Source organism: Bacillus cereus (assembly GCF_002577405.1).
GTDB lineage: Bacteria > Bacillota > Bacilli > Bacillales > Bacillaceae_G > Bacillus_A > Bacillus_A cereus_AU.
Window position 1 is genome coordinate 57,672 of sequence record NZ_NULR01000001.1, and the last position, 230,686, is coordinate 288,357.

Genomic DNA, 230,686 nt, shown 5'->3' on the forward strand with positions numbered 1-230,686 from the left:
CACCTTTTTCAATACCAGCATGTTTCAAACCGTTCGCAACACGGCTTACCCAGCTGTCAAGCTCTTCATATGTAAATGATTTAGAAGTTCCATTTTCCCCTTCGTACTGAAGTGCTGGCTGTGTTCTTGTTTCATCATCTGCAAGCCAGCGAGATAAAACAGATTCTACAACGTTACAAGTGCCCCCAGTGTACCACTGTGCAAACGGTGTACCATTTTCTAAATCTAGCACTTCTGTATATCGTTCCATCCACTGATAGCCAACTGCTTTCTCAGCCTCACCCCAAAACCATGCGGTTTCTTCAATTGACTTATTATAAAAAGCTTCGTAATCTTCATAGCCTAATGATTTCATCCAACTAAATAATCGCGTTTTTTCTTTATATTCTTCTGTTGGAAACCAAACTGCTTGTTTCAATGTTTTCCCCTCCTTGACTTTTTGAGCAAGAAAGCCCTAAATAGGGCTTTTAAACTGGATATACCGGATGTTTACGATCCGTGAATACTTGATATTTACTCATATACATTTCGAAACGTCCTTTTAATTCTTCACGTAAATTGTTTGGATGAACAATACCATCAATCACCATCTCTGATGCTAAATGGTAAATATCAATATCTTTCTTATACTCTTCACGCTTTTCAGCAATAAAGCTTGCACGCTCTTCTTCTGGTAAAGCTGCAATTTTATTTGCATATACAGCATTAACCGCCGCTTCTGGTCCCATTACTGCAATAGAAGCTGTCGGTAATGCTAAGCAGCAATCTGGTTCGAATGCTGGACCTGCCATTGCATATAAACCAGCTCCATACGCTTTTCGAACGACGATTGAAATTTTCGGTACAGTTGCTTCACTCATTGCAGAGATCATTTTTGCACCGTGACGAATAATACCAGCGCGTTCTACTTTTGTACCAATCATAAATCCAGGTACATCTGCAAGGAATAATAATGGAATATGATATGCATCGCATAAATTAATAAACTTAGCTGCTTTATCAGCTGAATCATGGAATAACACGCCGCCTTTCATACGCGGTTGATTTGCAATAATGCCAATTGGCTTACCATCAATACGTGCTAATCCTGTAATAAGTTCTTGAGCAAACAATTTTTTCACTTCAAAGAAAGAGCCTTCATCAATTACTCTGTTAATGAGATCTTTCATATTGAAAGGAGCATTTTGATTTTCTGGAATGATTTGTTCTAACGTTTTATCGAACTGTTTCGGTTCTTGAGGTGTAATCAATGGAGTCTTTTCTAAGTAGTTGCTTGGAAAATATGAAATATATTGTCTAGCCTGAGTAATTGCATCTTCTTCTGTCTTACATAATACATCTCCGCATCCTGACACAGAGCAATGCATACGAGCTCCGCCCATCTCTTCTAAAGTTACCTTCTCGCCGATAACCATCTCAGCCATACGTGGAGATCCTAAATACATAGATGCATTTCCTTCAACCATCATAACAACATCACAAAATGCTGGAATATATGCGCCACCAGCTGCTGAAGGTCCAAATAATAAGCAGATTTGCGGTACTTTACCTGATAATTTCACTTGATTATAAAAGATTCTTCCCGCACCGCGGCGTCCAGGGAACATTTCTACTTGATCTGTAATACGCGCTCCAGCAGAGTCAACTAAATAAAATAACGGCACGCGTAATTTTTCAGCCGTTTCTTGAATACGTAAAATCTTTTCAACTGTACGTGATCCCCATGAGCCAGCCTTTACCGTTGAATCGTTTGCCATTACGCACGCAGTACGACCGTGTATTTTACCGGTTGCAGTTACAACGCCGTCAGCTGGTAATCCATTTTGTTCACAATTTGCAAATAACGCATCTTCAACATATTCACCGTTATCAAACAGAAGAGCTAAACGATCACGAACGAATAGTTTACCTTTTGCTTTGTTTTGTTCATGATATTTCGGTGCCCCGCCTTGCTTAATTGTTTCAACTCGTTCTTCAAATAAATTAGATTGTTGTTTTTGATCTAACATACTTACTCCCCCTTATACATTGGCTTGCGTTTTTCTTTGAATGCCTGTAATCCTTCTAATCTATCTTTCGTATGGATTACGCCCTCATACGCTTGTTTTTCCATTTGTAATCCGGTATGTAAATCTACTTGAATACCATTTGAAATTGCTTCTTTTGCTAGTCGAACAGCAATCGGACCATTATTTGCAATTCGATCTGCAATTTCAATTGCTTTCTCTTCTAGTAAATCAGCTGGCACTACGTATTCTACTAAACCATATTCTTTCGCTTCTTGCGCCGAAATACGTCTTCCCGTATAAATTAATTCTTTCGCTCTACCAACACCAATTAATCTCGGTAAGCGCTGCGTACCTCCTGCTCCAGGAATAATGGCAAGAGTAGTTTCTGTAAGACCTAAGCTTGCATTTTCAGAAGCAATTCTAAAATCACAAGCTAAACTTAATTCTGTACCACCACCAAGGGCAATTCCATTTATTACTGCAATTACTGGTTGTGGTAATTGTTCCACCATCTCCATAGTAGAACGAATCATACCAACAGCATGGCGAACTTGTTCTTCATTCATATTGGCACGTTCTTTTAAATCAGCACCAGCACAAAACGCCTTTTCACCAGCTCCTGTTAAAATAACTACACGTGTATTTGAATCTTCGCTTATTTCCGTTAATATTGTTTGTAATTCTTCTAATAATGCCAAAGATAATGAATTTGCCTGTCTTTCACGATTTAATGAAATCTTTACAACGTGCGGTGTAACATAGTCAACTGAAATGTTTTGTAATTGTAGCATCTTCTCACCTACTTATCGTTTTATGTTGAAGCGCTCTATACACATGACTCGGTAATTGGATATTTAACTTACTTTGAATAAATTGACTAGCCCTCAATAACTTTTCTTCATCAATATTAGTTTGGACCCCGAGCTTATGGAGCATATGTACTAAGTCATCAGTAGCAACATTACCCGATGCTCCTGGTGCATAAGGACATCCCCCAAGTCCACCACAAGAACTATCAAACGTTGTAATTCCATGTTCTAAAGACTTAACTACATTTGCCAGTGCCATTCCATACGTATTATGAAAATGCATCGCAAACTGTGAAGCATCATACTTCTTTAATAAATGTTCTAATACTTTCTCTACTTGTAATGGATTCGCTACACCAATCGTGTCACCAAGAGAGATTTCATAAATGCCGTATGAAAATAGTTGATTACATATTTCGTCAACTGCTGTGACACTTATATCTCCTTCATAAGGACAGCCAAATACAGTAGAAACATATCCCCTTACCTTTTTCCCTTCGAATGCTGCCTGTTTTGTTATATCTTCAATTACAGCTAATGCTTCTTTAATTGATTTATTAATATTACTTTTATTATGAGATTCACTTGCTGATAAAAAAACATTCACCTCATCTACATTTTGCAAAAAAGCTCGTTCCAAACCATTTTGATTTGGAACAAGCGCTGCATATGTAACATTTGGATCCCTTTTTAGCTCAGAAAATACATCACTTGCATCGGCTAATGCAGGAACCCATTTAGGGTGAACGAATGAGGAAACTTCAACATACGATAATCCCGCTTCTGTAAGTAGTTGAATCCATTTTACTTTATCTTTTGTGCCAACAATCTTTTTTTCATTCTGTAAACCATCACGTGGCCCGACTTCTTTAATGACAGCAAAATTAGGTAGTTTCAATTCGCTTCCCCCTATATCTCCCTATTCAATTTCTAGTAATACATCTCCTTCATTTACAAAATCGCCTTCTTGCACGTTGATTTTCATAACAGTTCCGGCTTCTTCTGAAACGATCGGAATTTCCATTTTCATAGATTCCAAAATGACGACATCCTGCTCTTCCTCTACTGTATCTCCTACTCCCACAACAATCTTCCAAACATTTCCTGCCATCGATGCATATACTTTCGTCATCATTTTTTCCCCCTTAATATTCATAACTCTTATTTTTTAACAAGTTGTTTCGTTACAAAACCCGTTGTATAAATACCACTTTTGAATACATCGTCTTCTAATACTTGTAGTAGCATCGATGTATTCGTTTTAATACCTTCTACTTTTAACTCTTGCAGTGCATCCTGTAATTTTGAAATCGCTTCTTCACGAGTTTCTCCATGAGCGATTACTTTCGCAATCATTGGATCATAGAAAGGTGTAATCGTTACTTGATTCTCTAAGAAGTGATCGATACGTACATTTGACGGTAATGTTAAATCTGTAATTTTCCCAGGTGATGGGAAGAAAGTTTTCGGATCTTCTGCATAAATACGAGCCTCGATGGCATGACCACTACGTTTTACATCATCTTGTGTAAATGATAGTTTCTCACCATATGCGATAAGTAGTTGTTGTTCAACAAGGTCTAACCCAGTAATTTCTTCTGTAACCGGATGTTCTACTTGTAATCTCGTATTCATTTCTAAGAAATAAAAGTTCTTTTGATCATCTACAAGAAACTCAACTGTACCAGCATTCGTATAACCAAGAGCTTTAGCAGCTTGTACAGCAACTTCTCCCATCGCTTTTCGCGTGCCTTCATCTAAAAATGGTGAAGGCGCTTCTTCAATCACTTTTTGGTTTCGGCGCTGTACTGAACATTCTCGTTCCCATAAATACACTGTATTACCATGTGTATCTGCTAAAAGCTGAATTTCAATATGGTGTGCATCAGCTATATAGCGCTCTAAGTACATTTCTCCGTTACCGAAGAAATTTTGTGCTCTTGTTTTGTTACTTTCAAATGCTTTGGTGAGCGTTTGCTCAGTTTCCATCAACTGCATTCCAATGCCTCCGCCGCCCGCGGATGCCTTAAGCATTAATGGATAACCAATTTGTTTTGCAATTTCAATTGCTTCTTCAGCAGTTTCAATATTTGTAGTAATACCTGGAACTACTGGTACATCTGCTGCTTGCATTGCTATACGTGATTCAATTTTACTTCCCATCTTAGTAATGATTTCTTCTGAAGGACCGATAAATACGATTCCTTCTTCTTTACAGCGAATCGGAAAAGATGGATTCTCTGATAATAATCCGTACCCCGGATGGATTGCTTCAGCATTCGTCTTCTTAGCTATTTCTATAATTTTTTCAAGGTTTAAATAGCTTTCTTGGACACGTGGGCCACCTACTAAGTAAGATTCATTTGCCATTTTTACATGAAGGGCATTTTCATCAGCCTCAGAATAAATAGCAACAGTGCGGATGCCAAGTTTTTGACAAGTTTTCATAATACGAACTGCGATTTCCCCGCGATTAGCAATTAATATTTTTTGAAACATAGTGATTCCTCCTTTTTATCTACATCCTAAATGTCTTGCAATTACGAGACGTTGAATTTCGGAAGTTCCTTCACCAATTTCTAAAAGTTTTGCATCACGAATATATCGTTCAACTTCATATTCACGCATGTAGCCATATCCACCATGAATTTGTACTGCATGATTTGCAATACGACTAGCTGCTTCAGATGCAAATAGTTTTGCCATAGCCGCTTCTTTACCGAAAGGTTTATCATTATCTTTTAACCAAGCTGCTTTATGTACTAAATTACGCGCTAATTCCACTTCAGTCGCCATATCAGCCAATTTAAATTGAATCGCTTGGAAATTAGAAATTGTTTTTCCAAATTGTTGACGTTCTTTCGCATATTGCAATGCACGTTCAAATGCAGATTGCGCAATACCAACAGCTAATGCTGCAATTGAAATACGTCCTCCATCAAGTGTATATAAAAATTGTTTAAATCCTTTATTTACATCACCAAGAATATTTTCTTTCGGTACACGCACACCATCAAGTACGATTTCACAAGTATTAGAAGCGCGAACACCCATCTTATCGTAAGGACTTGAAATCGTTAATCCTTCACTAGTAGTCGGTACGATAAATGCAGAAATACGTTTTTTACCATTGTCTTCAACACCATTGATAGCGGTTACAATGATTGTATTTGCATACTCTGCGTTTGTGATCCAACACTTCTCACCACTAATCACATATTCATCGCCATCTAAAATTGCTTTCGTTTGTGTGCCACCTGCATCAGATCCAGCGTTTGGCTCCGTTAATCCGAAAGCACCTAATGTTTTACCTGACGCCATTGGAACTAAATATTTTTGTTTTTGTTCTTCTGTACCGAAATAGTAAATTGGAGAAGCACCTAATGAAATTGTTGCAGCATAGCTTAAACCAGTACCACCACAAGCACGACCAATTTCTTCAACCGCTAACGCGTACGATACAGTATCGCCACCTGAACCTCCATACTCTTCTGGGAATGGGATGCCTAATAATCCTAGTTCGCCCATTTTTTGAAATGTTTCATATGGAAATTCCGCAGTTTTGTCATAATACACAGCTTTCGGTGCGATTTCCTTTTCAGCAAAGTCACGTACCATTTCTTTAATCATTTGTTTTTCGCGAGTTAGAGTAAATTCCATTCCGCTACACACCCCTTATCGAATATTGAGTTTCGACAGCGTGCGAGTTTCTACTACAAACATTACTTCTTAAAAGATAAGAATACTAGTTAGACAATTGCTACAATTCTGTCATAACTTAATTTTAAAACAGATTCTGTACTAATGCACGAAAAAATTCCTACATTGTTCTACAACAACATAGGAATTTTGTGTCGAATTATGTATTTTATTGTTTAATAATCTCTACTTTTTTTCATAATCAGAAATTTCCACTAAATTTTCAAGGTATAGCTCGAAATACATTTGTTCTAGATAGATACTTTTTATCAAACCAAATGGCCCACGATTTTAAAATCATGAGCCATTTGCGAAGTGATATTTTCTTTTTAGAATACATGTGTAGAAGTTTTAAAAAATGAGCTTTTCTTGTTATTTAGTTTCGTTTTGAAATATACAAAATATACTCACATACGTTTATATTTAATGTGTATTGCAGTATACATATTAATAATCCGTATAAATCCCACTCATAATTCTCAAAAACAGACTCAGTTTGTTCTTGAATTTGATTCGCAATAATTCTCCCTAATTCTTTTTATTTCACTTAATTATATGCCCTAACAAATATATATTATCTAGTTAAAATACTACGGTTTGTTTCATATTATTAATCAGTTTAAAATAAGTAATTGGATACAAGCTTAAAGGAAATACTCTCAAGTAATAAAATTCGACAATTTATCTTCTTTTTCAATTGCAAGGTGCAAAAAAAATACTGCCCCACAAAACAATCCAGCATTTTATTGCCTCCGCGGCGTTAGTCCATACAATATAAATTGAATCGTATTTTCAATTTCTACTTCATCGTCCCATTTCTCTTCAGGCAATAATAAAAACCGCGTTAAAAGAAATCCTAATACAGCTGATAAAGTAAGACGTAATACGGAAGATGGTGGCATTTCAATAATTTCCCCTTCTTCTTGAAACTTTACAATCAACTTTTTAAAATGTGAAAGTAGTTCTGTTTCCACTAATTGTTGTATTTCACTTTTTAGTTCTGGTTGAAATGGTACTTCTTGAATTAATATTTTTATCATTGGAAAATGCTTTTTCGCAAATTCAAATCTATTATAGATTACTTCTCTTAAAAGTCCTTCATACGATTCATAATTAGTTTTAAATATTTCTTTTGCAAAAGCTTGTACGAAAAATGGTGCGGCGAACTTTGTGAAAGTCGGCATGACGACCGCTAACAATAAATCTTTTTTCGTTTTATAGTAGCGGAAGATTGTTCCTTCCGCTACACCAGCTCGCTTTGCAATTTCATTTGTTGAGGTTGAAGCGTACCCTTTTTCTCCAAACATATCAACAGCTGCCTCTAATATACGCATTTGACGTTCATTTTTTTTATCAGTATTTGTTGCAGCAACTAATTCTTCCAGCCAATCCTTCTTCATTTATAATGCTCCTTTTTGTCGTCATTATATTTTACGATGCTTCTTTAAAGCAAATACATTTCCAACTGCAAATAATAGTGAAAAAAGAAGTAAAACAGTGAGATCTAATGCAATTTCTGTAAACCCTTGATTCCGTATCATTATTTGTCTCATTGCGTCAGCACCATATGTGAGTGGGAATAATTTCCCTAACATTTGTAGCCACTTATTCATAGATTCAATTGGAAATAATCCAGAAAAGAAGACTTGCGGCACGATAACAAGCGGGATAAACTGGATCATTTGAAATTCATTATTTGCGTATGCAGATAAAAATGTACCTAATGTTAGTGCGGTTAAAGAAAGCATACATGTAGTAAGTAGCGTTAGCCATATAGAGCCAGCTACATAAAGATCTAAAATATAAACTGAAAAACTTACGATAATAATAGATTGTATAAATGCAAAAATTCCAAAACCAATAATATATCCTACGACTATTTCCCATCTTCTTACCGGAGTGGACAACAACCTTTCTAAAGTGCCACTTAAACGTTCTCTTACGAAAGATACTCCTGACAATATGAATACAAAGAAAAATGTAAAGAAACCGATTAATACTGGTCCAAGCCCATCAAACATTGTAAAATCTTTAGAGCCATGTAAATACTCCACTTCAGGTTTCATAATCGATACATCATTTTTTTCTGTGCTCTTTTGTAATACTTGCAGTACAGCACGATTTTTTGATGAATCACTGCCTTCTAATAGAAGATTCATTTTTCCTTTCTCTAAATAGATCACTGCATCCACTTTTTGCTTTTCTAATTCGGAATATGCCTTTTCTTTTTCATATTCATAAATTGACGCTTCTTGATTTTTCATTTCTTTTACTATTGGAGCCGGCACATCCACAACAGCGATATGTGGTATATAATCTTTTTGTGTAAACACGAGAGACAATAACCAAAGTAATAACATTGGTGCCCCAAACATCATAGCTAACGAACGCTTATCTCGAAAAAACTGACGAATAATACGAATGATTACACCATTAACTCTCATCACTCAACCACCTCTTCTAATAAAAAGACATCTTCAATTCGTCCAGATGATGTTTGTTTTTTCAATTCCTCAGGCGTGCCAATCGCAACTAATTTCCCTTCTCTAATTAACCCTAGACGTTCACAAAACTCCGCTTCATCCATAATGTGCGTTGTTACAATAATGGTTGTGCCTTTCTTTTTAAGATCATAAAACTTCTTCCAAATCGATTTTCGAAGAAGAGGATCTATGCCAACTGTTGGCTCATCTAAAATCAATATTTCTGGTTCATGAAGAAGTGCTATCGCCAATGATAAACGTTTTTTCATTCCACCTGAAAATTGCTGTACTGGTTTTTTCATATGCTCGGATAATTGCACAAGTTCAAAAACTTCTACAATTCTCTCTTTCTTACGCTTACCTTTTAAACCATACATCGTTGCAATAAAATCTGCATTTTCATACGCTGATAGTTCTTCATATAACGCATCAGCCTGAGCCATATAACCAATTCGTTTCATTTCACTTAAATTAGGCATGTTTACATTGAAAACAAGTACATCACCTTTAGTTGCCTCATTAATACCTGCAATCATTTTAATAAGAGTTGTTTTCCCTGATCCTGAAGGCCCAACTAAACCAAAAATTTCTGCTTTATCAACTTGTAATGAAAGATTGTGTAAAACTTCTTTTTTCCCAAAACTTTTCGATACAGTACGTAAAATAATTGAAGGTTGCTGCATGTATTATCCCCCTTTTTAAATAAAAATGAGTGAGTACTCACTTTTATTCTACTCTTGCGTAATTATATGTCAAACTTCATTGTTTAGTATTTATTTTCAATTCACATCTTAATCAATGAAACAGAGTCGACATTAGAATGTTTTTTCTTAAAGTCGACTCTGTTTCATTTGAATTATATATTTTTATGTTTTTAAATTCATATACTTTCTAATTCTAGCAACGTCTAAAGAATATTCGATGACTAATTGCTGTAATGGTAAAATAATCGTGTCGGGATATAAATGTGCATATTGTAATGTTTCTGCATATTTTTCTAATCTTTTTTCTAAATACTTTATAATTTGATCCGGATGGCTTACTAATAAACATTGACAATAATAATGTATTTGTTCCTCAATCGCCGTATACTCTTCAATTTCATATTCTTTATGCATGTGTACACCCCTTTATGTTTTTACATGATTTTCATATCACACTTTTCACTCGACTAATTTTTAATTTTTTGATTATTTAAACTATAACAAACTCTTCAGGTCAAATTTTGTTACTTTATGTAACGTAGAAAATTTTTAACAAAATTGTAATGAAAACCTATACAAAATACGTAAAGTAACTTTGCTTATTTCGTATATAAAAAATCGTACAGCTTAATTTAACTGTACGACTACAAGTTCTGGCCTATTAAAAATCCTTTGCGGAATAATACTATTTCCTAATCCTCTACTAACTACCATCGATGTATTTTGTTCTTCATATAAACCCGCTGTATATTTAGGGAATATTCCTTGATTCGGGGCAACTAACCCTCCGATAAACGGCAATCTAACTTGTCCTCCATGAGCATGCCCCGATAACACTAAATCTATTTCCTCATCAGCATACTCTGTCAAAAATTCAGGCCTATGAGATAGTAATACATTATATATATCCGGCTGCATTTCAATTTTCGCTTTTATAATTTCATCTTTAACAACATTTCCTTCATCATGATTATTAGTTACAAATTCCGGATCATCAATACCAAGTAAATTTATTTTTTGTTCCTCTTTTTGAATAGTTACATGTTCATTTCTTAATACAGTAACATGATGTTTCTTTAATTCCTTCTCTAAATCATTATATTTTCCTGACAATTTTTCATGGTTTCCTGTCACAAAATATATAGGATACTCCTTTACAAGCTCTCGTATCAATTGCATACTAACTTCTGCATCATACGATTTACTGTCTATTAAATCACCTGTAATAACAATAATATCTGGATTTATGCTTTTTACTTTTTGAATTAAAACATCTTGATTATCACCAAATTGTTTATTATGTAAATCTGAAATTTGGAGGATTTTATATCCTTTAAAATTTGAGGGAATTTTACTAGATGATATATTAACTTCACTAACACTTATTAAATTGTTTTGCAAATATAAAAATATACTAATGCCTACTAATATACTAATAATTAATATGATTCTATTAATATTCTTTTTCATAATTTCTCCTAAAAATTTTTCATTAGTTCACCATATAATATTATTTTTCCTTTTTATTTTCATGAAATGCCTTTGTATATTTTAAAAATCAATTATACTATATTTCTTTTGAAATTATTAATAGTAATAAAAGAGTTCGGTACATGAAATTTTCATTTTAAATACGTAGTGAATGTTCGCCATATTTTTGCTTTTCACCTTTTAATAATAAGAATACAAAACCGATTCTTTTCACACGAAAAAGAATCGGTTTCTAATTTTATACTTTCAATAACATCTGGTAAAGAAATGAAAATACTAAGTGATTATTACCTAAGAGCATTAACTATAACTTCAGCTGCCTCTGCAATTAGTTGATTATCATAGGTAGCCTCTTTTTCATCTTTACTTGATAATATAGCAATGATAATAGGTGCTCTATTAGGCGGCCAAACGATAGCAATGTCATTTCGTGTCCCGTAACTTCCAGCTCCAGATTTATCTGCAACTTCCCAGTCAGTTGGTACGCCTGCACGAATAAGTTTGTCTCCTGTTGCATTTCCTTTCATCCACTCTGTTAGGATTTTACGTTTATCAGCTGGAAGCGCATTTCCGACTGTAAAAGCCTTAAGATTTGTAGCAATTGCTTTCGCTGTACTAGTGTCACGAATGTCTCCTGGAATAGCCTCGTTTAATTCTGTTTCAAAGCGCTCCGACATAGTAACCCGATCCCCCATCTGTCTAAGCGCTTTTTCATATCCTTTAGGTCCGCCTATTTTATGAAATAAAATGTTCCCTGCAGTATTATCACTGGAACGAACAGCTGCCTCTGCAATTTCCCCAAGAGTCATACCTGTATCTACATGTTTCTCTGTAACGGGTGAATATTCAACTAAATCGTCTTTCGTATAAGTGATAACTTCATTTAATTTATCAATTGAGTTTTGCTGTAGCAATACCCCTGCCGCTAACGCCTTGTAAGTTGATGCAAAGGCAAACCGCTCATTAGGTCGATAAGCAATTGTTCGATTTGTACCAGTATCAATAGCATATACACCTAATCGAGCATCAAATTTTTTCTCGAGTTGAGAGAATTCTTGATACGTCGCATGATTTTTATGTTTCACTTGTCCTGTCTTTTCTTTCGCTTCAACTTGCAGTGACCCTCCTGTAAAAGCTGCTAGGCTTGTAATACTTAAACCTAATATACCAACACACATTCCTAATTTTAGCATTTTCTTATTTTTCAAAACCATCATTCCTTTCACATTTTCAATACACTTTATCCAACTTAAACACCTGTTTTGATTCGTATACATAATAGACAACCTAAGAAACAAGTTTGTTCCATAAATTTAAAACCTTTTTAACTAGTAGCCAAGATATTAACAAAAATAAGAGATAGCAACTATGATCGCCGCTATCTCTTATTTCAAATCTCATTTTTTTACTTATAAAGGCTTTTATATAGACAGAGTCTCTTTCCCTAAGAAAAGTGTACAAGTTTTACTGATTTTGATTCGGACTATCTGTATTAGTAGTTTCACCATGCATACGTTGCTTTTTTAAATCAAAGTATACATCTAAAACTTCCTTTCCAATTATAGAATTAATTCCACTTTTATCATTATGAAGCCATGGGACTACTACAGAAAATGCTACTTCTGGATTATCATATGGAGCATATCCAACTAATGTTAAGTTGTAACATTCCATACGTTCTCCTTTTGCATTTCTACCAATTGGATCATCTCCACCATATACAGTTTGAGCTGTTCCTGTCTTTCCTGCTGGTTTATATGGCGCATTTTTGAAATACTTCACGCCAGTTCCATCACCTTCTTGGAATACCCATCTAAAGCCTTCTTTTATCCGATCGATATGTTCTTTCTTCATATCAATTCGATTTAATACGACAGGCTCTATGGAGTGTATAACTTTTCCAATCTCTTCTTTTATTGATTGTTCTCGTACTTCTTGTACAATTTGGGGTTGCATTCTATAACCGCCATTAGCAATCGTTGAAATGTATTGCGCCAACTGCAGTGGTGTATACGTATCATACTGACCAATAGAAAAATCTAGTAAAAAACCAGGTTGACTATCTACTTTTCTCGTTTGTCCAGTTATTTCATTCGGTAAATCAATACCTGTTGGGACACCTAAACCAAATTGTTTAAAATAATAGCGCATCGTATCAAATGCTTCTTGTTTAATATCCAACGAACCATTTGGTACGTAATTAACTCCCGCAATTTTTAAAGCTGTCTGGAACATGTATACATTCGAAGATACTTGTAAAGCTCGTAAATCATTAATATTACCAAATCCGGATACATTCCACGATTTCTTAGCTTGTGTACCTTTAAATTTCATCGGTGCATCATAAAATTGATCTCCTGGCTGTATTGCCCCTGTCTCATATCCAGTTAATAAAGTAGCACCTTTTACAGCTGATCCTAGCTCATACGAAGTTGTCATATTACCTAATGCTAAATCCTCAATCTCTATTTCCCCTTCTTTTTCTATAATCTTTTTGCCTGCCATAGATAAAATCTGTCCATTTTTTGGATTCGTCATGACGACAAAAGCTCGGTCCAACAGTGGCTCTGAACTCTTAAAAGCTCTCAAATTTTTCTCTATACTTTCCTCCACTTTCTTTTGTAATTCCATATCAATCGTTAATGTTAAACTGTTACCACTTTTTCCTTTAGAGATTATTTCTGTGTTTATAATGTTTCCTGATTTATCAGTAATATTTCTCACTTCTTCTTTTGTGCCGTGTAATACATCTTCATATCGTTGTTCAATATAACTTTTTCCTACACGATCATTACGGTTATATCCACGTACCAAATAAGAATCTAAATTTTCTTTCGGTAATCCTTCTTCACTACTTGTAATATTACCTAACACAGAACGAAATAAATTACCATTTACATAATTACGTTCCCAATCAACCGTTGCATCTACTCCTGGGAACTCCGCAAGCTTTTCACTTATCCGCGCATACTCTTGATCTGTTACATCTTTTTTAATAATTTGTGGTGTTAGTTGATAACCTGAACTCATTTTACTTTTAATAGCTAACACCTTTAAATCTTGTGCTGTTAATTCTGCCAATTCTACTTCTGTAACGCGGCTTCGTCTTAAGTCTTCAATTTTTTTATCTAACTCTTTTCCCTCTATTCCCTTTTCTTTAAACTTTCCTATGTCTTTTTTAGTAATCTTTGATTCCGCACGTTTTGTATTCAATTGCATCCAAAAATCTTTTTTATCGATATCTGTTAATTTATTTATATCTTGTTCAGGCATTTCAAGCACTTTCGCCAAGTCTTTTGCTGTTTTTAAAATATCTTCACTCTTAATCCCCTTCACCCTTGTATACGTAATTGTGCGAAGAGATTTATTATTAACGACTATTTTCCCTTCTCGATCAAGAATTTGTCCACGTGGAACCGGAATACTAGTTGTTGCATTTTGACTGCTTTCCACTTGGTTCTTATAAGCCTCTCCCTCAACGATTTGTACTTTTCCTAGCTGCATAATAATAGCTGAGAATAGTAGAAAGATGCAAAGGAACATTATATTTAATCGAATATATATATATGTCTGCTGCTTCTTTTCTTTTTGTTTTTTCATAAATCCTCCATTTAACTCTTCCGGGAATTACTACTCATACTTAGTAAATAAAAATAATAATAGCGTTCCCTATATACTAGAAACCACTGCTCGGTTATAAATATAGCGTCTCAATTTTTCTGCTCAATCCTTGTAAACATACATAACTTTTGCTTTAACTTTGTAATTGATAAACCTCCTTTCCTGTTTTTCTCTCTATTTTTTTGTCGCTTGCATTAGAAATGCTAAACTGTATAATGACTCATATTAAACTTACACATAGACTTGCTAATAACTTTTCATACTGATTATTCCTTTCTTCATGTTGTAATACTTAATAGACAACCTAAATCATAAAGTTGTTCCACATTTACAAAAAAAATAATTAACTATAAGATGAAATAAGCTAAAAAAGGGAGGGTTTTATGTTACATACAAAAATAAAAAGATGGAGATTTTTAGCGGTTCTTTCTATTGTAGGTTTGATTTTATTAATTTTATTAAAAATCAACTTCATTTCAATTACTATCGCAACTTCTTCAGCTGAAAGAGGAAGAATTCTTGATCAAAATGGAGTAATACTAGCTACAAATAATAAAGTTAAGTCTCTTTATTGCACATCTAATTACGAAAAGCTATCGGATCAAGATACATCAAATACATTAGCTTTTTTCAATCAATTTTCAAGCGAGTTTCAACATGACATTTCTACAGAGGACATAAAATCGCAATTACAACAATCTTGTAAAAAGCAGACTATGAATGAGATACCGTTATACTCTGACATAAATGAGAATGAACTTGCATTCATAAACAAAAACAAACCCAATAATGTAATAATCAAAGATGAATCGATTCGATATTATCCCAAACATGAAATTGCTTCACAAGTAATTGGGTATGTAGAAAATGACCTTAATTCTAAGTATGGACCTGTTGGAAAAAGTGGGATAGAGCTTCAATATGAAAATGATTTAAAAGGAAAACCAGGAAAAACTTTGATTTTTAAAGTGAATAATAAAAACTTCTTATGGAACATTCAAAAAGTACAAAAAGGAAAAGATGTCCAGCTGACTTTAGACTCTAAGCTGCAGCAAAAAACAGAGGAAGTATTAAGATCTCAAATTAAGAAAACACCTGATGCTAATGCTGGTTATGTTGTAGTGACCGATGTAAAAACTGGTGCAATTTTAACTATGGTCAACTCGGCAGTTTTTGATACAAATACATTACATACACAAGTATCATCTAAAAAAGAAAACATCAAATCTCTTTCGCAAAATAAAGCAATTCAAAAATTAAAGTATGGTGAATCTTATGTAAATATGGCCTCTACTATAAAGCCTCTTACTATTTTAATTGGATTAAACGAAAAGCTTTTTCAACCTGAAGATACTTATTTAGATAAAGGTAGTTTTCAATATGATAATCAAAATAACATTACGAATGCACCTGGAACGCCAACAGGTGCGATTACACCGAGTCAGGCTATCATTAATTCTTCTAACACATTTATGACAGCAAAAGTAGCTCTACCCTTATTCAACCAAAATAATGGGAATATAGAAAAAGTAGCAAATATATGGACAGATTATTTAATGCAATTCGGCCTTCGTTCTAAAACTGGAATCGATTTACCCTTTGAAGAAGACGGAAAATATGAATTTCATCCATCTAATAAGTTTGAAAATGGAATCTCCGCTTTATTAAATGCTTCTTGGGGAGGAAATGAAGTGCACACTCCCCTTCAACTCGCTCAATATGCAGCAACTTTGGCAAGTAAAGGTGATAAATATAAACCTCAAATCGTAAGTACTATTATTGGTCAGGACGGTAAGGAAACAAAAAAGTTTAAACCAATTTTAGAAAGTTCAAATCGTTATCCTATGAAATTTTGGAGTGTCGTGCAAGGTGGAATGAGTCAAAATATAGAGGAGATTAAAAACTTACCCTTTCATGTCGCAGGTAAAACGGGTATAACGGGTTCATTGAATGAGCAAGAAAGAATAATCAATCATTCTCTTTTCATCGCATATGCTCCTACCGAAGATCCACAAATTGCTATTTCTGCCGTTATTCCTGGTAGCAATTCTGAAAAAAACATTGCCGCTCTCGTTACATCAGAGATTTTGGAGTCCTGGAATACTCTTCAAAAAGAAAATAAAAACAAAGAGGAAGGTTCATTAAAGTGAACCTTCCTCTTTTACCATATAGATTCTATATTCGTTATTTTCCATATACTTTCATCATTCTTTTCGAACATGAAAGAATATTTAATATCAGTTAAAACATACTCTTTTTGTACATATCCAGTATTACCGTTAATAGTCGATATTTTTATATATCCATCATTTTGCATTTTTTCCGGGATCCAAGCTTTTACCATTTCATTAGATACTTCATATAAAACTTTTGATTCTGGGTTTGGTTCAGCTAAAATTTTCGTTTTGTTTCCAGTAACAGTTGCATATATAAAATGTTCTTCCTTTGATTGATTACTTTCTGTCAATCCACTTGGCACTTTGTAAACTTTCTTCGTATCATTCCCAAATTCTCCCCCCATTGTAAGAGCAACTTGCAACTCATGAAAAATATCCTCATCAAACTGCAATTCTTTCTTCTTATACATCCTCCCTTTAAATATAACTTCATCATTTAATGCTCTATACAAATCATTTTCATTTTTAGAATTTGTACTTCGATATAAGTCATTTATAAATTGTTTTAGTGAGGGATCTTGAGCAGATTCATCTTTTGTTTTAGGCTTAATTTGAGTACTACTTTGTACCGGTGATTTATTATCATCAAGCCAAGGTTGTTGAACAATAAAAAATAACATTGTACAAGCCAAAACAACTATAATAGGCAATACTTTTTTACGAAATGGTCTTTTGTATGTTGCAGAATCTACTTCACTATTTTGGTCTATCGATTGCTTTATTTTATAAATAAATTCTTCTTCATCTTTACGATTCTCCATTGGACCGTTTTTTAATTTGCTATACCAGTCGGGATTTTTTTTATTGTTCATCACTTCTACCCTCCTCTATTAATTTTGAAACCTTCCTTCTCGCTCGGCTTAATCTAGATTTTACAGTTCCAATTGACACTCCTAATGTTTCAGCCATTTCTTCATAAGATAATTCATATTTTGCGTCCAATATTAGTATTTCACGGTGTTTTTTAGGTAGTTTTAATACAACCTCCCACACTTCATTCATTTCCTCTTGCTTAAAAAATTCTTGTTCTGCCGATGAAGATTGCTTATCATCACTAAAAAATCCCACTAAAGATATCCTTTTAAAATAAGAGGATTTCAAATAGTTTATTGCCGTATTTCTTGTAATTTTTAATATCCACGTTTTAATAGATGACTCCTTTCGAAACGACTGCCAATTTTTAAAAACCTTTATAAATACATCTTGTGTGATGTCATCTGATAAGTGTGGATCTTTCGTAATAATAAATGAATAATTCCATACATCTTGCCAATAGTCTTTTATAACATAGTCAAGCTCATCATGATTACATTTTTCAATAAACTTCTGTTCCATTTCCACACCTCAAACTTATTTGAATAAACATAATACTGCCCTCACTTTTATTATGGTTTCAACATATAGACAAGATACAAGTTTCATTTGTTCCATTGATTATCTTTTTTTGATAGAAGAATCCTCCTGAGGATGTAAGGTGTGCAATTACTTTCATAAAATAATCACCTATACATTCTCTTACATGACAGGCTCCTAAAAAACAAGTAAAGCATACAATGTTAAAAATACACTCATAAAAATCTGATTATTATTTGTGAATTTCACGCAACACTTCACTTGTATCATCAATTTTTCTTAGAGCATACTTATTTATGTGCTCTATTTATGTTTTACTAAATAACTGTTTTGTTAAAGTTTAAAATTACTCTTACTTGTCCATTTCAATTTGTTTTACTCTTCTATTTACTATTAGCAATGCCAACCTTTCAAAAATGAAAACCAGCGAGTCTTTTGGCAATCGGTATCATTATTAGTACTGTTTTAACAATTTCATTTAAAATATCTTTTAGTTTGGGTTCTCCGATCTTATTTTGTAGATATTTGATAGAAAAAAGGACCCTTATATTAAGGCTCCTGCAACAGAAAACAACAAAAATATAGACAATAAAAAGAATTACTTAAACTATAATTTATAGGCACTATATATCCTTCTTTTTCGCATCAAAACCCCTGCGCTATATGCGACAGGGGGCTAGTTCATTCTAAAGCTTATTTAAAAGAGTCATGTACAGACAAACTACTATAAATCAATTCAGCAACTTTTACATATCCTTTTGAGTTTGGATGAATTAAATCCTTAGACCAAAGCGTATTGTCATTAACTAACTGATGATTCCAAAAGTCAACATGATGAAGATTATACTCTCTGCTCAGTGAAAGTATAACTTCGTTTGCCTCTAATAATTGTTCTTTTAACACTTGTTTTTTTTCAGAAGAAAAAGGAAGCCTAACTGTAAAATCTGGAAGGTTTGCTATAATAATATCAGCACCTGTTTTACTTAATGTATCTATCATAAATTTCATATCGTTCTTATATGCATGATGATTCCAACGTCCTTTTAATACATCGTTTGCACCTGCAATTAGACTAACCAAATCCGGATTAAAAGTTAATGCCTTTTCTAATTGCTGTGAGCGAATTTCTTTAGTTACTAACCCACGCTTGGCAAAATTAGCATATTCTATATCGTTTTCACACAGTTGAACAAAATGATCTACCCAGCTTTTTAATGCTATTCCCTCAACTTCATCCCCTATCCCCTCTGTAAAACTATCACCAATCGCTACAAATCGCTTCCACATATGTAGTCCCCCTTTATTATTAACCATATCTATACTATACAATAGCTCACAACGTAATTGTTATTTCTAAGTGTTTTTCGATTTCAATTACATTCAAAAAAACTACATCCTATATAGAATGTAGTTTTCCTCACAGATCTATCTATTTTTTACTTCCTTGTTATAAAAATCATATAATAATTCAATAGATGAACTAGATAAAAAAGGAATTGCCTTCTTAACTAATTCTCTATCCCAATCAAACCAACGCATTTCCATTAGCATATTAATTTCTGTATCAGTGAATCGTTTCTTTATTTCCTTAGCAGGATTTCCACCAACTATTGTATATGGTGGAATATCTTTACTTACGACAGATCCTGCTGCAACGATTGCACCTTCACCGATTGTAACGCCAGGCATAATAAAAGCATTCATTCCAATCCAAGCATCACTTTTAATGACTGTATCGCCCTTCGGTTCATATGAATATTCAATTTGCTCAGCGAATGGATATACTGTAATCCATTCTGAGTGATGATTGTGATTACCACCCATTAATATGACTACTCCGCTAGCAATACAAACATAGCTCCCAATTACATACGATAAAGATTTCTTAGTTATATATCTTACTTCTTTCTTATATTAGCCTTAACTCCCTCGATATAATTTTATTATTCATTGATTTGTCTGATAAATCAATAAATGTTAATATGATTATAGAAGATATTATCATCCTTTAGATTTCACAGCTATTTTTTCACAAAAACGATTTCTGAATCCTTTATTAATTAGGAGGTTTAGAAGATGAAACTTTTAAAGCAATCAGCAATTATTGGGGCATTGACTGTTGGAGGATTTTTATTTTCGGATACAATTAGTACCATCACACCTGTGTCTGCTGAATCACAACTAATACAAAAAAGATCACCATTTCTAGATACTTGGCAGTGGCAAAACTATTTTTCATTACATCATAATGCAGATTTTTTAAAAGAGTTGGCAGTTGGTAACTTAAAGCAGGGAGATACCTTCGATGTTAATGTATACACTGGTGGTAAGGATACTGGCATTGTAAAAATATATCGATTGAGTGAAAATGAAAATGATGAAATAAACTTGCATAGATATAAAACCATTTACGACTCAGGTTTATCACATAATTATGGTAGATTTGTAACGCCTATTACTAAGGTTTATAATCCAGGAACATATGTAGCTGTTATGAAACTTGGAGAAAATTATTATTATGGGGGTAGCTTTAAAATCTCAAAATAAATATTCAATACTAAAAAACAAAGTAGCCTATAAATTTTTATAGGCTACTTTTCATCTCATCATTACTTAGCTAATTCTTTCGTACACTTCATTACATCAACAAAGAATCCCCAGTTATTCACAACAGAAGAAATACTGATGTGTTCATCTGGTGTATGAACATTAAAAATGTCTGGACCAAATGAAATTGCATCTAACTCTGGCATTTTTTGAACGAATACACTGCACTCAATTCCAGCATGTACAGCGAAAATTTCAACATCTTTATTGTATTTTTCTTGATGCACTTTTTCAAACAAATTACGAATTTGTGAATTTGGATTGTATGGCCATTCTGGATACTCTGACTCTATTTCAAATGTTGCACCAACTAATTCGGCAATACATTTAATTTCATCTGCAACATGTTGTTTTAAACTACTTACAGAACTTCTCACTTCGTTACGTAATTTAATTTCATCTTGCAGCGTTTCAATAACGCCTAAATTTGTTGAACTTTCAACTAGACCTTTAATATCCATACTCATGCTTTGAATGCCATTTGGAATTAAGAATAACGATGAAATAAGCTGCTTTTGTGTTTCTTTAGCAAATACTTTTTCTACTTTCTCATCCAATTTTGTAATTGTAACATGAACATCCGGATCAACAGCACGCATTTCTTCTTGTAATACTCTTGTCCACGATTCTAGCTTTTCTTCTACTTGTTCTACATCTTCTGGACGTAATAAAAGTGTAGCTACACTTTCACGCGGAATTGCATTCGTTTTTAATCCGCCGTGAACCTCACTGATTTCAAATTGAATATTTACAGATAAATCACGTAAAACTCGTCCTAATACTTTGTTCGCATTCCCGCGTTGCTTATCAATCTCCATGCCAGAATGTCCGCCTTTAAGTCCGCCAACATAGAGACGATATGTATCCATATTTACTGGTGCTTCTTCCCAAATTACTGGAATTGTTTCGACTGCTTTTGCACCGCCTGCACTACTTACAAGTAATTTGTGGTCTTCTTCAGAATCAATGTTAATAAAAATCTTTCCGTCAAAGTGATTTGCATCAACTGCGAAAGCCCCGCCCATTGTCGTTTCTTCTTCAGTAGTAATAACTACTTCAAGCGCTGGATGCGGAATGTCTGATGCATCTAATAAAGCTAATGCATACGCAACTGCAATACCATTATCAGCACCTAACGTTGTTTGATTTGCATATAACATGTCTCCAATAATTCGTAATTCAATTGGATCTTTTTCAAAATCATGTACTGTCGCTTGATTTTTTTCGCATACCATGTCTGAATGCCCTTGAATGATAATAGCTGGTACATTTTCATAACCAGCAGTCGCTTCTTTTTTTATGATGACATTTAATGCTTCATCTTGAATGACTTCTAAGTTACGCTCTTTCGCAAAACGTACTAAATAATCACTAATTTCCTTTTCATTACCTGACCCTCTAGGAATCTTTGAAATTTCTGCAAAATGATAAAATACAGGGTGCTTTGTTAATTGTTCTAAAGTAGAATACATTTTTAAGCTCCTCTCAAAATGACAAAATAATATGTAAGTCTTTTATCATTATACCATGATTCATTATTTTACCTTTCCGTTATCCTTTTAAAAAATTGAAATTGAAGCTTTAATTTATGTTTTCCCCATACACCACTACTTATTAATTCGCGAATAACGCAATAAAAAACAAAAGAAAATGCACTATGCATTTTCTTTTGTTTTTTTCACTCGTATATATTTTGAACTGCTATTATTCATCAGTTTCTCTAACCGATTTATATTTTCCGTTAATGCACCTTTCACAAGAGAGAAATCTGTATTTGGTTCTTCTTTTTTTTCTTTAAAAAATGAAGACTTTTGTATATTCACTTCAGCCATCTCTTCTCCCCCTCTTCAAAAAGATACAATCTTCTATTTATATTATATAGCAAATACAGACAAAGTGTACAATCATGATTTTCTTTTTAATTCTTCTTCTAAATCTTCTACTTGCTGTAATGTATCTCCTTTTATTAACGAGAAATCTGTTGTATCTTCATTGTCTTCTTTAAAAAAATCATTGTCATAATCTTTTATCACTACAATCACCTCTACGTGCTAGTGTAGGAATGATTGTCCGATTTTATACAAGTTTGTCTAAATTTGCTTTCCCTTTATGTATTAGTGAAAAGGACAGAAGAAAATCCTGTCCTTATTTACTAAAATAACTATGATGTATCGTTAGATTATATACATTTTCAAAATCCCGATCTTGAAGATTATTTTTCTTCCCATCAATAATAATAAAAACATCACTCACTATTTTTGCTGGTATAATACCGACGTTATCTACTTGCACCGCTTTCTGCTCATTCAATTGCTCGATGTGTTCAAACGGAACGATAATACTAAATTGAGAACGGATACCACGAAAGTTTGTATTTAATTCCTTTGCCGCTTCAAATACAACAATTTTTGCTCCAATCTTTTCCCCATACGAATCTAAAAATACGTTTAAGCTTTTTGTATATTCTTCCTCCGTAAGCCATTCCATTGTACCGAACACTGCTGGATTGACATTTTGGATTATTGTTGTGTATATTTCTCCTCTTGCTTTAGAAGCAATTAATGACCGTTTTATCGATTGAACCGTCTTGCCTATATCGCTAAATTTCGCTCCCCATATTTCTGAAATATTAGGTGTTAAAATAAATGCAATATCAACGAAAATAACCATTGCAGTGAACATTAAAAGATTTTTCCAGAGGGTTAAATCAATTCCTTTTATCATGAAATACACGGTGACTGATATTATAAACAACCCATACCAAGTCTTTCTAATACGTTGCTTCTTCTCCTCGTACAGCTCTTCATTTTTCCAATAAAAGAAAACAAGTACTAGAAAAACGATTGCTAAAATAAATAAGCCGATTCGAATGTTAGAGATCACCAATGACATCACCCTCCATTCAAAAACTACTCACGATATCATTACATGCACAAGCAGCTCTCTTTATGACAAAAGACGTGGACAAGCTTCTAAATTTAGCTATAACGCATATACATTAGAAGGTGCCACGTCTTTGATCATGAATCTACATTGTATATGTAGACAAGCATGTGTTTCAAATTTTCATGTTAAAAAGATATATGTTTCGGAATTTCCCCTTCAGGTACTTCTCCATCCATACTTAAGTAATAATGACGAATTGGACGTAAATCATCATCTAATTCATACACGAGTGGTATGCTCGTTGGAATATTTAATGAAACAACACCATCGCATGAAAGGTTATCTAAGAATTTCACTAGTGAACGAATCGTATTACCGTGCGATGAAATAATTACCTTTTTACCACTTTTTAATGATGGCGTAATTTCTGAATGCCAATAATCAAGTACTCTTTTCTCCGTATCCACTAAACATTCTGTCAATGGAAACTCACCTTTTTTAAGTGCTTTATATCTTGGGTCATTCATTTCATATCTAGGATCATCCTCCGTAAGAGCAGGTGGTCTTACATCAATACTTCTTCTCCAAATACGAACTTGCTCCTCACCATATTCTTTCGCAGTTTCATCTTTATTCAACCCTTGCAATGCACCATAATGTCTTTCATTTAGCTTCCAAGATTTATGTACTGGCACCCAAGTAAGATCCATCTCATGAAGTACAATCCATAGCGTCCGGATTGCTCGTTTTAATACAGAAGTATGTGCAACATCGAAAGTATATCCATTTTCCTTCAATATCGCACCTGCTTCTCTTGCTTCACTTAATCCATTCTCTGATAAATCTACATCTGTCCATCCTGTAAAGCGATTTTCAAGGTTCCATAAACTTTGTCCGTGACGAATAAGTACAAGTTTTATCATTATAATTCCCCTCTCGGAAATGTGAATTTTACTATTACTTTGCGCGCACATATTAAGTTTTTGGTAATGTGATTTTTTTATCCATACATACTATGATTTATCCATATTTGCCAAAAGTATGGATAAAACTTGATCTTTTTCAAACTATAAAAACAGATATATTTTCTCATTATTTTTGATCGACTGGTATTTCTCGTTTCGATATCCATGCATCAAAACCTGAACGACTATTTGCCATTTCATTCATAACTTGATGCCAATTTTCTTCGCATGATTCACCAAATTTTGAAAAAATAGCACCCATTTGTTTTCTTTGAACATCGCTCAGTTTTTTCTCTAAATCTGCACCTTGTTCTGTTAAAGATAACTGTTTCACACGACGATCATGTGTAGCTTCATTACTCTCGATTAGGCCCTTTTCCACAAGTTGGCGTAGCGGTCCGTGAAGAGCTTGTTTACTTATTTCCAATAATGATAGTAATTCATTTACACTAATCCTCGGAAAACGTGCGATAAAAAATAAAATTCGGTGATGTACTCGTTGAATACCATACTCTTTTATAATTTCATCTGGCTTTTCAGTAAATGTTTTATATGCAAAATAAAATAATGCTAATGCTTCATTCATCTGTTCTTCTTTATGTTGTGTCATCTACTTTCCCCCTGTATGTAAATTATACCACAATCCAGTAATCAATATTTTAATGACCGCATTGGAACTTCTTTAGTCTATTGAAATATGCATTGCATAATTAGGAGATGATTCACTTGAAAACGCAATATACTGTAAGTACATATTTATTAGACCGACTTAGCGAATTGGGAATTGAGCATATTTTTGGGGTCCCTGGTGATTATAATTTAGCTTTTTTAGATGATGTACTAGCACATGAAAATTTAGAGTGGATTGGCAATTGTAATGAATTAAATGCAGCATATGCAGCAGATGGATACGCTCGCATAAAAGGAATCGCTTCTCTAATTACTACTTTCGGCGTTGGAGAATTAAGCGCCATGAACGGAATTGCTGGCTCATATGCAGAAAACGTACCTGTTATAAAAATAACTGGTACACCAACAACAAATGTAATGGAGAATGGCGAACTCGTGCACCATACATTAGGGGATGGAAAGTTTGATCACTTTTCCAATATGTATCGAGAGATTACAGTTGCGCAAACAAATTTAACCCCTGAGCATGCTGCTGAGGAAATTGACCGTGTACTTCGTGCATGTTGGAATGAAAAACGTCCTGTTCATATTAATTTACCGATCGATGTACATAATAAACCCATTAATAAACCTACTGAGCCACTATTAAATAATCCGATTTTAAGTAATCAAGAAGCATTAAATAAAATGCTTCTTCATGCCACTTCGAAAATAAATAGTGCCAAAAAACCGGTTATATTAGCTGATTTTGAAGTGGATCGATTTCACGCTAAAGAATATTTATATCAATTCGTAGAAAAAACTGGGTTTCCTATCGCAACATTAAGTATGGGAAAAGGAATATTCCCTGAAAAACACCCTCAATTTATAGGGGTTTATACTGGCGATGTTAGTTCAGCATACTTGCGAAAAAGAATTGATGAATCTGACTGTATTATTAGTATCGGTGTGAAATTAACTGATACTATTACTGGCGGTTTTACACAAGGTTTTACGAAAGAGCAAGTAATAGAAATCCATCCATATACTGTGAAAATTATAGATAAAAAGTATGGACCGGTTGTAATGAAAGATGTTTTACAGCAGTTAAGTGATGTAATTGAACATCGTAATGAGGAAACACTTGATATTAAGCCATTTATTTCAGAATCACTATCTATTACTGAAGAGTTTAACCCAAAAGAACAAATGATTACACAAAAACGTTTTTGGCAACAAATATACCATTTTTTACAAGAAAATGACATTTTAATTGCAGAGCAAGGAACCCCTTTCTTCGGTAGTGCTACTATCCCTTTACCGAATAACACAACATATGTAGCACAGCCATTGTGGGGGGCAATCGGCTATACAATGCCTGCTCTACTTGGTACACAGCTCGCTAATTTATCGCGGCGCAACATTTTAGTTATTGGTGATGGTTCTTTTCAATTAACTGTCCAAGAGTTATCGACTATACTACGTCAAAATTTAAAACCGATTATATTTTTAATCAATAACAATGGATATACTGTTGAGCGTGCAATTCACGGTCAAAACGAACCGTATAATGACATACAAATGTGGGATTACACAAAACTAGCGAACGTATTCGGAACAGAAGAAAAAAGCCAAACATTTAAAGTAGAAAATGAAACAGAGTTAGCAGAAGTCTTAACTAAAATAAGTATTAATAAGAATCAACTTACCTTTGTTGAAGTTGTAATGAGCCAAGGGGATCAGCCTGAATTGTTAGCTAAACTTGGGAAAAGATTCGGCCAACAAAATTCTTAAAAAGAAAAGCGTAACTATAATAGGTTACGCTTTTCTTTTCATATCTTTATTCAGCAAGAGTTAGCTGCCAAGACACACCATATTTATCATTTAACCAACCAAATTTTTTACTAAATGGATAGGCACCTAAAGGCATAAGTACTGCCCCATCCTGCGCTAATTTATGAAAGACAGTTTCAATTTCTTCTTCCGTCTCACAAGTTACATAAAGAGACATAGCTGGTGTAAATGTAAAATCATGATTTACAAAACTATCAATACACATGAACTCTTGGCCATTTAGCGTAAAAGTTGCATGAATTACAGTTCCCTCTTTACCAGGTCCATTTTCATCATAGCGAGAGATACTTACAATTTCTGATTGATCAAATAGCGACGTGTAAAAATTCATCGCTTCCTCAGCTTTACCCTCAAACATTAAAAACGTAGTAATTTTTTGATTTGTGTTACTCATATAGTGACAGCCCCTTGTTATGTATTTATGCAAAACATACATCGGTTCATAAAAACCGAACGTATATTCCTATAAATGTATTGTCTATAAAAACGATGAGTTTGTCAAATATCTACTTTTTTATTTCTTTTTAAATAATGCTGTCCAAAGAAATGATTCTCCAAACATTTCATTTGGTTGTTCCATTTGTTTCATCTTTCTAATTTCAATCACTTCAAATTCTTTAAATATCTCTCTTAATTTCTCTTCTGAATATGCTAGACCACCTTGTAAACTCCATCCTCTATATACGTCCCAATCTGTTATTTCTGATCCATTTCGCTCATCTAAATCGCCTGCTGCAAAACATGTTAATCCAAAATAACCACCCGATCTTAAAGATTTTTCAATTAACTCTATATAATTCATTCTTCTATGTGGTGGAATGTGATGAAGACAACCTGAATCATAAACAAGATCAAATTCATTTTGAGCCTCTAAATTAAAAATCGAATCACAAATAAATTCAATTTCTACCCCTTTTGCTAAAGCTCTCTCTTTCGCCCAATTAATGCCTTCTATAGATAAATCTACTGCGGTTACATCAAATCCTTCATTTGCTAGATAAATTGCGTTTCTACCCGGACCACATCCAAGTTCTAGTACTTTTCCTTTTGAAACCCACTTTTTTTGTATATACGAAACTAGGTTCTCATCTGGTACATTTTCAAAAAACGGAACATCTTTTTCTCTATTTGCATAAAATTCATTCCAAAATGGTTCTGCCGGTCTTAATAATGAATCCAACATTTTTAAAATATCCTCTTGTGTACGTAACGTTTCATTTTTCATTAATACCCCTCCATGAATTAATAGTCAGAAAATTATTATATATCTTTTAGAACCTTCAGACAAAGAAAAAACCTCCTACATTCAATAGGAGGTTTTCTCTTTAAAATCCAAGTATAGATAACCATTTTAACAACTTCTCTTCTCGCGCTTTTAAATCATCACTCCTAAGCTTACCTAAATGTATTTCACTAACAATTTCTCCATCCGCCATAAAAAGAACTCTTTCTGTTTTCGCTGCTACCTTTACATCATGCGTTACTAACATAATTGTAGTTCCATCGCGGTTAATATTTAATAAGATTTGCATTACTTCTTCTGTTGATTTTAAATTTAGAGCACCCGTTGGCTCATCAGCAAAAATAATATTTGGATTATTAATGAGCGCTCTACATATAGAGACCCTTTGTAATTGCCCTCCGGATGCTTCGGTTATATAATGAGACGCTATATCACTTATCCCCATTTTCCCCATTAGCTCCAGAGCACGTTCATTTACTATTTTCTTACTCTCACATTTCGCTAAATATGCTGACAAAATGATATTATCAAATAGATTCAAGTTTCTCAGAAGGTTGCTCTGCTGAAAAATAAATCCTATTTCAGTAAGGCGCAATTTCGCTAACGCTTCTTCTTTCATACATGATAATTCTTTACTATCAACTTTCACACTTCCAGATGACATTTGATCCATCCCGCTAATAGTATAAAGTAACGTCGATTTTCCGGAACCAGAAGGTCCCATAACCGATACAAATTCTCCCTCATAAATCTCTAAATCTATATTTTTTAACAAGTGATAATTTGCATTTCCATCTATTGAATATATTTTGTTTAATTGTTTTACTTCTAAAATTTTTTTCACGTTACAACCCCTACTCTCCATTTCGTTTTAAATCGTCTGTTTGTTTCATTGTAAAACTACTGAAAAGTGTTGTTGCTGTCACAGATATAAATAATATAGCTGGACACATTACATAGGAAACGATCGGATTCACGACAAACTTTATATGACCTGCTCCCATAAATGAGCCTAACCAACTTACTAACATCTCACCAAACGTAGCAGCTATACATGTCCCTGTTAAAATGCCTATTAATACGATGACAATAAAACGAGTTATATACTGTATACGAATATCTTCGTTAGAAAAACCAATACTTTTCATAATTAATATTTGAGAGGAGTCCTTTGCCAATAACATTTTAATAAACATCGCAGTAATTAAAACCGATATCAATATAGCAATCAAAATTGCCGCTTGAGTAACGAGTCTTAATTGTTTAATTGTCTCTCCTAAAGTTTGTGATAAATAATTACCTGTATCTGTTATTTTTGCAGAATGAAAATTTTGTTTATATTCCTTCACTTTTTCTTGCAAATCCACATTAGAATTCAAATCTACATTTACTACATACCATAATATATTTTCTTTGTTATACGAAAAGCTCGCTTTAGCTGTTTTTCCACCGTTTGTTACATCTTGATATATACCACTAATCGTTAGCGCTTTCTCTTTTCCATCTACAAATAAAACGATCTCATCCCCTACATTCTTTTTTAATTCGTTTGCGTTCATATAGGATAGTGCTATTTCATTTTCGTTTTTGGGTTCCATACCTTGGAGATACTCTATTGGAAATTGAGTGAAGTCTCCCACTTCCACATTTAAGTTTTCCTGTGTACCATCAGCATTCACCATTTTAAATGTACTCGTTACAAATGCTGCATATTTTTCTACTTCATCAGCATTTCGTAAATATGATATAACATCCTTAAATCTTTTCTCTATATTTTCAGTTTGCTGTAAATCTATTCGTATATCACTTTTTCCTGTCCCCATATAATTCACAAACTTCGGTGACTGAATCGTATACAAAAAGTTAACAGGTACAACAATCATGAACACCGCTATTATTAAAACGATACTTAATACTCGGTATAACTTAAATCGCTTCACAACATCTTGTATACCTATAAATATATTTACATTTTTAATTTTTGTTTTATTGAGTAGAAAGGATTTTCTAATTTTTCTTTTTCCTAATTTATCTCTTGATCGTAAAGCATCGTTTTATGTAATCTTGGAGTACACTACAGAGCTGGCTATCACAGATTTACACAACATAGCGTTACTACTCTACCAGTTACTATATAGTTCTAATATAAGTTCAGCTAAAAGGATTGCATCGAGGTGAAGTTTTACCTATTCAACACTCCTCATAGTTTACTTCCCATTTCTTTTGATCAATTTGTAAAGTATTTACATAAGGCTGTACCTCAGGTAATGTATTACCTAATAGGGGGAATACAAAGTGATTAAGAAGCTATTTAGAAAACTTGCAGATGACTTTAAGAGTGACTGGGGAGCTATGAGGGAACACAAAGAGAGAATGGATCATTTACCTACTAAGGCCGTTCTCGTGTATAGCGGTAATAGAGAGTTTGTCTTTACAGGTACAGATATGGTGCTGTTCCTAGGTAGTGGACGTAATAAGAAGTTGTACTTGAAGAATCAACTAACTGGGAGAAACGTTAACTTTTATAAGGACAGTAGAATATCTTACGAGACGGTAGATTACATAAAAGCTACTAAGGAAATACTTTAGTATGTTAACAATGAATAAAACTAGTGAGGTAGGACTATAAAGGTTCTACCTCTTTTGTTTGTGTTGGTGAGGTGGAATAATATGAGTAGTACCTAACAGGGGAATTCTCCAAGGTGATTTTACCTTCTCAGGTAGAGCTCAATAGTTATGTTTTTATACCCTTTATAGTTCCTATGTTGATGTACTGAAAAGTGACCACATCGAGGCGGGGGATTTACTATTTAGTAAATCCCTATAGCTACAACTAACAAGGCGACCGAGCCAGCAAATCACTTGTTCATTACTATCTCCATAATATCCATTAGTTTCCTACCTCCCAATTGCTACTCTATAAGTTGTTCTCTTGTAGGTACCCGCATGAGACACCCTAAATCGTATATTCGTTCCAGTTAATTTATTTTCAACATATAGAGTTTGGTATTTCTTATTAAAGTTAGCTATAAAGTTCATTGCATCAGCACCTATGAGAACGACTCTATCGTCACCGATATAAAACTCAATAGCAGCCTGATCTAGATTATCGGGCCCGTTAACCCACTTCTCCCACTTCTTAAACCACTTAAACATTTTATATTCCTCCTCTTAGTTTTCATAAATAGTTATTCTATTTATTCCCAATTTCCCCCTATCAATACCACCTGAGACGGCACCTATTTTAGTCTCCTACTTTTGTCGAATACTAGCTCACAAGTTTTGTCTGAATAGTACACCTTGTTAGTTTGCTGTCTCAGTGAATCTATTAGTTAATAATCATTTGCAATATCTCCCTTGAGAACGTTAACTCAACGACTAAAACTGTGGGGGTCGTTACAATAAGTGCTTGACCACGTTATTTTTGTATTTGACTTATCAGCTTCACCTAATAATCCCGGCCTCGTGTATTCATGTGTAGAAATCTCCCCGAGGCAACCTAGCTAGAACACTAATTAGCACTAAAATTGAGAATCCTGACTCAAGAGTTTAACTGTGAGTTATACCTTCTCAGGATAAAACAAAAGAGATCGACTACATAGTTATCTTCCTCAGATTAACTATATAACCCATCTCTCTAGTTACTTGTTCGTATACGAGCTAGGTAAATCTATTTAGCTCACCTCTGTAGTTTAACTAACTTGTCCACCTTATAAGTCCTTTATTTATCTTTCAATATGAGCTGGCATGCTTTAGCGCCTTCTAAAGAATGGCAACTAATTGGGTCACCCTCGCAAGTAATCTATATGTATCGATTCTACATAGTTATTGACTTGTAGATAGTACCTCTTATAGAATAACTACATAGCTTATAACTCTCTAGCTATGAACCATTGAGGTAAAACCTTTCATAGTCAAACTTGCGCTGAGGATAGTAATAGTTCAATCGTTTCTTGTGGGTATGAAGTTGAAAAAATCCCTTCTTTAATTCCTTGCTCTAAAACTTCCGCTAATACAGGAGATAAATGAATAATGGATTGTACTAAACTTTTTTGATGCATTTCTGCATTATTTGGTTGATGAAATTGCTCAATCATTTTATCTTTTACATCCCCTGATTTTGGCGATTGCTCCATCAAAACCCGCAATAACTTTTCTAATACTGGGATGTTTGGATTAGAGACGATTACTTTTGCTTTAGCAACATCTTCTTTAATGATTCTCATAATAATCTCATCCATCACTTCTTCTTTTGACTTAAAATAGTGATAAAACGTCCCTTTTGCTATCCCTATCTCTTTTAAAATGTCATTTACTGTTGTTTTCGTATAACCTTTCGTAACGAATAAACGTTCAGCAGTTACTAAAATTTCCTTTCGTCTCTCCTCATACTCCTTTACAATTCGCATTCATGTTCTCCTTCCCGCCAGACCGACTGTCGGTCTATTTAAATTATATGTTTAGTTAGTAAAAAGTTTCCTAATTATTGTACATATACAACACCATACTTTTTATTTCCTTTTTAGATTTTTAATTATTTTAATACGGTGAATGAAATTTTAAAGATTGTTTCAATGCAATTACTTTTCTACTTATATCGGTTGCTTTGAGTAAAAATAAAAAAGAGCCGCAATGCTTTGCGACTCTTTCATAATAACTATTTAACGGCCACGTCTTTGCTGACCTTGTTTTGTATTACCTTTTTTACTACTTGGCTTATTAAATGATCGATTGTTTTCATTTCTTGAACTATTTCTTGAATCACGTCTTGAACCTTCACGGCTATCTTTTTGACGATATTGACCTGATTTCTTTGGAGCCGGCTTTGGTACCGGTTTTCCATTTTCATCAACACGTTTTATCTTCGGTTGTTCGATTATTTCTCTTTTCAGTGGTGCACCAAGCGTTTTTTCAATTTCTTCTAAATGTTTTTCATCTTTCGCTGCAACGAATGTAATCGCAAGACCTGATCCACCTGCACGTCCTGTTCGGCCAATGCGGTGAATATAACTTTCTACATCTTCTGGAATATCAAAGTTAAATACATGCGTTACACCATCTACATCAAGTCCACGAGCTGCTACATCAGTCGCAATTAAGTACTGAATTTTAGCTTCGCGGAAACTCTTCATAACTCTTTCACGTTTCGCTTGAGGTATATCACCATGAAGTTCAGCACAATTATAACCTCTCCCTTTTAAATCATCATATAGCTTACTTGCTCTAACCTTTGTACGACAGAAAATAACTGCTAAAAATGGCTGATCACGATCCATAACAAAGCGAAGTGCATCTGGTTTTGCACGATCTGTCGTCTCAATAACACGCTGTTCAATTGTATCTACCGTTACTTCTTCACTTTGTACTTGAATCATTTGCGGCTCATCCATATAACGTTTCGCCAATTTTTTAATATCTTTTGGCATCGTTGCTGAGAATAACATCGTTTGTTTACTACCAGGTGTCTCATCTAAAATATCTTCAATATCATATAAGAAACCGAAATAAAGCATTTGATCCGCTTCATCTAGTACAATCGTTGAAAGATTACTTAAATCAATTGTTTCACGTCGAATATGATCTAATAATCTTCCTGGTGTCGCTACAACAATATGTGTATGACCTTTTAATTTTCTCAATTGCTGTGCTACATCTTGTCCGCCATAAATCGCTAGTACATTAATGTCTTCTCTATGAACAAGCATTTTTTTAATTTCAGTTGTAATTTGCAGTGCTAGTTCCCTTGTTGGCGCAACAATTAAAGCCTGAACATCACTAGACGCTGGATCGATTTTTTCTAAAATCGGTAACACGAATGCTAACGTTTTACCCGTTCCTGTTTTCGCCTGCCCAATAATATCTTTACCTGACATAATAACAGGAATTGCCTGCTCTTGAATTGGTGTTGCTTCTGTAATTCCATTTTCACGTAATGTATGATTAAAAGTTTCACTAATTCCTAATTCTAAAAAGTTTTTCAAATAGACCACTTCTTTTCCTTATTTTTCACATTAGCTTTCATTGTACCATTTGTTTCGCCAAATATGAAAAATAAAAAAATTCTTATCTTCTTTTTTTATATTCATTGTGTACTAGGTGGGTAAATTCTTTTTGTTTTTTCTCGGAATTTATTAGTGCTTCCATGTTAGTAGAAGACAAAATGAACTTCTTAATTTTGCGATATGATGTTTTAATTTCATGTCATTTCGAGGATAATTTATTCTCTTATTTGTTGTCAGTTAAGGAAATGAAGGTACAGTAGAAATGAAAAGACCTCGTTTAGAAGATTAAAAACTAGCAGAATATATCAATATACAGAAAAAAGAAGTTGATCATCCACATACAGTAGGTAATCAGCTTCTTTTATTGTGAAATAGACTTTTTCAGTTGTATTTTAATCAAACTTTTTTCAAAACGGTTAAACTTTGTTATATGATCAGTTACAATAAAGATGTTTAATTCTGCCCTTATAATGACACAAAACACCGTCCAGTTAACCTAGACGGTGTTTTTAATAGTTGTTTAATTTCCCCTGGGCCAATACCTTCATGAATTCCCTTTTCTACTTGCTGCTGCAATTAAAAAATAAAATTGTAGAAATCGCCTTTGACTTAAGCATAAATTACTCGGTAAAGGATTTAAGTCTTTTTGATCAGTTGAGGGTAGAAACCATAGATGCAGCTATAGATCCAAAAAATAAGCAATCACTTAATTTATTAAGAAAGTTAGGAATTAAGGAGAATGCAAAGAATATGGTAGTTAGAACGTAACCAATCAGGAAAAGCAAGTACAAAATAAAGGATCGGCCTTATGAACTTAGGGAAAAGGAAAGGGATTTTTGAAAAAATATATTAGATTAACAACACAAAAAATCGCTAAATACGGTTTGTAAATCTTTTCACCAGAATCTTTTCCGTACTCTTTATTGATTCACTGCTTTTGCTACAAGGGCAGCATATGCTTCTGCACCTGCTTTTGTTAAATGTACGCCATCAGGTTCAAAGTATGCCTGATTTCCGGCACTTGCTGCATACCAATCAACTAACACCACATTTTTGTAAGCTGATGCTGCTTCTTTTAACTTCTCATTCACCAACGATTCCCACGGACGTGGTACTCTCGTATTAATTAATATAATTTTACGTTCATCTCCAATCACTTTTATTAATGATGCTAATTGCTCCTTAGTAAATGCTCCATTTGTACCTAATCCAATAATGACATGATTTCCTAAATTCCCCTCATTCTTTAGCTGTTCAACAACAGGGATTGCTTTGGACATTTGCCGCCCTATTTCCGCATCAATCCTAATATTAGGAAAAGTATTTTTTAAATACGGAGCAATATCAATCATGATTGAATCTCCTACAGCTGTAACTGTTAGAGAGTCTTTAGGCTGTGTGGGAATCGCTTCTTTTTGTTCTTCTTTATTTTGAGGTGGTTCATTAGCTGGTTTATCCCAAACTGCAACGGGATGTTTAGCCTGCTCTTCTTGCACTGCTTCCACCTTATCTTTTGAAGGATTCTCCTTTGCTTTACTAGCTGTAGTTAATCCAAAAGTAGCTATCGAAGAAATAAATACTGCACATATTAAAGCTAACTTACCACTTACAGTCAAGTTTCTTATTTTCAAGTTCTTAATTCGAATATTCTTCAATGCGCCTTTTCGTATTGGATTTTCAATAAACTTCCACGAAATTTGTGCAATAACTATAATTAGGAGAAATTGAAGAATTGCTCTTGTAATCGAAAACTCTCCAGCATTTCCCTTCGGAGTCGTCAATGTAATAATCGGATAATGCCAAAGATATATTCCATATGATCGCACACCCATCCAACGCAGTGGTCTAAATCTCAAAAATAGTGCGATTCTGCTAGCCGGATGCGCAAGGTTAGCGACTAACAAGGCTGTAGCAATTGATAAAAGAACCATTCCCCCACGGTATAGAAACGGCTCATATTGATTCGTCTTCCAAAACATAATGAGAATGATACTAAGAGCAACTCCCCCAATAACATCAAGAATAAGACGTGCTTGCGGAATAATATTATTCGCAAGTCTACTGCTTGGCCAAATTAAAGCAAGTGCCGCTCCAATTAATAAAGAAAAAGCCCGTGTATCAGTACCGTAATAAATTCTACTTGGGTCAGAGCCTGGTTCATATAGAATTGCCATTGCTAAAGCAGATGCAATTGCTCCTAGACAAATAAATAAGATCATGCGTGATTGTTTTTTTATGTAATAAAATCCTAAACTAATGACGAACGGCCAAACCACATAAAATTGTTCCTCAACAGCTAACGACCAAAAATGATTTAGCGGAGAAGGCTGACCAAAGCTATCAAAATAAGATAATTTATGATAAATATACCACCAGTTACTAACATAAAATAACGCCGCTAATGAATCTCCACGCATTTTTTCAAGTAAAGAGCTATGAAAAATCGTAATCCATGCCAACGTTATAACGAGCATGACAAACATTGCTGGAAGCAATCTTCTTGCCCTACTAAGCCAGAATTTTTTCAAATTAATTCTCTTATTTCTCTTCCACTCCATCACTAGAATATCTGTAATTAAATAACCTGAGAGTACAAAAAATACAGTAACCCCTAAAAATCCTCCAGGCATCCAATTAAAATTAATATGATACAAAATAACACCTAGTATAGCTAGGCCTCTTAGACTGTCTAATCCAACCATATAACGACTATTTTCTTTAAAAGGTTTAGTCACCTACAATCACCTCTATTTCATGGAAATCTGGTAAATAATAGCAGTATAAAATGCTATTATTTACCTAAAATCGTATAAGCTAAACTATTAAAAACATCATTTGGAAAGGCTCTTTTTTATAATTACATGCACAGTAACTAATACTTTATCACGTTATCTGTTTCTGGTGTAAAAATTATTAAATTAGTTTTTTGTTCATCCCCCGACAAAGGGAAATATACTTAGTGAATAAACAAATTATTTGCTGTGTATCAATAGTTACACTTTTTTTCATATGGTTCTTTTGTTTCAATCACCTGTTCTACATAGGATGCTGTTTGCGGCAACTACTTTAGCTTGTTATATAATAAACAACCCTTTTCTAACATGTTGGCAATTCGAGATTGTTCTTGTTTCGAAACAGCTTCATTAAAAAACTCTTTTCCTTCCTCAGTCAATGAAAGGTATTTTGTTTTCTAGCCCTGTTCCCGATTAATTAATCCCAACTCTTCCATTTTGGTAACCTATTACAGCATTTATTTTCTGTTCTGAATTAAATTTAGTCATAAAAAAACGCCCCCCAGTTGTTAGACTGTGTCTAACAATTGGGGGGCAGTTCAAGTTTTGATACTGGTTTTTTTATGCTTTTATTTATGTAGTTGTTAATTTAGCATAGATGATAAAAAATAGGGTTAATTGCCCTATTATCACAATATTTGGTACTACTACAACCAAATTAATAACAAAAAAGACTGCTAAAATCCCTAAAAACAGGCATAAATGATAAATTTTCAAACGATGTTTTTCAAACCTGTATTGATGAAAAACAATTGTAGTTGACAGGAAATAGAGCAATACAGAACCAAAAACAAAATATAGGATAAATGAATAATAGACCTCATGTAAAAATAATAGTCTAATGGATGCTGCAACCATACTCAAAGACATAAAGATAAACAGATGACCGTAAATAATAATTTGACCGGAAGTTTGTCTAGACTTGTCGAGTTTCTTCTCCATGTTATCGAAATATTGCCACCACATCGAAATAATGAGGATAAATGAAATGATCGCAAAGCTTATTGAATCCCAATTTCCTTGTTTAGGTTGAATAACCACAAGAGTACTTATAAGAGCTTCCCCAAAGAGAATTATGGTAAATAGACCAAATCTCTCTAACAAGTGAGCTGTATTTGTAGGAACTTTTTCTAAACACTTTCTTCCAAGCAGTGGGACAATAATATCGATAAAAATTCCTAAATACAACGCAGCATATCGAATCCAAGAATCAAAAAAGACGGATAATAATGAAATAACGATTCCAATCCAAAAATATCTTCCTAAAAAGAGGGCTGCTTTTTTTCGAGCTCCCTCTTCTATACGCTGGACAATAAGATATTGGATTGCAGTCACGGCCCTTAAGCCAATATAGCCAATTAAAAAAGACAGATAATAAGGATCAAAATCAACGGATAAGCTTGATGTCATTATTAGGACAAAAAACATTTGCAGGATCAAAAAGATCTGTTGATGAAATAAATCTTTTCCAAACCGGTTAATAAAGATGGTTTGCCCTACCCAAGCCCACCAGATTGGAATAAAAATTAGGACAAACTTCACTAAATATTCTGCATGGATATAACCATCTTCAACATGGAGTAAAACATGAGTCGCAGCCGTCACCGCTGCCACAAATAACAAATCATAAAAGAGTTCTAACCACGTCACTTTTTTTCTTCCATTTTCGCAATCCCTCCTTATAGTTAATAGTATGCTAAAAACATATAGTAATAGGTTTCATCCAAACGCCAAGATAACAATGTGTTTTTGTTTTTCTTCTTCCAAATGTGATAGATAAGATTTCATCTGTATTCGGCAAACCTATTTATATTTCCAGAGTCTCTTCCCTTAACCACACTTTCTCTTCTTCATTTAAATAAGGAGCAAGCTTTATGTATACCTCTTGATGATAATTGTTTAACCATTGCTTTTCGCTCTCTGTTAACATATCCTTATTGATACCGGCTAAATCTATAGGGCAATACGTAATTGCTTCAAATTTCATAAATTGACCAAACTCTGTTTTCTCGTCTTCTACTACTAACATCATATTTTCAATTCTTATGCCGTATTTACCTTCTAGGTATATTCCTGGTTCATTCGTAATAATCATGCCTTTTTCTAATATAACGCTATTATTATTATTCCTTATGCTTTGTGGCCCTTCATGAACATTCAAGAAAAAACCTACTCCATGTCCTGTCCCGCACTTATAGTCCAAACCATACTGCCAAATAGGTTGTCTTGCTAATACATCTAAGTGAGGGCCTGTTGCTCCGTATAAATATTTTACTGAGCTTAATGCAATAAACCCTTTTAACACCAATGTAAAATCTCTTTTTTGTTCATCGGTAAGTTCTCCTAAAACAATCGTTCGTGTAATATCTGTTGTTCCATCATAATACTGTCCGCCTGAATCAATTAAAAAAAGACCTTCATTCCTAAGAGTATGTTGCGCTTCTTTATTAGCTTTATAATGCATCATCGCAGCATGTTCTTTATAACCTGCTATTGTATCAAAGCTAGGTCCAACAAATCCTTCCTGTCCCCTTCTGAAATCTTCTAATCTTTCTTCTGCGGCAATCTCTGTAATTTCTTCTTTATCTACAAAATTTTTAACCCATTTTATAAATTTCACCATGGCTAAACCATCTTTTATTTCACACCATTTTAAATTTTCTATCTCAACTTCATTTTTAATAGCTTTTAAATCATCCGTGATGTTAGGGCTTTCAATTTTCTTGGTATTACTGTTAATGGCATTATATAATATGATATTAGTTTTATCCGCATCCAAAATAACGGTATCTCCGCTTGAAATATTTCCTAAGAATGTTTGTATTTCATGATTCGCTTTTAACTCGATTCCTTCCGCCTCCAGTTCTAATTTAACCAAAGAGGGAACCTTGCAAGAATCAATAAATAAATAACATTTTTGTTCTGCTACGATTACATTAGCTATTACAACTGGATTGTTAGGCACATCGGCCCCTCTTATATTCAAAAGCCATGCAATTTCATCAAGTGAAGTTAAAATATAATAATTTGCTCCTTTATTTTTCATCTCTTCTCTTACTTCATTTAATTTTTCTACTCGTGATTTGCCTGCATATTTTACGTCATGAGTAAAAATTGGTCCTTTAGGAATCTCCGGTCTATCTTCCCACAGTTCACCAATTAAATCATGATTCATTTTTAATGCGACTTTCTTTGCTTTTAGATCTTTTTCCATCTTTTTAACCATATTAATTGAAAAAACATTTCCATCAAACCCTACAATGCTTCCTTCTTTAAGAACGTCTCCTAGCCATTCTGTATAAGATGGTACCCCTGGATCTACCATTCTAAATAAGCTGATTCCTGAGTTCTCAAGCTGCTTTTCAGCTTGAATATAGTATCTGCCATCTGTCCATAACCCAGCATCATTTAATGTAATAACTACAGTACCTGCTGACCCTGTAAATCCTGATATCCATTGTCTACCTTTCCAATGTTCTGCTACATATTCACTCTGATGTGCATCAAAACTGGGAATTATATAAGCATCCATTTGATTTTCTTTCATTAGCTGCCTTAACTTTTCAATTCTATTCCTGATATTCATTACTAATACCTCCATTTTCCTTAAGACTAAATTCTTTACTTTCACGCTTATAAGATAATATTTCTTCATCTTTCTTTTGAGAAATTATTTCTATAAACCTTGGAACAAGTTGTTTATTTTCTAAATTTGTACTTAAACTATACTTAATAAAGCTATCTTCTACTGAATCCACTATTTCTTGTTCATAGCTTCTTAAAACCATATCTTTCCTTTTAAGTGGGTAATCAAAAAAATGTGTTAAATGTACTTCAAATATATCAGCTAGTTTTTCAAGTGAATCAACTGCTATGGTAGTAAGCCCCCTTTCACATTGAGACAGAATTCCAAGAGATAGTTCGCTTTTTTTCACTTAACTCTTTCAAAGTCATTCCTTTTTCGGTCCTCAATTTCTTTATTTTTATTCCTATATTCATTATTTTACCTCAAATTTCATTTTTTTGAATGTTATAATTTTTATTAGTGTAAAACGCAAGATTTTATAAAATTCATTTAATTAATGTTAGCATATATTCTCTCAAGGGTTCTGGTGCAAAAAATACTCGATAGAAACATAGAGTGTCAATTTTCTTTAAATCACTAGCTTTTGAAGCTAATCCAAACGATTTATGAATGAAGAGCTGTTATTGATTCTAAACTAGATGAAGATAAGAAAAGAGAAATATTTATTATTCTAGGGAACTAACTATCACTTTAAATTAATCCCTAATTATATTTGAATTATGAGTGTAGTAAAAAGCCTTCCGTGTTTGCGCACGAAAGGCTTTTCATAAGATTGTGTATACATAATAGTTGTATAAACACCGTTCAAGGTTGTTAAGTTTTGTCTGTTTCAGTCATGATTATTGTGAGATTTGTTAATCTGATTTAATTTAAATCTATTTTATGAGTTGTTTGTCATTCCATATACAAGCCCTGAAATATATGGAATTAACCAAATGAACCACACAATTACACTTAATGTGTGGAACTTTGCAATCATTTTTATATCCTTCTTCTTTAAAACTAAAGTGGCCCAAACAGCATGAAATAGCATAAGTAAAATTGCCGATAAACCCGTTATCCCATGAAAGCTGAATAGAGAACCTTCTGAAGCCATTCTCTCCATTAATGTAGTCCCAATCGTATCGCATGCTAATCCAATCCAAAATATATACACATGCCAAGGTTTTAATGTTTTTTGAATTTTTTCACTCCAAACCCCAACTGAATAAAAAATAAGTGCAGCTGTAATAAATGTAATAGCTGATGCTAGCACATCAATCCCCCCTTTTCTAAACTCTTTCTTCCTTTTACGAGATTTATTTTATCTAAGGATTATGAACAGGGTATGAATGGAATATTACATTACACCATTTAACTTCTGTATCGCTTTCTACTTGTAAATTTCTATTTCAATTGAATATGCAATATTTCGTATTTTATTATTTTAATATTTCTTTATTAACTATCATTTTCTAGTACATCATTAATATCCATTGATAAATCAGCATTTGTAATTTAATTCCTTATATTAAGTCCTGAAGAAATAATTTCAACAATATATCCGAATAATTATATTGAAATATATTGTTCTACACATCTATACGTGCGTTATATATTATATATCAGAAGAGTAAGGTAAGAGTTACTCTTTGCCATTTTAGGAAAGGTTCTGTTGGAGACAACAGGACCTTTTTTTCGTAAATAGATTATTTTATAAAAATATTAACTAGCAAAATAATTAGTATTACTAAGGCTATTACTCCAATCGTTCTATTTGATTTATACATATATTAATAGTAAACCGAGGAAAGGAGGTTTTTTTATGGGTGAGCATACAAAATGTGTTTGCGAACAATTAGAAAGATTACAGTTAGGTACAGAAGTAGATGTTTTCCTTACAGGAACAACACTAGAGGATCTTATTTTTACTAACTTTAATCCGGATAATTTTTGTGTAACATTTGTAGATAACACAACAGAACCTGGCTCTATAATTGTTTTGGACTGTCGTGATATTCAAGCGCTTAGAATTGAAGCTGAGTAGAGTAAAGATGGGGCTTTGAAAAAAGCCCTATCTCAAAATTCCATAAGCATATTTCAATATAAACTATAAAAAAGAGGAGCCGGAAAAATGTCAGTTTTCATAAACTATGCTATTACTCCCAAAGTATTCAATCCTAATCTAACGTCTCTTCCAAATAACCAATCTTCTTTTATCCAAACCCCAAAAGAGGGTTCTAAAGATATTTGCTATCTTTTAGAAACATTTTACTTAGGAAAAAAAATAAAACAACTTTTAGTTAACGGTACAATCTTAAAAGCTTCTATATTTGTAGGATTCCATAATAGATCATGCCTTGCTACATTTATAGATGAAAACGGAGATATCACTGTAGTTAACTGTGAGCGTATTGATGCGATTGTGCTCTAATTGTGAAGTTACATTTGAATAAATAATCATTATTTTCTGGGCACATGTTAGTTCTTACACATAATACCAATAACTGTTACCATAAAAAACTTGGTCCGAAGTGTACTTATATACAATCCCTTTTTTGTCCAATTGAATAAAATTAAATATTCCGTCAATAATGTGTGTGACATTAGATTTTTTCCTTGTTCCCCCTTGGAGATGAGCAGTTAGCTAATTGAGCTAGCTGCTCTTTTATTTTCTGCAATTGGTTACATTTACCTGATGTTTTTAACGTAATATTACGTTAGAATATAAAAAAGTGAAATATATTGAGCTGTTATACCATTACCCTAGGAAACTAGGGTTTTTATTTCTACAAAATGAAATTTTTATATTAATCTTCTTGATCTGCGCTTCAGTGAATCCCTTGTATACTGCAAACACTTCTGGAAACTGACTCAAACACATATCAATAATCGTGTCGTCTGTTGTTCTAATAAAGAAGTACTTAACCTCACCCATATAATCGTTGTGTAAGTAATAACTCTTAATCTTGTGAGGGTAGTTATCAGCTTCCAAAACTTCATACAGCTTGATTTTCGTTTCATCCATATCGAACATAGATTACTGCCCCATCCACTTAACAACTTCTTACGTATCAAATGAAATTTAATTTTTTATCCTTGTACTCCATCTCCACAAATTCAGCTAAATCAATTTCTTTCATTATCAATTATTCTAGAAAGTAAAATGCTTCTTGTTCCCCTTCATTTTCTCTTACATTTTGAAACTGTAATTTTTGTTCTTCATCTAATTCAAATTTTACTTTTGCTTCTACAACCATCATTCAGCTCACTAGCAGACAACCAAAATTGTTGTTTGCTTTTTGTATAAGATTTTTCATTTTACATATACTAGTTTTGAGCCTATTACCAATGCAAGCCATTTTGGTGTTTTGAATTCCGACTAAACTTTTTTGTTGCATAGATTATTACATCTTTGACAACACTGTTTTAAAGCTCATTTTTGGTTATTCGTAGTTCTAGTCCAGAATAATTTTTCTCCAGTCTAGATACATAGTGCTCTTCTTTCAAATTTGATAGACTCTTTTTTTATGTATAAAAAAAAGAGCGAATCTACATTCGCTCTTTTCCACATATTTATGGCGCAAAGCTTATCATCCAACCTAACATAAATCCAAATACAGCAAACAATAGCATAAAAACAAATAAACTACACGCCCACAGTGCATATTTTCGACTCTTGCTTTTCGTGAGCATACCTACGACTGAACACAACAATCCTGCTCCAACTATTTGCAGAAAACCTTCGCCTATAAATGTTTCTTGAATAAGCAATATAATGTTTAAATACAATAACGCTAGAAAAGCAATTATTAATGAAATAATCCCCATCCTCGTTTCCTGTTTATAAATATGACTCTTTCTTTTTTTTAAGAATGCCAATTCCATAATCTCACTTCACCCACTTTCAAGTTTCTAACTTTTTCATGGCTCATCAATTTTTCAACTTCTCCTTTAGGTCCAGTTACAACTGCCCCGTATGTTTTTACCCCATTTTTTTCAAGGAAAGAAATACGTTTTGACAGCTCTAATGTTTTCGCTCTAGATAGCTTCACCGCTAAATCTTCATGCTTCTGTAATGACTTTAACACACCAATAAATTGTTCCTCATGAGGTGAATCACTTGAAAAAGGACCACCTAGACTTGAAATTAAATCTGCTGGAAAACCAATCGGTGCAACATACAGACCCTCATCATTCTTTTGCTTCTCCTCTAACCCTGTATTCACGGCATACCATACAATATCAATAGTAGGAAACATGTTCTCTACCTCTTGTACACTTAATAATTCTCTAAAAGATACAAATGCTTCTACTACAGATTCTTGTGGGAGACCTTTTAATACTTGTGCTTCTTCGCTACTACTATAAGACACATTATAATTATTAGGATGAGATAATACCTCGTTATCTATATATTGGACTTCCGGAATTTTTTCATCTGTTGTATATTCACGGCTTACTTTCGTTACTTTACTTAATAAATAATATGTTTTCTCTTCGCCTATTCGAATATCTTTCTTCCCTACCCTTTTATACAAATCAAAATGCAATTGTAAACTAAGCGGTAACAACGTTTGCTCCATGTCTCTTTCTTTCATATATACATTGGGTTCCGTTACACTTAACGTTTGATTTACTACATTCCGTATCTCCATTGCGTTTGTAGGTGCAAATACATAGTATAAGAGTGTAGATACATATAAAATAGGTTGAATAAGTAATAAAAAAGTAAATACAATTAAAACGTTCGTAATACGCGCTCTTTTTTTTCCTATTTTCAACACTTGCTCCTGTTTTCCATCAGGAAGAGAAGCAGGCCTTTGATGAAGAGCTTCTTGTAACAATTCTTTATAATCTTCTTGTTCAGAATGAGGTTTATCATTTGTCATTTTGACTCTTTTCCTCCTTTAACAATTGTTTCAATCTCTTTCTCCCACGAAATATGTGACTTTTATACGTGTTTAACTTTAAATCTAATACAGAAGCACCCTCTTCGTACGTTAATTGATGTACGTCACATAGTAAAATAGCTTGTGCCTCTACCAATGGTAAAGTGTGAATAATCTGAATTAATTTTTCATAACTATTTTTTGCAACTACATACTCCTCTGTAGATTCACTTGCTTGTATTGTCTCTAATTCCTCCGTTCCTACAAAAGCTACTTTTTTCTCTTTTCTAACAAAATCAATAAACGTATGATATGCCACTTTAAAAAGCCAAGATTTTATCTTTTGGTTTTCATAGTCTTCTAGATAAAGATACGCCCTGTAAAAAGTCTCCTGCATCAAGTCCTCCGCTACGTGATGGCTACGAGAAAGGGAAAATAAATACCGATACACATCGTTTATATAAACCTTGTATATTTCTTCAATCTCCATCCCCCTCCTCCTTTCATATATAACACGAATACGCACGTTAAAAAGTTGCATTATTTTTGCCTTTTATATTTTTTATTTAAAAAGAAATAACATTTGTACATTTTAATAACCATTTACAATTATAAACAAAATTTAGGATGTTATAACTATAAATTCATAAAAAAGAAAATACACTTGTCAGTTCTATTATTTTCATTCCCCTTCCCCCTTATAAAATGCATAATAATAACTAAATCATCCACATACATTTTACTGTACATATTTAGGTAGCGAAATAATGTGAATCATTGCATAACCCACATTATTTTATTTTGAACAGGTAATTTCCTATTTTCACGGAAATATACAATAAGAAAATCAATAAAATTGATTATTCCCTCACTTCTTTGTCTATCCTTTTAAAAAATCTATGTTTTTGTAAAAGGAGTGTTTATATGGAGAAACAGACACTTTGGAAAAAATTCAAAAAAAGCTCAGCTAACCTCGGGAAATCTAGTGTATATGAAAGTATTATTTTGTACTATACAATGAGAAAAAAAGGGTTACCTACTAAAGCAAAATTCATCATATTAGCCGCTTTATCTTATTACGTATTAACAATCGACTTCATTCCGGATATAGCTGCTATTATTGGGATTGGCTTATTAGATGATATTTTAGCAATTGCTATAGCACATAAATATGTAATGCGGCACGCAGACAGTGAAATTCGAAAAAAGAGTAAAATCAAAATGGAGTCATTATTTACTTCCACACAAACATAATAAAAAAGGAGCTAAGATAATTTCTCTTAGCTCTTCTTTCATAAAATTAATGTTTTTCAAATACTATTTCACTTCATTCGCTACAAAAAATTGCTCACAAACACTCGAAATACGCTGTAAGTCTACGTTCCCGCCAGATATAACCGCTACTACTTTTTTCCCTTTAATATATGTATCCACTTTCCCTGCAAGTAGAGCAGCAGTAGCTAATGCACCTGCACCTTCTACAACAGCTTTACCACGCTGTAATAAGTCTTTCATCGCTACTTCTAACTCGCCTTCTGATACTGTTACAATATCATCTACTAATTCTTTTACAACTTCAAAAGTTAAATCGCCTGGTATTTTAACTGCGCAGCCATCTGCTATAGTAGGTGCCTCATAATGTTCTACAATTGTGCCTTTGTCATAAGATGCCTTCATCCCATGAACATTGTCTGCTTGAACACCAATTATATTAATGGATGGATTAAAAGATTTTAATGCAACCGCAATACCAGAAATAATTCCACCTCCGCCAATTGGTACAATAACAGTATCTACATCCCACATATCATCAAGAATGTCCAAGCCAATTGTACCTTGACCAGCCATTACTTCTACATCGTCATATGGATGTAAATATGTTTCACCTGTTTCCCTAATAATCTCCTCACATTTTGCCTTTGCATCATCAAAAGTTTCACCATGTAAAACCACTTCAGATCCATATCCTTTAGTTGCATCAACTTTCGCCTGAGGTGCAGAAATCGGCATAACAATTTTACTCTTAATACCGAGTAAATGAGCAGATAAAGCAACTCCTTGCGCATGATTACCTGCAGAACAAGCAATTACTCCTCTCACTTTTTCTTGATCTGTCAGCTGTGACATTTTATTAAACGCACCACGGAATTTAAATGAACCCGTTAATTGCATATTTTCTAATTTCAAGTGAATTTCTCCGCCGGTTTTACTGGTTAAATAAAAAGATTTTACTAGTGGCGTTTTACGAGCATTTCTGTCTAGAATGTTTTGAGCTTTTTTAATGTCTGCTATATGTAATGGTAGTTTTTTAGTTATCATACTAACACCTCTTCTAATGATTTATAATTTACTGTTTGTCTCATTTCTAAGCTTTCGTAAGTAATAATCCCTTTATACGCAACCTACTATGTTAAAAAATCATTTCTCATATATGTACGCTACTCTTTACAGTACACATATGTAAACAATTCAACATCCTCTTCATATCACGTTCTTTGTAATGATTCAGGCATGCGATTTGGATCCAGTTATTCTTTTGTAAATAAGCTGATTCGTAATGGACAATATATCCTTGTAACGCTAAGGCATCGCCTGTCTCCTTAGAAGACTGATCTTCATTTAATTGAATGGTAACTATAATTGGCGCGGCATGTTCTTTAGGTGAAACAAGCTTTAATCCTATACTAGTAATAGCTTCTTCCATATAACCATATGTCTCTTTAATTTTTACATATACTTTTTCATCTTCAAATCTCTTCAATGCTTCTTGCAATGCATAAATTAAATTCCATGAATGAGAATATGGAATACTTTCATTTTCTTCGTACATACCAATGTCCATATAGGCCGGTAACGTCTCGTTTACTTTCACATTGTGATTATGAAAAACGAAAGATAATCCAGTAAACGATTTAATTGCCTTTCCACTAACACCGCTTGCAAAATATACATCCTTCAAATCTATTGGTATTGCGCCAATTGAGCTTATGCAATCTACACATAGTTTCACTTGATACTTTTTACAAAGCGCTTTTAGCTCTTCTAAATTATTTAACATTCCAATTGATGTTTCATGGTGAACAAACCAAAGCCATTCATAATTTCCACCTGCAATTATTTTTTCTAATTCGGTATGTATAAACGGCTCTCCTATTTCTTTTTTATACGTATTAAATTGTAATTGTGCACGTATTGCATGTCCCACTAATCTATTACCAAATTCCCCATTTGTTAATACTAGTCCTTTCCCTTTTAAAGAACGTAACTGTAATGCAATCGCATCATTCGCTAACGTCCCTGTTCCTAACATGATTTGTACACGCTTTGCTTTTGTCATCTGAAGTAATCGTTTCTTTACATTGCCCATCGTCACTTGAAATGACTTAGAGCGATGCGAAATAGGCTTAGTAGAAAATGCCTTTCGAACATTTTCTTCAATATCTACTGGACCAGGTAAAAACGTGTATTCTTTCGTCATAATACCCCCAACGCTCGACTCTTCAAACATAGCAGGGGTAACATACATTGGCTGGAAAGCTGCTGCTTCTGTACCAACTAACATATGGAAAGGTTTGAATCCCATTTGCTCATATAAAGGTAGTTCACGTGTTGTGGCTGAAATGAGTGCCAATTCATATCCATTTAGAAGCAAATAACGATGTAAAAAGCGAATTAAACCTAACAACGCTCTCCCATTTCGATATTCACGTTCTACTGAAAGCAAACGAATTTCATATACATTTTCTCCATGTTCTTGCAAATAAAAATCTAAATTTGGAATTTTATAATCTAACGAAAATGGTCGTTTTCCTCGCAACGCAACCATACCTACTAACTTACCCGCATCTAAACAAATTAAATATGTATTTTCTTCATGAAAACGATCAATACGAACACGCTCTTTCGTTTCTTCATGTTGCGGAATTTCTTCTACAAAAGTTTTATAATTTAATTTATGTATACTTTCAAATTCCCAATCTTGATCAGCAACTTTATAAATTAACCCCATGTTGTATCTCCTTTGTGCATTTAATAAAAATTATAAGTGGAGATAAACTCCACTTATTAAAAGTTCATTTCATTCTCGATTTACATATAAAATAAGTACAATTATAAGTGTACTTATAATTGTCGTAACAATAGAGTAAGAATACAAAATCATGCAAATTGGTAAACAAGCAATTGTAATTAACCCTGGCTTTGTAAATCCTTTAAATATTAAATACAATACAATGAAAATGCCTATAAGAGTAAGCGCTATCAAATAATCGAATGCGATGAGTCCTCCAATAAATGTTGAAATGCCTTTTCCGCCCTTGCCTTTAAATAAAACTGGGTAAATATGTCCAATGATAACGGCCAATAATGTTAACATTACGAATGTAGAATCTTCAAAAAGGTATTTTGCAATAGAAACTACGATTGCCCCTTTGATTGCATCACCTAAAAATGTAGCGATAAAATACCCTTTTCCATATACGCGCCCCATATTTCTTGCACCAGGATTCCCGCTTCCTTCATCCCTAATATCAACGTTATGTCTCCACTTTGTTACGATATAAGCGGTCAATATGTTTCCAAATAAATAAGAAACCACCAAATACAAAAACTGCATACTATTAATCATGTAATCATTCACTTTCTACATGGGAATACATATACAATATTCAATGACTACCTATATTGTACGTTTTTAACGAATTTACCGAAAGAATTCTCCTACCTCAAGCGCGTGAAGGGCGATAACCCAGCGGTAGGTGGGAGATGAATTTCGGTTTGGCATAGCCAAAATTTTTTGATAAACTAGCTATATGAAGTTCTTTGATAACTTGATATAGAAGGTTGCAGGAAGAAAATAGAGTGCGAAAACCAAGCCATTCGGTTCCTGCGTAAAATATCAACCGTATAAAGAGAGCATCTAATCGTTGGACATCTAGGGGTGGAACACCCCGAAGTAACGCTCAAGGAGACGAAAGGTTACTTTCGTCGTGGAACTGAGAAGCTCCCACTTCCAGCTTTGCTAAGTGGCGAATAGTTCACCATACATCCCTTTATACATTTTAACATCATATTTTTACAAATCATACCAAAATGTCATTTAATTATTTATACTTTAAAATATAAATCCTTCATTAAATAATATGTCCCTTTCGCTGCTAGTTCTGATTGTGATACAAATGTAACTTCTCCCATACTTTTCCCACAGCATTTCTTAAATTCAGCATATATTTCAGGAACGAAACGTAATATGCTGCCACTTACTGCAATTGGAGTTGATAAATCAGACTGCATCTTGTTATAAATATCTACTGTAATTCTTGCTAATTCTTTTCCAGCTTGCATCATAATTTCATGTGCGTCATCATTCCCATTTCTCGCTTCCTCAATAATGAATGGTGCAATTGCTGCAACTTTATCTTTTGAAGAGCTATATACTAGTCTTTTTATGTGAGACGATGTCAAAAGTTGAAACCGCTCTTGAATCCTTAAGCTTAATGGACAAAGTGTAACTCCTTGATCAAATTGATTTGCCATTCTCTTTAAACCTTGTAACGCAATCCAATATCCGCTTCCTTCATCTCCTAAAATATGTCCCCATCCCCCGCTATACTCGTACACTTCTCCCTTTTTCCCAATACAAATTGCACCTGTACCGCCAATCGTTAAAATTCCATCCTTCCCTTTTAAAGCAGCCGCATGTGCAATCATTGCGTCATTAAAAACTTCAATTTGTGTTCCATACTTCTTTTTTAGACGTAATGTTAATTCATCTGTATTTGCTCCACTTATACCTGCTAATCCTAAACAAATACATACGCATTTCTCATTTATTAAACTTTCCCGACATTGATCAATCGAATCCATAATATGTGAGAGTGCGTCCTTATAATCTATTAATATATTTCCAAATCTACTCGTACCTCTTGCAAGTTCATTTCCATCTTGATCAAAAGCAATCGCCTCTGTCTTTGATCCCCCACCATCTACTCCAATCATATACTTCATATATGTTCGCCTCATTTTCTTCTTATTGGAGGGAAAGTTATATTCCCTAAAACTACAGATTTCTTTGCACCTGTTGCGCTCGGCACATTACTCGGATTACGATGATGCGTTTCGTTTGCTAAAATTGCAAATGCGATTGCTTCTTTCGCTGCGGAAGAATAGCCTATATCTTCTTGAATAAAAATTGCGCATTTTTCTTCTTTCAATCCATTTCGTACCATTTCAACAAGTGTATCATTATAACTTCCACCGCCGCCTAGAATCACCTCATCGATTTCATAGTGTGGCAAAATAAACTCCTTATAATGATGAACAATTGAATTTGCTGTAAACATCGTGACAGTGGTCAATATACTTTCTTTACTATACTTTTCAAATCGTTTTAATAATTCACTTACAAACTCTTTTCCAAATTGTTCTCTACCTGTTGACTCTATATGAACGAGCGCTACGTCTATCCCATCTAACGATGTACCGGACATTATCCCTGCAATATACATAACGTGCATGACCCCCTATTCACTAAAAAACAATTATGTAAGTAAACAACGTACAACCTACAGAAAACAATATAAATCTAATAAACAACTGGACTTTCGATACAAATGTGCCATCAATAAAAGAAACAACAATCGTAAGCAAAACACTTGCCGCAATACTTGTAACGAGCCATATACTATGCATTTGTGATAGACTTAGCATTCTTAATAAAGGTACAAAAAGTAAATTTGCACAAATCACTCCAAATAATAATAAAAATACACCTTTATAACTAAATTTTATATTCATTCCATTTCACCCTCTCTAGACTTAATGTGAAAGAAGTGATAGACGAAATGCCTATCACTCAAAAATAAAATATAAAACTTAAGGATTAACAGATTCCCCGTCACCATTCTTTTCAATTTCAAGCATATTTTTGTCATACATTTTAAAGAATGGTAGGTAAATAAGGAATGATATTGCTATATTTATAAAAACTAATACAATCGCACGCCAATCTCCACCTGTTGCTAAATACGCGCCAATTGGAGCTGGTAATGTCCACGGCGGCATAATATGAGTTGGTGTTACAAACCCCATCGCAGTTGCAGCATAAGCTATAGTAGCTGTTACTAACGGTGTAATGACAAAAGGAATAATTAAAATTGGATTCAATACAATCGGCAAACCAAATATAACCGGTTCATTAATATTAAAAATCCCAGGCACAATACAAGTTCTCGATAATGCTTTCGAATATTTTGATCGACCAAATACGATCATAGCTAACACAAGTCCTAACGTTGCTCCCGAACCACCAATCCAAATAAACCATTGATAAAACGGCTCTGGTGCAATGAATGGAAAATGACTCGCACCACTCGCTACAGCTTCACCGTTCTTTCCTAAATACACATCCCAAAGCGGCCTCGCCACAGTTCCTACAACCGATACACCATGTATTCCGAAAGACCAGAAAAATGTAATTAAAAATACAGGTATAATAACGCCAAAGTAACTATCACCTGCTTTTACTAACGGTGCAGCTAATTTATCCACAACGTAATGTACATCAACTTTAAAAACGACTGTAATAAGACTCATAATAATAATAACGAAAGCTGCAGGTATAAGTGCTTCAAACGAACGCGATACTGACGGTGGTACTTGTTCTGGCATTTTGATTGTTACGTTATTCTTCTTACAAAATCTTAAAATCTCAACTGATAAAATAGAAACAATCATCGTCACGAATAATCCATGGCCTCCGAGATTTGTCATCGGAAGCATAAATCCTTTTTTATCAATTAATTCAGGGGTTAATGTTAATAGTAGTGAACATACCGCAAGCTGTGCTCCTGATAAAGCATCTAACTTATAACTTTTCGCTAAATTATATCCTATTCCAAATGCTATATATAAAGACATAATAAACATCGTTAACCGATATGGTATTAATATACTTGTTTGATTCTTTAATGCCCATACTGATATGAAACTATCTTTCGGCAATGGTGGAAATGCTACGATTAAAAAGAAACTCCCTACGATAATAAATGGTAACGCCGAAATAACTCCATCACGAATTGCTTGCAAATGTCTCTGTTCAGAAAGCCTTGCCATCGGTCCAGATAAGTTTTTATCAAGAAACGTGACAAACTTATTCATACCCCTTCCCCCTAACTGATTAAATCATTTACAGTTTTTAATAAAGTCGGCCCACCCAGCGGTGTGTATGCTTGCGGCGGAATGATACCGCACGGAACAGATTCCTGCTCTGCCAGTTTTTTTACAGAGTCAAATCGGTGTCTAATTTGGGGTGCAACCATTACAACATCCCAACCATTCTTTACTTCTTCCTCCACTTCACTTGTTCCAATTGCATGCACTTTCATGTTCACACCATTTTTCTCCGCCTCTTTTTTTAAAGCGTTTACAACAATTGCACTGGACATTCCTCCAGAACAAACGAATAAAACCTTCATTTATTAATCCTCCTATACTTATAATTTATTCCCTTTCAAGTGAAAGGAAGTTTCACTTTACTAACAAGCATATGAAGTAATGAAACGATTTAGTTATATTGAAAGTAAATTTCAGTAAAAATATTTCTCCTATTAAATTAATGTTTCAATATATATTTTTCTCAATTGCAAGGCCAACCTTATATCGTATATTATTTTAAATAATCATATGATAGGGAGGCGTATAAATGATCATTAAACGTTTATTAATGATATGTTGTATCGTCATCTTTTTTATTCCTTTCTCTTTCATTCCCCCACACTCTACTTATGCTGAAGTAAATACTACGTACAAGAAACATGAATTACGTGCTGTATGGATCGCATCTGTTCTTAATATTGATTGGCCCTCAAAGACTGGTTTATCAATTGAGGATCAGAAACAAGAATTTATTCGATTACTAGACGATGTAAAGAATACTGGTATGAATGCAGTTGTTATACAAATTAAACCAACTGCTGATGCTTTCTATCCCTCAAATTACGGTCCTTGGTCTGAATACATTACAGGTACACAAGGAAAAGATCCTGGTTATGACCCGCTCGCATTTATGATTGAAGAAACACATAAAAGAAATATAGAGTTCCACGCATGGATTAACCCATACCGAATAACAATGAATCACACTGATATAAACCAATTATCAGCAAATCACCCTGCAAAACAACATCCCGATTGGGTTGTACCTTATGGCGGAAAGTTATATTACAATCCTGGTATTCCAGAAGTTAAAAAATTTATAACGGAAGGTGCTTTAGAAATCGTACAAAATTACGATATTGATGCGTTGCATATGGATGATTATTTTTATCCTTATAAAGTAGTTGGTGAAGAATTTCCTGATCAAAAAACGTACGAAACGTATAATAACGGTAAATTTAAGAATATAGAGGATTGGCGACGTAACAATGTAAATGAACTTGTAAAGAGTTTAAATGCAGCTATTAAGCAAGAAAAATCATATGTAAAGTTTGGTATTAGTCCATTTGGTGTATGGCGAAATATTGCTGATGATCCAACTGGCTCTAACACAACCGCAGGCCAAAGAAACTTTGATGACCTTTATGCTGACACACGTGAGTGGATACAAAAAGGATATATTGACTACATTACCCCGCAAATATATTGGAATATTGGTTTCACACCTGCTGCGTATGACATATTAGTAGATTGGTGGGTAAAAGAAACAAATAACAAACCGATTCACCTATATATCGGTCAAGCGGCTTATAAAATAAATAACAACTCTGTCCCTGCTTGGTCTGATCCAGAAGAATATCCAAAGCAAATTGCTTTAAACCGTCAATATTCTCAAATAAAAGGTAGCATGCATTTCAGCTTAAAAGATATGAATAAAAACCCACTAGGAATTAAATATAGACTCTCGAAAGACATATATAAACATCCTGCATTAATCCCACCTATGCCTTGGCTTGATAATAATCCACCAAAACAGCCTACTTTAAAGGGTGCCATTCCAAGAGATGAAGGTATTGCTATAGGTATCATTGACAATAGAGATAATGACTCTACTTATTACGCTATTTATCGTGTGAATGGAAAAAATGAAGTGGATATACAAAATCCAAAAAATTTACTTACTACTGTCAGAAAAACGAAACTTGGAGAAATTTATGTAGATAAAACGGCTACTTCCGGAGAAACGTATACCTATGTGGTAACTGCCGTTGATCGATTGCATAATGAGAGTGTTCCTTCTAGTCATACTACCGTTAAGGCAAAATAAAACCTCAAAAAAACGCCTTAAAGCTGTAATACTTAGCTTTTAAGGCGTTTTTTTTATTTATTCTTAAATTTCTCTGTCGCTGCTCTCATCTTCACATTCAAATCGTGATCAATGGAGTCACGAATATCTCGCTCTACTTCTTCCATTTCTTTTTTGAAATTTTGCAAGTAGATTTTTAATTCTTCTTCTTTTTCCGGTCGTTGTGACGGTGGTAATTGTACTACTAACGATAACATCGCAGTTAAATCTTTCATTAAGAACGTTTCAAGTTTATGCTGTTGTTCAAACATACGCTGCTCTTGATAGTACGGCAATGCATTCAATACTGAAATTGTAATGTCATCAACCGTTCTTTGTAATGAAGGATTTATTGAGCGTTTATACGCTTGAATTGTATTTAGTGCATCTGGATATCGATCATAAAAATACAATTTATAAAACGATAAGTCTGTCGGTTTTACTGTTTGTTGTGATTCTTGTCTTAAGAAATCTTTCACTTTCATAGTTGCTAAGTCGATATCTTCATTTGTAAGCTTTTTCGTTGTTTTTGCCATTACATGTACTTTTTTCTGTTTTTCTTTCGGTAACATAGAGAATACTTGCTCTCTCGTACGTTGTCCTGATGTACAGAAAAGAGTATTTAATGTATGCTGTTCTTTCTTCCCTTCCGTACGAATCCAACGATAAAAGAGTGGGTGCTGCGTAAATTCTTGTAGAAACGGTATTGATTTATTCGATAACTTTTCTAAAGAATCATGTGCTCTTTTATATGGTTTCGTCCATGAAAAATACAGTTTTCGTCCGAAATATACAACTAATACAACGACAGTAAATGCGATTAAAAGTAATGTACCTAATAGTACTAGTACTGTTTGAATGAAACTCATTTTTTCACCTCCTCTAATAATCTGTTATTTCCTTGGACGCTGAATGAGTTTCTGCTTCATCTCATCATTAAATGTGTCTAGTTCAATGACGAATTTCTTACTAGACTCGATAATACGTTCTGAAGATTTCTCAGACGCTTCAATAGCCGCAAATACATTTTGGAATGATTCACGTAATTTATCCATGCTAATAGCAGGATTTTCAAGCAATTTTGTTGTTTCTTCTGTATTTTGTTTTAACGCTTGTGAGTTACTTAATACCATTGATTCAATTGCTTCATTTGTCGCATTAACTGCATCAATTGTTTTACGTTGATTCGTTAATGCCAGCTGGATAGCAGCTGAAACTGTTACAACGTTTTGCGTCATCGTAATTGCATTACGAATTGCTTCTGTTAATTTTTCGTTATTTTTCTTAATAATGTCTACAGATGCGATAGATTGTAATAGTACACTTTTCGCTTGCTGCATATTACGTGTACGTACGAGTATCTTTTCTAATGCATCATTAATTAATGGAATATCTCTTTGACGCTCTGGATTTTGTTTCTCAGCTTCGAGCATGCCAGCAAGTTTTTTTCCTAAGTATACTTGTTTATCAAGAGCATGAATTTTATCATGTGATTGTTCTTTTAACATTTCAAGGCCAACTGTATCTTCTTGCAAGTTATCACGGCCAATTAGTAGTGATCTTATAATCTCCTCGATTTGCTTATCTATAGATTGATATTTATGCACATATGTTTCAAGAGGATTCTTCTTGAATACTTTGAACATTATTTTCTTCATACCACTTGCTTTTAATGAATTCGGATCAAGTTCTGAGACCACTTTTCGTAATTCTAGCAATGTATTTGGAATTTCTTCATTTTTCCCATTCATCATCGCTGTTACAGGACGTTTCAATGCTGATAACGTTTGTCCTGCTGCTTGCTGCTCTTTATCTCCTAAGTCTCCAAGTTGCGACAATACTTTTGATAAATCTGTATTTTGCTCGCTATTTAACTTTTGCACATAAAGATCAGCCTCTTTATTCAGTTCCTCTAGTTCTGCATCTTTTATAACTGTATCAACTACTACTTCTACATTATTATCTTTCACAATCGATACAGATTCTTTTTTCTCGAGTTCAGTCAACAAAATCGCTCCCTTATTTATATGTGCGAATTTATATGCACTATATTTCATCTATTATATCGTATTTCATATACATTCTGACTGCTTGAAATCGATTTTTTTTAGAAATGCCTGTTTATGCAGTCATTCCCTGTTTCTTAGTATAAGTATACCTGTAATCATCATAATTTTCCTCAGACTTAAGACCTAGAGAACAACATGCTGAAGGCGGATTCTTCATATGTTACCTACGTAATTTATGTTTTTATTACTATGCTGTTTTCAATTCTTTGACATCTACTCACTTTCAATGTGATAATTATATTACGTTCACTTCTATCTATTCTTACGCGCTACAAATGCTCCCTTTTGAAACGCTAATAACACCGTTTCAAACACATCATCTTCTTCAATCATTTTTATAAACTCAGCTAATTCACTCGCATGAGAAGTTGCATTATCAATAATAAGAAAACCTTTTGGTTGTAAAATACGTTTAATATGCTCAAGCCACCAAATATATTGTGTACGCTCTGAATCTAGGAAAATAAAATCAAATGAATGATCGAGTTGCGAATCTAAAAATGCCCCCGCTTCTTGATTATGAACATCGATTCTTTGTACAAGGTTTGCCTTTTCAAAATTTACAAGTGCCTCTCCAACTCTTTCCGAAGAAAGCTCTACAGTTGTTACATTTCCATTAGTTTCTTCTACCGCATTAGCTAACCACAATGTAGAATAACCATTAGAAGTTCCAATTTCTAAAATTTTTTTTGCATTACATCCTTTAACTAAAATTGATAATAATTGTCCCAATTCACGAGAAATATTCCGTAATTTTTCTTCCCTCGTTTTTTTATTTCGATCGTGCTCTTCTCCATATTGTTCAAGTTGCAATAATAATGAATCTACTGTATCCATTCTTTTCATCGCCTTTCCAAGCAATATGATGAAAAAGCTCTTGCTGCCCGTCTACTTTTTATTATATGCGAAACAAAAACCTTTTTCCCGTTATATGACAAAGATTTATAATTTTTTATAGCATATTGTTTCGTTTTTTGGTAAAGTTAATTTCTACGTGCAATTATTCCATTCATATTATTTCACATTAAAATTGCAGTTATAAAATAATATAAACCCCATTTAAATGAATCGGTATTTCAAATTCAATTAAGCGCCCTTTTCGGACGCATTTTCTTTTGTTTATATATTTTTAGAAGAAAGGATGCTTACAATGAACGTGATTAGCTTAGATGCTGCTAGGAAGCGAAAGCAACATAAAAAATTAATGATTACTATACCGATTATTACACGTATTTATGAAGAAGACGGGGAAATTAAATTTGAGGTAGCCGGTGAAAAAGATGTACCTCTTGAAATGTTAGAAAAGTAATAAAATAAAGACGCATTTCTGTGAAATGCGTCTTTATTTTATATTTCCACATTTAAATGCATAAGTTTTTCAGGATTAACCATCATATAAATGTTTGAAATTTTCTCATCCTCAAATGCAAATGAAAGTACATAAGTTATTTTGTTATTTATTGTAACTATAACACCTGGTGCACCATTTACCATTTTAAGATCAACAGTGTACTCTTCTGTCAATCGTTTTGCAATCCCAAAGAACAAACGTATAATTTTATCCGCAGAATAAATCGGATTAATAGCAGTTGTAACTTTACCGCCACCATCTGCTTTGAATATCGCATCTGTTTTTAATACTTCTAACATTCCTTGCGCATCCCCACACTGTAATGATGACACAAACTTTTCAACATAAGCAGCCATTTTCTTCGTACTTAATTTTGATTGCTTCGGGTTATCTAAAATACTTTGTCGTGCACGTTGAAAGATTTTCCGGCAGTTCACACTACTCTTATCAACAATTGAAGCAATTTCCTCGTAGTCATAACTGAAAACCTCCCTTAATATGAAAACAATCCTTTCTACCTCAGACAGTTGTTGTAAAAGTAATAAATATGACGTGGAAAGGGATTCTTTCATTACAAATGACTCCAGCGGCCCATCACTCTCTTCTACAAGTGGCTCAGGTAACCACACCCCTACATATACGTTACGTTTATGCGCTGCCGAACGTAATTTATCAATTGAACGATTTGTCGCCATTTTACACAAATATGCTTTCATATTTTCTATAGACTCAACATCCTCAATATTATTTAGCGAGACAAATACATCCTGAACTATATCCTCAGCATCCATAACACTCCCAAGGATTCTATATGCTAATGAAAATAACAATGGTTTATACGCTTCATATAATTGCTCCGTGTCCATGATGAACATCCTCGCTTTCTAATTGCTTTAAAATGTGTAACGCTGCACGTTTCCCGCTTGCTACCGCAGCATCAGCTAATAATTCATCATGCCCAGCCCAATCTCCTGCAATGTAAACACCAGGCATTTCAGGGATATTAGGACCCGGGTTTTCAACCCGATCAATATGAGGAAAATCATTTACTACCGTTATTTCCGGCAAATATTGCTGTGCAACAATTTCTCTTTTCCAATTTGGATGTAACAACTCCATCGTATTTTTCAACTGTTCTTTATCATCATGAAAATCATTTATCTCTACCAAAGGATTGTGATACTTAATTAAACTCACAACTATCGATCCATCTTCACTTAATTTAGCTGCTCTTGATTGGTTTGTGAAAAATACAGGTTGATCTAATCCCAATGCGAAATGATGTGTAGGATTGGTTAAACGTCTCAAGCCAATATCTAATGCAGCAACGGTAACCGGTACCGATTGTTCACTCCATCTATACAGACGTGTTCCTTCTGCACCTTTTATTATTTTACAAGCTTCTTTAGGTGGAGTCGTCACGACAACTGCATCAACTTCAAATACTTCATCATCCAAACAACGAATTTTTTGTATACCTTCACAATGTTCTACTTCCAAAACATGCTTACTAGCTAGAAATTGCACACCAACAGCATTCGCTAAATCCCTTAATTTTGTTATTATCGTCCCCCAACCACCATCTACGTAAAATACTCCTTCTTTCATAGAAAGCTGTATTTGCTTTAGTACTGATGATGCTAATTGTATTGTAGGAGCATACGTATATGTTGTTGTTCGGCATAGCGCATAAAATATATTTCGAACCATTGGATCTTTTATTTCATTCTCTGCCCATGTAGTTAGACTCATTTTTGGAACTTCTCCTACATCTACATTCCCTAAATGGATCATAAGACGTGAGAATTGTACTTTTGCAGACCATGAAAGTAGAGGTGTTGATAAAATAGAGCGAAAATCTGTCGGAATGGTAAATACATCGCCTTTCCATATTCCATGCGCTTTTGTAGATGGTATTCCACCCGGGAGACTCATACCGAGCTCATTAAAAGTTAAAAATGCTTCTCCTCCTCTGTATAAAGCATGCGCACCAAGGTTCATGCAAATGCCATTTTTATTTATAGTCATCCCTCGACCACCAAAGCGATTAGACTTTTCTAACACAATCACTTTCCTTCCAGCTTTCGCTAAATATATAGATGCTGTTAATCCAGCAAGCCCGCCGCCAACAATTGCTACATCAAATGTATTCATAATAAAATCCCTCCTTATCGTTCTACATACAAGACGAACGATTTAGGAGGGATGTGACATTCAATTACACTTAATTTATTGATTTTAACCAATTTATTGCCGAATCAACTGTCAAACAGTGGTTTGAAACTTGTTTACATAATAATATTATTTCCTGTATTCTAATCTCTTACATGCTGGTACCAAATTTCTCTTTCTTCTTCACTCATTTCACCAATTATTTTTGAAAAATCTATTTTTTTATCAAAAGAGTCTTTTAACATATGAAATTGATCAAACGACCCTGTAAATATTTCTAATGAATTAGAACAACAAATCGTTTCAAGGTTTTCAATTGTTGCTCCATCTAATTCTAGCTCCTTTAATCCTTTCAATCGCCCTAATGTCGATCCATCTTTTACCTTTGTATCTATTAACTTTATATTTTGTAGTGCTGTATTATATTTAAAACAATTAAAATTATCAATACTACTATTTTCAATTTCAATTGTTACTAATTTATTTAAGTTTTGTAAAACGAGTAAATCCACTTCATTGACATTATCTAACCCTAAAATACGTAAATGCTTTAAAGTATCTACTTTTGAAATTGCAATGAGCTGTTCACGATTTGAAATATGTACAGAAAGCGATTCTAACATCCGAAACTGCGATAGCAACGAATAATCTTTAATATCTGTATTTGAAATATCTATTTTTTTTAATGATGGCATTTCTACAAGTGCCGATAGATTATTTACACTCGTCTTCTTAATATTCATTTCTTCTAAGTGCTGCAAATGTAATATTGGTGTTAAATCTTGAACCGGATTATTAACTAAATATAACTTCTTTAAAGAATTCATCCGTTCTAATCCTGTTATATCTTTAATTTCATTTCCAGATAAAATTAGCTCCCTTACTTCCGTACATATCTGTAATGGACTAATATCTACTAACTCATTCCCACCTAAATATAACCTCTTTTCTCTTATAAATTTACTCGCACGTTCATGAGATCCCACGATGTTTTTCCATTTTTCATTTAAACTACCATACCAATTTTTAACATTATTTTCAGATTGAAATATAAAATTAGGATGTAAAACAGGTAATTCAATATTAAATAATGCGTCTAAAAAATGTATATTATCATTAGCACCATAACTCCAATATGAATAATCTTCCTCTTGGTGAATCGTGAAATTTTTATCTTTTAGCGTTTGTAAAATGAATAGTAAAAAATCTGAAATTCTATTTGCAATAACATATTTCACTTCTTCATCTCGTCCAAAATTAATAACTTGTCCTATTTCCCCCTTTTCATCCGGATCAATATCTATTGCAATATTATTCCCACCACCGTCATTACTAATGGGTATCCATCTTCTATTTACATATTTCTCTTTAATATACTTTGTTGGTATAGAGTATGCATCAAAATCAAATGTCCCTCCATCTTCAACCTTTTTCCATATTCTCCATTCATCCAAAACTTCATCTAACGATAGAAATGGCAAACCAAAAAATAAACCTGGCCCAGATTTACCCTCACCGTTATGTGCGAGATAAAGCATACGTAATTCATCTGGAAACGAAATCCCCATTTCACTTTCGACATATTGAATTTCTTCTATTGTTGCAGGCTCATTCAAAAATGGTTTAAAGTGATTTTTCAATTCAACTTCTAACTCTTTTAAAATAGTATTATTCATTCCCCACACTCCCCTTGTATTTCATAATAAAAAAGTGCTATTAATCACATTAATTGTAATTAATAGCACTTTTTTTCGCAACCAAACTAATGTGATACTATTTCATCGTGATCCAATCATACTGTATACACACTAACGGTTTTATTATTTTACAAACTAAAACCATCCCCCTTTCACATTTCAATACCTAGACTCATACCCTAATTTCAGATTGCAATACAATATAAGAAAGGCAGGTAATACAAATGACTTCTAATATTGACTACACCTCTCCTTCAACCAACTTCACTCATGATTTAAGTAAAAGTAATTTTTTTAAGAAAGATGCCCAAAATTATATAAACGTACTTGGCATTAAACAATTAAATACTTTAGAAAATACTTCTTTATTAGATATTTATTTAAGTAACGGGAATGTTGTAGAACCTCATATTCATCAAAATGCAGCTGAGCTTGTTTACTGTATTTCAGGATCTGCTGTTGTTTCTTTACTTAATCCATTTACGAATCAAATTTTAAACTTACCGATAAAACCAGGGCAAGTTGCTAATATTCCACAGGCATGGTGGCATTATGAAATTGCTACAGCAGATAATACTCATTTATTAGCTATTTTCGACGCCCCAACCCCAGAAGTTATTTTTGGTTCTGATATTTTAAGATTAACTCCGGCTAATATAATGGCTCATACTTATTGTCTCAATGAACAACAATGGAAACAAGCGGTATCTCCTATTCAATCTACTACGGTAATCGGTCCTTCGGCAAACTGTAATCAAAATCGAGGAATGATAAATCCACCAACTCAGCCTCCTAATCCACAACAAAATCTATATTATCAAGATTCTTATTACTTCCCTCCTTACTGGGGTTATTAATACGTATCATTTTAATAGAATCATCATTTATCTCCTCGAAAAATACTGAGGAGATATTTTATTGTATCTCCTCTTCCTATTCTTTATCGTAACAATTAATAGTGTACATACATATAATATTTATATAATTAATTGGAGGTGATAGTGCTATGAGTAATTATAACTATCGAAAAAACTACTCTCATAATAAAAATAGTAGCTCGTCAGCATCCTCTCAATCTTCGAATTCTCAATCTTCTGATTCCCAATCACAAAGAGATTTAGCCGAGCAAGGCTATGTAAAGAAAAAAGGATGCAACTGTAATAAAAATAAATAGTTTATTACTAATTTGAGCAATTACATTTCATCGCTCATGATTAACAATTTAACCCACTAGTATATAGTTTATTTAATGGATGAATTCTATTTGTAATAGAATTCATCCTTTTACTTATGAGGAATTTTTCAAGCAATATAACTTATCCCATGAACTATAAAATATAAATCATAAGTTTTTATTTTCCCTTTATACCAACTTAACAAAGAGTAATTTCCTAATTAATTTATCACGTATTTCTCACAAAAATATAGCCCTTCCTAATAAAATTAGGAAGGGCTATATACAAATGCCACTTTAAATTTCAAGCAAACATTGTAACAAATTAAACGATATTAATACCTGCACTTACAAATCCAGCTACTGCAGCTACTGGACTAGCTGATGTTAATGAAACATATACTAGTATTTTATCCTCAGCGGCTACTGGAATAGCAAGAGGTTGGATTCCTGATCTCGTATCAAGAATCGAGATTGTGTTAAATGCTGGTAATAAAAGCGGTACTCCCTGTGGTGTAAACGTATTACTTCCTGCAGGTGCAATAAATATTTGCAGCTGAACTTGAACAGTTAATAGAGGTAACGCAGCTGTTGCACTAATGAAACCTGCTAATGACGTAATAGTCCCTGCGCGTGGTGCTGAAAATGCATAATCACCTATAAGAACTGGGTTTGTAAATACGAGATTTGTTCCAGTCAAACTTACGCCAGGCTGACTAAATCCAAACCCGAGAAGAGTTCCTGTATTGAGTAGTGGCGCTAACACATTTGCTAACGCAGCTGGCGTTGTACCTGAAGCAAACGGAATAATAGCTCCTCCGCCAGTCGCTCCTGTCGCTCCTGTTGGACCTGTTGCTCCTGTTGCTCCTGCTCCCGTTGGACCTGTTGCTCCTGTTACTCCTGCTCCTGTTGGGCCTGTTGGGCCTGTTGCTCCCGTTGAACCTGTTGATCCTGCTCCTGTTGGACCTGTTGCTCCCGTTGGACCTGTTGCTCCTGTTGATCCTGCTCCTGTTGGGCCTGTTGAACCTGTTACTCCTGCTCCTGTTGGACCTGTTGCTCCCGTTGGACCTGTTGCTCCTGTTGATCCTGCTCCTGTTGGGCCTGTTGCTCCTGTTGGGCCTCCCCCTGGAGTAGCACCAATTAGTTGAACTAATAGGTTTAATAGAAGTTGTAAACTTGAAGGATCAATAATTAAAGAGAAGAAGAATGGTGCAAGAGCGCTGTAGAATTGTTGTAATAAGGAAAGTAATTTACTTAAGTCTGGGTTAGGAGATTGTAGTACATTGATAATACTTTGAATTAATTGTTTTAAATAATCACCTTCTGGAGAAGGTGGTAATTCATTTAGTAAATTCAATAGTTGAATAAACAAATTGAGTAAAGCTAATCTGTTTGCGTCACTTGGGTTTGCAAAAAAAGCTGCAACAGCCGAAATTAAAGAGTTTAGTAAAGTGATTAATCTACCTAATTGCTCGCTACTAATCGGAACGGTTTGTGGGTTATTACAACAATCTGCTGTGAAAATAATCGGATTACAGTTATTGTTACCAAAACAATCGTTATGTTTCATTTATTTCCTCCTTACTTATATTATATTTGAGTGCTTTCCTATTTTAAGAACTATAAGAGATGTAATTGAAAAAAAGAGTTATATTATATGATTAACCTAAAATAGGAAACATGAATTATAATTAATCTTTAAAATATAATTTAATTATGTTCATGACTCACATATTAATTATATGTTTTTAATAATTGACTGCTTAGATTAAATACCTAAACTTAAAAGTTTATTTTAATTTTCCACGTTTATCTCTTCCCGAAAAATCCATATTTATTCGAATATGAAAGTTGTAAATATACCTTAATATATTCCACAAGTCTCAACACCAATTTTTATATTTTAGTAAAATTATGTCTTTATTATAATTGTGCTACTTCTATAAGAATGAAGCCGTTTCTATTATAAAAATCTCTCATAAACTATAGTAGACAAGTTATTCATAACTTCGTTCCAATAAAATATTAATAGGAGTGAGAATTATTTGCCTCTTTAGGGGAAGTGTCAAGAACCATCTCAATACGTATTTGAAAAACATACTCCAGTCCTATACACAAGAGCAATACAATGTTGACACTCAAATGAGTGTCAATTTTTCTAGATTACAAAAAATAAAAACCATCTCTTATAGATGGTTTTATCATTTCGCATGTTTTTATGTTTTTAAAACAGCAGCAAACTTATGACGCTGGATAATAAATTGTCATACTTAATCGAGTTAATGTTCGTCCAGAATTTTTATAAGTGTGCGATCTATCCGCCATAAACCGAATTGAATCTCCGCTATTTAATTTATATTGGCAATCATTTACTTCAATTGTCAATTCTCCTTCAAACACAGTAATAAATTCTTCCGTTCCTTCTTTATGTGCTTCTGAACTTAATTTCCCTTCTTTTTCAATTTCAACCGTATAGATTTCAAAGTTCCTATGCTCTTGGAAAGGAAAAGAAGGATATACTTTATATCTCCCATTATCCTCAGACAAGACTCGAACATCATTTCGTAAAACCACTTTTGTATCAGGCTGTGGATTATTGATTAAAGTGGTAAAAGACACTTTCAAACCATTCGCAATTTTCCATATTGTCGTTAGTGTCGGGCTTGATTCACCCCTTTCAATTTGCCCAATCATCGTTTTACTCACACCTGTTAATTGAGCAACCTTTTCTAAACTTAATTTTTCTTTCTCTCGTATTGTTTTTAAATTTTTCGCCAGAATAAGTTGAATTTCTTCCATAAAAAAACACTCCTAAACCATATACAATATAACGACCGTTATGTATAATAAAAAGCACACGTTATGTTGTTCTTTTCGGTCATTATAACATACAATTTTTTAGGGGGTTTTGAAATGCCTATATTTTCTTTTTTATTATTTGTTTTTATAAGTAGCTTCACACCCGGACCTAATAATTTCTTAGCTATGACGTATGCCAATCAACATGGTTTAAAGAGGAGCATACAATTTTGCTTTGGAGTAGCTTTCGGTTTTTTCATCCTTACTTTCTTATGTAGTTTCTTTAATATTGTACTAATTAATATCCTACCCATAATTGAATTACCTTTAAAAATTTTAGGTGTAGCATATATGCTATATTTAGCTTTTAAAATACTTACTAGTAAAGGCAATACAGAGCCCACTGAAAAAAATAATACAAACTTATTTACAGTGGGGATTTCCCTTCAATTTGTTAACCCTAAAGGGATATTATTCGGACTGACTGTAGTATCTACTTTTATACTGCCTTATTACCAATCATATTTAAGTTACGTTCTCTTTTCCTTATTTCTAGGTATAGTCGGTTTAATGAGTACATTTAGTTGGAGCCTATTCGGTTCAATGTTCCAAAAGATTTTATTAAAACATAATCAATTATTTAACATCATTATGGCCATTTTGTTAGTTTTCAGTGCTATTTCAATCGTTATACACTAGGTTTATACTTATTTTTGATACTTGTAAATCTTCTTTCTATTAACATCAGATTGTAGCTCTGGTATATCACTCTTTATTCCCAAAAATAGTTGATTTTTTTCACCTATCCAGCACATAACTCCCACCTACTTATTGGATCATGTTCTATCTATTCTTTAAGGTGGGAGAGTTTCAGCCGAAAAATGATAAAATGAAACTTTAATCGGAGTGGATTTTTGCTCATCCCCACCGATTATTAGTGGAAATCAAACTGACTGCTCGCAAATAACAGATTAATAATCGCTTAATCCAGATTCCTTCTAATTTACTTAACCTCATACCACCAGCCTTTACGATCAAGCCAGCCTTTCATACCGTTTAATTGCGCATCTGAAGTTGGATCGGAAATAAAATATGTTAATCCATCAGATTGTAAAATAAATTTAGCTGTCATCTTAACTGAATTTAAAGCTTGCATAGCCTCAGGAGCTTCATACGGTGAAAAAGCGCCTGATTGGATGATATTTTGTTTAGATGGTGGAGTTGTCCCACCTGATTGTCCCGTTATAGCATAAACGATTGAATTAGCAATCTTATCCACATCCCATTTCGCCATATCGGATTCATTATCGATAAATCCAAGTTCAATTAAAATTGCTGGTGCCTTCGTATTTGCTAATACATAAAGGTCTTTTCGTTCCTTCGCGCCTCGGTTTGACCATCCAATATCTTTTGAAAGTTGCGATGCTATTTTTGCTGATAAAGCTTGTTGATCATAGTAAAGTACTTCAACACCATTAGCGTTAGTATCATACGAGTTTAAGTGAAATGAGATTACTAGATCTACATCATGCGAGTTCGTTTTTGCTACAATATTACTTAAATTTTGCGCTTGTGTTGTCCCTACCTCATCAGTATCATCATAAACTGTATGTCCCAATGCTCTTAATTTAGTTACAACTGCATCCTTAACTTGGCGATCCATAATATGTTCTTTCCGATTCCCATAATTTGCCCCCTGTACAATACTGTTATGACCTCCATGTAAACTATATCTAGCCATTGTTCTACATCCCCTTTTTTATTAATATATTCAAAGCTCGTCTTATTGTCCGGCCAAATATTCAATATAGTTACAACAAACAATAAATAGGGCGCTAATCTATTTGAAATTTTAAAAAGACTTACTCTTTGCTATTGAGGGAAGAGCCTGAGAGCCATATCAGACTCTTATTTGTCTATATACCATGTAAAAATACGGATTTGACAAAATCAACAAAAGACCAGTCCATTAATTCAACTCATTATCTACATCCAATTCTTCCGTTGTAAATTCCTCTCCGCAATTTAAATACTTCCATTTGGTTATAGTTCGGTTTGTATCCAAAATTCAAATTTAGTCTTAATTGATACTTCACTCTAATGCAAACCCTATATAAAAATTGCTGGTATTCAATTATTTGGACTGAAGTACGTTATATATAATGCATATGAAAAAACATTAAAATGCGGTTTCTCCTTTCAAGAGAAACCGCACCATATCAATATTCTCGTTAAATTTTAAACTGACTCGTATATAATTCAAAGTAAAATCCTCTATCTTCCATAAGAGATTCATGATTCCCTCTTTCCAAAATACTTCCATCTTTTATAACAAGGATTTGATCTGCCTTTTCAATTGTTTTGAGTCGATGAGCGATTACAAAACTTGTTCGACCACTCATTAAATTGTTTAGCCCTGCTTGAATTTGCAATTCTGTTCTCGTATCAATATTAGACGTCGCTTCATCGAGAATTAATATATCTGCATCTGCTAAAATTGCTCGTGCAATTGCTAGCAGTTGTTTTTGTCCTTGACTTAAATTCGATCCTTCTGAAGCAATTTCTGTTTCATATTGATTCGGTAAATGCTTAATAAAAGAATGTGCTGATGCTGCTTTAGCTGCATTGATTACTTCTTCATCACTAGCATTTAATCGGCCATAACGGATATTATCCATAATCGATCCAGCAAATAAATACGTATCCTGTAAAACTACTCCTATTTTACTTCGTAAAGAATTAATATCATAATCCTTTATATCTTTTCCATCAATTTGAATTTGGCCTTGCTGTATATCATAAAAACGAGTTAATAAATTAATAATTGTTGTTTTTCCCGATCCAGTCGGACCAACTAAAGCAATTGTCTCTCCAGGATTCGCCTTAAGACTCACTTCTTTTAAAATCATTTTATTTTCCGCGTAGCCAAATGAAACATTCTCAAGTGCGACATGCCCCTGCAGATTTTCTACAACAAATGCATCTTTTTTATTTTGAATTTCTGGTACTTCATCCATAATTTCAAAAACACGTTCCCCGCCAGCAACTGCCGCTTGAATTGTATTCATTAAAGTTGCAAATTGACTTAATGGTCTTGAGAATTGACGCGAATAATTAATAAAAGCTGCAATAACACCTACCGTTGTCATGCCGTTTAAAACCATAACTGATCCCGTTCCAATTACAAGCCCCATTCCTAAGTTATTAATAAAGTTCATACTCGGAAAAATAAAAGCTGAAAATGTATCCGCCTTCGTAGCTGAAACTCTTAGCTGTTCATTAATTTTATTGAAATTTTGTACTGTTTCTTTTTCTTTCCCGTACAATTTTGTAACATCCGCACCTGTTATTGCTTCTTCAATAAATCCATTTAATTCCCCTAAATCTTTTTGACGCTTCGCAAAGTTTTTACCACTATATGCAACTAGTTTTTTTGTAACAATAAACATAATAGGTACTGTAATTAAAGTTACACTTGCTAAAATCCAATCTAATGAAAACATCGCAATTGTCACACCTATAAAAGTTAACGCTGATGAAATAATTTGCACCACACTTTGTGTCAACGCTTGATTCAAATTATCTATATCATTTGTCACACGGCTCATTAAATCCCCTTGAGAACGTACATCAAAGAACCGTAAAGAAAGTGTTTGGATTTTCTCAAAAATATCTTGGCGTATTTTTTGAATTGTTTTTAATGCAACATTAATCATGACGTACGTTTGTAGCCATGTTAAAAGCACTGTTACACCGTAAATCGCTATAAGTAGCATACACATTCTTGCCGTACCGCTTAAATCTTTCGGTACAATATATTGATCTATAATTACCCCCATAAAATACGGACCTAATAACCCGAGTAACGTCGTAACAAATACTAGAAATATAACGAACATAAGAGCAGCTTTTTGATAACCCATATAGTTCCATATCCGCATTACAGTTCCTTTAGTATTTTTCGCTTTTCCCGTCTTCGGTGCGTTACGTCCACCTTTATTAGCAAATTGACCTTGAAAATTACGCATGTTCTTTCCCACCTTCTTTATGTAAATTGCCACCTTGGGAAAGATAGATTTCCTGATATACATCACATTGTTCTAACAGTTGTTCATGAGTACCATCACCAACTAATTCACCATTATCTAGTACGAGAATTTTATCAGCATCTATTATAGATGAGATTTTAGAAGCAATTAATAATGTCGTAGTTCCTTTATATTCTGTTCTTAATGCTGATTGAATATTGGATTCTGATCTAGCATCAACTGCTGATGTAGAATCATCTAATATAAGAATGGATGGTTTTCTCACAAGCGCTCTTGCAATAGATACGCGTTGTTTTTGTCCACCTGATAGATTTGTCGCACCTTGTGTTAAATTATATTGATAAGATTCTTCCAGCTTGTTGATAAACTCCGTCGCACAAGCTGATGTAGCTGCTATTTCCAGTTCATCGCGCGTGGCATCTTCTTTACCATAACGTAAATTACCTTCTATACTTCCTGAAAATAACAATGCCTTTTGAGGTACAAAACCTATTGAAGAACGTAATTTTTGTAAATCGTATGTTTTAACATTTATTCCATCAATACATATTTCACCTTGATCAACATCATAAAGACGCGGTAATAATTTAGCTAAAGTAGATTTACCACTTCCTGTTGATCCAATAATCCCTACTTTTTCACCTTTTCGTATGCTAAATGAAATATCTTTTAAAACGTATTCATTATTTTTCGTATAACTATAACTCACATTTTTAAAATCAATATTCCCCTCGATTTGCTCAGGTTCAATTGCATTAGCTTCGTTCATAATATCAACTTCAGTATTTAAAACTTGTTGTACACGATCCGCAGATGGAAAAGCTCGAGCAATTTGAATAAATACCATACTAATAGACATAAGTGCCATTAAAATGATATTTAAGTAGTTAATAAATGCTAAAATCGCTCCTACTTGAAGAGTTCCATTAAATACTTTTTCTCCACCAATCCATAGTGTTGCAACAATCCCACCACTTACAACTAGCATAATGATTGGCATCATTAACGAAATGAGCTGCACAGCTCGAATATTTATCTTCGTTAAATTTGTATTAACATTTCCAAACTGAGAAATTTCATATTTTTGTCTTACATACGCTTTTATTACACGTACACCAGATAAATTTTCTTGTAGCTTTGTATTCACTTTATCTAATGCCTCTTGCACCTTTTTAAATGTTCCGCTCGCTTTACTTGCAATTAATATAATCGCAAGTAATAAAATTGGGACGACTACAAGTAATATAGGAAATAACTCTCGAGCTGTTACAAAAACAATAATTATACTTCCTATAAATAACAACGGCCCACGAACAAGAACACGTAATGTCATCGTCATTGCCGACTGAATTGAAGTAATATCATTTGTAACAATCGTTAATAATTTTCCTGTTCCAAATGAATCACGATTATTGCTAGAAAATGTTTCTATTTTCGCAAAAACATCTTTTCGTATGTCTGTGGCAAAATTAACAGCAGCTTTTGTAGAATACATCATACACCCAAGTCCGCCAACTAAACCAAGTGCTGCTGCTCCTATCATAAGAAGCCCCATTTTTATTACATAATTCAAATCCCGATTTGCTATCCCAACATCAATAATATGTTGCATAATAGTCGGCTGAATTAAGTCCATCGCAACCTCAAGTACCATAAATAGTGGTCCAATAATAGCGAAGAACATGTATGGTTTTAAATACTGTAACAACTTGCGAAATGATTTCATACATAATCTCCTTCTCTCATGAAATTATCACTGAATACTTCATATCCCCTCCTTATTTAATTAAGCCCTATAGTCTGTAATTTCTTCATTCCTTCTATTATATTATGTAAATTAATATTTAACATTATTAAATGATAAGTATTGATTCCTTTCTGGTCAATAAATATGCTTTACCTTACATAAATAAAAAAACCCGTATTCTTTATTAAAAGAATACGGGTTCCCTCTATATTTGTTCAATAAAAAAGCATTTATATGTACATTTAAAACTCCGTTAATACTGGGAATTTATAACCTTTAAAGTCTAACTCTTTACTACTTCGAACCATTAAATACTTACTAGACTGTAATTCTGTAAACTGTACATCCTCAATCCCTAATTGATCCGGAGAAAAATAAAATTCAACTTCTGTAAAGCTTTCCGTGATTTCCGCACATATTTCATCTAACACTGGAAGTACCGGTGCAAATACGCCAAATACTTTCAACTTTTCATTGTCTACTTCATAAACGATCAGAGCATCTAGTTTCTCTGAATAATACAGTTTCTCATTCCATTTCGTGTCATACATATTTAAATAAAATGAAGAATGGAAGTTTAATGTTGAAAATTTATTTGAAAGCCTTTGGCTACTATCGATTATTTCATGTATTAACTGTCTATCTTCTTCATTATAGTAATCTAATTTTCTAAGTAGAGAATCCTTATTATTATTTTTATCGTATGGTATAGTCATCAAATATTCCTGCACAACTTTAAATCCAAATGATGTATATAGTTCAGGAGTTTCAGTAAACAATAACGCACATTCACACTGCTTATCGATTTCTTCTATCATTTTACTCATTAACCGTGTCATTAGTCCTTGTCTACGAAAATTAGGATGTGTCATTACTGATTGAATGCCCACTGCATTAATTTTTTCACCATTGATTAGCAATGGTAGTGAAAATGCTGCAACATTTGCAATCACTTTATCCTCATGTAAACATGATAAAGCTTTATAAGTATAATCCCAATATCCTTTCTCTGAAAAATCATTCAATGTTTGACTTGTAATCCCAAACACTTCTTCAAATAAAGGCAATAACTGCTCTCTTTTCGGTTCTTCCATTAGAAGATTTACAATTTTTTCAACATTCCCCATGTTGTACCTCCATACGTCAATTCCATTAAATTAGATATACTTATATGACCTACTCATAAAACATAGACCTTACAAATCAATATAGTATCATAAAACATAAAAAAATAGTCTAATTAATTTTATGTTTTGACTATTAGAAAACAAGTCGAATAAACTAATATTAAGATTTTTGGATATTAATAAGTTAATTATATAAAAATAGTGCTTTCTAATTAGCTTTTACTAATAGAAATACACTACATATAATAAAAAAAATTGTTCTTTTTTTCCTTAAATCCACTCCTTCGTACTAATTTCTTCTCCCCTCATTCGTTTTTCAAATGTTTTTCGGCAACTAGTAGGAAGTGATTTTACTTCTAAAATTCTATTTAAACCCTCAATATTTTGTTTCTCCTTATGCATAATACGATTAGCAAACGCTACTGTAACACCTTTCGGATCAAACTCTAGCCATTTTAGCGTATCGACAGGTGATACCCACCCTTCTTTTAATACACAAAAATAAAAACCTGTATATCCTGTTTCTTGAAAATACAATGGTAATTTTGGAACATTGTATTTCTTCACTATAAAATAAGATAGTCTTTACAAGTAAATGATCTCGTCACTGGAGCACTTTTTTAAGTGCTCTTTTTATGTTTTAAACTAATACAAAATGAAATTTTCATTAGATCTTTTCATTTGCGTATAACATTTCCAACCACGTTTTATACTATAACTGTAACTTCAAGTTACATATCCATATTTTTAGGGCCTAATTTCTTTTGTACAACAAGTGGTTAGCGAATTAAGCTAACTGCTTTGTTGTGCCAAATAAAGTTGGTATTAGATATTTGCACCTCAATGAATGGCTCACATATATTATCATGAGCACTACACTACTCTCTCAGGGACCAACTTACTAAGAGCACTACTTAAAAGTGCTCTTTTTAGTTTTTTGAATAAATCCCCGAATACTGTACATACTTTAAATACGCCAATCTGTAACAATTGATTTCTCCTTTAAAACGGGGCAGTTAGCTTTTGCTAGCTGTTTTTTTATTGCTTGTCCACTTCAACCCATTCACCATCATATATCATCCAACCACCATGATTATACAAGTCTTCTTGTAGCTTCATCTTGCTTTGTTTCTCACTTTCGATACACTCTATAATTTTTCTTAATGATTCTTGTGCCTTTATATTATCGTTTTCTAGCTTCATGATTTGTCTTTCTCTAACTGCATCTCCTATGACGAGCAATCATAGGAGATGCAGTTATGAATGAAGAAAATATTATTTTACGTGGAGCTACTGTTGAATCAAGTTTAATCGTTTCAACACCCCACCTATTTTTCTTCATTCACTTTACCAACAGGTCCAACAGGAGCAACAGGTCCAACGGTATCGACTCAGGAAGCGGACCCCTTTTATATATTGAAAGCCGCTTGAAGTGAATCCAAGTTCCTTACATATTATGGAACGGGGTTATATTTGTGACATAAGGGCTTATTTTTATTTTTATTTTTATTTTTAAAGGCTTTTTTCTTATACTTGTGTGCTAGCTAATTCATAAGTTATAGAGTGTAAGTGGGTTAATGATAAGGATGGTGTGAAAATGAGTAAATTTAATAAGAAATTTCATATTCCGTGCGAATGTTTTCTCCCCCCGGTGCCTATACCTGAAGCTGGACCGACTGGGCCAACTGGACCAACTGGACCGACTGGACCAACTGGACCGACTGGACCAACTGGACCGACTGGACCAACTGGACCGACTGCAGTAGCGTGTTGTCCATGTACTAATATTCTTGACAATCCTGGATTTGACGAACCACCATTAATAACCGATCCAGTTCCAGGTTGGAATCAAGTTGGGGATGTTGAAGAAGTAGGTGTTCCAAACGTTCATAGTGGTCGTATTCTTTCAGATGGGACAGTTAGTCTCTTAGCTGCGAAAATTGGACCAGGTGGAAGTATTAATCAATCGGTCGATGTTGACGAAGGTTGTTGTTTTACGTTTTCTTTTGCTGCAGATGTAAGGGATAATGCATTTCTTATAGCCTCTGTATCTTTTCCAGAAATTCCTGAACATAGATGCCCTCCTCTTGCTGCAACTCTTGGCACATTAAATATTCCACATATAATACCAGTTATGAATCAACCGCAATCTGTTTTCCAACATTATGTTCTTGTTGTTTGTATACCTCCTGGTGTGACAGAAGCATGTGTTGCTTTCCAAAATATTGCTACAGGTGGCGAAGGCGCAACAGCTTTTGTTGATAATGTTGTATTTCAGCCCACTGGTGGACCTTGCACTTCATGTTCACAAAATTTCTAATGTATTGATGTACTTGCAGGTTTTTGTTTTACTAGCGGACCATATAACAAAAAAGAGAGCCTTCTGGCTCTCTTTTCATATTAGGAATCACTAGACACTCCAATATGCTGAGCGCATTCCTGTATAGTCCCGGATACATATGAGCAATTCAACTTTATAAACGGTATACTTCTTAGGTGCACTATTCCACCCCCTGCTATTAAAATAGCAGTTTTTATTATTTACGAGAGTGGATTTTATTATTTTATACAAGCACTCTTTCCTTTTGATTAATAAAATATATAGACATTTTAAAGAAAGGAGAGCAACATGAGTATGGCTGATTACTTTTATAAAAACGGTAAAAAATACTATAAAAACCGTTCGCATTCTCATCACAAAAAAGAGGACTGTTTCATTGAAACCCATACGATTGCTGGTTCAAATAGACCGTTAGATATTATCGTACCAGCTAACACTTCAAGAGTTGTTTTTGAAGATTCTACTAATAATCACAATAAAACATTGCTTCAGTTTCATGTTCCTGGTACTTCTGCACCCATTGTAGTAACTATTCGTACAAGAAATTCTCGTAGACCAATTACCGCTACAATAGCTACAGGTGAAACAAGGATTCTTCAAGTAGAAAATTTTGAAAGCCTCACTGTCACAAATAATACTAATACAAGTAGCGATATTGGTATTTTTATTCAAAAAACGTTTTGCATCTGCTGTAATGACCACAATGATTATTATAAAGAACAATCGCGTTCTCTTAACCAAAAGGATAACTGCTTTATCGAAACCCATACCATAGCTGGTTCGGGAACCCCCTCAACTGGAAATGTACCTCTAAGTATTATCGTACCCCCTAACACTGCAAGAGCAGTTTTTGAAGATTTTACTAGTAATCACAACAAAACATTACTTCAGGTATCTGTTCCTAGCGATTCCGCTTCTATTGAAGTAACTATTCGTACAAGAAGTTCTAGCAAACCAATTATCGCCACAATAGTTCCTAATGAAATAAGGATTTTTCAAGTGGAAGATTTCCAAAATCTCACTCTAACAAACAATTCTGATTTCATTGATTTTATTGATATATTTATTCAAAAGACGTTTTGTATTTGCTGCAATGATCAGAACAATCCTTGCGATGAATGTTGCCATAAATACGACCATGATTATGAGTGTTAGATTAACCGCCAAAAGAATCCTTTATATAAAGGGTTCTTTTTCTTTCACTCCCCTCATTTCCCTGTTTTTTTTACCCTATACTAAATTATCCCCTTTTCCACCAACGTCTCTGCGATTTGAACTGAATTCCAAGCTGCACCTTTTAATAAATTATCTGAAACAATCCAAAGGTGAAATCCATTTGGTATATCAGGGTCTTTTCTAACTCTCCCGACAAATGTTTCTATTTTCCCCTCTGCATATAATGGCATTGGATACAACTGTTCACTAGGGGTATCTTGTAAAATAACACCCGGTGCATCCATTAGCACTGCTTTAATCTCTTCTACAGTTGCTTCTTTTTCAAGTTCTATATAAACCGATTCTGAATGTCCTGATACAACTGGAACCCGGACACAAGTAGCTGCCATTTTTAGGTTAGGATCTTCTAAAATTTTCTTCGTCTCTTGAATCATCTTTACTTCTTCAAAGGTGAAATCATTATCTGTAAATATATCTACTTGAGGCAGTACATTAAACGCAATTGGGTAATGCTTTTTATCTTTTTTTGCTGGTAATATGGTACTTTTCATCTCCTCACCTGCAAGCATAGACTTAGCCTGTTCTTTTAATGCATGAATCGCATGAATACCAGAACCTGATACAGCTTGGTATGTGGAAACGATAATTCGTTCCAATCCGAATGCTTTTCGAATTGGCTGGAGTGCCGTTACCATCTGTAAGGCTGAACAATTCGGCACCGCTATAATACCTTTATGCTGCCTTAAAGTATGCGCATTTACTTCTGGAACAACGAGTGGTACATCTTGCGCCATTCGGTATTCACTTGTGTTGTCAATTACGATTGCTCCACTAGAAACTGCATGATTTACAAATTGTCTAGAAACCTCTCCCCCAGCGCTAAAAAAAGCAATATCTACACCTTTAAAGCTATCTGTTTTTGCTTCTTGTATGATTATCTCCCGTCCTTTAAATTGTACTACCTTACCAGCGGATCGTTTTGACGAAAGCAATGTAACTTCAACTATATTAAATTTAGTTTCTTTCTCTAACAGTTCAATAATTTTCTGTCCTACTGCACCTGTAGCCCCAACTACAGCTACATGATAGCCCTTTTTGATCATCTTTTCTCCTCCAATATCACTTGAATGAATGTTTCTACAATTTCATTTTATAAGGAATTTAATTATTTGAAAAATTGAAATACATGATATAATCATTCACAAATCATGATAATAAAAGAGGGATCACTTATGGAAATGAGACATGTTAAAACATTTTGTGCCATTGTTAAGTATGGTGGTTTTTCTAAAGCTGCTCAGGCGTTAGGTTATGCGCAATCTACTGTTACAGGTCATATTAAAGCGTTAGAGGACGATTTACATATTCCTCTTTTCGATCGATTAGGAAAAAAAGTACTTCTTACAAAAGCAGGGCATCAATTTCACCCTTATGCCTTAGAATTACTTGCTATTTATGAAAAAGCGCAAGAAATCCCTCAAAATAGTGATGATTTGGAAGGGACATTAAGTATTACATCTAACGAATCATTAGCAGTGTACCGGTTACCACAATTATTACGTACTTACAAACAGGAAAATCCGAAAGTAAATATCGTACTTGAAACAAATACGAATGAACAAGCATTAAAAAAGCTACATGAAGGAGAAACCGATGTTATCTTCTTAATTGGAGAAAGTATAGAATATAATGATTTTATTACGCGTACTTTTAGTAATGAAACATTTGGATGGATTTTACCACCTTATTCTTCTGCACACACAAATCCATTCCATTTATTACAGGACACCCAGTTTATCTTTACAGAACAAAGCTGTGGCTATAGACCAATGGTAGATCGTTTTTTACGTCAAAGCGGGAATATTCCAGATAAAACATTTGAAACTTCCAATGTTGAAGTCATTAAACAATCTGTGATGTGCGAGTTAGGCATTTCAATTCTTCCTTACATCGTTGTACAAGAAAATTGCCAAAAAGAGCAGCTTTGTTTTCAACCTATCGAAACTCCGGCCATTATTCAAAGTCATGTAATATATCATAAATCTAGATGGATTTCCCCTGTAGTACAGTCGTTTCTTTCCTTACTAGAGTGAGATTAAGATATAAAAAAAGTACATACAAAAAAGAGTAACTGCCTAATAGGCACTTACTCTCTTGCATTAATTATTATATTATTTATTAGTCTGTCCCCCACCCGCAATTAATTTACTACCTGAATATGTACCTTTTTGCATAAACACTTGATTAATTAATTCTTTTTGCTCCTTTTCTGACATTACTCCTTTCCCTTCCCCTAAATTCCCACTTTGTAATTTCCAAATCTTGTTGTGATCCGCATCTACCTTTTCATATTTCCCTTGTTTCCAACGTTCTAAAATATCCACATATGTACTTTTTTGCGCAACATCATTACTGTTTATAATTTCAAGTAAACTTTCAATACGTTCTTGTGTTATAAAAATATAACCCCACTTTTGATCCGCTTTCGTTTTTTGATGTGCCATTTCATGTAACGCTGTCTGTATGTTCTCATCTGTCCATTTAAAGTTTTTATTAAAACCACTATTTGGTAATGAATGATTGCCATTTTCTAAAAGCTTTGCATCTTCCGCTTTTACATTACTATCAGCTAGTACTTCTACTGCCGGAGCAGCTGGTGAAGCTTTTTTCGCAGCAGGTTTACTATTATTTAAATAATATAGCATCCCATACGTTAATCCTACTCCGATTACTGCCATACCAGCTATAATACCGATTATTTTAAATAGTGTTTTCATCTCGCTTATTCCCCCCCCGCATATCCCTTTTCATAATTTTTATCTATTAAAGCTGGTTTAGCATACTTTTTTCATACTAATTAATATAAACATAACTATTACTTTCTAAAAATGTAGCAACGCCATCCTCATCGTTACTTTTCGCAATAAATTTAGCAACTGATTTTAATTCCTCAACAGCATTACTCATCGCTACACCAATCCCACACTTCTCTATCATTTCCATATCATTGTAGTCATCTCCAAATGCAATCACTTCAGCTGCGTCTCGATTTAGATGTTGTAGAACCCGTTGAATACTATTCCATTTCGAAACTTCTGCATGCATGATTTGACACAATGTTCCGTTATCTGTAATGACTGCACTGCACTCAATAGGTAATTCTTTAGTAAACTCCTTATTTATTGAGCCCTTAGTACAAACTATTACTTTCGAAGCTTTTTCAAAGTTCAACTCACTTACATCCATAACTTCACACGGTACATTACCAAAGTAATCAGTAACATCAAAATTTGAATACAACTTATCATTTATTTCAAGACAAATCTGATGTAGATTATACTTTTTTCCTAATTCTATAATTTCTAAAATAATATTTTTTGAAATCTCCATTTCATATAAAACATCATTACCTTTAAGAACAAGAGCTCCATTATAACAAATGACAATCTCATTCTTTAACACGCTGGGAATATACTGGTTTATTGATCTTGGAGGCCTTGCTGTAGCAAAAATCAATTCGTCTCCTTTATTTTTGCACTCCCTCAAAATATTAATAGATTTCTCTGAAATTGTTTTATCGCTTCTTAATAGAGTCCCATCTAAATCCGAAATAATAACTTTCCTCATACGTAAATATAGTCTCCTTTCACAATTTGTACTTCGTTACTGTATTAAAACTATTTCAATAAATTTATTAACACTTCTTTACTTTTGAATCATTGATCCCTCCCCAAACCATATAGTAAAACTATTCATATATTTCCTTATATTGTATTTCTTTTCCGGATGATTTAAAAGATTATTCTGTTAAATCTCTAAATTTTTTGCTATATAAAAAAACAACGAGCGTCTTGAATGACACCCGTTGCTTTTTAATAGGGATGATTTTCTTTTAACCACTTCGTAATAGCATTTAACCTCGAAATATCAAAACGTCTCTCTTCACATACATTTAAACTATTTAAATTTTTCACAATTTCTAATTCATTCGACTTTACACTTTTCGCCTCAATCAATTTGCAGTATCCGTCTGTAACGGTATTTAAATTTTCATAATAACGTTGAAACGATTTTGATATATGTAAATGTTTTTCAAAATTTCTTCTTCTTTTTGTCTCGTCGGATTCTTTCCGCTTTCTAAGCTCCTCATCATTTGTATATAAATAAAAATATTGATCTGGAAAACCAATTTCCTTATTGATCAGCTTTTCTTTATAAAAGTTTTCTATTAAAGATAATGGCTGATCAAATATATCAAAATGGAAACACCAATTATAACTAAGTGGCTGATAAATGTCTCCATCAAGTATTACTAATTCATATTGCTCTGACTTCTGCACTGCTATTTTCCATCGCTCTACTTGTTTTTCAAAATACCATGTTCTATGTTCGTTTTTTGGTCTTTCAAATAAAAAATTCACTTCAGGTATAATATAAGCACCATAATTCTTTTCTAATTCACGACACGTTGTACTTTTACCAACCGCACTTGCTCCCTCAAACGCTATAATCCCCATAGTTTCTCCCTCTTTCATCAATTAAAATCTCGTTGTTTCGCTTTTCTCCCCCATAACTGTTTCCATAAAACAATTGAAGCGATAGAGAGCATTATTGTTGTAATGATACTCCCCTCGATTCCGAATGAACCTCCATGAAGGATTTCTGCTCCATTTGTTACAGGTTTAAATAATGGCGTTGAATATATCGTCATGCCACTAACTGCAAAACCGTATACATTATATTGTGACCAATTCCACAGCGAATGCCACGCGCATATCCCCCAAAGACTACTGTCTTTTAAAACGTAAAAAGCTGCGAATACACCAACTAATATTATATTCGATATCGAAAGAATTGTAATACCTGGATTAAGTAAATGAAGAAAACCAAATAAAAAAGACGTCACAATAATCCCAACCCATATACGGCTTCTAACAGAAAGAACTGGGAATAACCAACCTCGAACAACAATCTCTTCTGTTGCACCTTGTATTAAAAAAGCAACTAAAGATCCCGCAATTCCAAGTATAGCGGTTGGTGTAATTTGTTGCATTTGTAGTTGTACAATTCCTGTTAATACAAGTACCATCACTGGTATTGAAATGAAAATAAATCCTATAAATGCACCTCTCAAATATTTTCTTATCCATTGATCTTTCCAAAAACCAATTGATGAAAATGATCTTTTCTCTACAAATCTAACCCATAAAAAAACAAAAAATATAGCACCACCAAACGTTAATATCATCTCAATATTGCTATAAATTGCCTTTATAAAGGTTGTTTCTGCTTTCGGTAAAAACAACATAAATAACATAAACAATTCACCTAAAGTTAAAAATACAATTGCAAGTATAACAGCGAATACAGGATGAACTTTTTTTCTTCCTTCTTTTGCTGCTTCAATTATTTTAAAATGAGTAGGTTGCAATATCCTCTCCTCCTTAACAAATACATCACCACTATTCTTAAATATATATCGTTTCCCTCATACAAATTTCCTACAAAAATGTTCTTAGTTTAGCATAAACCAAAAATAGGAATAATATATAAATAAAAGAGATGTCTTTGTGTCTTTTACCATTCTATCCCGTATTTCTTACTGGTATTACCAGCACTTGCTATTTCACACCATTTGTTGTAAGATAGTAATTAAGGTCAATTTAACACTATATTTTCTTTGCATATTATCAAGTATCAATCAGGAACATTTTTTTACTCCTTATGGGTTTTTGATAATATGTGAACTTTTATTTTTCATTCAAATAAGGCCGATCATATTGTAATCTTTTTAAATTTTAGGAGGCATTACCATGACATTAACAGGTAAAGTAAAATGGTTTAACAGCGAAAAAGGTTTCGGTTTCATCGAAGTTGAAGGCGGTAACGACGTATTCGTTCACTTCTCAGCTATCACTGGCGACGGCTTCAAATCTCTTGACGAAGGTCAAGAAGTTAGCTTCGAAGTTGAAGACGGTAACCGTGGACCTCAAGCTAAAAACGTTGTAAAGCTATAATTCAAACAATAAAAAGGTTGTTACCAGCACGGTTAACAACCTTTTTAATATATAACTAAAATTTTTTACATAAAAGGAGTGGTTATATGTATCGCAATCGAAAGAACGATGTAGCAGAAGTACCACCAGAACAAACCCCTGTCTGGGAATGTGAAGCAGAGGATTGTTTAGGATGGATGAGAAAGAACTTTTCATTTGAAGAAGAGCCTAAATGCCCTTTATGTAAAAGTAGCATGAAAAGCGGAGAACGTTTATTACCTAAATTAGGTTGATTTTTACATGCCCCTCTTATTTTATTAAGAGGGGCTTTTTATTAATAATGATTATCCTCTATATCTGTTCGTACAACAGAATACATTAATGCATCATGTTGTTTATTTCCTTGATGAATGTATCCGCGTAACAGTCCTTCTTTTTGAAAACCTAATTTAGATAACATATTACACGAAGTTATATTTTCAGGATATGTAATAGCTCCAATTCTAAATAAACCTAAATCTCGAAATCCATAAGTAATAATTTCTCGAGCAGCTTCTGAAGCATAGCCATTCCCCCAATAACGAGGATGTAAATCATATCCAATCTCAGATCGTTTACTCCAAAGTTGTAAATTATTTAATCCAATTGTTCCTACCAAAGTATTTGTTTCTTTTAAAACAATCCCCCAACGTATCGCCTTTTTCTCAAAGTAATTTTTCGAAAAAGATTCAATCATGCGTGAAGCTTGTCCAAACTCAGTAAAAGAATTCATACCGTAATAACATGTTACCTCATCCAATGAGAATATTTCATATATTTTTTGACAATAAGATTGTTCTATTTCAACTAAGCGCAAGCGTTCAGTTTCTAACATAGGAAATGCCATAGGATCACTCCTTTCTCTCTACTAGTTTATTATAGCAGAAAAAATATTTATAATTAGGAAAGTCCTCAATGTCCCACAAATCAAACATTTCTAGCAACGCCTATCCTCTTAATAATATATAACTTCGTTGTATTTATTAATTTCCCCTCTAATTCATACCCTCCCATGTTAAAATATAGAAAAACAGTAAATACTTCTTACGGAGGTGCGTAAACTTTATGTATATTTTTATCGGCTTAGCCCTCTTAATCATTTTGCTCATTTTTTTATTCGCAAGAAAATTCACACCAAATTCATTTATGATGACTAGTTTTAAAGGGAATAGCTTTAAAACTTTTTCAGTTGGTATATTAATCGCTGCCACACTCTTTCTTTCATACGGAATCTATCACGCAGCAACATATCAACCTAGATATTTAGATATTAAATTACAAAATCAAAATTTTACTGTTTTCGGTAATGTTGGTGAGTTTGGTTATTTCTCAGAAGAATTACTAAAAAAAGATGCAGAAGTTGAACTGTATTTTGCCTCTTGGGAAACAATACAATTAAATAATCCGAAAATAATAATAGACTACCCTTCAGGCAAACAAGAAACATGGAAGCCTAATATAACAATAATACCTACAAATAAATTACAAGAAGAACATAATATTAAAGAACTTTATCAACTCTCACCGTACTCCTTTAAAGAATCTGGAAAAATAACATTAACTATTAAAGAGAATAAAGCATCCCATAAAAAAATTTCAATTAATGTGAAGTAATTACAAATAAAATGTCCCTCCATTATGTTGGAGGGACATTTTATTTACATATGTATTCTATGACTGTCCATTCAATGTCGCAATTATTTCATTGGCAGTATTCTTTCCGTTTCCAATACAAGCACCAATTCCGACACCGTAATATGAAGCTCCAGCTAAGTATACATTTGGATAAAGAGCCGTCAATTTTTCATTTAATGATTGCAACGCTTGATTATGTTCCAAATGATATTTTGGCATTAAATCTTTCCAATTTGTAACTTCAATTACTTCTGGTTCACCTTGAATTCCAAGACTCTTTTCAATATCATATAAAGCTACTCGTACTAATTCCTCTTCACTATAACTTTTGATCGTTTCATATACTGGATTAGTGCTCTTATAAAACATTCTTACTAATAGCTTGTGTTTATCCGATGTATGTTTCCACTTCCTGCTTGTCCATGTGCAAGCATCACAATGTAAATCACTGTTTTCCGTTGCGATAAACCCTGTGCCATCAGCCGGTAGTTGCTCATCTAGTATGTCAAAACCTAAGTAAATACTAATAAGCGATGAATTTTTAAATTTATTAAAATTCTCGTTTAACTCATTAGACTGTAATAAAGTTTGTGCGATATCATGTGGAGCTGCTAAAACAACATAATCAGCTTGTATTGTCTCATGATTTGCAAAAGAAACCTCATATCGATCACCTTTTTTACTTACAGCTGTCGTTACAATACCTTTTTTAATGACAGTCTCATTCAGCACTTCTTCTAAGCGATTAATAATCGTAGATAGTCCACCTTTAAATGATACAAACTTTTTATTTCCTGCTGATTGAAATTGTTTTTTATTCTCTTCAAAACCTTTAATAATACTTCCATATTTATTTTTATAATCCAGTAAATACGGTAAAGTAGATGCCATAGTAAGCTCATTCAATTTACCGGAATATACACCTGAAAGCACAGGTGCGATTTGTCTTTCCACTAACTCTTTCCCTAAAAAGCTTTCTAAAAATACTGCAAGTGATGTATCTTTCGTAAACTCTTTATTTTTCGTTATGAAATCTTTTAATGCAACAATTTTCCCTTTCGTTGAGACTAGCGTACTGCTAAACAACGACTCGACACTCATCGGTATCCCAAATATAGTATCAGAAGGAATTGGATGTAATACGTTATCAGAATATATGTAAGAAATACCCGTTTCGTTATAAACCATTTCTTCTTCTAAATTTAATTCTTTAACAAGCGGCATAACATGTTCATTACGAGCAACGATAGAATCTGCCCCTGATTCCATAATAAAATCCTTTTCTTCTACGCTATGGATTTTACCACCTAAAAACTCTTCTTTCTCGACAAGGATTAAATTTAAATCGATATTATAATCTTTTTTTAATTTTTCTAAATAAAACATAGTAGAGAGTCCCGTTATACCTCCACCGATAACAACAACTGTTTTCATATTTGCCGCGCTCCTAACCGATACAATTAATAATTCCTTTATTATTATACCCAAAATCCCTCATATTCGACTAGCAGCTTGCGCATTCTGTAAGAAATTAGACAATATATATGCATAAAAAAGAACTACAACATATTCAAACCACGTCATAGTTCTTTCTATTTTAAAAACATAAACCAGTTTATTAATTTGTCAATTTCTTGGCTGAGTTCTATTACTTTTTCATGTTGAAATCCATAATTTGAGACTAGATTCCATAATTCTTCTTTTTTCAATTCAATTATTTTTTCTAACTTTACTAACTCCATGTCGTCTTTATTCGCTCCAATTTTAAAATGTATATATTTTAGTATAGCCTACTTACATAATAAGTAAAAGTCTCCTCTTACAAATCATTTTAATTCTCTACCATACTTACTATGCAAGACTTCCTTACAATTATCCCATTTAGGAGTAGTATCCTGTTCCCAATTCGTATATTCTAATTCACTAGCTATCTTCCTTGCAATTTTCATTGCCTTTAAATGATTACCATTGTTACGGAACTCTTTCATATACTCCTTATTCTCCCAAACCGTTAACATCCAATATGTATACCATCCTTTTTTTGCAAATGAAGAATATATTAAGCCATTCGCTTTTCTACCTTAGCTTAACGAAGGTGTTAATACAAATAAGATGTGGTTCATTTCGTCACTCTTATTCAAAAATCTATGCTTCACATTCGGCGGAATACGCACAACATCTCCTTCTTCTAAAAAATATTCATTCCCTTCCAATTCCACATACACTTCACCCTTCATTACAACAGCAATTTCTTCTTTATCTTCGTGAGAATAATGACTTTCTGTTGTGTTTGCGTGTTCATTTAAATCCATCATTAGCATTTCAATGCGAGCTTTCATAAAGTCTGGTGTTAACACATCATAAACAATGTGATCATTATTTTCTCGATATACTTTTTTCCGATCTTTCTTCTTCGAAATAAGCGTGTCTGTATCAATATCATTAATAAAAAGAGTAAATAGCGGTACATTTAATGCTTTCGCTATTAATTCCAATACACTTAAAGAAGGGTTGGCATGCCCTCTTTCGATTTGACTAATAAGTGAAGTACTAATTCCTGCATAATCAGCAAATTCACGAATTGTCATATTATTTTTCTTACGATAACTTAAAACAGTTTGACCTAGTCGATAATGAATCATTGTTACAACTTCCTTTCGTCCATCATAATACATCTTTCGTTCCTTTTGTGCTGACATACTAAACAGTGGTAATTAATCCTTCCTTATTTCACCTTAGGCTTATATACTAACTTTTGTACATTATATTATATATAGTTTATTATACTAAACAATCTAACGGAGGGACAAACTTTGAAATCACCTATTCTTTCATATTTCATCTTATTTTTCGGTGTGTTCGCCTTATCTACTTCAGCAATCTTCGTAAAAATAGCAGATGCCCCTGCAGCAATCACTGCTTTTTATCGATTATTGTTTGCTACGGCAATTCTTTTACCATTTCTAATATTTAATACAAACAATCGAAGCGAACTTCGCTCATTATCAAAAAAACAATGGGGATTTGGACTCTTATCTGGATTATTTCTAGCAGCTCATTATGTACTATGGTTTGAATCATTACAGTATACTTCTGTAGCGAGTTCTACAGTTATCGTAACGTTGCAACCTTTATTTTCAATGGTCGGTGATTATTTTTTATTTAGGGAAAGGTTTACAAAAAAGGCGATTTTAGGCTACCTTATTGCGATTTCAGGAAGTATCGTGATTGGGTGGCAAGATTTTCAAATTAGTGGTGAGGCTTTATACGGCGATATTTTAGCTTTTATTGCTGCTGGCGTCATAACAGCTTACTTTTTCATTAGTCAACATGTTCGTAAAGACCTATCCTTAATACCGTATTCCGTAATTAGTTATGGCAGCAGTTCACTCTTTCTCGGTATATTTGCTTACACGCAGCAGTCATCTTTCTTCAATTATTCTGCACAAACATGGTGGTCCTTTATAGGTCTAGCATTCATTGCAACGATTTTAGGGCAAACAATTTTCAATTGGTTATTAAAATGGATGAGTGCTACTGTTATCTCGATGAGTATTTTAGGAGAAACAATTGGAACTTGTATTCTAGCCTATTTTATTTTAGAGGAAACAATTTCTTTACAGCAAGGACTAGGAATTCTACTTATTTTCATTGGATTAGCATTATTTTTATTACAACCGAAACAACTGAATCACAATTTATAAAGTGAAACTTTAATCAGTGGGGGTTTGTTCATCCCCCGCTGATTATTAGCCCTCACCAATCGGGCGTTTACGGGCAGTTTATCTCCCACCTAACTTCTTTGCTCCAGCCAAATTTTGAGGTGGGGGTTTTACTGCCCACAAATAGCGGGATAAACAAGAAAAGCATGACATTAGTTTGCCATGCTTTTCTTGTTTATTTATTATTGAGGGGATTGTTCCATTTGCTTTTGCTGTAGCCTTTGCTCTAACACATGAATCATAAAGAGAAAATGCTCTGCTTCTCTTGTAACATGATCAGCAAGCAATGGATTTATGACACTTCGAATTTGGCATGTTTGAATTAACTCTAACCCTGCTTTTTTGAAATTCCTTAACTCAACAGTGGCATTTTCACTATCCTTATTCATTTTTCCTATAATCGGATATGTCGGTTCTTTTTGATATAACATGGATTCAACATCTCTAGCTTGATTTAGAAGAACTTCAAAATCATCACCAAATTTCAGTGCTGTATGAACAAGATTTCTCTCCGATTGATCCAGTAATGATCCAATAAAACGCGAGTGTTCCATCATAATACGCAGCCAGAAAACATTCTCACTAATAATTGCATCTTGAATAGGATCCATTTTCCCCTCGTTAAACTTTTGGAGTGTCCGCATAAAATATTCTGCTTCTCTTGCAACATGATCCACTAAAAGTGGGAAATTAAACCCTTTCACCTTACAATTAATAATTAAAATAAGTAAATTTCTTTTATAATTACGAAAAGCATATACGAGTTGAATACTCTCTTCATTTAGTTGCCGAACTGCTTGAACAGTTTGTGGAATAGTAAATGCTTTTTGCAGCTGCCTATCAAACAGATTATAAAATTGCTCAACTTGCTGAATTAAATTTTTATCGTTACGATTAAATCCCTCACCAAGAAATAAAGCATGCTCTTTCATTATACGTAACCAAAATCTATTTTCAGTTATAGATCGCTCAATAAATAATTGTTCTGTTAATGATTCAGGTGGAGCCGCCTTCAATTCCGGTGGCAACAGCATAGCCCGTTGTGGGTCCATAATAAAATGGCCAGGAATAGGTTGTTCTTTTGACATTACAATCACTCCTTATTCCTTGAATGCACTATTTTGCTATGTATAAAAATAAATATAATTTAATTATACTTATGCGATGATTTTTTCAAGGTTTTTGAAATTTCCACACATCTATTTCCTTATCTCATACTTTGGCGCAGGTTGATCTATATGTCCATTTTGTTCATTCCCCTTGCACATAGAAATAGATTCTATTAAGTAATATGCTTTCCCGATCAAGATGATTCCTAATGCTTCACCTGCTAAAACATCCGTTAAATAAAAATTTCTCTTTACTTTTAATAAACTAAAAAAAGCATGGCGTCATTTTGCCATACTTTTTCAAAACAAATCGATATTTCAGTTCAATTTATATCACTATTTATTATGTACAATCAAACCATTTGGTCTAAAACGACTCATCATGATTTCATTAACAAACTTCCCATGCGCCTTCAAATTCCCGATCTTTACACCCTCTACTACAAATCCAAACTTTTCATATAATGTCCTCGCTCCAGGGTTTGTTTCTAGCACACCAAGTTCTACTCGCTCTAACATTAGCCAATTATCGGCAAGATCAAGCATTTTTGTAAGTAACGCTTTTCCAATTCCTTTATTATGATATTCACTATCTACTCCGATGAATAGATCTCCCGAATGAGATCTACGTCCTGGACTTTGGGTTAAACCGATAAAGCCAACAACTTCTCCGCCATACTCTGCAACAAATTCAAATTGATTCGGCGCTAAATTTCGAATTCTATTCTCCATCGCATCCACACGCATACTCGGCAAGAAAACCATATATGGTAAAACATCATCTTGAATGCATATACGATGAATTGCTCTAGCATCTTGTATTTCTACCGCTCTAACGTTAATCTCCATCTTTCACCCCTCCATTCGAATATCATATTCTAATATCCAATATTAAAATCCTGCCTATCCTTATTTCTTTGTGTTATTTTCACATAATTATTTCGAGTTGATATTCATTTTTTAAATATCAACTCTTAATGACGACTTCAAATACTTTTTGCTGTTCTACTAAATCCATTGGAATTTTTTCAGATTCGTCCCCATATTTATCTTGATTATCTTTTATTATTTCCTCAAACAATGATTGCTGTTTTTTACTCCATGAATATCTACACAGATACCCAATCATTTAATTATCTTAATAACTATATATTCTATGTCCATTTCTTTTATAATAAAATCTCTAAATTCCTGAGGTTTTTTCAAAAGATTTTCATATTTATAATTGTTATTCTAGAAATTCCATTTATTTTTCCTAAGTGGCCCGTGAAATAATTTCTTGTTCATCAAGTAAAAACTTCAAGCTTGATAAAGAGATTGTTTGGAGATTCTCTTTCGACATACGTTTTCGATAATGCGTAGGTGTTTCTCCAATCACTTTTTTAAATATGCGGCTAAAGACTACTAAACTACGAAAGCCCACCTGATAAGAAATGTTTTCCACCGATTCATTTGTCATTGAAAGTAAATATGTTGCGTAATTAATGCGCATCCTTAAAATCCATTCCTTCATGCCCATCCCGAAATGATTGTGAAAGACCCGTGAAAGATGGCTTCGATTGATCGCAAGATGATCTGCCACATCCCTTACTGTAATCTCCTCTAGATAGTGCTCTCCAATATATGTCATCGCTTCAATCGCGAGTCGTGAAGACTTTTGTTTTACTCCTTTTGAGAATTCACCACCATCTGTAAGTAATAATCTTAAAAACCGATAAGTCAACTCATTCAACTTTAATTCATCTTCTAATGTATCGTTGGAGCAATTCATACACTCCAAGATAATATCCGAATATTGCTGAATATTAGTTGAAGTAACAGAGTGGTTATCTTCTTTAAAGCTCGAATAATGAATAATTTTGTCTGCTACCTTCCCACCAAATGACAGCCACGCATACAACCATGGTTCTTCTGCATTCGAGCGATAAAAGGTTGATTCCCCTGGGCGAATGAGAAAAATATTTCCTTTCTTTAATGAATATTTTTCATCTTTTACATAGTACATTCCTTTTCCATCCAACACGACATGAATAATGTAGCTGTTACGTACAGCTGGTCCAAAAGCATGAAAAGGTAGTGTTTTTGAAAAACCACAAAATTCAAAATAAAGATCACTTGAGAAATGACGCTGTTCTTTTTTCATAAAGAGTGCTTGTTCCATGTGCTTCTCTCCTCTTCGTGATTGCTTTAACCTAATCTGCCTTTTGAAGGAAAAAATGCAACAAAAGGTTAAATCAATGTCACAAAATGATATAAAATAAAAAACACTTTCTTGTTAAACTATACTTGAAAAAGAAAACCATAGGAAGGAGATTCATGTAGTTCATTAGTTTTTTATGTTTAACTTTGTAAACGCTTTTATATCATTATTAAAATTAAATGAAGAGAAAAATCGGCAATATTTGCACGACTTGGTTCATCACTTGGTGCAAATGGCACTACACTAGCAGTTGTACTAATCGTCAAAGAGCTAGAAGCAAAGCTAAACCATGGCGAGGATGCAACTGAAGAGTTCAATTCTAGTGCTGCACTTGCTCGTTCTAAATAAAGAAGTAGAGGCTATCTAAAATGAACATTATAAGAAAAGATTTCGGTGCAGGTTATACGATTATCACTATTACCAATCTGAATGGCCTGCAATTGACCATTTCAGATTTAGGCGCTCGCATTACAAGTTTAAAGGTACCAACAACGAATGGTCTACGTGAGCTCGTACTTGGTTTTGATACGGCACAGGAATATCTTGAAAAGGATTTATATATTGGTGCCTCAATTGGACGAGTAGCTGGACGAATTCAAAACGGAACTTTTCAAATTGATGGAGAAATCTATAAAGTACAAATTGATGAGACAACCGGAAACACTTTACATGGCGGTACCCCGGGATTTGAAAGTAAAAAGTGGCACTATCAAGTTATCGATAATAATGATGAGGTCTCAGTGATATTTCATACGGTGAGTCCAGATGGTGAAAATGGTTTTCCAGGGAACCTTGATGTCGAGATCCGTTACACGTTAACTAACACGAATGTTTGGAAAGTAGAAACTAGGGCGACAAGTGACAAAGATACCTTGTTTAATCCAACAAATCACGTGTACTTCAACTTAACTGGTGATGTAACGCAACCTGTAGATGAACATACATTATGGGTGGATAGTGATAGATTTTCACCACTTGACCAGGAAAGTATTCCAATTGGTGAAAAGTGGCCTGTAGAAGGAACTGCGTTTGATTTTCGAAAGCCAGTTAAACTCAAAGAAACCTTTAGTAGTACTTTTGGTCAAAAAGAATTAGTGGATGGAATTGATCACCCATTTTTCTTGAACCGACCTGAACTATCACATAGTTCAGTGAAACTCATTAGCCCGGATGAAGTGGTTACAATTGAAATAGCCACAAAAGAACCAAGTGTCGTCATCTTTACGGCGAATTTTGGTAAGAATACGCCTCTCATGCATGGCAAGCAACTTGCAAACCATGGCGGAATTACCTTTGAAACACAGGTTTCCCCGGGGGCTGAACAGTATTCTGATTTTGGGGATATGGTTCTTAGGACGAATTCAACTTATCAAACGATGACTGAATTTCATATTATTGCTCCATTACCATAAGTTAGGGTTGAATGAAGTTAGATTGAATTATTTTCCATAAAGGACTATAAAAAAAGTGAAAACTCCCGAATCGTAATTGTTATCGAGACAAACCAAGAGAGGAGTTTTCACTTTGTACGTTAAGTTTATCAAAATAATTTTGCCATATGATTACGGACTTGGGTTAATTCGTTCTTCCACGGCTTCTTTTCGCCGTGAAATTGTGCGTTGTTGCCATGATCGCTCCTTGTCATATGTATCATGGGAATACGACATTCCTTATACCACGTTAGGAACATATATAGAAAAATTTAAATACTGCTATCAAAATTTATTTAAAATACGATGTTGTTTCTAGAAATAATAAGGAACTGTTACAAGTGATTCAGTGAATACTGAGATAATTTCCTTACTTAGAATAAATGTAAAAGAGAGGTTTATACTTATGGAAAAGAAACGTGAACTAACTTTAAAATTTGCTGAGGTATTTGGACCTCAAGAAACAACTCAATATTTCTCTCCAGGACGTATCAACTTAATCGGAGAACATACAGACTACAATGGTGGCTATGTGTTCCCCGCTTCTATTACTTATGGAACTTACGGAGTAGCTAAACGTCGTGAGGATGATAGAGTATTAGTTTACTCAACGAACTTTGAAGAACTTGGAGTGATTAGCTTCACGTTGAATGAACTAGATTATGATAAAAATGCAAATTGGGCAAATTATGTAAAAGGAGTTATCTTAACACTGAAAGAAGCAAGTCATAAAATAGACTGTGGTTTTGAGTTATTAGTTGAGGGAACGATTCCAAATGGAGCAGGACTTTCAAGTAGTGCTTCACTTGAATTACTGGTAGGCATAGTATTAGAAGACTTGTTCAACTTAGACGTAACGCGACTTGAATTAGTGAAAATGGGTAAAAAAGTTGAAAATGAATACATTGGTGTAAATTCTGGTATCATGGATCAATTTGCTATTGGATTTGGTGAAAAAGACAAAGCGATTCTCCTTGATACCAATACGTTAAAGTATGAAATGGTTCCAGTGGTTTTGGACGACTATGCTATTGTAATTATGAATACTAATAAACGTCGTGAACTAGCAGATTCAAAATATAATGAGCGCCGTGCTGAATGTGAAGAAGCACTCGCACGTCTCCAAACGCAGTTAGAGATTCATGCACTTGGAGAACTAAGCGAAGCAGAATTTGATGCAAATCAAAATCTTATTGGAGATGAAGTCCTAATTAAACGTGCGAAGCATGCAGTTTACGAAAATGAACGCACAAAAAAAGCCAAAGCAGCTCTTACTGCAGGTGATTTAGAAGAATTCGGAAAGCTATTGAATGCTTCTCATACATCTTTAAGAGACGATTATGAAGTAACTGGGCTTGAATTAGATACATTGGTGGCCACTGCGCAAAAACAAGAGGGTGTGCTTGGATCCCGTATGACTGGAGCAGGATTTGGGGGATGCGCCATCGCATTAGTAAAAGAAAGTGAAACCCACACTTTTAAAAATAATGTTTATGATGAATATATCAAAGTTGTCGGATATGCACCTGTCTTTTATGTGGCACACATTGGTAGTGGAACTACAGTGATTAGATGATGAATGAGGTGAAAACGATGAACACATGTCAAGCAATTTATGATTTTACTACACTTGCGATTGAGAATGGAGCCATTGAGGAAAATGACCGAATTTATATGCACAATCAACTATTACGTTTGATTGGCGAATCGGAAATAGGAGAGATTACGAGTGTAGTTGAAACAGACCCACATGTGTTGTTAGATACGCTTATGGATCAAGCGATGAAAAATCATATTATCTCTAAAAACCAAACCAATCGTGATATGTTCGAAGCGCTTTTAATGAATGTGATTACACCACTTCCCTCCAAGGTCAATGCGAATTTTCAGGAGGCATATTGTAAAAGTCCTAAACAAGCAACGGATTATTTCTTTGAACTAAGTAAACGCAATGATTATATAAAGACCCGTGAAATTGCAAGAAATATTCATTATTTAGCAGAATCAAAATATGGTGAACTTGAGATTACTATTAATTTGTCCAAACCAGAGAAAGATTCAAAAGAGATCTTAGCGGCTAGAAATGCACCGAAGGGCAATTATCCAAAATGTTTACTTTGCATTGAAAATGAAGGGTATTTTGGTCGCTTGAACCATCCAGGTAGAAGCAATCACCGAATCCTTAACATCGAGCTAGATGGAGAAGAATGGGGTTTTCAATATTCACCATATGCATACTTTAATGAACACTCCATCGTATTATCTAAGAAGCATCGACCAATGAAAATTTCTCGTGAGGCATTCTCTCGTTTATTTAGTTTTGTAGAAATCATGCCACACTATTTCATTGGTTCAAATGCGGATTTACCTATTGTAGGAGGATCTATCTTAAGTCATGATCACTATCAAGCTGGACGCCATCACTTTCCAATGGCAAAGGCTAAAGTTCTTAAAACATTTGAACTGTCTGGCTACTCAAATATTTCTTGTAGTATTGTCAACTGGCCGATGAGTGTGATTCGCCTCTCTTCTTTAAGCAAAGAAGAACTAATTAATGCCAGTACCTACATTCACGAAAGTTGGAAGAACTATTCAGATGAATTCTTACAAATTCGTGCACAATCAAAAGATGGCACAAAACATCATACGATTACACCAATTGTGCGACGTCGCGAAGAAAATTATGAAATTGATCTTGTACTGCGTGATAATAATGTGAGTGAAGAATATCCTGATGGAATTTTTCATCCACATCCAGATGTACAACATATTAAGAAAGAAAATATCGGGCTTATTGAAGCCATGGGTCTTGCAATTCTCCCTCCGCGTTTGATTGAGGAGCTTCATGAAGTTGAGCTGTACTTGTTAGATAAGGAAGCCAATGTTCCTGAAATCCATCAAAAATGGGCAGATGAATTAAAAGTCCAGGGCGGCTATACGGAAGAGACCATCCAAAGCTTTCTTCAAACTGAAATTGCAAAAAAATTTGAACGCGTCTTAGAAGATGCTGGTGTCTATAAGATGAATAAGGATGGTAGAGCGGGGTTTGATCGCTTTATCAAAGAATTACAAAGCACAAATCGAGAGGGGTTATCAATCTAATATTTTGATAGACACAGGTAGCAACTTTCATAAAAAAAGAATTACTATTTTAAAATAGTAATTCTTTTTTTAACTTGTTGAGCGCCACATAACAAGCCCCATACACACCTGCATCATTATGTAATGCTGCTAAAACTATATCCGTCTTTTTTTGATAAATCTCCATTACTGCTTGGTGAAACCTTTCTTGAATTTGTTGCAAGAAAGGTTCCCCTTGTTCAGCAATCCCGCCTCCAATAATAATTAATTCGGGATTGAACATATGAGCAATATTCACTAGTCCAGTAGTGACATATTGTAAAAACTGTTCATATACATCTTTTGCTAACTGCTCTCCTCCATGTATGCGTTCTATAATTTCTTCACCTGTAATGGTGTTTATTTCTATCCCTTGTAATCTGGAAGCTTCTTGATACTGACGAATTAGAGCTGAAGTTGAGGCATATCTTTCGTAACATCCTTTCCCGCCGCAACTGCAAGCTTCTCCATTATGGACAATTGTCATATGACCGAGCTCTCCAGCTAGTCCGTTTGCACCTTGGAACATTTGACCATTTATCATAATACCGCTACCGATCCCTGTTCCAAGCGTAATTAATACAATATGTTTTTTTCCACTACCTACCCCTTTCCACATTTCACCAATGCAAGCTGAACGAACATCGTTTTCAACAGTTGCGGTATAACCGGTTTCTCTATAAATATAGTCTGTTATGTTCGTGCCACTATACCCCGGAATATTGGCAGAAAATATAACTTCTCCTCGTTCATTGTCAATCAGTCCACATGACGACACTCCAACGGAATGAATCTTATCATTCTTTTCTAATTCACGTATTGTGTCACAAATACGCTGCAGAATTTCGTTTTTTTGATTGTTTGCTGGTGTTTGTATTTTTCCTTTTTCATATATTGTTCCTTGTTCATCAATCATCGCATATTTAATAAATGTTCCCCCAATATCAAAACAAGCGAAGCTTTTCCCCATATTTCTCTCCTTCCTACTTTTATACAATTGTAATTTCGTTATAGAACTTCTCTACAAGTTGAGGTTGTATATAACCTGTTGCTTGCTCTGCTGCATTCGCCATGCCACAAGCAGCAGAAAATCGAAGTGCATTCTTTATCTCATATCCTTTTGCGAGTGCATACGTTATGCCCGCAACCATTGCATCCCCTGAACCAACCGAATTGATAGAAGCTATTTCTGGTAAAATTGCCCTAAACCTCTCATCTTTCGTTATAAGTATCGCTCCTTCTTTTCCAAGTGAAAGAAGAACATACTGTACACCGCCCCGGCATATTTGAGTTGCCGTTGCAACCATTTCTTCCTGTGATACGTGCTGTTTTTGAAGAAACTGACAAATCTCTTGCATGTTTGGTTTAATTAAAAATGGCTTTCCTTGTATACCATGAGATAATGTTTCCCCACTTGTATCTAATATAAATTTCTTACCATTTTCAGCAGCTTTTTGCGCTAACTGTTTATAAAATGATTTTGGAATGCCACTTGGTAAACTTCCCGATGCAACAATAAACTCAAAGTTATCTACAATTTTTTCATATTTTTTTATAAATAGAGCTATTTCATCTTCCGAAATAGCTGGACCTGCTTCTAATATTTCTGTAGCTGAAGCAGAATTCTTTGTTATTAATGCTAAGCAATTGCGAGTTTCTTCTTTAATGGAAACAAACTCGTCTGTAATTGATAGTTCTTTCAACTTTTCTCTTATAAAATCGCCATTTCTACCACCGAGTAGGCCGCTACCTGTAATTTCTATGCCTAATAAGCAAAGTACCCTCGATACATTAATACCTTTGCCACCAGCTGTTTTTTCATATTCTTTCGTGCGATGTACTTCATGTGGCTTTAATTCATCTAACTCATATCGCATATCAACAGATGGATTCAATGTGATCGTTGCAATCATAAGAATAGCTCCTTATACACGATTCAAACTTTTACACATCTTTATTTTATCTGCAACGACTCGTTTCATCTCTACAATAGCGTCTGCAAAGTATTTTCGCGGATCATTTTCTTCTGGGTGTGTTTGTAGGTAATTGCGTAACGCTGTGACAAATGCGATTTTTAACTCTGTTGCGATATTCACTTTACAAATGCCCAATCTGATTGTTTCTTGCACTAAACTATCAGATAATCCAGATGCTCCATGAAGTACAAGTGGAATATCAACTTGCTTTTGAATATCTGCTAATCTTTGTAAATCTAACTTTGGTTCTCCTTTATATAAACCATGCGCTGTTCCGATTGCAACTGCTAATGAGTCAATATTCGTGCGCTCTACAAATTCTTTTGCTTGATACGGATCTGTATAGATTGAGTTTTCTACTACTATATTTTCTTCTATTCCTGATAATTGACCTAATTCCGCTTCTACTGTTGCTCCGTATTGTTTTGCATACGAAACAACTTCCTGAACAATCTGAATATTCTCTTCAAACGAATGATGTGATGCATCAATCATAACAGAGCGAACCCCTAAATCAATACAACTTTTAATATCTTCTATATCTTCATGATGATCCAAATGTAGGCTAATTGGTACATCATATCGCGTTCTTGCCGCTTCAATCATATTCACAAGAATTTCTTTTCCCATATACTTTATCGTACCTGGTGTTGCCGCGATAATAACAGGTGATCGTAATTCTACCGCGGTTTCAACTACCGCTTTTAAAGTTTCTAAGTTATGAATATTAAAAGCAGGAACCGCGTATCCACATTCTTGTGCATTTCTTAATATAAATTGAGTTGAAACAAGCATATTCTCAAACCCTTTCCATTTTCTTTTTATATTTCATTTCTCCTCTAACAACTGTTCCGAGAAGCTCTAAATCGTCTGTTAATATAAGAAAATCTGCTCTTTTTCCTGGTGCGATGCTCCCAATTTCTTTGTCAACTCCAACACTTTTGGCAGGAATAAGTGATCCCATGTGAACACTTTCCCATAACGATGCATTTGTCCATTTCTTGATATTCTTCACACCATCAATAAATCGAAGTGTGCTCCCTGCTAAAGATCCTGTTTCTGTTCGAGCAACTCCATCTTTTACATGAACAGCAAATTCTCCTAAATGATATATGCCGTCTCCTAATAAGCCCGCTCGCATGCAATCACTAACTAGACAAGTTTTATCGTATCCTTTACATTTATACAAAATATTCACTGCACTTGGATGTACATGATGTCCGTCTGCAATGATTTCACTGTACACATGGTCAGTAGAAAGTGCAGCTCCAACAACGCCAGGTTCACGATGATGTAGCCCCTTCATTCCATTAAACGTGTGCACAAAGATTGTCGCTCCTGCTCGAATTGCTTCCTGGCATACTTCATAATTCGCATCTGTATGACCAATTGCCACGCGAATATTATTTTTTACCGCTTGCTGTATAAAGGCGATAGCACCTTCTCTTTCTGGTGCAATTGCAATTTTTCTAACTGTTCCTTCTGATTCAGCAATCCACTCTTCTAGCAACTCAATCGTTGGGTTAATAAAATATTTTGGATTTTGCGCACCTTTATAGGCTTCAGTAAAACAAGGTCCTTCCAGAAAAGTTCCAATAATAGTTGCTCCTGCAACTCCCTTTCTTTTTGCATGAGCTATATTTTGTAAAGCCTTTGTCGTATTTTCTAAAGAATCAGTTAATGTTGTAGGCAAAAAGCTCGTAACACCATTTTCCAATAACTGAATAGAAATATTGTTTAACGATTCATATGTACAATCCATTACATCGTGTCCCGCTAAACCATGAATATGTGTATCAACAAATCCCGGAGCAATAATACTCCCTTCAAAATCCATTACCATTGCTCCGTCTACTATTTCTTCAACATGTTTTAGAAAGTAGCCATTTACAATATGTAAATACCCACTTTCACGTACCCCATCTTCGAGTAAATACATTGATGCTTTGACATAATAATTCATACATTTCTATTCCTTTCCTTTATAGGGATGTACGGTCACACCTCGAACGACACGATTTACACTTCCGCTTGGGCAAGGATTATCTGGAGTAATGCCTAATGCAATAGATTTATATAATGCTAAAATTTGACCATATAATATATAAATAAACGTAATATATATATCATCCTTCAAATCGTTTCCGTCATTGCATAAAAATGTATTGCAATACTGCCTTGCTTCCTGGCTATCTTGATGCGCAATGACAATAATATCGTTTCTATCTTTCTCCTGATAAATTTCTCGTAATAAATCAATATCATACTTTTTTGTATACTCATCATTAGATAAAAACAATACAACAGCTGTATCTTCATCTAAAATTGATTTTGGTCCATGTCTAAATCCAAGCGGCGTGTCAAACATAACGGGAATGCGGCCAGCCGTTAACTCTAAAAATTTTAGTGCAGCCTCCCTAGAAAGGCCTTCGAATACGCCTGATCCTAAAAATACAATTTTATGAAATTCTTTTTCTGCAATTTGCTTCATTTCCCGTTCTTGCTTTTCGATTACCTTCTTTCCTAGCTGAACAATATCCGTAATGCTAGATTGTAAAAGAGGAATTTCGTTATAGTTACATAATAAAAGTGCCGTTAACATCATAGAGGTAAAACTGCCTGTCATCGCAAACCCTTGATCATTTGCCTCCTTTGGCATATACATTACGAAAGCATTCTCTTTATGTTGAAATTGTTTCGCTAAATTCCCTTCTTCATTACAAGTTAAAATAATATGGTAAACGGAATGAATCATTTGTTCTGCTAGCTCCACTGCCGCTACACTTTCTGGACTATTACCAGAGCGAGCAAACGATACTAAAATTGTTGGGATATTTGGTTGTAAATAATAATAAGGACTTGAAACGATATTTGTTGTTGGAATGCTTTCAATCTGCATTTTCTTTACATCTACTATTCTTTTTATATATGGAACGAGTGTATCTCCAACAAAAGCTGATGTTCCAGCCCCAGTAAAAATAATTCGTACTTGCTCATGCCTTCTTGAAATATGGGAAAAAAACGCTGTAATTTCATGATGATTACTTTGAACATTTGAATATACTTGTTCCCAAAGATCTGGCTGCTGTGCAATCTCTTTCGCGGTAAAACACGCTCCATATGTTTCTCTTATTTTTTCATTTGCATGTAATAACATGTGCAAACCCCCTTAACATAATTTCATATCTTATAACGTCATCATTACCAGTTGAATTACAATAAGTATAATGATACTTATTGTAATTCAACTGTGTAAGTAAATTTATCCCCTCTAGCAATCGTCTCTGTGTATTCCATTATATTTTCTTTTGCATATGCGATTCGCTCTAATAATAGAGATGGATCATTCACTTGAATTTGCAGCCATTTTGCATGATCCTCATTTGCTGCAATTGCTTTAAAATTTTCTACTGCTCGCGTAATATGAACTTGATATTTTGTACGAAAAATTTCGTACATTGGTGTCTCTTCTAGCTCTGTCTTCGTTAAATACAGAAAAAACTTTACTGGAATATACGACGTTTCAAACAACATTGGTTCTTTATCAGCTAACCTTAGTCTTGTAATTTGATAGACTTCTTCTTCAAACTCAAGCTTCATAATTTTCGCTACTTTCTTGTCGCAATTCATAATAGTAAAGGATACTACTTTTGATGATGGCACTTTCCCAAACTTTTTCATTTCTTCTGTGAAACTATAAAAATGAACAAGACTTTGATTAAATACACGAGGTGAGACGAAACTTCCTTTTCCATGCTTTTTATAAATGTATCCTTCTTTCTCTAACTCTTGCATTGTCTGTCTTACTGTTGTTCTGCTTACATCATGAATCTCACATAACTCACGCTCTGACGGAAGCTTATCATGTTCTTGTAATTTCCCAGTTTCAATTAACTCTACAATAATATCCAGCAGTTGGTAATATAGTGGTGTTCGATTATCTTTTTCAATCATAATTTACTCCCTCATCCATAAAATTGTTATAACCATTTTATGGCTATTATAACGAATGGAAATAGGAACTACTACCACTTTCTCATATTGAAGTGGAAAGTGGTTCTCCATCAGTTAAAATTCTTTTCACCTATATTTCCCCATTTTGAGGTGACTCTTACGATACAGGTTAAATTCCTTACTTTACTTGTTTCATTGTTTTCTGCAATTCTGTTACATATTGTTTCACCTGTTATTCTTGATTTTTCAGCAGCAAAAGCAATTAAATGACTATTTGCCGAAATCATTGCAGACGTTAAGTTTTCTTCATATTTAAGTTTCATTTTTTGCTTCCAGCTTCGACTGTAACCAACTGTTTTTTTTCTGACTGAACAAATGGGCTGTAGGAATGAATCACAACATGATCCGGCGCGAAACCTTCTTCATCAAAAATAACAATTTCATTTTGCTCTTTCAGTAAGGATGCTGGAATCTTATAATCCTCCTGTGGTCCAATGTTCCAGTACCTTCCTAAACATTGGCCGTTTACCCAAAAACATCCTTTGCTCAACTGATTCAAACGAACCTTTACAATAGAGCCATTGTCAGGGTTCCAGGTAAAACTACTTTTATGCCAGCGGGGATTAATAGTTTGTTGATCACTATTATTAACAATCTTCCATTCCCTTACCTCATGTTGCTGGGCAAATGCTTTCGTTTTCCATCCAGAAATTTGCTCCTTTTCATTAAACAAATAAAGGTCGAAACGACGAATACTAGTAATATTCTGAACATCTAAATCCAAAACATTTTCCCCTTGCTTTAAGGCATCACTTATATCTGCAACTCCATAAACAGCACTGTTTCTTGACCAGCCCGTTTGACATTCCATCAAAATTTTACCCTTTTCACCATTTACCGTAACACGCGAAACGCCTTCACCAACGAGAAACGCCCGATCATAACCCTCATTCTTGAAGGTTTTTAAAAAGGCGATACGCCCTTCAATCCTTGGTATTTGCGATAAATGATGTTGAATCCCACAGCCTTCAACCTGCCATTCTCCTCGTAAGGACAAATATTTTCCGTTAAGTGCTGGCGACTCACTAATGCCCTTCGGTTCCCCTACCACCTGAGAATAGTTAAAGCGTCCCATATTCTGAACGAGGCATGTTAACGTATTTTTCCCTTTTTTCACTGGAACCTCAATTTCAGCAGCTCCAATCTTGCTAAGCTTCCCGACAAATTGCTGATTACAGAAAACCATAACTGGATCCTCGATGCGAGGAAAGACAACCGTCGTAGTTTGCGTTTCTTCTGTATCAAATTCACTTTCATAGCCTAAATAGCCGCTAAACTGTCCAAAACTACTGAAATCAAGCGGTTTTTCTGCCTCTTTCACCTTTCCTGTTAAAAAAGAAAGAGGTTCATCTGCCGTTTTCCATGATAATTTATTTAGTCCAGTATCCTCTTCAAGCTTAGGAACAATGACATCCAGCGATGTTCTTGTGACAACTTCAATAGAATAGCTGGATCCATCCTTAAATAAAAGCTTTATTGTTTGTGATTGACTTCCATGAAATAAATGAAAAGCAATACTGCCGTCTTCTAACTCTTCGAATCGATTTGGTGTTGGACAATGAATTTCTGCCTTTTGGTCAAGCTGTACAACTAAAGTAGAACGTTGCCCATTTTCGTGATAAATCACCGCATACCTAGAATTAAAACCTGTTGTCTGTCCCGTTAATGTTTTAATGGTAAAACTATTTCCTACCTTAACATTGCGAACAATCGGTAAAACGGCATTGGCTTCAATCGTAAACGGAACAAGCTCATTGCCATGTCTCACATGGGATTGAATTCTTTCATTCCTATTATTCTCAATAAATAGTACTTCGCCATGAGGACTGACAATTCGCTCTGATTTAAGGTCACTTGACAGCTCCACATCAGAAGCAGCTTGTTCTGCATTTGTGAATAGCGGTTCCAGCCATTTGACAAAGGAATGGTATCTTTTTAATACTTCATATTTTCTGGTTGGCTGCAAGTATTCATCAATAGCAACATCATAATCATATGTTGTCGTACAAAAAACCTGTTCACTAACTGTCCGACCACCCCAATGATCAAAATTCGTGCCACCAAAATACATATAATAATTAATGGCCGTAAATCCATTGCTCAAGAGCTTGTAACACTCACGTTCAAGCTGCTGGGGGGTTTTTTGATTCGCTTTATTTCCACCCCAGTGTTCAAACCAACCAATCCAAAACTCCATGACACCTTTCGGCTGATTTGTATATCTTTCGTCTAATATCGCAGCCGCATGTTTTGAATTTGACCAAAAGTTGCGAAATTCTACAGCACCATTAACTGCTCCGTAGCATGTAACGAATGGTACTTCGATGCCTCTTGCAATCATTCCATCCCGCAAGTATTCCATATATTTCTTATCGGGTTTACCGTAAGCTTGGAATTCATTTTCAATCTGAACCATGATAACTGAACCGTTTTTCGTTAATTGATACTTATCAATAATTGAAATAACCTGATCAAAATATTGATCTACATAGTGTAAAAAACTAGGCTGTGCCGAACGATATTGAATATCTTTTTTCGTAGAGAGCCACCACGGAAATCCACCAAAATCCCATTCTGCACAAATATATGGACCAGGTCTTGCAATGACATATAATCCTTTATCAGCACATAATTGAAGAAAATGTGCTAAATCTTTGTCGCCAGAGAAATCCCATTCACCTTCCTTCATCTCATGGAAATTCCATGGAATATAGGTTTCAATTGTATTACATCCCCCAGCTTTTGCTTTTTCTAAAACATCATCCCATTCAGCCCTTGGAAGACGGAAGTAGTGGATGGCAGCAGATAAAATGAAGATTCTCTTATTGTGAATCTTCCAACTTTTTTGGTCATAAGTAATCATTTAATCGCCTCCATATTTGTTATGCACCAGATATTCTTGGCATCCATATTGGTTATTTTTCAAGCTCTGCCCCCATATTTAATGAAATAATAGCTGTTTTTTAATGTCTTGATACCTGGGAGCTTCGACAAAAAATCCGATTATTCCATGCACCAACTGTATTCCAATGCTGCTGATCGCTTGGCTCATTCGCCAAACTGCCTCACTCTCAATTACGAACCGTGTTTATGGATTCTTACTTGCAACCCATTGCACAAATTTCATCGCCGTTTCCTTATTTTGCGTGTTTGATAATATCGCCATCATTTTATTTTCCGTATCGTATCCAGCAGTGCGAAGTATTTTATTTCCAGTTATATCAATGCCATACATGTTATAGTTTTTGTTATTGCCAGAATCCTTAATAGAATCCAATTGTAAGAAGGCCCCTTGTTGAAACAATATTAAAAAATCGCTTTTATCAATCAGGAGAATATCTATGTTCTTTGCTGTTATTTGTGCGAGTAGCTTTTGATGTAAATCAATATTAGCTGGCGAGCTGATTTCGCCATTAATTTCCCAAAAGCTGAATTTTATTTCCGATTGCGAAGTTTCCTTTAATATGTGCGGAGAAGCTTCCTTTTGCAGGGTTCGTTGTTGCTCTAAGTCAATTGAATTTCCGATAATCGTAACATTTAATGCTGATGGTTTTCGGTCATTACTAAAGAAGAAAAAAGGAATCATTAATGCAAGCACAAGTGCTCCGATAAGAATATGAGTTTTATAATGGTACCAAATGTTGTCTAGCTTTTTCATTAGTTGTCTTTGGGTCATTTCCATCACCTTTGTTTCATACTCATAGCAAAACATCCTATCTCGATGGATGTTTTGCTGAAAATACCACCCGAAACTTTTTAGGGGGTCATGTTCATCTTGATTATTTTGCTTTAACCCATTCACCTTTAATTTTATTTTCTTTTAACAGCTTATTAACATCACTAATGACATCTTTTCCGCCTTTGTTCAAATACTCATCGACATATTTATCCCAATCAGAAATTGCTCGTTGTCCTATGACCATTTTCGTTAATTCATTGGTTGCATACTCCGTTAATGCAGGCATCTTATTATCATAAACCTGTGAATGGATCCGGCCGACAGGGCTTACGTAAAAATCGGATTTAGATAGCATAGAAACCATAGTTTTATTGAATTCTCTCGCTTCTAATGTCTTAGATTGTTTTGCATAATCCTCCATGGATCGATCTTCCTCGGCCCATCCGCCTTGTTTCTGGTTAAAGAGAGCAAGCGGAGCATATTTACTGTATTCTTCTGTTAATTTCGGTACACCATCTACGATGTTATAACCTTTACCAGACCCACCCATCGTCCAGTCAAAATATTCGTTATCTGGCGTTTGTTTATCGGCTGGTACATACTTCTCCATATAATCTATCATTTCTAATATTTTCTCGACTTTTTTCGGGTCATTCTTCAATTTGGAACTTAGCATAAAAATTTGATAATACCCACCGCCTGACACGTACCCTTGCGACTTGTCTGGAGCCACAAATGGAGGAATCGCGGCAATTTTTGCATCCGGTGCAGATTTTCTTAAGGTTGCCAAATCAAGATTTTGCGGCTGAGCTCCCTTATCTATGCCAGGTTGCTCATACCAAATCCCAACTTTTCCTGCATTAAAATCTTTAAAGACATCATTATAAGGTTTAATGGCCCAGTCTTTGTCGAGGGCACCGGCCTTATACATTTCATTTAAGAAACTAACTTTTTCTTTACTTCCATCGGAAATTTGTCCAGGTATTAATTGACCATCCTTATTTTTGTGGTACCAAGTACTGCTCCAATACGCACCAAACGCTGGATCATACGTCATCCCTTTTGCAAGACCTAAACCCACGGTATCATTTTTACCGTTTCCATCGGGGTCCTTTGTTGCAAATGCAATCGCCACCTCTTTTAATTCTTCATAATTCGTTGGCATCTTTAACCCTAGCTTATCAAGCCAGTCTTGACGGATAACCGCTTTTTTGCCGCCTTTTGCTGGAAAATAAATCGGTATCCCATATTTTTTTCCGTTCACGCTTACCACATCCCAAACCGATTGAGGTATAGTTTTAAATGATTCATACTTTTTAACATAGTCATTTAATGGTAAAAATGCACCTTGTTTGGACCACTTCACATAGTTCGCATCCGCTCCTTCTGTCCCAACCACATCAGGGATATCGCCAGAAGCCATTTTTACCGTTAGCTTATCATCATATAAGTCAAACGGAATGTATTGTGGCTGAAAATCAACTTTGAATTTTTCATTTACTTTTTTAACCGCTTCACTTCCAGGTTCTGGAACAGGCTGCTCCCAAGTACCATTAAACCATGTGATTGACATTTTATCATTTTTGCTATCCTGTTTATCCGAAGAGGCCTTCTCATCCTTTGGCGAACAAGCAGCAAGCGCTCCCCCTAAAAGGACAGTCGATAATGTAATGGACATATAACGTTTCATCAAAGTTCTTCCCCCTTGTACTATTTTTCTTTTCGTTAAAGAAATCTACAATCTGAATGAATGCCTACTCTTTTACTGATCCGAGCATTACTCCTTTCGCGAAATGCTTTTGAAGAAACGGGTAAACAATCAGTATAGGAATCGTTGCAATTAGAATCGCAGCCATACCAACCGTCTCTGCTGGAGGCGGATTATCCATCCCCGCTTGCATGCCGCCAGCATCCAGTAGATTTCCTTGATTTAAAATGACAAGCTGCCTAAGTACGACTTGAACCGTCCATTTAGCTGGATCACTTAAATAAAGAAGCGCCGTAAAATACGAGTTCCATATTCCAACTGCGTAAAACAACCCAAATGCTGCTAACGCCGGCTTTGATAACGGGAGGATGATTTTCGTGAAAATTTGCAAATCATTTGCTCCATCAATAATGGCAGCTTCCGTTAAATCCATTGGTAGCCCCATAAAGAATTGCCTCATGACAATTAAATTGAACGAGCTAATAGCGCCCGGGATAATTAGGGACCATAGTGAATCCATTAAACCTGTTGCCTGAACAATCATATACGTTGGAATCATTCCTGCACCGAATACAAATGTAAATAATACGAGAAAAACATAAAATTTCTGTCCGAGAATATCCCTCGAAAGAGCATAAGCCATCATTGCCGTCAGTATCAAGCTGACAAAGGTGCCAACTACTGTTATATAGATGGTCACTCCAAGAGAACGAATGAACTCCTTAGAACCTAAAATATATTCATAGGCATCTAGCACCCACGTTTTTGGAAAAAGGAGTAAATCCGTCTTTACAAACTCTTCATAGGTTGCAAAAGAAACAACAAACATATAATAAAATGGAAACAGCATAGTTAATGCGATAAGACCCAGAAGGATGATATTAGTAATATCAGCGATTTTTTCCGATGGTTCCCTATTTTTCAGCACAAATACTTCCTCCTTTTCTAATAGACTCCTTCATCACCAAACCGTTTTGCTAAACGATTGGCAGCAACAATTAATATAAGTCCTATTACAGATTTGAATAATCCGACCGCTGTAGCAAAACTAAAGTCTGAATTTTGAATCCCCTTAAAGTAGACGAAAGTATCAAGCACGTTGCCAACTTCCATCGTGAAAGGAGTTAACATTAAGTAAATTTGTTCGAAGCCAACGTCCAAAACACTTCCTAATCTTAAAATTAATAAGATAATAATTGTACTTTTTAAAGCAGGCAATGTAATATACCAAATCTGCTGCCAGCGATTAGCACCATCAACAACCGCTGCTTCATATAAACTTGGATTAATACCTGAAAGAGCGGCAAGAAAAATGATTGTTCCCCAACCCGATTCTTTCCAAATTACCTCTAGAACAACCATTGGCATAAACCAATTAGGATCTTGTAGGAAAGCAACCGAATCCATTCCGAAAACGCTTCCAAGTATTCTGTTAACGATTCCGTCTGATTTCAGTAAAATCGTAACAATTCCAATTACAACTACCCACGATAAAAAGTGAGGTAAATAAACAATCGATTGGATTACTCTCTTGTATAAACTGCTTCTCACTTCATTCAGCATAATCGCGAGAATAATAGAAACTGGGAAAACGAATAAAATTTGAAGGAAAGATAACAATAGCGTATTCCATAAGACCCGAATCACTTCTTGATCTTCAAAAATGGTTTTAAAGTGCTTAAATCCCACCCATTCACTATGGAAAAAACCTTGAAAAGCACTAAAGTCCTGAAATGCAATAATGTTCCCAGCCATAGGGATATAACGATAGATAATGAAATAAAGAATCCCCGGTAATAACAGTAGATAGAGATAACGCTCTTTCCACAGTCTTTTCCCAATACTTATTTTTGATTGTGTATTTAAGTTTGTTTTTTCCTTTACATCACCGCTCAGTTCCGTCGTTGTTTGCAAATTTTCCATTTCTCTATGTCACTTCCTTTCAATGATATTCCTGGTTCAATTGTTGGACCCGAAATTTCCTTTATTGTTTGTATGTGGCTTTGAATTTCTTATGAATAACGTCTTCCATTTCGATTCTTTTTCTACTGGACTACATTCCTTTATTTTTTCCATTCTGTTAAATACCCTCATTGAAACCCACATAGAAAGAAACGAAAACAGACTTACACTAAAGAACGGAATTAATCCTGGAATGGTTTTAAATAATAAAATTAATACATAGTAGCCAATGATCATCAGAAGTGTATGAAAAGGTGATAAAATACCTATTAATAATGAAACGCTAAAATATCTGCTAAACTTGATGTCAAAATGAACGTATACGGGAAAGATATATAATAGAAGAATGAAAAACAAAATACTTAGCATGAAAACAAAGATTAATAGAAACCAATATGCAGCACCATTGGAAAAGCGGATAAGGGAAAGATTCAAATAGATTAGTAATCCACTGAGTGCAAGCATAATACCTAAAGCATTTGCTTTCCAAAACTCTTTCCGAAATGTTGTCCAATATACTTTCACGAATGATAGGTTATCATTGTTATTCATCATCCATTTGCGTACAGTAGTATATAGAGCTACCGTAGCAGGCATGATACCAAAAATCACACCTCCGCAAAGTGTAAAAACTATCCATAACAATTGAAATTGTGCTATTCTCATGACTTTTTCAGCGAAATAGTTAAATTTTTCTATCATTCCGAAACTTCCCATCTATCATTCTCCATTTCTCGTTTTCTGCTACCGAAATTCACACGATCGTTTTTGTTGAACTTTGACTGACCTCAATAACCTTTCCACCAGAGCGAATCGACTCAGTCGCTGCACAGCCGACCGCAACACTCATTCTTCCCGCATATGGTGTGGTTAAGGGCTGCTTGTTGTTTAAAACTAGTTCGACAAAGTCTCTGCATATTTTTGGATCCGCACCACCGTGGCTGCCTTGTTCTTTTTTCATGTCATAGGTTATGTCGCTAAGTTCATTCCATGAGTTTGATTTTCTCGTTTTCACATATACCTTTTCATTTACATCATCATTCTCTACTCTGCCTTTTGTACCGATAAAGGTATAGTTTCTTGAATAATCTGGTGTAAAGTGGCATTGCAAGTAGGAAGCTTTAATTCCGCCTTCAAGTTCCATAATCAACATATTATTGTCCTCAACATCGATTTCTTCCCGGAAAGCACATTGAGTTAATACGTTCAGACTCGCTTCCGTACAAGTATCCTTTTCATCACAAGTAGGACAGGTTAATGTATTTGGTTTCTCTCCACCGTAAAAATCGAGTCCCCCAAAAGCCGAAACCTTTTTTGTATATTTTCCAGTAATCCAATGGATCACATCAAGGTCATGAGAACCCTTTTGCAATAAAAGCGAAGTCGTATTTTTAGCTGTTCCATGCCAGTCATGGTAATAATAGTATCCGCCTAATCCGACAAAATGTCTTACCCAAACGGCTTTAAGATCACCGATTACCCCTGAATCAATAATCTCTTTCATTGTTTGGTACATACTCATATAACGCATATTAAAACCAACCATTAAATGCTTTCCAGACTTTTCCGCTTGTTCGATAATCCGGTCACATCCTTCTACTGTGATCGCTAAGGGCTTTTCACAATAGACGTGCTTTCCAGCTTGAAGTGCCGCAATGGCATGCTCTTCATGTAAATAATCGGGAGACAAAATGGCAATAGCATCAATATCCGTGCGAGCGAGTAACTCTTTATAATCGGTGGTAATATCTGCATGTTTGTTAATCTTTTCTTGAAAGGTTTTCAATCTTTCCATCGAAACATCGGCTGCAGCAACGACAACTGAATTTCCACCTGGGTTATGCCAATACTTTGCAATACCGCTCCGAAGTCCTGCACCAATAATCCCAATTCTTACAGTTTCCATTTGATACTTCCTCCTATCCCTTCTTCTTATCCCTGCTACTTTTGATTATTCCTCTTGGTGAACCACCTCCTTAAATTCTTGTGGAAGTATTTCCTTATTATCATCCAAATGTTTTCTACCTAGTTTTTAAAGATGACATGTTTGCTTTTTCGCCACCATTGGAACATCCTGCTGCTACAAATAACAATGCTGACAAAAAGAATATAAGCCACTTTTTCATCCCATTTTCACCAGTGCATTTATTACACACTAATGGTTAGTTGAACTAACTAACGATCTTTTACAAAAAGATTTGTATTTTAAACCAAGTATCCTCCCCATAAATAAAACGTTTACAAATAAGTGTTTTTATTTGTAAGAAACATTTTTTGTTCTTTCTATCACACAGATATAATGATGTCACTACCAGTTGAACTAACTAACTATGACTACTATATTGATTATGTATATGACAGATTCAATTATGATATAATGTTGTCATTACCAGTTGTTATGAAGTATACCATCTCAACTTTTTCTTCTGCAATATATTTTTCTGAATTTTTTAAATTTTTTATTAACCAACAAACTTATTCTATATTTTTATTTTGTAATGCAAACTATGAATTGAATTTCCTATAAAAGAAAAGTTTTTTTTATAAAATATATTCTTTTTATTAAAATCGGATTGATGAAGATTAATCATTAATACAAGATAAAGAAATCCTCCTCTCAAGTTTTTAGTTTACCTTGTCCAAACGAATAGCGAAAAATGAAGCCTAATTCATATAAAAGGGAGTGTTCCTATGATTCAAAAATTAAAATCATATTATGGTAAAGATATAAAGATTAATGAAGCCGTATTGTCTGAGGACTATAGCTGGTTTTTAGTTGAAGAACATAAAGTAGGGATTCGAAAAACTCGATTACATAAAAAGGAACATCTATTACTTTCATCTATCTTAACACCTATTCATACTGATACATTTTATGAAACAGAAAAAGAAAAATCGTGGTATGAAGTATTATATAAAAATAAGAACATCCCTATAGTATCGGTTCGTTTTTTACATTTCTTCACAACGCACCCTATAGTAGAAAGAGAAGAATTTCAATACGCTTTACAGTCTATGTTTCCTTTCACCACTACAACAATATGGGAAACTTCGCAAACTGGCACCCTCATCTTAGAAGAAAATGTACCGGAGTCTGTATTGCAAGCAGCCCTTGATACACTAGAAACAGATTTTTTTATATCTCTCTCCTTTTTCATGGGAAGACACTATACACAAACAAATGAAATTGCTCGACTATATCAATGGGAGCGAAATTTATTTTCTGTTCTTTCTCCCTATTTATCGCAAAAAATTACACACATTGAACAACTACTCCCTTATCAATTAATGATCTCATTACCGAAAGAAGAAAGAGAAAAATACACGAATCAATTATTAGCACACATTTCTAATAACAAGGAACTAATAGATAGTGTTAAAGTATTCTTCCAATGTAATTTAAATGTGTCACTTGCAGCTAAACAATTATATTTACATCGTAATACTTTGCAGTATCGAATTGATAAATTCATTGAAAAAACAGGAATTAATATAAAAACTTTTGAAGGTGCAGTAGCAGTTTATATGGCGTTTCTTTCATTGGATATTTCGTAAACTTGCATAAAAGCCTCTCATTCTTTTGTGCACCCTGCCAATTTACCTACGTCTAAAATAATCTTATAATTCAATTAATTAAAAAAAAGGAGTGAGTAATTATGACAGAACTTGTATTAGATCATATTTTTAAAGTTTATGATAATAAAACGACTGCTGTTTCTGATTTTAATTTACATATTGAAGATAAAGAGTTTATCGTATTTGTCGGACCTTCTGGATGTGGAAAATCAACAACTCTACGTATGATTGCTGGTCTAGAAGACATTTCCGATGGGTCGTTTTATATTGATGGAGAACGTATGAATGATGTCGCTCCAAAAGATCGCAACATTGCGATGGTATTTCAAAATTACGCACTATACCCGCATATGACTGTTTATGATAATATCGCGTTTGGCTTGAAACTACGCAAACTTCCAAAAGATGAAATTAATCGCCGAGTAACGGAGGCGGCGAAAATCTTAGGGCTTGAAGATTACTTACAACGAAAACCAAAGGCATTATCAGGTGGACAACGCCAACGTGTTGCACTAGGAAGAGCCATTGTCCGTGACGCAAAAGTATTTTTAATGGACGAGCCTCTATCGAATTTAGACGCAAAATTACGTGTAAGTATGCGTTCAGAAATCTCTAAACTGCATCGCCGTTTAAATACGACCACTATATATGTGACACATGACCAAACAGAAGCAATGACAATGGCATCGCGCCTAGTCGTTATGAAAGATGGACTCATTCAGCAAATTGGTACTCCAAAAGAAGTATATGATAATCCTGAAAACATTTTTGTTGGTGGATTCATTGGTTCTCCAGCTATGAATTTCTTTACTGGAACTTTACAAGATAAATATTTTCATATCGAAAATATTCGCTTCAAAGTACCAGATGGTCTACTAAAAACATTAAACAAACAGGGGTATAATGGAAAAGCAATCATACTCGGTATTCGTCCTGAAGACATTCATGATGAACCAATTGTTCTTCAAGCTTCTCCTGAATCCACTGTCGAAATTACAGTAGAAGTTGCTGAATTATTAGGTGCTGAAACGATGGTTCATGGCAAACTTGCGAGCCAAAACTTTATTGCACGAATCAATGCCCGTTCAGAAATTAAAGCTACCGATAAAATTCCGTTAGCTTTTAGTTTAACTAAAGCTCATTTTTTCGATATTGATACAGAACAACGTATACGTAATAAATAGACATACTTGATTAAAGTATAAACCAGTCTTCTTCCTGATCTTTCTGTACTATTTACCTATGAAAGGCCAGGAAGATTCTATTTGATATTTTATTTTTTTACAAGTATTATATTTAATCCTTTTCGTCTTCTATTGCTAACACCAGTTCTGGTGCAACTCAAGCAGTTCTTCTACTGGAATACCGTTTATTTTCATACCAGTTATATTACAATTTTCTATCTTAACGTTTTTAAGATTACTATTACTTATTGTACATCCTTCCAAATCAGATTTTTCAAATGAAATAGGTTCCTTTTCCGCTCCAAGATTTGTATTTTTGAATTGAACTCCACCTAATGTCACCAAATTAAATTTACTGCCCGAAAGATTTAAATCTGCATATGAGGAGTTCCTTAAATTTATATTTTTAAACTTTGATTGACTTAAATTACAATTACTCATATTAATATTCATTACATTGCTATAAACAAATGAACTATCTTTTAAGTTCACTTGATAATACTCTGTATTTGCCATATTACAGTTTTCATATTGCCCATTCTTCATATCATTATTATTAACTAAGTTCTCTTCGCTTGCAGCTGTCTTTACTCTTTTCACATAACAATATTCATCTTCCGTTTGAAAAATTGTTTCAAAGCCCATTTTTTTATAAAAATGGTGATTATTAATTTGTCTACTAGACGTCTCAAGATCCCAAATTCTTACGCTCGGAAACTCTTCTTCTATAAAATCGATAACCTGTGCTCCAATTCCTATTCCTTGATGTTTAGGATCTATAAATATACGATCAATTCTCCCGTAAGACTTACCAGAAATCGTAACTATAATCCCCCCAATAATTTCGTCATCCATTATCACTTTGAAGTAATCCAGCTCTTCAATCGAATATACAGTCATTTCAACTGAAGAATACCCAGGTGGTTGAATGTTATAATCAATTACATCCTCTTGGTCACACAACCATTGTTTTGCTTCTTCATCAAATGTTCTTTTCATTATTGCTGTTAACTTTTCTGCGTCTAAAATTGCAGCTTTTTCAATAGATATTATCGTCATTTCGCTTTCCCCTTAATTTTCATAAACAAATAACTTATATGAACAAACTAGTTACTAGTTTACTTTTGTTTTTATTGATTTCCCCATTATTACATATGGAACATCATCTTTACTTGGATGAAATGGTTCCAATACATTTACCCAATCTAATCTCTCATATAAAGAACGCGCCTTTTCATTGTTTATTTGTGTTGTTAAAACACTCGTTCTATTTGAAATCCCATCTAATAATCTATTATGTAATTTCGTCCCAAGACCCTCATTTCGATATTGTGGGTGTACTGCTAACTCTACAAATTCAAAACAATCATGTAACCATTCGTTTACTTGCTCTAGATTTAATGCTTCTCTCATTAATTGATTATAATACTGTCCCTCCATAGAGCGATAACCATAAGTAAAACCAATAGCTTCATTTTCATCATTTATTGCTACTACTCCTTTAAAATCTGTATACTCCATATGCCTTGTAATTCTTTCTACCATTTCATCAAAATTTGTTTTATCAAATACTTTACAATATAGTTTTGCGATATTAATAATTAAGGCTTCATCTTTTCGTATAGGTAATATTGTCATTTTCCCACTCCTATAATATCTGATTTTATTTACCAGCACTTGTGAATAATTATAAAATAAAGAATATTAAAACGGAATATTTATCTTTTTACTAATTTACCTAATACAATAAAAAGCTCTGGAGCATATTCATAAAAATCATGCTTCAGAACTTTTGTGAATTTCATGTTGTTCATTCATTAAGCGCCTTCTGTACCATAATCTTCAATTGTTATCTTCACATTATATTTGATTGGAGTTTTACTAAACACTTTATCCCAATCCTTTTCAACTTTCTTCCATACTTTTGGATACTCGATTTTCAAACTAGTATTAAAGCCAGCAACATCAGTTTTATATTCCTTTTGAATTTTTTGTAATGTATGCTTCACTAATCGCTTCACTTCTTGCTCCGCAGATTGCTCCACTCTTTTGAGAAACTCATTTTTAAAAGCTTCCTCTGACTCAGACCAATTTTCGGATAATCGACCTACAGACTGAACATTGACATCGAAAGATATTTTATCCCCTTTGACATGGGGCGTAATTTTACTTTTTATAGATTTCACTTCATACATCACTAATTTTTTCGTCTTTTCATCATAACTTTTCACCAAACCACTTTTCCCTTTTGCAGTTATCCACATTAAGCCTTCTAATTCATTCTCACTCAAAAAGCCACGAAGTTTTTTTGTGCTCCCTTTCATAACAGCAGCACCTACATATTTCACTTCTCCGTCTATAGAAATTACATTTGGCAAAAGAAAACTCGCTCCAGATTTCACCTTTCCTGGTAGTTTTGCAAGTGGCATCGGCGGTAAAATTCGTGAGGATCTATATTGATTATCCTCGATTTCAATCAAGCGAAATGCTGGAATTTCCCCAGATTCTTTTGATTCTAATACATCACTAGCTAGCCCCTTACTAACCATAATAAAGCAACTAGGTCTCATTTCATTATCACGAACATAAATGTCCAATAACTGCGTTAAATTATATGTTCGTGCAATACTTTCACTAACAACTATTACTTTTGTATGATGAAAAATGATAGGCCTTTGCCTTCTTAATGCAACTTCACGTATTGATTGATGAAGAGAATCTCCTGTTTCTTCAACATTCATATAAGCTTTTTGTTGTGATACTCCACCTTTTCCTCCGTCTGATGATGATTGTGCTTTAACAAATTGATAGGTGGTTGTTATTAAATTCTTCTTTTGATATCCGCCGCCCTTTTCTTCAATTTCTTTCTCAATCTTTGTTTCTTTTTCTTTATCTATTGCTAAACCTACGGCGAAACCTAACTCTTCAATTTCATGACTACTCCAGCATCCTGTAAGTAATAAGAGAAAAACAACTAACGTTACCCCTACAAAAATTTTTCTATTTTTAATACTTTGGTTCATGCCTTTTTTTCCTCCCCTTCGCTATCATAAGGAGAAGAAACGGGAGAATACCAAATAATATTATCGCTGCGTTACTAATCAAATTTCCAAATTCAAATAACTCATTTATATTTTTCGGAATTTCAGCAACGATATATATTACTGGAAGTAATCCATACAAAAAGGAATGAATATTTTTATTAAAGAGCTGCGCTAACCCTAAAGCAGCTGCATAATAGCAAATTGTATATGTTGCAAAGATTTGCATAATCCATATCACTAGTAACAAAGATTCAAACCGTTCAAAAATTAACCCCTGAATTTCAAAACTTCTCATAAGGTCAATTGTAGGCCATGTTCTCACCAATACACCATCGATAGAAAATGCTCCTATAACCATTACAACTGTAATAACATAAAAAAGTAAAGGAATCGTAGTGCCAATTATAACAACTTTTACACCTTGAGACGGTTTCTTCATAAATGCTAAAAGTAACAACATAATTTCTGATCCCGAATATGCCATAGTTGTTGTTTTTAGACCTTTTAATGCTGGAAGAATCCCTAATCCTAATACAGGACGAAGATTATCGAGTTCAAATATTCCAATACTCATAAAGGATGTAACTAGGAAAATAAAAACTGTAATTGGAAAAATAATTTCAAACAAACGTGCTATCGCATTTATTCCGCCTAAATTTAAATACAGACATATCCACATGAACGGCATAATAATAGCCCAGTCAGGCGTACCTTCTAGTAAAAAGAAACTTGTTATACCTTCCAACGATCTAAGCTCAAATGACGAAAGTGTTAAAAAGTAACCGATAATCAATAAATTAATTACCACCCCAAGCCATTTCCCTACAATTTCCTGGCTATATTGATAAAATGTTTTTCCAGGAAATTGTTGACTTAACTTCACGATAATTATGCCTGCAACTATCGCAATTAATCCTCCTAAAATAACCGTTATCCAAACATCAGGGGTTTGTACTTTCTCAGCTGCTGTTCTAGGTAAAGTGAGAATTCCGATAGCAAGTATATAATTGATAAGAATAACAGCTGCTTGTGAAGTAGGAATTTTGTCCTTTGAGTTCGTAATCACTCCTCTTCACTTCCTTTCCGTACATAGTCTTTTAAATTCAACATTTTTGGACGCCGTTTCATCATCTGAATTGGCATACGAACGATAAAATCCTTCCAATCGGTAAATTGATATAAGACGGCTGGGCTAGCATAAGGTACACCAAAACTTTTAAGCCTTGCAATATGACTGCATATAAATAGGAAAAATAGAATAACTCCATATAATCCGAATATCGCAGCGAAAAACATAGCTACAAAGCGAAGAATACGTAATGGGATTGCTGTACTATAATGAGAAAGTGCAAAAGAAGAAATAGCTGTGGCCGCCACAACAATTACCATGATTGGACTCACAATTCCAGCTGATACAGCTGCTTGCCCAATGATTAATCCTCCTACAATTCCCATCGCTGAACCAATCGGCTTAGGTAGTCGTAATCCTGCTTCTCGTAAAATTTCAATCGCAATTTCCATAAATAATCCTTCTATAATTGCAGGAAACGGAACGCCTTCTCGCCCTCCTATAATTGAAATGGCTAACTTAGTTGGAATCAATCCAGGATGGAATGAAATAAATGAAATGTACAGAGCGGGAGCAAATAGAGAAATAATGGCTGTTCCAAAGCGCAATAAGCGAATCAGTGTACCTGGTATCCAACGCTCATAATAATCTTCAGGCGATTGCATCATCATACTAAATGTAACTGGAACAATTAATGCAAAAGGTGTTCCATCCAATAAAATTGCAACCCTTCCTTCCATTAATGCCGCGATAACTTTATCAGGGCGTTCCGTACTCTGTACTTGCGGGAAAGGACTAAGATAATTATCTTCAATAAGTTGTTCTATATAACCTGACTCTGGCACATTATCAATATTAATTTTCTCAATTCTCTTCTTAACTTCTTCTACTAATTCTGGATCAGCAATCTCTTTCATAAAAGCAACAACCAAGTCTTTCTTAGCCCGCTCTCCTACATGAAATTTTACTAATGATAATCCTTCATTTTCACCGTGTAACCGCAACAAAGCAGTATTGTCCGATAAAACTTCTGTGAAACCTACCCGTGGGCCCCTAACCGACCCCTCTGATATTGGCTCTTCAACATTACGTGTTTTTCCTTTTTTTGTATTAAGTATTAATACATCTGATAATCCATCAATTAATAATGCCGTTGAACCCATTAACACTTTTGGCATCATTTTTTGGATAGATTGTACTTCATCGACTCCACTAATAGTAAGAACCCGGTTTCTAATAAACTCTTTTGAAATACTCTCTTTCACATTAGATGATTCATCTTTATACTCATCAAAAAAATTACACATTAATGATTTCAAAATGTGCGTATCAATAAGCTCTTTATCTGACAGCCCTTCTACAAAAACAAGAACTGCCCGGATGCTAGTCCCGCCGATATTAAACTCTCGACAATAAACGTCCGAGTTATTAAGAGCTTCTTTTTTTATAACCTCTAAATCTAAGTTGAAATCACCTGTAAAATAGGCTTCAGGAACTTTAGTATGCTCATCTTCATATGTATTACTTTGATTAACCATTGAATCTTGAGCTTTCACCTTCATCACTCTTTCTCCAATAAATCTTTTTATACCACTCTTCTTTACATTTCAATATTTGTTTTCACTTGAATGTAGTTCGTTATATTATTCTTTTTCTAATGCACGAATCCAACTAAAAAATCTAGAAATTATATATGGAATGAAAAGTACGATAAAAGCTTGTATAAAAATTTTCCACTCAGGTACATAAGAAACAATCGTGTCCCACATTTTAATCACCCTATAACAACACATAATTTTAGAAATTCCTCACTCAATTGGAATTTCTTACGAATTATTATGTCTGATAAGAAAAATTTTGATGCACTTAAAACCTCATGTTACATTTCCTCTATATTTTTCGTTGTATATTCAAAATGGTCATTCTTTATCAGACAAACCAAAAAGAAGGTTGCCTAAAAATCAGTTTTACTGACCTTATCGGCAACCTTCTTTTATAAAGTATCTTCTTTTTGTAATTGCTTTTCTTCTTTCCAAAGCTTTCCTGGCCAAAAAGCGTAACGCCCTAAAACAACCGTAATCGCCGGTACAAGTAATGGTCTTACAATAAATGTATCTAGCAATACGCCGATTGCAGTCACAATACCAAATTGAACAAGAACTTGAATTGGTAACGTACCTAACACTGCAAATGTTCCTGCTAAAATTAAACCAGCTGATGTAATTACACTACCTGTTTGGATAACACCACTTTTTACTGCATCCAAGTGATTTTGTTTCTTTCTATTTTTCCATATTTCTGAAACCATAAAGATATTATAATCTTCACCTAAAGCAACTAAAAATACGAATGCGTATAACGGTATCGCTCCTTGTATTGCCGACGCTCCCATACCAAAGTGAAGTAATATCCATCCTGCCCCTAATGCTGAGAAGAATGATAAAACAACCGTTACTATTAAATAAATCATCGCTACAATAGATCGTAAGTAAACTAATAACAATAAAGCTATAATACTAATCATGACTGGAATAATAACTGCTTCATCGCGTTCAGTAATTTGTTTTGTATCATATAATGACGCTGTTTCTCCACCAATCCATACTTGATTTTCAACATTATTAATCCCAGCATCTTTTAATACTTTTTCTACACTACTTTTCAATTTAGGGATTTGATCTAATGCTTCAATTGAGTAAGGATTTTCCGCTAAAGAAACTTCATACATTTGTATTTGCTTATTTTCTTTACCCTCTTTTGGCTCTTTCACCGTATTTACAAAAGAAAATTTCTCTATCTCTTGTTTAATAGGAAGCTCTTTTCCTTTCGTATCCACAACAACTTTTACCGGTGCTAATTCACCAGATGAAAAATGATTACTAATTAACGTAAACCCTTCACGGGAAGGCATATCTTTTGGAAATGATTCTAATAGATCATAAGTGTATTGAATACGTGGTACGAATGAAGCCAATCCACCTAATACAAATACAGTTAGCATAATAATTGTCCACGGTCTTCGTACTACAATATCTCCAAGTTTTTTACTTAAGAATCCTTTTGATTTTTTGACTTTTATTACTTTCTTTTTCCTTTTTGCAAAATCTTCATTCATCGAAGTTGTTCTTGGTATAAACGGGAAGAATGCAACTCTACCGAAAATTAATAATAACGCTGGTAAAATCGTTAAAGCTGCAACCCCCATTATGAATACAGCTACACTAAATGGAACTGCAAATCGATGAAAAGCTCCATAATGAGCAAGTAATAATGTTCCTAATCCAAGTACGACAGTTAATGCACTCATTATAATTGCTCCGCCAGATGCTTTAATCGCGAGTTGCAGCGCTTTATATTTACTTTCTTCTTCTAACAAGTACTCTCTATATCTCGAAATTAAAAATAGACAATAGTCCGTTCCAGCGCCAAATAATAAAACTGTCATAATTGATATTGCCTGTGCATCTACTTTAATCCATCCATGATCGGCTAAAAAACCAAGTGTCGGACTAATAATTCCGTACGCAAAGCCCACAACAACTATAGGTAAAATCGCTAAAATTGGAGAGCGATACAGTAAAATTAATAAAACTAATACTAGTAATACAGTAGCAACTAATAATTTCACATCTGCTTGACTAAACAAGCTAACCGCATCCGTTTGAATGCCTACAGGTCCAGATAATCGAACGTGTAAACCAGAGTCACTTATTTTTTGTTTAAATGGATCTTCATCCACCTTACTATTCACTATTCTTCTTAAATCTTCAAGGTTTCCTTTTAGAATATCCGTACCAGCAGATTTATTAAAGAATACTGGTGTAACAAATGATGTACCATCTTTTGATGCACTTTTTGATAATACTTGCTCTGGAATTGTATCAAATGGTGGTAACGTTGATTGTTCTTTTAAAGGACTAGTCTTTAACTCTTTATAAACGTCCTGTATTAGTTTATAGTCTTTTGACTGTAATCCACCATCTCTATACCATACTACTAACAACGGATTTCCTGCATTATTAGGAAACTCTTTTTTCATAACTGCTTCCGCTTGCTGTGACATTGCTGTTTCGGGTAAATTTTTCGGATTCGGTTCTTTCGTACTGTTTACTTGTGGTAACGTAAATGAAAGTACTAATGTAATAAGAATCCAAACCGATAAAGTTATCCATTGCGTATGCTTCCCTGCTACAAGCCTCCCTAACATATGTAACGGGTGCTTTTTCATAAAACCCACCTTCCTTTTCCCCTTCATTATTAATTATATATACCGGTCAGTTAATTAATCAAGAATGATTAAAAATTATGTTATAATTATCTCAATACTAAATGTCAGGAGCGAATGTATTTGGAACAAAAACAACGTCCTCTCGGAAGACCTCGCCAAAATAAAAATACAAAATCTACAAAAGAACTGATTTTAGAAGTTGCAACTCGGTTATTTCTTACTCAAAATTATCAAGTAGTTTCAATGGATGAGGTCGCGAAAGAATGTGGTGTTACGAAAGCAACCGTCTACTATTATTATTCAACAAAAGCCGATTTATTTACTGCTACAATGATTCAAATGATGAGACGTATACGAGAAAATATGGATCAAATACTTTCTACAAATAAAACTTTAAAAGAAAGATTATTGGACTTCGCTAAAGTCTACTTACATGCAACGTTAGATATTGATATGAAGAATTTTATGAAAGATGCAAAACTATCGTTATCTGAAGAACAATTGAAAGATTTAAAAAATGCCGAGGATAACATGTATGAAGTATTGGAAAAAGCAATCGATAACGCTATTAACCTTGGAGAGATCCCTAAAGGAAACCCTAAATTTGCTGCCCATGCTTTCGTAGCTTTATTATCCATTGGGAATATTAAAGATGAGAATCACAATCCTATTATTGTAAGTATAGATGAATTAGCACAAGAAATCGTTTCTTTTTATTGGAATGGATTAAATCATTAATCTGGAATAAGGTTAAACTTTAATCAGCCCGAACTTCACCTACGCTGAATTTTGAGGTGAAGATCTTACTGCCCACAAATAGCGGGATAAATTCCGCCTAATAAAAGAGCATGCTTGAGTAATTTCAAACATGCTCTTTTATTATTTATTAAGAGTTCGATTTATAAAATAGTAATTAAATTAATTTTTTAACATCGTTTAATGTGTTTGGTCATCCCAATTGAAAATGCTTCAAATCCGATAGATTCATAGTAAGGTTGCAATTTTTCTACACACATAAGTTGTGGAATAACCTTATGTTGTTCACAGTGCTGGATTAATCGTTTCACTATTTCTTTCCCAATGCCACTAGACTGATATTTTGGCAATACACCAACTCCACAAATAATGCCTGTTATGACTCCATCTGATATGACACGTCCCATCCCTACTAACCTCTTATCATCAAAAACATAAATTGCATGCCAACTTTGTTTACACATTCGCTCTAGCTCGTTAACCGTTAATTTAAGAGAATTCCATCCTAAAGATTCATATAACGCTAATAATCCATTGAAGTCTGTTGGGTGTTCAATTGTGTAGCGTATGTTATTTTTCATTTAAATACTCCCTATTCTCTGGCTTGTTTACCTTTCGTAAAATCACCAATTACAGCCTTTAATTGTCACAAAATTAACTAGAACAATACTTCAATATAAAGAATAAAATTCCTTCTCTACAAAAAGGATATAAATAGCTTCTAAAGAATAATAAAAAGAAATCGTAATAATTTATGTATTTAGACATGGAGAAGCTGATTTAAATAAGAAAAAAAGGTATCTCTCCATTGAGAATTACCTTTTTTTTATAAATCTATCATTATATTATCAGCCAAAAATCATACAGCTACATACGATAAGAACAAACACAACTAATAAACTATTTGAGAAATAACCCATAGAATACTACCCCTTTATTTAATTATGTAAAAGATTTTATCATAAAATTATTCACAACATAACAACTGAAAAAGACATTGCATTCATTAGTTAAATATATTTAGTAATATTTTATTTCCAGTCATATTTTCCTTTCCTAAAAGCACTTCTCATACTCCACTACTTCAGTCCACATAAATTAAGAAAATAACAAATTAGTAAATTTAAATTTACTATATTTAATTAAATCATTTGATTTCCTGTTAAATTAGTAATAAAATAATGACTAAATTCATAAAGGAAGAGAAAACAATGGCCCATAACGAATTATTAAACGAATACATGAATTTATTATTAAATATGTCCGGTACTTTTAAATTACTATCGGAGAAATCCTCTGAGTTTACACATTTAGAGCAACACGTAGTGGAGTATATCGTCCAGCAAAAAGTACCTGTAAATTTAAAAATGATTGCTAGTTACTTAAACATCCCTAAGCAACAATTAAGTGTAACAGTACGTAACTTAGAACTAAACGGATATATTGTAAAAAAGCAAAATACGGTAGACAAAAGAGCTGTATTAATTTCTCTGACAGAAAAAGCTGAAAAGGTGCACTATGAGAGGTGGAAACAAATTTATAATAATTTCACAGTTAATCTCGATAAATTATCTGAAGAAGAACAACGAGATTTAACTTACGGACTATATAAAACAAATAGAATGCTTTCAAAAATGTTAAATAACGACTAATTATATTGTTTATTATTAAACGGAGGATGTTTCATGGTTAAAGAATTAGATTTACAATCAGTACAAGGCACTATGCTTATTCCCCTATGGGGGCGAGCATATGGCAGTGAGAAAAATAAGGATATTTTAAATGATACAGAGGCTATTCGGATTATTAAAGAATGTGATTTTAACTTCTCAACAATAGCAAATACCTTTGGTGAATACGGATGTATCACATACATTACCCGTGCACGAAAAATAGACGATACGATAAAAAAATTTATAACAAAACATCCGAATGCTACCATTGTAAATATCGGTTCCGGACTAGACACTACTTTTTCAAGAATCGATAACGGTACAATACATTGGTACAACCTTGATTTGCCCGATGCAATCTCTTTTCGCAAGACTTTAATTGAAGATACACCGAGAAATATTAGCATCGCTAAATCATTTTTTGATACTTCTTGGTTTGACGATTTAAAATATGATCCAAACGACGGTATTCTCTTTATTTCAGCAGGTGTGTTTTATTACTTTAAAGAAGAAGATTTAAAAGAGATCATAGTTGCTTTGTCAAAACGTTTCCCTGGAGGAGAGTTATATTTTGATGCTGAATCAAAATTCGCACTGAATCTTTCGAATGCTACAGTAAAAAAATCTGGTAATAAAGGCGCTATGATGTATTTTTATGTAAACAATCCAAAATCAATAGAAAAATGGTCTTCTAACTTAAAAGTATTAAGCTGCTCCCCTTTCTTTAAAGATATACCTACAAATAAAGATTGGGATGGTAGTACGCGTATAATGATGCGAATTGTAAACTTAATAAAGATGTTGAAGTTTGTTCATTTGCGGTTCGAAAAATAATAAATAAAGAGGATCTCAATAAATTTATATTTAGGTCATAGATGTTAAACTTAATAAAATCAAAGGAAGGAATATCTTTGATTTGTACAAAATGTTCCTGCCTTTTTATTATGGGGTATCGATACATAGCCATCTAGCTAAGATTTTGAAGTACTACAAAATCAAAAATTTCATCTCACCACAGTTTTCTATGAGAATCCAGTGCTTTTTTTCGTTTTGAAGAAAAACACGCTAAGCAAAAACATACAATAAGCTGCCCATATGGACAGCTTATTTACATAATTCTCGTTATTGGAAGTTCGTTTTTTGCTTCACATCTTCCTATTTTTCAGTTGGTTCTCTTTATTAATGAGTGGACGAATAAACCAGAAGAGAATGAGCATATAACCTACAATGACAAGTATAGACCAAGGTTCTCCTCTTTTGAGTTCGTCAATCAAATGTTCTGCTTCATTCTTTCCTTCGGGGCGTCCTATGCTATAAAGCAGGGAAACAAACGGAACAAGAAGAGCAGTCAAAACAACAGAAGCAAACAACCACTTCTCTTTTTTCTTAAATAAGCTGTACAGAGCTGTTACAAAAGCTAACAATAGAAAAATATAATAAACACTCCAAAACCAAGTAGGAAGTGATTCAAAAGCCATTTGGTTACACCCCTTTCTTATATAAGTGTAATTTTACACAAAATGAGTAATAAATGGAATATTTATCCTGGATGTATTAAAGGATATAAATGTATATTCCATACATGTTCAGTTAACATAACGTATCATTATCGGTAGCCAGGAAAAAGGCGGCCCCTTACTCTCACAGGGAATCCGCCTTTTTTTATTCTAGGGATCTATTCAATTTTTTATACATTCCTATCTTGGCGCGGTTTTAGGGGTCTCGTTTGTTACTGGATTATCCGAAAAATCGTATAAAATCTTGCATGCTCTTTGTTCGTAATAAACTACTATTATATATTCTTCTAACTTCAAAACAAGTGTTTTTCGAATACATAATGATTACCACCCGGTCCTCCATGTACAATAACGAGAGGAACTGTATTATGAGCGGTTCCCATAACTTTACACCAATGCTGAATCTTATTAATTCCTAAAAAGTACACACCATCTTGTAACATATACTGAATCACTTATCCTCTCTCCTTATCGCTCATTTACTACTACCTAAATGTATATATTCTAATCATTAACACTTTTTCCCTTTGAATTTTTTAGCCTCTACTCTCTTTAATATTCTAATTCGAAAATTACTAAAACGGCAAAAAAACAAATTTATTTATAGAGGTTTTATATATCACAATGTTGAATTATTTAATTTAAATTTGCCATACGTAATAATTACTGCTAGGAGGATAACCATGAATGAACCAGAATTTTACGCATATCACATCATTACAAGGAAAAAAATGAATATTGGACAAATCATTCATTTTGACAAAAATCAAACCAATACCCTATATCACTTCTTTTTTGAAAGAGAACAATTAAATTCTAATGGTGAAGACTCTATTCAAATTTTAAAAAGTCATTATACCAATGAGGAATTACATATAAATAATGAAAATGCTAAAATAGTTATGAATTATATAGATCAGACAAGTAGAGCGGTTAGAGAAACGATTGTAGAAATGGTTAGACTGCAAGAATTTCCTGAATATCCTTCAAGGTTGTCTTGCTTATATGCTTCGAAAAGCTATGAAGATGCTTTGAAATGGAAAGCGCTATTTGATTCTTACCATCGAGAAGTTTTGCAGATTGTTAAACTTCGAGTAATTGGTAGTTCTTTTGAAGGTGACGGAAATCTTTTACCGAAAGAAGATGGTATTCCTTTCGCTCAAAAAATTGAACAAGCTAGAGAGTATTGGAAAGGAAATGTTAGAAGTGAACTTCCTGAGCTACTGATTAATGGGAGAATTGAAGTAGTGGAAATTATTGATGACTTTTTGCCAATTTATATTTAATGACTGACTAAATCATATAGGATGGAGAAGGACATGGATATAAGATTGCGAATAATTTCATTGAATTCATTGAAAATTGGTCAAGAGTAGCTTTTGTAGAATGCGAGGATTGGCAGTGGTTACCTTTCACAACCAGTCTTGACAGTGGTCTAAATTCAGATGATACACCCGCAAAAAGATTTATAAATTTGCTGGGACTAGATATATAATTATAAAAAGAGTANNTACTCTTTTTATAATTATATTTGATTAAAGTTGTGTTTTACAGATTATTCATTTCATAACCATTTACAAAATACGTTATCGTTTCTAGCTCATCCTCATTTAATTCTCTACCCAATTCTTGCTTATACGCTGCCTTTACCTTCTCAATATCACCTTTATATGTTTCCGTATAAGTTCCTACTGTTTTCAGCAAATGAATTTCTTGTAAAAATTCAGCCCGGTCTATTGCCTCCCCATGAGAAAGAATATAGGTCTCAGCATCAAATCTCTCTAATTCTTCTATTAATTTAAATGTTCGTTTCGTTGTATAGTTCCTCTTTGCAGAAAAAATATCTGCATATATACAGTCTCCTAAAAACAAAATCTTTTCTTCTTTAATATAAATAACAACGGAATCATGTGCATGGTCCCCGCCCACATGCTTTAACACACATGTCACTTCACCAAGGTCTAATTCCAATTGATTCTGGAACGTTAAGATCGGAGGAATAATTTTAATATTTCTCAATCGCTTACTGAACTCTTTTTTTATACACTCCGCACAAAATTCAATTTCTGTACCTTCTTTCACTCGTGCATCCAACGCCTCATCCGTCCATTCATAAGAAACAAGTTTATTCATCTCTTTTTTTGTTTCAGAATGTGCAATAGACAATGCATCTTGTAGTTCAGGCAATCCAAAAATATGATCCCAATGCCAATGTGTTAATGCTACAAAATCAGGACTTGAAATATTCTGTTCTTTTAGCATTTCTAGAAATAATTGTGCATGTGCTTCTGAATTACCTGCATCAATCATTAAAGTTTTTTCTTTTCCAACGACCATTCCTAATATAGGTCTATCTGTGTCAGAAACTGGTGTCATATACCAAAATGAGTTTCCTATTTTTTTTATTTGCTGCATAACTAATTCCTCCATTTACTACTACCCTCTATAATTCTTAATATTTGTGAAAAATTCTTTTCAGCAGAATGCTCTTGATTTTCTGCTACTACACTTTACCATAGGACGAAAATTTTTTAGAGCATACCTTACTTATCACAACAGTAAAATCAATTTTTTTATACGTCTTTATGATATTGTTCTACAAGTTTATTAATACAAGATAAACAAGCAGTTGAACCTTCTACGGGATGTTCTTCATGACAGATTGAACACCACATCCATTCGTCCCCTCCTGCTTCATTATTACGATTTATTGTGCGTCCTTCTTTACTTGTTCGCTCTTGGTTTCTTGCAGTTCGAATGAGCCGGCGTACAATCCGCTCCGGTTTTATGTAATCCATTGGCTGCGAATCTTTACTTAAATATAAAGGGTGTCTCGGAAATCCATCCCTTGTTTTCCCGAGGCAGTGTAAATGATAACCTTGAAACAATTCATGAATATCTTTGTGCCTATTGTGATACTTACAATTTTCACCCCATGCAGCAATTACCATATCCGCACGGTTCAATGCACGAATCACATGATTTTCGTTTTCAGGACCAATTGCATCTTCTTTACTTACTTGAAGCAATTCTTCACGATTTGTTGCAATATAGGCAAACAAATTTACAATTTCCAATGAACCAAAACCAAGTCCCTTCGCAAAATTGAAACAACGCTTGGAAGTCGCATCTTCGCTATCTTGATTGGCTGAACTTGGATTTAACATAATAAACAGTACTCGTTCTTTATGTGGGTCCCAAATACGTTCTAAAGAATAACGATATGTCTTAGAATCATCAAACAACGCCATACTTTCCATTACTTCTCCCCCTTTAATCCTATCATACTATAATCTGCTCTTCGCTACGAAACATGAAAAAGTAGAATGCAAAAATACACTCTACTTCCTACCTGTATCGTGAATTTTCTGCTAAAAATCAATCTTGTTACAATGGAATAAAATCTGATAAGCTTCTATTTTCTACATCATATCGTGTTGGATTTTCGTATTCAGATAAAGCGAAACTTTAATCAGTGGGGAGTGTCCATCCCCCACTGGTTATTAGCCTTCACCAATCGGGCTTTTACGGGCAGCCCGACTCCCATCTAATTATCTCGCATTTCCCAACTTTTGAGATGGGCGTCTCATTGCCCGTTAAAGCGGGATAAATTCCATTTTGTCTGTAAACTTATTCCCCATTTCATATTTTCACTTGAATTTAATATGGAAATTATAACGAATCATTAGTTTTTTCTCTATAATCAAACACAATTACTTGGACTAATCTAACGTTCCTTTTCGTAAGCTAAAAATAAGTGGAAAGAATCGGAGTGTGATAATATGGAACGTCTATGGATCCCAATGATTGTTACGTTTTTTTCATTCGGTGGATTACTATTAGGCGGTGCTGTTGGCATTGCTACGCGCCAACTTATTGAAGAAAAGATGCATTGTTTATACGCATTATGTGGTGGGATTTTGCTTGGACTTTTATCACTTGAAATTATTCCTGAAACATTTTCAAACTATGAAATCATTGGCCCTATACTTGGTATAGCTATCGGTATTTTAGTTATGAGTTTATTAGATAACTATTGTCATCATCCTATGATACATAGAAAAAATCAACAAGCATGGCAAACCTTCCTTTTTCTCTCTTTCGCTATATTCATCCACAATATGCCGAGTGGCTTTGCCTTAGGCACAGCTTTTATTAATCATGCTGACTCTGCCATTCCATTTTTAATAGCAATCGTCGTTCATCATATTCCAGAAGGATTAGCTTTAATTATCCCCTTTCTCTTTACAAAGCATAAATATATTTCATTTTTATTAACAACTTTTTTACTCTCTCTTATTCTCGGTACCGGTACGATTTTTGGCATTTTGATGGAAGGAAAAGCTCTTCATTTGCAAGGGCTCATTATGGGAAGTGCTATTGGTTCACTTGGCTATGTGACAATTCACGAAATGCTTTGGAAAGCAAAAAAACAGCTCCCTTTCCTTTCATTCTTAACGTGGGCAACTAGTGGCTTTTTACTAATAACAGTGTTTACTCTATTCTCTGGTCATCATTAAAGTTAATAAATTTTCTTGTTTGTATATTTTTCCTTTTTCTCCAAAACATAATAGTATCTACTTATTTATAAGGAGGAATAATTATGTTTGGAAAAACAGCTGGTGAAGCATTAGTTGATCTATTAATTGACTGGGGAGTAGAACACATATATGGTATGCCTGGAGATTCCATCAATACTATTATTGAAGCTTTAAGAAAAAAACAAGATAAAATTAAATTTATTCAAGTTCGCCATGAAGAAGCTGGCGCGTTAGCAGCGGCTGCCTATGCAAAATTAACAGGAAAACTCGGTGTTTGTATGGCAATCGCAGGACCTGGCGCTATTCATTTATTAAACGGTTTATATGATGCGAAACTCGATAAAGCCCCTGTACTAGCAATTTCAGGACAAGTGGAATCTGATTTACTCGGAACAGATTTTTTCCAAGAAGTAAACTTAGAAAGAATGTTTGATGATGTTGCGGTTTATAACCAACGCATTATGTCAGCAGAACAACTACCTGCTGTAGTGAATCAAGCGATTCGAATGGCATATACGAAAAAAGGTGTATCTGTTCTAACCATTCCAGATGATGTTCCGAAATTCGAAATAAAAAATGGTGCTCGTGTTACTAACGCTTCTTTTACATTGCCCGAGTTATTTCCGCAAGAAGAAGATTTAGCTATAGCAAAACTCGCACTTAATGAAGCGAAAAAACCTGTTATTTTAGCCGGGAAAGGAGCAAAACATGCGAGAGAGTCTTTACTTGCATTTGCAGAACACATTGGCGCTCCAATCGTACTTACATTACCTGCTAAAGGGATTATTCCTGATGAACACCCTCTTTGCATCGGTGGGTTAGGATTAATTGGAACGAAACCATCTTATGAGGCAATGAAACATGCGGATACTTTAATTATGGTTGGTACTTCTTATCCGTTCACTGGTTTCTTACCTGAGAAAGCAAAAACACTTCATATTGATACAGATCCGGCTCAAATCGGGAAACGTTATGCGACCGACATCGGCTTAGCTGGTGATGCTGATAAAACATTAAAATGGTTAGTTGAAAATGTAGAAAAACATGAAGACCATTCTTTCTTAGAACACCACCAAGAAATGATGAAAAAGTGGGAAGAAAAATTACACAATCAAGAAGAAGACTCATCCACTCCAATTAAACCACAGCGAGTTATGCACGCTCTGCAGAAAGTAGCAGAAGATGACGCAATTCTTTCAGTCGATGTTGGCAATGTAACAGTATGGACAGCAAGACATTTCCGTATGACAAACCAACAATTTATCATTTCTAGCTGGCTTGCAACACTTGGTTGTGGTTTACCTGGTGCCCTCGCTGGGAAAATTGCGTTCCCGGATAAACAAGTGTTTGCAGTTTGTGGTGACGGCGGGTTTGGGATGACAATGAATGACTTCGTAACAGCTGTTAAATATAAGCTACCAATCGTTGTCGTCGTATTGAACAATAATAAAATTGCCATGATTAAATTCGAACAAGAAGTTATGGGTAATATCGAATTCGGGACCGATTTAACGAATCCTGATTTCGCAAAATATGCAGAGGCATGCGGCGGTATTGGCTACCGTGTTGAGAATTTAGATGAACTACTTCCCGCTTTCGAAAGTGCAGTAAAACAAAATAGACCGTGTATTATTGATGTTGTTGTAGATGTAAACGAAGCACCAATGCCCGCAAAAATCACATTTGGTCAAGCAGCTGGTTATACGAAACATATGATAAAAGAATTATTTGAAGAAGGTAAAATTGATTTACCTCCACTTTAAACGAAAAAAAATAGCTGAAAACAATTTGTCTTCAGCTATCTTTCTTTATTTTTGTACCTCTCTATAAAAAGAAAAATTATTCACATTAGACTGTATTTTCTTCTCTACTTTCAATTCTTTATTTTCCCTCTTCGGTCTCCTCACATTTCCTAGCTTAATCGCATCTTGCATACTATTACTAATATCACGAATGATTTTTTGAGTATTCATATTAATATTATTTACTTGACTATGTCTGTTTTTTCAAGCAACATATCAGCGATATTTTATGTCTATTTCGTATACGTGCTAGCAAGTTCGTTTGCAAACTTGTCAGCGCTTTTTTATAAAAATTGTATAATGCTTTAAAAAGAATGAATCCGTTTTAATCAATCTTTTTCAAAATGGATTCATTTTGTCTCTTATCAATATTCATATGTTACAATAGTACCTGTAGTATCAGTAAAACCATCAAAACAATTAGAGCAACCACCACAACCACCGCAGCCGCCACAGCCGCCACAACTAAAGCAACCGAAACAACCAAAACAACGGAATCCACCACAACGAAATCCACCACCACCACAACGACCACCACAACCACCACAGCGACCACAACCACCACAGCGACGAGCAGCATCTTCTATATAGTAATATGGATATTGATTTTGCTGGTCCCAATACACAATATTTCCAGAATGGTAATCATTCAGGCTTAACGCTTGTAGTTCTTGTTGAAACTTATTCATTTTCATGACCTCCGTTTGTTAACTACAACCCCATCGATGCTTTCCTATATTTCTATTTGTTAAATCTAAGTAGAAATAGCGCTGTAAACTAAGTTCAATACGTACACCAACAAAATATGACCTATCACTAGATGATGCACCTTGTTCATATACCTATTTTTATTTTTTTTACTATGGATTCATTTTTATAAATGGAAATTATATTTTTCCTGGTGCACTTGCTGGAAAAATATAATTTCCAGATAAACAAGCATTTGCAGTATGTGGTGACGGCGGGTTTGGAATGACAATGAACGACTTCGTAACGTCTGTTAAATATAAGCTGCCAATCACTACACGTAAAACTGCGATAACTATACTCGCTCCTACGGTCCATTTTGCCCCTTCTATTATTAATTGAAAAAGATCGCGGCCTTTCGCATCACTTCCAAACCAAAATTTACTAGATGGTGAAAACGGAGCAACCTTTAATTCTCCTTTTTCGTTATACATCATCCTTAGTTCACGAATATTCCCATCGAAAAACAACGTATTCTCAATACTAGCAATCATAAGGACACTTAAAAAAGTTACACCCAACCAAAATCTTAATTGCGATACTTTTCCATCTTCCCCTGCTCTTACTAGTAAGCTTTCAATATTCTCGGGGGTTAAGTAATAATTCCATTCTAATTTCAGCAGCTTTTCTTGGCCCACAGCTTTATCTAATCTATTCCTACTTTCAATCCATTCATCACTCATCTGCCTACCTGTCTTAGTATTACTTAATTGGGCGCCACCATATTTCGCTTCACCAATAATATATTTAGGTGGGGGACTAGCATTTTCGTAAACACCGTCTATTCCGTGAACTATTTTATCATCTAAGCTAGTAACATATCTTAAAGTAAAAAACCTCGAAAGGCATATAGCCAATCAAGGTCAAATTTTAAATACCACCTATTATTTACATATTTTCCCTTCCATACTCTTTTTCCGTCGGTTAAAAATACTGAACTGGGTAGATCATCATAGAGAGAAATTTCAACCAATTATATACACCGCCTTCGCTAGTAGAAGGATGAGATAAAATATGATTTACTTGAAATGCAGTTGCATAATATTCTACGTACGCGGGATCGTCATCAGCTAATCCATTGTCTGTCTCATAAAATGTGTTTGTTTCACCTACAATTCTTAATCCACTGTTCCACTCTAATATGACTTCTACACCTTCATACTCTGTTAATGTTTTAAATAAAGGATCTGCTATCCATAGACATCCTCTTTCTTATTTTATTCTGATTGTTTTGCTGGTACTATATGAGCACCATGTTGTCCATAGTGTATCATTCCTCTATTAGTCTATATATAATGTCCAGTCACAGTGTTATAGTATTTTCCTATTGGTTCACTTATCTAACCTAAAGATAAGTATGTGGTCCTTTTACAATTTGAATTTCTGTTTAAGCTTCTTATATTTTCTATATGAACGTCTAACAATGTTTAACATGAAATATGGTATTTTAACAGGGAAAGGCAATTTATAAATGAAAGGCAAGTAAAATGTAAAATATGCCTTTTCTAGGTCTTTCCACTTACTATCTTCTTTTGTTTTTAAGAAATCAGATACATCGACTACATATCCCCTTCCATTTTCCATCATCACATTTTTCCCGTGAACATCACAAGGAGTTAATCCTTGTTCCCTTGCATACTCTAAAGCTTCATTGATATCAAGGATTACCTGCTTAGGAATTTTAATCCCCTTATGAATAGCATCATATAAGGTAATTTCTTTTAAACGTTTCAATACTATGAAATTTTCTCCTTTATATATAAGCTTCGAATAAGAAGGATGATTTCCGATTCTTCGATATACTTCTGACTCTTTTTCAATTCCTTCTCCTTCTCGCGCGTAAACTTTCACTACCCAATTTTTGTATTCTTTATGCATAAATACTGCGGCATAATTACCTGTCCCTAAACACTTCCAAAGTCTAGGAATATCTTTAACTACTACAGGCTCAAATTCATCCTCACTTCTTATGCTTACCTCTTTTAATAATTCGTTCTTTATCAATCCCACAAAACTATTTATACTCATCATTTCCACTCCGGTTTTGCTAAAAGGGGTCCCACCCCATTTCCATCAACTTAAGAATTTTATAACACCCCAAAACAAAAAATTGTACATTTTCACATGAAGATGTCAATTTTCTCGTTTTGGGGGTATTTATATTTCTTAGCTTGATAGCGATGGCGTACCGCCAACATTTTAACGAAAATATATGCTAAGCAAGATTCAACATAAAAAAACGTCACTTTATATTCTATTCCTACAAGAAATCACAATGTGCGATCCAATCATTTGTTTTATTATTTTTAGCAAAGTAAATTCCGCCGCCATGAATAATCTTTAAATGTGCTTTTGGATCGTCTGTTATTTGAAAAATAAATTCATAATCCGCGGGCCATTGGATACCTGATTGGGCAAAGCAAGCATAGCCTCCTAATTTGTGTATGTAATGATTTTCTTCAAAAATATCCTCGTAGTAGTCAATCTCAATTGTGTTTTCAAGTTCAAAAATTCTATCTTGCATGTTGTTGGGGAAATCTTCCGTATCCCATTGTGGAAACTCATCAGTTACTAATCTTGGTATTAAAGGAAAAGGTTTTAGATTTGGAAACGTAAGTAACATTTCATTCGGTACTAGTTCCTCTAAAGAATCATATTCTCTAATACAAAAATTTCCTGATAAGTTGGACAAATCTTTAGCAAAGTTTGGAGAAAGAAATACTGCGATGGCTTTCATATCTTTTACTGCTTCTGGAACAAAAGGTATTTGAGTTAAATTAAGCATCATGATCGCATACATTTTGTCTTGATAGCGGTCGATTGGGTAAGTTTCATTTGGTAATGAATAGGGAATCTTTCCAATCCAACTTTCATTTATAGATAAATCGGGTCTTTTTCCGCCTGTTTGAAAGATAGTTGCTCTTTTTCTTAGGATATTCTTTATATAATCTATTTCCAAAGTATTTCTCCTCCTAAATATATATTTCGTTTTCTCTTTTTTTATGGGTAATTATATTGTAACAATAATGTATGTTTTTGTTATAACGATTCTTTTGAAAGGTGTTGTTAAGCAGCAATTTTACCTCAATTTATTTGTACATTATTAATCTCCGTTACATAACATCTTAACATTTCCCTTAATTTTCAATATGTTCATTACAGAAATGCTTGATAATGTCTCTCATACACGTATTTATGTATCCCACGCATAGAAAAAAGCCCTTGTTTTTATAACAAGGACTCTTTCGTTAAACTATTTCACAACTTCTTCTTTCGGCATTACCATACCTTTATAAAGTTGGACAGTAATCCAATAATAAATGAAATAAATTACTATGAAGATTCCTATCGGCACCCACACTTTCACAAACGGGTCAACTAATATAAAGCTGAATAAGTTAAGCCCTACTAACACGTGGGAAATTCCAATAATTGCAGGGAAGATAAATAAGTATGAGATTTCTTTATATATACTTTTTGTTAACATACTACGTCTCACACCGATTTTTCGTAACATTTCATAACGACGTACATCACGAGAAGCTCCTGTTAATATTTTGAACATAAGAGAACTCGCCATCATTGCTAAGAATGCAATTCCGAGGAAAAACCCCATAAACATTGTCCCGCTCATGAAACTGTTCATGAACTGATAAATTGTCATTTTCGTATATAAATCTACTTTTGCACCTGTTGTTTTTTCAATTAATTCTTTTTGTCTCTTATCTATGTCGAGCAGCAATGGTTTATATTTTTTCATATCGTCTACTCTTACTAACGTTACACTATGCTCTATTCCTTGAACTGCTTTGTAGTGTTCTTCATCAGCAATTCTTACAGGTTTTCCATTAAATTGATTATGTGTAATTTGTATTTCTCTTACAACTGCATCTTCCCAATCTTTTGGCATAGGAGGAAGTTTTTTCGCTACTTCGGGAGCTTCCAAAGCAGAATAGACAGGTTCAGTTAAAGGTTCAGCCACACGTTTACGAGCAGGTTCTTTTAAAGTTTTTGTATCAAAGTGATCAGAAACAAGTGGCGGTTTCGCAGTTAAATCGTCACGTAAGTAATAAACCGCTTCTCCATCTACTTTATACTTATACTTACTTTCTTCAACAATTTCCATTTCTTCTAATGCTGCTCTATCTTGTTCATTTGGATCATGAATTACAACATCATATACACGTGAGAAGTCTGTCATAATGCCTACATTTTTTTGAAACGCCATACCTGCTGTCATTGCCCCTGCACCTAATGCAATTAGCATCGCTACAGTGCCTAATACTCTCGATAAACTATTTACTCGAAAGCGTAGCTGTGCATATGTAAAACTATTTAAGCCCGTTTCATTTCGTTTTTTGTTCCCTTTAATTTTCATCACAAAAAATGGGAGCAATGAACTAAAGATAAAATATGTTCCCAGTGTTGTAACGATTGTCGCTATTATAAAACCGACTTCAGCAAATTTTTTTATATTCACCATAAAATAGTACCCTGTACTTACTAGCAATACACCAAGTACGGTCATTATAATAATGCGAGTTTTACTTTTCTTCACTTCATCTAGTGTTTCATCTTCACGAATTAACTCTAGTTCTGTTTTACGTAATAAACGGATGCTATTCATTAAACCAGTAATAAAAAATAGTATTAAGAAGAATATAGCTGTAACTATGATTGCTGGTGTATATACAGATGAATAACTACCTTTTGCTGAAATCTCCATGCCATTCATTAAAAAGTTTCCCGCTACACTTGCTAGTAACATTCCTACTAAAATACCGATAATAATACTGACAATACCCATACCAAATGTTTCAATAAATAATAATTGCGCTACTTTTTTCTTTTTCGCTCCAAGCATCATGTACATACCGAGTTCTTTTCTTCTTAATGTAAGTAAAAAAGAATTAGCATATATAATATAAAATACGGTAATGAACGATAGTAATATGGCACCAACCCAGAATACGAGTCTAATACTACTAATAAGACTATTATCTTTCGTAAATTCACTATTCATCGCCATCGTTTGGAACATGTAGAAAATACTAATACTAATAACGAGACCAATAAGTAAAACCATATAATCTTTTAACATTTTTTTCATACTATGACGTGATAATTTGAATAACATATTCTCGCCCCCCTACTTCGACTCAATAGCTGAGCCCATATGAGCGAGCACACCTAAAATGTCTTGATAGAAATTTTCTCGTGTTCCTTGACGCTTTAACTCTTTATAAAGAAGACCGTCTTGAATAAATAAAATACGCTCACAGTAACTCGCACTAAACGCATCATGTGTAACCATCAAAATACTTACATTGTGATTTTCATGTAAATCTTGCATCGCTTCTAATAAACTTTTTGCGTTTTTACTATCAAGCGCCCCAGTCGGTTCATCTGCTAATACGATTGCCGGATTATGTACTAAAGCTCGCGCTGCCGCTGTTCTTTGTTTTTGTCCACCAGAAACAGCAGTCGGATATTTTGTTAAAATTTCAGTAATCCCTAGTTTCTTTGCTACTTCATTTACCTTTCCAGTAATCTCACTTGACGGTATGCCTTGTAGAGAAAGTGGTAAAGCAATATTTTCATAAATTGATAAGTTTTCTAGTAAGTTAAAATCTTGAAAAATGAATCCTAATTTTTGAGAACGAAAATCCGATAATGCATTACCTTTCATAGAAGTAATATTTGTGCCAGCTATTGTCACACTTCCACCTGTCGCTTGATCAAGTGTACTAATTACATTAAGTAATGTCGTTTTTCCAGATCCAGAAGGACCCATAATCCCTACAAACTCTCCTTCTTTAATACTTAATGAAACACCCCTTAATGCTTTTGACTGATTCTCATTTCTTTTCCCATACGTTTTTTCTACACTTTCGACAGTAACTACATTTGTTGACATCACTTTCACTCCATCCCTTTTGTATAGTATAAATTTCTCATATATTTCTTATCTTTTTCTCATGTAAATCCTTAAGAATTTTTTAACTTTTCAAATATAAAGAGTTACATAAGTACCATGAACCTATCTCCTACTTCATATTCTCACTTTTCTAAAACTCGTTCATTCGATTTCCCTTACATTTACCTTACAATTTTGTAAGGTAGAAAAGAAAATACACCACTTGGAAATAAACCGCAAAATCGGGACACAGATTAAAACACCCAAACAATCTGCTCCAATTCACTTAACTCTTTTGCCCCATTCCCAAAAGGATATTGTTTTCCTACAAATAATTGAAAACAATACGTTTGATCTGTACGATACCATTTCATCCATATCTTAATTTGAGAAACATTTTAATTCGGAGTAAATGTCCCTCGATTACTATTGGCTTTAGTTGTAATATCCTTAACCGTAATGGAGTCCATCCCTTTTTCATGTATTAATTCAGTTCATGCATCACGTATTGCTTCTTTAGTACGAGCTATACGTAAATCAGTATATGCTTTTGCCAATTTTTCCCCTCCTAAATTTTTTTAGACATATTTTTATAAGGTGTTCAGAATACAACAGATCAGCTATTTCTGTTTATTGAACGCATGCGATACACAAACTATAATAATAAATATAAATAACCGACACTATGTTGGTTAAAAAATAGGAGGTATAAAAATGAAAAACCAAGTATCACTAGTAGTTGAACATGAATTGAATGACGTAACACCAAAAATGATTGACTGGTGGTGGGATAATATTGATAACTCTGAACGATATAAACTATGGCACCCAGAAGAGCATGTTGATTTTAAGTGGTTAGTTGACCCTAAAGTACATGGACACGTAGGAGCCATATCAGCTTCGATTGAATCTGCGGGGGATGGACTAGAATTTCCACTAAGAATTAGATGGGAAGACCCTAAAGATTGTCCTATAAATACCCATTACAGCCATGTTTTAATGGGTTCATGTTTAGATGATGATGACGATGTAATTTCACAAGTAATACATCAATACGAAAAATCCGAAAACGGTACAGTAATGACTTCTACATTCATTTTCCCGAAAGGATTACCACCATTTATTAATCTAAGTGGTTTATATAAACACAATGTAGAAGAAATGAGTCAGTTCAGTAAATTTTTACCGCAACTTTTTGAAGAAAATCTGTAAGACAACTTAACAGCTTTACTTGTAATAAGTGACTAACTAGAAAACAAATTGGCCTCCAATGTTTTAGATACGTCTAAAATACTGGAGGCCATTCAATATCGAATCAATCAATTTCCACTTTACTTCTTCTCGGTAACATACTCTTCCCTTCAAATGAAAAACACCTCCATTGAAATTACATACTTAGTATGCCAATTCAGGAGATGTTTTTTCATGTACCACTATTCGAGTTCACTTCATTAAAATGGTGTATTTTCTAATCAATTTTTATTTTCTATTCTTTATTTCCTCTTCAATACTTGCCGCAAATATATTTAACGAAACAACTTCCGACTTCTCTTCTCCATATTTCCGTACATTTACAGCTTTGCTTTCCATTTCTTTATCACCAATAACGAGAACATACGGTACTTTTTGCATTTGTGCTTCTCTTATTTTATATCCTAATTTTTCATCTCGCATATCTTGCTCAACACGAATACCAGCTTGCGCTAATTTATTTACCACTTCATTTGCATATTGTTCATGTACTGCATTTGAAACTGGAATTACTTTTACTTGAACTGGTGCCACCCATGCCGGGAACGCGCCTCCAAAGTGCTCAATTAATATTGCTAAGAAACGATCTAAGGATCCTAAAACTGCTCGGTGAATGACAACTGGTCTTTTCTTTTCATTCTTCTCATCTATATAATTCAAATCAAATTTCTCTGGCATTTGGAAATCAAGCTGGATTGTTCCGCACTGATGACTTCTATTTAAAGCGTCTTTAATATGGAAATCAATTTTTGGTCCGTAAAACGCACCGTCCCCTTCATTTAGTCTATATTTATAATTCAATGAATGTAATACATTTTCTAATGCCGCTTCTGCTTGCTCCCATAATTTATCATCACCCATTGAATCTTCTGGACGAGTAGAAAGCTCTACTTCATATTCAAATCCAAAAGTTTTATATACGTAATCAATTTGCGCCATTACTGATTTGATCTCATCTTCAATTTGTTCTGGTGTTACGAATAAATGAGCATCATCTTGGCAGAAAGTACGAACTCTTAATAATCCGTTTAAAGCACCACTAAATTCATGTCGATGTACTTGACCAAACTCACACATGCGAATCGGTAATTCACGATAAGAATGCAATTTATTTTTAAACATAAGCATATGTCCAGGGCAGTTCATCGGTTTTAATGCAAAACTTTTATGATCTACTTCTGAGAAATACATATTGTCCTTATAGTGACCCCAATGCCCTGATTTCTCCCATAATTCTTGGTTCATCATGAACGGAGTGCGTACTTCTTGATAATTGTACTCTTTTTGAATGCCTCTTAAAAATGCTTCTAATTCGTTACGAATAATCTGTCCTTTCGGTAAATAAAACGGCATTCCCGGAGCCTCTTCAGAAAACATAAATAACTCCAATTCACTACCTAACTTACGATGATTTCTCTTTGCTGCTTCCTCAACAAAATGTAAATACTCTTCTAATTCTTTTTGAGAAGAAAATGCAACACCGTATATGCGCTGAAGCACTTGATTGTTACTATCACCTCGCCAATATGCACCAGAAACGTTAGTTAATTGAAATGCTTTCAAATACCCTGTAGATGGTAAATGTGGTCCTCTACATAAATCTACAAATTCACCTTGTTTATAAAGTGTTACACTTTCCTCATTAGGAATTGCTTCTAAAAGTTCTAATTCCAAGTGATCTTTCATTTCTTGAAACAGTTTTGCAGCTTCTTCTCGAGAAACTTCAACTCGCTCTATACTTATATTTTCACTTATAATCTTTTTCATTTCCTTTTCGATTTTCGGTAAATCTTCAATGTTTACACTACTTGGAAGATCCATATCATAATAAAATCCATTTTCAATAACAGGCCCTACTCCAAGATTTATATCACCATATAATCTTTTTACAGCTTGCGCTAAAATATGTGCAGCAGAGTGTCTTGCAATTTCTACACCTTCATTTGAATCTATCATAACGATTTCTACTTCCGCATTTTCTTCAATATTTCGGCGTAAATCATATAACTGATCATTTACTTTCCCTGCGACTGCTTTCTTTTTTAAACTACTGCTAATGGATCCAGCAATTTCTTCTAAAGTAATTCCTTTCACAAACTCTTTAACACTACCATCCGGAAATTTAATTTCAATCATCTGTTCTTTCATTTTTCATCTCTCCATTTCATAATAAAAAGCACACTCATCCCTAATATAGGGACGAGCGTGCTTATACCCGTGGTTCCACCCAGATTCCCATCACAAAAAGTAATGGCTTCTTTTACGGTAACGTCGTTTACACGGCACTAGATACTTAATTTCCCCAGTGCAGCTCTAAGGTGGTAAGTTATTTTTCTGCGTTAGGAAGTTCTCAGCTTTCCTTCCTTCTCTGTATAACCGGGTAAAATAACTCGTGTCCTTTTCTTCGCTTATTATGAAATTGAATGCAAAAAAGCATATTCATCCCTAAATATAGGGACGAATATGCTTTTATTCGTGGTTCCACCCAGATTCCCATCGAAAAAAGACGATGGCTTCTTTTGCGGTAACGTCGCTTACACGGCACTAGATACTTAATTTCCCCAGTGCAGCTCTAAGGTGGTAAGTTATTTTTCTGCGTTAGGAAGTTCTCAGCTTTCCTTCCCTCTCTGTATAACCGGATAAAATAACTCGTGTCCTTTTCTTTGCTTTTAAAAGTACATCCATTAATTGTTATTTACTATATCTTATTCATTTTATTTTTGCAAGTGTTAAAAAACATTATTTATTTAATTTAAAAAAGTGAAACCAAAAAAATTTGGTTTCACTTCTCAATTTTACCAATCCTGTGGTTCGTAATTTAAGTCTGAAAATAGACGACGTTTCTCTTTCTTCGTTAAATCTCTCCACTGTCCAACCGGTAAATTATTCAACTCTATATTCATAATTCTCGTACGTTTTAACGTGTATACTTGATAACCTAAAGCTTCACACATACGGCGAATTTGGCGATTCAATCCTTGTGTCAAAATAATTTGGAACTCATATTTTGATAACTGTGTGATCTCACAAGGAAGCGTTTTCGTTCCTAAAATTTTCACACCAGCTGCCATTTTCTCTAAGAAATCAGGTGTAATCGGCTTATCTACTGAAACGATATATTCTTTCTCATGTTTATTTTCAGCACGTAAAATTTCATTAACAATATCACCATCATTCGTTAACAAAATCAAACCGTCTGAGTCTTTATCGAGACGCCCAATGTGACTAATTCGTAAAGGATGATTCACTAAATCGATAATGTTACCTTTTACAGCTTTTTCACTTGTACATGTAATACCTACCGGTTTATTTAAAGCGATATATACGTGATCTCGAGCAATTCGAAGTTGCTCTCCATTTACGCGCACATCATCACCTGGATTTACTTGGTCACCAATTTTTGCAACCTTACCGTTAATAATTACTCTTCTCTCATTAATTAATTTATCTGCTCCACGTCGGGACGCTTTTCCAGCTTCACTAATAAATTTATTGATACGCAAATTAGGCACATCCTTTTCTAAACAAAATTTCAAGCTCACACTGCTACTACCGTACAATACAAAAGGGTAAGCCTTCTATTATAACTTAAATATATTAACATGAAAGGGTATATGACGTCTTCTATTAATTACTCGTTTATAAGAAAATATCTTTATTATACATTCATTTATGCACTTTTTCTGCGCTTAATATACAAGCCATTCTTCCTTACATACAGCTTGTTTTCCTTTTATCTCTTCTATATCTTCATGAATACTAGCTAATTTATATAGCTTTGGAAAAACCTCTTCCACATAATTTTGATGTGCCTTTTCATCTTTCCAATAAGTTAACAATATGTAACGGTTTTCATTTTTTAAAGACTTCGCCACTACTCCACCTAACATCCCTTTTGATTGTTCCATTCCTTTATTCCAAATTGTTTCTTGTTTATGTAAAAAGTACTTTTCCTTTCCCAACTTTATATCACATATGGCAACTCTTACGAATGAGCCTTCTGTAACAACATCTTTCAAAGGCGTATCAATTATATCGTACAACGTTTGAAATAGTTCTATTTCACATGAAAGGAACGTATCTTTTTGATTACTATTTAAATAAATTGTATCGTGAGCACCATTCATAAATGATTGATATTTACTTCTATCTTCCCATAAAGTAAATACACATGCCTCCTCTTCACTCCATCCACCAAATTGCCCATGAAAACCATCTAAGTGCTGTATATCACGCCATTTTTCTTGTGCTCTTGAAAATAATTCCTTTTTCTCTTCTGCTACCTTACAGTAGATTGTTTTTAGTAACATTTTTAATTCCCCCTTATCTTACATTCCATTTCCCATCTGCAATACTTTCTACTTTTTCCCCTAAACGAATATTATTTTTACTCTCTATTTCTTCAGCTCTTATATGTATTAAAGAAGGCCTTTTCATCTCGTATCCTTGTTCAACACACAGATTTATCTTTTCTGTTCCAAAAATTACGATACTTTAAAAGATACGCTGCTAAACATCCATTTGAACTTCCTGTTGTCACATCTTCCGGGATCCCATAATAGTCTGCAAAATCACGAACATTTAGATCATTTGTTTGTTTACATAACATGATTATATTCTTCTAGTTATCTATAGTATTCAAAAAAACATCCGCTCTTTCTATCAGCCATTCACCAAACGTACTTAAAAATAATAAAATTTCATTTATATCATTTATCGGTTCAATTACATATTGTAATGCCTTTCTCATATTTTTTTCTTGTTCGGGAAAATGCTTACTAAATAATTCATAGGCAGGATATAAGTCTCTGGAGTAAAGTCCTTCTCTCTCAATTGTCAATGCTAGACCTGACCTGATTATTATCTTCATAATCCAACGACAACAATCCGCTATATCTTCTACGCCTTTATTATGTATTAACTCTTTGCGTGCTTGTCCAATTTGTTTCCCAAATTGAATAAGATGTTCATAGGCTAACTCCTGACTTACTTTATATTTAGGTAAAGACAATGTTACATCTTCACCAAATATACATACTCCATGTGTCTGTATCATGAAGCTTATAAAAGAAAAACTCTTGGAATTTATCACCTCTTTTTTACTGTAAAAACTCAATTCCACTCCTGTTATACAATTAAACTTTTGCAAACTTTGAACTTCTAGTTTCTTTCGCCAGCTTAAGTCTATTAATTTAGGATCCTTTCGTACTACTATAATCACATCTATATCTGCAACTCCTTCAATTCCAATCCCCCTTGGAATTGAGCCTCTTATATAAACACTGTGTAAATCATCCTGTAACAATTCACAACAAGTATTTTTTATTTCTCGTATGGCCCCCATAAATATAGGTTGAACTTTTTCAATATGTGCATCATTTATAATATATCCTTCATCATCAGTAGGACAAAAACGACCTATCTTTTTTATACTTGGCAAATTATCATCTCATCTCCATACTAAATATTATTTTATTCTATACACATAGTAATTATAATTCAAATAATTCAGAATTATAATTCGAAAAAGATAGGAAGTAAACAATCCTACAATACCATTCACTTCCTATCTCTTTTATTATCAATTATTTTTCAAATAAATAATATGTAATTTCTCCCGGATAATGTAATATCGTTACCTTCCTTTCCCCTTTTTTAAAACTAACAGTATGCCCGTTTTCGCCTAAGTCCTCCCATCCAATTACCTTTTTAATAGGCATTACACTTATATATTTATAATCCTCTTCATTATCATCGTTAATATGAATTGCTGACATTGGCACTGGAAAATCTTTAATTTTAGATTCTTTATTCATAAATATGAATGCAATTAAACTAACTAATAACACAGCAATTGAAATATTTGAAACTAGTTTTCTTCTATTCATTTTCAATAAAAACCCTTTCTTCTCGCATAGTACTTTCATCATTTTACTAAATTCGATTATTTAAGTATATATAGTTAATTCTATCCTATATTACCTACCTTTAATAACATTACTGTTGTATATTGTAATTATAGAATTTTTAACTTTGGAGGCGTTACACATTGAAGAAATTGCTTTTAAATAAATGGACAATTGTTATTTCTATTTTTATCATTACCAGTACAGTTTTCTACACGATTAAAGATAAAAATAATAACGAAAAAGTCACTGTAGAAACGGTTGATACAAAAACATTCAAAACTAAATTGCAACCTAAAATTAATGAATTAACTAATAATTATAATGACATCATCGAAAAAGATTGGTTACATGCTTGGGAAGAAATTAACACGAACGGAGATTCAGTAAACAGAGATAAACTATTAGTTACAATGAGTGCTATTTCCAAACAATATGAAAAAATTATGAACGAAATAGACACTATGAAAATTAAAGAAAATATATCGGAAGTACAAATACAAGAACAACTAGTTTATTTCACAACTGAATTTAAGACTGCTTCTAAATTTATGAAAAACGCGGCGGATTTAATTATAGACGGAACCACTAACTCTACTCCAAACAGTATAATAATTAAAAATACAAAACATGCTTTAGGGCTTGCAGATCAACATATTGTCATCGCTTTATCTACTTTAACTGAAGTTGAAGAGAAATTAGGACTTGCAAAAAAATAAAACTGTTTATTATTTTAAAATAAAAAAAGATTGCATTTCACATTTTGTCTGTCTATAATGTTTTTATTGATTTACAATCAATGTTTTTATAAATTTTATAATTCGGATGAACCATTCAGGAGAAGGTCTATTGATCTACCGACGGGGCAAAAAGTTGCTGAACCGACTTTGAAACTCTCAGGTCTTGTTTACAAGTAGAACTGCATGGGGACGAATCTCTGGAGAGACTCCCTCTCGCTTTTTTGTAGCGCGGAGGAAAACGAGCACCGAAGGAGCAAATCCGCTATTTTAGCGGATAATCTCTCAGGTAAAAGGACAGAGACAAGCGAAAGAAAAAGCCGATTTGTATCGGTTTATTTTTCTATTCCTTGTTTCTCCAGAGACCATTTCATTTACTTGAAGTGGTTTTTATTTTTTCTAAAAAAAGGAGAATAACGATGGAGACAGTAAGTAAAGTATTAGAACAAATGAATCAATACGTGTGGGGATTACCAACTTTGTTGCTACTCGTTGGAACTGGTATCATTCTCACAGTGCGTCTAAAAGGTTTACAGTTTAGTAAACTATTATACGCTCACAAACTAGCTTTTAAAAAATCAGAAGATACATCTTCTTCTGGAGATATTAGCCATTTCCAAGCACTCATGACAGCTATGGCTGCAACGATTGGTATGGGAAATATAGCCGGCGTAGCAACCGCTGTGACAATCGGTGGACCCGGCGCTATCTTTTGGATGTGGATTACCGCTTTATTCGGAATGGCAACAAAGTATGCCGAGGCAATCCTTGCGGTGAAATACCGTGTTAGTAACGCAAATGGTGAATACTCAGGTGGACCGATGTATTATTTAGAGCACGGTTTAGGTAAGAAATGGCTGGCAGTATTATTCGCTATATTTGGTACAACTGCTTCTTTCGGTATCGGTAATATGGTGCAATCAAACTCAGTTGCAGAGGCAATGCGAATTAATTTCTCTTTCCCCCCTGCTTTAACTGGTATATTCATGTCATTTTTAATCGCGATTGTTATTTTAGGCGGTGTAAAAAAAATCGGGAAAGTAACTGGATATATCGTTCCTATTAAAGCTTTCTTTTATATCATTGCTGGCCTTATTATTATTTTCTATCACTATGATCAAATTCCAGAGGCATTTTCACTTATTTTCTCTGGTGCATTTAATGGTACTGCAGCTGCTGGTGGTTTTATTGGCGCAACAGTTGCATCTGCTATTCAAATTGGAATGGCGCGCGGTGTTTTTGCGAACGAAGCTGGTTTAGGAAGCGCACCAATTGCGGCTGCAGCTGCAAAAACCGATTCACCTGCAAAACAAGCTTTAGTTTCTATGACTGGAACTTTTCTTGATACATTTATCGTATGTACAATTACAGGGCTTGTATTAATTACTACAGGTGCATGGAAATCAGGTAAAACCGGTGTTGAAGCTACAACATTAGCATTCCAATCTGTATTCGGTACTGCTGGTAGTATGATTCTTGGTATAGCAATAATTCTATTCGCTTACTCTACTATTTTAGGTTGGTCGTATTACGGTGAGAAATGTGTAGCGTATTTATTTGGAGAAGGTGCAGTACGATATTATAAGGCAATCTTCATTGTTATGATTGCTATTGGTGCCAATTTAAAACTAGGCATCGTATGGACATTTGCTGATATTGCAAATGGACTTATGGCAATTCCAAACTTAATTGGTCTAATTGGATTAAGTGGTATTGTTGTCGCTGAAACGAATCGCTTTTTACAAGCAGAGAGATTAAAAGAAAGCAGAAACAAACAGGCAAGTTAATCACTGTAAAAAGGAATGGCTCATCTATAATAAGTCATTCCTTTTTTATTCCCTAGTTCAATCCACTTCCTTTAAAACAATTCTACTTCCCGTCCTTCTTAATCGTATGTAAATATAGCACAAAATCCATCATTGTCGATGAGTAACCAAGTTGACGGATCATTGCTGTTATATTTCCTCTATGATATGTACCATGATTTACGACGTGTTGTACTAACTCTAAAATTGAAGTTTCTAATTTCCCTACATAAGGGTTCTTAATTACAAATACCGCATTTACATCTCGTATTGTACTTAAAAATTCTTTATATTGATTTGCAATGTTTTCAAACATTTTTTCTAATTCATGTAACGATTTTGTTTCGATTTGCTTTTGTAGCGTTTCTCGATCTTGTATTGCTTCACTCATACTACTGCCATGTAATATGTGTAACCACACTTGGTCTGTAATATAGATATGTGCAAAAGTATCCTTAATTGATGGAAATACACTCTGTATCTTTTCATTAAAGATTGTCTCATAGTTTGGTAGCTCTTTTAATCGATTAAATAATTTTATATTTGCCCATACATGATAATCATACTGTTTTAACATGTTATCTTTCATTTAAATTACCTCCTTATTTTATGAAACAAATTTTTTGCTCCTTCATTTCCGATTCTTTATCCGCCTTTGCAATTCCTTTTTCTTCAATTTCATATTTATTTATAGTTTTATATTTTACATACGTATGAAATTCTGTTTTAAATGGAAACGGTGCAATTCGAATCTTTTCTTCATCCACCCACTCAGCTTGAATACGTTTCTCTTCCTTACTATTAAACATTTCTGTTCCCTCAAAACCATCTTTAAATAAATCAATTTCATCTTTCTTTTTTACACCAGGTTTATTCATACATACATATAAAGAAAGTTCATCACAAAACTTTAATAATCTATAATGTTTATCGAATAAATCGTATTGTTCTTTTGTTAGCGTTTTCAATATTCTTTTTTGTCGTTCCAATTCATTCCTATAAAAAGACATCATCTCTTCGTCTTCTTCATTTAGTGGAAATGATAAAAAGTGTTTACTACACAGTAACGCCCCGTATGGATTAGATTCTTCAATTTCATTTAAACCAATCGTATAAAAAACAAAACGCAATGAGCTTGGACAATCCATAAATGTATATGGAATATTTTTAGCATCATTCAAAATTGGTACTTTATCAAGCTCTATCCATCCTCTATCATGCTCATATATAGCATCTATAGATTCCATTAAATATTCCTGATTTTCAAAGAAATCTTCTTTTATTTTACTAGCAATCTCTCCAGCTAAAAAACCATGATCATGTTGACGAATTAATATACTTTCTTTCTCATTCTTTTCACGAAAAATCATCCGTATACTCCCCCTCATCTCCATACTACAGCTTTTGGTATACATCAATTCTTAATTAATCCCTGATTATTAGCAGGGATTCAGTCTCTTGCAACGAAATTAACATAACTATACAGCATTCTTTCTAATCATAGAATTAGCTTTATTTTTACTATCTATTATACTAAAACATTCTTTCTAAAAAATTTTTATGAGGTGAAAACATGAACAAAACAGAACTAATTAAAAACGTAGCACAGTCAGCTGATATTTCTCAAAAGGATGCTTCTGCAGCTGTACAATCCGTATTTGACACAATTGCTACTGCATTACAATCTGGCGATAAAGTTCAACTAATTGGATTTGGAACTTTCGAAGTGCGTGAAAGATCTGCTCGTACAGGTCGTAATCCACAAACTGGTGAGGAAATTCAAATCGCTGCTGGTAAAGTTCCAGCATTTAAAGCAGGTAAAGAATTAAAAGAAGCTGTAAAATAAAACAAGAAACCAGCNNGCTGGTTTCTTGTTTTATTTAAGCAATTCCTTTATATTCTCCGCATGATACACTTCACAAATATAAAATATACATTTGCAGTTACTTATAATTTGATATTTTCTAGTCGGATAAACATTCGCGGCAACAGAACATCCATCAAACAATTCGATAATATTTCCGGATGGCTGATATCCTTCGTATAATACGTTTCTTCTTACTTCCATTTTTTCTATAAGTTTTTCAACTGGAATATTTCCATTCTCTAATTCTTGCTTTATAGTATCCGGTAAAAACGATGTGTCCACAAAAATTAGATTTTCAGATAATACCTTACCTTTATAACTAACATTAGATACGCGGTAAATAAATGTTCCGTTTTTATCAAAGAAATTCTTTACTTCTTTCGGAATGTACTGTCTATCAATTACCTCTTGTTCGAGAACATCCAATTGAACTGTATCATTCAAAAGCTTCTCTAAAGCACGAATAGATGGCGTATCTCCAGAAAATAAAATATTTTTAATTGCTTGTACATTATAAGTTAATTCGCTTTTTCTATTTTCCACCACTAACATGAGGAACACCTCTTCTATAAAATATTTCATTAACTAGTATGAACTTAACGATTTTTCAAAAGTTCTCTTGCATCTAATTGTTGTATTTCATATACGCCCCTTTGTAATATCAATAATGCTTTTATTATAACAAGTACAGAAAATCACTCAATTGATAATCACTTTCATTTATAACCTACACCGAAATGATAATCCCTCTCATTTAACTTGTCAATCTTTTTTTATTTTTCAGATAAATATTTCTACACTTTTGGAAATACAAATATCTATATTGATTTTTTTAGCTTATAAAGATTTCCAAAAAATTTATATACTGTTGATTTCATCATTTGAGAAAATTCCGATAATAATAAATCCTGAATAAAGGCAAATACTAAAAACATAGTTCATGAAGAAAAAAGGAAGTGGTTTGTCATCCACTTCCCTTTCATAATTTTATAATATACCGTAAAAAAGCACCCTATTTAATAGGGTGCTTTTTAGTAATAATAGTGTGATAGAAGATTTATATGCTTACGCTACGCTGCGATACTCTTCTTCGTTTTCTTTTTTCTGATTAGGTGCTTTAATTAAAATTGAGATAATAAATGACACGACACATAATACGCCGATCACCATAAAGGTTGGTTTGAATCCACCTAGAAGTGCACCGATAAAGGAACCTGCAAGCGCTCCAAATCCAAATCCTTGATACACAATTCCGTAGTTCTTACTATGGTTTTTCATACCGAAGAAATCACCAACAATAGCTGGGAAAATAGTGATATTTCCACCAAAGCAAAATGCTACACTTGCTACACATAAGAAGTAGATACCATAATTTAAATCTACGAAACTTAGAACCAAGACTGCAGTCGCCATAACAACAAAAGTACCAGTAACGATTTTTAAACGGCCGATTTTATCTGATAACGGTCCCAGAATGATACGACCCAATGTATTGAAGATTGCAACCATAGCCACCGCATTAGCTGCTGTTGCTGCGCTAAGCCCTACAAGTTGAACACCGATGTCTTTTACCATACCAATTAAGTATAAGCCACTCATACATGATGTAAATAACATAATAAATAATAAGTATACTTGTTTTGTGCCTAACATTTCTTTTGTTGTATATTCTTTAGTTTTTGTTTCCTGAACTGCACCTTGATCAGCGGCTTGATGGATTAAACAAGCACCAATCACAATCATAGCTGTAACAATTGCACCCCAGTATATAAACGCTTGTGATACACCAACTGATTCAATCAACTGTGCGTTAATGTATTTAAAGATTAAACTACCCGAACCATATGCAGAGACAGAAATACCAGCGATTAAGCCTTTACGCTCTGGAAACCACTTTATTAAATTGGATAGTGAAGTGATATATGCTGTACCATCTGCATAACCTACAACGAATCCTGCTAATACATAAAGTAATACTAATGAGGAAGCTTGTGAACTAAGTATTAATCCTAGTCCTAATGCTAGTCCAGCTATCATAATAAGTTTACGAAGTCCCCATTTTTCTTGCAATTTACTCGCAAACAAAGTTGAAAACGCTAAAGAAAGACTAGTAATTGAGAAAGTTATAGCAACTGCGTTAAGACTCCAACCGTATTTACTAACTAAAGGCTGATTGAATAAACTCCATGTATATATCGTTCCAAGCCCCATTTGTACTATGACTGTTCCAAGGACAACAAGCCATGGATTTACATTTGATTTTTTCATATTATCCCGCCTCCTCTTTCTATTTCAATGCCATACGCTAAATTTTCTTTTTTTATGTTCATTTTGACCACCTCTTTTGATTTAACAACTTCATTGTATAGGATGTCTACGTTTGTGTAAGCACTTACAAGATAGAGCGTCAAAAATATGGAATTAGTTACATAAAACGAAGGATGAAATACAAAAAACTGCTTATTAAATACGTAGTAGCCTTTATTATGTTTTGCATCAATACGACTTACAGCTGTTTTCGCATCTTCTTTTATAAAGGTTATGAGCCCGATTATACCATGGTTGAATTTCAAAATTCTGATTTTCCTATACATACAAAAACAACCTATTCTTTTTTACTCTTCAGATTTTCTAACATGTTGCTCCCATGTGTCTTGATACAAGTCATTTAATAGTTTTGTAATCTGGCTTTCGTTACAATGCTTGTACTCAAAAATTCTACATTTCTATTTTTATGTTTTTTGTAATTTCCCCGCATAATATTGCACTTCAATTTTTATTAAATAAAAAATATTTTATTTATAAATAAACTAAATATTCACTAATATATCCATACGTGGTTTAATATATATAATAAAAAATATTTCTGTCTTAAATGAGGAGGTACTATGAAAGCAAACGTAGGGGATACTATACTTTTCCAACGAAATAATCTAAAGATTACAGGATCTGTACTAAAACTATATACTGAATCGGTCTTAGTTGAGATTACAAATGTAAGCGGTGGTACTTTTGAATTTGATCGAACAATTGTAAATCATAAAAACTATAAAATTTTAAATGCAAGTACATAAAACAACATAAAATAGCCCCTGCTCGACAGCAGAGGCTATTTTATATGAAAATACTTCTTTAGTTTATATATCCTAAAACACTAACAATCTTACTCGCTTTTAAATTATTAATGTGATAATAAATTTCTAAACCCCTTCTCTCCGCTCGTAACACTTTACCCTTCATTTTTGATAAATGTTGCGAAACAGTCGATTGTGGAATATTTAGTAATTCTGTTAATTGTGTTACATTACAAGTTTTTCTTGTACTTAATTCATTTACAATTTGTAATCGGATTGGATGCGCCATAATTTTTAAAATATCTACATCTTCTTCTGAAACTACACTTTTTCTCATCTCGCTCGTATATGTTGTCATAAGACATTCCCCTTTTATATGAATTCCTTTTTATTAAGAACCATTTCTAAAACTTAAAATCCCTAAACAAAACCTTCATATAAAAATAATAGGATTTTAAATTTTCAAAAATCGAACTTATTATTATTCACTTTATTTATTTGGTACATATACATAATACAATTTTAATATGTGCTGTATGTGAAGTTAGCATAAATTTGTAATGAAGATTTAAAAAATCACTTGTATCCTACTACATACTGAATAATTCATAATACAAATATTTCCTTCTGCATAAAGTGAAACTATAATCAGTGGGGGTTTTACGGGCAGTTAATGCGGGATAAAACGACCAAGTAATTTTAACATATTTTAGGCGTTTGTATATACTATTTACAAAACATTTTTGTAAAGGAGGATTTCATATGCCTACAGCGTTACAAGAACAAGTCGAAGAAGCACGTGAGACATATGTCAGTCGTATCATTTTAGTCGGTGGATCAACTTTATTTTTAGCAGGTGGTGTAATATCGGCAATCGCAGCTTTTAAAGCTTATAACCGTTTGGCAAATACGCCACCCTCTTCCGATAATTCGTAGAAATATGGTAAAACAAAACGTCGTCTCCACTGAAGAGACGACGTTTTATTTGTCATACATACCACACAAAGTTCCTACTTTAATTTCCGAACTTACTTCACCACAAACCTAGTCTGACTACAGCCATCCTTCTGCTTCGTTACTTCTAATACAGCTGGCATTGCGTTTTTCAGCTCTTGAACGTGTGAAATGACACCGATAAATCGGCCTGATTTTTGTAAGTCAATTAAGGCGTCTACTGCTTTCGTTAATGACTCCTCATCTAATGAACCGAATCCTTCATCGATAAACATCGTTTCGATGGAAATACCACCTTCATACGCTTGAATGACGTCTGCCATTCCGAGTGCTAAGCAAAGTGATGCGTTAAATTTCTCGCCGCCAGATAAGGTTTTTACATCACGTGTTTGGCCAGTGTATGCGTCGTATACATCTAGACCTAATCCACTTTGACGATTTCTCTTTTCAACTCGTTCACTTCGTTTTAAATAAAATTGTCCATTTGATAATTTACGTAGTCGTTCGTTTGCAATTTGAACAATTTGTTCTAAATACTCAATTAAGATGTAACGTTCAAAGGATATACGACTTTCGTTATCCCCTTTCATTACTTCATATAAATCAACAAGTTCTTGGAAAGCTTTTTCTTCTTCATGAATTTGTTCATCAATACGTTTAATATTTTCATGTAAATCAGAAATATATGCTACAGCATTTTGCGCGCGTTGACGTTTTTCTTTAATTATATCAAGATTAATTTCCAATTCTTGTATGTGTTCACCTAATGAAGTAATATCCATATACTGTTTATCTTTCAATTCAGTACGTAACTCTTCGATTTGCTTTACAAGTACTTCAAGAGATGAATAATAACTTTGAATTTCTTTTTGTAACATCTCCATCTCAGCATCATTTAACTTAGCTTCTTTATACGTGAATTGATCTGTAAAACCACTCTGTTCTAGTTCTTTCATAAAGCGCGCGAAAGTCTCTTCTTTCTTCAATTTTGTACTTTCAAATTGATTAGAAGCCCCCTCATGTTCTGCTTGAATACGTATATTTTCATTTTGCCAATGTTGATATGCTTCTTGCACTTTCTTCCATTCATCTTCCATTAACCTGAGTTGTTGCATAGCTTGGTCAAACTGTACTTTCCAAGCTTGTACTGTTTGTAAATTGTCTGGAATATTTTTCTGGTCATGTTCATATGACGTACGAAGTTGCATGCACTCCATTTCTGTACGGTGCTGCAATGTTTCTATTTCACGCTTTTGTTTCTGAAGTTCATCTACCTTTTCTTCTATGCTTTTTATATTCACAGCAATTTGCTTACGCTTTTCTTCACTTGCTTTTAAATCAGTAACTTCTGCTGCTAATTGCTTTCCTTTTTGAACGAGCGCACTATATGTTTCAACTAATTGTTCTGAATGGTACCCTCTCTCCGTGACTTCTTCTATCACCTGTTCATATTGTAGTCGATAGAAATTCCATTTCTCCTCTAATTGAACATGTAATTTTTCAGCAACATTCTTCTTGTCTCTTAAATCGTTTAACTCTTTTTCATCAATTGCATCACTTTGCTCTGTAGCTTTTTTCGGGTGATTCGTACTACCACATACTGGGCAAGATTCACCGTCATGTAAATGAAGTGCTAATATACCTGCTTGTTCACTTAACCAGCGGCGTTCCATATTTTCATATGCCATAACTGCCACTTGCATCTTATTATTTACTACTTCTTTTTCTTGCTCGAATTTTTGTTTTTCTTGCCAAACATCATATGCTTGCTTTAAAACCTTTGCATCTTCTCTCATTTTTGTTAGTTCTTCTACTTTAGCTACATATTGCTCAAGCGCTAATTCTAATTGCTGTAATTCACCAGACTTTCTCTGTTTTTGATTTGTATGCTCTTCTAGCTCTTGATCCAGCTTTTGCATACTTTCTTTTAATTTTCCTATTTGGATTTCAGCATTTTGTAAATTCAACTTTTTCTCAGCTAATGATGCGATAATTGGTTGTAACTCTTCTAACCTTCGAACAAGTTTTTTTGCTTCTTCTCGTTCTGCTTCTTTATTCTTTACTGCTTCATATTTCTCCTGAGCAAGCTCAAAACTGTTTAGTATATGTTCTTTTTTGGCAATTATCTGTTTTAACAAACTTTCAGCCTTCTGCTCGTTTTGCATCGCTTCCTCATACCATTGCTCAAATGGCAATAAACGCTTCGCTTGTTCTGCACGTTTAAAGGACTTCTCTTTCATTTCAATGACTGTACGGTTTTCTTGTAATGTATTATATCTCTCATTTTTTTGCTGTAAATCTGTAAATTTCTCATTTACAGATTTTGCTGCATGAAAACGTGTTTCTGCATCTTTCAATTGCTTCGTTTGGATATCTTGTTCGACTCGTAATTGATCAACCTCTGTCTTATACGCAGCTGTTTCTTGTTCTAATGCTTCTACTACTTGATGCGTGTTTACATGTTCTTGTTCCACTAACGTCTCTAATAATGCTCCATCGCGGATTGGTAATTTAAAAACATTACGGAAATATAATTCTCGTTCTTTTTGTTTTTCTTGCAAAACATCTTTCCATTGTTTACGTTTTTGATCTAGTAACTCACGCATTAATTTATAACGATCTGTTTTAAAAATACGACGTAAAATCTCTTCTTTATTTTCTGTCTCAGAAGTTAATAGTTTTCGGAATTCTCCTTGTGGTAACATGACAATTTGGCTGAATTGATGTTTACTTAATCCGATTAAATCTTCCACTTTTTTATTTACATCCGTTACATGAAAACGATCAACGGCTGGAACCTTCTCTTCATCAATCACTTCGTATAATTCTACTGCATGCCCTGTAATCGTCTTATTCCCTTGTTTTTTATGGCCAAGTTGCCGTTTTATTTCATAGCGCTTTCCTTTTAACTGGAAGGTTAATTCTACACTTGTATAAACATTATCATCAGCAAATTGACTTCGAAGCATACTCGTATCACTACGCTCTTCTCCACTAGCCTCACCATACAACACATAACAAATCGCATCAAAAATCGTTGTCTTTCCAGCTCCCGTATTCCCAGAAATGGCGAAAATACGATGCGCTCCAAGATCATCAAAATCGATTACTTCTTTCTGTTTATATGGCCCAAATGCTGTCATAATAAGCTGAATCGGTCTCATCCTCGTTCACCTTCCCGTTCTTGCACTGTTTGTAAAACTTCTATAAATAGACGTTCTTTCTCTTCAGATAAATCTAAGCCTTTCATTTCTTTATAAAAAGCCTTTAATAGAGATAAATCATCCATTTTATGTCTTGAAACAGTTACTTCATTTGTATCTGTAAGCTCTCGTCTTTGCATCGCTCTTTCAACGTGCATTGCATTTGGATATACAGAGCGTATTTTCTCCATTGGCTGTAAGACAGGATTTTCATCTAATAATTTTACAAATACGTAATCTTCACTTACTGAATGCTGTAATAAATCATCTATTTCCGCTTCTACTGTTCGCATTTTACGACGTGGTGTAAGTAGCCTTTTTTCAATTGTTACTTCACCTTCCTCGTCTAGTTCCACAATATAATATCCTTTTTTATGTTTTTCTTCTGAAATAGAATATGCAAGTGGCGAACCTGAATATCGAATTGTCTCATTACGTACGAAATGCGCTTGATGTAAATGCCCAAGCGCTGTGTAATGAAACTTATCAAAATAATGACTATTTACATATTCAGCACCACCAATTGAAAGTGGTCGTTCTGCATCACTTGTATTCTCTTCCGCTTCTCCCGAAGAAGTTACAAATGCATGTCCAACAAATACATGTCTAGCTTCTTTATCCATCGTTTCAGAAAGCTCGTTCATAAAAATAAGCATCGCATCATCATGAGAACGTACGTCTTCATTTTTCAATATATGTCTAACTATGCTTGGATCCGCATACGGAACGAGATGGAAATGAACCTCTCCATATTCATCATTTAATACAACAGGTTCGTACGGGAATTGAAATTGCCCTACAATATGTAATCCCTGTTTCTTCATTAAATTACTTCCAAAATGTATACGGTCTGGACTATCATGGTTTCCTGCAACTGCGATAACAGGTGTTTGTAAGTCGATAACTATTTTTTGCAACACATCATTTAATAAGTCTACTGCTTCTGTCGGTGGAATTGCCCGGTCGTATAAATCCCCTGCAATAATTACGGCATCTGGTTTTTCTTCTTCAACAGCTTGTACAAACTGATCTAATACAATCTTTTGGTCTTCAGTCATATACACGCCATGAACAAGCTTACCTAAATGCCAATCAGCTGTATGAAATAACTTCATATTTTTCTGCTCCTTTTAATTTACTGATTTTAGTGATACGAGTTGATAGTTTATTGTAGTTTTTCCGTTCTCCCACTCTAACTTTTGTATCATCGCACTACCAATTCTTTCTTCATTGGATTTATATAAAGGTAATATTTCTTGCACTGTAAATAAGTGATAACCATCTAAAATTAATTGAAATATGTTTTCTTCTATATGTAATCTTATTTCTTTTTCATTTGAAACAATTTTTGTGTGCATCTCAAATTTCATGATAGATACAACCCCTTTTTATAATCTCTACATTTTAATAGTATAGTGGCTATGCGAGATTGACAAGTAAATACACGACAAAGTAAGCACTTTTCTATTCGTAAGATGTTTTATAGTTTTTATTTAAAATATGGTACGTGAAATTTTATGTATTCTCAAAATAAAAATGCCGATTATGACATCTTTATTTTTGTATAAAGTCTTTCATTACATAGTATAAAACTGTAATGAAAACGATCGCTACAAAAAATGAAAATACAGCGACAATGTATCCATCCTTATTTAATAGAATGCAAAAAGAAATAGATATGATAAAAATCGGAAATACGAGACGTACTTTATCCTTCACTTCTTCTGTCGTATCTGTATGATGAAAATACTGTGTTATCCCTATCATTAACGAAGACAAAATAATAACCGATAATAGTAAAGGTACTGGCATTCCGATTTCTCCTTCCCCTATTTCTAATTAACATACAAGCCACTCGTTACAATTTCAACAATTCTATTTTTTAAGTAACTATACACATTTTACACATATATAATAGCGCTTTTATCACCATAACTTCAAATATTTACTCTTACAGTAATGTTGTAATATTCATCTTCCATCACCGAAATCCTGCAAATATAACTCGTCAAAATATGCGGTGGACAAATTAACACATATCGTCAACTTTAGACAAAATTTATAAAGGACATTTCAGTACATATAAAGAATTAAGAATAAGAAGATATATAAAGGAGGATGAATCATGACTGAAAACGTTTTATTTTCTGTTAGTGAAAACGGCGTTGCATCAATTACTTTAAACCGCCCAAAAGCACTTAACTCTTTATCCTATGATATGTTACAGCCAATTGGACAAAAACTTAAAGAGTGGGAGCACGATGAGCGTATTGCGGTTATCGTATTAAAGGGAGCTGGCACAAAAGGTTTTTGCGCAGGTGGTGACATTAAAACTCTTTACGAAGCACGTTCAAACGAAGTTGCACTGCAGCATGCTGAGCGATTTTTTGAAGAAGAGTATGAAATTGATACTTACATTTATCAATATAAAAAACCGATTATAGCTTGTTTAGATGGTATTGTAATGGGCGGTGGTGTCGGACTTACAAATGGTGCTACATACAGAATTGTGACAGAAAAAACAAAATGGGCAATGCCTGAGATGAACATCGGCTTCTTCCCAGACGTCGGCGCTGCATATTTCTTAAATAAGGCACCTGAATATACAGGTCGTTACGTTGCTTTAACAGCATCTATTTTAAAAGCTTCTGACGTATTGTTTATAAACGCTGCTGACTACTTTATGCCATCAGATACATTACCAAATTTCCTTACTGAACTTGAAAATGTAAATTGGCATAAAGAAGATGATGTACATACCAATTTAAAAGCAGTCATTCGTACATTTGCAACTGCTCCAAACTTAGAAAGCGAGCTTGTTCCTTCAATAGAAGTAATCAATTCACATTTTGCATTCGATACAATTGAAGAAATCATCCACTCATTGGAGAAAGATCAAAGTTCATTTGCACTAAAAACGAAAGAAACGCTATTATCAAAATCACCTGTTTCACTAAAAGTAACATTAAAACAGTTTATTGATGGAAAAGATAAGTCCGTTGAAGAATGTTTCGCTACGGACCTTATACTAGCTAAAAATTTTATGAGACATGAAGATTTCTTCGAAGGAGTACGCTCCGTTGTCGTTGATAAAGATCAAAATCCGAATTATAAATATAAACAGTTAAGTGATGTTTCAGAAGAAGACGTAAATCGTTTCTTTAACTTACTTAATGCATAACAAAAAGGCTATATTTGTAGTGTATGCAACACTACTATATAGCCTTTTTCATTTAATATTTTTAAATAAAATTTAATTTAATTAAACCGAAATGTGTGCTACACTAATTTCAATCGAATTTTCTAAAAATACAAAGGAGGACAATTTATGATAGAAAATTATCTTCTTTTCATCATTATGTCAATTTGTCTTATCATTTTACCTGGTCCAGATACAGCAATGGCCACAAAAAACACATTAGTCGCTGGTAAGGTGGGTGGAGTGAAAACAGTTTTCGGTACATGTGTTGCACTATTAATTCATACTTTAGCTGCTGTAATTGGTCTTTCCGCACTTATTGTAAAGTCAGCTCTTTTATTTTCTATTTTCAAGTATGTTGGAGCTCTATATTTAATTTATATTGGTATTAAAGCCCTTTTAGCCGTAAGAAACAAAGAAGGCGTAAATACAAATGATGTAGCAATAAGTAATGATAATAAACATACTTCCTGCTTTCGCCAAGGCTTTCTTACGAATTTATTAAATCCTAAGATTGCAGTCTTCTTTTTAACTTTCTTACCACAATTTTTAAACCCAAGTCATAATACATTTATTCAACTTCTAGTAATGGGTCTTACTTATCTCATTTTAACAGTCATTTGGTTTGCTTTTTATATATTTTTAATTGATAAAATTAGTGCTTTTATGAAGAAACCAAGGACGCAACGTTATATTCAAGGGCTAACAGGAATCGTCTTAATTGGATTTGGTATTAAACTAGCTTTTGAAAAAAATAATTAATACACAATAAAAAGGCCACTCTTTTGAGTGGCTTTTTTATGTAACAATTTACATACTTTTTTTAAAACCAGCGCTCAGTTACAACCTTTTTACGTGTATAGAATTGAACGCCATCTGTACCATTTGTACCTAAATCACCAAAGAATGAAGCTTTATTTCCTGCAAATGCGAAGAATGCCATTGGTGCTGGAACGTTTACGTTTACACCAATCATACCAGCATCGATGTTATCGCGGAATGTTTGTGCATGCTTACCGTTTGAAGTATAAATAACCGCACCATTTGCAAACTTAGATTGATTTGTCAGTTTGATACCCTCTTCTAAATCTTTAACGCGTACAACACTTAATACTGGAGCGAAAATTTCATCCTGCCAAATTTTCATTTCTTGATTTACATCATCGAAGATTGTTGCACCAACAAAGTAACCTTCTCCAACTTCTTCATTAATTTTGCGGCCATCTACTAATAAAGTTGCTCCGTCAGCTACACCGCTATTAATATAGCCTAAAACGCGCTCTTTATGAGATTCACGGATTAATGGTCCAACATAATTATCTTCGTTGAAACCATCACCTACTTTTAACTTCTTCGTTTCTGCTACTAATACATCAATGAATTCATCAGCAATTTCATCAACTACTGCTACTACTGAACATGCCATGCAGCGTTCTCCACTACTTGCAAATGCAGATCCAATAACACCTTGTACAGTTTTTTCAAGATTGCAATCTGGCATTACAATCGCATGGTTTTTCGCACCAGCTAACGCTTGTACACGTTTTCCATGTTTCGTACCTGTTTCATATACGTAACGAGCTACTGGCTCAGAGCCAACGAATGAAACAGCTTGAATATCTTTACTTTCTAAAATACTATTTACAACATCTTTTCCACCTTGCACTAAATTTAATACCCCTTTTGGAAAACCAGCTTCATAGAATAACTCTACAAGTCTTTCAGCCAAAAGTGGCGTTCTTTCAGATGTTTTTAATACGAATGTATTACCACAAGCAATTGCAAGTGGGAACATCCATAATGGAATCATCATCGGGAAGTTAAATGGTGTAATACCAGCAACAACACCGATTGGATAGCGCCAAATCGATCCATCAATTCCGCTAGCAATATTCGGAAGAGCTTGTCCCATCATTAAATTTGGTGCTGATGTTGCAAGTTCTACTGCTTCAATACCACGCTGCACTTCACCAGTTGCATCCGTTAGCGTTTTACCGTTTTCTAGCGTAATGATTTTTGCAAGTTCATCTTTATTTTCTTGTAACAGTTGTAAATATTTGTATAGCTGTCTTGAGCGATTTGGAACTGGCACTTTGGACCATGTTTTGTATGCCTCTTTTGCCGCTTCGACAGCTTTTTCAACATCTTCTTTCGGAGATAGTGGAACGTAAGCGATAATTTTTCCCGTCGCTGGATTCGGTACTGCTTCTACTTCCGTACCAGTAGATTCTACCCACTCGCCATTAATATGATTTTTTACTCGTTTAATTTCAGTTGTAATCATTATATTCTCTCCTTTTTTATGATTTATATAAGTCTACTACTTTTGATTAGAAATTAATTGCTCGCTAACTTTCTTATATAAAGCAGCCATATCGTTTTCACCATACCCTGCCTCACTCGCTTCTTCATATACGTTTAATAGCATTTCGCTTACTGGTAAGTGAAGTTCGCTTTCCTTAGCTAAATCAACTGCAAACCCTAAATCTTTCTTTAATAAATCTACAGTAAAGCCCGGATCATAGTTTTCTGATGCAATGAAACTTTTATAATTACGCTCATAAATTCTACTTTGACCGTAACTTACATTTAAAATATCAAACATTTTATCTAAATCCATATTGTTCTTTTTCGCTAATGTTAAAGCTTCACTCACACCAGCAGTATAAAAACCAATTAATAGATTGTTAATTAATTTAACAGTTGTGCCACTATCGATTTGCTCACTAACATGGAAAATATTCGCTCCTAACACTTCCATGATAGATTCAGTTTTATCATATACCTCTTTTGGTCCACCAACCATAAACGTTAATGTACGGTTTTCTGCTCCAATTACACCACCACTAACAGGCGCCGCTAAAAAGTCTACTTTCTTTTCCTTCGCCGACTCCTCTAATTGTTTATTTAATTGTGGAGATACTGTACTTGTATCAATTAAAGCTACATTCGAGTGGCTATTTGCAAATAATCCTTCTTCCCCAAAATATACCGCTTCAACGGCACGAGGTGAAGGTAAACTTGTAAAAATCACATCACATGTATCTGCTAGTTTTGAGATTGATAGGCCGATAATTCCTCCCTCTTTTTCAAAGGAAGCTTCAGCCTCTTTATTCAAGTCCACTCCGTATACTGTGTAACCTGATTTAACTAAATTTTTAGACATTGGAAGACCCATGTTACCTAGGCCGATAAAACCAATCTTTTTCATATCGCTTTCCTCCTAATTACACAATATATTTCCCGCGATTTATAATAGCTTTCGCAATTTCTCTCTTTTTCATAAATACGTTCGTGTATAAAGGTACTAATAATTGACGGATTTCAGCTAAAATAATGTGTCTATCTTGTTCTTCTGTGACAGCCGCTGAAAGTATAGAAATCGCCGCTTCTTCTACTTTACGATAGCCTTCTTCACAAATAACATCCGTTATCATTTGTTTCGTACGCTCTTTTTCTTCACCATTTTTACTAATTGCTTTACTCGTACGTAAAAATGCTGATTCCATGACGTACACGTCCGTCAACATATTTGATAATACACGTGAATATTCTTGCTCTTGATCAATTTTTAATCCTGGAGTTTTAGAGAGCGTTTTCAAAGATTGTTTCAACAATTGTTTCGCTAATAAAATGTAACGATGGTTTCTTTCGACGTTTTCCAAATCACTTTCTACTTCATGATCTTCGACTTGCTCCATTTGTTTCATTAACATTTTGGCAACTGTTAATCTATTAATTTCATTTGTTCCTTCAAAAATACGACTAATTCGAGCGTCACGATATAAACGTTCTACTTCGTATTCTTGCATATAACCGTAACCACCATGAATTTGTACAGCTTCATCTACGATATGACCAAGTGTTTCAGAAGCATTTACTTTATTTAGTGCACATTCAATTGCGAATTGGGACATTTTTTTCATAAGATCTTCATCGCTCTCATGAATCGCTTCATCAATTACACCTGCTGTACGATACGCTGCACTTTCTGCTCCATATGTAGCAATGATCATATTTGCAATTTTCTCTTGAATCATCGTAAAGTCTACTAATTCCGTTTGGAACTGTTTTCGTTCTTTTCCGTATTGAACTGACAATCCAATTGCTTGTTTTGCTGTTCCAATATTTCCAAAAGCAAGTTTTAATCTAGCGAAGTTAAGAATATTTAGAGCTACGTGATGCCCTTTTCCAACTTCCCCTAGAACATTTTCAGCAGGGATAACAACATCTTCTAAAATAAGCGTCGCCGTTGAAGAACCTTTAATGCCCATTTTCTTTTCCTCTAATCCAATAGATACACCTTCACATGTTCTTTCGACAATAAACGCTGTCATTCCTTTATTTGTCTTCGCAAAAACAACGTATACATCTGCCATATGAGCATTTGTAATCCATTGTTTCTCACCATTCAACTTCCAATCTGTACCCTCTTCATTCAATACTGCGCTTGTTTTTGCACTTAATGCATCAGAACCAGCATTTGGCTCAGTTAAAGCATACGCCCCAATCCATTCTCCTGAAGCAATTTTTGGTAAATATTTTTCTTTCTGTTCTTTCGTTCCGTAATATATGTAAGGCAGTGTACCTACACCTGCGTGTATATTAAATGAAACGCTAAATGCACCGGCGTATCCCATTTTTTCTGCTACTAGTCCTGAAACTGCCTTTCCTAACTCGAACCCGCCGTATTCTTCTGGGACTTCGATACTTAATAGTCCAAGTTCTCCAGCTTTTTCAAATAATTGACGAGAAATTTTATAGTTATGTTGTTCAATGTTTTCCATTTGTGGAACAATTTCTTGTTTAACAAATTGTTCAGTTGTTTTTGCGATTAATTCCTCATCACCTGAAAAATCTTCTGGTGTAAAGTAAGTATGATTTACATCTTTATTGAGTGAAAAAAATTCATCCCATGGTAACTTCGTTTTCTCCATATGTATCCCCCTATCATTCGGCTTTCATAGCTTTTTTGCTTTTGCTCGTCTACGATGAGTGGAATATCTTTTTTTGAAAATAGAAGGCGATGATTTTTCACATCAAGCATTTTATTTTGCCAAAGATGTATTTTCATCGCCTTCGCTGTTTTATCTATTGATCTTCTGATAATACTGTTTTTGCAATACCAGTATCTAACTCTTCAAAGTCATGATATGAAATTGTTTCATATAACTCACTTCTCGTTTGCATATTAGAAAGTGCATCTTTTTGAGAACCTGTTTCCTTAATTAAAGTAAACACATTCTCATACGCTTTCGCTGCTACGCGAAGTGAAGTTACAGGATAAATAACCATTTGGAAGCCCATATTCGCAAATTCCTCTGCACTATAATATGGTGTTTTTCCGAACTCAGTCATATTTGCTAGTAAAGGTGCATTCACTTTGCTAGTAAATAAACGGAATTCCTCTTCTGATTGAAGTGCTTCCGGGAAAATTGCATCTGCACCTGCTTCAACATATGCATTCGCTCTTTCAATCGCTGCATCTAATCCTTCAACGCCGCGAGCATCTGTGCGTGCTACAATATATAAGCTTGGCGCAACTTCTTTAATCGCTTTAATCTTTTGAACTAATTCTTCTGTAGTAATAAGTTTCTTGCCATTTAAATGGCCGCATTTCTTTGGTAGTTGTTGATCTTCAATTTGAACAGCCGCTACTTTCGCTTCTACCATTTCTACAGCTGTTCTCGCTACGTTTAGTACTCCACCAAATCCTGTATCAATGTCAACAAGAACTGGTAAATCTGTAGCTCTTACTAGATCCCTTGCTCTCTCTGCAACTTCAGTAGACGTCACGATACCTAAATCTGGTAGCCCTTTGCTTGCAGTATAAGCAGCTCCTGATAAATAAAGAGCTGAAAAACCTGTATTTTTCGCAACAAGAGCCGCCATTGCATCATGAGCACCTGGAATTTGCAAAATTTCATTTGCTTCTACTAAAGCTCGGAAGCAATTCGCAAGCTCTTCTTGTGTTGACTGTTTATTCACAACCCAAGCCATTCTAGATTCCCCCTATTATTAAATTAAGAATAGATCTACAAATTCGTTTACATTCATATTTTCTAGTTTTTCTTCATTTAAACAAACTTCATGAATTTGTTCTTGTTGCTTACTAGAATAATGACCTGCCATATTTGCAGTGAATTTTTGAACAACTTTTGGAATCGCTTCATCTCTACGGAAACGGTGACCAAGTGGGTATTCACATTCCACATTTTCTGTTACAGTACCATCTTTAAAGTGAACTTGAACAGCGTTGGCGATTGAGCGCTTGTTCGGGTCAAGATAATCTAAACTGTACTGCTTGTTTTCAACAACAACCATCTTATTACGTAATTCATCTACACGTGGATCATTTGCTACTACATCCTCATAATCGTCCGCAACGATATCACCTTTTAATAAACCGATTGCCGTAATATATTGTAAGCAATGATCACGATCAGCTGGGTTATTTAATGGACCTTCTTTATCGATAATACGAATTGCTGATTCATGAGTTGTAATTGTAATACGATCAATTTCATCTAATCTTTCTTTAATTTCCGGATGCAACTTCACTGCACATTCTGCAGCTGTTTGTGCATGGAATTCTGCTGGATATGAAACTTTAAATAATACATTTTCCATTACATAAGACTCTAGTGGTCTTGCTAATTTTAATTCTTGTTTATTGAATAATACATCTTGGAATCCCCATCCTGGTGCAGATAATGCTGTTGGGTAACCCATTTCACCTTTTAAAGCAGTCATTGCAAGATGAACACCGCGGCTCGTTGCATCACCTGCTGCCCATGATTTACGTGAGCCAGTGTTTGGAGCATGACGATATGTACGAAGACTAGAATTATCAATCCACGCATGTGATAATGCATTAAAGATTTCTTCACGTGTTCCGCCAAGCATTTTCGCAACTACAGCAGTTGTTGCTACTTTTACGTACAATACATGGTCAAGACCAACGCGATTTAAACTATTTTCTAAAGCAAGTACACCTTGAATTTCATGTGCTTTAATCATCATTTCTAATACTTCACGTACTTTTAATGGTTCTTTTCCTTCTGAAATACGAACACGGCTAATATAATCTGCTACGGCTAAAATTCCGCCTAAGTTATCAGATGGATGTCCCCATTCTGCTGCAAGCCAAGTATCGTTGTAGTCTAACCAACGGATCATACATCCGATATTAAATGCACCTTTTACTGGATCTAGCACATAAGATGTTCCTGGTACACGTGTACCGTTTGGCACGATCGTTCCTGGTACAACTGGTCCTAGTAATTTCGTACACTCTGGATATTGCAGTGCTAAAATTCCGCATCCAAGTGTATCTAGTAATACGTAGCGAGCAGTACTGAATGCTTCTGCACTTGTTACCTCTTTATTTAATACATAATCCGTAATCTCTTCTAATAATGCATCTTTTTGTTTAATTTCATTTGTTTTAATCATACTATTCTTCCCTTTCTGTCGAAAATTCGTTATTATTAATGATGGGTGTCGGTCAAACACCCATCTGGCGGGCGGCGCTAACAACTCCCCAGTTGTTTTTATTTACTAAATACATGTCGCTCGCCAATATAATTTACACGTGGACGGAACAAACGATTGTTCGCATGTTGCTCAATTACGTGTGCACATAGTCCTACTGTTCTAGAGCTAAAGAAGATTGGCGTATATAGTTGAATTGGAATACCAAGCATCCAATATACTGGAGCAGCATAATAATCAAGATTCGGATAAATGCCTTTTTCCTTCTCCATAATCTTTTCTCCAGCTTCACACATTTCATATAGTGTATAATCGCCTTTTACATCACAAAGCTGTTTTAAAGCTTCCTTCATCATCAGTGCTCTTGGATCTATCTTCTTCATATATACGCGATGTCCAAAGCCCATAATTTTTTCTTTGTTATAAAGTTTCTTCTGTAATAACTCTTCAAATTTCTCAACATTTCCAGCTTCTAAAAGCATGTACATAACCGCTTCATTTGCACCGCCGTGTAAGCTACCTTTTAGAGATGCAACTGCTCCTGTTAAAGCACCGTATAAATCTGATTGCGTTGATGCAATTACGCGAGCTGTAAATGTAGAGTTTGGCATTTCATGTTCACTATATAAAACAAGGGAACGATCAAAGATCTTCTCTTCAAGCTCAGTCGGTTTTTTACCAGTTAACATATAGAAGAAATTCGCACTATATGACAATTCTTGAAGAGGCTGAATTGGCTCCTCATTATTTAAAATATGATAGCTATTTGCTACAATGTTCGGTACTTTACTTAATAGCTTGTACCCTCGGCTTTTATTCACTTCTAACGAGCGGTTTTCGATATCATTATCGTAACCAGCTAATGCAGACACACCTGTACGTAATCCATCCATAGGATGCGTTTCTTTAGGTAATGCCTTTAACACATTGAATACACCTTCTGGCACCGCATATTCTTCTTTTAATTTCTTTTCAATTGTTGCTTTTTCATCCTCATTCGGTAGATGTTCTTCCAATAAAAGGTGCACAATGTCTAAATACTCTTTTGTTTTTGAGAGTTCGATTAAATCATACCCTTGAATTACAATTTCACCTTTCACTGTGTCAAGAAACGAGATTTTCGTCTCTGCTGCCACTATACCATCTAATCCCGGGGAAAATTTTTCTTCAGCTTTCATCATTATTTCCTCCAATCCTAATAGATCTTCGTGCACATAACTGTAAGCCTTTACAATACTGTGGAACTACATTTCTATTTCAATGTATCAGAGTTTTTAGAAGATTTCAATTTATTTTATAATGATAAGTTTCCTATACTTTTACCAATGTAATAATACAATTTTCTAAAAATAATTTTCATATTTTACAAAGAAAGGACAGACTTCTTTTTGTGTCTTCGTAAAACAAAATATAAAGATAATCCATATACTCCCATGAAATGTATCATTTACCCAGCTTTCTTTACGAAATAGAAAAAAACGAGCTGTCCATATATACAGCTCGTTTCTATATGATATTTATTTCACTATCCCCTAAATATAATTCTTATATAAAACTTATTTATTTTTAATAAAGTTATTATTTTACATAATTAAATTGAATTTCTTCCGTTTCCTCATGATCACTTACAACTAAATCATAAATTTCACAGTTTCTCTATCTCTTTTCTTTCCGCAAATAGACGTATTTTTTCAAAATAAATAGTCCTACGACTGTACCTATGTTTCAGTAAAAGTCCTAAACATGTACCTTTATACACGCTAAAAGAATATACTATTTTATCATTAAAATTAGGAGTGATCGTTTCATGTGGGTATCACGAAGAATAACTATTGCGGTCCCATCCGTTCCTTCCATACACGTTCCCGCCGTCCATACAGCTAGTTCTGATGTTGGCATTGAACTTCCGGCAACTTGGCAACAATACCAATTACCTGGTCAAGTCACCCCCTCATTTTGGCATCATGGCATGCATCCAAGTAGTACTACCTTTTATCATCCAAGTTATGCGCCACTACCCCCGACTCAAGTTTTTTATCATTTTCCTTCAATTTATTTTCAAAATTTCTATGGTACTTTTAACATTTAAAAATAATTTTACTCTTTATAATACAAAAAGCACCAAAGAAACCGTTTTTCCCGGTACCTTTGGTGCTTTTTAAATGCATTATTTATTGTCCATTATTGACAGGAGCCTCTCCTGCATTCCCGCCATTATTCGGTGGGGTTGTCACTGGTGGAGTTGGGGTTGTATTCCCTTGATCTCCACCATTATTTGGTGGCGTTGTATTCCCTCCACCTCCACCATTATTCGGCGGCGTTGTATTACCCCCGCCTCCTCCGTTATTCGGCGGTGTTGTATTACCCCCGCCTCCACCGTTATTCGGCGGCGTTGTATTTCCTTGGTCTCCTCCGTTGTTCGGCGGCGTTGTATTTCCGTTATTTTGTTCATTTTGTTTCTTTTGTTCTTCTTCTTGTTTCTTTAATTCTTCCTGTCTCTTTTGTTCTTCTTGCTTATTAAGCTCTTCTTGTTTCTTTTGTTCTTCTTGTTTCTTGAGTTCTTCCTGTTTCTTTAATTCTTCTTGTTTTTTCTCTTCTTCAGTTTTTTGCTGTTGATTTTGCTGCGGCTTTTCAGTTGTATCAGGCACGCTCCTATTTGGCGAAGAATCACGTTTTTCACCTTTTATACGCAATTCACTACCTTCTTGAACAACACTACTTGGCATTTTAAAGCGTGATTTATCTGTAGCCATCTCGCTCATCATTTCTTTAAAGATCAACTGTGCAATTTTCGTATTTTTACTACTAATATACTCGTCTTTACCATCTTTCATATATCCAGTCCATACTGCCATCGTATATTGCGGCGTATAACCTGCAAACCAACTATCACGAGTTGCACTTTCTGGAATTTTATATTGCGCTAATTGTTTTGAATCATAGTTTGTTGTACCTGTTTTACCAGCGATATCTAATGAAGCTATATTTGCTGCTGTACCAGTACCTGATGTAACGACAGAACGAAGCATATCAGTAATCATATATGCTGTAGAATCCGCCATTACTTGTTTTGGTTTTGGCCCAAAACTTTGTGATTTGCCGTCTGGATAAACTACTTTCTTCACAAAATGCGGCTTCGTATATTTACCATTATTACCAAATGCCGCATAAGCACCCGCTATTTCAGTTGGTGACACTTCATTTGTACCAATCGCTGTTGATTCAGTCGGAGGTGTATTAAATGTAATACCTAGTTTCTCAGAGAAGTCTTTCGATTTACTAATTCCCACTTCTTTTGCAGTTTTAACTGCCGGAACATTACGTGACATCTTTAATGCTTCACGCATCGTAATTGGACCTAAATGACTTCTGTCTGCATTTCGAACTTCTTGTCCAGTTGAATATTTAAATGGAGAATCATCAATTTGATGATAAGTAGCCCATTTTAAGTATTCAATAGCAGGGGCGTAATCAAAGATTGGCTTCATTGTCGAACCAGCTGCACGATCTAATTCGATTGCCATATTATGTCCTTTAAATACTGCTTTATTTTCACCGCGTCCGCTACCTATAGCACGAACTTCCCCTGTTTTCGTATCCATAAATGTGAAAGCACCTTGGAATTTATCATTTGGATAATCAATAATATTTGTATTTAAAATATTATCAGCTAATTTTTGTGCATCCTGATCCAATGTTGTATAAATTTCTAAACCGTCAGAACCAATGTTAGCATCCGGTAATTCTTTTTCTACTTCTTTCACAACGGCATCCATGAATGCAGGATATGGCATTGTCTGAAGTTCCGTTGCAGGCTTAAGCCCCTCTGTTACGTCAACTTTCGAAGCTTCTTCCATTTCTTGTTTTGTAATATAGCCATGTCGATTCATTAAGCCTAGAACAGTATTTCTTCTTTCTGTTGCTCTTTGAACATTTTCTGGTTTCGTTGGATCATAGTTATTTGGTGCTTTCGGTAACCCTGCTAGCATTGCAACTTCTGGTAATGTTAAATCTTTCAATTCTTTACCATAGTAGTTTTGTGCTGCTGTTGCGATTCCATATGAACGGTTACCTAAATTAATTTTATTTAAATACATCTCTAATATTTCATGTTTTGAATACTGTTGTTCTAGCTTATACGCTAAATATATTTCCTGAATCTTACGCTTTGACGTTTTTTCCATCGATAAGAAGTAGTTTTTAATAACTTGCTGCGTTATCGTACTTCCACCTTGAGAGCCATAATCTCCTTTAAGGCTAACTAAAACCGCACGTGCAGTACCCTTAAAATCAACTCCACTATGCTCGTAAAAACGTGCATCTTCTGTCGCTAAAAATGCTTCTTCTACTAATTTAGGGATTTCATCATACGTAACATTCGTCCTTTTTTCTTTCCCATATTCATATACCAAATTGCCGTCTTTATCATAAATTTTTGAGGATAACGGATTAACAAGTTTTGCTTTCTCAAGTTTTGGTGCATCCTTAATCATTACGAAAAAGGTAGCAACCCCCGCCACTAAACCTACAATACCAATTAGTAAACAACTAATTAAAAATTTACGGAAAAACGATGTTTTACCTTTTGGTTTTGTTTTTTTAGAAGCTGGCTGTTTTTTCTTTTTAACTTGTCGTCGCTCCTCTCGAGAACGATAATTTTCTGACATGTTACTTTCTCCTGCCTTTCAATTCTCCCGTTGATTTACTTGAAAATATTGAGGTCACCTTCATAAATACATTTAGTCAAGAAAGTGTATTAACCTGGAGCATTCAATATTTTCCCAATTCACAGATTATAAATTTCAGAATACTTCTTAATACAAGCTATTTTCACTTCTATTTTTCTAATAATGCTGCCCCTTAAAGCATAGAATGTAAGAAGTGAATTTTTAATACCTCGTATAAATAATATACCTTTTTTTCAAATGGTCAATATTTTCTTATTTATAAACCAAAGGTGAAATAAAAATAGCACAACGATATGTACTTCGTGTGAACTTCCTTATAATTACGTATAAAGAACATTTGATATATTGCATATAAATATAATACCTCTTTAATTATGAGGATTTCAACACTACAATCCCCTTATTTACAAGCAACCATCTAAAATGAAAAGTAAGGAGTTGCGTAATGATGAAGCTCGCTCCCGTTACCTCAAAAAATTTAGTTGCTGTTGGCTATAATCCTTTTGCTATGATTTTAAGAATTCAACTAAAGAATGGTATGTATGATTTCTTTAACGTGCCAGAAAGCATTTACACTGGTTTATTAAACGCACACTCTAAAAGTTATTATCATACTACTTATATTAAAAATTCTTACCGCTACACTAAAATTTAAACTTAAGCGCTATATAAAAAAGAAAGGAGGATAATCCCCCTTTCTTTTTTCACGCTACAGTTATCTTCTATTTTTCTTATTAATTTCATCATACGCTTGAATTTGTTTTTTCAAACGCTGATCAGCTTTTTTTTCATGGACAACAAGAATTGCATGTATAACTCCTGGCACCCAAAATATTAATGTTAATATGAAATTTATTATTGCTTGAAATGGTTTTCCGCAAAATAATACCGCTACAGGTGGAAGAAAAATTGCTAATAAATACATCATCTCTTGAAAACTCCTTGTTTTATATTTTTACCTCTCTTCTTTTCTTACGCTAATCAACCCTATTATTTTGGTGTTTCATACATTTCAATTACACAATAAAAACTTTTCTACTGTTATATATTCTATTCATAGGCAAAAAAACCTACTACGTCAATTTTACATACTGCCTTTAAATTGTATTTTAATACCTTTATTTTTTTCTAATCTCTCTTCTTCCTCTATTATAGTTAGTCCAATTGCAGAAATAACAGTTCCTATTGCTTGTATCCAAATACCGATGAGTGCTATTATCCTCTTATTCTTCTTATCCATAATACTGTCTTCATTTTCAACTTCATCTTCCGATAAATTAATAATTCCTTGATACGCTTGAAGTCCGGCTCCTAAACTTTGCATAGAATTGCCTAAAATAATAATTCTTTGTATGGCCTTTCTCTCTATCAATGCTGCTTCTACTCCTAAAAAGGCACCAATCGATTGTAAACTGTTCCCAACAATTATAAGATAATCATTCTCTTTCAATTGTTCGTTTATATTAAAATACGTTCCTATTACATTTGATATATTTCCTAATGCTAATAATTCAATCCCCATTTTATCAAGTAACTTACTTTGATTGTCCAAACATATATTTTGATTTTCACTATTCCCTTCATCTTCGCTATAATTACTTGCCACAATTTGTAATATATACCCGAGGGCTTGTAATGAGCTTCCTACAATAACAAGATCTGATTCAACTTTTTCTTCTCCATTAAATCCTCTAGTCGTTCCAATTGCCGCTGTAAGATTTCCACCTACTTGAAACCATGCTCCTGTAACTTTTAATTTGCTTGGATTCATTTTTATCACCTATATAGAAATTTTTTAGTACTTTCGTAATAAACAAATGTTACCCTAATCTCTTATTTTATTTTTTATATGTAATTTTGTGCATTATATTATGTGCTATTAATATAAAAAAAGCACCGTTAAGGTACTTTTTTTGATGAATCATTTTTCAATATTTTCCCATTATTATCTATTTAATATATCGAATTGCTTTATGTGACCACATTTCAGGTGTAGGTGATTCATTTACATATTGTGGTGCACATGAATTCAAAATTTGGGTACTAATACTCCCTCTAGGACCTAAAGCAACTACAGCCATGTCATGGGGTAATTCCAGCGCCGTAGATTTCGTAATACCTTACCTTCAATTACAAACTTCGAGGCGCAGTATGATGCAAGCTCATCTTCTCTTCCCTAGCTAGAACTCATATTAATAATAATTCCTTCTTTCCTGACTACCATCGCTGGGACAAATACTCTTATTACATACTCTTATTTAAATTCTCAATTTCATTTTGCAACTTTTTGAATTGTTCAAAATGCATGGTAATAGATTGACTGCTACCATAATCAACATTTTGCTTCACCAATAAAACACCAGTATCATGAAAAATCGCTTCAAGTTCTTTCCTTATGGATACTTTCGTAATATGCGCTGTTTTAATTGCCGATAAAATTGCAATTTCATTAAACTTTAATTTTATTTCATTTGGACAAAATGCTTCTTCAACCAATATAACTTCATTACTATAAATAAGCGCAACAAGAGTACTTGATTTTGCATCTGTTAAATCTACTTTTTTTATAACATCATTCATGACATTTTGCCTCCTTTATTTTCATATATATTAATTATACAAACTTATTCTTTTAATTACTTAACTTTAATTTTAGCACACTTTTGAAGGATTAAACTGTATTTCCAAAGTTTTACCGTTCCACACTCTTTGTAAAATGAACCATTTGGACTATAAATCCATATAGTAGTGTTAACAATTAATTGTAAAGTAGGTGAAAAACATGCCATCAGTTGTAGGAAATTTAGTTGTACAAAATAGTAACGGTTCATTTAACTTAGGTGATTTCTACAACGTTTCTCCGAAAGAAAATACGAAAGCTTATAATGGATCTGGCGCATCAAATGTTGGTTTTGTTGTTAATACTTTTAGCGGCGTTAGTGCGACTAATACGTTTGATTCTGACCTTGCAGATCAAAATCAAGTAGGTACGGCCTAACCCTATTTTTCCATCGTTCTGTTTAGAAATTTTAAATTTGCCTATACTATAATCAGGCTGCTACACAGCTATTGTTGATTTTTGGAGTACCCTATCTTTTTCTCCCTTTCCCTGGGGCTCAGCAGCTAGTATGAAGCTAGCTGCTTTTTTGTATGATTTTTCTTTTTTCTTATTCTTTAAATTTCAGCTTCTTTTACGTTATTTCAATGATATCCATACCATTAAATACATAAGTTTTATAAAAAGCGTCTGTACACATTACAAGCTGCTTTACCGGATTAATATGTACGACTGTCATATAGCTTGTAAGTATGTAGCCATCTTCAAAATATGTCACCAACATTTCTTTCTCAGACAATAATGAAGTTAACAATTTATCAGAAATTCTCTCTTTTGCTTCGTTTGTTAAAATCGGCTTTTGTACTTTTAATTTTTCTCCAATAATCTTTCGCATACTTAACAATTGCTCTGACGTTACTGTAAATGGAACCCACTCTCTTTCTTTTTTCTGTATCTTTACTTGATTCATTTCTTTATCTCCTTGATCATTGATCCATTTTATTTAGCACATAATGTTTCTTTGTTATTTTTAATAATTACTAGACTTTAAATAATGTCCCTACCAAAAAAGAACATAAGTTCGCTTTAATTATACACGAACTTATGTTCTTTTGAAAAGAGTTATTCTTATATTTTCCCACAACAAATAATTTTAATCATTGATTTTTTATATCCATATTTTATTGTTCCTTTATCAAACAAACCTCTCATTTTTCAAGTAAAATTAAATAACTAAAACATTATAATATCAACATTCTATGAATTGATTTTTTTCTTTTCAATAATATCCACAATTTTCTATTGTAATTCTTAATATTAAAATGTAATATTGTATTATCTTACTATCTATTTATAACACACACACTAATTAGAAAAGGGAACTCTATATGAGTTCCCTTTTCTAATTTAGGTTACCTAACTTTTTTTGATAAACCAGCTGCATTTTGTTTCATTTGCTTCGGAATAATATTGAATCAAATCTTCAAGTGTTTTAACACGAAAAAAAACAGAAATTTAGCACTAAGCTCAATCTCTGTTTTTCCTCTTTTCATATTATTTCTCTTCTAAAAATTCAAATGTATTTTCAAATTCTTTATCATTTACCTTAATATCAGCATCTTTCAATAAATCAGTGACTACTTGTTGTTTCCATTTACCTGTCGTATCTTGTAGTCTTTGTTGTTCTAAATCTTTACGAATTTCACCCTTTACTTCATCAAACGGCTTCAATTCTTTTTTATCAGTCACTTTAATAATATGGTAACCGTAAGTTGTTTTAACTGGCTCACTAACTTGCCCTGCATCTAATTTATACGCAGCTTCTTCAAATTCTTTCACTGTTTGCCCAGGAGCAAAACCAGGTATTTCCCCGCCCTGTTCCTTTGAACCCGTGTCTTCTGAATATTGCTTCGCTAATGCTGCAAAATCTTCACCATTATTTACTTTCTCTTTTACCTCTTTAGCAGTATTTTCATCTTTTACTAAAATGTGACTTACCTTCATTTCTGGTTTATAGTTATCTTTTACATCTTTTTCTGTAACAGTCGCTTTAATCGCTTTCTCAAATGCAATTTCTGGCTTCATTTTCTCTTTTAATTCATCTTCGTTTTTCAATCCCAATTGTTCTAAGGTCGGTTTAAAGTTGTCACCCATTTTATCTTTCGCTTCTTCTACTTTCTTTTTTGCTTCCTCATCTGAAACTTTATATTTATCTAGCAACGCCTTACTTAACATCATTTGATATAAAGTACTTTCTCCATATTTTTGGCGCAATTCTTTACTTAACTCTTTCTCTGTAACGTTTCCTACTTTTGATGTTACTACGTTTCCTGAGGAACCACATGCAGATAATGCTAGCACCACGCATGAAATTATCGTTCCCAAAAATAGCTTTTTCTTTTTCAATTCAAATACCTCACTTTTATCAATATGTAAAAGTAACTATACACTGTTATTGTGAAAACAGTGTGTTTTCTACATGTAATTCATTTCATTTGAATCGACTATGTGTCACGTTTTTATCTTCAAATTTGAATAATCTTCTTACTTCCTATCAATTGATTCAAATCACATTTCCCAATACCAGGAACATTTCCAGAGTCCGTATATTGCCAAATATCACACGGGTATGCCGGCTTATCCCCTCCATCCAAACAAAATCCGCCTCAATACTACGTGCTCCAAATGATATATACGTGTGATGCCCTACATATAATCCTACTTTTTTCGCACCTAAACGACGTAACTCATCTATAAATGCCTGTGTTCCGCCTTGCATATCTATCATCGTTTGAACTTCTACATCCGCCACCCAAAACTTAGCAGATTTATCACCACGATTCCAAAAATCTTGGTCCTCTTTCTTTGCATCAGCCACAGATATAAAACGGCAAAATGCATAATTACCAAATGGAATCCTATGCTTTTTCATTTCATTCACATAATTTTGATACATAAAGTCCACCGTATTCGAGCCATCTTGAACTCTAGCAATAACTAAATCTAGCTGAGAGGCTGCAATATCCCAATTAATAGTTCCGTTCCATTTTGAAATATCTACAATAAAACCTATACCATTCAACTCCTTTTTATTATCATATTCAAAGATTGCTTTATCATAAGTCCCTTATGCCTAATGCTAGCAATCTATTATATAAATAAGAGGAATCTTTATTATTTTTTAAAATACATATTCTTTTAAACACATTACCTTCAATGACAATGTCTTTTTACAGTATTATAACCAGCTTCACTAAAATTACATATTATATTAATACACCTATTCATCTGAACCAAAAAGTGAATGATATTTCATAATCAATATTAGGAGCTGATTTCATGAAAAAAAAACCTCTCGTGTTCAAAGTTCCACCGAACTCAAAACTAAAAATTACATTTTTCGGTCCTTGTAACGAAGTAATTACAAATGTTTCTATAATTAATCAACTTCTCACCCCTAAATGTCAAACTATCACGCAATATCCAGATTACAAGAAATACGAAACCGAAGTGCTATCATTATTCCATTGTTGATTCATGTAATTCACGATTTTTATAATTAGACACTTCGATAATTCGGAAAGAAAACAACCTCATTAATAGCTCTAAATTACTCATTTCATGATATTCCATTGATAATTTATTGATTCTTTACACGTTTTCATTAAGTGAGCATATATTATCGTATGGAGATTATCCACTCATAAAACCTATCTTTCTTTAGAGCGTACTTTTCAAGTATGCTCTTTTTTTATTTAACCATCATTCGTATCCTTCTATACATATAAACTTGTTCATCATGTATATTTTCACGAGTGATAAATCTCTCTGCTGCTTATGAACAATCTAATCAGTATAGACTCGACAATAACCCTTGCATTTTTTATACATTTGATAATTTGAAATACGATAATTCATTTTAATATTTTAATAAAAAGACTTACTCCTCGCCATTGAGAAAAGAGCTTGATAGTCACATCAGGCTCTCTTTCGTTTAAACTGATCTCTGTTAGATTTGTGTATTTATTCAATTCCATTTTTTAAAATAAACTACATTTTAACTATTTACTTATATATTTTAGAAAAACAATAATACTGAAAAATGCTTAATGATTTGCTTTATTCAGTTGGAGAAGGGAATCTTGCAGCTTCAAAATGTGCACCATCTTCTGATGGACTTATAACTCCATCTATACTACTTTGTGCATAGACTTCAACTTGATCTCCTTCATTCAATTGGACTATCGTCGAAACACTTACTACATTTCCAAAACTTATTGGACCAAAAAAGTCATTATCTATAGCGATTGCTGCGTTTCCGTTCACACGAATTTCTACACGCGCTCTATAATTTAAGTTTATATCATTTGGAAAAAAACCAATCGTTCCAATAATAGAATAAACCCCTCTAGTCTTCGGAATAAAAATGGACGTTACTGGATTATACTCATTTGCTAAATCAAATTGTTCATTTTGGAACAATACTTTTACAAAAGTATTGGCAGGAACCGTTTGATTCACCGTATTTCTAGCTCTAAATGCAGATGCCCTAACAAGCTTGTCCTTGTCCGCATAACACTTACTTGTCTTCTTACAACAATCATGATTCTTCTTTTTATACTCCTTACAATCCCTACAATAGTAATAGCAAGACATACTAGTTCCCCTTTCATGCTTATTACCACATATTATGTAAGAGGGATTAATAAGGTTTGGGCTAGCTATTATTTTTTCTAATAAGGGCGCTCTATACTTGCACCCTTATTTAAATACACAACTTGATTCCTTACTATTTATAAATTGTATACAGTTCCATATGGGATGGTAAGAAAAGTACTTCCATACGGTGTAATATGATGCACCGGGTAAAAATACTCCATGGATGAATAATACGGTTGTATACCTTGCTGTTGCATTTGTAAAGCTTGTTGAACAGCTTGAACTGTACTTTGTGCTCCGCTATACGTTATAGACGTACCATACGCTGGTCGCATGCCCGCTTGAGAATAACAATATGAATAAAACAATATTACCAACTCACTTCCATCTAACTTATTACAAAAACGGTTAAGCTGCATTTTATCCCCAAAAGAAATGATATATATATTCTCCTGTTACACTTTGATTAATTCCAGTAATTCTAGCAAACCTCATCAAATCCGCTCCCTGTAGAAAATACATTGCAAGCGTAACTGGTACTTGTGACCACATAAACTGATAAAACCCCTCAACTCTCCGGTTTGTCGAAACAATTAAATCATTTACAGGTCCTTGATTCCATACAGATGTTCTAACTGAAGTAAACGGAAGATCTTTCCCATTAATCACTATTCTTGCCATACTTTGAGTTATGTCCACATCAATCACCTCCATCATTATAAAAATCAGACCTGTTTATTACTTATATTGTTATAAATATTCTTGAATTTAATAAATGTCTAAGGCAAATTTCTATTCAAATTAGTTTATTTAATAAAATAATAAGGTAAATGCAATTTTCATATTAATCTCCCTCAACTTCCGTAACATTTAAATGATTTATAACCTTGTACAGTTTTTAAACTTCGGTATGCAAAATTACATATTTCATTATTGTAATATCACTTTATTAACTAGAAGTTGATAACATCCTATTTAAATCCCTTGATAAATAAACATTTGTAATTTAATTCCTTATTTAAATCACAAAGTTTTATTTTTAAACACTATATTCGAATAATTATATTGGAATTTACTGTTGTATACACATCTACATTCTTAGGGTATTATATGTAAGAAGAGTAAGGTAAGAGTTACTCTTTGCCATTTTAGGAAAGGTCCTGTTGGAAACAACAGGACCTTTTTTCGTATAATTGCATTTTCGTTTAGTTCCTCCTATCAACATAAATAAAATTTGTAACAATTCCTCTCTTACTCTTGCGGATTAGCTTTACCGTATCCGTTGCACATGACATTGGATTTTCTAACATCTAGTTCCCCCTCCTTAATACATGCAGGATTTTCCTTTTCATTGTCGAATCAATTTAATGTTTGGAAAGGAGGACAACATGGCGAAAATTAAAGTGGGACTTACACAATTTTTAGACTTCACACTGAAAAGTAGTGCAGCTAAAACAAATTTTGTAAAGAATCTAAAATCTCAACCTGAATATCACCCAGTTTTTGATTACTGGAAACAATTACGGGAAACTGTTATTAAATTTCATCAAAACGAACTATCATTTGAATGTTTTGAAACATTGGTGCAAACTGTTGATCAAAAGAAAAAACAGAACTATATTGATGTAATCAGACAATACAAAAAGTTTATTAGAAACAAAGATATCGTTTGGTTTGATCCAGGAAAATCGCATTGGGTATCTGATGATTTAATCGTCCGTTCTTCACCTGAACTTGGATTGCTTGTTAATGATGAGCCACATCTTATCAAACTGTTCTTCAAAGGAAAAAAAGAGCGAATTGATAAATAGAACATTAACTCAACATTGACATTACTAAATAAATCAACATTTTCTACTGACCATAAAGATGTGAATTATACTGTTCTTAACATCCAAAAGAACAAAATGTATACAAATAATTCTATTAGCACTGAGCATTTAATCTCGCTTGAGTCAGAAGCTAATCAACTTTGTTATATATGGAACAAGATATAACAGGTACTAGTTATGAATTTCATTACCTAGCTCCTGCATAATTTGAGCGCAATTTTCACAAATCCAATCTGTTTTATTTAATTGAAGCTCACCTTCTTGTTCCTCTCAAACAAAGTAAGGTGGGTATTGTTTTATTGTTTTAAAGAATAGTTTCTTTTAACGATTCCCCCAAATTCATACATGCATCCTCTACATCATTCTTTGAATTTCCTGCTTGTTGTTCCATTCACTCATAAAAATATCTGAGGAAAAGAACGTTATAGCGATGGCTATCATGAATACAATTTGATTTTCCCTACTTATAATAATAACACCTGCAATTTCAGAAGTTTGACACAGCTCTGGAAAAAGCTTATAAAGAAAAGTGAGGTTCCTGATATTCGGTTCCACGATCTAAGACATACTCATGCAACAATTATGTTAAAGCAAGGTATTCATCTAAAGATCGTCAGCGAACGCTTAGGACATGAAAGAGTAGGTATCACACTGGACACCTACTCACATGTTGTACCAGAACTTCAAGAAAAAGCAGTCGAAGATTTTGCAAACAATCTATTTCAAAAACACTAATGTTTGCAATTACGGATTTTGCATAAAAATACTAGCTTATCCGTGTGACATTTGAGAGGAGTCAAAAACATGAGAGAAATCAAGTCTGACAAGGAATTCAAAGACATCATCGCAAGCGAGGAGCCAGTAGTTGTTAAGTTCTTTACAACGTGGTGCCCAGATTGTGTGCGTATGGACAACTTTATTGGAGATGTAATGGAAGAGTTCAATAAATTTGAATGGTATTCTATTAATAAAGATGAGTTTCCAAGTATTGCTGAAGAATATCAAGTTATGGGTATCCCAAGCTTACTTGTTTATCAAAATGGCGAAAAGCTAGGCCACTTACATAGTGCTAACGCAAAAACTGAAGAGCAAGTTACTGAGTTTTTAGAAGCATACTAAAAAACGAAAAAACCTCTGATAATTTTTCAGAGGTTTTTAAATTTGTTTTCAAAATGTTCGTTGTATTCGTTTTTTTATGGCAATTGAACATAATTAATGCTTTTCTCCTCTCCTTATCCAAGAAATTATTTTTATCATTCATTTTATATAAGTCCCACAAGGAATTGCAAACGATCATTTTGCGAAAAATATATATGAAAGGAATTATGCGAATCATTTTTCTCGCCACCTTTCTCCCTATACCATAATCTTCGTTAATTGCTTAACAACTTTCTGCTTTGTACTTTTCAACATTTTTTTCCTTAACGAAACTTTGTTATCCCCTACTTAAAAAGCTATAAAACGTCAACAATGTTTGTATAGACCCACACGAGTTTCGTTTGATACTCTATTTATAGAAAGAAATTCCTTTAAAGAAAGGTGAGTGATTAAATTGGATACTCTTTCTCATAAAGAAGCTGATAAAGGTGCTATTGTCAGCATTATGGCCTACATATTTTTATCCTCTATGAAAATTATCATCAGTTATATTACCCTCTCTAGCGCATTGCGTGCTGATGGTTTGAATAATTTAACGGATATTGGTGCTTCTTTAGTAATATTAATCGGTCTAAAAATTTCTCGTAAGCCTCGCGACCCAGACCATCCATATGGGCATTCTCGTGCAGAACAAATCGCATCACTTGTTGCTTCTTTTATTATGGCGACTGTCGGATTAGAAGTTGTTGTTAGTGCCATTCAATCGTTTTTAAATCCGAAACAAGCAGCGCCTAATTTACTCGCTGCGTGGGTTGCTTTATTTTCTGCTGTCGTTATGTACTGTGTGTATTTGTATACGAAAAAGATTGCAGCTCGAACAAAAAGTAAATCCTTAGAAGCCGCTGCTAAGGATAATTTATCAGATGCCCTCGTAAGTATCGGTACAGTAGTAGGTATTGTCGGTTCGCAGTTCCAAATGCCTATTTTAGATCCTATTGCCGCTTTAATTGTCGGCCTTATTATTTGTAAAACTGCATGGGAGATTTTCGTAGAAGCTTCTCATATGTTAACGGATGGAATCGATCCAGATAAGATGGAAGAGTACGCTGGTGCTATTGAACGTATTGGTGGCGTGGAAAACATCGTAGATATTCGCGCTCGTATGTACGGGAATCAAACGTACGTTGATATTACAATCGAGGTAGATGCTCGTATGGATGTTGGTGAAAGTCATTGTATTACTGACAACATCGAGGCTATGCTTCGGAAAAAGTTTGGCATTTACCATGCACACATTCATGTTGAACCAACGGAAAAAGAACCTATTATGATATAGGTTCTTTTTTAATGAACGTTTTATGAAATATAACACATAAAACGAGCCAGCTACCACCAGCTGCCCATCCTGCTAATATGTCAGATGGATAGTGAACGCCAAGATAAATTCGGCTAACTGAAATAGATAATACAACAAAGCTAGCTATAAAAATAATCAACAATTTTTTATGCAATGTAATACGTTCTTCTGTAATTGTGACGTATGCAATAAATCCTAAAAAAGCAGTAGCATTCATCGTATGACCGCTCGGAAAACTATATCCAGTTGCAGTAACAAGCTGCGTTACATCAGGCCTTGCCCGTTCGTACCATAGTTTAAGCATACTGTTCAAATAACGAGATCCGTAGTAATTAATTGTTAGAAGTAATGCACTAAGCAATTTCTTTCTAACGAGAAAATACATTACGAGAATAATGAGTAATGGAAAATATATTCTTTTGGAACCGATAAAAGACGCCCAGGTAAAATAGGCTGTCAAATAGTCATTTCGAAAGCTTTGAATAAAGTGTGCGACTATATTGTCAAATTTCTCAATACAAGCGGTATGATACGAAAGTGATAATACGACAAAACAAATGAGCAACGTAAAACTTAACAAGTATAAATGTCGATATCGTTTCACATACATAACCTCACTATGCAAAAAAATGGAGCGGTTGTTTTAGTTTTCCTCTCCATTTCTTTTTTATGCATAGTTTATTAAAAAAGATAATTGTTAATTTTTTGCTTCATCGTCGGAATATCTTCACTCGTGACAGTAAATCGAATAGTTTTCTCGTCAAGATCAAGTGCTTCTGCAAATAAACCTGCTAATCCACGAGATTTTCTATCTACTTCCATAATAATTTCTAGTCGGTCGTAAGCACCTGGCAAGATTAATAATTCTAATTCATCTAATTTCCCATAGTATTCTCCAGAAACTGGAATGAACTCAAATTCTTGTGCGAATGGAACTCGCTTGCGTAATCGATGCGGTAATTCTTCACATTCTATATGACGTGCTTTAAAACCTAATTGATTTACACTATCTAATACACTATTTAACAGTGCATTTGGCAACACTTGAATGTAATCACGATCGCTTGGATCTATACTACGTTTAATATCAAGCCCTGTATGTACCCAAACCGTTTTCATACCAAGTGTAAGCGGTGCTTCAACTGGCATTTTAAATGAAAATGGAATTTCCATCTTTTCATTCGGCTCTACAGTAAAAGGTTCTGTTAAACGAACTCGCTCTAAATCATACGTTGCTGTTACTTTTTTATCATCCACTTCTCGTACATACGATGTCGATAACGTTAAGTAAATGCTTTCAATTTGTTGGCTAACTGAACCTCCAGTTATATGAACCTTACCTACTATATCTTCTCCAACTATATACTCATCTTTGTCAAGAACAGTATCAACTTTCGCACTACCAATACCAACGCTTGCTAAAAACTTTTGAAACATGAAGTCTCCATCCTTTCTAAAGTAAAAGCTACATCTTTTTTTAAATCTTGTACATTCTCATAATACGGTGTTTTTATTTGTAACATTCGCATAAGCATTTCACGATTATAATTTTCCAAAGTTAATTCTTCATACCATGGTTTTTCATGTTTTTCAGTAGATTCATATCCTGCATATAATAAAAATAACGAGAAATGACCAAGAGCATAAAAATCACTCCGAAAGTGAACTTCTCGCATCAAAGCTTGTTCGCCTTCATAAGTTGTAGCTCGCTCATCACCCTCACCTTTAAATTTAGCCAAACCAAAATCAATAATACTAATTTGATTTTCTTTCAATAATATGTTTGGAATACGTAAATCTCGGTGAATAATACCTTTACTATGAAAAACCGAAACAATTCCTAATATTTCATATAAAATTTCAAACACTTCACGTTCTGTATATATATGCCCATCTAGAAAAATATAATCTTCGAAATTTTTACCAGGCATATGCTCCATCACAAAAAAGCTCTTTTTCTCCCATATGAAACCATCATACAGACTAGGAATTGCATGATGATTTAATGTTTGTAAAATCATTTTCTCCTGTTCAAATGATCTTCTACCAAACTCGTATCTTTGTTTACTTTGTCTTAATTGTTTTAAGACTTTATATCTATTTATTTGCAAATCATTAACGACATATGTAACTCCATAACTGCCCATTCCAATTAATGATTCAATTTTATAACGTTCTGCAACAATTGTATTTTTCCGCAGTGGTCTATCAAATAAAGCTAGTACATGACGCCATTTCATCAGCTACTTGAAAAGAAGCTACGGCTTTTACGTTTTCTTTTATAATGATGATGCCCATAATCAGAAGAACGTCGCTTATAATCACTACTTGAATAAGAGTGCCCTCTTCGGCGATAATCACTACTCGAGTACGATCGATATTTTTTCTTTCCTAATAAAGAATCAATAATTTTTTTGAACATCCCTTCACCTCTTGCATAAAATTTTCTTTTAATTATATCAATAATTACCGACTATGTTTGTGACAAGTTTGTAAAGAGTAAAAAACGACGAGTTAAGCCCGCCGTTACTTTCATTCTTCCTCTTCATCAAAAACTTCATCAATCATACATTTCTCTAATAAATACTCGAATGTAATATCTGCAAGGTCCTCGATTTCTTCTCGTTTTGGAACGTACCCTCTTTCAATTAGTCGCTCATAAAAAAACTCCGCAATCTCTTCCGTATCAATTACGACTTCAATTTCCTTCATGAGCATCACTCCTTTATTTCTGTTTTATGAAAAAATCTCAAAATTATGTATATGAGATTAGAAAAATAGTTTTTATTTTTTATAGGTCATATCATTTGGACGAGGTGCATACGATTGTAGTACAAGCTATTCAAAGGGGGAAATAACAATGGAACACCAATACGAAGTAGAGCAAACAAAAGAAGAGTTCATGCATGAAGATAAATGGGCAGACTCTCTTATCAAATGGCTTTTTATTTTTTTAATAATTGTAGGCATACCTTATACTGCATATGTTGTTGTTCAATTTATTCTCTCTTTCTAGTTAACTATTTTTTCTCTGTCAATTTAACTAAATAATTATGAACAACATCCATAACAATTTTATATTCTTCATCTTTAAATGTATCGAATAATAATTGATAATCGTTATAAATATCAAGTAACCCATCAATGATTTCTTGACGATTTGTCTTAACACTCACTTTTTTCGAGTTATTAATTGACTTCAATTTTCCTAAATCCAATTTATTCATTCCAGCTTTATCTTGTTTCATTTTCTTCAAAATCGCATTTGCAGTTTGAGCATTGGCAAGCAACGTTAAATCTGATTCATCCGCTTCTAACCATTCACCATCCGTAATTCGTGACAATTCATATATAGTATCTTCCCATGCATCATTTTTATATCTCCATACTTCTGTACGAAAGCCAACAATACGAAAAACATCTTTATCATATCCAGTTACTTGCACAAGATCACCAAAAGTGAAATGATAATTTAATTCAATCCACTCCGTGTCACCTTTTTTCATATCTTGCTCTGAAACGTGCTGCAATGTTTGCTCTACATAAAATCCATCGTGATTATTTACTTCGTATACGTAAGCTCCATCTAAAACTTTCATATTTGTGATTTTTCCAACGGTTCCATATAGCGTAATCACGACTATGTCCCCTACGTTGTATTTAGGTTGTTTTTTTCTTGCCATCTATATCTCTCCTTTTTTTAACGTCGTGATTTTGATAACAGTATATGCAACCTACATAAAAACGCTTATCACATAAGCTTATATTCATAAATTTTTTCAACAAAAAAATATGACCACACAAAATTAGTATACAACGCAAAAAAAGCTAGTAAGTAACCTAGCTCCAAATCAAGATATTTCGTATAAAAAAACATACAGAATACTTCACTTTATAACAGTAATGTATTCTGTATGTTTTCATTTTGTTTCTATCTCTCTTGTATGTATAAATCCCATGCTTCATCAAATATAGACATACTTTCTAGCATTCCACTTAACTCTAAGTATGAACTAATTTCATCATAGTCTTCAGATTGCTTCGGAAAACTTAAATCATCATACATCGCCTCTGCTAAATCGGATATTTCATTTTTAAATAAAGCTGCACGATGTTTCATCATATAATGGTAAAATGTCTTTTTCAAAAATATTCCCTACCTTTCTAACTTGGGTACATTATACAAGGCGAAAAAGAAAAAAACCAGCATAAAAGCTGGTTAAAAGTCGAAATAATTCCTTTTTAATAATCGTGGTCTTCCCATCAATTCTTCATATGTTAGTTGTTTTGGCAAGTCTTTCGTATAAATTAAAAATAACTGATCTTCAATTTCTTTTACAGTATGGTCTGATTGATAGTCCATTCCACATGAGGAACAAGAAATACATGGTGTCTTTTGGATTTCAATGGCTTTCGTACCATCTGGTAGTTCCCAATATACAGTATTCAAGCTTTCTTTCGCTTCTGTACTGTCACACCACATACAATTCATACTGCATCACCCTCGGTTTTTTTGTCATTTTCTTCTAATTTAGCCATTTGCGATTGATATTTTTTATCTTTTAATTGGTCTCGCTTATCACGTTTATCTTTTAAAGATGCATGAGTTTCATTATCTTCATAGTCTTTACGACGGTTCATACGCTGTAAATCGTCTGGAACAAGGTTAAATTTCTTATCGCTCATTAAACCTGCGATACCAACATCAGATCGTTTTTCTTCGTAGTTCGGATAAATTTCTTTAAAGTAACCTTCAGCTCTTCCTGGAATGTAGCTCTCTGGTTCTGGATACGTCGTAATAACCCCTTCAAAGTTACGAAGTACAACTTTATCCGCACTTTGTGAAATTAAATAGTTTGGCTGAAGCGCAATTTTTCCGCCCCCACCCGGTGCATCAACAACGAATGTCGGTACTGCATAACCTGAAGTATGTCCGCGTAAGCCTTCAATAATTTCAAGACCTTTAGATACTGGCGCACGGAAATGACCGATACCTTCTGATAGATCACATTGGTAAATATAATATGGACGAACACGAATTTTTACTAAATCATGCATAAGTTTTTTCATAATTGGAACGCTGTCATTAATTCCAGCCAGAATTACAGCTTGGTTTCCAATTGGGACACCTGCATTTGCGAGCATTTCACATGCTAGTTTCGATTCTTCTGTAATCTCAATAGAAGTGTTAAAATGCGTATTTAACCATACTGGATGGTATTTTTTAATAATATTACAAAGGTTTTCTGTAATACGCTGCGGGAATACTACTGGCGCTCTCGTTCCGATACGAATAATCTCAACATGCGGAATTTCTCGTAAATTTTTTAATACATATTCTAAAATTTTATCGTTAATTAGAAGACCGTCCCCACCAGAGATCAGTACATCTCGTACCTGCGGTGTTTCACGAATGTATGCAATCGCATCGTCTAATTGTTTCTTCGGTACACCCATTCCAATTTGTCCACTAAAACGACGGCGCGTACAGTAACGACAATACATAGAGCATTGATTTGTTACTAAGAATAGTACGCGGTCAGGATATCGATGTGTCAGCCCTGGAACTGGTGAATCTTCATCTTCATGAAGCGGATCTTCTAAATCATATTTTGTTTTATATAACTCTTCCGAAATCGGTACTGATTGCATCCGAATCGGACAGCGTGGGTCATCAGGATTCATTAGCCAAGCATAGTACGGTGTAATGTTTAACGGGATCGTTTTCGTTGAAATTTTAACGCCTTCTTCTTCATCAGGTGTTAAATTAATCACTTTCTTTAAATCATCTAAAGTTTTGATCGTATTCGTTAATTGCCAAACCCAATCATTCCATTGTTCTTCAGTAACATCTTTCCATAATTCGATATCCTTCCAGTGACGATTTGGTTTGTATACATCATGTAACATTGCTATTCCCCCTTTTTATACGCTCATCCTTTATATAAGCAATAGTTATGCCAACTTTCTATTTTTAATAAGTAAATGTACGACGAATCCTATTACATAAACGAAAAAATATTTTTAAACGCTGTATGAAATCCATACATACTATCATATTCATTACTTTTTATATATGTAAACGCTCTTTTATTGGTGCAAACACACAAAAACCGCCGATTATTCGGCGGTTTTGTCGTACTTGCTCAGTTTATATTGAAGCGTTTGACGAGGGATACCTAACATTTTTGCAGCTTGTAATATATTCCCTTCCGTTTCAATTAACGCTTGATCTATTAATTCCTTTTCCGTTTGATGAAGTGCTTCTCTAAGTGGTAAAATGCTCTTCTTCTTTGAAAGATTCTCTTTCCGAAATGTACGCGGTAAACAATTGGCTGTTAATGTATTCCCTTCTGCGATAATGACAGCATGTTCAATCGTATGTTTTAACTCACGGACATTTCCAGGCCATTGATAATCTTGCAATCTTTCTTTCGCTTCCTTATCCATTTGAAGTACACCTTTTTTATAACTTTTATTATATTCTTTCAAAAAATAAGAAGCTAATAATACTACATCCTCAGTTCTTTCGCGTAGCGGTGGAATATATAACGAGAATACATTTAATCTATAATATAAATCAGTGCGAATTTTATTCTCTCTTAAACATACTTCTGGTGGCTGATTCATTGCGGTAATAACGCGAACATCTACTTTTCTTGTCTTATTATCACCAATTCGACGAATAACCCCATCCTCTAATACACGTAGCATTTTCGCTTGTAAATCAAGCGGCATTGAATTCAGTTCATCTAAAAATAATGTCCCTCCATCTACAAGTTCAAATAGTCCTGCTCTTTCAATTGCCCCTGTATAACTTCCTTTTGTCGTTCCAAACAATAAACTTTCTAATAGCGACTCTGGTAGCGCTGCACAGTTTTGTGCAATAAACGGCTTATTTTTCCGTTTAGAAGCTTCATGAATCGCTTGTACAAATAGCTCTTTCCCTGTTCCTGTTTCCCCATATATTAAAACATTTGCATCAGTTGGCGCTACTTTTTGCGCTAATTCTTTCGTCTGTTTAAACCGAGCATCATTAGTCACTATCGTCTCAAACGCAACATGTTTTTTGATCACTTTTTTATTAGATGATCGCTTTATTTTCGACTGTAAATCGACAATTGTATCAGTAAGTTGTTGAATTGTAGAATAGTCCTTTGCAATTTCAACAGCACCAGCAATATTCCCATCAATAAATATAGGTAGCGTCGTATTTACTGTACAAACGTCTTCCCCATTTAAGTTTTGATAATGCTGTACTTGATGTACAATTGGTTTTTTCGTATCTAATACTTTCATCAATGTACTTGTTTCCCTAGATAAAGAAGGAAATGCTTCTAACAAATGCTTACCTAATACTTTTTCAATTTTGGATCCATCATGTTTTGCAGCAACTGTATTATAAAAGATCGTAATCCCATTTTCATCTACTGCGTGTATGGCCTCATCTATACTGCCCAAAATCGCCTCAATGACTTCTTGTGTCGAAACTGCTAGCAATGTCATCCCCCCTTTTGCCGAAAATTCAGCAAATACACGCCGGATTTCCGGCACTCCTCTGTGCGATTATAAGCATGACGATTCCGTTCTATTATTTTGATGAAATTTGTATATATTTCTATTGCTTATTTATGGTTAAGTGAAACTTTAATCAGTGGGGCTTTATTCATCCCCACTGATTATTAACCTGAATCCCACCTAACTTTTTTGCTTTACAGCCAAATTTTGAGGCGGGAGTCTTACTGCTTTCGAATAGCTGGATAAATCTTTCACCCATATATTCATATCTTCCAACTTATCAAAAATGTAGCAATTATTCGCGAGCCTTCCCGTATATGTATAGCCTAATTGATGAAAGGCTGCATTCATACCGAAAGATAGCGAACGAGCAATCGTATAGGAACAAAAAATAGATCTTTCTTGAAGTTCTTCCTCTAACTTAATTAACAAACTTTTCATAAAACCATGTTTTCGATATTCAGGTAATGTAGCACAATTCGTTAATTCTGCATTATTCTCTTTCACGTTCATTTCAGCAGATGCTGTGCTAATTATTTTCCCTTTGAATTCATAAACATAGTAAATTGTATCGTCTTCCTTCATCGTCTGCTTTACATAACTCGCTTCATTTAAAGGTGTCGGATAAACTTCAAATACTTTTCCAAAGACAATTGCTAATTCTTCCGCGTCCTCTTCTGTCGCTTTTCTTAACACAAACTCCTCTGGGACTATTTTTTCTTTCACTTCTTTTGCTTTTACACCACTTAAAATGGTATCTTCCTCAGTCCAATGAATACTATTTCGTCTTTCATCATTATGATATTTCACGAAGAAGTACGCATCATGTCCTTGAAAATAATGAGGTATCGTTGCTTCCAATAAGAAACCGAAAGAGAGCCATCTTGAAACATGCTCTCCCTTTCCTTTTATAATACATTTAGTGAAAGCATGTTTCTCTGCTAGTTCGTCAATTATTTGTATAATACTTTCCACATTTCCTGTATAGTGGTCTACTCGAATACGTTTATTAAAATAATCTACAACTCCTTCTACTGTATAACGGCTTGTCTGTTCTCTAAAAGATTCATAGTATTTCATTTTTTTACCTCACACCAATCTAGTAATGTACATGCAATAATTTTTGAGGCAGCTATCATTTTATCAACTTCTATATATTCGTTTGGATAATGTGCTACTTTCGTCTCCCCTGGACCGAATACTATCGTTGGCACATTGGCGATTTGTGTAAATAAACCTCCATCAGTCCCCCACGGAGATGCTTCAATAATTGGTTCGTTCCCTTCAATTTCAACAAAGTTATGCTGAAGTGTTGTAATTAGCTCATGATTTTCTTCTAGTTCACCAGGAACCCATCTCGCTCCAAACCATTCTACTTCTACTGGATTTTCAACAAACCAATTATCCACATCATTTAATTCAGCAATCCAACTCTCAAACTCTTCTTTTGCTGCCTCTATAGTCTCATTCGGCGCGATACCACATCTTCCTTCTAAAATTAACGAATCAGGAACAGAACTTGGCCAGCTACCACCTTCAATTTTCCCAATATTAATTGGAATTGGAATCGGAATTCCTTTAAATAACGGATCTGTAATTCGATCATTTCTCTTCTCTTCTAATTTTCTCAAATGATCTACAACAAACATACTTTTTTCAATTGCACTTACTCCTTCATAACGTGTACCACCGTGTGCTGCTTTTCCTTTCACATGTAGACGAAACCACATAGACCCTTGTTGTTTCGGGAAAAACTTCATATTAGTCGGCTCTGGAATAATTACACCATCCGCCTTATATCCTCGTAATATAGTCGCTAATGTTCCAGCCCCGCCACTTTCTTCTTCTATTACACTTTGAAAATAGATATCTCCTTTTAATTCAATACCAGATGCAATAATCGCTTCCATCGCAAGCATAAGTGCGACATTGCCGCCTTTCATATCCGTTGTTCCACGTCCATATATACGATTCCCTATTTTCTCACCACTATAAGGGTGATGGTCCCACTGATTTACATCGCCTTCTGGTACTACATCAATATGCCCATTTAATATCATAGATTTCCCATCGCCGCTTCCTTTTAAAGTTGCGACAATGTTCGGGCTGTCTGAAAAACTTGTACGCGGTGATACAAAATAAGGATGATCTTTCATTTTAGAAAAAGATGGCTCCCAAATATCAAGATCTAAACCTAACTCACGTAGCTTTTCAATCACAATTGCCTGCGCACCACTTTCATCACCAGATACACTTTTTTCTTGAATTAATCGTTTTAAAAATTTCACACTTTCCTCTTCATGGCTCTCAATATAATCGCAAACCTGTTTTTTTAATTGCTCCATATTTTACATCTCCCCTCATTCAATTACTAGTAAGTTAGAGCCAATTTTAAAATCAGCCTCCGTATGTTGTTTTATATCTTCCACTGTGTACGGGCTCATTAATTCTTGCAAAATGAGTCCATTCGAAGTCACTTCCATTACCGCCATATCTGTAATAATTAAATCTACACATTTCTTTGAAGTTAATGGCAATGTACACTCTGAAACAATTTTTGCATTTCCGTATTTATCAACATGATTCATCACAACAACGACCCGCTTCGCTTTTTGTGCTAAATCCATTGCTCCTCCAATACCTGGAACACGTTTCCCAGGTACAATCCAGTTTGCTAAATCACCATTCTCACTTACTTGTAATGAACCAAGAATTGTTATGTCTAGTAAACCTTTTCGAATCATCCCAAACGCCATGCAACTATCGAAATAACTTGCTCCTGTAATAAGAGAAGTTGGTAAACCTGCTGCGTTACATAAATTCTCGTCTTCATTTCCTTTGCTTGGCGTAGGCCCCATACCTACGATTCCATTTTCCGCATGAAACATAACGTTTATATCTTCTGGTAAATGATTTGGTACTAGCGATGGAATTCCAATACCTAAATTTACGATCATGCCATTTTGTATTTCTTTCGCCGCACGTCTAGCAATCTTATCTCGCACTTCTACGCCCATACCCATTTCCAATTCACTCCTTCCGATGGCACGACATAATTTACGAATACACCTGGAACTACGATTTCCTCTGGATCTAAACTTCCAAGCGGAACTATTTCTTCTGCTTCTACAATCGTTATATCCCCAGCCATAGCTACATGAGGATTCATATTTCGCGCACTTTTGTCGAATACAAGATTGCCAAATGGATCCGCCTTTTTCGCATAAACAATCGCAACTTCAGCAGTTAATGCTGTTTCAACTAAATAGGTCTTACCGTTCATTTCAACTGTTCGTTTTCCCTCTTCTACAATCGTATCCAAACCAACGTCAACTAAAACTCCACCAAGCCCAACGCCTCCAGCACGAATACGCTCTGCTAATGTTCCCTGAGGAGAAAACTCTATTTGTAATCTTCCTTCGTTTAACTGTCTTCCTGCATTCGGGTTTGAACCAATATGAGAAGTAATTAATGATTTTACTCTTTCATTCGTAACAAGACGACCAATTCCTACATCAGGAAATCCCGTGTCATTTCCTATTAAATTTAAATTTGTAACTCCCTTTTCTAAAATAGCCTGTATTAAAGATGGAGGGGATCCAATCCCCCCAAATCCCCCAAACATTAATGTCATATCATCATGGAACAAAGAAATTACTTCCTCTATTTCTTTTAATTTACCGAATGTATTTGTAATAGTTGTCATGCGATACTATGCCCTCCTTTTTGCATCATCTCTTCTACACTTTTTGCAAAAATTGAAAGTAATTCATCTAACTCGGAATATGTAGTTGTCATTGGCGGTGCTACAAGCAGTGCACTATCTTCTTTTCCTGCTTGCCCTGAAACAGCTTGGTATAAAAGAAGTCCATTTTTAGCTGCAACCGAAATAAGTTCTGACGCTTTTGTAAACGATTGCAATTCTACTCCAATCAGCAACCCTTTTCCGCGCACATCAGCAATGATTGTCGATTGTTGCTGGACTTTCTGTAACCCTTTAATTAAATACTCTCCCTTTTCTGCTGTTTTTTCAGGTAGATTATGCTTCTCCATATATTCAATAACAGCTAGTGCCGTTGCTGCAGACAATGGATTTGCACTTAACGTATGCCCGCTCATAACAGAACGTGACCCACGTAATATCGGCTCCATAACGCGGTCACTTACAACAGTCGCTGCCATCGGTGTATATCCAGCTCCTAAACCTTTACCAAGTGTCATAATATCCGGTTCTACACCCCAATGCTCCATTGCAAACCATGCGCCAGTACGACCAAGCCCAGTCATTACTTCATCTGCAATAAATAAAATATCGTAATGACTACAAATATCTTTAATTACTTTATAATATTCTTTCGGGGGAACAACCGCTCCTCCAGCTGCTCCGATAATCGGTTCAGCGATAAAAGCTGCAATATGCTCTGCACCAATTCTTTCAATGGATCTTTCTAGTTCAGTCGCACAAGCAATCTGACAAGTTGGATATACCTTTTGAACAGGACATCTGAAACAATATGGAGCTGGGATCGTTGGATAATCTTCCAAAATAGATACGAATCGTTGCCTGCGCAAAGGATGTCCAGACATTGATAAAGCCCCCATCGTAATACCGTGATAGCTCATCCATCTTGATAAAATTTTATGTTTTCCTTGAATACCGCGTTCCTGAAAATGCTGAATTGCGATTTTCATAGCTGTTTCATTCGCTTCCGTACCACTATTCACAAAAAAGCTCCAGTTCAAATCTCCTACACTTAAATCACTTAACTTCTTCGCTAATTTTTCAGCTGGCTCACTCGTAAACTGTGATCTATAAACGAAAGCAATCTCCTCTGCTTGCTTTTTAATAACGTCTGCAATCTCCTTTACACCGTGTCCAATACCTGCCGTAATTGCTCCTGACGAGCCATCAAAATATTTATTTCCGTTCTGATCATATAAATAGACACCTTTTCCATGTGAAATCATTGGATACGGCTGACCAACAAGTGGTTTAATTAAGTAATCGCGCATAGCGCTCCCCCATTTCTCCAATTTGTATATATGTATGAAGAAAATTGACGTTTCTTTCATAAAAAAGAATCCTCTGCAAAAGCAGTGAATTTATCAAAAAACTATTATAAAATATACAAATGAGTGCTAAAAAAAATTTTTGAAAACAGAAAATTCAGAACCTAAAAAGAAGACCAATCCTTATCTATACGCTCAAATAACCCTCCCTTATATAAAATGAATATCACACTAAATGGTGTTTACTAACATAATGTCAGCTTCCCTCAAATACCGACATTGTGTAAACTTCGACAATACTCCCTTTAAACTCCTTCCTATTACCCTACTTTGCGTTGCATATTTTTAAACAAATTTCGACATTTAACTTCACTAAATGAATAACAATTATTTTTATAACAACTAACATTTAACATATAATATCTTTCTTTTTATACAATAAAAAAAGAACCGATTAACCACATTAATCAGTTCGGCACGACGCTCTTTTTCGGTTAATACCGTCACTTGCTAAAATAAATAGAAAAAACCATACTTCAAATTCAAAATGCATCCTACAGCCTTTAGCACAAAGTCCTCCATAACTCCATTCACAATTACTATCGGGATATCACCATCCCAATGTACTGCTCCTTTCCTCATAGTCAAACTACCTTTCCTTTATAATTTATGTAGGACAATTATCACTTTGTATGTGTATTTGCCTATAATTAAAAAAATCCCTAGTTTGACATGCTTTCAATCTGCCAATTAATACGTGTGTGAACTACCCACCACTTAGTATTTCTTACGAGCTTACCCCGAAGTGGTGGCTTCTCGGTTCATCGCTACTTTTGATAGCTAACGAATTTGTCTTAGGACAGCCGAGCTAACTCCCTTGTTCCAAAGGTTATTTTGTTACTATTTATGCCAACGCTAATAAGCGGATCGCTTCGCTTCCTACCGCTAGACTACCGTCTTTCACACGCTTGAGGAAGGAGGTTTCTTTCGGATAATGCGTTAAAATTTTCATTTCAACTTACATGTAGAGATAAGCTTCGTGTTATCAAAATGAATAATATATTTTCATTTCTCCTTAAAAAAACAATTTTTTTCGCATAACCTCTTTCTCACTTCGCATATAGTTTTAATGATGACAAAGGAGGAATGTGCATGTCTCAATCTGAAATCGAAAAATATGGACAAGAAGCTGCTCGTTACGAACAGCTTGCTCGTTACTATCAATATAGCAATCCAAAAAAATATGTAGAACTATATATGAAACATTACGATGCGCTTACAAAACTTGTACAGGCATATGAAAAAAGAGATTCACAAGAAGCTATTTTACCATCACATATAAGGATTTTTCATTCTGCTCCAAACACACCCTCGGTTGATATTTTAGTAAACGGACAAAAGGTGATTAAAAACATTTCATTTAAGCAATTTAGCCCCTATTTATCATTAGTGCAAGGCAAATACCGTATAGATATTGTGCCTGTTGGAAATGAATCACCAATTTTTTCAGCTCTAGTTCCACTAATGGGAAATCACACTTATACTCTTGCCGCAATAAATAGTGATAATCACCTACAATTACAACCTATACTTGATAATACGCATTTACCATCTGGCCAAGCTAAAATACGCTTTGCACATTTTTCTCCCGATACCCCTATTGTAAATGTAGATTTAAAAGGTGGAGATCATTTATTTGAAAATGTGCTCTTTAAACAAATAACAGATTTTTTAGAAGTTAGCCCTGGTATAGCAGATATTGAAGTTTCACTTGCGGATAATAAAAACGTGTTGTTAACTATACCAAAATTCAATGTTGAACCGAATATAATTTATACAATTTCCATAGTAGGTTACTCAACTAAAGATCCTAAATTAGAAACCGTTGTACTAACAAACTAAAACAGTCTACACCATTTATTTGGTGTAGACTGTTTATTTTTGAAATGCAATTTGAAATTCTGTCCAATCGTTATTTGAACGACACATAATGGATCCATTATGTTTTTCTACAATTTGTTTACATACAAACAAACCAATACCAGTACCTAACTTTTTAGTAGTTACAAATGGTTCAAAAATCGTTTCAACATTTTCTGCCGGAATCATTGGTCCATTATTTTTTATCACAATTCGAATAGCTTGATCTTCTTCAAATACATCAATGATAATTTTCCGTTCTTCTTTCATTGATTCCAGAGCATCAATTGAGTTCATTAAAATATTTAAAACCACTTGTCTCACTTCACTCCGATAACCAACAAGTGGAATTGGATACGGCAAATTCTTTTCAATCGAAACATTTGCATTGACCAAACTCGGGTATAAGAATTGTATAATATCTTGAAACAAATCATTAAGCCAAAACTGTTCCGATTCATTCCACATTTCTTTTTTCGATACGAGTAAAAATTGTGAGATTCGAAAATTTAATTGATCTAATTCATGCGAAATGATATCTAAATACGATAAACTAGGATGATCTCTCTTTAATAATTTGACAAATCCCATTATTGAAGTAAGCGGATTACGAAATTCATGTACAAAACTAGCTGACATTTGCCCTAAAATTGTCAGCCTTTCTTTATGTGTTTCGTTAATATATTGCTGTTTTTCTTCTAAATTTCTCGTAATAATTTCCGAGTATTTTAAAACGGTATAATAAATTAATTTGTCAAAACAAGTATGTACTTGAGCCATGATTGGTTTTAGTTCACGGGCACTTACGTCTAATTCACACATCGCTTCAAAAAGTTCATTTCTTCCCACGTTTGCATTATAGACAAAATCTCCAATATTCGCATCTGCTCCCGCACGCTCAATAGCAATCTTCTCACATAATGGTTGAAGATATTCAATACCTTTATCTTCCATAGTCAACTCAATAATTAACTCTAATAACTCTTCTCCATTTTGAACTACTTCTTGTTTAAATGGATCTTTTTCGGAAATTATCATTTTGTTTTTCCAGTTCTCTATGAATTGGTGCCTGTTGTTTTTCAAGTACGAACAAAATATTTCTTTAATATCCTTATCGATTGGAAAAACCCCCATTTCCTCCATTTCCATACGACGAATACCCTTTATATTTTGAATGTTAACACAAAAAATGCATTTCGTTAATAGATTATTGTCACATTTTGTTAATATCTGTTGATAAAATTTTTTTCATTTCTAATCTAAATTAATTGTTTGATTCATACATTGCATTTTCCTTCCCCTCGTTCCAACTTCATTACGTTTCATACAACTTTTTTGCATCCTGCTTCATTCTTTCGTACAATAGAAAATGAAAGGTGTGAAAAATATGGTAAATAAAAATGTGGAAGATTATCTCCAAGAAGGCATTTATGGCCAAAAGCAAAACAAACCAGATGAACGTAATATGTATTTAACTACATTACGTGAGCGTGTAGAAATCGCTTTAACAATCGGTCAAGTAATGCAAAGTAATGTATATACAGAAGTAACGAGTAGCATGCGTTCTTCTCAATCATTACAAATATTCCTAAATGGTAGCATTGCTTACCCACATTTATCAAAATACATTAAATTAGCAAATGAAAAAAATGTTCCCTTTACAATTGTTCAAAATAAAGGAACAGAAACACCAATCGGTTTAGTACTATCTCACAGCACTGCCGTAGATAAAGAACAAATTTATGTCGAAGATGATATTTTCAAACAAGAAATGAAATAAAAGGTACACTTGATTAAATTAAATAGTTCCGAGAAACGTAGAAAAACAATAAAAAAACGAGTATGGGATCGTAAACATTTCCTACTCGTTTTTTATTGCTATCTTTACTTTCTATCTACTTTATTTTTTAATACACACTAATTTCATTTCTGTCATTTCTTCTATTGCATATTTAATTCCTTCACGCCCCGTGCCACTTTCTTTCACACCACCGTAAGGCATATGATCTACTCTGAACGTTGGAATATCATTTATCATGACACCACCAACTTCTAGCTCATCAATTGCACGCATAGCTTTAAACAAATTATTTGTAAACAATCCTGCTTGTAGACCGTAACGTGAATTATTTACTCGCTCTATAGCCTCATCGAATTCTTTAAATGTATTTACTGTCATTAACGGACCAAATACTTCTTGGCACTGTACAGATACATACTCCGGAACATTTGTTAATACCGTTGGTTCAAAAATCCTTTCATCACGCTTCTTACCACCGTATAAAACAGTTGCTCCTTCCTTAATAGCTTCTTGTACCCACATTTCAATTCGCTCTACATCTTTTTTCGAAATTAAAGCTGATACATCCGTTTCCTCAATCATCGGATCACCAACAACGACTGTTTCCATCGCTTTCTGTAGCTTCGAAAGAAATTCATCCATTCTCTTTTCATGTACAAAAACACGTTGTACCGAAATACAAACTTGTCCATTATTAACAAATGCGCCCCATTTTACACGTTCAATGATCTTATCAGTTAACTCTACATCCTCGTCAATAATAACAGCCGCATTTGATCCTAATTCTAACGTAACCCGTTTTAATCCAGCCTTTTCCTTAATTCCGATTCCAACTTTCGGACTTCCCGTAAAAGTAATGGAAGCAACATCATTATTTTTAACGATTGCCTCGCCAACAATTGAACCGGGACCAGAAATGATATTCAAAGCTCCTTTTGGCAATCCTGCCTCTTCAAATAATTCAACTAATGCATAGGACGATAATGGCGTTTGATCTGCTGGTTTTAACACAACTGTATTTCCGGCAGCGATTGCAGGTCCGACTTTATGCGCTACTAAATTTAATGGAAAGTTAAATGGCGTAATAGCTCCTATAACCCCTATTGGCTTTCGAATTGTATATGCAATACGTCCATCTGCACCAGGTGCTGCGTCGAGTGGTAACGTCTCACCATATATACGCTTCGCCTCTTCAGCTGCAAATTTATACGTTTGAACAGTACGATCTACTTCTCCCCTTGCAGCACGTATCGGTTTTGCCGCTTCGTTTGCAATAATCTCTGCAAATTCTTCTCTTCTTTCATCCATTTTTTGCGCAACCTTCTCTAATATAGTCGCACGGTCGTATGCAGATAATTTATTCATTTTTTTCATTGCATTTTTTGCAGAAATAACAGCCTCTTGAACATCTTCTTCCGTTCCTTGTGCAATTTCCGCTAACGTTTCTTCAGAATATGGTGCATATAATGGTTTATATGTGTTTACTGACTTCCAATCTCCATTTATATATAAATGCTTTTTCATATTTCTTCCCCTTCCAAATATATGTATACAATAATACTTCACCTAGTGAAAGGTAAGACTTATGTAATTGTATCATAGCCCATATTCCACCAAAAACATTATGCTCAAAAAAACTCTGCCATATAGCAGAGTTTATGAACTAATTTGCTCTTGTAACGAAATTTGTTTTTCATCTTCTAAAATAACAATCGATTCTACTTTTTTTGTAACTTCTAACCTCTTAATATAGCGTCCATCTAATTCTTTCACACAAAACTTATAGTTTTCAATTTCAATGGAATCCTCTTCAGCAATCTCTATATTCTTCGTTAAAATCCAACCACCGATTGTATCAACACCATTATCATCAATCGTTAAACCTAATAACGTATTCACATCACTAACAAGTACTTTCCCCTCTAGTATCGTTTTCGTTTCACTAACTTGTTGAATTTCTGGCTGTTCATCTGTATCAAACTCATCTTGAATATCTCCAACAATTTCTTCCAAAATATCTTCAACAGTAACAAGTCCAGACGTCCCACCATATTCATCTATCAATATAGCAATATGCGTTCTTTCTTTTTGCATTTTCAAAAACAAATCATGAATTGGGATAGAGTCGATAACTAAAATAATTGGTCTAATATATTGTTCTACTTTCTTTTTACTAACAGCTTTATGTTGAACAAAATCTGTAAAAATATCTTTAAAGTTTACAAAACCTATTACGTGATCTTTATCACCATCAACAACTGGATACCTCGTATATTTTTCCTGAGACATTTTTTGCAAAGCTTCTTCAGCAGGCATTTCTTTACTAATAATATGCATCTCAGTTCGAGGTACCATTATTTCTTTTGCAATTCGATCATCAAATTCAAATATTTTATTTACATATTTATATTCAGACTGATTAATCTCACCATTTTTATAACTTTCTGAAACTAATAACCGTAACTCTTCTTCTGAATGAACCTCATCGTGTCCTTTCGGTGGTTTCAACCCTAGCAACTTCGTAATGACTCGGGCTGATCCATTAAGGACCCAAATAAAAAGGAATGCAATACGATAAAAGAAAATTAACGGTTTAGCAACAAACAAACTTACTTGTTCAGCTTTTTGAATCGCAAATGTTTTCGGGGCCAATTCCCCTATTACAACGTGTAAAAAAGTAATAAACAAAAACACTAATGTTACAGCAAAAATGTCTGCAAGTTGAGTGGAAATATTCCAATTTGCAAAAAGCGTGTCAAACATTTGCTTTAGCGCAGGTTTACCAAACCACCCAATCCCTAGAGCTGTAACAGTTATTCCTAGCTGACAAGCAGATAAATATTCGTCTAAGTTTGTAATGACTGTTTTGACCGATGTTGCGCGATTATTTCCTTCTGCAATTAAAGAGTCAATTCGTGAACTCCTCACTTTAACAATTGCAAATTCTGCTGCAACGAAAAATGCCGTTAAGGCAATTAAAACAATCACTATACTTATACTATATATGTCCAAATACTTTTCCTTACTTACAGTGTAAGCAAGGAAGCCACCTCCTACTTAATTTTATTCAAGTGAAGTAAGCATTCTAATACTCTAACAAAATTCTACATTAGCAACCACCTTTTTATATATTATATGCATACATAAAAAAGATATTTATCATTATGATAATCTAATTCATTTATCCCCGTCAAATCAAATTATTCTAATTATTAAGACAAAATACTTTTATATAAACGATATATTCTTCACAACTTAATTTCGTGAAAAAACACTTTCTTTGCCGATTCCACACTTCTTTTGTCACACCAGAAGGGAACTTACTTCCTAGATCGAAATCATTCAACAGGATACATATAGGAGGGATTATTTTGGAATATAAAACACCATTTATCGCAAAAAAATTAGGTGTTAGCCCAAAGGCTGTTGTCCGGATTGCACAACAATTAAATCTTACGATAGAAAAAAATAAATATGGTCACTTTATTTTTACTCAGGAAGATTTAAATCAAATGTTAGAATACCATCGTTCTCAACTGGAGCAGTCTCAAAACTCTCAACCTACTCACACAACATCAGTAAATAATGTTGAAGAATTAACAACTCAAGTAAGCACAATTGTTCAAAACTCATCATCGAATGATTTCGAGCAATTTGCTTCTCAATTAAACACAATTACGAGAAGGCTCGATCGTATGGAAGAACAAATGCAAGATAAGGCAAATGATGTCGTTACGTACCAACTCTTACAACATCGCCGCGAAATGGAGGAAATGTTAGAACGAATTCAAAAGCTAGAAGCTGCCCTCAAAAAAGAAGAGCCTATATATATTACCCCTGATTCAAAACCAACATATGAAAGAGAAAAGAAGCCAAAACGACGTAAAATGATTTTTAGTATATTTGGATTATGAATTTTAGACCCTTATTAAAACAATAAGGGTCTTTTTTCATGAAGAATGATATCAAATAAAAATATCATTCCCTATACTACACATATTCACATCACTTTATTTTGTTAACATAATATTCTTACTGTATTCTGCAATTAATGCCTGCGCATGAGCATTCCCTTGAATAACATCGCGAAATTCTTTTAAAGCATACAAATGTGTAACCCCTTTTCGAGCATGAATTCGTACTGGTACACCTTGTAAAGTATCATGAAACTGAAATGGATTATCTATCGGTTCAATTGGAAAACCGAGTGTTAATAAATACATATACATTCTTTTTGTAACTGCTGCAATATACCATTCCGCTTTTGTTTCTAACGCATGCATAAATAAAATTGCTGTTAACCTTTTGAAGTGCCCTCTCCCACGAGACGTTTTCGCAATACTTAACTTGCCTATTTCATACACATTTTTCAAATCTTTCACTAAATCATTTTCAGAAAACGGATAGAAAAACTCAGAATTTGATTGTTCGGGTACCGTATACTTCATACATTCGACTGTACCTATATGATGTTTATCTTCTATTAATAAAAATCGTGATGGATTTAAATTACGTTCTACAAACATTAAGTTTCTTTCTTCACAAAAATCTCCCCATAGTTGCTCGAACCAAAAATGTTCTTCCTTTGTTTGAACACGCTGGAACATATTTACCCGCCTTTCCCATCGTCGCTCTGTTTTGACAACGCTTTCACTATCTATCATATAAGAACAAACCTTCGTATGCAACTAAAAATATTTATGACTTATTATATTCTGCAAAATGAATTAAATTCCACCTTAATTATCTCTTATCTTACATGTACAGTTCTTTTAGCAATATTTGTGTATCACTATAAATTCAAATCACATCATGCATCCTTCCATACAGCATATAATTCTTCTTAATCAAAAAGAAACCCTTTATGAAAAAGGATTTCTTTTACTTCTTTATGCTTTTTAACCATTTCTCAAAAATTTGTATCATCCCATGTTTTCCAGCTAATTTCTCTTCCCCTTGTTTCGTCTTATATGGATATAATTGCAAGAAAACACCGCATCCAGATTCAATTTTTTTACTATGCATATGACTTCCTGGATATACACAAATCACTTCATAAATTGCCCTTCGATGAAAAATACGCTTTCCATTCTGTTCTTCTACATACTTTATAGACCAGTACTTATACATTTGCTCAGTTGCTTTCGTATTTCCAACGTGCTGAAAAATATTGTACATTGGGCTATACTTCACTTCAATAATAATAGAAGATTTGTATGTGTATTTCCCTTCTTCCTTTACATAACAATCTAAGCGGATATCTGGTTTCTTCGTATCCTCTCCATTATAAAAATTACTCTCTTTACTTAATGCAATAAGAGGGTGTGTTTCAATTAAGTCATTAAATGCAACATGTATCTTTATGTCATCTTGATGTAAAACTACTGTCGTTCCATCTTGTAATCCATCTACATAAAAATGTTCTTGTATTTGTTCACGAATGGAATTCTTAGCTTCAAAACCAATTTGCTCTAAAATTGAAATAACGATAAAAAAAGCGTAATATTCATATACCAAAAACGTTGGTTTATATACAAATAATAAAGATGGGGATTGATCTGTATATTGTGGAAGTAAGTCTAAATGCTGCAGTAATTGTTGATGTGGTATAGGTAACTCGTATGAGTTCATGTTACCCGTTTCAGAAACTTCTCTCCAAAATGGAGAATACATTAAAGTTTTAAAGTATTGTACACTTTCATGTACAATATGCGCTAATATTTTATACTCTTGTATTTTCACAGAGCTTTTCCGTACATCCGCTTCTTTTAGTAAATGTATATTTTTATATTTTTGCTTCTCTCTATCGGTCACTGATCCATTTCGCTCAATTGTTTGCATAATCGTTTTGACAGCTTGAAATTCTTCAGATTTTTTCGTTTTTGCTCTTTCTAATATTTCAATTGTTTGACGTAAGAAACTTTCGGCTTCAAGTAAGTACTGATAAAATTGCATCGCTTTAAATTTAAGAAATGCATTTTCTTTACTATTTTTATGTTCTATAAATTTACGATTATAATATTTTGCATAAAGTTTTCTTTCCGCCATTATAGTTCCTTTTCGCGTTGCCTTCCGCTCCTTTGTTTCCCATTTATATTCGTGTATAAATTTTAAGCTCGATTCTATCTTCTTAAAAATCTGCTTAATCTTTTTCATTTTTTGCGGCAACTTTCTAAGTAACACTAAATAAGAAGAATCTTCAATATCACTAAGTGCAGAGAAAGTCTTTTTATAATAACCTCTATCTAAAATCAACTCATTTAAAATTGACTTTACATAGGTTTGAATCATTTCAAATTGATCATCAAAAAAATTTTTGGGAACGACTTGAAAAGCACCATAATACGTTTTATCTTCTATACGCACTTCAAAGTGATATAAACCACAACGCCATGGATAAAAAAATTCCGTTTTTCCATGTTCATATATTAATACCTTTTGTTTTTTTTCATTTATTTCGTATTGTGACTCTTTTATATTTTTCTGCCCTTCATATACTTTATTCCATACAAAAGTAATATTCATTGGACTTTCATAATGGTAATACAATCTTATCGGTTTTAATTCTTGTACTTTATAAATACATTGGACTAATGCTGTAGTAGATGTGCAAAGACGATTTAATAAAATATAATCCCCTTTTCCCTCTGTTCCAATGATTAACTTTAATACAAAAGGGAGCGTTTCTCTCGTATCAACGATTTCTGTTTCATACCGATCTTCATTTCGCATATCCATACAACTCCAGTTCTCTACGTTTTTCTCTTATATATGCCAAAGAGTGTTCAAATGTAGAGACTCTGTTTGCAAGTGGAGATTGTAAAAGCGGTACTAAAGTCGCTCCCCTTTTGACTTCTTCAGAAAATAAAGTGCCAACCATCATTTCAGTCCCTCTTAATTTCGTCAGTACACGTTGTTTTATTTGTAAATCAAAACCCTCTTCTCTACTGATCATGTAGGAATGATTATTTTGGAACGGTATATTTTGCAAGTATGCAGCAATGGCATTTGCACATCGAAAAGAAATTCCCTTTGATGCATCATGTGAGGACAATACAACATGCAACTTATCTAATAGCTCTAGCTCTTCCTCAGAAAACACCTCAATCATCGCTTTATTTCTGATCCAATTTATCCGAAATTCTCCCGCTGTTACTTTCAGAGGTTGTTGTGATACAACTTTATCTTGTTCCATACACAGCTCACAAAACGGAATCTTTTGTAAAGTTATTAAATTTGTTCGGTCTAATAATCGATCGGAGAGCTCTTTTGTTGTTTCATCAAAATTTACAGTACCTACAAATAAAATATTTTCTCCAATTTCAATTGTTGATGGAATTTGGTTTACTGTTTCCTGCGCACCCTCATACAAATTCAAAATGCGATTTTTCTTTTCAAGTTGAAGAACAGATAGAAAGGGAGTAAACCAATGCTCAATATGTGACATATTCATTTCATCAAAAACTATTATATACAATTGATTTTGATTTTCTTTCGCCTTCATTAACGTTCTAACTAGCTTTGTTTCACTTTCAATAAAAGTACCGTTTGGATGAAGATATCCAAGCAAATCATGTGGTTCTTGGTATGAAGGAGAAATAGGAATCCAAATCAATTCTTCTCCATACTGTAATCCGAGTGCTTCTGCATAAGCTTGCACAAAACGTGATTTCCCAACACCCGGTATTCCACCGAGAATTGTTAACATATTTGTTTTTACACTGATATGGAAATTATAAATATCCGTTTCATCCAAATATAGCCCTTTATTACGCACCATACTTTGTACATACTGTAAAAAATATGACTCACGCTCATCCCATTCCCATTCATCTTTTTGTACTTTTATATCCTCTACTTCAACTAACTTACCTTCTTCAGTCATTCGTTTTTTTAATTGCTCATACACTTGATCACTTACAAAATACAATTTGTCTTCTACCGCTATCTCTACATACTTCAACCAGTCATTGAAGTCTATATATTTACATTCCCGCTTCTGTTCAAAATACGCTATTGAACTAATTGATGACTTTAATGATATATTTCCATATAACCTTCCATCTTGCCACAATAATTCAGGAGGCTCAAAATCTTTCGGGAATTTTGGTAAAAGAAATGATAAATAGCCATTACTAAGTTTTCGTTCTAAAGACTCTCTCTTTTTATTATCTGAAACTTTTGGTGCTGGAATCATTTTATATCCAGTTGCTATTTCTCGCGGTTCTTCTGTACATATTAACTCCACATATATATTTCCTCTTTCATAATAGAGACGAAACATAACCAATTGCTTTTCTAATTTTCTCTTCTTTAATTCCAAAAAGATTTTTTCATTCTTTTTATTGCTACATAATCCTTCAAATACATAATGTTCATTTTTAAATTGCTCTTGTAAAGTGAATGGTACCGGTGATAGACATTGTACAAAGAAATTTTCTCCATTCTTCTCTCTCTCCACTTTTGTAAATTTTCCGACAAACCTCATATAGTACATTCGTTTTGTAAAACTTGGCTGAAGAGCTTTATGTAATTTCACCTTAGTCACCTTCTTTTTTCATACTATTCTTAGTGTATGAAAAAAAAGAAAAACTAGAAATAAAAAACCTGACGTTATCCGCCAGATTCAAAAATAAAACGTATATTAATGAGAAGGAAATGCTTTTTTCTCTTGTAAAATAGCATTATGAGCAATTTTCATTTTAGCAAGTACATATCGTAATCGATCTTCAGCGTTTTCATCTTTATTTTTCTGTAATTCCGCTAAATTCTCAACAGAACTCGCTAAATTTTCAATCACTCCTCGCAGTTCAGGATGATGATTAAAAAAAGATTCTTGTACTAATACTTTCCTTAACTCGCTAGCTAAATCACTTATTCTAGACAACTGTTCTTTTTCTTCCATTCTCATCCCTCCTGAATATCTTATGTATTAAATATTCTATAAACTAAGAAAAAAGCCCTTTAAATTTAAAGGACTTTTACAATTTTATATTTCCTGACATTAACATATAAATTGACATGATAGCTGCAATAACAATTGCCCACATCACATATCTCTCAATACCTACAAAACAACGATTCCCTTTTTCTTTTCTTGCAAACATATACACGAGAATCCCAATACCATATACAATTGAAACAAGCAGTAAATTCTTTAAACCAGCTGCGTAAATGAGCCATACAGAATATACAGAAGCAATTAAAGCTAATAAGCCATTTTTCACTCTCGCAACTTCCAGCTCTTTCGTAATGACTAATTTCAATTGATATAAAGCTGATAATAAGTACGGCAGTAATATAGATGTTGACGCAATAAAATACATAATTTGATATGTCGATTCTGAAAACAGAACGATTATAAATATAATTTGGGCAACGATATTTGAAATCCATAATGCCATATGCGGCGTTTGCTTCTTATTTGTTTTCGTGAAGACTTTCGGGAATACTCCATCTTTCCCTGCTACGTGAGAGATTTCAGAAACAAGTAAAAACCAGCCAATTAATGTACCTACTAGTGAGGCAACTAAACCGATGTTAATCGCAACTGCCCCCCATGGTCCCACAACATGTTCTAATACATGTCCCATTGAAGGAGTTTCTAACACTGAAAGTTCATTTCTCGTCATAGCTCCCATTGATAGCACCGAGATTAAAATATAAATAGACATAACCAAAATTAATCCAAGTACTGTCGCTTTTCCAACATCTCTGCTATTTTTAGCTCTTCCAGATAATACAACTGCTCCCTCGACCCCAATGAACACCCAAAGAGTTACAAGCATTGTATTTTTCACTTGACCAAGTACAGAGGAAACTGAGATTGTTCCTTCTCCCCAAAAGTCATGTGTAAATGTATCCCAACGAAACGCTGTTACCATTACGACAATAAATAATAAAATCGGAACTAATTTCCCAACCGTTGCGATAACATTCATGATAGAAGCTTCACGGATTCCAAATAAGATAAGAAAATGAAGTGTCCATAATAAAAGTGATGCACCAACGATAGACGCAACATTATTTCCTCCTTTAAAAATCGGGAAGAAATAACCTAACGTACTAAACAGCAACATAATTGTTGCGACATTTCCTAATATTCCTGCCAGCCAGTATCCCCAAGCACTATTAAATCCAATATATTCACCGAAACCAGCACGTGCATAACTATAAATTCCGCCCTCAAGCTCCGGTTTTTGTCTTGCTAACGTTTGATATACGAGCGCAAGCGGAATCATCCCCATCGCTGTAATACACCAACCAATTATTGTGGCACCACTATTTGCTCCTACTGCTAAATCATGCGGTAAACTAAAAACACCGCCACCAACCATCGTTCCAACTACTAATGCGATTAATGGAAAAAAACCTAATTTCTTTTCTATTTGTACCACCCCATCTGTCATTCTAGGTGCTATGTTCATTCAACTATTAAAGTCACCTTTTTCTCTAATAGACGTTTCTCTTATATTTTTTCAGGAAAACATTACTTATTCTAAAAGAAAATGAAGAAAAATGGAATACTTTTTTGAAAAAATGTATAAGTATGCACGAAAAAACCGTTCATTTTGTAATAAACGGTCATTTCAAACAGATAAAATTGTATATTTATTGTAAAATTAACGAAGTAACTTTTCTTTTTGTAAAAATTGTTTTGCAACTTCTTCGCTACTTTTACCATTCACATTTACTTCATAATTCATTTTTCGCATTTCTTCATCTGTAATTTTTCCAGATAATTTATTTAATACTTTTTCGAGTTCAGGATATTTCTGTAACGTCTCTTTTCTTAATAATGGCGCTCCTTGATATGGCGGGAATAACCCTTTATCATCTTTTAGCACTTTAAGTCCATATTGTTCCAATTCACTATCGGTTGAATATGCATCAATTACATTCACATCTCCCGATTGAATTGCACTATATCGTAGCTTTGGCTCCATCGTTTTAACATTTGGAAATTTATAGTTATATAATTTTTGCATTCCTTTATAACCATCTTCGCGATCAGCAAATTCTAATGTAAATCCTACCTTAGCTTCCTGCGCGATATTTCCTAAATCAGAAATTGTATTTATGTTATTTTGATCTGCTATTTTTTTCGGCATGGCTAGTGCATATGTATTGTTGTACTCCATCGGCTTTAACATAACCATATTATATTTCTTTTCCATCCCAATACGAGCCTGTTCATATACTTCATCACGATTTGTACTCTTCGGCTCTTCTTTCACAAAAGTAGATAAAGCTGTGCCCGAAAATTCAGGGTAAATATCTACTTCTCCTGATTTCAACGCCTCAAATACAAATGCTGTTTTCCCAAGACCAGGCTTTAATTCTACTTGTAAATCTGTATCTTGTTCAATAAGCTGCTTATACATTTGGATTAATATTTCAGGCTCTGATCCAAGTTTACCAGCAATAGCAATATCTTTCTTTTGTGTATTCCAAAGAAATGGAGACACGACTACTACAACAATTATACACATCGTCACTATAACGCGCTTAGAGGAGCGTTTCGGGCTCTCTAGCATGCGAAGTACTATATCAAAGAATAAAGCGAGTAACGCGGCTGGTACGGCTCCTAAAATGATAAGCGCATGATCATTTCGATCGATACCAAGTAATATGAGTTTACCGAGCCCACCAGCGCCTATTAGAGCTGCTAATGTAGCCGTTCCTACTATTAATACCATCGCCGTACGAATACCAGCCATAATAATTGGTAATGCAAGAGGAAGTTCTACCTTCCACAACCTTCTCCAGCTATTCATCCCCATAGCCCGCGCTGCTTCTATTAGAGATTCATCTAATTCCCGTATTCCTGTATATGTATTTCGTAAAATAGGTAATAGTGCATACACAACTAATGCAATAATAGCTGGAAGTTTTCCGATTCCTACTAATGGAATTAATAGTCCAAGTAACGCCAGTGATGGCACTGTCTGCATAACCGCAGAAGTTCCTATTATAAATTCAGCCATTCGTTCTTTTCTCGTTAATACAATGCCAAGCGGCACCGCAATGATTACTGCAAAAAATAGTGAAATAAGCGATATTTGTAAATGCTCACTTAATGCACTCAGCAATTCCATTTTTCGTTCTTGGAACGTTTGAATAAAATCAGTCACTGATTAGCCTCTCCCCTTCATTTGTTCAACAATATAATTGACGATATGACGACTTGTTAACGCTCCAACATATTGACCATTTTCTACAACTGGCACTGATTCTTCACCTTGTAAGCGGACTAGTGCTTCTTGTAAAGGAGAATGTAAAGATAAAGCTGTTCCTTCTACTCGTGTACTATCGTCTAGTGGCAATACATCTTCTATATTCATCCCCTCATACCAAGGTCGTCCACGATTTCCGATGAACTCCTCAACAAACTCATTTTTCGGATTATGTATAATACCTTCAGGTGTATCTAATTGAACAATTTTCCCTTCTCTCATTACACAAATTCGATCACCCAGTGATAATGCCTCTTGCATATCATGCGTTACGAACACGATTGTTTTTTGAATCTTTTTTTGCAATTGTACGATATCCTTCTGAAGCTGTTCCCTGCTTAATGGATCTAATGCACTAAATGGTTCGTCCATAAGAACGATTTTCGGATTTGCAGCCAATGCTCTAACGACACCAATCCGCTGCTTTTGCCCTCCTGACAATTCATCGGGCATGCGATCGCGATATACATCCGGATCTAATCCAACCATATATAGCAATTCATCGACACGTGCTTTTATTTCCTCTTTGCTCCATTTTCTCATTTCAGGGACAACTGCAATATTTTCAGCGATTGTCATGTGCGGAAACAAAGCAATCTGCTGTAATACGTATCCTATATTCCAACGTAATTCGTTTATATTATATTGTTGAATATCTTTTCCATCGATTAATATTGAACCTTCTGTCGTTTCAATTAAACGATTAATCATCTTCATTGTCGTTGTTTTCCCGCAACCACTCGGACCAATGAGAACAAAGAATTCTCCCTTTTGAATTTCTAAATGCAACGAATCCACTGCTTTCGTGCCATCATCATACGCTTTTGACACATGATTAAATTGAATCACAAATACAACTCCTTTATTGTTGTTTCTTTTATTTTGATGGAATATGGGATTCATTTCAAATGATACGCTTTATTATATAAAAAAGAGCTCACATTTGAGCTCTAACGGTCGAACAATATTGTTTTCATAATAGCAGCATATTCACGCACATACATTTTTCTCTTAGAACGCATTGGTGTTTCAGCAGCTAATGCCTCCATCTTCATTCCTAAACGTTTTGCAATTATTTTCGTTCGATATAAATGATACGTATTACTTACAATTACTGCATGCTCTACATCATATAAATCCATACTAAACTTTACATTTTCATACGTATTTGTCGAACGGTCTTCCATTAATATACGACTCTCATCTATACCGTGTACCATTAAGTAGTTTCTCATACTGTGAGCTTCCGGTATATCTTCATCTTCTCCTTGACCACCTGAAACAATTACTTTTACCTTAGGATGCGAATGTAAATATTCCAACGCTACATCTAACCGATTTTGAAGAGATAAAGACGGTTTATCCCCGAATAACTTTGCACCTAATATAAGAACGTATGGAGAGTGATGACTCAACTTTTCACGAGCAACTTTCTTCATTCGAAACGTCATATAAAGGATGTATAGTGGAGGTAATAATAAGATTATAAGTAATATCCATTTGTTCATATATACGTTTGCACTCCCTTTCTTTTTATTATATAGAAAAAGAAAGGAAGGCAGAAGTGTTTTTTAAACGATTGATTTATTAGAAACACTCTCTTCAAATTTACGTTTTGAGATTACATACTTTATAGCAATTCCTAACGAAAGGATCAATATGAAACTTAGCAAATAAAACGGTACCATTACACCTACTTTAGAAACACTAGCTGTAAACAACATTAACAATACAATTCGAATCCCTGTGCCAATTAATCGAAATAAGCTATCCACTCTTCCCATTACTTCATTTGGAATTTCCTCCATCATCAATACATTTCTTGCTACTCTTGTCCCAGCATTTCCAATCGCATGAAAAATTGCTAGTCCATATAATAACATTATGGAAGGTTCAATCACCATTGCGGTAATTGAAATTATATAAACCCCCATCGTCATGACGATCGAAACTTCTGTTTTGACATATTTCATTATGAGTGGAATACTTATCCCTGCGATAACAGCTCCAACACCATACATCATACTTTGTTTCGCGTATACAGAGGCATTAGCTTTTAATATATCTGAAATATATACCGGGATTAAATAATTTGCCATCATGACACCTATAAACGGCATGTAAGTCGCAAATAAAAACCAAAAGAGCTTAGGACGTTTTTTCATACACTTTCTTTAATTAACAACCATGGAATCGTTATCATAACAATCCCAGAACCAATAGCGGATAAACTATTGGCTCCTAGAATGTAATACAAGCGAGGATCTTTATAAATAGATGACATATTACTCAACTCCTAGTTGTTTTTTCACCTCTTTATATACGCTCATATACGCTTTTAATTCTTTAACTAAATCGTGAATTAATGGTTTTGCATCTTCTCCAAGTTCACCGTCTTGCACATGAAGTCCATCAAGCACAACCTGTTTTGGGATTGCATTTGCATATACACCTCTTGCAACAGTGCGCATACTATTTAATGCGTTAATTCCTCCTTTACCACCTCCTGCAACTGCTAACAAAGCGACAGGTTTATGAATAAATTCACTGCTACTTAAGTAATCTAACGAATTTTTCAGCGCTCCACTCATCGCATTATGATATTCTGGTGTACATAATACTACACCGTCCGCTGCTTTCACTAACGCTTTCAATTTTTTTACTGCCTCTAAATCACGTTGCGATTCTTCACCGTTATATAAAGGCAATTCCTCTACTGCTAAATCGTATAACTCCCCTTCAAATTGATCTGCAATATATTTTGCCACTACACGAGTTCTACCGAATTTTCTTGGTGTACCGTTAATAACGACTAGTTTCATACTTATTTCTCCCCTTTGTTTTTAAGTTATATTTATATATTATCAGAAATTTCTATACAAAACACAACATAAAGAGGGAACTAGCTTGAGAAAATAGTATGATAAACGAAAAAAGAACTCATACTTTCGTATGAGTTTCACACAATTACTTTGTTTCATCTTTATAATTCAGTGTATCAATGCTTTCTTTAGCTGCAAAATGGTTATATACTTTTTCCGCCATTTTTTTTCGTTCTTCTGGTAATTCTAAATATTTCATTACGTTTTCTATTATTTTTTCGTACGAAGTAAATACAATTCCTGGCCACTCTATCTCGTCTTCTAGATTACTATTTTCCGAAATAATAAACTTCTTGTTTGCGGCTGCATAAGAAATGCGAGGTGTTTCAAGAATTCCTGATAAGTAAAAATGAATATTCAATATAATTTTAGACCTAGCAATCAACTCATTTCTAACAATTCCCCATGCATTATTTCTAAAGACAATATTTAAATTAGGGGCCACTATTTTTAATTGATCAAAAATAGCTTGTCGCCTCGAATTAAGAGCACCTATAAACAGGATATCAATATCTTCAGTAATCTCATCTTCAAATGCATCTTTTTTTATTTTCAAAGTTGGGGCATAGTTCATTCCTACATGTTTTATTTCTTTTCCTACCCCTTTTCTTTTTAACCATTCTATATTTTGTTTACTATAATCCCAAATTTCCTTATCTTTTAATAGTATTAAATAAAGCGGATGTGCATATGGACTGCCTTCATATAGCTGTTCTAAGTTATAAATAATTGCATCTTTAGGAAGGAGATTCGGGTTAAATGCATATGTATGCGCTCCAAAAACAACCGTATTTTTTACATTTTCTAGTATTGTTTCTGATATAATTACTGTATTTCCCTCCTGCTCCAATCGCCATTTCAACGCTCGCGCAACATCTATGAAACTACCATACGTCTTCGGGCATATGAAGAGACAATAATCATATTCTTTATTCAAAGAAGCTTCCATTAACCTTAGATTATTTTTATATAAATCTACATCAGGGTGTTTAGCTAACAATTCATTTGCATATTTTTTTGCTAATTTATATAATCCAGCATAATAGGCAGCAATGCACCTTCTTAATTCAATTCTTTGCCGATGCTCATCCGATACATCCATATCTAAAAGAAGATTTGCGATACAGTACGCTTTTAAATGATCACGGTCATAATAATAATCTAGTAGTGGCATCAATTCTTCGTACGTATTTCCATGCACCGATTCCCCTAGTTCAATAGCCCATCGTATTAATTCCATGTTTACTCCACTACTCCTTTAAACGAAAATGTTTTTAATAAAACTTTGCATTATTCTCTACCATGTTTGCTATATGCAACGGTAGCTCTTCTTTTATCGATTCCAAATACTTTTGTGACCTTGCACCTAAATGTTTTTTATGAGGTATATAGAAAGCACTTATAGAAATTTCATAGTCAAATAAGTAATCATACACATGATAATCTACAAATAGTAGATCCTCTTTTGGAAAAGGAACTTCCTTCCCTTGCAGGGCATACATCAAAGCAATATTATTTTGAGATTTTAGTCGATACATTCTTGCAAGTTGGTATAATGGCTCAGCTCGAGTTGGTCTATATTCCCATGCTTTTTGAAAATAAAAAACAGCTAATGCTACATATTGCTCTTCCTGCTTCTTAGCATTTCCCTTTTCATCCGCATCTGTTACTTCATGTTGTTTATTTACTGAACGGTTGGCTAACTGTTCATAACAAAATCCTATTCTTAATAACGAATAGAATACCTCTTCAACCCATCCTCCAGCATCCACTCTTTTTTTATACCATTTAATCGAATCTTCAAATTGATTTAAATGATAATAAGTTTGAGCTAAATAAAATAAATATCTTATGTGCAAATCTGGCGTTGTTTCTGGGTCATTTATCCCCTGTAGCAACAGCCTCTCATCTCTTTCAAATTTATCCCCCTTACTTCCACCATCCCCCGGATCATTAACGACAAGAGTCTCTAATCTAGCTACTCTCGTATTATAATTCGCCCCAACCTTTGAACGATCTATATCCCAATACTCATGAGTAACACCGACAGATTTCCATGGTAAAGAAGTTTTTAAAAGACGTGTAAGCCAATATTTAATATGAATATCATATTGCAATGTAAGATAATGATCTTCAGTTAAGCTCGTTTTATCAAAATCAGGACCAACTTCTAATATCATATCCGCATCTAATATTAATAAATAATCTGCTTCTGGATATGTTTTTTGTGCTAATGAAACAGCTAAACTTCTGTTATAACCAAAGTTTTTAAACGGCTCATGATGAACTGTTCCCGGTATCTCATTTTCCTTACACCAATTTTCAATAATTTCAGGTGTATTATCAGTCGATCCAGTATCACAAATAGAAACAAAATCTACAATGGATTTCGTTGCATTTAAACATCTTTCCATAATTCTAGACTCATTTTTAACAATCATACAAAGACATAGCTTTTTTTCTTCTTTTACATTCTTCACCTGCTCATTTCCCATTTAACCACCCCATATTTTATTAACACGCTCTTCTCATATATAACACCACTAATTAACTACACCGATGACATAATCACCCTTTTACTATTTATGAAAACTTCATTTTATTTATTCTTATTTTTAAAATTGAACATCTTTTGATCCTATATTTTTAATTTGATACAATCGGTGCAAATTAACGATAGGTGAGTAGTATTTTAAAATTAGGATTTTCTTAAACTATGTATAATAGAATCTAAAATAAAAAAACTTGTACATAAGCACAAGTTTCTTTTCAAAAATCATTTTTAATTTTTTCACAACCTCATGTCCACCGAACTGATTACGAAGAGCTGAAACTACTTTTCCGTGGAATGTATCATCTTCTTGAGAACGGTAACGCATAAATAATGACATTGCGATTACTGGTGCCGCTGCTTGAAGTTCAAGTGCAGTTTCAACAGTCCATTTCCCTTCTCCCGATGAGTTCATTTCACCTTTAATGCCATCAAGTTTTGAGGCATGAAACAATAATTGAAGAACTATATTCACTGCTACAAGCAGATTAAAACCAAATGAAAAGGCATGAGTCCGGTTCAATACCAGACTCATGCCTAAAATCTACCTGTTTTATATTTAAAGAGATTCGCACTAATGACAATTTAAACAAAGTGAATTATTTACAATCGCAATTATGTTGTTTAAAATCAATTACCATACGCCCTTGAATTCTACCTTGTTCCATTTCTTCGAATACATCTTGTACTTCATCTAGATGACAAGTTTTGACAACCGGCACTACTCTTCCTTCTGCACCGAACATAAATGCCTCTTCTAAATCTTTACGAGTTCCTACTAAAGAGCCAACTACTTCAATTCCGTCTAATACCAGTCGCGGAATGTTTAAATCCATAGTTTCTACTGGTAAACCTACCGCCACTACTTTACCGCAAGCACGTACTGCATCAACTGCTGAGTTGAATGCTACTTTAGAAACGGCTGTTACTACAGCAGCATAAGCGCCACCAAACGCCTCTTGAACAATTTTATCAGCAGGACCTTGAGAAATTGGATTGATAGTCATATCAGCGCCAACCTCTTTTGCTAATGCTAATTTGTCGTCATTAATATCTACTGCAATTACCTTTGCACCATATACATGCTTAGCATATTGGATAGCTAAGTTACCTAATCCACCACAACCATAGATTACGATAGGTTGACCTGGTTTAATATCTGATACTTTAATAGCTTTATATGTAGTTACACCTGCACATGTAATGGATGATGCTTGAGCAGGATCTAATCCTTCTGGTACTTTCACCGCATAATCAGCTGTTACGATACACTGTTCAGCCATACCACCATCTACTGTATAACCAGCATTCTTAACTTCACGACAGAATGTTTCCCTACCAGTTATGCAATATTCACAACGTCCACAAGATTGGAACATCCATGCAATACTTACACGGTCACCAATCTTAAGTGAAGTTACATCATCAGCTATTTTCGTAACAATACCTACACCCTCATGTCCTAAGATGCGGCCATCTGTGTTACCAAAATCATGATTTGCAACGTGTAAATCAGTGTGGCAAACTCCACAATACTCTACATCTACTAACGCTTCGCCTGAGCGTAACGGTCGTAATTCCTTTTCAATAACTTCAATGTTTGCTTTGCTGTTTTTATTAACGACTACTGCTTTCATATGTGATCTCCCCTTTAGTGTTTTAGAATTTTAATGAGTACATCTCACAACTTCTGTCTTCACTGTTTTGGCTCATTATTGTGCCAAATTTAAGTGTTCAATCATCATTACATGTTCATCATAACACGTAATTTTATAAGTACATTGTAAAATATTGAACAATTTTTGAATTATTATCCAAAATGTGTTTGGATGTATCAGGCTATTTTTTGATTTTATATGCGAAATATATAGAGGTATAAAAAAATGAATGTTTTTAAATATGAGAAGTTATGACTATAAGTAAGTAGCATATTTCTATGTAGAAATTAGAAAAAGTAGATCTAGAGGATATATCAACAGACTATTGACCAATATAAAAAGCTCTTCATTTGAAGAGCTTTTTATATTCGCTTCATCGAAATTGTTTCACGAATGCTTTGGAAATTTTGTAGTGTTTCCTCTTGTCGTTGCAACGACAATCCCACATACAAAGTATCTAATTATTGAAAGAAGAAAAACCTTTATTAGGCATCACTATACATTTTAATTTCTCCTATCTATTCTGCCGTAACATGTGACACAATTATTCATACTTATTATTATTTCTCCCCATGTTTCACTGCGTATAATGCAGCTTGTGTACGATCGTCTACTTCCAATTTAGCTAAAACATTTGAAACATGTGTTTTCACAGTTTGTTCTGTAATATGAAGTTCTGCTGCAATCTCCTTATTACTTCTACCTTTCGTAATTTCACGAAGTACCTCTTGCTCCCTTTTCGTTAACATAGAAAAAGGGTTTTCTTTTTCTTTCTTTCCTGCAGGACGTCCTATTAATGCAGATGTTACTTTCGGATGAAAATTTGCATTTCCTTGATGTACAGCAATAATAGAAGCGACAAGTTGCTCAGGTTGCACTTCTTTTAATTGATAACCATCTGCTCCAGCTTCGATTGCTGGTAAAACATAATCTTGCTCTGAAAAACTACTTAACATAAGTATCTTTATCGTCTCATCATATTCTTTAATACGTTTTGTTGCCTCAATTCCGTCCATCTTCGGCATCGATACATCCATTAGTACGACATCCGGTTTTTCTTTTCGTACAAAACATAGTGCCTCTTCACCATTTTCTGCCTCCCCAATAATTTCAAATTCTTCTCTTGTTTTCAAAAAGAATACGAGTCCCCTTCGAACAATATGATGATCCTCAGCTAATAACAATTTAATCTTCACTTATCTTCTCCCCTTCAAACCGGTAATTGAATTTCTATCTTTGTACCTTTTTTCGGCTCTGTTGTTATTTGAAACGATCCCCTCATTAATTCAATTCGTTCCTTCATACTTTTCAAACCAAGTGCGGACTCTCTTACTTGCTCTTGAATAAATCCTATTCCGTTATCTTCTATGTAAAAATGTAACTGGTTATTTTCTATCTTTAAATGAACATACACCTTTTCACACGAAGCATGTTTTTTACAATTATGTATCGCTTCTTGACTAATACGCCATAATACTTCTTCTATTTCATCTCCAATTGAGACCATTCCATCAATTCGAACTTCCACATGAATCCCTAACAGCTTTCCGTAATTTTGAACCGCTTCTGCTAAACCTTTCTCTAACCCTTCAGGTCTTAATTGCCAAATTAATAGCGTCATCTCCTGCAAAGCTTCCTGTGATAGTTCCCCTATATAGTTCAACATCTCTTGCAAGTCTCTATCTTCCGTCATATTTAGAGTACCTTTAGCTGTTAGCATAATAGAAAATAACAATTGTTTAACTGAATCATGTAAATCACGTGCAAGTCGATTTCTTTCCGCTACAACTACGTATTTACGTTCTTTCTCAACTAACTGAATACGTTGTATTGTCGTTCCTATTTGAAATGCAATCGATTCTAGTAATGCTAACTCTTCCTCTGAAAAATGTGTTTTATGAGGCGCAGCCACATTTAATAGACCGAATTTCTCCGATCCAGATCTTAACGGGATTGTTGCATGATGTGTAACATCTTCTGTTTCGCCCCAATTACATTCAATTGCATCTTCTATTCGCTTACATTCAATAATATTAGTCGCTTTTTCCAATCTTCCATTCACAAAACGCTCTACACACCAACAATCCCCTTCACACATTGGCTTCTTTTCTTGCCATGTAAGAGCTGGTGGTAAGTTTTGATCTACAAGCATTCGGTGTTCTCCACTTTCATCAATAAAGAATATCCATCCTGTTTGTAAATTCATAACTTTTAACAATGTATGTAATACTTTTTCTAACATATCCTGTAAATTTGTTGCTTCATTTAATAATTCCGCAATTTCTTTTAATGCTTCTAAACGATGCATCTCTTTTTCTTCAAAGTTCATTCTCATCACCAACTACCATTATAACATTAAGAAATTTCTAAATTCTACAAATAAAAAAGAACTGAATTCCTTCAGCTCTTTTTTAAGAGATATCTCATACAGCTCATTCAAATCTGCTGATCTTCAAATCCAAATTCTAAATGAAAACAGAAATTAGCTAATTTTCTTTAACTATCTGATAAAGATTGTCCCCCATGAATATGCTGTAAACTTTCAGTAGTAACGAACATATTCGCTGCTGGCATTTGCACTTGATTTTTATGAACCATAGACATTAACTCAAATCTTACTTGTCTAGAAGTTTCAAAATAATCTTCTGGCTTAATCAAACCTGTAATACAAAATTCATATCCAATATATTTAAGGTTAGGATTTAAGTCAGTAACACCAACATATTTAAACGGCTCAACTGCCTCATCCTCTACTCTATATAGACTTTGATCCAATTTTTCATTACAAATAACACAGACTTCCTCTAATAATCCCTTAACTCTTGTGGGGTCTTCCTGATAGCTTACCGTGATCCTTTCAATCACTCGCATCCATCCTTTATTAAAGTTTTGTATCGTTCTGATCTCTCCATGTGGTATAGTGAGAAGTTTTCCTGACCATTCACGAATTTGCATAAAACGAATACTGATTTCCTCAATAGTTCCTGAATTTGTTCCGTTAAAAGTAACAAAATCGCCAACACGAAACTCTTTGTCCGCTAATCTTGCAAAGCCTAATATTACATCTTTTAGCAACTGCTGTGCCGCAAAACCGATGACAACTCCCGCTATCCCTGCACCTGCAAGAATACTTTTTATATCTACAAATTGGCTAATTAAATATATGATAAGACTGATGATTATGATATATCTAAAAATAGAACGAATTACACTTTGAATCGTCTGTTCTACCTCTTCATCAAAAAAGTTGGACTTTCTAAAAAACCAATCAATAGTACGGTTTATGGCAAAAGAAATAATGATAAGAACTAAAGCAAATAGGAAAAACCTTAAAATTAAAAACTCCCTCACATAATTAAAAAATTCCTCAGTATACGTTAATACACTCATCTAACCACTTCCTGACTAATGAAAATTTCATACAAAATTGATTTATTGTAATTATGTATTGATTGTCTTAAAACTTGTTAAATGTTCTTCTATAAATATACCCTTTTTCACAATCTAAAGGGAGATAACAATATATTTTTTTACAAACGACTTTATTTTAAGTCTACAATACTCCCCTCGTTAAACAGAAAAAAGAGACCTTTTTGAAGGCCTCTTTTCATTTCACTTCTGCATTTAAACAAGACTTAAAATGTCCAAGTGCATATTCATGTCCTTGTGCATTAAAAGATGCAACGGCCTTTTCATAAACAACAATTTTAAATCCTTTATTATAAGCATCTACTGCTGTATGAAGAACGTAACCGTATGAATACATGGTATATCTTAAAAACGCCTTCGAGCTTGTCGGAACAAGATTTTTCACAACTTATAATGCAAATTTATTTCAAAAGGACAAAATGGTATATAAATTTGCTTAGCATATGTTTTCGTTAATATGTTGATGGGACTTCTTAAAGGCTGAATTAATATAATTTTTACAAACAAAAATGGACCTTTAAAAGAGGTCCTTTATTTCTTACAAAAAATCAAACTATTATTTAACATAGTCTAATCAAAAGAAAAACCAAAGACCACTGTATTTTCAGTCTTTAGTTTTTCTCATGTAATTAAAGTATCTGCGACAAAAACAAAATATTATGGTTTAATGATAACTTTCCCACCTACTCTTATCATTGCTATTGCTTCAGTCACTTTAGTGCCGTTAGTTGATGTATCTCTATAAAAGGCATCCAACGCTTCATCAAACCACTCTGCGTCTTTTAATTTACTAGCTTATGTGTATGTAGATGGTCAGATGATAAATAGGATGTTACTAAAAAAGAGATTAGCAAGGGTTGCTTATGTATATGCACCAAACACAACTCACATCGATGAGTTTTATGCAATTCAAAAAGAAGCACAGAAAAAAGGAATTGGGATATGGAGTATTGAAAACTATGCTGCTAATGATTTCAATACAAGTTCTTCAACAAACTCTAATCATTCTAAAACAAATTCTAACTCTCTTCAAAGCAACTCAAACGATAATAAAGAAAGCAATGTAACTTGCAAGGGGAAAATCAAAGGCAATGCAAACAGCAAGATTTATCATGTTCCTGACGGGGATTTTTATGATAAAACAACAAGTAACATTGCCTGGTTTTGCACAGAAAAAGAAGCGTAAGAAAATGGATATGTAAAATCAAAACGTTAAAAAAAGCACCTAATATAAATATATTAGGTGCTTTTTCATTAACTATATTATGCATCTTGATATTACACTCGTTGGAAAAATTCATGATAAGCATCTACGACTTTTTGAATCGTTTCTGCAATTCCAAGGTGGAAACTATCCTTTTCTTCTAATGGTGTTAATTCCATTAAACGAACCTGGTAACTATCCATAGGATTTTTAGGTTGCATATTAGCTTCATGATTCGGATAAACCGCCCAAACTTCGTGCACTGTTCTAATTAAGTGCCAGTTATTTGACAATGAATTTTTATATAAGAAAGGAGACTTCATATTGTCACGATAAGAAATTAACTGACGCATAGCATCTGTTTTTTTTCTTCTAAAATCATTCCATATGGCTTGTAAAGGTCTGTATTTAAAATCAACCATAATTGTTCCAATATATTCATCATTTTCATATATGTCCATTCGAACATCTGGACGTGTATGCGGACCACCTGTATAGATTGGTTTATTAATGGTTGTGCCCTGCTTTTCACTTGGTAATGTTTCATCATAAACCAAATTCAATTGGATATTGCCCTTTTTAAATTCAATAACGGTTCCTGGTTCTAAAAAAGGAACCGTTATTGAATTTGAATTAGGATTTGTATCAAAAATCCAACCCTTTACCACTTCAAAGCCAACATTTTCGTTTTGTAACCCATTTACCAATTGTAAAAATCCCCAAATCTCATACAATAAATCTGTTCGTTTCCAATAGTAGTCATAATTGGTATCAAGTGAAATGGATAATTCCTCATTTTTTAACAAGCGATATAGTTGATATAATTGTCGATATCTCAAGTCTAAATGTAACGCATGAGGAATGTTCAACATTTGTGCTTCTTCTACTTCTTCCATCCAATCTTCTTTTAATACAATCGAGCATTCACTTCTCACTTGTCGAACGAATCGTTCATATTCTAACAATTCATCTAATACTTTAGATTTCAAACGAATTTGGACGCTCTCATCGTGACGAAAGCGTTGAAAACGCTGTTCTGTTTTAATTTCTTGTTGTACTTTTTCTTTATGGTTATGGAGATATACCAATAAATCGTTCATTTCTCGTGAGATAAAACGCATAATTTTTTTAATCCATTGATTTTCTAATAAGTTATGATTTCTAGTATGTTTAGGTGTATAAACATAATCTCGACTTTCCGGATGTCTAGAACGATAACGAATACTAGTAGCATCAACAATCCCAGCTTTTCCTTCTGGAACCAAATCATATTCTTTACGAATCCGCATACGAGGTTCGGATTGAATAGATTTTAAAGAGTTAATCCATTTCAAGTAATCTTTTTTAACGATATATAATTTTCGAAGAATATGAATGGGAATAGGAAGAGAACTATTGACTCCAAGACTTGCATTTTTTCGTATTAAGTCTTGGGCTAATCCATTTAATGTTGCTTCAACTTCATCACGCATCGAAACCCATTGTTCTTCTGTAATTTGTTTTGGTTGTACCTTGAGCCAAGAATAGTATGATACATTTTGCACAACTACTTTAATTCGATAGTATCCAGGAATAAGCGGATAGTATCCAGTATTGTTTCTGGCGTTATCAGAGTTATCATACAAATATACAGGGCTCATTTCAGAAGTTAAATACCCAATATTATCTTCCCCAATTTCCACTGCCCATTCGGGGAGGGTGTCCAACCCATCCATATAAAGACGGGCTGTTTCATCCTCGCAAATAAATTCTAACAATAATCGTTTGTTTTCCATAACTTCCGGTACGTTTTCATCGTCCATTCGATACAAAATTGTTTCATCTTGTACGAAGTTAGTAACAGGAATCTCTTTTTCGTTTTGTTGGTTATGATTTTGCCGAAAAATAACTTTAAATGGTATGACCATATAAACGTAACTCCTTCGCTTTTTCCGCTATCAATTTTCGTGTTTGTTTAAATTCATAGGAAGTTGGCATAGTAGATAATAATTCTAACAATTTACTGTTCTCTACTGTTCTTGTGTCTGAATTATACTTACCAATCAATTCCGTAAATTGTTCATCCGACCCACGAACTTTTGTTAGAACACGTTGTACTAACTGAATATCAAAAGCTTCTTCTCTACTAAGAGGAGCGTTTAGCGGAATGTTATTTAGAAAATTGCTGATTTGGCGAATAATACGCCATCCGATTCCTAAGTTTCGACTGCAATTTTGCAATTCAATGTGCAAATCCCAGAGGAACTTAGATTCATTTTCATGTAATGAAATTTCACGTTCTTTTTTCTTGAATGTTTCGTATTCATCAAATGTAAACGGCTCTGACTTCGGTATAATTGGTTCTTGTTTTCGTTGTTCTTCCATTTGTAGCACATTGGAGTACGGCTGCATATTTAAAGTAATTACATTCGCTCGGTCTAATACCTTATCAGAGAATTGGAATGTAGATTCATCAAGATTTACAGTTCCTACAAAAATCACGTTACTTCCTATACGTAAAGTAGGTGGAAATACATTTTGGTTGTAGATTCTTGCACTAAACTCTTCATTATATAAACGTAAGATTCGCTTATTTTCTTCCAACTCAAGTACCGATAAGAATTGTGAGAAATAATGTTCAACGCGTGCAAGATTCATTTCGTCAAAGCAAACGACATGCAAGTCTTCACTATAATCTTTAGCACGGGCTAAGATATTCATCACACCGGAATCTCCTGGGCGATATACGTTATGTAATGTATCTAAATAACCAATTACATCTGCATCATCTTGCCAAAACGGACGAACCGGTACAAATAACATTTGGTCTTTGGTTAGTTTCAAAGCATTTGCATAACATTGGACAAGCTTCGATTTTCCAGTACCACTCATACCAGCTAAAATTACAAGACTTCCCGTTTTCATTGCAGTATGGAAATTATATAAATCTTTAGTATCATAATAGAGTCCTAAACGTTTGCATTCATTTTGAAATACTTCCATAAACTCATGTTCTCTGTAACCAATAGAGTGTTCTTCTGGTGTAACAGGTTCTACAGGTTTGTCATCTAATAATTGTTCTTTTGGAGCATCTTGTGTTTCTAATCCGCCAATCGGTTCCCCATGTTCTTTAAGCAAATCTTGCAATTCATCGCATTGTTTTGATTCCATAAAAAGAACCTGTTCATGCAGATAACTATTCATAACATATTCCGTTTGTAAATTGATGGAATTCACTTGGTTTGATGATGTATAGAATCGAAAACCACCATGAGCATAATCATATTTTTCAAATGAACCGTATAGTGTATATTCTTGCTTGTCCGGTTGATGTTTCCATAAAATCATAGATGGAGCAACGTCATCATCCTTAGAGATTTGTTTGTTTTCTCCTATATATTTTTTACCCTGTAATTGTTGTTCAAATACCTCTTTTGTACGCTCAGTTGTTTCTTCTGAAAAAATTGGAATCGGCTCCAAAAATGTACCAGGGGCAAAAGAATCAGATTTCTTAACAATACTTACATCTCTTGCAACATGATACTCCATTCCGCCACTTGGTTTTTTTAAATCTACTTTAAAAAAGAGTATATAGCGATTCAAAAAATCGCGAAGCGCTTGCTTTCTGTCGAAGTGGCTTTTAGTAATATCATCATAAAAACCCCAATTATTTAACTCCTCCTCATAACAACATACATCTCTTATTTGTCGAGGGAAACTTTCAGGGGGTGTCGAAACGATTCGTATATAAAATTGTAAATTATCGTTTTGATTGATAATAACAGAACTTCTTCCTGTTGAAACCTCTCCGTCATTTGCTAAAATCCCTGCAATATTAATATCCCATCTTTTTGCTCCGTACATACTACATAACCCTCTCTCTTCTTCCGTTATATTGACTCAATAACTCTCTTACTTCACTAAAATCTTTACAAATTTTGATTTTTTTCTTGTCTAGCTGTAAATACGAATCGTTTGTATTCAACAGCACTTGGTTTTGATGATTGAGTTCGTATGATAAAATCCAATAATCTTCATAGTCTCTTGTAAATGGATACTTATGAACATCATCTGATTCTACAAAATTAAATTCGATTCTTTCATCTTGAAATGGTTGTGTAAATAGAGGCTTTCCAATTACAAGAATTCGAGTTTTATTTGTTTGATTCAAAGTTACTTTCATTTCAGTTGTTGTTTTGTTATCAGAACCTTCCTTTGATAGTTCTTGTAGTTGTTTTTCATGTAATTGTTTCTCGTTCATTTGTTGTGCATGTAAATGATTTAATTTACCTTGCAAAACTTTTATTGTTTCTTCTAGCGCGGCTTTTTCTTTATTCCATTTACCTGTTCCCCCCGTGTACTCAGTCATTTTTTCGTTTTCTTTTACTAATTCGTTATACAATCGGTTTTTTTCAGTTAGTTTTTCATGGG

General features: G+C 34.0%; 218 protein-coding genes, 23 pseudogenes, 1 riboswitch and 2 other annotated features (2 of these 244 only partly in view). Of the genes and pseudogenes, 53 read left to right on the plus strand and 188 right to left on the minus strand.

The features are described from left to right. The 15 genes from COC96_RS00305 to COC96_RS00375 all read right to left on the minus strand — a co-directional run. Window positions 1–418, minus strand: partial view of an AMP-binding protein gene (locus COC96_RS00305; protein ID WP_098266861.1) — the 5' portion only. It extends 1,523 nt beyond the left edge of the window; 418 of the gene's 1,941 nt are visible here — the first part of the coding sequence; it begins with the start codon at window positions 416–418; its stop codon lies off the left edge, out of view. A gap of 49 nt (window positions 419–467) precedes the next feature. Then, window positions 468–2,009 carry an acyl-CoA carboxylase subunit beta gene (locus COC96_RS00310; protein ID WP_098768077.1) on the minus strand — a complete coding sequence of 514 codons (1,542 nt, stop codon included), beginning with the start codon at window positions 2,007–2,009 and terminating at the stop codon, window positions 468–470. A 2-nt stretch (window positions 2,010–2,011) separates the two neighbouring features. Next, entirely contained in the window at window positions 2,012–2,800 is a 789-nt protein-coding gene (locus COC96_RS00315; protein WP_098266859.1) for an enoyl-CoA hydratase, read from the minus strand. 4 nt (window positions 2,801–2,804) lie between these two features. After that, window positions 2,805–3,716, minus strand: a complete 912-nt coding sequence (gene mvaB, locus COC96_RS00320; protein WP_098266858.1) for a hydroxymethylglutaryl-CoA lyase — start codon at window positions 3,714–3,716, stop codon at window positions 2,805–2,807. Between the two features lie 21 nt (window positions 3,717–3,737). Further along, a complete protein-coding gene (locus COC96_RS00325) occupies window positions 3,738–3,953 on the minus strand; it encodes an acetyl-CoA carboxylase biotin carboxyl carrier protein subunit (protein WP_001985297.1) in 216 nt (71 codons plus the stop codon). 26 nt (window positions 3,954–3,979) lie between these two features. Then, a complete protein-coding gene (locus COC96_RS00330; protein ID WP_097906379.1) occupies window positions 3,980–5,317 on the minus strand; it encodes an acetyl-CoA carboxylase biotin carboxylase subunit in 1,338 nt (445 codons plus the stop codon). Window positions 5,318–5,332: 15 nt separating this feature from the next. Beyond that, window positions 5,333–6,478 (minus strand): acyl-CoA dehydrogenase, encoded by a 1,146-nt coding sequence (locus COC96_RS00335; protein ID WP_000397265.1) that lies wholly within the window; start codon window positions 6,476–6,478, stop codon window positions 5,333–5,335. Window positions 6,479–6,740: 262 nt separating this feature from the next. Continuing rightward, entirely contained in the window at window positions 6,741–6,893 is a 153-nt protein-coding gene (locus COC96_RS28425; RefSeq protein ID WP_225316066.1) for a DUF1722 domain-containing protein, read from the minus strand. 367 nt (window positions 6,894–7,260) lie between these two features. Beyond that, on the minus strand, window positions 7,261–7,917 hold the full coding sequence (locus COC96_RS00345; protein ID WP_098768078.1) for a TetR/AcrR family transcriptional regulator: 657 nt from the start codon (window positions 7,915–7,917) through the stop codon (window positions 7,261–7,263). A 24-nt stretch (window positions 7,918–7,941) separates the two neighbouring features. Continuing rightward, window positions 7,942–8,961, minus strand: coding sequence for an ABC transporter permease (locus COC96_RS00350; RefSeq protein WP_098266854.1), 1,020 nt, complete (start codon window positions 8,959–8,961; stop codon window positions 7,942–7,944). Further along, window positions 8,961–9,683, minus strand: coding sequence for an ABC transporter ATP-binding protein (locus COC96_RS00355; protein ID WP_098266853.1), 723 nt, complete (start codon window positions 9,681–9,683; stop codon window positions 8,961–8,963). The genes COC96_RS00350 and COC96_RS00355 overlap by 1 nt, the downstream gene beginning before the upstream one ends. A 183-nt stretch (window positions 9,684–9,866) precedes the next feature. Beyond that, window positions 9,867–10,118: a hypothetical protein gene (locus tag COC96_RS00360; RefSeq protein ID WP_097906374.1), complete on the minus strand. Its 252-nt coding sequence runs from the start codon at window positions 10,116–10,118 to the stop codon at window positions 9,867–9,869. Window positions 10,119–10,331: 213 nt separating this feature from the next. Beyond that, a complete protein-coding gene (locus COC96_RS00365) occupies window positions 10,332–11,174 on the minus strand; it encodes a metallophosphoesterase (RefSeq protein WP_098266852.1) in 843 nt (280 codons plus the stop codon). A 308-nt stretch (window positions 11,175–11,482) separates the two neighbouring features. Then, on the minus strand, window positions 11,483–12,412 hold the full coding sequence (gene bla / locus COC96_RS00370; protein ID WP_373561048.1) for a class A beta-lactamase Bla1: 930 nt from the start codon (window positions 12,410–12,412) through the stop codon (window positions 11,483–11,485). 247 nt (window positions 12,413–12,659) lie between these two features. Then, window positions 12,660–14,795, minus strand: coding sequence for a peptidoglycan D,D-transpeptidase FtsI family protein (locus COC96_RS00375; protein ID WP_098768079.1), 2,136 nt, complete (start codon window positions 14,793–14,795; stop codon window positions 12,660–12,662). Window positions 14,796–15,199: 404 nt separating this feature from the next. Between COC96_RS00375 and COC96_RS00380 the strand changes: the two genes are divergently transcribed. Beyond that, complete coding sequence (locus COC96_RS00380) at window positions 15,200–16,966, plus strand: peptidoglycan D,D-transpeptidase FtsI family protein (RefSeq protein WP_098768080.1); 1,767 nt, start codon at window positions 15,200–15,202, stop codon at window positions 16,964–16,966. An 11-nt stretch (window positions 16,967–16,977) separates the two neighbouring features. Here COC96_RS00380 and COC96_RS00385 read toward each other — a convergent pair whose 3' ends face one another. The 4 genes and pseudogenes from COC96_RS00385 to COC96_RS00400 form a co-directional block, all read right to left on the minus strand. After that, complete coding sequence (locus tag COC96_RS00385; protein ID WP_142339933.1) at window positions 16,978–17,805, minus strand: SH3 domain-containing protein; 828 nt, start codon at window positions 17,803–17,805, stop codon at window positions 16,978–16,980. Further along, on the minus strand, window positions 17,795–18,328 hold the full coding sequence (locus COC96_RS00390) for an RNA polymerase sigma factor (protein ID WP_141536130.1): 534 nt from the start codon (window positions 18,326–18,328) through the stop codon (window positions 17,795–17,797). The genes COC96_RS00385 and COC96_RS00390 overlap by 11 nt, the downstream gene beginning before the upstream one ends. A gap of 711 nt (window positions 18,329–19,039) precedes the next feature. Next, window positions 19,040–19,633 carry an SGNH/GDSL hydrolase family protein gene (locus COC96_RS00395; protein ID WP_141536129.1) on the minus strand — a complete coding sequence of 198 codons (594 nt, stop codon included), beginning with the start codon at window positions 19,631–19,633 and terminating at the stop codon, window positions 19,040–19,042. 138 nt (window positions 19,634–19,771) lie between these two features. Next, a pseudogene (locus COC96_RS00400) lies at window positions 19,772–20,215 on the minus strand (CatB-related O-acetyltransferase); the annotation flags it as partial. 207 nt (window positions 20,216–20,422) lie between these two features. Between COC96_RS00400 and COC96_RS00405 the strand changes: the two are divergent. Beyond that, window positions 20,423–20,893 (plus strand): DUF5065 family protein, encoded by a 471-nt coding sequence (locus tag COC96_RS00405; protein WP_098266846.1) that lies wholly within the window; start codon window positions 20,423–20,425, stop codon window positions 20,891–20,893. A 62-nt stretch (window positions 20,894–20,955) separates the two neighbouring features. Here COC96_RS00405 and pepD read toward each other — a convergent pair whose 3' ends face one another. From pepD to COC96_RS00440, 6 genes are all read right to left on the minus strand, one after another. Next, window positions 20,956–22,425 carry a beta-Ala-His dipeptidase gene (pepD, locus tag COC96_RS00410; protein WP_098266845.1) on the minus strand — a complete coding sequence of 490 codons (1,470 nt, stop codon included), beginning with the start codon at window positions 22,423–22,425 and terminating at the stop codon, window positions 20,956–20,958. A 183-nt stretch (window positions 22,426–22,608) separates the two neighbouring features. Then, the gene (gene spoIISB, locus COC96_RS27425; protein WP_000852590.1) at window positions 22,609–22,785 is read right to left on the minus strand and encodes a stage II sporulation protein SB; all 177 of its coding nucleotides are present in this window, start codon (window positions 22,783–22,785) and stop codon (window positions 22,609–22,611) included. A 72-nt stretch (window positions 22,786–22,857) separates the two neighbouring features. Then, the gene (locus tag COC96_RS00420) at window positions 22,858–22,986 is read right to left on the minus strand and encodes a D-alanyl-D-alanine carboxypeptidase (RefSeq protein WP_141536128.1); all 129 of its coding nucleotides are present in this window, start codon (window positions 22,984–22,986) and stop codon (window positions 22,858–22,860) included. 112 nt (window positions 22,987–23,098) lie between these two features. After that, window positions 23,099–23,836 carry a type II toxin-antitoxin system SpoIISA family toxin gene (locus COC96_RS00425; protein WP_141536133.1) on the minus strand — a complete coding sequence of 246 codons (738 nt, stop codon included), beginning with the start codon at window positions 23,834–23,836 and terminating at the stop codon, window positions 23,099–23,101. A 188-nt stretch (window positions 23,837–24,024) separates the two neighbouring features. After that, a complete protein-coding gene (gene gpmA, locus COC96_RS00435) occupies window positions 24,025–24,762 on the minus strand; it encodes a 2,3-diphosphoglycerate-dependent phosphoglycerate mutase (RefSeq protein ID WP_098266841.1) in 738 nt (245 codons plus the stop codon). Window positions 24,763–24,931: 169 nt separating this feature from the next. Continuing rightward, complete coding sequence (locus COC96_RS00440; RefSeq protein WP_098266840.1) at window positions 24,932–25,414, minus strand: MarR family winged helix-turn-helix transcriptional regulator; 483 nt, start codon at window positions 25,412–25,414, stop codon at window positions 24,932–24,934. A gap of 107 nt (window positions 25,415–25,521) precedes the next feature. Between COC96_RS00440 and COC96_RS00445 the strand changes: the two genes are divergently transcribed. After that, window positions 25,522–27,207 (plus strand): alpha-keto acid decarboxylase family protein, encoded by a 1,686-nt coding sequence (locus COC96_RS00445; protein ID WP_098768082.1) that lies wholly within the window; start codon window positions 25,522–25,524, stop codon window positions 27,205–27,207. Between the two features lie 46 nt (window positions 27,208–27,253). Here the strand turns inward: COC96_RS00445 and COC96_RS00450 are convergent, their stop codons facing one another. The 4 genes and pseudogenes from COC96_RS00450 to COC96_RS00465 form a co-directional block, all read right to left on the minus strand. After that, window positions 27,254–27,661 (minus strand): VOC family protein, encoded by a 408-nt coding sequence (locus COC96_RS00450; RefSeq protein ID WP_088229118.1) that lies wholly within the window; start codon window positions 27,659–27,661, stop codon window positions 27,254–27,256. A 120-nt stretch (window positions 27,662–27,781) separates the two neighbouring features. Beyond that, window positions 27,782–28,492, minus strand: a complete 711-nt coding sequence (locus tag COC96_RS00455) for a class I SAM-dependent methyltransferase (RefSeq protein WP_098768083.1) — start codon at window positions 28,490–28,492, stop codon at window positions 27,782–27,784. A gap of 100 nt (window positions 28,493–28,592) precedes the next feature. Beyond that, window positions 28,593–29,354 carry an ABC transporter ATP-binding protein gene (locus COC96_RS00460; RefSeq protein WP_142339934.1) on the minus strand — a complete coding sequence of 254 codons (762 nt, stop codon included), beginning with the start codon at window positions 29,352–29,354 and terminating at the stop codon, window positions 28,593–28,595. A gap of 10 nt (window positions 29,355–29,364) precedes the next feature. Next, window positions 29,365–30,561: pseudogene (locus tag COC96_RS00465) on the minus strand (ABC transporter permease); the annotation flags it as partial. Between the two features lie 244 nt (window positions 30,562–30,805). On the opposite strand from COC96_RS00465, the gene COC96_RS00470 reads away from it, so the two are divergent. Beyond that, complete coding sequence (locus tag COC96_RS00470; protein WP_225316032.1) at window positions 30,806–31,099, plus strand: hypothetical protein; 294 nt, start codon at window positions 30,806–30,808, stop codon at window positions 31,097–31,099. 309 nt (window positions 31,100–31,408) lie between these two features. Here the strand turns inward: COC96_RS00470 and COC96_RS00475 are convergent, their stop codons facing one another. The 9 genes and pseudogenes from COC96_RS00475 to COC96_RS00515 all read right to left on the minus strand — a co-directional run bounded on the left by COC96_RS00475 (window position 31,409) and on the right by COC96_RS00515 (window position 42,145). After that, window positions 31,409–31,666, minus strand: coding sequence for a polyprotein (locus COC96_RS00475; RefSeq protein WP_098266821.1), 258 nt, complete (start codon window positions 31,664–31,666; stop codon window positions 31,409–31,411). Between the two features lie 761 nt (window positions 31,667–32,427). Further along, window positions 32,428–32,919: pseudogene (locus tag COC96_RS00480) on the minus strand (TetR/AcrR family transcriptional regulator); the annotation flags it as partial. 252 nt (window positions 32,920–33,171) lie between these two features. Beyond that, window positions 33,172–34,500, minus strand: a complete 1,329-nt coding sequence (locus COC96_RS00485) for a DEAD/DEAH box helicase (protein ID WP_098266820.1) — start codon at window positions 34,498–34,500, stop codon at window positions 33,172–33,174. Between the two features lie 932 nt (window positions 34,501–35,432). Then, window positions 35,433–37,247, minus strand: coding sequence for an acyltransferase family protein (locus COC96_RS00495; protein ID WP_098768085.1), 1,815 nt, complete (start codon window positions 37,245–37,247; stop codon window positions 35,433–35,435). Window positions 37,248–37,877: 630 nt separating this feature from the next. Further along, complete coding sequence (locus COC96_RS00500; RefSeq protein WP_098768086.1) at window positions 37,878–38,987, minus strand: low temperature requirement protein A; 1,110 nt, start codon at window positions 38,985–38,987, stop codon at window positions 37,878–37,880. Between the two features lie 29 nt (window positions 38,988–39,016). After that, window positions 39,017–39,088, minus strand: a pseudogene (locus tag COC96_RS27820) (IS6 family transposase); the annotation flags it as partial. Window positions 39,089–39,111: 23 nt separating this feature from the next. Beyond that, a complete protein-coding gene (locus tag COC96_RS00505) occupies window positions 39,112–40,890 on the minus strand; it encodes an aminopeptidase P family protein (RefSeq protein ID WP_098768087.1) in 1,779 nt (592 codons plus the stop codon). Continuing rightward, window positions 40,874–41,239 carry an XRE family transcriptional regulator gene (locus tag COC96_RS00510; RefSeq protein ID WP_255287967.1) on the minus strand — a complete coding sequence of 122 codons (366 nt, stop codon included), beginning with the start codon at window positions 41,237–41,239 and terminating at the stop codon, window positions 40,874–40,876. The genes COC96_RS00505 and COC96_RS00510 overlap by 17 nt, the downstream gene beginning before the upstream one ends. A 531-nt stretch (window positions 41,240–41,770) precedes the next feature. Next, complete coding sequence (locus tag COC96_RS00515; protein ID WP_098266816.1) at window positions 41,771–42,145, minus strand: HsmA family protein; 375 nt, start codon at window positions 42,143–42,145, stop codon at window positions 41,771–41,773. Between the two features lie 549 nt (window positions 42,146–42,694). Between COC96_RS00515 and COC96_RS00520 the strand changes: the two genes are divergently transcribed. Together COC96_RS00520 and COC96_RS00525 are read left to right on the plus strand one after the other, a co-directional pair. Next, entirely contained in the window at window positions 42,695–42,916 is a 222-nt protein-coding gene (locus COC96_RS00520) for a hypothetical protein (protein ID WP_002161827.1), read from the plus strand. A gap of 87 nt (window positions 42,917–43,003) precedes the next feature. Further along, a complete protein-coding gene (locus COC96_RS00525) occupies window positions 43,004–43,303 on the plus strand; it encodes a hypothetical protein (protein WP_098266815.1) in 300 nt (99 codons plus the stop codon). Between the two features lie 327 nt (window positions 43,304–43,630). Here COC96_RS00525 and COC96_RS00530 read toward each other — a convergent pair whose 3' ends face one another. The 4 genes from COC96_RS00530 to COC96_RS00545 form a co-directional block, all read right to left on the minus strand. Further along, the gene (locus COC96_RS00530; protein ID WP_255287936.1) at window positions 43,631–43,906 is read right to left on the minus strand and encodes a hypothetical protein; all 276 of its coding nucleotides are present in this window, start codon (window positions 43,904–43,906) and stop codon (window positions 43,631–43,633) included. Between the two features lie 539 nt (window positions 43,907–44,445). Next, window positions 44,446–44,757, minus strand: a complete 312-nt coding sequence (locus tag COC96_RS00535) for a hypothetical protein (protein ID WP_098266814.1) — start codon at window positions 44,755–44,757, stop codon at window positions 44,446–44,448. Beyond that, on the minus strand, window positions 44,739–45,761 hold the full coding sequence (locus COC96_RS00540) for an anti-sigma factor (protein WP_098768088.1): 1,023 nt from the start codon (window positions 45,759–45,761) through the stop codon (window positions 44,739–44,741). The genes COC96_RS00535 and COC96_RS00540 overlap by 19 nt, the downstream gene beginning before the upstream one ends. Next, window positions 45,751–46,251 (minus strand): sigma-70 family RNA polymerase sigma factor, encoded by a 501-nt coding sequence (locus COC96_RS00545; protein ID WP_098266812.1) that lies wholly within the window; start codon window positions 46,249–46,251, stop codon window positions 45,751–45,753. The genes COC96_RS00540 and COC96_RS00545 overlap by 11 nt, the downstream gene beginning before the upstream one ends. A gap of 434 nt (window positions 46,252–46,685) precedes the next feature. On the opposite strand from COC96_RS00545, the gene COC96_RS00550 reads away from it, so the two are divergent. Further along, window positions 46,686–47,015: a YkvA family protein gene (locus tag COC96_RS00550; RefSeq protein WP_088233298.1), complete on the plus strand. Its 330-nt coding sequence runs from the start codon at window positions 46,686–46,688 to the stop codon at window positions 47,013–47,015. 63 nt (window positions 47,016–47,078) lie between these two features. Here the strand turns inward: COC96_RS00550 and tdcB are convergent, their stop codons facing one another. From tdcB to COC96_RS00595, 8 genes and pseudogenes are all read right to left on the minus strand, one after another. Then, window positions 47,079–48,080, minus strand: a complete 1,002-nt coding sequence (gene tdcB, locus COC96_RS00555) for a bifunctional threonine ammonia-lyase/L-serine ammonia-lyase TdcB (RefSeq protein WP_098266811.1) — start codon at window positions 48,078–48,080, stop codon at window positions 47,079–47,081. A 106-nt stretch (window positions 48,081–48,186) separates the two neighbouring features. Then, the gene (locus COC96_RS00560) at window positions 48,187–49,770 is read right to left on the minus strand and encodes an aminotransferase class V-fold PLP-dependent enzyme (protein ID WP_098266810.1); all 1,584 of its coding nucleotides are present in this window, start codon (window positions 49,768–49,770) and stop codon (window positions 48,187–48,189) included. Window positions 49,771–49,839: 69 nt separating this feature from the next. Then, window positions 49,840–50,388, minus strand: a complete 549-nt coding sequence (plsY, locus tag COC96_RS00565; RefSeq protein WP_098266809.1) for a glycerol-3-phosphate 1-O-acyltransferase PlsY — start codon at window positions 50,386–50,388, stop codon at window positions 49,840–49,842. A 479-nt stretch (window positions 50,389–50,867) separates the two neighbouring features. Continuing rightward, complete coding sequence (locus tag COC96_RS00575; RefSeq protein ID WP_098768089.1) at window positions 50,868–51,767, minus strand: BadF/BadG/BcrA/BcrD ATPase family protein; 900 nt, start codon at window positions 51,765–51,767, stop codon at window positions 50,868–50,870. 11 nt (window positions 51,768–51,778) lie between these two features. Next, window positions 51,779–52,201, minus strand: a pseudogene (locus COC96_RS00580) (anhydro-N-acetylmuramic acid kinase); the annotation flags it as partial. Window positions 52,202–52,289: 88 nt separating this feature from the next. Beyond that, window positions 52,290–52,556, minus strand: coding sequence for a hypothetical protein (locus tag COC96_RS00585; RefSeq protein WP_098266806.1), 267 nt, complete (start codon window positions 52,554–52,556; stop codon window positions 52,290–52,292). A gap of 78 nt (window positions 52,557–52,634) precedes the next feature. Beyond that, window positions 52,635–53,918, minus strand: a complete 1,284-nt coding sequence (locus COC96_RS00590; RefSeq protein WP_098768090.1) for a PTS sugar transporter subunit IIC — start codon at window positions 53,916–53,918, stop codon at window positions 52,635–52,637. A gap of 11 nt (window positions 53,919–53,929) precedes the next feature. Continuing rightward, entirely contained in the window at window positions 53,930–54,235 is a 306-nt protein-coding gene (locus COC96_RS00595; protein WP_098266804.1) for a PTS sugar transporter subunit IIB, read from the minus strand. Window positions 54,236–54,462: 227 nt separating this feature from the next. Between COC96_RS00595 and COC96_RS00600 the strand changes: the two genes are divergently transcribed. Next, on the plus strand, window positions 54,463–56,022 hold the full coding sequence (locus tag COC96_RS00600; protein WP_098266803.1) for a glycoside hydrolase family 10 protein: 1,560 nt from the start codon (window positions 54,463–54,465) through the stop codon (window positions 56,020–56,022). A gap of 53 nt (window positions 56,023–56,075) precedes the next feature. Here the strand turns inward: COC96_RS00600 and COC96_RS00605 are convergent, their stop codons facing one another. From COC96_RS00605 to COC96_RS00615, 3 genes are all read right to left on the minus strand, one after another. Continuing rightward, window positions 56,076–56,909, minus strand: coding sequence for a DUF3974 domain-containing protein (locus tag COC96_RS00605; RefSeq protein ID WP_098266802.1), 834 nt, complete (start codon window positions 56,907–56,909; stop codon window positions 56,076–56,078). A 24-nt stretch (window positions 56,910–56,933) separates the two neighbouring features. Further along, the gene (locus COC96_RS00610) at window positions 56,934–58,046 is read right to left on the minus strand and encodes a toxic anion resistance protein (RefSeq protein ID WP_141436282.1); all 1,113 of its coding nucleotides are present in this window, start codon (window positions 58,044–58,046) and stop codon (window positions 56,934–56,936) included. 315 nt (window positions 58,047–58,361) lie between these two features. Further along, the gene (locus COC96_RS00615) at window positions 58,362–58,955 is read right to left on the minus strand and encodes an O-methyltransferase (protein ID WP_141535985.1); all 594 of its coding nucleotides are present in this window, start codon (window positions 58,953–58,955) and stop codon (window positions 58,362–58,364) included. 304 nt (window positions 58,956–59,259) lie between these two features. Between COC96_RS00615 and COC96_RS27430 the strand changes: the two genes are divergently transcribed. Continuing rightward, window positions 59,260–59,418: a hypothetical protein gene (locus COC96_RS27430; protein WP_001100984.1), complete on the plus strand. Its 159-nt coding sequence runs from the start codon at window positions 59,260–59,262 to the stop codon at window positions 59,416–59,418. A 38-nt stretch (window positions 59,419–59,456) separates the two neighbouring features. Here COC96_RS27430 and COC96_RS00625 read toward each other — a convergent pair whose 3' ends face one another. From COC96_RS00625 to COC96_RS00635, 3 genes are all read right to left on the minus strand, one after another. Continuing rightward, complete coding sequence (locus tag COC96_RS00625; protein ID WP_098266800.1) at window positions 59,457–60,326, minus strand: sigma-70 family RNA polymerase sigma factor; 870 nt, start codon at window positions 60,324–60,326, stop codon at window positions 59,457–59,459. Further along, window positions 60,304–61,614, minus strand: a complete 1,311-nt coding sequence (locus COC96_RS00630) for a phytoene desaturase family protein (protein WP_098266799.1) — start codon at window positions 61,612–61,614, stop codon at window positions 60,304–60,306. The genes COC96_RS00625 and COC96_RS00630 overlap by 23 nt, the downstream gene beginning before the upstream one ends. A 161-nt stretch (window positions 61,615–61,775) precedes the next feature. Then, on the minus strand, window positions 61,776–63,308 hold the full coding sequence (locus COC96_RS00635) for an SMI1/KNR4 family protein (RefSeq protein WP_098266798.1): 1,533 nt from the start codon (window positions 63,306–63,308) through the stop codon (window positions 61,776–61,778). A gap of 245 nt (window positions 63,309–63,553) precedes the next feature. Between COC96_RS00635 and COC96_RS00640 the strand changes: the two genes are divergently transcribed. Then, the gene (locus COC96_RS00640) at window positions 63,554–64,186 is read left to right on the plus strand and encodes a cupin domain-containing protein (protein WP_098266797.1); all 633 of its coding nucleotides are present in this window, start codon (window positions 63,554–63,556) and stop codon (window positions 64,184–64,186) included. A gap of 642 nt (window positions 64,187–64,828) precedes the next feature. On the opposite strand, the gene COC96_RS00645 is transcribed toward COC96_RS00640, so the two are convergent. Then, window positions 64,829–66,073, minus strand: coding sequence for an exosporium glycoprotein BclB-related protein (locus tag COC96_RS00645; protein WP_098768091.1), 1,245 nt, complete (start codon window positions 66,071–66,073; stop codon window positions 64,829–64,831). Window positions 66,074–66,744: 671 nt separating this feature from the next. Then, on the minus strand, window positions 66,745–67,302 hold the full coding sequence (locus COC96_RS00650; RefSeq protein ID WP_098266795.1) for a helix-turn-helix domain-containing protein: 558 nt from the start codon (window positions 67,300–67,302) through the stop codon (window positions 66,745–66,747). Between the two features lie 114 nt (window positions 67,303–67,416). Between COC96_RS00650 and COC96_RS00655 the strand changes: the two genes are divergently transcribed. Beyond that, window positions 67,417–68,001, plus strand: coding sequence for a LysE family transporter (locus COC96_RS00655; RefSeq protein ID WP_098266794.1), 585 nt, complete (start codon window positions 67,417–67,419; stop codon window positions 67,999–68,001). Window positions 68,002–68,305: 304 nt separating this feature from the next. Here COC96_RS00655 and COC96_RS00660 read toward each other — a convergent pair whose 3' ends face one another. From COC96_RS00660 to COC96_RS27435, 6 genes and pseudogenes are all read right to left on the minus strand, one after another. Beyond that, window positions 68,306–69,043 carry an N-acetylmuramoyl-L-alanine amidase gene (locus COC96_RS00660; protein ID WP_098266793.1) on the minus strand — a complete coding sequence of 246 codons (738 nt, stop codon included), beginning with the start codon at window positions 69,041–69,043 and terminating at the stop codon, window positions 68,306–68,308. A gap of 490 nt (window positions 69,044–69,533) precedes the next feature. Next, the gene (locus tag COC96_RS00665; protein ID WP_098266792.1) at window positions 69,534–71,330 is read right to left on the minus strand and encodes an ABC transporter ATP-binding protein; all 1,797 of its coding nucleotides are present in this window, start codon (window positions 71,328–71,330) and stop codon (window positions 69,534–69,536) included. Next, entirely contained in the window at window positions 71,323–73,077 is a 1,755-nt protein-coding gene (locus COC96_RS00670) for an ABC transporter ATP-binding protein (protein ID WP_098266791.1), read from the minus strand. The genes COC96_RS00665 and COC96_RS00670 overlap by 8 nt, the downstream gene beginning before the upstream one ends. A 263-nt stretch (window positions 73,078–73,340) precedes the next feature. Next, a complete protein-coding gene (locus COC96_RS00675; RefSeq protein ID WP_098266790.1) occupies window positions 73,341–74,225 on the minus strand; it encodes a GNAT family N-acetyltransferase in 885 nt (294 codons plus the stop codon). A gap of 270 nt (window positions 74,226–74,495) precedes the next feature. After that, window positions 74,496–74,795 (minus strand): annotated as a pseudogene (locus COC96_RS00680) (3-alpha domain-containing protein); the annotation flags it as partial. A 468-nt stretch (window positions 74,796–75,263) separates the two neighbouring features. Continuing rightward, window positions 75,264–75,428 (minus strand): hypothetical protein, encoded by a 165-nt coding sequence (locus COC96_RS27435; RefSeq protein WP_176538798.1) that lies wholly within the window; start codon window positions 75,426–75,428, stop codon window positions 75,264–75,266. A gap of 394 nt (window positions 75,429–75,822) precedes the next feature. Between COC96_RS27435 and COC96_RS27035 the strand changes: the two genes are divergently transcribed. Then, on the plus strand, window positions 75,823–76,545 hold the full coding sequence (locus tag COC96_RS27035) for a collagen-like protein (RefSeq protein WP_142339935.1): 723 nt from the start codon (window positions 75,823–75,825) through the stop codon (window positions 76,543–76,545). Between the two features lie 315 nt (window positions 76,546–76,860). Then, a complete protein-coding gene (locus tag COC96_RS00685) occupies window positions 76,861–77,721 on the plus strand; it encodes an exosporium protein D (RefSeq protein ID WP_098266944.1) in 861 nt (286 codons plus the stop codon). 80 nt (window positions 77,722–77,801) lie between these two features. Here COC96_RS00685 and COC96_RS00690 read toward each other — a convergent pair whose 3' ends face one another. Next, on the minus strand, window positions 77,802–78,845 hold the full coding sequence (locus COC96_RS00690; protein ID WP_098768092.1) for an aspartate-semialdehyde dehydrogenase: 1,044 nt from the start codon (window positions 78,843–78,845) through the stop codon (window positions 77,802–77,804). A 129-nt stretch (window positions 78,846–78,974) separates the two neighbouring features. On the opposite strand from COC96_RS00690, the gene COC96_RS00695 reads away from it, so the two are divergent. Next, complete coding sequence (locus COC96_RS00695) at window positions 78,975–79,835, plus strand: LysR family transcriptional regulator (RefSeq protein WP_098768093.1); 861 nt, start codon at window positions 78,975–78,977, stop codon at window positions 79,833–79,835. Between the two features lie 78 nt (window positions 79,836–79,913). Here COC96_RS00695 and COC96_RS00700 read toward each other — a convergent pair whose 3' ends face one another. From COC96_RS00700 to COC96_RS00715, 4 genes are all read right to left on the minus strand, one after another. Beyond that, window positions 79,914–80,519 (minus strand): PRK06770 family protein, encoded by a 606-nt coding sequence (locus COC96_RS00700; RefSeq protein ID WP_098266786.1) that lies wholly within the window; start codon window positions 80,517–80,519, stop codon window positions 79,914–79,916. Between the two features lie 76 nt (window positions 80,520–80,595). Beyond that, complete coding sequence (locus tag COC96_RS00705) at window positions 80,596–81,369, minus strand: HAD family hydrolase (RefSeq protein WP_098266785.1); 774 nt, start codon at window positions 81,367–81,369, stop codon at window positions 80,596–80,598. Between the two features lie 245 nt (window positions 81,370–81,614). Further along, a complete protein-coding gene (locus tag COC96_RS00710) occupies window positions 81,615–82,277 on the minus strand; it encodes an AAA family ATPase (RefSeq protein ID WP_142319437.1) in 663 nt (220 codons plus the stop codon). Next, window positions 82,277–83,173 (minus strand): CPBP family intramembrane glutamic endopeptidase, encoded by an 897-nt coding sequence (locus COC96_RS00715; protein WP_098266784.1) that lies wholly within the window; start codon window positions 83,171–83,173, stop codon window positions 82,277–82,279. The genes COC96_RS00710 and COC96_RS00715 overlap by 1 nt, the downstream gene beginning before the upstream one ends. A 382-nt stretch (window positions 83,174–83,555) precedes the next feature. On the opposite strand from COC96_RS00715, the gene cspD reads away from it, so the two are divergent. Together cspD and COC96_RS00725 are read left to right on the plus strand one after the other, a co-directional pair. Further along, window positions 83,556–83,759 carry a cold-shock protein CspD gene (gene cspD / locus COC96_RS00720; protein ID WP_000176368.1) on the plus strand — a complete coding sequence of 68 codons (204 nt, stop codon included), beginning with the start codon at window positions 83,556–83,558 and terminating at the stop codon, window positions 83,757–83,759. 86 nt (window positions 83,760–83,845) lie between these two features. Beyond that, on the plus strand, window positions 83,846–84,031 hold the full coding sequence (locus COC96_RS00725; RefSeq protein WP_000286198.1) for a cold-shock protein: 186 nt from the start codon (window positions 83,846–83,848) through the stop codon (window positions 84,029–84,031). Between the two features lie 41 nt (window positions 84,032–84,072). On the opposite strand, the gene COC96_RS00730 is transcribed toward COC96_RS00725, so the two are convergent. After that, the gene (locus COC96_RS00730) at window positions 84,073–84,624 is read right to left on the minus strand and encodes a GNAT family N-acetyltransferase (protein WP_098266783.1); all 552 of its coding nucleotides are present in this window, start codon (window positions 84,622–84,624) and stop codon (window positions 84,073–84,075) included. A 218-nt stretch (window positions 84,625–84,842) separates the two neighbouring features. On the opposite strand from COC96_RS00730, the gene COC96_RS00735 reads away from it, so the two are divergent. After that, entirely contained in the window at window positions 84,843–85,391 is a 549-nt protein-coding gene (locus COC96_RS00735; RefSeq protein WP_098266782.1) for a hypothetical protein, read from the plus strand. 57 nt (window positions 85,392–85,448) lie between these two features. Here the strand turns inward: COC96_RS00735 and COC96_RS00740 are convergent, their stop codons facing one another. From COC96_RS00740 to COC96_RS00755, 4 genes are all read right to left on the minus strand, one after another. Then, window positions 85,449–86,846, minus strand: coding sequence for a protoporphyrinogen oxidase (locus COC96_RS00740; protein WP_098266781.1), 1,398 nt, complete (start codon window positions 86,844–86,846; stop codon window positions 85,449–85,451). Between the two features lie 158 nt (window positions 86,847–87,004). Next, a complete protein-coding gene (locus COC96_RS00745) occupies window positions 87,005–87,154 on the minus strand; it encodes an aspartyl-phosphate phosphatase Spo0E family protein (RefSeq protein WP_098266780.1) in 150 nt (49 codons plus the stop codon). A gap of 84 nt (window positions 87,155–87,238) precedes the next feature. Further along, on the minus strand, window positions 87,239–87,430 hold the full coding sequence (locus tag COC96_RS00750; protein ID WP_257201232.1) for a hypothetical protein: 192 nt from the start codon (window positions 87,428–87,430) through the stop codon (window positions 87,239–87,241). Between the two features lie 63 nt (window positions 87,431–87,493). Next, a complete protein-coding gene (locus COC96_RS00755) occupies window positions 87,494–88,111 on the minus strand; it encodes a helix-turn-helix domain-containing protein (protein WP_098266779.1) in 618 nt (205 codons plus the stop codon). Window positions 88,112–88,225: 114 nt separating this feature from the next. Here COC96_RS00755 and COC96_RS00760 point away from each other — a divergent pair, with 114 nt between their 5' ends. Beyond that, the gene (locus tag COC96_RS00760; RefSeq protein WP_098768094.1) at window positions 88,226–89,116 is read left to right on the plus strand and encodes a DMT family transporter; all 891 of its coding nucleotides are present in this window, start codon (window positions 88,226–88,228) and stop codon (window positions 89,114–89,116) included. Window positions 89,117–89,316: 200 nt separating this feature from the next. Here the strand turns inward: COC96_RS00760 and COC96_RS00765 are convergent, their stop codons facing one another. From COC96_RS00765 to COC96_RS00780, 4 genes are all read right to left on the minus strand, one after another. Continuing rightward, window positions 89,317–90,222, minus strand: coding sequence for a DUF2935 domain-containing protein (locus tag COC96_RS00765; protein WP_098266777.1), 906 nt, complete (start codon window positions 90,220–90,222; stop codon window positions 89,317–89,319). Window positions 90,223–90,579: 357 nt separating this feature from the next. Then, window positions 90,580–91,092 (minus strand): GNAT family N-acetyltransferase, encoded by a 513-nt coding sequence (locus tag COC96_RS00775; protein ID WP_098266776.1) that lies wholly within the window; start codon window positions 91,090–91,092, stop codon window positions 90,580–90,582. A 118-nt stretch (window positions 91,093–91,210) separates the two neighbouring features. Continuing rightward, on the minus strand, window positions 91,211–91,372 hold the full coding sequence (locus COC96_RS27440) for a hypothetical protein (RefSeq protein ID WP_176538819.1): 162 nt from the start codon (window positions 91,370–91,372) through the stop codon (window positions 91,211–91,213). Between the two features lie 126 nt (window positions 91,373–91,498). Further along, complete coding sequence (locus COC96_RS00780) at window positions 91,499–92,404, minus strand: AraC family transcriptional regulator (protein ID WP_098266775.1); 906 nt, start codon at window positions 92,402–92,404, stop codon at window positions 91,499–91,501. Window positions 92,405–92,811: 407 nt separating this feature from the next. Here COC96_RS00780 and COC96_RS00785 point away from each other — a divergent pair, with 407 nt between their 5' ends. From COC96_RS00785 to galT, 3 genes are all read left to right on the plus strand, one after another. Then, complete coding sequence (locus tag COC96_RS00785; RefSeq protein WP_098266774.1) at window positions 92,812–93,855, plus strand: galactose-1-epimerase; 1,044 nt, start codon at window positions 92,812–92,814, stop codon at window positions 93,853–93,855. A 424-nt stretch (window positions 93,856–94,279) separates the two neighbouring features. After that, window positions 94,280–95,449 (plus strand): galactokinase, encoded by a 1,170-nt coding sequence (locus tag COC96_RS00790; protein ID WP_098768095.1) that lies wholly within the window; start codon window positions 94,280–94,282, stop codon window positions 95,447–95,449. Beyond that, on the plus strand, window positions 95,446–96,975 hold the full coding sequence (galT, locus tag COC96_RS00795; RefSeq protein WP_098266772.1) for a UDP-glucose--hexose-1-phosphate uridylyltransferase: 1,530 nt from the start codon (window positions 95,446–95,448) through the stop codon (window positions 96,973–96,975). Before COC96_RS00790 ends, galT begins: the two co-directional genes overlap by 4 nt. Before the next feature lie 49 nt (window positions 96,976–97,024). Here galT and COC96_RS00800 read toward each other — a convergent pair whose 3' ends face one another. The 14 genes from COC96_RS00800 to COC96_RS00865 all read right to left on the minus strand — a co-directional run bounded on the left by COC96_RS00800 (window position 97,025) and on the right by COC96_RS00865 (window position 112,238). Continuing rightward, on the minus strand, window positions 97,025–97,963 hold the full coding sequence (locus COC96_RS00800; protein WP_098266771.1) for an ROK family protein: 939 nt from the start codon (window positions 97,961–97,963) through the stop codon (window positions 97,025–97,027). Window positions 97,964–97,982: 19 nt separating this feature from the next. Beyond that, entirely contained in the window at window positions 97,983–98,906 is a 924-nt protein-coding gene (pfkB, locus tag COC96_RS00805; RefSeq protein WP_098266770.1) for a 1-phosphofructokinase, read from the minus strand. Between the two features lie 12 nt (window positions 98,907–98,918). Next, complete coding sequence (locus COC96_RS00810) at window positions 98,919–99,764, minus strand: tagatose-bisphosphate aldolase subunit GatY (protein ID WP_098768096.1); 846 nt, start codon at window positions 99,762–99,764, stop codon at window positions 98,919–98,921. A 4-nt stretch (window positions 99,765–99,768) separates the two neighbouring features. Continuing rightward, window positions 99,769–100,932 carry an N-acetylglucosamine-6-phosphate deacetylase gene (gene nagA / locus COC96_RS00815; RefSeq protein WP_180234943.1) on the minus strand — a complete coding sequence of 388 codons (1,164 nt, stop codon included), beginning with the start codon at window positions 100,930–100,932 and terminating at the stop codon, window positions 99,769–99,771. Between the two features lie 6 nt (window positions 100,933–100,938). Continuing rightward, window positions 100,939–102,126 (minus strand): SIS domain-containing protein, encoded by a 1,188-nt coding sequence (locus COC96_RS00820; RefSeq protein WP_098768097.1) that lies wholly within the window; start codon window positions 102,124–102,126, stop codon window positions 100,939–100,941. 77 nt (window positions 102,127–102,203) lie between these two features. Beyond that, window positions 102,204–102,923 carry a GntR family transcriptional regulator gene (locus COC96_RS00825; protein WP_098768098.1) on the minus strand — a complete coding sequence of 240 codons (720 nt, stop codon included), beginning with the start codon at window positions 102,921–102,923 and terminating at the stop codon, window positions 102,204–102,206. Between the two features lie 110 nt (window positions 102,924–103,033). Further along, window positions 103,034–103,246: a hypothetical protein gene (locus COC96_RS00830; protein WP_257201242.1), complete on the minus strand. Its 213-nt coding sequence runs from the start codon at window positions 103,244–103,246 to the stop codon at window positions 103,034–103,036. Further along, the gene (locus COC96_RS00835; RefSeq protein WP_098768099.1) at window positions 103,243–105,846 is read right to left on the minus strand and encodes a beta-galactosidase; all 2,604 of its coding nucleotides are present in this window, start codon (window positions 105,844–105,846) and stop codon (window positions 103,243–103,245) included. Before COC96_RS00835 ends, COC96_RS00830 begins: the two co-directional genes overlap by 4 nt. Window positions 105,847–106,071: 225 nt before the next feature. Next, on the minus strand, window positions 106,072–106,659 hold the full coding sequence (locus COC96_RS00840) for a hypothetical protein (protein ID WP_142339936.1): 588 nt from the start codon (window positions 106,657–106,659) through the stop codon (window positions 106,072–106,074). A 103-nt stretch (window positions 106,660–106,762) separates the two neighbouring features. Next, window positions 106,763–108,352: an extracellular solute-binding protein gene (locus tag COC96_RS00845; protein ID WP_098768101.1), complete on the minus strand. Its 1,590-nt coding sequence runs from the start codon at window positions 108,350–108,352 to the stop codon at window positions 106,763–106,765. 64 nt (window positions 108,353–108,416) lie between these two features. Further along, entirely contained in the window at window positions 108,417–109,295 is an 879-nt protein-coding gene (locus tag COC96_RS00850; RefSeq protein ID WP_180234946.1) for a carbohydrate ABC transporter permease, read from the minus strand. A gap of 20 nt (window positions 109,296–109,315) precedes the next feature. Then, window positions 109,316–110,293 carry an ABC transporter permease gene (locus COC96_RS00855; protein ID WP_098768103.1) on the minus strand — a complete coding sequence of 326 codons (978 nt, stop codon included), beginning with the start codon at window positions 110,291–110,293 and terminating at the stop codon, window positions 109,316–109,318. A 36-nt stretch (window positions 110,294–110,329) separates the two neighbouring features. After that, complete coding sequence (locus COC96_RS00860) at window positions 110,330–111,034, minus strand: YesL family protein (RefSeq protein ID WP_257201246.1); 705 nt, start codon at window positions 111,032–111,034, stop codon at window positions 110,330–110,332. 52 nt (window positions 111,035–111,086) lie between these two features. Further along, complete coding sequence (locus COC96_RS00865; RefSeq protein WP_098768105.1) at window positions 111,087–112,238, minus strand: Gfo/Idh/MocA family protein; 1,152 nt, start codon at window positions 112,236–112,238, stop codon at window positions 111,087–111,089. A 785-nt stretch (window positions 112,239–113,023) separates the two neighbouring features. Here COC96_RS00865 and COC96_RS00870 point away from each other — a divergent pair. Together COC96_RS00870 and COC96_RS00875 are read left to right on the plus strand one after the other, a co-directional pair. Further along, on the plus strand, window positions 113,024–113,887 hold the full coding sequence (locus tag COC96_RS00870; protein ID WP_098266761.1) for a PucR family transcriptional regulator: 864 nt from the start codon (window positions 113,024–113,026) through the stop codon (window positions 113,885–113,887). A gap of 101 nt (window positions 113,888–113,988) precedes the next feature. Next, the gene (locus tag COC96_RS00875; protein WP_098266760.1) at window positions 113,989–115,092 is read left to right on the plus strand and encodes an ABC transporter ATP-binding protein; all 1,104 of its coding nucleotides are present in this window, start codon (window positions 113,989–113,991) and stop codon (window positions 115,090–115,092) included. 135 nt (window positions 115,093–115,227) lie between these two features. Here the strand turns inward: COC96_RS00875 and COC96_RS00880 are convergent, their stop codons facing one another. The 6 genes from COC96_RS00880 to COC96_RS00910 all read right to left on the minus strand — a co-directional run bounded on the left by COC96_RS00880 (window position 115,228) and on the right by COC96_RS00910 (window position 123,433). Further along, entirely contained in the window at window positions 115,228–116,151 is a 924-nt protein-coding gene (locus COC96_RS00880; RefSeq protein ID WP_098266759.1) for a GNAT family N-acetyltransferase, read from the minus strand. A 54-nt stretch (window positions 116,152–116,205) separates the two neighbouring features. Further along, on the minus strand, window positions 116,206–116,730 hold the full coding sequence (locus COC96_RS00885; protein ID WP_098768106.1) for a GNAT family N-acetyltransferase: 525 nt from the start codon (window positions 116,728–116,730) through the stop codon (window positions 116,206–116,208). 179 nt (window positions 116,731–116,909) lie between these two features. Further along, entirely contained in the window at window positions 116,910–118,115 is a 1,206-nt protein-coding gene (locus COC96_RS00890) for a Ger(x)C family spore germination protein (RefSeq protein WP_098768107.1), read from the minus strand. After that, entirely contained in the window at window positions 118,099–119,202 is a 1,104-nt protein-coding gene (locus COC96_RS00895) for a spore germination protein (RefSeq protein WP_098768108.1), read from the minus strand. The genes COC96_RS00890 and COC96_RS00895 overlap by 17 nt, the downstream gene beginning before the upstream one ends. Next, window positions 119,199–120,767: a spore germination protein gene (locus COC96_RS00900; protein ID WP_098266755.1), complete on the minus strand. Its 1,569-nt coding sequence runs from the start codon at window positions 120,765–120,767 to the stop codon at window positions 119,199–119,201. The genes COC96_RS00895 and COC96_RS00900 overlap by 4 nt, the downstream gene beginning before the upstream one ends. Before the next feature lie 431 nt (window positions 120,768–121,198). Then, window positions 121,199–123,433 carry an MMPL family transporter gene (locus COC96_RS00910; RefSeq protein WP_098266940.1) on the minus strand — a complete coding sequence of 745 codons (2,235 nt, stop codon included), beginning with the start codon at window positions 123,431–123,433 and terminating at the stop codon, window positions 121,199–121,201. A gap of 120 nt (window positions 123,434–123,553) precedes the next feature. Here COC96_RS00910 and COC96_RS00915 point away from each other — a divergent pair, with 120 nt between their 5' ends. Beyond that, entirely contained in the window at window positions 123,554–124,171 is a 618-nt protein-coding gene (locus tag COC96_RS00915) for a TetR/AcrR family transcriptional regulator (RefSeq protein WP_141536088.1), read from the plus strand. A 188-nt stretch (window positions 124,172–124,359) separates the two neighbouring features. On the opposite strand, the gene COC96_RS00920 is transcribed toward COC96_RS00915, so the two are convergent. Further along, window positions 124,360–124,770: a GNAT family N-acetyltransferase gene (locus tag COC96_RS00920; RefSeq protein ID WP_098266752.1), complete on the minus strand. Its 411-nt coding sequence runs from the start codon at window positions 124,768–124,770 to the stop codon at window positions 124,360–124,362. A 630-nt stretch (window positions 124,771–125,400) separates the two neighbouring features. Between COC96_RS00920 and COC96_RS00925 the strand changes: the two genes are divergently transcribed. Together COC96_RS00925 and COC96_RS00930 are read left to right on the plus strand one after the other, a co-directional pair. Next, window positions 125,401–125,841: a MarR family winged helix-turn-helix transcriptional regulator gene (locus COC96_RS00925; protein ID WP_098768109.1), complete on the plus strand. Its 441-nt coding sequence runs from the start codon at window positions 125,401–125,403 to the stop codon at window positions 125,839–125,841. Window positions 125,842–125,874: 33 nt separating this feature from the next. Then, window positions 125,875–126,696 (plus strand): class I SAM-dependent methyltransferase, encoded by an 822-nt coding sequence (locus tag COC96_RS00930; RefSeq protein ID WP_098768110.1) that lies wholly within the window; start codon window positions 125,875–125,877, stop codon window positions 126,694–126,696. 311 nt (window positions 126,697–127,007) lie between these two features. Here the strand turns inward: COC96_RS00930 and COC96_RS00935 are convergent, their stop codons facing one another. Beyond that, complete coding sequence (locus tag COC96_RS00935) at window positions 127,008–127,340, minus strand: hypothetical protein (RefSeq protein ID WP_098768111.1); 333 nt, start codon at window positions 127,338–127,340, stop codon at window positions 127,008–127,010. Window positions 127,341–127,625: 285 nt separating this feature from the next. Then, window positions 127,626–127,834, minus strand: a pseudogene (locus COC96_RS00940) (alpha/beta fold hydrolase); the annotation flags it as partial. 228 nt (window positions 127,835–128,062) lie between these two features. Between COC96_RS00940 and COC96_RS00945 the strand changes: the two are divergent. Both COC96_RS00945 and COC96_RS28320 read left to right on the plus strand, forming a co-directional pair. Further along, entirely contained in the window at window positions 128,063–128,665 is a 603-nt protein-coding gene (locus COC96_RS00945) for a DUF2441 domain-containing protein (RefSeq protein ID WP_098768112.1), read from the plus strand. Window positions 128,666–128,685: 20 nt separating this feature from the next. Next, a pseudogene (locus COC96_RS28320) lies at window positions 128,686–128,874 on the plus strand (SMI1/KNR4 family protein); the annotation flags it as partial. 53 nt (window positions 128,875–128,927) lie between these two features. On the opposite strand, the gene COC96_RS00955 reads toward COC96_RS28320, so the two are convergent. Together COC96_RS00955 and COC96_RS00960 are read right to left on the minus strand one after the other, a co-directional pair. Further along, a complete protein-coding gene (locus tag COC96_RS00955; RefSeq protein ID WP_098768279.1) occupies window positions 128,928–129,794 on the minus strand; it encodes an MBL fold metallo-hydrolase in 867 nt (288 codons plus the stop codon). A 158-nt stretch (window positions 129,795–129,952) separates the two neighbouring features. Next, the gene (locus tag COC96_RS00960; protein ID WP_098768113.1) at window positions 129,953–130,639 is read right to left on the minus strand and encodes a DUF1643 domain-containing protein; all 687 of its coding nucleotides are present in this window, start codon (window positions 130,637–130,639) and stop codon (window positions 129,953–129,955) included. Window positions 130,640–131,161: 522 nt separating this feature from the next. Between COC96_RS00960 and COC96_RS00965 the strand changes: the two genes are divergently transcribed. Both COC96_RS00965 and COC96_RS00970 read left to right on the plus strand, forming a co-directional pair. Continuing rightward, window positions 131,162–131,899 carry a ZIP family metal transporter gene (locus COC96_RS00965; RefSeq protein ID WP_098266745.1) on the plus strand — a complete coding sequence of 246 codons (738 nt, stop codon included), beginning with the start codon at window positions 131,162–131,164 and terminating at the stop codon, window positions 131,897–131,899. A gap of 83 nt (window positions 131,900–131,982) precedes the next feature. Further along, on the plus strand, window positions 131,983–133,683 hold the full coding sequence (locus tag COC96_RS00970; protein WP_098768114.1) for a pyruvate oxidase: 1,701 nt from the start codon (window positions 131,983–131,985) through the stop codon (window positions 133,681–133,683). A gap of 45 nt (window positions 133,684–133,728) precedes the next feature. Here the strand turns inward: COC96_RS00970 and COC96_RS28645 are convergent. Continuing rightward, window positions 133,729–133,866: pseudogene (locus COC96_RS28645) on the minus strand (peptide ABC transporter permease); the annotation flags it as partial. Window positions 133,867–134,087: 221 nt separating this feature from the next. Continuing rightward, complete coding sequence (locus tag COC96_RS00980) at window positions 134,088–134,411, minus strand: heterocycloanthracin/sonorensin family bacteriocin (protein ID WP_142339937.1); 324 nt, start codon at window positions 134,409–134,411, stop codon at window positions 134,088–134,090. Between the two features lie 208 nt (window positions 134,412–134,619). On the opposite strand from COC96_RS00980, the pseudogene COC96_RS28325 reads away from it, so the two are divergent. After that, window positions 134,620–134,742, plus strand: a pseudogene (locus COC96_RS28325) (thiamine pyrophosphate-dependent enzyme); the annotation flags it as partial. Here the strand turns inward: COC96_RS28325 and COC96_RS00990 are convergent. The 9 genes and pseudogenes from COC96_RS00990 to COC96_RS27710 all read right to left on the minus strand — a co-directional run. After that, a pseudogene (locus COC96_RS00990) lies at window positions 134,736–135,050 on the minus strand (hypothetical protein); the annotation flags it as partial. The pseudogenes COC96_RS28325 and COC96_RS00990 sit on opposite strands and share 7 nt — an antisense overlap. 242 nt (window positions 135,051–135,292) lie before the next feature. After that, a pseudogene (locus COC96_RS27825) lies at window positions 135,293–135,663 on the minus strand (hypothetical protein). Window positions 135,664–135,686: 23 nt separating this feature from the next. Next, window positions 135,687–135,755, minus strand: a pseudogene (locus COC96_RS28330) (polymorphic toxin type 50 domain-containing protein); the annotation flags it as partial. An 82-nt stretch (window positions 135,756–135,837) separates the two neighbouring features. Continuing rightward, a complete protein-coding gene (locus COC96_RS01010; protein ID WP_141536018.1) occupies window positions 135,838–136,497 on the minus strand; it encodes a serine/threonine protein kinase in 660 nt (219 codons plus the stop codon). A gap of 232 nt (window positions 136,498–136,729) precedes the next feature. Further along, window positions 136,730–137,428 (minus strand): DUF1963 domain-containing protein, encoded by a 699-nt coding sequence (locus COC96_RS01015; RefSeq protein WP_098768116.1) that lies wholly within the window; start codon window positions 137,426–137,428, stop codon window positions 136,730–136,732. Window positions 137,429–137,722: 294 nt separating this feature from the next. Further along, complete coding sequence (locus COC96_RS01020; RefSeq protein ID WP_098768117.1) at window positions 137,723–139,606, minus strand: FtsX-like permease family protein; 1,884 nt, start codon at window positions 139,604–139,606, stop codon at window positions 137,723–137,725. A 12-nt stretch (window positions 139,607–139,618) separates the two neighbouring features. Beyond that, window positions 139,619–140,386, minus strand: coding sequence for an ABC transporter ATP-binding protein (locus COC96_RS01025; RefSeq protein ID WP_098266739.1), 768 nt, complete (start codon window positions 140,384–140,386; stop codon window positions 139,619–139,621). Between the two features lie 269 nt (window positions 140,387–140,655). Continuing rightward, window positions 140,656–140,784: pseudogene (locus COC96_RS01030) on the minus strand (IS3-like element ISBt2 family transposase); the annotation flags it as partial. A 12-nt stretch (window positions 140,785–140,796) separates the two neighbouring features. After that, a pseudogene (locus COC96_RS27710) lies at window positions 140,797–140,943 on the minus strand (TetR/AcrR family transcriptional regulator); the annotation flags it as partial. A 157-nt stretch (window positions 140,944–141,100) separates the two neighbouring features. Here COC96_RS27710 and COC96_RS01040 point away from each other — a divergent pair. After that, a complete protein-coding gene (locus COC96_RS01040; RefSeq protein WP_098266738.1) occupies window positions 141,101–141,598 on the plus strand; it encodes a DAPG hydrolase family protein in 498 nt (165 codons plus the stop codon). A 267-nt stretch (window positions 141,599–141,865) separates the two neighbouring features. Here COC96_RS01040 and thrS read toward each other — a convergent pair whose 3' ends face one another. From thrS to COC96_RS01075, 6 genes are all read right to left on the minus strand, one after another. Next, window positions 141,866–143,785 carry a threonine--tRNA ligase gene (gene thrS / locus COC96_RS01045; protein ID WP_098768118.1) on the minus strand — a complete coding sequence of 640 codons (1,920 nt, stop codon included), beginning with the start codon at window positions 143,783–143,785 and terminating at the stop codon, window positions 141,866–141,868. A 44-nt stretch (window positions 143,786–143,829) separates the two neighbouring features. Beyond that, window positions 143,830–144,051: a binding site (T-box leader), on the minus strand. Between the two features lie 36 nt (window positions 144,052–144,087). Beyond that, window positions 144,088–144,310, minus strand: a binding site (T-box leader). Window positions 144,311–144,432: 122 nt separating this feature from the next. Further along, window positions 144,433–145,140, minus strand: coding sequence for a 23S rRNA pseudouridine(2604) synthase RluF (rluF, locus tag COC96_RS01050; protein ID WP_141536019.1), 708 nt, complete (start codon window positions 145,138–145,140; stop codon window positions 144,433–144,435). A 186-nt stretch (window positions 145,141–145,326) separates the two neighbouring features. Further along, window positions 145,327–145,947, minus strand: a complete 621-nt coding sequence (locus COC96_RS01055) for a YdbC family protein (protein WP_098266736.1) — start codon at window positions 145,945–145,947, stop codon at window positions 145,327–145,329. 140 nt (window positions 145,948–146,087) lie between these two features. Beyond that, complete coding sequence (locus COC96_RS27450; RefSeq protein WP_071709612.1) at window positions 146,088–146,246, minus strand: PhzF family phenazine biosynthesis protein; 159 nt, start codon at window positions 146,244–146,246, stop codon at window positions 146,088–146,090. A gap of 12 nt (window positions 146,247–146,258) precedes the next feature. Further along, entirely contained in the window at window positions 146,259–147,077 is an 819-nt protein-coding gene (locus tag COC96_RS01070) for a nucleotidyltransferase (protein WP_098768119.1), read from the minus strand. Window positions 147,078–147,222: 145 nt separating this feature from the next. Continuing rightward, complete coding sequence (locus tag COC96_RS01075; protein WP_098768120.1) at window positions 147,223–147,567, minus strand: hypothetical protein; 345 nt, start codon at window positions 147,565–147,567, stop codon at window positions 147,223–147,225. Between the two features lie 119 nt (window positions 147,568–147,686). Between COC96_RS01075 and COC96_RS01080 the strand changes: the two genes are divergently transcribed. Together COC96_RS01080 and COC96_RS01085 are read left to right on the plus strand one after the other, a co-directional pair. Continuing rightward, window positions 147,687–148,262, plus strand: a complete 576-nt coding sequence (locus COC96_RS01080; RefSeq protein WP_098768121.1) for a hypothetical protein — start codon at window positions 147,687–147,689, stop codon at window positions 148,260–148,262. A gap of 208 nt (window positions 148,263–148,470) precedes the next feature. Further along, window positions 148,471–148,591: riboswitch (glycine riboswitch) on the plus strand. A gap of 108 nt (window positions 148,592–148,699) precedes the next feature. Beyond that, window positions 148,700–150,067, plus strand: a complete 1,368-nt coding sequence (locus COC96_RS01085) for an alanine/glycine:cation symporter family protein (protein WP_098768122.1) — start codon at window positions 148,700–148,702, stop codon at window positions 150,065–150,067. 82 nt (window positions 150,068–150,149) lie between these two features. Here the strand turns inward: COC96_RS01085 and COC96_RS01090 are convergent, their stop codons facing one another. Both COC96_RS01090 and COC96_RS01095 read right to left on the minus strand, forming a co-directional pair. After that, window positions 150,150–150,674: a DinB family protein gene (locus COC96_RS01090; RefSeq protein WP_098266733.1), complete on the minus strand. Its 525-nt coding sequence runs from the start codon at window positions 150,672–150,674 to the stop codon at window positions 150,150–150,152. Window positions 150,675–150,687: 13 nt separating this feature from the next. Continuing rightward, the gene (locus tag COC96_RS01095) at window positions 150,688–151,455 is read right to left on the minus strand and encodes a DUF3891 family protein (protein WP_098768123.1); all 768 of its coding nucleotides are present in this window, start codon (window positions 151,453–151,455) and stop codon (window positions 150,688–150,690) included. Between the two features lie 203 nt (window positions 151,456–151,658). Here COC96_RS01095 and COC96_RS01100 point away from each other — a divergent pair, with 203 nt between their 5' ends. Beyond that, window positions 151,659–151,931, plus strand: coding sequence for an HU family DNA-binding protein (locus COC96_RS01100; RefSeq protein WP_001043907.1), 273 nt, complete (start codon window positions 151,659–151,661; stop codon window positions 151,929–151,931). 30 nt (window positions 151,932–151,961) lie between these two features. Here the strand turns inward: COC96_RS01100 and COC96_RS01105 are convergent, their stop codons facing one another. From COC96_RS01105 to COC96_RS27045, 3 genes are all read right to left on the minus strand, one after another. After that, entirely contained in the window at window positions 151,962–152,504 is a 543-nt protein-coding gene (locus COC96_RS01105; protein WP_098768124.1) for a chorismate pyruvate-lyase family protein, read from the minus strand. 513 nt (window positions 152,505–153,017) lie between these two features. Further along, complete coding sequence (locus COC96_RS01110; protein WP_098266731.1) at window positions 153,018–154,220, minus strand: L-lactate MFS transporter; 1,203 nt, start codon at window positions 154,218–154,220, stop codon at window positions 153,018–153,020. Further along, on the minus strand, window positions 154,217–154,546 hold the full coding sequence (locus COC96_RS27045) for a hypothetical protein (protein ID WP_180234942.1): 330 nt from the start codon (window positions 154,544–154,546) through the stop codon (window positions 154,217–154,219). The genes COC96_RS01110 and COC96_RS27045 overlap by 4 nt, the downstream gene beginning before the upstream one ends. A gap of 294 nt (window positions 154,547–154,840) precedes the next feature. Between COC96_RS27045 and COC96_RS01120 the strand changes: the two genes are divergently transcribed. Further along, complete coding sequence (locus COC96_RS01120) at window positions 154,841–155,026, plus strand: YkvS family protein (protein WP_000646790.1); 186 nt, start codon at window positions 154,841–154,843, stop codon at window positions 155,024–155,026. Between the two features lie 58 nt (window positions 155,027–155,084). Here COC96_RS01120 and COC96_RS01125 read toward each other — a convergent pair whose 3' ends face one another. Then, window positions 155,085–155,384 (minus strand): ArsR/SmtB family transcription factor, encoded by a 300-nt coding sequence (locus COC96_RS01125; RefSeq protein WP_097905346.1) that lies wholly within the window; start codon window positions 155,382–155,384, stop codon window positions 155,085–155,087. A 404-nt stretch (window positions 155,385–155,788) separates the two neighbouring features. Here COC96_RS01125 and COC96_RS27455 point away from each other — a divergent pair, with 404 nt between their 5' ends. Beyond that, on the plus strand, window positions 155,789–155,962 hold the full coding sequence (locus COC96_RS27455; RefSeq protein ID WP_001141670.1) for a hypothetical protein: 174 nt from the start codon (window positions 155,789–155,791) through the stop codon (window positions 155,960–155,962). Between the two features lie 92 nt (window positions 155,963–156,054). Here COC96_RS27455 and COC96_RS01135 read toward each other — a convergent pair whose 3' ends face one another. The 4 genes from COC96_RS01135 to COC96_RS01150 form a co-directional block, all read right to left on the minus strand. Further along, on the minus strand, window positions 156,055–159,144 hold the full coding sequence (locus COC96_RS01135) for an AAA family ATPase (RefSeq protein ID WP_098768125.1): 3,090 nt from the start codon (window positions 159,142–159,144) through the stop codon (window positions 156,055–156,057). Beyond that, on the minus strand, window positions 159,141–160,298 hold the full coding sequence (locus tag COC96_RS01140) for an exonuclease SbcCD subunit D (RefSeq protein ID WP_098768126.1): 1,158 nt from the start codon (window positions 160,296–160,298) through the stop codon (window positions 159,141–159,143). The genes COC96_RS01135 and COC96_RS01140 overlap by 4 nt, the downstream gene beginning before the upstream one ends. Before the next feature lie 15 nt (window positions 160,299–160,313). Then, a complete protein-coding gene (locus COC96_RS01145; RefSeq protein WP_098266728.1) occupies window positions 160,314–160,553 on the minus strand; it encodes a DUF2584 family protein in 240 nt (79 codons plus the stop codon). A gap of 184 nt (window positions 160,554–160,737) precedes the next feature. After that, a complete protein-coding gene (locus COC96_RS01150; RefSeq protein ID WP_001145040.1) occupies window positions 160,738–160,995 on the minus strand; it encodes a hypothetical protein in 258 nt (85 codons plus the stop codon). Window positions 160,996–161,308: 313 nt separating this feature from the next. Between COC96_RS01150 and COC96_RS01155 the strand changes: the two genes are divergently transcribed. Both COC96_RS01155 and COC96_RS01160 read left to right on the plus strand, forming a co-directional pair. Next, window positions 161,309–162,364, plus strand: a complete 1,056-nt coding sequence (locus COC96_RS01155; protein ID WP_098768127.1) for an enoyl-CoA hydratase/isomerase family protein — start codon at window positions 161,309–161,311, stop codon at window positions 162,362–162,364. A 147-nt stretch (window positions 162,365–162,511) separates the two neighbouring features. Beyond that, window positions 162,512–163,144, plus strand: coding sequence for a LysE family translocator (locus COC96_RS01160; RefSeq protein WP_098768128.1), 633 nt, complete (start codon window positions 162,512–162,514; stop codon window positions 163,142–163,144). Between the two features lie 61 nt (window positions 163,145–163,205). Here the strand turns inward: COC96_RS01160 and COC96_RS01165 are convergent, their stop codons facing one another. The 6 genes from COC96_RS01165 to mmgD form a co-directional block, all read right to left on the minus strand. After that, the gene (locus COC96_RS01165) at window positions 163,206–164,666 is read right to left on the minus strand and encodes a CoA-acylating methylmalonate-semialdehyde dehydrogenase (RefSeq protein ID WP_088230322.1); all 1,461 of its coding nucleotides are present in this window, start codon (window positions 164,664–164,666) and stop codon (window positions 163,206–163,208) included. A 36-nt stretch (window positions 164,667–164,702) separates the two neighbouring features. Then, the gene (locus tag COC96_RS01170) at window positions 164,703–165,593 is read right to left on the minus strand and encodes an NAD(P)-dependent oxidoreductase (protein ID WP_098266725.1); all 891 of its coding nucleotides are present in this window, start codon (window positions 165,591–165,593) and stop codon (window positions 164,703–164,705) included. A 16-nt stretch (window positions 165,594–165,609) separates the two neighbouring features. Continuing rightward, the gene (locus COC96_RS01175; protein WP_098266724.1) at window positions 165,610–167,319 is read right to left on the minus strand and encodes an acyl-CoA dehydrogenase family protein; all 1,710 of its coding nucleotides are present in this window, start codon (window positions 167,317–167,319) and stop codon (window positions 165,610–165,612) included. 154 nt (window positions 167,320–167,473) lie between these two features. Further along, on the minus strand, window positions 167,474–168,382 hold the full coding sequence (prpB, locus tag COC96_RS01185; RefSeq protein ID WP_098768129.1) for a methylisocitrate lyase: 909 nt from the start codon (window positions 168,380–168,382) through the stop codon (window positions 167,474–167,476). A gap of 18 nt (window positions 168,383–168,400) precedes the next feature. Then, on the minus strand, window positions 168,401–169,837 hold the full coding sequence (gene prpD, locus COC96_RS01190) for a 2-methylcitrate dehydratase (protein ID WP_000598135.1): 1,437 nt from the start codon (window positions 169,835–169,837) through the stop codon (window positions 168,401–168,403). Window positions 169,838–169,935: 98 nt separating this feature from the next. After that, on the minus strand, window positions 169,936–171,057 hold the full coding sequence (gene mmgD, locus COC96_RS01195) for a citrate synthase (protein ID WP_140417328.1): 1,122 nt from the start codon (window positions 171,055–171,057) through the stop codon (window positions 169,936–169,938). 626 nt (window positions 171,058–171,683) lie between these two features. Between mmgD and COC96_RS01200 the strand changes: the two genes are divergently transcribed. Beyond that, window positions 171,684–171,965, plus strand: coding sequence for a hypothetical protein (locus COC96_RS01200; protein WP_098266722.1), 282 nt, complete (start codon window positions 171,684–171,686; stop codon window positions 171,963–171,965). 82 nt (window positions 171,966–172,047) lie between these two features. On the opposite strand, the gene COC96_RS01205 is transcribed toward COC96_RS01200, so the two are convergent. Then, window positions 172,048–174,543, minus strand: coding sequence for a transglycosylase domain-containing protein (locus COC96_RS01205; RefSeq protein ID WP_098266721.1), 2,496 nt, complete (start codon window positions 174,541–174,543; stop codon window positions 172,048–172,050). Window positions 174,544–175,009: 466 nt separating this feature from the next. Here COC96_RS01205 and COC96_RS01210 point away from each other — a divergent pair, with 466 nt between their 5' ends. After that, on the plus strand, window positions 175,010–175,219 hold the full coding sequence (locus COC96_RS01210) for a KTSC domain-containing protein (protein WP_141436484.1): 210 nt from the start codon (window positions 175,010–175,012) through the stop codon (window positions 175,217–175,219). Between the two features lie 60 nt (window positions 175,220–175,279). On the opposite strand, the gene COC96_RS01215 is transcribed toward COC96_RS01210, so the two are convergent. From COC96_RS01215 to COC96_RS01230, 4 genes and pseudogenes are all read right to left on the minus strand, one after another. Then, window positions 175,280–175,492 (minus strand): YqaE/Pmp3 family membrane protein, encoded by a 213-nt coding sequence (locus COC96_RS01215; protein ID WP_098266720.1) that lies wholly within the window; start codon window positions 175,490–175,492, stop codon window positions 175,280–175,282. Between the two features lie 156 nt (window positions 175,493–175,648). Continuing rightward, complete coding sequence (locus COC96_RS01220; RefSeq protein WP_098768130.1) at window positions 175,649–176,335, minus strand: DUF6944 family repetitive protein; 687 nt, start codon at window positions 176,333–176,335, stop codon at window positions 175,649–175,651. A 178-nt stretch (window positions 176,336–176,513) separates the two neighbouring features. Next, window positions 176,514–176,812, minus strand: a pseudogene (locus COC96_RS01225) (SDR family NAD(P)-dependent oxidoreductase); the annotation flags it as partial. Beyond that, on the minus strand, window positions 176,809–177,144 hold the full coding sequence (locus COC96_RS01230) for a hypothetical protein (protein ID WP_098266718.1): 336 nt from the start codon (window positions 177,142–177,144) through the stop codon (window positions 176,809–176,811). The gene COC96_RS01230 and the pseudogene COC96_RS01225, both read right to left, overlap by 4 nt. A 202-nt stretch (window positions 177,145–177,346) precedes the next feature. Between COC96_RS01230 and gerPF the strand changes: the two genes are divergently transcribed. Next, window positions 177,347–177,562, plus strand: a complete 216-nt coding sequence (gerPF, locus tag COC96_RS01235; protein WP_001141569.1) for a spore germination protein GerPF — start codon at window positions 177,347–177,349, stop codon at window positions 177,560–177,562. Between the two features lie 193 nt (window positions 177,563–177,755). Here gerPF and COC96_RS01240 read toward each other — a convergent pair whose 3' ends face one another. From COC96_RS01240 to COC96_RS01250, 3 genes and pseudogenes are all read right to left on the minus strand, one after another. Next, window positions 177,756–178,091 carry a YolD-like family protein gene (locus COC96_RS01240; RefSeq protein WP_098768131.1) on the minus strand — a complete coding sequence of 112 codons (336 nt, stop codon included), beginning with the start codon at window positions 178,089–178,091 and terminating at the stop codon, window positions 177,756–177,758. Window positions 178,092–178,675: 584 nt separating this feature from the next. Next, window positions 178,676–179,527, minus strand: coding sequence for a peptidylprolyl isomerase PrsA (locus COC96_RS01245; RefSeq protein ID WP_098266716.1), 852 nt, complete (start codon window positions 179,525–179,527; stop codon window positions 178,676–178,678). A gap of 131 nt (window positions 179,528–179,658) precedes the next feature. After that, window positions 179,659–180,194: pseudogene (locus COC96_RS01250) on the minus strand (glycoside hydrolase family 25 protein); the annotation flags it as partial. A gap of 266 nt (window positions 180,195–180,460) precedes the next feature. Between COC96_RS01250 and COC96_RS01255 the strand changes: the two are divergent. Further along, on the plus strand, window positions 180,461–180,655 hold the full coding sequence (locus COC96_RS01255) for a hypothetical protein (RefSeq protein ID WP_098266715.1): 195 nt from the start codon (window positions 180,461–180,463) through the stop codon (window positions 180,653–180,655). 585 nt (window positions 180,656–181,240) lie between these two features. Here the strand turns inward: COC96_RS01255 and COC96_RS01260 are convergent. From COC96_RS01260 to COC96_RS01270, 3 genes are all read right to left on the minus strand, one after another. Then, entirely contained in the window at window positions 181,241–181,777 is a 537-nt protein-coding gene (locus COC96_RS01260; RefSeq protein ID WP_098266714.1) for a C1q-like domain-containing protein, read from the minus strand. 137 nt (window positions 181,778–181,914) lie between these two features. Further along, window positions 181,915–182,148: a DUF3947 family protein gene (locus COC96_RS01265; protein WP_097905374.1), complete on the minus strand. Its 234-nt coding sequence runs from the start codon at window positions 182,146–182,148 to the stop codon at window positions 181,915–181,917. Between the two features lie 52 nt (window positions 182,149–182,200). Continuing rightward, entirely contained in the window at window positions 182,201–182,497 is a 297-nt protein-coding gene (locus COC96_RS01270) for a hypothetical protein (RefSeq protein ID WP_097905369.1), read from the minus strand. Window positions 182,498–183,168: 671 nt separating this feature from the next. On the opposite strand from COC96_RS01270, the pseudogene COC96_RS01275 reads away from it, so the two are divergent. The 4 genes and pseudogenes from COC96_RS01275 to COC96_RS01295 all read left to right on the plus strand — a co-directional run bounded on the left by COC96_RS01275 (window position 183,169) and on the right by COC96_RS01295 (window position 186,046). Continuing rightward, window positions 183,169–183,777 (plus strand): annotated as a pseudogene (locus COC96_RS01275) (hypothetical protein). A gap of 249 nt (window positions 183,778–184,026) precedes the next feature. Next, a pseudogene (locus COC96_RS01280) lies at window positions 184,027–184,347 on the plus strand (tyrosine-type recombinase/integrase); the annotation flags it as partial. Window positions 184,348–184,416: 69 nt separating this feature from the next. Then, window positions 184,417–184,731 carry a thioredoxin family protein gene (locus tag COC96_RS01285; RefSeq protein WP_001206934.1) on the plus strand — a complete coding sequence of 105 codons (315 nt, stop codon included), beginning with the start codon at window positions 184,417–184,419 and terminating at the stop codon, window positions 184,729–184,731. Window positions 184,732–185,164: 433 nt separating this feature from the next. Beyond that, window positions 185,165–186,046: a cation diffusion facilitator family transporter gene (locus COC96_RS01295; protein WP_142339939.1), complete on the plus strand. Its 882-nt coding sequence runs from the start codon at window positions 185,165–185,167 to the stop codon at window positions 186,044–186,046. Here COC96_RS01295 and COC96_RS01300 read toward each other — a convergent pair. The 5 genes from COC96_RS01300 to COC96_RS01320 form a co-directional block, all read right to left on the minus strand. Further along, a complete protein-coding gene (locus tag COC96_RS01300) occupies window positions 186,036–186,671 on the minus strand; it encodes a phosphatase PAP2 family protein (protein WP_142339940.1) in 636 nt (211 codons plus the stop codon). The two genes, COC96_RS01295 and COC96_RS01300, sit on opposite strands and share 11 nt — an antisense overlap. A gap of 77 nt (window positions 186,672–186,748) precedes the next feature. Continuing rightward, a complete protein-coding gene (locus tag COC96_RS01305; RefSeq protein ID WP_098768133.1) occupies window positions 186,749–187,504 on the minus strand; it encodes a sporulation protein in 756 nt (251 codons plus the stop codon). Next, window positions 187,486–188,307: a serine/threonine protein kinase gene (locus COC96_RS01310; protein ID WP_098266707.1), complete on the minus strand. Its 822-nt coding sequence runs from the start codon at window positions 188,305–188,307 to the stop codon at window positions 187,486–187,488. Before COC96_RS01310 ends, COC96_RS01305 begins: the two co-directional genes overlap by 19 nt. After that, complete coding sequence (locus COC96_RS01315) at window positions 188,307–188,489, minus strand: hypothetical protein (protein ID WP_141436551.1); 183 nt, start codon at window positions 188,487–188,489, stop codon at window positions 188,307–188,309. Before COC96_RS01315 ends, COC96_RS01310 begins: the two co-directional genes overlap by 1 nt. 110 nt (window positions 188,490–188,599) lie before the next feature. Further along, window positions 188,600–188,779: a YozD family protein gene (locus tag COC96_RS01320; RefSeq protein WP_097906059.1), complete on the minus strand. Its 180-nt coding sequence runs from the start codon at window positions 188,777–188,779 to the stop codon at window positions 188,600–188,602. 148 nt (window positions 188,780–188,927) lie between these two features. On the opposite strand from COC96_RS01320, the gene COC96_RS01325 reads away from it, so the two are divergent. Beyond that, complete coding sequence (locus COC96_RS01325; RefSeq protein WP_097906058.1) at window positions 188,928–189,083, plus strand: DUF3930 family protein; 156 nt, start codon at window positions 188,928–188,930, stop codon at window positions 189,081–189,083. 4 nt (window positions 189,084–189,087) lie between these two features. Here COC96_RS01325 and COC96_RS01330 read toward each other — a convergent pair whose 3' ends face one another. From COC96_RS01330 to COC96_RS01375, 10 genes are all read right to left on the minus strand, one after another. Further along, window positions 189,088–189,750: a hypothetical protein gene (locus tag COC96_RS01330; protein ID WP_097906057.1), complete on the minus strand. Its 663-nt coding sequence runs from the start codon at window positions 189,748–189,750 to the stop codon at window positions 189,088–189,090. A gap of 248 nt (window positions 189,751–189,998) precedes the next feature. Further along, the gene (locus COC96_RS01335; protein ID WP_071745820.1) at window positions 189,999–190,214 is read right to left on the minus strand and encodes a YozE family protein; all 216 of its coding nucleotides are present in this window, start codon (window positions 190,212–190,214) and stop codon (window positions 189,999–190,001) included. Window positions 190,215–190,286: 72 nt separating this feature from the next. Next, entirely contained in the window at window positions 190,287–190,559 is a 273-nt protein-coding gene (locus COC96_RS01340) for a YokU family protein (protein WP_000995766.1), read from the minus strand. Further along, the gene (gene ablA, locus COC96_RS01345) at window positions 190,556–191,977 is read right to left on the minus strand and encodes a lysine 2,3-aminomutase (protein WP_098266706.1); all 1,422 of its coding nucleotides are present in this window, start codon (window positions 191,975–191,977) and stop codon (window positions 190,556–190,558) included. Before ablA ends, COC96_RS01340 begins: the two co-directional genes overlap by 4 nt. Before the next feature lie 210 nt (window positions 191,978–192,187). Then, window positions 192,188–193,573 (minus strand): arginine utilization transcriptional regulator RocR, encoded by a 1,386-nt coding sequence (gene rocR, locus COC96_RS01350; RefSeq protein WP_098266705.1) that lies wholly within the window; start codon window positions 193,571–193,573, stop codon window positions 192,188–192,190. A 192-nt stretch (window positions 193,574–193,765) separates the two neighbouring features. Continuing rightward, complete coding sequence (gene ablB / locus COC96_RS01355) at window positions 193,766–194,665, minus strand: putative beta-lysine N-acetyltransferase (RefSeq protein ID WP_098768134.1); 900 nt, start codon at window positions 194,663–194,665, stop codon at window positions 193,766–193,768. Then, window positions 194,662–195,930 carry a peptidase gene (locus tag COC96_RS01360; protein ID WP_098266703.1) on the minus strand — a complete coding sequence of 423 codons (1,269 nt, stop codon included), beginning with the start codon at window positions 195,928–195,930 and terminating at the stop codon, window positions 194,662–194,664. Before COC96_RS01360 ends, ablB begins: the two co-directional genes overlap by 4 nt. A gap of 15 nt (window positions 195,931–195,945) precedes the next feature. After that, window positions 195,946–196,608, minus strand: coding sequence for a CoA transferase subunit B (locus COC96_RS01365; RefSeq protein ID WP_097906052.1), 663 nt, complete (start codon window positions 196,606–196,608; stop codon window positions 195,946–195,948). Further along, window positions 196,593–197,291, minus strand: a complete 699-nt coding sequence (gene atoD, locus COC96_RS01370; protein ID WP_097906051.1) for an acetate CoA-transferase subunit alpha — start codon at window positions 197,289–197,291, stop codon at window positions 196,593–196,595. The genes COC96_RS01365 and atoD overlap by 16 nt, the downstream gene beginning before the upstream one ends. Continuing rightward, complete coding sequence (locus COC96_RS01375; protein ID WP_098768135.1) at window positions 197,288–198,598, minus strand: aspartate aminotransferase family protein; 1,311 nt, start codon at window positions 198,596–198,598, stop codon at window positions 197,288–197,290. The genes atoD and COC96_RS01375 overlap by 4 nt, the downstream gene beginning before the upstream one ends. Before the next feature lie 1,149 nt (window positions 198,599–199,747). Between COC96_RS01375 and COC96_RS01380 the strand changes: the two genes are divergently transcribed. Then, a complete protein-coding gene (locus tag COC96_RS01380) occupies window positions 199,748–200,497 on the plus strand; it encodes a DUF4397 domain-containing protein (protein ID WP_098768136.1) in 750 nt (249 codons plus the stop codon). Between the two features lie 33 nt (window positions 200,498–200,530). Here the strand turns inward: COC96_RS01380 and COC96_RS01385 are convergent, their stop codons facing one another. Next, complete coding sequence (locus COC96_RS01385; protein WP_098266700.1) at window positions 200,531–201,664, minus strand: BA2291 family sporulation histidine kinase; 1,134 nt, start codon at window positions 201,662–201,664, stop codon at window positions 200,531–200,533. A gap of 238 nt (window positions 201,665–201,902) precedes the next feature. On the opposite strand from COC96_RS01385, the gene COC96_RS01390 reads away from it, so the two are divergent. Then, window positions 201,903–202,295, plus strand: a complete 393-nt coding sequence (locus COC96_RS01390; protein ID WP_098266699.1) for a YueI family protein — start codon at window positions 201,903–201,905, stop codon at window positions 202,293–202,295. Between the two features lie 120 nt (window positions 202,296–202,415). Here COC96_RS01390 and COC96_RS01395 read toward each other — a convergent pair whose 3' ends face one another. Then, window positions 202,416–203,840 (minus strand): aldehyde dehydrogenase family protein, encoded by a 1,425-nt coding sequence (locus COC96_RS01395; protein ID WP_098768137.1) that lies wholly within the window; start codon window positions 203,838–203,840, stop codon window positions 202,416–202,418. A 132-nt stretch (window positions 203,841–203,972) separates the two neighbouring features. Then, window positions 203,973–205,328, minus strand: a complete 1,356-nt coding sequence (locus tag COC96_RS01400; protein ID WP_098266697.1) for a hemolysin family protein — start codon at window positions 205,326–205,328, stop codon at window positions 203,973–203,975. Between the two features lie 359 nt (window positions 205,329–205,687). Here COC96_RS01400 and racA point away from each other — a divergent pair, with 359 nt between their 5' ends. Continuing rightward, window positions 205,688–206,230 (plus strand): chromosome-anchoring protein RacA, encoded by a 543-nt coding sequence (gene racA, locus COC96_RS01405; RefSeq protein ID WP_098266696.1) that lies wholly within the window; start codon window positions 205,688–205,690, stop codon window positions 206,228–206,230. 96 nt (window positions 206,231–206,326) lie between these two features. On the opposite strand, the gene COC96_RS01410 is transcribed toward racA, so the two are convergent. The 20 genes and pseudogenes from COC96_RS01410 to COC96_RS01500 form a co-directional block, all read right to left on the minus strand. Further along, window positions 206,327–206,923, minus strand: a complete 597-nt coding sequence (locus tag COC96_RS01410; protein WP_097906043.1) for a hypothetical protein — start codon at window positions 206,921–206,923, stop codon at window positions 206,327–206,329. 274 nt (window positions 206,924–207,197) lie between these two features. After that, window positions 207,198–209,048, minus strand: coding sequence for a hypothetical protein (locus tag COC96_RS01415; RefSeq protein WP_098266695.1), 1,851 nt, complete (start codon window positions 209,046–209,048; stop codon window positions 207,198–207,200). Continuing rightward, window positions 209,038–210,855: an AAA family ATPase gene (locus tag COC96_RS01420; protein WP_141535874.1), complete on the minus strand. Its 1,818-nt coding sequence runs from the start codon at window positions 210,853–210,855 to the stop codon at window positions 209,038–209,040. Before COC96_RS01420 ends, COC96_RS01415 begins: the two co-directional genes overlap by 11 nt. A gap of 105 nt (window positions 210,856–210,960) precedes the next feature. Beyond that, the gene (locus COC96_RS01425; RefSeq protein ID WP_097906040.1) at window positions 210,961–211,221 is read right to left on the minus strand and encodes a LemA domain protein; all 261 of its coding nucleotides are present in this window, start codon (window positions 211,219–211,221) and stop codon (window positions 210,961–210,963) included. A gap of 76 nt (window positions 211,222–211,297) precedes the next feature. Further along, a complete protein-coding gene (gene arcD, locus COC96_RS01430) occupies window positions 211,298–212,725 on the minus strand; it encodes an arginine-ornithine antiporter (RefSeq protein ID WP_098768281.1) in 1,428 nt (475 codons plus the stop codon). 213 nt (window positions 212,726–212,938) lie between these two features. After that, entirely contained in the window at window positions 212,939–214,450 is a 1,512-nt protein-coding gene (locus COC96_RS01435) for an ABC transporter permease/substrate-binding protein (protein ID WP_098768138.1), read from the minus strand. 3 nt (window positions 214,451–214,453) lie between these two features. Continuing rightward, window positions 214,454–215,401 (minus strand): ABC transporter ATP-binding protein, encoded by a 948-nt coding sequence (locus COC96_RS01440; protein ID WP_098266692.1) that lies wholly within the window; start codon window positions 215,399–215,401, stop codon window positions 214,454–214,456. A 101-nt stretch (window positions 215,402–215,502) separates the two neighbouring features. After that, entirely contained in the window at window positions 215,503–216,060 is a 558-nt protein-coding gene (locus COC96_RS01445; RefSeq protein ID WP_088230362.1) for a YdcF family protein, read from the minus strand. A 63-nt stretch (window positions 216,061–216,123) separates the two neighbouring features. Beyond that, entirely contained in the window at window positions 216,124–216,717 is a 594-nt protein-coding gene (locus tag COC96_RS01450) for a hypothetical protein (protein ID WP_373604880.1), read from the minus strand. Continuing rightward, on the minus strand, window positions 216,714–216,836 hold the full coding sequence (locus tag COC96_RS28430; protein WP_373561043.1) for a hypothetical protein: 123 nt from the start codon (window positions 216,834–216,836) through the stop codon (window positions 216,714–216,716). The genes COC96_RS01450 and COC96_RS28430 overlap by 4 nt, the downstream gene beginning before the upstream one ends. A 1-nt stretch (window position 216,837) precedes the next feature. Continuing rightward, a complete protein-coding gene (locus COC96_RS01455) occupies window positions 216,838–217,374 on the minus strand; it encodes an NADPH-dependent FMN reductase (protein WP_071709518.1) in 537 nt (178 codons plus the stop codon). 145 nt (window positions 217,375–217,519) lie between these two features. Further along, window positions 217,520–218,674: a glycosyltransferase gene (locus COC96_RS01460; protein WP_098266691.1), complete on the minus strand. Its 1,155-nt coding sequence runs from the start codon at window positions 218,672–218,674 to the stop codon at window positions 217,520–217,522. A 34-nt stretch (window positions 218,675–218,708) separates the two neighbouring features. After that, on the minus strand, window positions 218,709–219,929 hold the full coding sequence (locus COC96_RS01465) for a tetratricopeptide repeat-containing glycosyltransferase (RefSeq protein WP_098266690.1): 1,221 nt from the start codon (window positions 219,927–219,929) through the stop codon (window positions 218,709–218,711). 219 nt (window positions 219,930–220,148) lie between these two features. Then, a pseudogene (locus COC96_RS01470) lies at window positions 220,149–220,427 on the minus strand (hypothetical protein); the annotation flags it as partial. Between the two features lie 157 nt (window positions 220,428–220,584). Beyond that, on the minus strand, window positions 220,585–221,622 hold the full coding sequence (gene adhP / locus COC96_RS01475; RefSeq protein ID WP_098768139.1) for an alcohol dehydrogenase AdhP: 1,038 nt from the start codon (window positions 221,620–221,622) through the stop codon (window positions 220,585–220,587). Window positions 221,623–222,005: 383 nt separating this feature from the next. Beyond that, a pseudogene (locus tag COC96_RS01480) lies at window positions 222,006–222,104 on the minus strand (MurR/RpiR family transcriptional regulator); the annotation flags it as partial. Window positions 222,105–222,203: 99 nt separating this feature from the next. After that, window positions 222,204–222,839, minus strand: a complete 636-nt coding sequence (locus tag COC96_RS01485) for a response regulator (protein ID WP_098266687.1) — start codon at window positions 222,837–222,839, stop codon at window positions 222,204–222,206. Window positions 222,840–222,853: 14 nt separating this feature from the next. After that, window positions 222,854–223,951: a GAF domain-containing sensor histidine kinase gene (locus tag COC96_RS01490; RefSeq protein ID WP_222120946.1), complete on the minus strand. Its 1,098-nt coding sequence runs from the start codon at window positions 223,949–223,951 to the stop codon at window positions 222,854–222,856. 188 nt (window positions 223,952–224,139) lie between these two features. Then, window positions 224,140–225,033, minus strand: a complete 894-nt coding sequence (locus COC96_RS01495; RefSeq protein ID WP_098266685.1) for a mechanosensitive ion channel family protein — start codon at window positions 225,031–225,033, stop codon at window positions 224,140–224,142. Between the two features lie 217 nt (window positions 225,034–225,250). Then, window positions 225,251–225,391: pseudogene (locus COC96_RS01500) on the minus strand (isochorismatase family protein); the annotation flags it as partial. Window positions 225,392–225,868: 477 nt separating this feature from the next. On the opposite strand from COC96_RS01500, the pseudogene COC96_RS28650 reads away from it, so the two are divergent. After that, window positions 225,869–226,009 (plus strand): annotated as a pseudogene (locus COC96_RS28650) (thermonuclease family protein); the annotation flags it as partial. A gap of 144 nt (window positions 226,010–226,153) precedes the next feature. Further along, window positions 226,154–226,258, plus strand: coding sequence for a sunset domain-containing protein (locus COC96_RS28655; protein ID WP_441296578.1), 105 nt, complete (start codon window positions 226,154–226,156; stop codon window positions 226,256–226,258). A 92-nt stretch (window positions 226,259–226,350) separates the two neighbouring features. Here the strand turns inward: COC96_RS28655 and COC96_RS01510 are convergent, their stop codons facing one another. The 3 genes in view from COC96_RS01510 to COC96_RS01520 are tightly spaced (at most 1 nt apart) and all read right to left on the minus strand, a layout consistent with a single transcriptional unit that may run on beyond the window. After that, on the minus strand, window positions 226,351–228,183 hold the full coding sequence (locus COC96_RS01510) for a DUF2357 domain-containing protein (protein ID WP_098768142.1): 1,833 nt from the start codon (window positions 228,181–228,183) through the stop codon (window positions 226,351–226,353). Beyond that, window positions 228,167–230,119 (minus strand): AAA family ATPase, encoded by a 1,953-nt coding sequence (locus COC96_RS01515; RefSeq protein ID WP_098768143.1) that lies wholly within the window; start codon window positions 230,117–230,119, stop codon window positions 228,167–228,169. Before COC96_RS01515 ends, COC96_RS01510 begins: the two co-directional genes overlap by 17 nt. A 1-nt stretch (window position 230,120) precedes the next feature. Next, window positions 230,121–230,686: the final stretch of a hypothetical protein gene (locus tag COC96_RS01520; RefSeq protein ID WP_098768144.1), read on the minus strand. Its footprint extends 628 nt past the window's final position; only the last 566 of its 1,194 coding nucleotides appear in the window; its start codon lies off the right edge, out of view — the gene reads right to left on this strand; the stop codon is at window positions 230,121–230,123.

Coding starts and splice junctions, on each gene's coding strand:
- COC96_RS00310 (WP_098768077.1), bottom strand. CDS start 2,009: ATGTTAGATCAAAAACAACAATCTAATTTATTTGAAGAACGAGTTGAA.
- COC96_RS00315 (WP_098266859.1), bottom strand. CDS start 2,800: ATGCTACAATTACAAAACATTTCAGTTGACTATGTTACACCGCACGTT.
- COC96_RS00325 (WP_001985297.1), bottom strand. CDS start 3,953: ATGATGACGAAAGTATATGCATCGATGGCAGGAAATGTTTGGAAGATT.
- COC96_RS00330 (WP_097906379.1), bottom strand. CDS start 5,317: ATGTTTCAAAAAATATTAATTGCTAATCGCGGGGAAATCGCAGTTCGT.
- COC96_RS00335 (WP_000397265.1), bottom strand. CDS start 6,478: ATGGAATTTACTCTAACTCGCGAAAAACAAATGATTAAAGAAATGGTA.
- COC96_RS00345 (WP_098768078.1), bottom strand. CDS start 7,917: ATGAAGAAGGATTGGCTGGAAGAATTAGTTGCTGCAACAAATACTGAT.
- COC96_RS00350 (WP_098266854.1), bottom strand. CDS start 8,961: ATGAGAGTTAATGGTGTAATCATTCGTATTATTCGTCAGTTTTTTCGA.
- COC96_RS00355 (WP_098266853.1), bottom strand. CDS start 9,683: ATGCAGCAACCTTCAATTATTTTACGTACTGTATCGAAAAGTTTTGGG.
- COC96_RS00360 (WP_097906374.1), bottom strand. CDS start 10,118: ATGCATAAAGAATATGAAATTGAAGAGTATACGGCGATTGAGGAACAA.
- COC96_RS00365 (WP_098266852.1), bottom strand. CDS start 11,174: ATGAAAAAGAATATTAATAGAATCATATTAATTATTAGTATATTAGTA.
- bla (WP_373561048.1), bottom strand. CDS start 12,412: ATGATGGTTTTGAAAAATAAGAAAATGCTAAAATTAGGAATGTGTGTT.
- COC96_RS00375 (WP_098768079.1), bottom strand. CDS start 14,795: ATGAAAAAACAAAAAGAAAAGAAGCAGCAGACATATATATATATTCGA.
- COC96_RS00380 (WP_098768080.1), top strand. CDS start 15,200: ATGTTACATACAAAAATAAAAAGATGGAGATTTTTAGCGGTTCTTTCT.
- COC96_RS00385 (WP_142339933.1), bottom strand. CDS start 17,805: ATGAACAATAAAAAAAATCCCGACTGGTATAGCAAATTAAAAAACGGT.
- COC96_RS00390 (WP_141536130.1), bottom strand. CDS start 18,328: ATGGAACAGAAGTTTATTGAAAAATGTAATCATGATGAGCTTGACTAT.
- COC96_RS00395 (WP_141536129.1), bottom strand. CDS start 19,633: ATGTGGAAGCGATTTGTAGCGATTGGTGATAGTTTTACAGAGGGGATA.
- COC96_RS00405 (WP_098266846.1), top strand. CDS start 20,423: ATGAAACTTTTAAAGCAATCAGCAATTATTGGGGCATTGACTGTTGGA.
- pepD (WP_098266845.1), bottom strand. CDS start 22,425: ATGTATTCTACTTTAGAACAATTAACAAAGCACCCTGTATTTTATCAT.
- spoIISB (WP_000852590.1), bottom strand. CDS start 22,785: ATGGCTGAAGTGAATATACAAAAGTCTTCATTTTTTAAAGAAAAAAAA.
- gpmA (WP_098266841.1), bottom strand. CDS start 24,762: ATGATAAAACTTGTACTTATTCGTCACGGACAAAGTTTATGGAACCTT.
- COC96_RS00440 (WP_098266840.1), bottom strand. CDS start 25,414: ATGACACAACATAAAGAAGAACAGATGAATGAAGCATTAGCATTATTT.
- COC96_RS00445 (WP_098768082.1), top strand. CDS start 25,522: ATGATTCACTTGAAAACGCAATATACTGTAAGTACATATTTATTAGAC.
- COC96_RS00450 (WP_088229118.1), bottom strand. CDS start 27,661: ATGAGTAACACAAATCAAAAAATTACTACGTTTTTAATGTTTGAGGGT.
- COC96_RS00455 (WP_098768083.1), bottom strand. CDS start 28,492: ATGAAAAATGAAACGTTACGTACACAAGAGGATATTTTAAAAATGTTG.
- COC96_RS00475 (WP_098266821.1), bottom strand. CDS start 31,666: ATGTTTAAGTGGTTTAAGAAGTGGGAGAAGTGGGTTAACGGGCCCGAT.
- COC96_RS00505 (WP_098768087.1), bottom strand. CDS start 40,890: ATGAATATCAGGAATAGAATTGAAAAGTTAAGGCAGCTAATGAAAGAA.
- COC96_RS00520 (WP_002161827.1), top strand. CDS start 42,695: ATGGGTGAGCATACAAAATGTGTTTGCGAACAATTAGAAAGATTACAG.
- COC96_RS00525 (WP_098266815.1), top strand. CDS start 43,004: ATGTCAGTTTTCATAAACTATGCTATTACTCCCAAAGTATTCAATCCT.
- COC96_RS00530 (WP_255287936.1), bottom strand. CDS start 43,906: ATGTTCGATATGGATGAAACGAAAATCAAGCTGTATGAAGTTTTGGAA.
- COC96_RS00535 (WP_098266814.1), bottom strand. CDS start 44,757: ATGGAATTGGCATTCTTAAAAAAAAGAAAGAGTCATATTTATAAACAG.
- COC96_RS00540 (WP_098768088.1), bottom strand. CDS start 45,761: ATGACAAATGATAAACCTCATTCTGAACAAGAAGATTATAAAGAATTG.
- COC96_RS00545 (WP_098266812.1), bottom strand. CDS start 46,251: ATGGAGATTGAAGAAATATACAAGGTTTATATAAACGATGTGTATCGG.
- COC96_RS00550 (WP_088233298.1), top strand. CDS start 46,686: ATGGAGAAACAGACACTTTGGAAAAAATTCAAAAAAAGCTCAGCTAAC.
- tdcB (WP_098266811.1), bottom strand. CDS start 48,080: ATGATAACTAAAAAACTACCATTACATATAGCAGACATTAAAAAAGCT.
- COC96_RS00560 (WP_098266810.1), bottom strand. CDS start 49,770: ATGGGGTTAATTTATAAAGTTGCTGATCAAGATTGGGAATTTGAAAGT.
- plsY (WP_098266809.1), bottom strand. CDS start 50,388: ATGATTAATAGTATGCAGTTTTTGTATTTGGTGGTTTCTTATTTATTT.
- COC96_RS00575 (WP_098768089.1), bottom strand. CDS start 51,767: ATGAAGTATATGATTGGAGTAGATGGTGGGGGATCAAAGACAGAGGCG.
- COC96_RS00585 (WP_098266806.1), bottom strand. CDS start 52,556: ATGAATATAAAATTTAGTTATAAAGGTGTATTTTTATTATTATTTGGA.
- COC96_RS00590 (WP_098768090.1), bottom strand. CDS start 53,918: ATGAATAAGTTTGTCACGTTTCTTGATAAAAACTTATCTGGACCGATG.
- COC96_RS00595 (WP_098266804.1), bottom strand. CDS start 54,235: ATGAAGGTTTTATTCGTTTGTTCTGGAGGAATGTCCAGTGCAATTGTT.
- COC96_RS00600 (WP_098266803.1), top strand. CDS start 54,463: ATGATCATTAAACGTTTATTAATGATATGTTGTATCGTCATCTTTTTT.
- COC96_RS00605 (WP_098266802.1), bottom strand. CDS start 56,909: ATGAGTTTCATTCAAACAGTACTAGTACTATTAGGTACATTACTTTTA.
- COC96_RS00615 (WP_141535985.1), bottom strand. CDS start 58,955: ATGAAAAGAATGGATACAGTAGATTCATTATTATTGCAACTTGAACAA.
- COC96_RS27430 (WP_001100984.1), top strand. CDS start 59,260: ATGAACGTGATTAGCTTAGATGCTGCTAGGAAGCGAAAGCAACATAAA.
- COC96_RS00625 (WP_098266800.1), bottom strand. CDS start 60,326: ATGGACACGGAGCAATTATATGAAGCGTATAAACCATTGTTATTTTCA.
- COC96_RS00630 (WP_098266799.1), bottom strand. CDS start 61,614: ATGAATACATTTGATGTAGCAATTGTTGGCGGCGGGCTTGCTGGATTA.
- COC96_RS00635 (WP_098266798.1), bottom strand. CDS start 63,308: ATGAATAATACTATTTTAAAAGAGTTAGAAGTTGAATTGAAAAATCAC.
- COC96_RS00640 (WP_098266797.1), top strand. CDS start 63,554: ATGACTTCTAATATTGACTACACCTCTCCTTCAACCAACTTCACTCAT.
- COC96_RS00645 (WP_098768091.1), bottom strand. CDS start 66,073: ATGAAACATAACGATTGTTTTGGTAACAATAACTGTAATCCGATTATT.
- COC96_RS00650 (WP_098266795.1), bottom strand. CDS start 67,302: ATGGAAGAAATTCAACTTATTCTGGCGAAAAATTTAAAAACAATACGA.
- COC96_RS00655 (WP_098266794.1), top strand. CDS start 67,417: ATGCCTATATTTTCTTTTTTATTATTTGTTTTTATAAGTAGCTTCACA.
- COC96_RS00660 (WP_098266793.1), bottom strand. CDS start 69,043: ATGGCTAGATATAGTTTACATGGAGGTCATAACAGTATTGTACAGGGG.
- COC96_RS00665 (WP_098266792.1), bottom strand. CDS start 71,330: ATGCGTAATTTTCAAGGTCAATTTGCTAATAAAGGTGGACGTAACGCA.
- COC96_RS00670 (WP_098266791.1), bottom strand. CDS start 73,077: ATGAAATCATTTCGCAAGTTGTTACAGTATTTAAAACCATACATGTTC.
- COC96_RS00675 (WP_098266790.1), bottom strand. CDS start 74,225: ATGGGGAATGTTGAAAAAATTGTAAATCTTCTAATGGAAGAACCGAAA.
- COC96_RS27435 (WP_176538798.1), bottom strand. CDS start 75,428: ATGAAGCTAGAAAACGATAATATAAAGGCACAAGAATCATTAAGAAAA.
- COC96_RS27035 (WP_142339935.1), top strand. CDS start 75,823: ATGAGTAAATTTAATAAGAAATTTCATATTCCGTGCGAATGTTTTCTC.
- COC96_RS00685 (WP_098266944.1), top strand. CDS start 76,861: ATGGCTGATTACTTTTATAAAAACGGTAAAAAATACTATAAAAACCGT.
- COC96_RS00690 (WP_098768092.1), bottom strand. CDS start 78,845: ATGATCAAAAAGGGCTATCATGTAGCTGTAGTTGGGGCTACAGGTGCA.
- COC96_RS00695 (WP_098768093.1), top strand. CDS start 78,975: ATGGAAATGAGACATGTTAAAACATTTTGTGCCATTGTTAAGTATGGT.
- COC96_RS00700 (WP_098266786.1), bottom strand. CDS start 80,519: ATGAAAACACTATTTAAAATAATCGGTATTATAGCTGGTATGGCAGTA.
- COC96_RS00705 (WP_098266785.1), bottom strand. CDS start 81,369: ATGAGGAAAGTTATTATTTCGGATTTAGATGGGACTCTATTAAGAAGC.
- COC96_RS00710 (WP_142319437.1), bottom strand. CDS start 82,277: ATGAAAGAGGGAGAAACTATGGGGATTATAGCGTTTGAGGGAGCAAGT.
- cspD (WP_000176368.1), top strand. CDS start 83,556: ATGACATTAACAGGTAAAGTAAAATGGTTTAACAGCGAAAAAGGTTTC.
- COC96_RS00725 (WP_000286198.1), top strand. CDS start 83,846: ATGTATCGCAATCGAAAGAACGATGTAGCAGAAGTACCACCAGAACAA.
- COC96_RS00730 (WP_098266783.1), bottom strand. CDS start 84,624: ATGGCATTTCCTATGTTAGAAACTGAACGCTTGCGCTTAGTTGAAATA.
- COC96_RS00735 (WP_098266782.1), top strand. CDS start 84,843: ATGTATATTTTTATCGGCTTAGCCCTCTTAATCATTTTGCTCATTTTT.
- COC96_RS00740 (WP_098266781.1), bottom strand. CDS start 86,846: ATGAAAACAGTTGTTGTTATCGGTGGAGGTATAACGGGACTCTCTACT.
- COC96_RS00745 (WP_098266780.1), bottom strand. CDS start 87,154: ATGGAGTTAGTAAAGTTAGAAAAAATAATTGAATTGAAAAAAGAAGAA.
- COC96_RS00750 (WP_257201232.1), bottom strand. CDS start 87,430: ATGTTAACGGTTTGGGAGAATAAGGAGTATATGAAAGAGTTCCGTAAC.
- COC96_RS00755 (WP_098266779.1), bottom strand. CDS start 88,111: ATGTCAGCACAAAAGGAACGAAAGATGTATTATGATGGACGAAAGGAA.
- COC96_RS00765 (WP_098266777.1), bottom strand. CDS start 90,222: ATGTCAAAAGAACAACCTATTCCTGGCCATTTTATTATGGACCCACAA.
- COC96_RS00775 (WP_098266776.1), bottom strand. CDS start 91,092: ATGGAGATTAACGTTAGAGCGGTAGAAATACAAGATGCTAGAGCAATT.
- COC96_RS27440 (WP_176538819.1), bottom strand. CDS start 91,372: ATGATTGGGTATCTGTGTAGATATTCATGGAGTAAAAAACAGCAATCA.
- COC96_RS00780 (WP_098266775.1), bottom strand. CDS start 92,404: ATGGAACAAGCACTCTTTATGAAAAAAGAACAGCGTCATTTCTCAAGT.
- COC96_RS00785 (WP_098266774.1), top strand. CDS start 92,812: ATGAACATTATAAGAAAAGATTTCGGTGCAGGTTATACGATTATCACT.
- COC96_RS00790 (WP_098768095.1), top strand. CDS start 94,280: ATGGAAAAGAAACGTGAACTAACTTTAAAATTTGCTGAGGTATTTGGA.
- galT (WP_098266772.1), top strand. CDS start 95,446: ATGATGAATGAGGTGAAAACGATGAACACATGTCAAGCAATTTATGAT.
- COC96_RS00800 (WP_098266771.1), bottom strand. CDS start 97,963: ATGGGGAAAAGCTTCGCTTGTTTTGATATTGGGGGAACATTTATTAAA.
- pfkB (WP_098266770.1), bottom strand. CDS start 98,906: ATGATTGCAACGATCACATTGAATCCATCTGTTGATATGCGATATGAG.
- COC96_RS00810 (WP_098768096.1), bottom strand. CDS start 99,764: ATGCTTGTTTCAACTCAATTTATATTAAGAAATGCACAAGAATGTGGA.
- nagA (WP_180234943.1), bottom strand. CDS start 100,932: ATGAATTATTATGTCAAAGCATCAATGTATTTACTCGAAGATGGGGTA.
- COC96_RS00820 (WP_098768097.1), bottom strand. CDS start 102,126: ATGTTATTACATGCAAATGAAAAAATAAGAGAAACATATGGAGCGTGT.
- COC96_RS00825 (WP_098768098.1), bottom strand. CDS start 102,923: ATGATTGAAAAAGATAATCGAACACCACTATATTACCAACTGCTGGAT.
- COC96_RS00830 (WP_257201242.1), bottom strand. CDS start 103,246: ATGAAACTTAAATATGAAGAAAACTTAACGTCTGCAATGATTTCGGCA.
- COC96_RS00835 (WP_098768099.1), bottom strand. CDS start 105,846: ATGATTACTTATGACCAAAAAAGTTGGAAGATTCACAATAAGAGAATC.
- COC96_RS00840 (WP_142339936.1), bottom strand. CDS start 106,659: ATGACCCAAAGACAACTAATGAAAAAGCTAGACAACATTTGGTACCAT.
- COC96_RS00845 (WP_098768101.1), bottom strand. CDS start 108,352: ATGAAACGTTATATGTCCATTACATTATCGACTGTCCTTTTAGGGGGA.
- COC96_RS00855 (WP_098768103.1), bottom strand. CDS start 110,293: ATGGAAAATTTGCAAACAACGACGGAACTGAGCGGTGATGTAAAGGAA.
- COC96_RS00860 (WP_257201246.1), bottom strand. CDS start 111,034: ATGATAGAAAAATTTAACTATTTCGCTGAAAAAGTCATGAGAATAGCA.
- COC96_RS00865 (WP_098768105.1), bottom strand. CDS start 112,238: ATGGAAACTGTAAGAATTGGGATTATTGGTGCAGGACTTCGGAGCGGT.
- COC96_RS00870 (WP_098266761.1), top strand. CDS start 113,024: ATGATTCAAAAATTAAAATCATATTATGGTAAAGATATAAAGATTAAT.
- COC96_RS00875 (WP_098266760.1), top strand. CDS start 113,989: ATGACAGAACTTGTATTAGATCATATTTTTAAAGTTTATGATAATAAA.
- COC96_RS00880 (WP_098266759.1), bottom strand. CDS start 116,151: ATGACGATAATATCTATTGAAAAAGCTGCAATTTTAGACGCAGAAAAG.
- COC96_RS00885 (WP_098768106.1), bottom strand. CDS start 116,730: ATGACAATATTACCTATACGAAAAGATGAAGCCTTAATTATTAATATC.
- COC96_RS00890 (WP_098768107.1), bottom strand. CDS start 118,115: ATGAACCAAAGTATTAAAAATAGAAAAATTTTTGTAGGGGTAACGTTA.
- COC96_RS00900 (WP_098266755.1), bottom strand. CDS start 120,767: ATGAAGGTGAAAGCTCAAGATTCAATGGTTAATCAAAGTAATACATAT.
- COC96_RS00910 (WP_098266940.1), bottom strand. CDS start 123,433: ATGAAAAAGCACCCGTTACATATGTTAGGGAGGCTTGTAGCAGGGAAG.
- COC96_RS00920 (WP_098266752.1), bottom strand. CDS start 124,770: ATGAAAAATAACATACGCTACACAATTGAACACCCAACAGACTTCAAT.
- COC96_RS00925 (WP_098768109.1), top strand. CDS start 125,401: ATGGCCCATAACGAATTATTAAACGAATACATGAATTTATTATTAAAT.
- COC96_RS00930 (WP_098768110.1), top strand. CDS start 125,875: ATGGTTAAAGAATTAGATTTACAATCAGTACAAGGCACTATGCTTATT.
- COC96_RS00935 (WP_098768111.1), bottom strand. CDS start 127,340: ATGGCTTTTGAATCACTTCCTACTTGGTTTTGGAGTGTTTATTATATT.
- COC96_RS00945 (WP_098768112.1), top strand. CDS start 128,063: ATGAATGAACCAGAATTTTACGCATATCACATCATTACAAGGAAAAAA.
- COC96_RS00955 (WP_098768279.1), bottom strand. CDS start 129,794: ATGCAGCAAATAAAAAAAATAGGAAACTCATTTTGGTATATGACACCA.
- COC96_RS00960 (WP_098768113.1), bottom strand. CDS start 130,639: ATGGAAAGTATGGCGTTGTTTGATGATTCTAAGACATATCGTTATTCT.
- COC96_RS00965 (WP_098266745.1), top strand. CDS start 131,162: ATGGAACGTCTATGGATCCCAATGATTGTTACGTTTTTTTCATTCGGT.
- COC96_RS00970 (WP_098768114.1), top strand. CDS start 131,983: ATGTTTGGAAAAACAGCTGGTGAAGCATTAGTTGATCTATTAATTGAC.
- COC96_RS00980 (WP_142339937.1), bottom strand. CDS start 134,411: ATGAATAAGTTTCAACAAGAACTACAAGCGTTAAGCCTGAATGATTAC.
- COC96_RS01010 (WP_141536018.1), bottom strand. CDS start 136,497: ATGAGTATAAATAGTTTTGTGGGATTGATAAAGAACGAATTATTAAAA.
- COC96_RS01020 (WP_098768117.1), bottom strand. CDS start 139,606: ATGTTATTCAAATTATCACGTCATAGTATGAAAAAAATGTTAAAAGAT.
- COC96_RS01025 (WP_098266739.1), bottom strand. CDS start 140,386: ATGTCAACAAATGTAGTTACTGTCGAAAGTGTAGAAAAAACGTATGGG.
- COC96_RS01040 (WP_098266738.1), top strand. CDS start 141,101: ATGAAAAACCAAGTATCACTAGTAGTTGAACATGAATTGAATGACGTA.
- thrS (WP_098768118.1), bottom strand. CDS start 143,785: ATGAAAGAACAGATGATTGAAATTAAATTTCCGGATGGTAGTGTTAAA.
- COC96_RS01055 (WP_098266736.1), bottom strand. CDS start 145,947: ATGTTACTAAAAACAATCTACTGTAAGGTAGCAGAAGAGAAAAAGGAA.
- COC96_RS27450 (WP_071709612.1), bottom strand. CDS start 146,246: ATGTTATGTAAACAAACAAATGATCTAAATGTTCGTGATTTTGCAGAC.
- COC96_RS01075 (WP_098768120.1), bottom strand. CDS start 147,567: ATGATGAAAGTACTATGCGAGAAGAAAGGGTTTTTATTGAAAATGAAT.
- COC96_RS01085 (WP_098768122.1), top strand. CDS start 148,700: ATGGAGACAGTAAGTAAAGTATTAGAACAAATGAATCAATACGTGTGG.
- COC96_RS01090 (WP_098266733.1), bottom strand. CDS start 150,674: ATGAAAGATAACATGTTAAAACAGTATGATTATCATGTATGGGCAAAT.
- COC96_RS01095 (WP_098768123.1), bottom strand. CDS start 151,455: ATGATTTTTCGTGAAAAGAATGAGAAAGAAAGTATATTAATTCGTCAA.
- COC96_RS01100 (WP_001043907.1), top strand. CDS start 151,659: ATGAACAAAACAGAACTAATTAAAAACGTAGCACAGTCAGCTGATATT.
- COC96_RS01105 (WP_098768124.1), bottom strand. CDS start 152,504: ATGTTAGTGGTGGAAAATAGAAAAAGCGAATTAACTTATAATGTACAA.
- COC96_RS01110 (WP_098266731.1), bottom strand. CDS start 154,220: ATGAAAAAATCAAATGTAAATCCATGGCTTGTTGTCCTTGGAACAGTC.
- COC96_RS27045 (WP_180234942.1), bottom strand. CDS start 154,546: ATGTATAGGAAAATCAGAATTTTGAAATTCAACCATGGTATAATCGGG.
- COC96_RS01120 (WP_000646790.1), top strand. CDS start 154,841: ATGAAAGCAAACGTAGGGGATACTATACTTTTCCAACGAAATAATCTA.
- COC96_RS01125 (WP_097905346.1), bottom strand. CDS start 155,384: ATGACAACATATACGAGCGAGATGAGAAAAAGTGTAGTTTCAGAAGAA.
- COC96_RS27455 (WP_001141670.1), top strand. CDS start 155,789: ATGCCTACAGCGTTACAAGAACAAGTCGAAGAAGCACGTGAGACATAT.
- COC96_RS01135 (WP_098768125.1), bottom strand. CDS start 159,144: ATGAGACCGATTCAGCTTATTATGACAGCATTTGGGCCATATAAACAG.
- COC96_RS01140 (WP_098768126.1), bottom strand. CDS start 160,298: ATGAAGTTATTTCATACAGCTGATTGGCATTTAGGTAAGCTTGTTCAT.
- COC96_RS01145 (WP_098266728.1), bottom strand. CDS start 160,553: ATGAAATTTGAGATGCACACAAAAATTGTTTCAAATGAAAAAGAAATA.
- COC96_RS01150 (WP_001145040.1), bottom strand. CDS start 160,995: ATGCCAGTACCTTTACTATTATCGGTTATTATTTTGTCTTCGTTAATG.
- COC96_RS01155 (WP_098768127.1), top strand. CDS start 161,309: ATGACTGAAAACGTTTTATTTTCTGTTAGTGAAAACGGCGTTGCATCA.
- COC96_RS01160 (WP_098768128.1), top strand. CDS start 162,512: ATGATAGAAAATTATCTTCTTTTCATCATTATGTCAATTTGTCTTATC.
- COC96_RS01165 (WP_088230322.1), bottom strand. CDS start 164,666: ATGATTACAACTGAAATTAAACGAGTAAAAAATCATATTAATGGCGAG.
- COC96_RS01170 (WP_098266725.1), bottom strand. CDS start 165,593: ATGAAAAAGATTGGTTTTATCGGCCTAGGTAACATGGGTCTTCCAATG.
- COC96_RS01175 (WP_098266724.1), bottom strand. CDS start 167,319: ATGGAGAAAACGAAGTTACCATGGGATGAATTTTTTTCACTCAATAAA.
- prpB (WP_098768129.1), bottom strand. CDS start 168,382: ATGGCTTGGGTTGTGAATAAACAGTCAACACAAGAAGAGCTTGCGAAT.
- prpD (WP_000598135.1), bottom strand. CDS start 169,837: ATGATTAAAACAAATGAAATTAAACAAAAAGATGCATTATTAGAAGAG.
- mmgD (WP_140417328.1), bottom strand. CDS start 171,057: ATGATGAAAGCTGAAGAAAAATTTTCCCCGGGATTAGATGGTATAGTG.
- COC96_RS01200 (WP_098266722.1), top strand. CDS start 171,684: ATGTGGGTATCACGAAGAATAACTATTGCGGTCCCATCCGTTCCTTCC.
- COC96_RS01205 (WP_098266721.1), bottom strand. CDS start 174,543: ATGTCAGAAAATTATCGTTCTCGAGAGGAGCGACGACAAGTTAAAAAG.
- COC96_RS01210 (WP_141436484.1), top strand. CDS start 175,010: ATGATGAAGCTCGCTCCCGTTACCTCAAAAAATTTAGTTGCTGTTGGC.
- COC96_RS01215 (WP_098266720.1), bottom strand. CDS start 175,492: ATGATGTATTTATTAGCAATTTTTCTTCCACCTGTAGCGGTATTATTT.
- COC96_RS01220 (WP_098768130.1), bottom strand. CDS start 176,335: ATGAATCCAAGCAAATTAAAAGTTACAGGAGCATGGTTTCAAGTAGGT.
- COC96_RS01230 (WP_098266718.1), bottom strand. CDS start 177,144: ATGAATGATGTTATAAAAAAAGTAGATTTAACAGATGCAAAATCAAGT.
- gerPF (WP_001141569.1), top strand. CDS start 177,347: ATGCCATCAGTTGTAGGAAATTTAGTTGTACAAAATAGTAACGGTTCA.
- COC96_RS01240 (WP_098768131.1), bottom strand. CDS start 178,091: ATGAATCAAGTAAAGATACAGAAAAAAGAAAGAGAGTGGGTTCCATTT.
- COC96_RS01255 (WP_098266715.1), top strand. CDS start 180,461: ATGAAAAAAAAACCTCTCGTGTTCAAAGTTCCACCGAACTCAAAACTA.
- COC96_RS01260 (WP_098266714.1), bottom strand. CDS start 181,777: ATGTCTTGCTATTACTATTGTAGGGATTGTAAGGAGTATAAAAAGAAG.
- COC96_RS01270 (WP_097905369.1), bottom strand. CDS start 182,497: ATGATGGAGGTGATTGATGTGGACATAACTCAAAGTATGGCAAGAATA.
- COC96_RS01285 (WP_001206934.1), top strand. CDS start 184,417: ATGAGAGAAATCAAGTCTGACAAGGAATTCAAAGACATCATCGCAAGC.
- COC96_RS01305 (WP_098768133.1), bottom strand. CDS start 187,504: ATGTTTCAAAAGTTTTTAGCAAGCGTTGGTATTGGTAGTGCGAAAGTT.
- COC96_RS01310 (WP_098266707.1), bottom strand. CDS start 188,307: ATGAAATGGCGTCATGTACTAGCTTTATTTGATAGACCACTGCGGAAA.
- COC96_RS01315 (WP_141436551.1), bottom strand. CDS start 188,489: ATGTTCAAAAAAATTATTGATTCTTTATTAGGAAAGAAAAAATATCGA.
- COC96_RS01320 (WP_097906059.1), bottom strand. CDS start 188,779: ATGAAGGAAATTGAAGTCGTAATTGATACGGAAGAGATTGCGGAGTTT.
- COC96_RS01325 (WP_097906058.1), top strand. CDS start 188,928: ATGGAACACCAATACGAAGTAGAGCAAACAAAAGAAGAGTTCATGCAT.
- COC96_RS01330 (WP_097906057.1), bottom strand. CDS start 189,750: ATGGCAAGAAAAAAACAACCTAAATACAACGTAGGGGACATAGTCGTG.
- COC96_RS01340 (WP_000995766.1), bottom strand. CDS start 190,559: ATGAATTGTATGTGGTGTGACAGTACAGAAGCGAAAGAAAGCTTGAAT.
- ablA (WP_098266706.1), bottom strand. CDS start 191,977: ATGTTACATGATGTATACAAACCAAATCGTCACTGGAAGGATATCGAA.
- rocR (WP_098266705.1), bottom strand. CDS start 193,573: ATGACATTGCTAGCAGTTTCGACACAAGAAGTCATTGAGGCGATTTTG.
- ablB (WP_098768134.1), bottom strand. CDS start 194,665: ATGAAATACTATGAATCTTTTAGAGAACAGACAAGCCGTTATACAGTA.
- COC96_RS01360 (WP_098266703.1), bottom strand. CDS start 195,930: ATGGAGCAATTAAAAAAACAGGTTTGCGATTATATTGAGAGCCATGAA.
- COC96_RS01365 (WP_097906052.1), bottom strand. CDS start 196,608: ATGGGTATGGGCGTAGAAGTGCGAGATAAGATTGCTAGACGTGCGGCG.
- atoD (WP_097906051.1), bottom strand. CDS start 197,291: ATGACAACTATTACAAATACATTCGGTAAATTAAAAGAAATAGAGGAA.
- COC96_RS01375 (WP_098768135.1), bottom strand. CDS start 198,598: ATGCGCGATTACTTAATTAAACCACTTGTTGGTCAGCCGTATCCAATG.
- COC96_RS01380 (WP_098768136.1), top strand. CDS start 199,748: ATGTCTCAATCTGAAATCGAAAAATATGGACAAGAAGCTGCTCGTTAC.
- COC96_RS01385 (WP_098266700.1), bottom strand. CDS start 201,664: ATGGAAATGGAGGAAATGGGGGTTTTTCCAATCGATAAGGATATTAAA.
- COC96_RS01390 (WP_098266699.1), top strand. CDS start 201,903: ATGGTAAATAAAAATGTGGAAGATTATCTCCAAGAAGGCATTTATGGC.
- COC96_RS01395 (WP_098768137.1), bottom strand. CDS start 203,840: ATGAAAAAGCATTTATATATAAATGGAGATTGGAAGTCAGTAAACACA.
- COC96_RS01410 (WP_097906043.1), bottom strand. CDS start 206,923: ATGTTCCAGCGTGTTCAAACAAAGGAAGAACATTTTTGGTTCGAGCAA.
- COC96_RS01415 (WP_098266695.1), bottom strand. CDS start 209,048: ATGCGAAATGAAGATCGGTATGAAACAGAAATCGTTGATACGAGAGAA.
- COC96_RS01425 (WP_097906040.1), bottom strand. CDS start 211,221: ATGGAAGAAAAAGAACAGTTGTCTAGAATAAGTGATTTAGCTAGCGAG.
- arcD (WP_098768281.1), bottom strand. CDS start 212,725: ATGACAGATGGGGTGGTACAAATAGAAAAGAAATTAGGTTTTTTTCCA.
- COC96_RS01445 (WP_088230362.1), bottom strand. CDS start 216,060: ATGAACAAATGGATATTACTTATAATCTTATTATTACCTCCACTATAC.
- COC96_RS01450 (WP_373604880.1), bottom strand. CDS start 216,717: ATGAAAAAACGTCCTAAGCTCTTTTGGTTTTTATTTGCGACTTACATG.
- COC96_RS28430 (WP_373561043.1), bottom strand. CDS start 216,836: ATGTCATCTATTTATAAAGATCCTCGCTTGTATTACATTCTAGGAGCC.
- COC96_RS01455 (WP_071709518.1), bottom strand. CDS start 217,374: ATGAAACTAGTCGTTATTAACGGTACACCAAGAAAATTCGGTAGAACT.
- COC96_RS01460 (WP_098266691.1), bottom strand. CDS start 218,674: ATGGAATTAATACGATGGGCTATTGAACTAGGGGAATCGGTGCATGGA.
- COC96_RS01465 (WP_098266690.1), bottom strand. CDS start 219,929: ATGGGAAATGAGCAGGTGAAGAATGTAAAAGAAGAAAAAAAGCTATGT.
- adhP (WP_098768139.1), bottom strand. CDS start 221,622: ATGAAAGCAGTAGTCGTTAATAAAAACAGCAAAGCAAACATTGAAGTT.
- COC96_RS01490 (WP_222120946.1), bottom strand. CDS start 223,951: ATGCATCGTTTAGAAGCATTAAAAGAAATTGCGGAATTATTAAATGAA.
- COC96_RS01495 (WP_098266685.1), bottom strand. CDS start 225,033: ATGAGTGTATTAACGTATACTGAGGAATTTTTTAATTATGTGAGGGAG.
- COC96_RS01510 (WP_098768142.1), bottom strand. CDS start 228,183: ATGGTCATACCATTTAAAGTTATTTTTCGGCAAAATCATAACCAACAA.
- COC96_RS01515 (WP_098768143.1), bottom strand. CDS start 230,119: ATGTACGGAGCAAAAAGATGGGATATTAATATTGCAGGGATTTTAGCA.